Origin of the sequence: Streptomonospora alba, from assembly GCF_000826685.1 — a bacterium.
Classification (GTDB): domain Bacteria; phylum Actinomycetota; class Actinomycetes; order Streptosporangiales; family Streptosporangiaceae; genus Streptomonospora; species Streptomonospora alba.
The window spans coordinates 1-230,085 of sequence record NZ_JROO01000006.1 but is presented as its reverse complement, the minus strand read 5'-3'; the positions used below and the strand labels follow the sequence as shown (position 1 = coordinate 230,085).

The window sequence follows — 230,085 nt, the reverse complement described above, 5'->3', positions numbered from 1 at the left end:
GCCGAGGTGTTCTCCCTGCTCTACCTGGCGCGGCTGCACCTGGCGGTCGGCGATGCGCAGGCTCTGCCCACCGCCGCCGGGGCCGTCGACCTGAGCCGCCGCTACAGCATGGACCACCACCTGGCCGACGCCCTGGGGCTGCGGGGACGCGCACTGCTGGATGCGGGCCGGGCGCAGGAGGCGGTCGAGGCTCTGGAGGAGTCGGTGGAGGTCTGGCGAACCCGCGGCTGGCCGGCCTTCCTCGCCGAAGGGCTGCGCTGCCTCGCGCGGGCCCGCGAGGCGGTGGGCGACCACGCGGCGGCCGCCCGGGCGGAGCAGGAGGCCGAGGAGATCGGCGCCGCCGCGGCGGACGCCGCGCCGGCGGAGTAGCGGGCGGCGCCGCAGGGGCGGGGGAGCGGGCACCGCCGCCGCGTCCGTGTGACGCAGACAGCACGCCGCCCGAGGAGGGGCACCGGCGGCGTCGGGTAAACTGGGGACAGAAGAGGGGACGAGATCCCCCGCTGTGGCGGCCTTCGCGCCGCCGCTTTTGCGCCATTAGCTCAAGTGGCAGAGCAACTGACTCTTAATCAGTGGGTTCAAGGTTCGAGTCCTTGATGGCGCACGCGTCGGCCCGTGCCGGTCGGCGACCTCCGGGTCGCCTTCCGCGCGGGCCGTTGTGCTTTCCGGGGACCGTCCCCCGCCTCCGGTGTGTCGGCCCGTGCCGGTCGGCTGCCGGTCGGGGTCACTCCTCGGCGGTGCGCCCGCCCTTCGCGGTCGTGCCCTCGGGTTCGGCGGCCGCGGTCATGCGTCGGGTCTCCGCCTGCAGGATCGCGACGGTGTTCGTGACGTAGTCGGCGATCGCGGCGGTCTCGGTCTCGTCGTAGGTGGCCATGAGCTCGCTCATCGCCTTCGAGAGCCCCGCGAAGGCGCCGGCGAAGTCCGGACGCGCGTCGGGATCGACCGAGATCAGGACACGGCGCCGATCGGCGGGGTCGGGGGTGCGGCGCACGTAGCCGTGGCGGCGCAGGCGGTCGACCAGGCCGGTGACGGCTCCGGGGGTCAGCCCCGTGGACTCGGCGAGTGCGCCGGCGGTGAGCGGGCCCTCCCGCTCGATCAGCCCCAGGGCCCGGTGGTCGAGCGCACGCAGGCCCAGATGCCGCCCGACGGCTTCGTGGAAGAGCACGACGGCGGTGCTCAGCCGCCATCCCAGATCGGCTTCGGCTGCTGCTCGCTCGGCGTCGCTCACTCGTCGATCGTTCCTTCCCCGGTCGGAGGGCGGTAGTAGTGCTGGCGCTACTGTTTCAGTTTTCTGAATAATTTACTTTAGTGAACTAAAGCAATGTCAAGGCGGCAGGAGGCGCGATGGCACAGCCCGAATCCCACCGATGCCGGTCGGCGCGCAGCACCGTACACCTCGCTCTGGAACCCCCGCGCTGGGCGCTGGACTATTACCTCCGCCACCTCGTCCTCATAGCGGGCATCTCCCTCGTCCCGGCGGCCCAACGCTTCACCGTCTCCCTCTACGGCGAGGCGTTCGCCCTTCCGGCGCACATCGCGCTTGAGACCCTCGCCGAGGGCGCGCGCGTGGTCCTGGTCGTCCTGCTCGTCCGCATGGCCGTCCTCGCCGACGACGAGGTCCGGCGCACGCGGCACCTGGGCGCCCTCAACCGGATCCGGGCGTTCGCCGAGCGGGGGTGGCCGAGCCTGCTGCTGCAGGCCGGGTTCCTCCTCGCGCTCGCCGCCGTCTTCAACGTCGTCCCCGAGCGGATCGTCCCCCGGTGGCTGCCTCCCTCGGCCGAGGACCTCTACTGGGCGGCGCTGCTCGCGGGCAAGAACGTCACGGTCATCGCCTTCACCCTCGTCTGGATGGTCGGCGCCGCACGCCAACTGCTCATCGAGGGCGGCCGCCTGCTGGAGGAGGACGGCGCGCCCCATACCGCCCGTCCTCTGCGCGAGTGAGGCGGGGTCCGCGACTCGACTCACCCCTCCACCAGCCCCGCCTGGTAGGCCGCGATCGCCGCCTGGACGCGGTTCTCGGCACCCAGGCGGGCCAGTACCGAGCTGACGTGGGTCTTCACGGTGTCCTCGGCCAGGTGGACGCGGCGCGCGATCGCGGCGTTCGACAGCCCCTCGCCGATCAGCGCCAGCACCTCGCGTTCCCGTGGGCTGAGGCCCTCCAGGCGCCGGGCCGCCTCCGCCGCCGGGTCAGGCGCCGCCGGTTCGGTGCGGAAGCGGTCGACCAGGCGTCGCGCCAGCTTCGGCGAGAGGCAGGCACCGCCGGCCGCCACAGTGTGCACCCCGGCGATCAGCTCCCGCGGGTCGCCGGCCTTGAGCAGGAATCCGTTGGCGCCCTCACCCAGCGTGCGCACCACGTACTCGTCCTTGCCGAAGGTGGTCAGCATGGCCACGGCGGTGCCCGGCGACACCCGGCGCAGCTCGGCGATGGCGCTGATGCCGTCGCCGCCGGGCATCTGGATGTCGACGAGCGCGACGTCGGGCCGCTGCTCGGCGGCCACGGCCACGAGTTCCGCACCGGTCCCGGCCTCGCCGACCACCTGGATTCCGGCGTCGGCCGAGAGGATCGTGCGCACGCCGACCCGGATCAGTCCTTCGTCGTCGGCCAGCACCACCCGGGTCACGTCGTCTCCTCTGCGGGCCCGCCGCTGGGGCGTTGCCGCGACGCGGCGGCCCCCTCGCAGGTCAGCGCGTCATCCGTCAGCGACCGCGCCTGCTGGTAGCTGCACTTGGCAACCACCCGGCCGTCCTCGTAGCAGACGCGGTAGATGAACGCCGGCGACCACGGCGGCCCCGAGCGGGAGCGGTAGTAGGTGCAGTCCAGCGTAGGGTCGCCGCCGACCGGGTCCAGAAGCGTCTGCGGGACCAGGACGGTGCCGTGCAGCGACGCTTCGGGCAGCAGGTCCTTCGCCGCCGCGCGCGGCTGACCGACGGCGATCGCGGAGTACTCCGCCGCGCTGACGGCGGCGGCTCGGTCCAGATAGGCGGCGTAGGCGTACCAGGCGACGATCAGCGGCATCAGCAGGCCGACGCACACCAGCAGCACCGAGACGAGTTCGGGCGAACGTCGGCGCGGTCCGCGCGCCGCGGCGGGCTCGCGGCCGTCGGCGGCCGCGCGGAGTGCGGCTTCGTGCGGGAGGCGGGCGGCGACGCGGAAGCCGCCGTCGTCGCGCGCGCCCGCCTCCAGCGTGCCGCCGACGCCGCGCACCCGGTCGGCCAACCGGGCCAACCCGCGGCCGCCGCCGACTGCGGGCGTCGGGTCGGCACCGTCCGGAGGGCCGCTGACCACCGACACCTCGGTCGCGCGTGAACGCCGCGAGCCCCGACGACCGCGTCCTCGGCCTTCGGCCACGACGGAAACCGCCACGCGCGCACCGGGGGCGTGCTTGGCGGCGTTGGTCAGAGCCTCCCGCGCGACGGCTTCGGCCAGGCGCGCCACAGGCGCGGGTCCGGTCGGCTCCCTGCCGTCCCACTCGACGGCCATCCCCGCTCCGGCCGCGCGCCGCACCAGCTCGGCGACGCCGCCGTTGAGCGGGGCGGCTGGATAGGCCGGATAGGCCGGATCGGCCGGATCGGCCGCCGCAGCGGCCCGCACCCCGCCGGCCGCGGAGGCGCCGGTGCCGCGCGCGCATCGGGCACCGTGCGTGCCGCCGCCGTCTGCCTCGGTGTCCAGCACCCCGATGATCTCCTGCAGCCGGTCGATCGCCGAGGTCGCCCCTTCCCGGAGCTCGCCCGCCGCGTTGCGGAAGTCCTCCTCGCTCAGACCGGGGGCCACCTCCACAGCGCCGGCGCGCACCGCCATCAGACTCAGCTCGTGACCCAGCGAGTCGTGCATCTCCTCGGCGATCCGGGTACGCTCGCGCAGCCGCTCCTGCTCGGCGACGGCCGCGAGCTCCCGCTCCAGCGACGCCGCCCGCTGCCACCCGGTGTTGAGCAGGACGTTGCGCTGGCGCAGGTGGCGGCCGATGAGCCACGGCAGCACCCCGAACATCACCAGGATGATGGCGTCGGCCATCCCCGACCACGGCTCGGCTTCCAGCACCGCACGCGTCAGGCACCACAGCAGCGCCCCGGCCAGCCACAGCGCCGTGAAGCGGGCCTGTGCCGACGCGCGGCCGGCGACGAGGGCGGCGAGCGCGAGCAGCGGCAGAAACAGCGAAATCGGTCCGGTGGGACCCGTGGTGGCCATCGCGCCCTGGCCGCAGAGCACCAGGGCCGCCGCCAGCACGACGTCGCGGATCCGCCCCGGCCACGGGCCGTGCAGCAGGCGCCGCGCCCGGGTGCGGGCGGTGTCCAGCGGTTTCCCCTCTCCTCGCACACCCGAACCTTAACCGCGCGCGCCACCCGAAGCCCTCCCCCGAAAGTGCCGGTCGGCCCCCCGGAAGCGGCGGTGGAGCGGCCCCGACGGGCGATGCCGCGGCCCGGCCGCCGTCTCTAGCGTCAGCCGTGCCGCCGCGACGCGAGTTGGGCGGTGATGCGGACCGGCGGCCGGTCCTCCCGGCGGCCCCGGGTGCCGTTCCGGCCCACGGCACGCCCGGCACCACCGCATGGGACCAGAGCAGAGCAACCGCCAAGAGACGGTCAGGAGACCCGATCGTGCATCCCGCCACGCCGGACGCGGACACGCCCGCCGAGGGCACCGATCCCGCCGCGCCCGCCGTCGCCGCCCGCGGCCTGAGCAAGGTCTACGGAAGCGGCGACTCCGCCGTACGCGCCCTCGACGGCGTCAGCGTCGACTTCGCACACGGCGCCTTCACCGCGATCATGGGGCCCTCCGGCTCCGGCAAGTCCACTCTGATGCACTGCCTGGCCGGCCTGGACACCCCCACCTCAGGCACGGTCCGCCTGGGCCGCGCCGACATCACCGGGCTCGGCGACCGGAGGCTCACCCAGCTGCGGCGCGACCGCATCGGCTTCGTCTTCCAGGCCTTCAATCTGCTGCCGATGCTCACGGCCGAAGACAACATCCTGCTGCCCGCCCGCCTCGCCGGCCGTGCCCCCGACCGCGCGCGTTTCGACCGCGTCGTCGCCGTCACCGGTCTCGCCGACCGCCTGGACCACCTGCCCGCCGAGCTGTCGGGCGGCCAACAGCAGCGTGTCGCCGTGGCCCGCGCGCTGCTGCACGCGCCCGAGGTCGTCTACGCCGACGAGCCCACCGGCAACCTCGACTCCCGATCGGGTGCGGAGATCCTCGGCTTCCTGGCCGAATCCGCGCGCGAGCTGGGCCAGACCGTCGTCATGGTCACCCACGACCCCCGCGCCGCCTCCTACGCCGACCGTGTCGTCTTCCTGCGCGACGGCCGCCCCGCCGACGACCTGGAGGCGCCCACCGCCGAGGCCGTCTCGGCGCACCTGCTGAAGCTGGAGAGCTGAGACCGATGCTGCGCACCACCCTGGCCGGATTGCGGCTGCACAAGGGCCGCTTCGCCGCCACCGTCCTGGCCGTCGTCCTGGGCGTCGCGTTCATCACCGCCACACTCGTGTTCACCGACAGCCTCGACGCGCGTTTCGCCGCCCAGGCCGAAGGGGGAGCCGACCGCGTCGACACCGTCGTCCTGCCCGCCGAGGACGCGGGATCCGTGCCCGCCTCCGCGCTGGAGCGGGTGCGGGCGCTGCCGGAGGCGGCCGCCGCGACGGGCACCGTCCGCGGCGACGCGGTGCTGCTCGACCGCGACGGCGCCTCCCTCGGGCAGGCGCCCGCCCTCGCGCTGTCCTCCGGCGGCGCGGTGACCCGCCTGCCCGCCGCCGAGGGACGGCTGCCCGCGGCGCCCGGCGAGGCGGCGCTGGCCACCACCAGCGCCGAGGCGGCCGGCTACGGCGTCGGCGACAGCGTGTCCGTGGTCGACGACGCGGGCGCCGAGCACACCTTCACCGTCACCGGGCTGATCGACTTCGGCCTGGACACCGCGGCCGCTCAGCGCGGTGCCGTGGCGTTCACTCCCTCGACCGCCCGGCGGATCACCGGCGCCGAGGGATTCGGCGAGATCGACGTCCGCGCAGCCGAGGGAGTCGCGCCCGAGCGGCTGCGCACGGCTGTCGCGGACGCGCTGGGCGCCGGCGCCGAAGTGACGACCGGCGCGGAGTTCGGGCGGATGAAGGCCGAGGAGGCCGGTGTGCAGTCGCGGACGATCTCCGTCGGGCTGCTGCTGTTCGCCGGGGTGGCGCTCCTCGTGGCCGGAACGGTCGTCACCAACACCTTCGCGGTGCTGGTGAATCGCAGGCTGGCCGAGACGGCGCTGCTGCGCTGCCTGGGCGCGGCGCGCCGCCAGGTGTTCACCGGCGTGGTCGCCGAAGCGCTGGTGGTCGGCGCGGTGGCTTCGGCGCTGGGTGCGCTCGCCGGAGTCGGCACGGCGGTCGGGGCGGTGCACGTCGGCGCGGCCGTTCCCCACGCCGCTGCCGTGTTCGGACCGGGCGCCGAAGAACCGGCGGCCGTCGTGCGGCCCGGCGCGGTGCTGCTGGGACTGGGTGCGGGCGTGGCGATGACGGTGGCGGCGGCGCTGCGGCCGGCCTGGCTGGCCACGCGCACCGCCCCGTTGGCCGCGCTGCGCGATGCCGCGGCCGAGACCGTGCACACGGCTTCGGCACGGCGGGGAGCGTGGCTTCGACCGGCGGGAGCCGGAGCGTTCGCTGCGGCGTCGGCGGCGGTCACGGCTGCGGGGCTGGCCGCGAAACCGGGGGCCCCGGCGATGGCGGCGGTCGCGGGCGGGGGAGGGCTGGCCTTCGCCGCCCTGCTGTCGGCGGCCCCGTGGCTGGTTTCGGCGGCAGTGCGCGCAGCCGCGGTGCCGCTGCGCGCACTGGGCGTGCCGGGCCGCCTGGCCGCCGGCAACGCGCGCCGCGCACCGCGCCGCACCGCCACCGCGGTGGTCGCGCTGGCGGTGGGAGCGGGACTGATCACCGGCTACACGGTGGTCAGCGCATCGGTCGAGAACACCCTGGCCCATCTGATGGCCCGGGAGATGCCGGCGGACTACGCGCTGCTGCCTGCCGGGTCCGAGGGGGCCGGCGGGGCCGTCCAGGGCGAGCGGCGGCTGCCCGGCGGCGTGGCGTCGGAGGTGGCCCGGCGTCCGGCCGTGGAGGCGGTCGTGGGGGTGCGCCGCGGGCAGGCGCGGCTGGGCGGCGGCGAGGGCGGCGAGGGCGGCGACGCGGTGCGGCTCAACGCCTATCCGGGGGCGCGGCTGGGCGTCGACCTCGACGCGCGGACCCCGGCCGGCGACCTGCGCGACGTGGCGCCGGGACGGGCGTCGGTCTCCGAGGACGCCGCTGAGCGGCTGGGGCTGACCGTGGGCGACACGGTGTCCCTCGCCGTGCAGCAAGACGCACCCGCCGGCAGCGCGGGCGGACCCGTGCGACTCCAGGTGGCGGCGGTGACCGCGAAGCAGGACTTCCCGAACGGGCTCACCCTGGCTTCCACCGACTTCGCGGCGCTGCTGCCCGACCGGGACCGCGACGACTCACTGCTGGTCACCGGCGCCGAGAGCGCCGAGGCCCAGCAGGTGCGCACAGCGGTCGAGGAGGTCGCCGCCGCGTATCCGGGCGTGCAGGTCTCCAGCGCGGCCGCGCAGCGCGACCAGTTCGGGCGGATGTTCGACGGCATCTTCCTGGTCGTGGCTGCGCTGCTGGGTGTGGCCGTAGTCATCGCGGTGGTGGGTATCGCCAACACGCTGGCGCTGTCGGTGCTGGAGCGCAGCAGGGAGTTCGCACTGCTGCGGGCGCTGGGTCTGACACGCGGCCAGCTGCGCCTGACCCTTGCGGCGGAGGCCCTGCTGGTGGCGGTTCTGGGCACAGCGGTGGGCGCGGGCCTGGGAGCGGTCTTCGGCCTGGCGGCGGCCGACGCGGCGATGGCGGACATGGCGCCCGCCGTTCCGGCAGGGCGCGTGTCCCTGCTGCTGACCGCGACGATCCTGGCCGGCCTCCTCGCCTCGGTGGCCCCGTCCCGCACGGCGGCCCGAGTCCGGGTGTCGGCCTTGACCGCCGACGGCGGGGGAGCCGTGTAGGAAAGGGGCGGTGGCGCTCCCGGCGAGCGTGCCTGTGAGGCCGTCCTCGCTGCCGTGCGTGGCCGCACGGACACGCTCGACCATGTCGGATCGTCGTCGGGCGGCCCTGTCAGCGGTCGGTGCCGGGAAACCACCACCAGTGATGCGTGGGGGCTCCTGCAGGAACCGCGGCCAGGGGGAGGAGTTCCGGGTCGGCGGAGAGGTCCTGGAGCTCCTCGTCGATGTCGTTGATCTCTTCCATGTCGACCAGTGTGAACGCGGACGAACCGAGGAAGTGCTCGAATGCGGTCTCCAGTGCCGACCGGTAGAGGCAGGCTCCGTACCAACCGGATTCGGAGCTGAGGGAGTAGCTCTCGGCAGTGCTGACGTAGCCGTCCAGTGAGCCGCGGTTGGCGGCCAGGAGTTCGGCTATGGGCGTTGCTCTCCCGGCGTCTGCCGGGGGCGCGGCGCCACTGGCGATGGCTGCTCCGAACAGCATGAGCATGGCGCGGCCGAAGCGGTGGGGAGCTCCGTTGCGCAGATCGGCCTCAGCCTGAGTGAGATATTCGGTGGGGGTGCCGGCGAACGTGTGAACAGGGGATCGAACAGTGCCTCTGGGCCAACCGCAGGACTCAAGCCACGCGGTGCCTTCCGCGGCGCGCAGCTCGACCTCCAGGGTGACGTATGTTTTCGCCGCCTCTTCATGCATGGAATGCAGCACGATGGTGCGCACCCCGTCGGAGGCGGAAAAGTCGCTTACGAGGTCGCCTTGGGAGGTCAAACGCGCGGCAGCGGCATGGAGATCTGCGATTTCGGACTCGCCGGGCAGCATGTCGACCGGGATCTCTCCGATTCGATTTCTCGACATCGTAGCGGCCTGAATGGGCGACTCGAAGCCGATCGAGCCGGCTTGCTCCTTGAGTTGCCGGACAAGAGTTGGCGAATCGGCGGCGGTATCGACGCGTGCGCCTCTGCGGGCGAGCTGTTCGACCACTGCGATGTCCGAGTCCAGACGGCGCTGAACAGAGTCCGCCGACATGCGGGATGCGGCGAGTTCCTCAGGGGAGAAGTCGTCGGTCAACGAGCTGATTCCGTTCTTTGTCGTATTCTATCTGTCGGTCCTGTTGTGTACAGTCCACCACCAGTGGTAGGCGGGCGTCCACGCCGGTCGTTCTATGTCGGTCTTGAATTCTCTGGGTTGGTAGAGTAGTTCGTCGATTTGTTCGACGTCTCCCCTGTCAGGCTCCCGGATGAGGAGTTCTATGTCTTCGATCTCATCGCAAAATATTTGAATTACTGACCTCATTTGGCATGCAAGGATGTACTCATCGCGTTCTGTGGAGCCGGCCCGATTGAAGCAATGGGTAATGAAGTCAAATATTCCGCTTTCGTTCGGCGGCGACCCCATCTCTTTTAGGGTGTTCTGTTTGAATCTTTGGAAATCTTTGGTGTCGGGGTACGCATTTCCCATGACAAAATAAAGCCTGGCAAGCCAGGTGAGCGCCTCTTTGGTGTATTCGGGGGTTTTGGTAGCCGTTGCCTTGTGTAGGAGGTTTAGTACCCGCCCTTGTATTTCTTCCGGGTTCCATGTCAGTTGATCGGATTCGATCATCTACTACTTCCCATGTAAGTCTTCATGATCGGCAACCCGTCGGGCCGAACAACGATGCGGCCTTTCAGGGTGCCCAGCGGATTACCTAGGCCGTCGTACGTGGTTCGCTGGTACGCGAGTTCGATGCTTCCGTCTTCATTTCGCTCGTATTCGACGATATCTCCGGTCCGGATAGTCTGACTGGCGCTCTGATGGTATGAGTATATCTTGTCGTCGCTCTGCTCATCGAGTGGTAGCTCCTTGAAATGCTTATGGGCGTGGTAGGATGCGGACGTGGGGTGACCCATGCCAATTTTGTCGGCGCTGTCGCGAAGTGCCTGATCAATTTCCTGCTGAGAAGAAGAGGGATCGACCCTTGCCGGATCGCTTCCCCACACCTCGGATACGCGTGCATGGTCGTCCCGAAGTTGAGCGTGGACGTCGATGTCTCTGAATCGCTCCAAGGCGGCGATGTTCCGCGAGGCTCCCGGGTGGGTTTCGGGGCCCAGATTCTTTGCATGGTCAACCTGTTCGTCGTATATCGCTTTAAGATATTCGTATCGATAGGCAAATTCTCTCGGGTTGTCGGCGCCTTGGAACGCAAACCTCACCGCCTCGGGATGAAGCTCCGCGTTCACCTTTTTGTTGAACGATTGGTTGAGAGCGCTGTGTGCCCTTTGCCACTGGTCCCCGTGTCGGGGATGTTCGCCGAAGAGTTGGGATATCTCATCGTTCGTGAGCCCGCCGTCGCGGAGTTTCTGCTCCACGATATTCGCCTTCTGCAGGCGCTTCTCGAGCTCCGCCTCGCTAAGTTGATCCGTCTGCCGGGGTACTTGCTCGCCGTGGTCGATCCCAGAGCTTGCCTCACCGGCTCCGGACGACGATCGGTCATCCGCCGGGGTGCCACTGGGCCCTGCGTCTCCCGGAAGATCCGAGGGCGCTGGCGACACAGATGGCTTGTCAACCGGTTGGTCGTCTCCAGGCGTTCCTTCCGGACCATCCTGGGGTGGCTGTTGCTGACCGGAACGTGGGGGAGGCTCGGGCCGGTCGCTCTCCTCTGGGCCTTCTCCGCCGACGCGGCCGCCTTCCCCCTGGGACGACGGCGGCTGGCCACCGCTGCCACCGGCGTTCGGCGGTGTGCTCGATCCCGGTCCGCCGCCGTCGCCCGCAGGGACCGACGGGCCGTCGGTGGCTGCACTCGGGTTCGGGGCGGGTGTGGTCGAGGGCGGGGAGTCGGTGCCCTCCGGCCCGTCGCCGTTCACCTGGGTACCAGGAACGCCGGACACGGCGTGTTCGCGCAGGGGGATGTCGTCCACCGCATCCATGGCGCCGACGGGACTGTAATCGTCGTTGACGGCCGTCTCCAGCTCGTCGAGCCGGTTGCGGAGGTCGGCGGCGCTGGGAAGATCGGAGGTTCCGGGGCGAGACGGGTTGGCGGCATCGGGGACCCGGTCGACGAGGTCCGGCAGAGCGTTCGGGCCGGGCGCGTCACCGTGCAGCTGAGGGAGCTTGCCGAGCTTGAGAGCCGCACCGACGCCCAGTGTGCCGATGTTGACCACCGCTTGGGTGACGACATAGGCAGGCCGGTCGTGCCGCTCGCGCCAGGGGACGAATGCGTGGCCCACCTCAGTCCAGGCGGGGTAGAAGTTCTCCGCCCATTCGTAGGCCCAATCGCCAGGACGGGATCCCAGGCCCAGCTCGCCGGTCTTTGTAGTCGTAGAACCCGGTGAGGGTTCCGGCGAACGCAGCGCCGTCTTTGAGCTGGTCGCCCATGTTGGAGAACCACTGGGAGCTGAGCGGATAGACGCCGCCCTTCTCGCCTGTGACGGTGGTGCCGTAGAACCCCGTGGCCTCCAAGCCGCTCAGTCCGATGTCGCCCAGCGCATGGCCTGAGTCGATCCACCACGGATGGTCCACCTCCTGGGGAGCTCCCCAGGGCATGGCCGCGTCCTCGGGAATGTAGCGCACCCCGTAGCGCTGTTCGCCCGGCTTGCAGAGTGTCGGGCCATTCGGGTCGGCGCCGATGAATGTGGTGCCGCCGAAGGTCGCGGTGATCTGGTTGGCGCAGTTGCGCTCCCAGTTCTGATAGTTGCGGATCTCCTGGTTGATCTCGATTCGGATGGACTAGTGGAGAGCGACCTTCTCCTCGTCCTCGCGCCAGTTCTCGTCGTCCTCGATGCTCTTCAGGAAGTCCTCGGCGTCGGCCTTGGCGGCGATGAGGTGCTGGCGGCACTTCTCCGCCTCTTGGGCGAACGTCTTGAGCGCGTCGCCGACCGTGGCCAGGGCGTCCTGGATGTCGTCTCCGTTGCCGGCCACCGGATCGACCGCGCTGAACAGCGTTTCGGCCTCGGGGGCGGCATAGACCTCCTGCAGGCCCTGCCACGCGGATTTGATGTCGCTTCCCGAGGCGGCGACGGCTTCGCCGTCGCCGATGAGATCACTCGCGGTGGCTTGGAGCTCCTCGGCTTTCAGCTTGGGGATCCAGACGGCATCCGGATCGATCAGTCCGTCTTCGTCGGCCACAGGGGGAGGTCACCGTTTCCGGGATCGGCCGCAGGGGCGTGCGGCGGGTGCCCATGGGGGATCGGCCCCGTGCGCGGAGGCGGCTCGGGGCGGGGCCGTGGAACAGGAAGGGCTCAGAACTCGAGGTCGGAGATGTCTCCGGCGTTGGCCTGGGCGTCGGCCGCCATTTCGAGGTCGCCGTCGATGTAGGCGGTGGTGGCCTCGCTACCGGCAGTGACGGCGCTGGAGGTGCGGGCGACCATCGTCCACATCATCGGGCCGAAGTGGTCCACGAACTCCTGCAGCGCCTGCCCGATCGGCGCGCTCGCGGCCTGCTCGGACGCGTTCTCGACGTGTGTGCCGAAGTCGTCGATCTGTCCGGTGAGTCCCTCGGTCATGGCCTCGTCGCCTACGTGGCCGCCCACGGTGGTCAGGACGGAGTTGACTCCCTCGGGGCTGACGTCCCAGTTGCTCAACGTCGACGTGCTCCTTCACGTGTGTGGGAAAACGGGGCGGATCGCGCGCATGCATGCGCTTGGGGACATTCGCGACGCTTCAGCATTATGGAAACGATCGGCGACACTCAGTCACCAGGTGCGGCGTGAGTAGGCCCTGTTCATGCAGCCGGAACTTCCGTCGTCGCAGGTCGCAACCTGCCGGAAGCCTCGTGGCCGGACCCGGCCGTCGGCGATCGGCAAACGGCGAGGCTGACGACTGCGCCGGAGGAGGCGCGGTCTCCAGGGCGGACGGCGGGGAGGAAGTGCCTTCGCGTCCATAAGAGCAGCACGGAGCGGCTACCGCCGCCCTTCCCGGCGCCGCGAGCCGACCCGCCATCCGACTCGTGGTCGGCGGTATCCCAGGTCGCGGGGATCTGCTGGAGGCGGCTCAGAACGCCCCGGTTCTGCGGACCGCTGTGCTCCGTCGCGCAGGCCGTGGGCCCTGCGCCGCCGCCGAACGGGGCTTCACCGGCGCTGGCCGCTCAGGATCCGGTACACGAGGTCGTCGGTGAGGGCGCCGAAGCCGGTCGCCGCCCACACGCTTTCCTCCGGGGGTACCTCATAATAGGGCACCGTGCGGCCGTCGTGCTCGGCGGGGAGCACGCTCGGCCGGACCCGCTTGCTGACCGCGCGGGCGCACGCGGTGCACAGGGGGACCTCGATGGTGCGGCTGCCGCCGAACTCCCGCCACTGCACCGACCGCGTGCGGTTGCCGTGCAGCGGGTTGGCATAGCAGGGCCGGCGCGGCCTGTCGCGCCCCGCCAGCGCGTCTTCGGCCAGATCCAGCAGCACGAGTACGCCGGCCGCATCGGCCAGTGCGGGCCCCTGGGCCTTCATCCGGTCGTGGACCCGCGCGGCGGCGTCACGCGCGTCCAGCGCGCGCGACAGGTGGCTCTCGGACACGCCGGTCGCAGCGCTGAGCCGCTCGCCGAACTCGATGAGGTCGCGTTCGCCGCGCTCCACAAGGGACTGGAGTCGCGCCCGGTCGGCATTGTCGAAGGCGGCGTGCTGGGGGACCGCTGCGGAGGCGCCGCGGCGCCGCAGCACGAGGAGCCCGATCCCCGCCAGGAGGAGAACCAGGGCGGCGAGGCCGGCCCACAGCACCCATAGCGGCAGTCCCACCAGCCCGGACGAGGCCGGGGGCTCGTTGTCGGCCGCCGCCTTCTCGTAGGCGGCTGCGGGGTCCTCGGAGTAGGCCGTATCCAGGGCCGACTCGACCCGGTCGGCGATCGAGACCCCCTCGTCCTCCCGGTGGACGGTATCGGAGGTCATGGCGCCGTAGACGGCCTCGTCCGAGGCCTCCGGGCCGAAGTCCGCGCCGACCAGGCTGCCGTCGAAGGCCTGCTCGTAGGCCAGCATGTGACGCGTACCCCCGCCCATGCGATCGTTCACAGCGGTCAGCAGCGCATCGGGATCACCGTCCCAGGCGTCGCCCGAGGCCAACGGGATCACGATGACGTACAGGTCGAGCGGCCTCTCCTCGATCCGTCCGGCGATGCGCTCGCGTTCGTGCTCGGGAAACGCCGTGTCGTAGGCCGGGTCCACGTGGACCGGGGAGTCGGCCAAGGACTCGGCTATCTCCTCGGCCGGGGTGAGCGCCGAGTCGCCGGTTCCTGCGTCCGCGGAGGCCGCAGCGGTGGCCGTAGCCGGGTCGAACAGCACCGCCAGCAAGGCCAGCACGGAGACGGCTCGGGTTCTAGCTGACATGGTGCTCTACCCTTCTTCGTGGATCGGGTCCGGCCATTCGTAGGGTTGGGCCGCCCGAAAGTGCCGGGTATGGCTGCCACGGTGGGGCCCTCGACGGTTCACGGAGCTTGGCCGCCCGGCACCCCGCCACGACTCGGCCGCTGATCGGGAATCGCGACTCGATCGCTGCGCAGAGCAACGCCGGCGAGGTCGCCTGCGGGACCCGTCGACAACGAGCCGGCGGAGGTGCCCGTGCCCCACGTCTGGGCCGGAGCGGACATCGGCACGGCCCACCACCACCGCATGGTCATCGGCGACCGCGGCAAGCGGCTGCTCTCGCGCCGACGGATCGACGTGCTGCGGGCCGTGTTCCGTGAAGGTACGCCCTACCAAGGTTCAACCCCCGTCACCTTGGCGGCTTGGCATCTCCATTGGGAAACTCCTTCAGCAGTTCCCCGACCATCGCGGCGGGGTCGTCGGCGCCGAAACTGTGGCGGATCCACGGGTCGTTCGGCTTGGCGTCATAGGCGTGCGCGGTGCCGCCGGCCCTCAACCGCAGCACTCGCGCGGAACGCGCCTCTGGGCTGAGTGCCGAGCAGCGCTCGCACACCTTGGCCTTGCCGCTGCGGCCGACCGGGATTCGCGTTCGCTCGGTGGCCCACGGGTGGAGCGGGTTCACCCCGCACGGCTCAAGCGGGGCGGCGCCGGGATCCTCGGCTTCGGCCAGCGTCCGCCGAGCCAGCACCACCACCCCCAGCAGGTCCAGGGTCCGCGGTCGGGCTTCGGCGGTCAGCAGGGCGGCGTCGGCCTGAGGGAGCAGCGCCTCGGGGAGCGCATCTTCACGGCGGGCGAGAAGAGCGCGCAGCCGTGCGGTTTCGCGCCCGGCAAGGCGGCGCAGGATGCGGTCGCCGACGATGTTTCCGCCGCCGCGCCGCACCCGAAGGGCGTACAGCAGCAGAAAGACCAGGCCGATGGCGGCGGGCGCCACGCCCAGACCGAACGCCAGGAATCCGGGCGCCACACCCTCGCCCCAGTAGCGTTCCATCCGCGGAGCCGGCGTGCTCGGTTCCCGGTCGGCGAACGCCGGGGTGTACGAACCGCCCGGTGTCAGCTCGACCTCGTCGAGCGCGGCGACGGCCTGGCGCAGGGCATCGGCCGGGGTCGCGGCCTCGGCCTCCCGCATCGCGAAGTTGAGGGAGTAGTCGGCGCCCAGGCCGTAGGCGGCGGCCCTGACACGGGTGGTATCGCCGGTGACGCGCCCGGCGACGAGGTAGATGCCTTCGCGTTCTGCCACCGCGGCCAGCGCGGCCGCGAGGACCTCGTGGTCGCCACCGGACTCGTCTTCCAGGCCCAGAGGTACCACCGCCGCGTAGACCGGTACCGGCGCGTCGCCGAACTCCTCTGCGGCGCCGTCCAGGCCCTCGCGGGGCAGTCCGACCAGCGGATCGACGTACAGGGGGTCGTCGCCCAGCGCCTCGGCGACATGTGCCACGCGCCCGGTGGAGATCACGTAGGGCTCCTGCATCCGGGCCAGCTCTTGGGGGTCGGGCTTCTCGTGGTCACCGGTGGGAGCTGCCGCCACCCACATCGCGGGGGCGCCGACCGCGCCCGCGGCGACGATCACGGCACCGACCCCCACCACCGCCGCAGGACGGAGCCGGCCGCGGCGCGCCAACCGCCAGACCCAGCACGCGCCGACGGCCGCGACAGTTCCGCCGACGGCTCCGAGCAGGAACCCGAGGGATTCGGGACCGTCACGCCGACTGGGGTCCAGCCCCGCGAAGGCGTCGGCGCGGAACGGCCACGGCCGCTCGCGTTCGGCCTGCAGCTTCTCGGCGGCCGATGGATCCTCCAGCGCCGCGACGAGCACCTCGGCCACCTCGGTCGCGGGGGCGCTGTAGCTGAGATCGGGGTCGGTGAGCGCCACGTGCCGGGCGGCGCCCGTGTCGGCGTCGGTCCCGTAGGACTGGACTTCCAGCACGGTTCCCCGCGGCTCGAGTACCGCATACACCCCGTCGGCGCCCAGCCGGTCGTGCAGCGCAGGGGCGATCTCCGAGCCCGCCTCCAGGAACGGGGTCACCACGACGTAGTAGGGCAGATCCAGCTTGCCGAAGGCGGTGTGCAGCCCCTCGGTCATCTCCGCAGGCGTCAGCGGTCCGCCGACCGCTCCGTCGACCACGACCGCGGCACCCTCCGGCTCCTCCGCGAGCTGATCGGCGTAGTGCTGGGCCGGGGTGGCGGGCCGCTCGACGTCGGCCCGGGCCTCACTCGGCAGGGAAGCGAGCAGGGCGAGCACCAGCAGGGCGGTTAGGGCAATCAGCCGCCTGAGGGATGGGGTGGCGTCGATCACCGGGACATCGTAGCCGGTCGTCGCGACCCGCCCCCGCCCGGGACCGTCGCGCGCCGGGTCGGCCGCGCGGGCACGTCTCACTCCTCCACGCCGAACTCCCGGCGGCGGACGGCTCAAGGTCAACGGGTTCCGCAGCGGGCACGCGCTGTTCTGATCGGCGAACATGTCCTTCTGCCCGACCGCGTCCTCGCGCACACGGGTCGTCGCCCACGCCACCGGGACCACGTATTCGGCCCCCGCGTATCGGCCGTGTTCGGATGCCCGCGTCGAGGGTGTCGATGAAGACACTCTCGACGCCGAAAGTGTCCCCGCAGACACCTCGGCGCGCGTATTCACACCGCCATGGCCCCCACGATGAGCGCATAGGCCACCAGCGGCCAGAGCAGCAGCGCCGCCGACAAGACGGCGGCTTTGACGTCCTTCCGGAACGCGGCGACCGTGGCCATGGCGATCGGCAGTACCACGCTCGCGAGTACCCCCAGGGTCAGAAGCGCTCCGAACGACTCGGGGTCGGAATCGGCGCCGGTCGCCGCCGCGTCGAATTCCGATTCCACGGCGGCGTAGCAGCTGGTGGGTCCGCCGATCATGCACACTGCCGCCCACGCGAGCAGTCCGGATCGGAAGCCGCGGCGTCTGGCTGCGGGATCGGGCGGGGACTGGGGCGCGGGCTCCGGTGCGGGGGCGGGGGTTGACTCGGGCGGCATAACTGGCGGCTCCTTGCGGACCGGTGACGGGCCCACCCAGTGTGGCGCTCTCCGGCGCCGGACACATGGGTGCTGATACTCAGCCGCCTCGGCCCGCGTTCACCGCCGCCGGCCCGCATCGTCTGAACCGGTTCACTCGTCGTGATTGCCCGGATTGTGGGGGATTGTTAGTCTGCCGGGGCCGCAGCCGGCCGCGGTCTCCCGAACGGGATCCGGGCCGTTCCCCCTGCCCCTTGACCTGGGGTATCCGGTTTCTGGAGGTCTGGTGAACCCGTATTTCATGATGTTGGCCATGGTGATCTCCGCCGTCGGCGTTGTGGTGATGCTGAGGCCGTGGGGGCGCGAGGGCCGGGTTCTCCCCGTGCAGCGGATCCTCAGCCCGGTCCTCCTCGTCACCGCTTTCGGAGTACTCGCCTATTCGGTCATGGGATAGCCGCGAGGCACCCGCTTCTTCTCGAGGGTGTCGCCGAGGCAGCGCACGGTGCCGAGCGCTGCCTCGGCGACACCCCGCCCCCACTCCGCCCCAGTGGTGTTGATCTTGTACTTACGGTTACGGGCAATCGTTTGCTGTCACCGTATGTACAAGATCAACGGGGTTCGGGCCGGTTCTGCGCGGTCCGGCGCACGGGGGCGGTGCGCTACGGCGGCGCCGACGCTCGGCGGAACGGGACGGTGTGAGGCGGTGACTGAACAACTCGGGGCGCTGGTCGTCGCCGCGGTCGGCCTCGTCCAGGGGGCCGGAATCGTCCACTACAGCGCGTACGCGACCGCGAACGGGACCCTGGAGCGGAACTCCGCCATCGGCTTGCGGACGCGGGCCACGACATCCTCCGACGCGCCGCCTGGGAGTCCGGCCACGCAGCGGCGGCACCGTGGCTGCGGGCCTGCGCCTGCAGCGGCTACGCCGGGGCCGGGCTCACGATCGTGAGCGCGGTGGTCGCGGCCGTCGCCGGAGTGCCGGGACCGGGGGTGTCGCTGAGCGTCCCGGGAGCCGGATTCGCGGCCGTCCTCGGTCTGATCGCGACTGCGGCGGGTGTCGCCCACAGCGCCGCGCGCCGCGCCGCCCAGCGGTGATCTGCGCCGACGCGGCGGGTGGCGAGCGCTGGGAAACGTCGGTAGGACGTGGCATCCTCGAAGATGTGACCAGCCATTCCACCGAATCGCAGCGCCTGCGCGACCTCGCGCGGCTGCGCAGCGTGCGCGACCGGATCGACAGGGAGTACGCACAGCCGCTGGACGTCGAGGCCCTCGCCCGCGGCGCGCACATGTCGGCCGGGCACCTCAGCCGCGCGTTCCGTCTCGCGTTCGGCGAGTCGCCCTACTCCTATCTGATGACGCGGCGCATCGAGCGCGCGATGGCGCTGCTGCGCCGCGGCGACCTCAGCGTCACCGACGTGTGCTTCACGGTCGGCTGCTCGTCGCTGGGCACCTTCAGCACACGCTTCACCGAGCTGGTCGGCGTGCCGCCCAGCGAGTACCGGCGCCGGGCGGCGTACGCCACGGCGGGGATGCCGCCCTGTGTGGCGAAACGGGTGACACGACCGGTCAGGAATCGAGAAGCGCCGGTCACCGGGCCGCGTCTAACGTGATGGCCATGGACATCACCATTCACTCGAGCTTCCTTCCACACGACGACCCGGACGCCTCGCTGGCCTTCTACCGCGACACCCTCGGCTTCGAGGTCCGCAACGACGTGGGCTACGGCGGCATGCGCTGGATCACGGTCGGCCCGTCCGGCCAGCCCGACACTTCGATCGTCCTGCAGCCGCCGACCGTCGACGGCTGCGGCATCACCGAGGAGGAGCGCCGCACCATCACCGAGATGATGGCCAAGGGCACCTACGCCGGCGTCAACCTGGCCACCCCCGATCTCGACGCCGCCTTCGCGCGGCTGGAGGCGGCCGAGGACGCCGAAATCGTGCAGGAGCCGACCGACCAGCCCTACGGCGTGCGCGACTGCGCCGTCCGCGACCCCGCGGGCAACCTGCTCCGAATCCAGGAGCTGCGCTGAGCCGTCCAGCGACCGAAGGCATGAGCTGCGCAGACGGTAGTGTCGAAGGGTTCGCGCGCCCAGGTGCCGATCGTACGGCCGACACCGCCACCGACCACCACGGCAGCGTCTCAGAGCCGCATCACCACCGATGAGTGCCGTCCCTTCGGGCGGCCGCTGCCGCCGTCCGACCCCGACGGCGAGGCAGGCGCCGCAAAGGCGCCCCCGAGGGGCAGCCCGACCGGCACGGATGCCGACGCCCGGCCTCGGCCGGACAAGCGTCAGCGGCCTCGGCCGACATCGGCCGATCGGGGAATCGGCGGATCGTTTCCGCGACGGCACCGACGAAGGAGAATCAGCCGTGCCGCTCGACATCGGGGGATCGAGCCAGGCGACGCCGACGGAAACCGCGGAGGCCGGCCCCGCAAGAGGCGGCCTCCGCACGAGGATGGAGACACGATGACCACGGGCACGAGCACGGACGCGCAGTCGCCTGCGCTGCACGCCGCCGACAGCCACGATCTGATCCGCGTCTACGGCGCGCGCGAGAACAACCTCAAGGACATCAGCGTCGAGATCCCCAAACGCCGGCTTACGGTCTTCACCGGCGTCTCGGGTTCGGGCAAGAGCTCGCTGGTGTTCAGCACGATCGCCGCGGAGTCGCAGCGGATGATCAACGAGACCTACAGCGCATTCGTGCAGGGCTTCATGCCCAACCTGGCACGTCCCGAGGTCGACGTCCTCGACGGGTTGACGACCGCGATCATCGTCGACCAGGAGCGGATGGGCGCCAACGTCCGTTCCACGGTCGGCACCGCCACCGACGCCAACGCGCTGCTGCGCATCCTCTTCAGCAGGCTCGGCAAGCCGCACATCGGCTCTCCCAACGCGTTCTCCTTCAACGTCGCCTCGGTCCAGGCGTCGGGGATGATGAAGCAGGGCGACGGCAAGGCCGAGAAGGTGACGTACTCCCGCACCGGTGGCATGTGTCCGCACTGCGAGGGCCGGGGCGTGATCTCCGGCTTCGATCTGTCCGCGCTGTACGACGACAGCCTGTCGCTCAGCGAGGGTGCGCTCACGGTACCCGGCTTCACCATGGAGGCCTGGCAGGGGCGCCTCCTCCGCGGCGTCGGCCTCGACCTGGACAAGCCGATCCGCGAGTACACCGAGCAGGAACTGCACGAGCTCCTCTACAAGGAGCCCACGAAGATCAAGGTCGAGGGCGTCAACCTCACTTACGAGGGCCTGATCCCCAAGATCCGGAAGTCGATGCTCTCCAAGGACCGGGACGCGATGCAGCCGCACATCCGGGCGTTCGTCGACCGGGCGGTCACCTTCACCGACTGCCCCGAGTGCGGCGGCACCCGGCTCAGCGAGGCGGCCCGGTCGTCGCGGATCGAGGGCGTCAACATCGCCGACGCGTGCGCGATGCAGATCAGCGACCTGGCCGAGTGGGTCAGCGGACTCGACGAACCGTCGGTGGCGCCGCTGCTGGGCACGTTGCGGCACACCCTCGATTCGTTCGTGGAGATCGGGCTGGGCTACCTCTCGCTCGACCGGCCCTCGGGCACGCTGTCGGGCGGTGAGGCGCAGCGCACGAAGCTCATCCGCCACCTCGGCTCCTCGCTCACCGACGTGACCTATGTCTTCGACGAGCCCACCATCGGACTGCACCCCAACGACATCCAGCGGATGAACGACCTGCTGCTGCGGCTGCGGGACAAGGGCAACACGGTGCTCGTCGTCGAGCACGAGCCGCAGACCATCGCGATCGCCGACCACGTGGTCGACCTCGGCCCGCACGCGGGCACCGAGGGCGGCACGGTCTGCTTCGAGGGCAGCGTCGAGGGCCTGCGCGCCAGCGGTACGCTCACCGGCCGCCACCTCGACGACAGGGCCGCCCTCAAGGAGACCGTGCGCGCCCCCGCCGGCACGCTGGAGATCCGCGGCGCGAAGGCGCACAACCTGCGCGACGTCGACGCCGACATCCCGCTCGGTGTGCTCTGCGTCGTCACCGGCGTCGCCGGATCCGGCAAGAGCTCGCTCGTGCACGAATCGATCCCCGCCGACGCGGGTGTGGTGTCGATCGACCAGGGGGCGATCCGCGGGTCGCGGCGGAGCAACCCGGCGACCTACACCGGACTGCTCGACCCGATCCGAAAGGCGTTCGCCAAGGCCAACGGTGTGAAACCCGCACTGTTCAGCGCCAACTCCGAAGGCGCCTGCCCCACCTGCAACGGCGCCGGCGTCATCTACACCGACCTGGGGATGATGGCCGGTGTCGCCTCGCCGTGCGAGGAGTGCGGCGGCAAGCGGTTCCAAGCCGAGGTGCTGGAGTACCGCCTCGGCGGCGAGGACATCAGCGAGGTGCTCGCGATGCCGGTCGCCGAGGCGCACGCCTTCTTCGCCGGTGCGGAGGCCAAGGTCCCTGCGGCCGCCAAGATCCTGCAGCGTATGGAGGACGTGGGACTCGGCTACCTCACGCTGGGCCAGCCGCTCACCACGCTGTCCGGCGGCGAGCGCCAGCGGCTGAAGCTGGCCACACACATGGCCGAGAAGGGCGGGACCTACATCCTCGACGAGCCGACCACCGGGCTCCACCTCGCCGACGTCGAGCAGCTGCTCGGCCTGCTCGACCGGCTCGTGGACTCCGGCAAGTCGGTGATCGTGGTCGAGCACCACGAGGCGGTCATGGCCCATGCCGACTGGATCATCGACCTCGGCCCCGGCGCCGGCCACGACGGCGGCAGGATCGTCTTCGAGGGCACGCCCGCCGATCTCGTCGACGCCCGCTCCACCCTCACCGGCGAGCACCTCGCGGCCTACGTCGGCGCCTGACCGCGTCCTTCGCGGGCCGTGGAGACGGGGCCTCCTTCCTGTGCTCCGGCGGCTCCGGGGCGGCCGAGTGACACGACCGGCGCGAGGTCCGGCCGGCCTCAGTCCTGGATGACCGGATCCTCGTCGGTGCGGGCGAAGGCCTCGGGGAAGCCGTCGGACTCGTTCCAGCTGAGGACGAGGTGGTCGTCCTCGGCGTTCAGCTCGGCCGTACCCGAACGGGACTCGGCGGCGGTCTCGCAGTCCAGCTCGACGGTCGCGGTGCTGCCGGACTCCGCCGGATCGAGGGTGCCGGGACAGGCCACGTCACCCTCGGTTCGGACGTCCTCGCCGAGCACGATCAGGGTCTCGATCCCGCTCTCGTCGAGGGTGGACTCCCAGACGCCGTTCATCCCGCCCTCGGAGGCCTGCTCGGGCGAGGGCCGATCGCCGCCGCCGGGCTCCTGGGTGGTCGGGGTCGAGGTCGAAGACGGCGCTCCGCCGCCTCCTTCGTCCGAGCATCCCGCCGCCGACGCGACGACGGCCAGGACCGCCGCCGTCGCCGCAGCCGTGTGTACCGCACTCCGCATCAGGGCCCGCCTCGCTCTCCCGGCACTCCGGAGGCCGCCGACCGGCCACCGGTCCGGAAAAGCTACACGGCGTGATCGTGTGGCGAATCAGGGTTAGCACGGGCCTGTCGGCGACGGCCGGGGAGGACGAACCGCGAGCCGGCGTTGCCTCATCGAGGTACCCACACCGGATGAGGAAACCCCGGGAACAGCCGGACCGGCGATCGCAGAGTGTGGAAACGGGGCGCAGCTCGCTCATCGAGCGAGCCGGCGTGCCGCCGAGCGCACGCCGCGCCGTAAAGGGGGACCGTCGCCCGCCCTCGGCGCGGCGCACCCGCACACACCAGCGCGCCGCGCCGAGGGCCGGGGACATCACTCCTGTGTCACGTCCGGCATGGTCGAGCGGAACTGCGCCCCGGGCACGACCACGATGCGCTCATCCGGTGCGATGCCGACTCCCTCCGGCAGGCGGTCCCCGAGAACGCCGGTGGCATCGCGGCCGATGACCGCGACGTCGCCGTTGTCGAGTTCCCAGAATTCGGGGCAGTCCTTGCCGACGCGGCTGGCGCCCACTTCGGCGGCGGTTTTGCCCAGCCGCCGCTCGAACGTGGCCGAGGGGTCGACGTCCCAGGGACGATCCATGGAAATCTCCTCAGAATGGGTGATTCGGGCCAGACCCAATCTCCCCCTCCGACGAGATCCCTACACGGCGCCCTACTGAGCGCCGCCGCCCTCCATGGTCGGTGTGGGCAGGGGAGCGATCGCGCGGCGGAAGTAGTCCTGGAAGGGCTCACTGCGTTCCCACAGCTCGCCGATAGCCCTCGCCGCCTCGGCCACCAGCTCGGAGTCGTCGACACGCTTCGCACCGATCGGGGTCCAGGCTTCGTCATAGCGCACCTGGTAGAGCACGCGCTTGCCGTAGACCATCAGCTCGGGCAGCGTGGTCGGCGACTCCAGGTCCGCCACCTCCGCGGCGGCCAACGCACGGATCCGGTGCCCGCACTCCTCGAAGATCCGGTGGCTGTGCGACTCCCACTGCAGGTAGGCAGACGGCGGATCCTCCACGATCCGCAGCCGCCGGAACTCAAGCCCTCGATCTGTGTAGCGGGCGACGTCCTCACGAATCCAGTCGCGTTCACCTGCGAATGTCCTTAGCACCCGCGTCCAGTCGCCGGCCACGAACGCGTCCCACGCGGGATCGTCGAGCTCGTTGAAGTACTGCGCACGCTCCAGCTTCCAGACCGCTCCGCCGTCGAGTCTCTCCTCCTCCCGGTCGCTGTCGGCGTGGAAGGTCGGGCGGTCGAGGACGGTTCCTTCGGCCGCACGGATTCGATCGAAAATGCTGTGGCCCATAGATTGCGTCCGGAGGGTTGGGGGAGACCGGGCTACCCGGCGCGAGAAACCAGCACGAATCACCGTTCGCTTCGTGATCATCGCACAGCGTGACGTCAGGTGGTCGCGCTATCCGAAAGTTCGGGGGTTCTGTGCTGGCCGGAGACTTCTCCCGCCCACCGATGTGGCTCCTTCCGAGCTTGTGCCTGTAGTCGAGTTCGGCGCCGATGGTGACCACAAGGACAGATCGACGGGGGCGTGCAGGGATAGGCGGAGTTGCGGTCACAGCGCCGAAGGGCTGAAGCGCTTCGGGGAGTACGTGATGCGGCTCTCCCCGCCATGCGCGGCACCAGCACCCGCCTTGCAGCGTCCTACGAACCGCCGCTGCCACCCGGTGGGCAGAGTGGAGACGTTCCCTGCCTGCTGACGTGGTCCCCTCCCGGCCGATCGTGTCTTTGAAGTCACCCTCGGCGCCGAATGCGACTGCAAGGAAACGATCGACAGGGATCGCTGCGAGCCGGTGGAGGGCTGCGTACACAGCACCAGTTAGAGAGGACCAGTGTGAACGACACCGATTCCCCGCGTGTGATGCGTCTGATCGTCACCGGCGGGGGTACCGGGGGCCATACCTACCCCGCGCTGACCGCCGTGAACGCGCTGCGGGCGCGGCTGGAGGCGCAGGGCCGGAGCCTGGACGTGCTGTGGGTAGGCGCCGAGGACAGCTTGGAAGGACGGGTCGCCGCGTCCAACGACATCCCGTTCCAGGCGGTCGACACGGGCAAGGTCCGCCGGTCGAAGAACCCGCTCAAGCTCGTGTCGGCGGAGAACATCCGCGACATGGGCAAAGCATTCCGCGGTGTCTTCCAGTCCCGCCGGGTCGTCTCCGACTTCCGGCCGGACGTGGTGCTGGCGACCGGCGGCTACGTCGCCGTGCCGGTGGGCCTGGCCGCCCGCATGGCACGCCGGCCGCTGGTGGTGCACGAGCAGACCGTGCTGCTGGGACTGGCCAACAAGGTGCTCGCACGCGCGGGCGCCCGCATGGCGGTCACCTCCGAGTCCACTCTGAAGCTGCTGCCCGACTCCGCCCGCGCGGACGCGGTCGTGACCGGCAACCCCGTGCGCCCGGCCGTGCTGGAGGGGCAGGCCGACCGCGCCGCAGCGGAGTTGGGCTTCGAGGGCTACGACCCGGACCTGCCCACCGTCTACGTCACCGGCGGAGCGCAGGGATCGGTGCAGATCAACACCACGGTGCGCGACCTCCTGCCGTGGCTGCTGGAGCGCGCCAACGTGGTGCACCAGTGCGGCGAGGCCAACGTCGACGACCTGCGCGCGGCGACACGGGACCTGGACCCCGAGCCGGCGGCCCGCCACCACGTGACCGCGTTCGTCGGCTCGGAGCTGCCCGACGTGCTGGCGATGGCCGATGTGGTGATCTCGCGCAGCGGCGCCGGGACGATCGCCGAGCTGACCGCCCTGGGCAAGGCGGCCGTGTTCGTCCCGCTGGCGTCGTCGGCCGGCGACGAGCAGCGACACAACGCCCGCCACCTGCAAGAGGCGGGCGCCGCGCTCGCGCTGCTGGACGAGGTGTCGGCGGAGCGGCTCCGCGAGAAGCTGGAGCCGCTGCTCGCCGACGCCGACCGCCGCGCCGCCGTCGCCGAGAGGGCGCGGGAGCACGGACGCCCGGACGCAGCCGACCGGCTGGTCGACGTCGTGCTCAAGGCGGAGGACACGTGACCTGACGGGGGAGACGGGGAGGAGTGGCGCGCCGCTTCCGGCCGGGGTGGCGGGGACTGTCAGAGGTCCCCGCCCTTGGCGGCGGAGAGGAAGGCGCGCCACTCGGACGAGGGGAAGTCGAGGGCACCGAGATCCCGATGCTTGGTGTCTCTGATGGCGCCTGCGTCGTCTAGTTCGGCTACCTCGACACAGTGGCTTTCTGCAGCGCTGTAGGAAGACTTGCGAAAGTCCATAGCTAGACCTCTTTCAGTAGCTTCTTGAGCGCCTTGATTGTTTCAACCTGGCTCATACCTGATTTCACCAGGGGGAGCGGTTGTCGACGTGCCCGTTGTGCCGGGTTCGCCGAAAACGAGCGCGGGGTTTTCACCGTTTTCCGGCGCTGTGCCGGTGAAAACCTCGCGCTCGGCGGGAGTGGGGCAGGGCCGCGGAGGCGTTCGCCCGGCCCCCGGCACATCGGTGCGCGGAGTCAGCCGGGCATTCGAACGACGGGTTGCGCCTGCCGTCCGACAGCGCCTCTTCAGAACCGGTTCACCGACGCGATCCGCGGGGCTCGCACGGTGTTGTTAACCTGTCGGCGCCGCAGTTCGTCCGCGATTTCGACAGGGAAACCGGATCATTCCCCTGAGCTGCGGGATCCTCGGATCACGGAGACCCGGATGAGAATCCTGATTCCGCTTGCCGTGCTCGCCTTCGCCGTGTTTCTGACGGTGCGGAGGTACCGGGAAAAGCAGCAGGGCGCAGGCGTTTCCCCAGCGGAGCGGATCTTCGCCCCCTCCTCTTCGCCGCCGCTTTCGCAGCCCTCCTCTATTCGATTCTCGCTTGACCCCGAACCAGATCGGCAGGTGGCACCGCCCCGTGTGGATGGTTCTCTTCTACGTCAATCCGGTGACCGTCGCGCTGACCGTCGGCGTCCTCCTCGCCGCCGCGTGGGCGGTCGCGCGCGTGCTCCGGTCGCGGCCGCGCGCCACGGCGCTGGGGGCGCGGGTGTGCCTGGCCTGCGCCGCCGTGGTGTATCTCGCGGTGCTCGTCCAGCCGGCCAACGCCGGGTGGACCGCAGCGGGGGAGCGGGCCACCGCCGTCGAGTGGAATCCGCTCGCGGGCTACCTGCAGGAGTTCGCGACGCCGGACGACCACTTCACGGTCGAGACGGGGAAGGAGCCCGTCTACGTCAGCGGCCGTGACGACCTCACCCGGCAGGCGGCGCGGGAGATCGCCGCCGAGGAAGAGGCCGACCGGCACCACTACGCCTACCGGTTCGACATCGACGGGAGGGCCGTGTGGCTGGACGGCGACGGTGCGCCCCTGGGCGAGCAGGAGCGTGAACTCCTGCGGCGGAACGGGACCTACGGCATCGATCCCGACGAGTCCCTCGCCCGCGGGACCGACAGCGCGGCCCTCGTCGGCGAGGAGTTGGTCGTCAACCTGCTGCTGTTCGTGCCCGTCGGCATCGTCGCGGCCGCGGCGTTCACCCCGGTGGCCGTCCGGCTGGGCACCGGCGCGGTGCTTTCAGCCGGAGTCGAGACCTCCCAGCTGCTCGTCGGGGCGGGAGGCGTGGTCGGCACCGGGGATCTGATCGTCAACGGCACCGGGGGCGCGCTCGGGGCGGGTGCGGTGATGGCGTTCTCCGCGTTCACCGCGCGCAGGAGCCGTCCCGACCGTCCCTCCGCCCCCGAGTTCCGGTCCCGGTGAGTAGGGGGCCTACGGTAGAACGCGAATCGCGAGGGCGTCTGTCGACCTGCGCGGGACCGCGGCCGTCCCCGTGCCTGAGCGGCGCGGATCGACTCCGCGGGTTTCAGTCGGCAACGCAGGCTCCGTTGCGCCGCTGCAGCACTCGGCGGCGTTCGCCGCCTGCGGCGACGGCGATGATCATCGCGGCGACCAGCGCGGTCCAGGCGCCGATCCCGTCGTCCTGCACCACCGCAGTGATTCCCGCGCACACCAGAGCCACCGCCGCCGAGGCCCACATGACGGCCTCCCACACGTTCACCGGCTTGATCACATCGGCTCCTTTACCGCGCTCCGTCGTACTGACCGCAATCTTCCCACTGAGACGCGGGAACACCCCTGCGGGCCCCGATCCCGCTGACACGCCGTGGGCATCGAGCGTGCTCTCAGGGGCGTTCTCGACGGCGACTGCGATTCCGATGACACGTTCGACGCAGAAGCGGCCGGCATGCGCGAGAGCACCGGCATGCGGCGAATCTCGGTGCTACCTTGGTGTCCGAGAAGTCCGAACAATTCCTGTATGCGCCGCGGGGCCGCCAACGGCGGCCGGTGCGGTGTGGAGGTGGCCAGATGAATCTCGGAAATTGGGACCTCGATCCGAAGCGCCTGTTGTCCGAGGTGCCCAAGCGGCGCCGCCGGGTGACCCGGTCGTCCTCCTTCCGCATTCGCGTCAAGTCCCCTAAGCCGCCGCAGGCGCCCGAGGGCTGCTGGACCCCGCCGGGCGGCATCGGCGACTGGGCGGACCCGAAAAAGCGCCGCTGACCGGACGCCGGAGCGCTCCGGCGTCCAGCCGCCGCATCGGCCGTCCGCCGGGACCTCCGGCGCAGGCCCCGGCGGCAGCTCGGCCGCCTCAGCGCGCCGCGGCCGGTGCGCCCTTCGGATGGACCCAGACCTGCTGGGGGTGGTACATCATCCAGCTCTCCACCGGGGCGGCGGCCTCGGCCGCTTCGCGCCCGCTGTCCAGGGCCAGATCGGGGAACCGCTCGAACAGGCGCGGTAGAGCCACGGTGAGCTCCAGGCGCGCCAGCGGGGCGCCCAGGCACAGATGGGGGCCGTGGCCGAACGCCAGGTGTCCGCGCGCGTCCCGGCCCACGTCGAAGGTGTCGGGCTCCTGCCAGGCGCCGGGGTCGAGCGCAGCGGCGCCGTAGGCCAGCAGCAGCATCTCGCCCTCGGGCACGGCTACCCCCGCCACCTCGGTGTCGGCGGTGGAGAACACGGCCGGCAGCAGGCTCACCGACGTGTAGCGGCGCAGGATCTCCTCCACCGCCGTCGCCCACTCGACGTCGCCTTCGGTGACGCGCTCCAGCTGGTCGGGGTGGGTCAGCAGCGCCCGCACGCCGTTGGCGAGGGTGCCCATCGTGGTCTCGAACCCCGCGATCACCAGCAGGACGAGGTTGGCCGCGATCTGGGTGTCGCCGAGCCGGTCAGCCTCCTCGGAGGCGTCGTCGGCGGCCGCCAGCGCGCTGACCAGGTCCTCGCCCGGATCGGCTCGCCGCTTGGCCACCAGTTCCCTCAGGAAGCTGTTGGCCTCGGCGTAGACGCCGGGGTCGCTCAGCTCGAACACGCGCCGGGCGATGTCGCCGAGGACGGGGGCGTCCTCGTCGTCGACGCCCAGCAGGCCGACCAGTACGCCCACCGTCAGCGGCCAGGCGAACCGGTCCTTGACGTCCACGCTGCCCGCGCCGTCCATGTCGGCCAGCAGTTCGTCGGCGAGCCTCTCCACACGCGGCCGCAGCGCCTCCACCCGCCGGCGGGTGAAGTGCGTCTGCATGGGCTTGCGCAGCCGGGTGTGCTCGGCGCCGTTGGCGGTCAGCAGGCTGCCGATGGATCCCCCGACCAGGCGCACCAGCGCACTGTTGGGATCGACCTCGCCCTCGCGCACGGCTCGCCAGTTCTGCTGGGCGCCGCCTCGGACGAAGGTGCCGGTGCGGTCGGCCAGTACGGTGCGCAGCGCCTCGTGGTGGGTGACCGCCAGGGCGTTCACCCCTGCCAGATCCACCGCAGCCACTGGCCCAGCCGCGTGGAGAGCGTGCGCGGTTGCGTCTCTGTCGAGGTCTCGGGGGTCGATTGCGATGCGCTGAGTTGCCACGGGGCTCCTTCGTAGATGCGATCGGTGGGGGTGAAGGCGACGCGCAGGGATTCCACGCCGCTGAGCCGGCCTGCGGCCACCCCCTGCCACTGCTCGTCGACCAGGACCATGTCGGGCAGGCGTCGGTCGATCCGCTGCACGGCCTTCTCGGCGATGGTGAGACCGAGGTCGCGGCCGGCGCTGGGGCAGGAGTGCGGTCCCATGCCGAAGATCATGTAGGAGCGGTTGGTCTCGGTGTCCAAGCGCTCGTCGCGCCGCAGCAGCTGCTGCGCAGGCCCGAACCCCATCACCACGCAGTCGCCGGCGGCCACCCGGTAGCCGCCGACCTCCACGTCGCGGGTGGCGAATCGGCCGATGAGGGTGTGCATCGGAGGCGCATGCCACAGGCTGGTGTTGACCGCCTCGCGGACCGAGCGCCCCGAGTTCAGCTGCACCAGTTCGTTCTTGCGTCCGAGCAGCAGCCGCAGCGCGTGGGCGACGGTGTGTGCGGTGGGCTCGTGGGCCGCCGCGGTGATGAAGGTCAGGTGGTCGCGGATCTCCTCGTTGTCCAGGCCGGCCTTGATCAGCTCCGAGACCAGGTCGCTGCCGGGCGACTCGCGGCGGCGCTCGGCCAGGGCGGTCATGCGCCGCTGCAGCTGGGCATGGACGTGCAGCGCGTCGTCGGCTCCGTCCCACACCCGCCGTTGGGCCGAGCACACCGCGACGCCCTCCTGGGCGTCCATCCCGTACAGCCGGCACAGCACCAGCAGAGGCACCACGCTGGAGTAGCGCGTGACCAGGTCGGCGCGGCCCTCGGTGGAGAAGGTGTCGATAACCCGGTCGACGACCTCGTCGACGTGGGTCATGACCTGGTTCTGGGAGATGTTGGACAGCGCACGCACGACGATGTCGCGGTAGTACTTGTGGTCGGGGCCGTCGACGTTCCACACGTTGCGCCGCTTGGTGTAGATCGCCCGCAGCGGGGAGGTATCCGGGATGACGCCGTTGTGGAAGTCGCGCCAGTGGTCGACGTCGCGGGCGAAGGTGTCCGGGTCCTGCATGACCTGCTGGTGCACCTCAAGCGTGAGCATGAGCCAGGCCGGCACCCCCTCGGCCAGGAAGACGGGCGCGAGTCCTTCGGGGTAGCGCTCCAGTAGTCGGTCCCACAGCGCTTCGGGGTCGGCGAGTGCCTCGGGATCGTCGAAACGCACAGCGTCGGTCGGATGCTGGATCGGATGCGTCATCGCTTTGCGGCTCCGTGCGGAGGGGGAAGGGGAGGGAACCTGAGCTGCAGGTCAGGAAGCGCTCCCACGGAGGTCTGGCATGCGAGCACCGTCCTCAGCAGCTCATCGACAAACTCGGCCGGTGCACGGGCTTTTACGGCCACTACTCGCCCGGGCGCCGGCACCGCAGCGGAGTCTTTCGAATTCCGCGGTCACAGCGCAACCCCGGAGATCATCTATTCATCTATTGACCAGGAAGAATGCGCTGCGTGAGAGGGCGGACACGGGCGTTTTCCCGTTCTTCGGAGCGGAACGCGGGCGAGAGGCCACGGTAGCCCGCTTCGCCGCTTGCGTCCGAGCTGCGCGTCGGCTCCGGCTCCCCTGAGTCGGGGGTCGCGCTCGGGACCGGGACCGGAAACAGAATCACGTTCTGAATCGCAGATCGCGCGCGGTGAGCGCGAGCCCGACGTGGCGGCCCGGTGCATTCGAACGCGATTTCCTGCGCGGAACAAAGAAGTGCCTGCGCGATCGGTGGGCAAAGGCACGGCCGGAACGGCGGAAACACGCGTGAGAGCGGCAAGCCGCACTCTCGGTGTTTCGCGATTCCTCCGGCGAAAACGCGCGGACCCGAGCCGAACGGACACGGCGGCCGCCGGAGGCTCAGCTCCCGAGGGGTACCGAGACCGGCAGCGGGACCAACGGCGCGCGGGTGCACACCGCCCAGCGGAACAGCACCACGACCAGGGCCACGCCGACGTCCAGCGGGAAGCGGCGGGCGGTGCCCGTGCCGCGGCGGATGAGGACCGCGGTGACCGGACGCATTGACCTCAACCTTTGTTGAGGTGCCAGGATCGTCGTGAACAGGCCGGAAAGCGGGGTTCGCTCCGATGACGGGCACAGCTGTGAAAGAGACGGGGAGAGTTCCCATGGCACACGACCGTCCGATCCTGGTGACCGGAGCGACAGGCAACGTCGGCCGCCACGTGGTGCGCCGGCTGGTGGAGGAGGGGCGCGCCGTCCGCGCCCTGACCCGCGATCCGGCGAAGGCCGATCTGCCCGGCGGAGTCGAGGCGGTCCGGGGCGACCTGGCCGATCCCGCAAGCCTGGGCCCGGCGCTGGAGGGCGTCGACACCGCTTTCCTGCTGTGGCCGAGCCTGGAGGCCGACCAGGCCGCGCAGGAGACCGTCGCCGCCCTCGCCCAGGGCGTCGACCGGGCCGTCTACCTGTCGACCATGGGCGTCGATCCCGTCAGCTCGGAGCGGGAGGGCGGCATCCTCGGGTCCCACGCGATGCTGGAGCGGCGGATCCGGGAGTCGCGGATGGACTGGACCTTCGTGCGCGCCGGCGGATTCGCGGCGAACCTGGGCGAATGGATCCCCCGGATCCGCGAATCGGGCGTCGTCCGCCCGGCCCTCCCCGAACTGGCGCGCCCGCTGATCCACGAGGCGGACATCGCCGAGGTCGTCGTGCGGGCGCTGACCGAGGACGGACACATCGGCGCGATCTACGACATCACCGGGCCCGAGCTGCTCTCCCAGGCCGAGCAGGCGCGGATCATCGGCGAGGAACTGGGAACACCGGTCCGGGTGGAGGCCATGGGCCATGAGGAGGCGGTGCGCGACCTGTCGGGGAGCGGCTTGCCGCGGGAGACGGCCGAGGAGATCCTCCGGGCCCATGCCGGCATGGTGGGCGACCCCGAGCCGGTGACCGACACGGTGGAGCGGGTGACGGGCGCGCCCGCGCGTACGTTCCGCCAGTGGGCCGCCGACCGCATCGCGGCGGCACGGGCGGCATAGCACCCGGAGCCGGGCACGCGGTGCGGCGACGGCCTCGGCACCGCGTACCCGGCACCGGCGGCCGGTTCGGCGCCGGTGCCGAGGCTGAGCCGGGGCGGCGCGATCGGCGCAGTACCGGACGGTCCCGGCGAGCGGGCGTAGGGCGCATCGGATGAGCCCCGACTCGGTATGAGCGGAATCGCCGGTGGTCGTCGTCAGCTTCGCGCCATGGCGAAAACGACGTTCGTGCGCTTTCCGGTAGCCGATCTCACCACCTCCGTCGACTTCTTCACCGGGCTCGGTTTCGCGTCCGACTCCGGTTCCACCGACGAGAACGCCACCTCCATGGTCGTCGGCACCGACGAATGGTGATGCTGCTGGTCGAAGACTTCTTCCGGGGTTTCACCAAGAAAGGGATCGCCGATACCCGCTCCTCCACCGAGGTCGTCTTCTCCGTCTCGGCGGACGGCCGCGACGAGGTCGACGAGAAAGCGGAGAAAGCTCTGTCGACAGGCGGAGTCCTGCCGGCGACCCGGTCGAAGAGCCGGGAATGTACGGCTGGATTTTCCAGGACCCGGACGGGCGTTTGCGGGGGTTCCTCTACTCGAACGCCGACAGGCACGTCGAGGCGGTGCCCGTGTAAAGCGGGAGACGCCGTCGGCCCCCGCGTGCGCGACCGGGCGCCGGCGGAACCGGTCCGGTCCCCGAGCCGCCGTCGCCGGTATCCCGCCGCCCGCGCTTCCGGTCCTCGGGTGCGAAACCCCATACCCGTGTACCCGGCCCGCCGCCCCTCCCGCGGGCGGCGCGTGCCACGTGGTATGGGCGTTTTGTCGTTTTCCATTCCACCGGTTCGACCTCGATTCGTCGCGTCCGCGCTCCCTTCGGCTCTCGCGTGCCTGAATTGTCGACAGTAAATGTCGCTAAAGCGAAGATTGTCTGGTTCGAAAAGCAAGAATCGATGCCGAATGTGGGTTTGGCCATCGATTGACCCTGCGTGTCGGGTGTGGGCTACGGTAAGTTCCGGATCACCCCCACTGGCCGTCGCACAGGCTGCCCCCGGGCCTGCTCGTCCTGCCGTGCAACGGATCAGGGGTTCGATGCGGGCCGGGTCCCGCTTCCCACCGCCGACGAGGACCTGATCGATGTCAGCACGTGTATCCGAAAGAAACCAGTCGCAGCGCTCACCGAACTCACCGACCCTGCAAGCCGTACTCGCATTCGTGGCCGCGGCCGTCGTACTTGCCGTGGCCTGGTACTGGGTGATCGCCGCAGTGCCCGCCGAAGCGCAGGTGCTGCTGGCCGCGGTCGGCTCCGTGATGGGAGTCCTGCTGGCCGGAGCGGTCGCCGTAGCCACCTACCACTCCGGCGCCGCCGCCATCGTCCGCGAGCGCGCGGTACGCGCGGAGGAGCGCGTCGCCCAGGCCGAGCACCAGACCGCCGGGCTGGAGCAGGAACTGCGCCAGTTCGCCCACGACGGCATCCCCGACCTGCGCCGCCGCATTCGCCAGGGCTCCACCACCGACGCGGCCATCGCCGAAACCGCCCAGCCCTCCCAGGAGGCCCTGCGCTCCCTGCTCGTGCAGCTCGGCCAGACCCTGGGCCAGGCGGAGCGGCGCGGCGCCGCCGCCATGGCGGCCTGCGCCGGCGCGGCCGCGCGCGTCCAAGCCCAGGTGACCAACCTGCTCGCGCAGCTGCGCGAGCTCGAGGACCGCTACGGCGACCAGGACGGCGTTTTCGGCGACCTGCTCGAACTCGACCACCAGGTCTCCCAGATGGGCCGGCTCGCCGACAGCTTCGCCCTGCTCAGCGGTGGCCGCTCCGGGCGCCGCTGGACCAAGCCCATCGTCATGGAGAGCATCCTGCGCGGTGCCATGGGCCGCATCTACGCCTTCCGCCGCGTCCGGATCCACACCACCAGCACCGCCGCCGTCGTCGGCTACGCCGCCGAAGGTGTGATGCAGGCCGTGGCCGAGCTGATGGACAACGCCGCCAACTTCTCCGCGCACAACACCGAGGTGCACGTCTACGTCGAGGAGGAGGACACCGGCGTGATGGTCACTGTCGAGGACAGCGGCCTGGGCATGCGCCCCCGTGAGCGCCGGCGCGCCAACCAGTTGGTCTCCGAGCCGCACGACCTCACCAACCTGCCGGGAAGCCGCATGGGTCTGGCCGTCGTGGGCCGGGTCGCCGCCAAGTACGGGCTGAACGTCAACTTCCGGCCGTCTTCGCGCGGCGGCACCGGCGCTGTCGTGCTCATTCCCCAGCACCTGATCACCCGAACACAGCAGGACCTCTCCATGCCCCCTCCGCCGCCCCCCACGCCCGCGACCGCCCAACCCGCGGCCGTGGCCGCCGGCCCGCCCCCCGCGGCCGGCGGAGGCAACGGCAGCGGGGCCGACACCACCGGAGCCTGGAAGACCGGGGCCGGGGACCACGGTGCCGGGAACACCGGCGGCGTCGGCGCCGGCGGCTACGAGCTGCCCAAGCGGCGCCGCGGTCAGACCCTGGCCGAGGCCGAGCGCCAGCAGGACCGGCCGCGCACCGAGCGCCAGCAGGAGCGCCGTGACCCCGGCACGCGCTTCGCCGCCTTCCGCCAGTCCGGCACCCGCGGGCGCGACACCGGGCCGGGCGGCACGGCACCGTGAACCGGTCGCTCCGATCGCGGCTTTCTTCAGCGCCGCTGCGACGCCGATGGGGCGCCGCCGGCCATGGAGCGTTCCTCTCGGGCACCGCAGCGCCCGTATGACTTGAACAAGGAGTGGCACAGATCACCATGAGCACTGCAGACCGCGGCCTCGATTGGTTGCTTGAGAACCTGCTCGCGAAGACCCCGGGCGCCCGGCACGCGCTCGTGCTGTCCCGGGACGGGCTGAAGATGGTCTTCACCCCCCAGCTCGACGGCGACCGGGCCGACCAGCTCGCCGCCGTCGCCGCCGGAATCCAGAGCCTGTCGCTGAGCGCCTCCGCGGAGTTCGGCGACGGCAGCATCACCTCCGGCCAGGCCATGGTGGAGTTCGCGGGCGGCGTCCTGCTCATCGTCCCCGCAGGCGCGGGCGCCCACCTGGCCGTGGTGGCCGAGGAGGACACCGACGTCGGAATCGTCGGCCACAACATGAACGAGCTCGTCGAGCAGATCGGCTCCTACCTCACCGCCGACCCGCGAACGCCGCAGTACAGCGGTGATCCGGCGTCATGAATCCACGACCTATCGACCGCGAGGATCCCGATCGCCTCTATACCGTCACCGGCGGCCGCAGCCGCTCCGACGAGGGCATCTTCGACAGCGTCACGCTCATCGTCAGCGAGTGCGAACCCAAGGCGGGCATGCAGTCCGAGCACATGCGGATCCTGCGGATGTGCGAGCGGCCGACGGCGGTCGTGGAGATCTCGGCCACCCTCGGCATGCCGGTGAGCGTCGTCACCATCCTGCTGCGCGACCTGCTGGACATGGGCCGGATCACCGTCCGCCACCCGTCCTCCTCCGTCGCGGACGCGCAGGCGCACACCCCCGCCCCCGAGACCCTGAAGCAGGTGCTCGATGCACTCCAACGCCTCTGACATCCCCGTGCAATCCCCCGGTTCCCCCGCGCCCGCGCCGCTGTCGGCCGACGCCCAGGACGCACTCAAGATCGTCGTTGTCGGCGGATTCGGCGTGGGCAAGACGACCATGGTGGGAGCGGTCAGCGAGATCCGGCCGCTGAGCACCGAAGAGGTCATGACCGAGGCGAGCGTGGGCGTCGACGACCCCTCGCGCGTGCGCAGCAAGACCACCACAACGGCGGCCTTCGACTTCGGCCGCATCACCATCACCGAGGACAAGATCCTCTACCTGTTCGGCGCGCCCGGCCAGGAGCGGTTCTGGTTCCTGTGGGACCAGCTGTTCGCCGGCAGCCTGGGCGCCGTGGTGCTGGTCGACCCCCGGCGAGTGGAGGAGTCCTGGTATGCGATCGATCGGCTGGAGGCGCACGGCACGCCGTTCGTCGTGGCGATCAACCGGTTCGAGGCGGGGCCCGGCCTGGATGCGCTTCGCGAGGCGCTCGACCTGTCCGAGGGGGTCCCGCTCGTCGAATGCGACGCCAGGAGCAGGGATGACTGCAAGGCCGTGCTGATCTCCCTGGTCCGCCATCTCAACGACTTGTACGCACCGTCGCCCGCCAGGGAGGGCACGCCGTGACCAACGTCTCCAACTCACCTGAGTCCGATCGGCAGCCGGCGCCCGCTCCCGCCGTGACCGGCTACCCCGACCACGACCAGGCCGTGCGGTTCTACGGCCCCGACATCGCCGTGGACCCCGGCACCCTCTACCACGACATGCGGTGGCGCTACGGCCCGGTCGCCCCGATCCTGCTCGACGGCGACATCCCGGCGTGGTTCGTGATGGGCTATCGCGAGGTGCACTACGTCACCAGCAATCCGCAGTGGTTCGCGCGCGACTGCCGCCGCTGGAACATGTGGGACCACATCCCCGACGACTGGCCGCTGATGCCCTATGTCGGCTGGACCCCTTCGGTGATGTTCGCCGAGGCCACCGAGCACCAGCGCCGCGCGGGCGCGCTCGGCGATGCGCTGGACGAGGTCGACCGCACCGAGCTCGCGCTGATCTGCCAGCGGGTCGCCGACGAACTGATCAACGAGTTCAGCGGCGACGGCCAGGCCGAGCTGGTGTCGCAGTACGCCCACCAGATCCCGGCCCGTGTCGTCGCCGAGCTGTACGGGCTGCCGCTGGCCGACGTGCCCGCCATGGTGCGCGACATCCTCGACTCCCTGGACGTCAAGGGCAACGCCGCGGAGGCGCACCAGCGGGTGCAGGAGCGCATGCAGCGGCTGGTCGCCGACTCCCACGCCCACCCGGGCCAGGACGTGCCCACCCGGCTGATCGAGCACTCCGCCCGGCTCACCGACGAGGAAATCGTCATCGACCTGCTGGTGATGATGTCGGCCGCGCAGGCGCCCACCGGCAACTGGATCGCCAACACGCTGCGGCACATGTTCGTCGACGACAGGTTCTCCGTGAGCCTGCAGGGCGGGCGCAGCAGTGCGGTCCAGGCGCTCAACGAGGTGCTGTGGCGCGACACCCCGACCCAGAACTTCATCGGGCGCTGGGCGGTGCAGGCCTGCGAGCTGGGCGGACGCCGCATCAACCGCGGCGACCTGCTGGTGCTGGGCCTGGCTGCGGCCAACGCCGACCCGCGGGTGCAGCCCGAAGAGCAGCTGGACTCCGGCGCCAACCGCGCGCACATGTCCTTCGGGCACGGCGAGCACGGATGCCCGTTCCCGGCCCCCGAGCTGGCCGAGGTCATCGCGCGCAACGCGGTCGAGGTGCTGCTGGACCGGCTGCCCGACATCGAGCTGAGCGTGCCCGAGGAGAAGCTGGAGTGGCGGCCCTCGGTGTGGATGCGCGGCCTGTACTCCCTGCCGGTGCACTTCACCCCGGCGATTCCCATCGATGAGCGCGCGATGTAGTTCCATCCGCTGTGCGCGCACCGCCTACCGACCGCCCTCGGCGGAGGCGCCGCGCGACCGCGAAACGGGGGGCCGCTGCGCGCAGCGGCCCCCCCGTCGTCGTTTCGGCTCAGACGGGTCAGACCCCCGCGGAGACCGCGCTGCGCGGCGTGAACTCGACCGGCACGTCCGCCGGTCCGCGGGTGAACACGCCCTTCTCCTCTGCGGAGTAGTCGGCGGACAGGCGGGCGTCGGGCATCGCGTCCAGCAGCATGTTCGCCGCGACCTCGACCTCCGTCTCGGCCAGCAGCGCGCCCACGCAGAAGTGCCGGCCCAGGGCGAAGGCCAGGTGCCCGGCCGCCGCGGTGAAGGCGGTGGAGGCGTCGATCTCCTCGCGGAAGATGTCGAAGGAGTCGGGGTCGGCGTAGCGCTCGGGGTCGCGGTTGGCCGCACCGATCAGGCAGGTCACCGTGCTGCCCGCGGGAACCTCGCCGCCGCTGAAGACGACGTCCTCGGACGGCTGGCGCATGATCATGTGCACCGGCGGGCTGTAGCGCAGCGTCTCGGCGAAGGCCTTGGGGATGAGCGAGCGGTCCTCGCGGACCGCCTCCAGCTGGTCGGGGTGGCTCAGCAGGTTGGCGAACATCGCAGCGAGCGCCTTGTCGGTGGTCTCGCCGCCGGCGGCCAGCAGCAGGCTACAGAACGCCTTGATGTCGTCGTCGCTCATCGAGGTGCCGTCGATCTCGGCGCGGCACAGCGCCGACAGCAGGTCGTCACCGGGGTTCTCGCGGCGCTCCCGGATGATCGGGATCATGTACTCGGCGAACTCCTCGCGCGTGCGCAAGCCGTCGGCCATGACGTCGGGGTCCTGGGTGAGGTTGCCCAGGAAGGCGATGATGCTGGTGTACCACTTGTGGAACCGGTCGTGGTCGGACTTGTCCAAGCCCAGCATGTCGACGATGACGTTGATCGGGAAGTGCGTGGCGAACTGCGACACCAGGTCGACCGAGCCGTCCTCGCGGAACTCGTCGATCAGTTCGCGGGCGTTGCGCTCGATCACCGGGCGGAACTTGTCGCGCAGCTCGCCGCCGCGGAAGGCCGGCGCCACCAGGGCCCGCCGTACCGCGTGCTCGCGGCCGCTGAGCTGGAGGATCGTACGCCCGTGCACCGGCTCCAGCTGCCAGTCGTAGTTGGCGGTGGTGAACACCTCGTCCTTGAACGCCCGCTGAACGTCCTCGTAGCGCGAGACGATGTAGCTCTGCATCGGCTCGTGCCAGATGAGCGGTGCCTCGCTGCGCATGATCCGGTAGGCGGAGTAGGGGTCGGCGTTGAACTCCGCGGAGACGATGTCGGGGATGCCGGGAGTGTCCGGAACGATGGTCATGCTGCGCCTCACTAATGAGGGGGGCGAAGGTCGGCTCGTCCCAGGGTAGGGAAGTGATTCGTCATGATCCAGGCGTGTACGCGGAGAATGTGAGTTCCCAACCGACGTGCTACATCACACTGGTCGACTCGTTTATCACACACCGAATCCGGGGAATCGGTTTCGGTCTCTGCCGACTGGAGGTTCGGAACCGAATTTCGGGCGCCCATCGGTTGCGCGGCGGGCCCGATCCGGCGCCCTGCGGGCGATCCGGGCGGCCACATCCCGGGGGAGGGAATCCGCCGGGGCCCGTACTCGTGGACGAACCCTACTGGAGAGAGAATGACCAGGTCACGAGCCTCCGAAATGGCCTCCGAGGGTTTCCGGCGATTCGTTCGCGGGTGCTGCCCCGTCGATTCCGGACGCGCGTCGCAGCTCAGCGATACCGCATTTCCGGGTGCCCGTTACGCCAACCGGAAGTAGGCGTTCTACAGTCGGTTGCGAGCCGACGGCCGTTTCGGCCGCGCGCGCCGCCCGCGGCCCGTGCCCGCCGTCGGCCCCTCACCCGCCCCGCATCGTGCGAAGGAGCACGCCTTGCCCCTGCTGCCGCTCGCCCCGCCCGCGGCCCTCCGCCGCGACCGCACCCGCTGGCTGCGCCGCATCGCCGAACTCGACCCCGAGACCGACTACCACACGATCTACCGGATCTCCGTCGGCTACGAGTTCCCCTGGGACTACAACCGTGCCCTGGAGTTGGCGCTGTACCGCACCTACTGCGTGCCCTCCATCTCGGCCCTGCTGGACGCCACCGGCGAGTTCTCCCGCTGCGGCCAGAAGCGCTACGACGACACCTCGATCCTGATGAACGAGATGACCGAGCACGGTGTCGACTCCGAGCGCGGCCGCCAGAGCCTGCGCAACATCAACAGGATGCACAACCGCTACGACATCTCCAACGGCGACATGCTCTACGTGCTGTCGACCTTCGTCTTCGAGCCCATCGACTGGATCGCCCAGTACGGCTGGCGGGACCTGACCGAGGCCGAGCGCCGAGCGGGCTACCTCTACTACCGCGAGGTGGGAAAGCGGATGAACATCCGCGACATCCCCGCCGACCTCGACTCCTTCCGCGAGTTCAAAGACGCCTACGAGCGCGAGCACTTCCGCTACACCGACACCAACGCCCGCGTCGGCCAAGCCACGCTCGACGTCTTCCGCGCCTGGTTCCCCGCCCCGCTGCGCCCGGCCGCCGACGCCGGGGTGCGGGCGCTGCTGGACGAATCCATGCTGGAGGCGTTCGGCTTCGCGCGCCCGCCCCGGTGGGTGCGCCCCATGGTGCGCGCGCTGCTGCGGATGCGTGCCGGAATCCTCACGCAGATGCCGCCGCGACGCACCTCGCGGCTCTCCGACGACCGCGGCAACCGGACCTACCCGGGTTATCCCCACGGCTACGCCCTGGAGAGCATCGGTGCTGCGGAGCCCGTCGACATCGACGAGAAGTGGCTGCGCAAGCCCACCCGCGCGGACTGAGAACCCGCGGGGCGCCGGGTCCGGTCATCGCCGTCTCGCCGTCATGCGGAAGCGGGCTCGGCGCCCGGTGCGGGAGTCGCCGGCGTCGGTGCGCGCGAACCGCCGGCGCATGTCGCGCAGGTAGAAGTCGCGCGGCAGTGTCCGTACGGCGAGCGGCAGCCGTGGATAGACGGCGCGGACCACGGCGACAAGCCGGTCGAACCGCCGCTGCTGCACCGGGCCCCACTGCAGGCCGAATCCGTCGCGCACGTGTGCGGGCAGCAGTCCCGACGCCAGGAAGCGCTGCACCCGCACCAGCGCCCGCACCACGGGGTTGGCGGGGTGGAACAGGTCCGCGGTGATCGCGCGCGCGGTGTCGTCGACCTCGATGGAGGCGACCATGCCGGCCCAGTACCGCTCGAATTCGGCGCGGGTGGCCGGCCAGCGCTCGCGGGGGCAGCCCAGGGAGGTGGCGAACACCGACGCGGTCTCGTAGACCGCATCCTTGTCCTCAGGGGCCATCGGGCCGAAAACCAGTTCGTGGACGTGCATGTTGCAGGCGTAGAGCGTGGCCGCCACCCACACCTGCAGATCGGGGTCCTGCGCGCTGTAGCCGGGGCCCGCGACGTGGGTGTGGGCCTTGCGCACGACGCCCGCGACCCGCTCGGCCTCCTCACGGGTGCCGAAGACCAGCCCGTAGACGAACACCAGCGTGCCGCGCAGCCGGTCGACAGGCCGCTGCGCGAAGTCGCTGTGGTCGCGCACCCCCCGGCCCACGCGCGGGTGGGCGATCTGCAGCAGGATGGCGTAGGCGGCCGCCCCCAGCGCCGCGGCCTCGCGGTAGACCTCCGCGGCCGGATCGGACCCGCGCGTCTGCTGTCCCCCCACGTCGCCAATGCTAGACCCCCGCAGCCCCACCCCACCCGGGACCCGCCGCGCCCACCGGAGACCGGCAGCACACCGCACGCTCGGGGCAGCGGACGTTGCAACCGTCTTGTGGATGTCATCCTGGCCGGTTCCGGGTGCGGTTTCCTCTGTGCAGAGAAGCGGCCTATGTCACCGTCAGTGCTGCAGCGTGCCTACCAGCACCGTTTATGTGGCCCTGACAGGGAACGGTCCATCCTCGAGGGGGCCGCGGCCCGTTCCGCCGCGGCATCGGCAGGCCGAGGTGCTCGATCGGCCGTCCGGGGGCGGTTATTGTGGCACTGTCCGCGTCGTCGGCTTCACGGCCCGGCGGATTCCGGCCGGCGGCCACCACGACCGAGGCGGGCGCCGGCCCGCCTACCGCGGTCGTCGGTGCTCAGCCTCCACGGCTTCGCCCGTCGAGGTTTCCGGGTGTGGCTGCGTGCGGGGCCTTCGCGTGTGTGGCATGGCCGCGCGGTGGCCGCCGCTGAGCGCCATTCGTCAGGAGCGCTCCTGACCAGGGGCGAAACCCCGGTGGCCGGTCGGTCGCGGCGCCAACCAACTGAGTCCGTTCCCTTTGCTCCCAGTCGAAAAGAGCCATAAGTTCCATGAGCATGGATCTTCCACGCAAGATGAACTCGGCGCTCCGTGCGACCGTGGGCGTCGAGCTGCGCCGGGCCCCGAAGAAGAAGCAGGCGTCCGCTGCCGCCAAGGCCGAGCCGGCCCCCGCCTCGGCGAGCGCCAAGAAGCCGCCGAAGGAGAAGGTCCCCTTCCGCCCTCCGGAGAATCCGGAGCTGGACCGCCTGCTGGACCGCCCGGTCTTCGTCATCTCGCCGGTGCGCTCTGGATCGACCCTGCTCCGCCTGCTGCTCAACGCCCACTCGCAGCTGCACGCGCCGCACGAGCTGCACATCCGCCGCCTGGAAGTGCACTTCCGCACCAAGCTCTCCGAGCGCGCGATGGAGGCCTGCGGCCTGGAGCGCGGCGACATCGAGCACCTGCTCTGGGACCGCGTGCTGCACCGCGAGCTCACGCGCTCCGGCAAGGACTTCGTGGTCGAGAAGACACCGAGCAACGCCTTCGTCTGGGACCGCCTCGCCGCCTGCTGGCCCGACGCCCGCTTCATCTGCCTGCTGCGCCACCCGGTCTCCATCGCCAAGTCCTGGCACGAGGCCGACCCCGAGAAGCGCGACGCCGACGAGGCGGCAAAGGACGCGCTGCGCTACATGAACGCCACGCAGCGGGCGCGCGAGGGCCTCACCGACACCCACACCGTGTACTACGAGGAGCTGACGGCCGACCCCGCCGGCGAGCTGCAGCGCATCTGCGACTACCTGGGCCTGGAGTTCGAGCCGCGGATGCTGGAGTACGGCGACACCACCAAGGGCGACTTCACCAAGGGCCTGGGCGACTGGAAGGACAAGATCCGCTCCGGCAGCGTGCAGCCGGGCCGCGACCTTCCCACGGCCGACGAGGTCCCCGAGGCGCTGCGCAGCATCTGCCGCAAGTGGGGCTACCTCGACGACGAGGACACCGGTGCCGCCGGCTCCGGAGAGCGCGAAGGGGTGGCCGCGACGTGAACGCGCAACCCCCCGAACTCCGCGCGGAGGTCGCCGAGATCTGGCCGCGCGACGGCCGCGTCCGGATCGTGGGCGACTTCCACGGCGGCACCGACTCCGACTCCGACCCCGGCCGCTGGCACCTGGTGTCCGAGGTGCGCGGCACCGACATCCGGATGCAGCACGAACTCAAGGTCGAAGGCAGCCGTTTCGAGGTCTCGGTGCCGCTGGAGGACTTCGTCCCCCGCGGCCCCGATCCCTCGCCGGTCGGCGACGACGGACTGAAGTGGGACCTCTACGTGGTCCGCGATGACCGCCTCGACCAGGGCGCCGACGGCCGGCTGCGGTTGGGGCGCCGGCTGGACGACATCCGCAACAAGAGGAAGATCATGGTCTTCCCCGCCCAGGAAGCCGAGGACGACGGCGTGCGGATGACGGTGCGGCCCGTCTACACCGTCCACGAAGACCTTTCGATCGACTGCACGCCCGGCACGTCCGGCTCACCCGGCAAGGAATCGCCATGAGGATCCGCTACCTGCTGCTGAACGCCTACGGCACAGGCGGCACCATCCGCACCGTGTTCACCCAGGCCACCACCATGGCCGGGCTGGGGCACGACGTCGAGATCATCAGCACCGTCCAGCACAAGGACAAGCCCAACTTCGATCTCGACGAGCGGGTGCGGCTCAGCTCCATCGTCGACGTGCGCGAGCCCAAGGCGGACGCGCCCGCGCCCGGCCTTGTCGCGCGCTACCGCGCCGCCCGGCGGGAGCGGCTGCGCCAGCGCGGCGGCCGGATCGTCCCGCCCGGGGAGTTCGGCTACGAGGCGTTCAACCGCCATGTCGAGCGCGAGGTCATCCGCTATCTCAAGAGCGTCACCGACGGCATCCTCGTGACGACCCGCCCTGCGCTGAACATCCTCGCCGCGCGCTACGCCGACTCGCGGCTGATCCGCGTCGCCCAGGAGCACATGAACCTGGGTACCCACCGCAAGGACGTGCAGCGGGCGATCGCCCACTACTACCCGCGCTTCGACGCGGTCGCCGTGCTCACCAACCGCGACCGCGAGGACTACGAGAAGCTGCTGCCGGGAACCCGCCTCGTGCGAATCCCCAACGCGGTGCACTCGATGGAGCAGGAGCAGTCCGACCACACCAACAAGATCGCCCTCGCCGCGGGCCGGCTGGCCCCGCAGAAGGGCTTCGACATGCTGATCCCGGCCTTCAAGAAGGTCGTCGAGCGCCACCCCGACTGGCAGTTGCGCATCTTCGGGACCGGCAAGAAGAAGAAGGAGCTCCGGGCGCTCATCGAGAAGCACCACCTCTACAACCACGTCTTCCTGATGGGCCACACCGACGAAATGGAGGACGAGCTCACCAAGTCCTCCTTCTACATCCTCAGCTCCCGCTTCGAGGGGCTGCCGATGGTCGTCATCGAGGCGATGACCCACGCCCTGCCGGTCATCAGCTTCGACTGCCCCACCGGCCCCGCCGACGTCATCACCGACGGCAAGGACGGGATGCTGATCCCGCCCAAGAACGTCGACGCGCTGGCCGAGGCCATCTCGAAGATGATGGACGACCGGGAACTCCGCGACACCATGGGCGCCGAGGCGCTCAAGACCGCGCAGAGCTACGCCCCCGAGCACGTCCACATGATGTGGGAGGAGCTCTTCACCGACCTGGTGCGCACGTCCGGAAAGAGCGCCACGGCGGCCGCCTGACCGAAACGGGGCGCCGAGCCGCGCCGGGTCGGCGCCTGCGTACGCGCGAGGGACGCGACCGGCCCGCGCCGGCCCCGACCGGGCGGCCTACAGTGGGCGAAGGCGACGGGCGGCATCCACGCGGTGCCGCCCTCAGCCGTGTCCACCTCCCGCGGCCCCGCCCGGCGCGCCGCACGCCGACGGGCGGGCCCCTGCCGCGGGCGACCACGCCCGGAAAGGACGGCCGGTGAGCCTGGCGAGCGCGTTCGACGCGGTGACGATGGAGGACCTCCGCTCGCGCGGCGGCATCAAGTGGACGCTGCACGGCGAGGACACGATCGGTGCGTTCATCGCCGAGATGGACTTCGGCACGGCCCCGCCGATCACCGAGGCCCTGCACGCCGCTGTGGAGCGGAGGGATTTCGGCTACCTGCCGCCGCGCGCCGCCGCCGCGATGAGCGGCGCCTGCGCACAGTGGCAGCGCGACCGCTACGGCTGGGACGTCGAGCCCGCCGACGTCCACCCCATCGCCGACGTGGTCAAGGGCTTCGAAGCCGCCATCGAGCACTTCTCCCGCCCGCGCAGCCCCGTCATCCTGCCCACGCCCGCCTACATGCCGTTTCTGAAGGTGCCGCGCAGCCTGGGCCGCGACATCATCGAGGTCCCCATGGCCTTCGACGGCACCCGCCACGTCTTCGACCTCGACGCGATCGCGCGGGCGTTCCGCTCGGGCGGTCACCTGCTGACCCTGTGCAACCCCTACAACCCGTTGGGCCGGGTCTTCACCGCCGAGGAACTGGCCGGGCTGAGCGAGGTCGTCGAGCGGCACGGCGGACGCGTATTCGCCGACGAGATCCACGCGCCCCTGACCTACCCCGGGCACCGGCACGTGCCCTATGCCTCGGTCTCGCCCGAGGCCGCCGGCCACACGCTCACCGCCACCTCGGCCTCCAAGGCCTGGAACGTCCCCGGCCTCAAATGCGCGCAGCTGATCGTCAGCAACAGCGCCGACGCAGCGGTCCTGGCCGGGATCGGCCCGGTGCTCTCCCACGGCGCCGGCAACCTCGGCGTGGCCGCCGCCACCGCCGCCTATACCGCGGGCGGCGACTGGCTGGACGAGGTGCTCGCCTACCTCGACGGCAACCGGCACGAGCTCTCCGGGCTGCTGGGCGAGCACCTGCCCGAGGTGGGTTACACCCCGCCCGAGGGGACCTACCTGGCCTGGCTGGACTTCCGCGGCCTGGGACTGGGCGACAACCCCGGGCACGTGCTGCACGAGCGCTCCGGGACCGTGCTCGTCGACGGCCCCGACTGCGGCGAGCCCGGGCGCGGGTTCGCCCGGCTCAACTTCGCCACGCCGCGGCCGGTGCTGCGCGAGCTGGTGACCAGGATGGCGACGGGGGCGCGGGCGGGCGCCGAGCGCTCCGCCTGAGCCCCGGCGCCCGCCCCAAGTGAGGGCCAGGGGCCTTACATCAGAACGACCGAACGCAGCACGTCGCCGTGCTCCATCTTCGCGAACGCACCCTCGACCCCGTCCAGCGGAACGGTCTCGGAGACGAACGCGTCCAGGTCCAGCCGCCCCTGCCGGTAGAGGTCGGTGAGCATCGGGAAGTCGCGGCTGGGCAGGCAGTCGCCGTACCAGGACGACTTCAGCGCGCCGCCGCGGGCGAAGACGTCCAGGAACGGCAGTTCCAGCGTCATCTCCGGGGTGGGCACGCCCACCAGCACCACCGTGCCCGCCAGGTCGCGGGCGTAGAACGCCTGGCGGTAGGTCTCGGGTCGGCCCACGGCCTCGATGACGACGTCGGCTCCGAACCCGCCGGTCAGCTCGCGCACGGCCTCCACGGGGTCGTTCTCCCGGGCGTCGACGGTGTGGGTCGCACCCATGCCGCGCGCGGAGTCCAGCTTGCGCCGGTCGAGATCCACGGCGATGATCTTGGCGGCCCCGGCCAGGCGGGCGCCGGCGACCGCGGCCGAGCCGACCCCGCCGCACCCGATGACCGCGACACTGTCGCCGCGCCCCACCGCGCCGGTGTTGATGGCGGCGCCGATTCCGGCCATCACGCCGCAGCCCAGCAGCCCGACGGCGCTGGGCGCGGCCTGGGGGTCGACCTTGGTGCACTGGCCCGCCGCGACCAGGGTCTTGTCGCTGAATGCGCCGATGCCCAGGGCGGGGGAGAGGGGCGTGCCGTCGGTCAGCGTCATCGGCTGTTCGGCGTTGTGGGTGTCGAAGCAGTACCAGGGGCGGCCGCGCTTGCAGGCGCGGCACTGCCCGCACACGGCTCGCCAGTTGAGGACCACGAAGTCGCCGGGGGCGACGTCGGTGACTCCCGAGCCCACCGACTCCACGACGCCTGCGGCCTCGTGTCCGAGCAGGAAGGGGAAGTCGTCGCTGATACCGCCCAGCTTGTAGTGCAGGTCGGTGTGGCACACCCCGCACGCCTGCACGCGCACCACGGCCTCTCCGGGGCCGGGGTCGGGGATGAGGACGGTCTCCATCTCGACGGGTGCGTTCTTGGTCCGCGCGACGACCCCGCGCACTTCCTGGGTCATATGGCCCTCTTTTCGTTGCCGCCCTGTGGCCGGGGGAGCGGTGGCCCGCGACATGTGACGCGGACCGCTCCGTGGGGCCATGGTGGCCAGTCGCCGGGGCCGCGTCCACTACCTGTTTCGTTGAACGGGAACCGCGTCGCCCGATCGGCCCCGGAGCGCCGGTCCTGACGCGTGGCGGGCGCACCCGGCCGAGGCGGATGTGAGCCGTGACACCCGTCGGTGTCCGCGGGGCCGACGGGGTAGGACGGTGCCATGACAGATACGACGGACACCTCGCCCGGTTGGCTCTCCCGCACCGAGATCGAGGACGCGCGCGGACGCCTGCCCATCGTCTACGTCAACGCCGTCCCCGTGCGCGTGGACGGCTCCGGTGCGGTGACCAGCGTCGGGCTGCTGCTGGGTGTGGCCCCCGACCAGACCTTCAGCCGCTCGCTGGTCTCGGGCCGGGTGCTCTACCACGAGCGGATCCGCGACGCCCTGCTGCGCAACCTGGAGAAGGACCTGGGGCCGGTCGCGCTGCCGCACGTACCGGCCTCGCCGCAGCCTTTCACCGTTGCGGAGTACTTTCCCACGCCGGGCGTCACACCCTTCCACGATCCCCGGCAGCACGCGGTGTCGCTGGCCTACGTCGTGCCGGTCACGGGCGACTGCCGGCCCCGCCAGGACGCGCTGGACCTGGTGTGGTTCTCACCGGAGGAGGCGGCAGGCGAGAACGTGCAGCAGGAGATGAGCGGCGGCCAGGGCGTGCTGCTTCGCCAGGCGCTGGCCCACGTCGGCCTGATGCCCTGACCCCCGATCGGCGCCGCCCCCGCCGGAGCGGTCATCCGCTGCGTGCGGGGGCGGGCGCGGTCTCGCGCGGGCGGTCGGATACCGTGTTCCACTGTGATCCCAGGGTGACGTGTCGGATGCCGCAGTGTGGCCGCACGGGGGCGGCGCCGTGAACGCGGTGCCCCGCCCTCTCGCAGACATCCGATGATCATCCCGCATCCCGCCTCATGTCCCGCCCCGTCCGGTGCCCGCCGTATGCCGAAAGCAGGTGTCCGCGCTGTCCGCACGCCCTGAGACCGGCGACGAGTCCGCAACCGATTCCCCGGCCGATCCTCCGTCCGGCTCCGGTCCCGGAGCGGCTGCCGGCGCCGGCGGTGCCCGGCGCCCGGCCGTGGCCGTCGCACTGTGCGGGATCGTCCTCGCGCTGAGCGGGCCCGGCCAGACCGCCGGCATGTCGGTGCTGATCGACCACTTCATCCGCGACCTGGACGTCAGCCGCTCGGCCGTCTCCACCGCCTACATGATCGGCACTCTGTGCGGCGCGGTGGCGCTGCCCTGGATCGGCCGTGCCGTGGACCGGTTCGGCGTGCGGCCCGTCCTGGCGGTGGTCGCGCTGACCTTCGGCAGCTTCCTGACGCTGCTGTCGCTGGTCGAAGGGCTCGTCGGGCTGACGGTGGCCTTCGTGGGCGCCCGCGCGATGGGCCAGGGCGGGATGACCCTGGTGGCCACCACCGCCGTGGCCATCGCCGTGACCCGCAAGCGCGGCACCGCCGTCGGGATCACCACCGCGGTCGGCACGGCGGGGATCTCGCTGGTTCCCGTCGCCACCGAGCGCGTCATCACCGAGATCGGCTGGCGCGCGGCCGTCTTCGGCGAGGCGCTGGTGGTGTGGGCGGTCGTGCTGCCGATCGCGATCTGGGGCCTGCGCGGCGTGCGCGGGGGCAAGGGCGGCACCGGCACGCAGGGGGCGGACGGCGGCGGCAGCGGCGCGGCCGAAACCGCCTGGCCGCTTCGCTCGATCATACGTACCTCGATGTTCTGGCTGATCACCGGCGCCGTGGCCGCAAGCGGCCTGGTGACCACGGCGGTGTTCTTCCACCAGGTCTCCGTCCTCGGCGAGCAGGGGCTGACCCCCACCCAGGCGGCGGCCAACTTCCTGCCGCAGACCGCGGCCGGGCTGCTGGCGTCGTTCGGCTTCAGCGCCGCCACCGACCGCTTCTCCCCGAAGCTGCTGATCATGGGCTGCATGGCGATGCAGGCCGCGGCGCTGTGCATGCTGCCGATCGTGGCACCGGGAGTGACCGCAATCGTCTACGGAATGGCCCTGGGCGCCGGCGCCGCGGGGGCGCGCTCCGTGGAGGCGGCGGCGTTCCCGTACTACTACGGCACCGCGAGCCTGGGCACGCTGCGCGGGCTGACCCAGTCGGTGGCGGTCTCCTCCACCGCGGTGGCCCCGCTGCTGCTCTCGCTGGGCCACGAGCTGGCCGGCTCCTACCTGCCGCCCGTGCTCGCTCTGGCGGTGCTGCCGGGGCTGATCGCCGTAGCGGCCCCCTTCGCCCGCAGACCGCAACGCGGTCAGGCCGCGCCGACCGGGCAGGCCGACTCCCCAGCCCAAGAGTAGGAGGATTCGAGGTAGCCGCGCGTCCGCGTCCCGGCCTACCGTGCGCTCGCGGGCGGGCCGGGCCCGCGACCGTGCTCAGCCCTCCTCGGCTCCGCTGCTGCGCAACCGGGTGTTCTCCTCCTGCAGATCGAGGATGCGGGAGATGCCGGCGAGGTTGACGCCCTCCTCGGCCAGGCTGCTGATGCGGCGCAGCCGGGCGATGTCGTTGTCGCTGTACAGGCGTGTGCCGCCGCCGGTGCGCGCGGGGCTGAGCAGCCCGCGCTGCTCGTAGAGGCGCAGCGCCTGCGGCGAGATCCCGGCGAGTTCGGCTGCCACCGAGATGGTGTACAGGGCCCGGTCCGGCTCGGGGCGGCCGTCTGCGGTCATCGGCGGGGGTCCTTCCGCGGCGGGGGCAGCGCGCCGCCCAGCCGTTCCAGCGCGGCGCGCCGGGCGGGGACCGGCGGCTCGGCGGGCCCGTTCACGGTCACGCCGTGCGGCAGGGCGCCGGCGGCGGTGCGGGCGGCCACGGACCGCCCGCACGCGGAGCTTTCCGGCAGCGTACCGGGGGCGGTCGTGGCTGTGGTCTCCTCGCGGGCCGTCGAGCGGTCCGTGCCGCGAACCCCCTCGGGGCCCTCTGCGGAGGCCATGTTTCCTCCTGCCCAGGATTGAAACTTTCTCAGCGTCCGTGATGTTTATTCTCTCGGGTTCGTGGTATAAAACCTGCGTCTCCTCGCATCAGGTTATGTGAGCGACTTTGGAGGTGACCATGATGCTGATGCGTACAGACCCCTTCCGGGACTTCGACCGGATCACCCAGCGCCTGCTCGGCGACGGAGGCCAGCCCGTCGGTATGCCGATGGACGCCTACCGGGACGGCGACTCGTTCGTGGTCCACTTCGACCTGCCCGGTGTCCGGCCCGAGTCCATCGACCTGGAGGTCGAGCGCAACGTGCTGACCGTCAGGGCCGATCGGGCCGACACCGCCCGGGAAGGGCGGGAGATGGTCGTGGCCGAGCGCCCCTCGGGCACGTTCTCCCGGCAGCTGTTCCTCGGCGAGACGCTGGACGCCGACAACATCTCCGCCGAGTACACCGACGGCGTTCTTACGCTGCGCGTCCCGGTCGCCGAAAAGGCGAAGCCCCGCAAGATCAACGTCAGCGGAGGCAGCCAGGCGCGCCAGATCGACGCGTAAGACCCGCCACGCCGGGGCAGCCGCGAGGGCAGGGCCGCCGCGCACGGCCCTGCCCGACGCGTTCGTCCGCCCCGCACTCCGATTCGTGGATCCTGTCGCGGCGTCCCCGCTGCGATGGAAAGGAGGGCTGAGCCCGATGAACACCACACTTCGCAAGACCCGCGCCGCAGCCGAGCACGCCCTGCGCGGCGCCAAAACCGACGCCGCCCATCTGAGGCTGCTCGACCTGCTGCACGCGCTGAAGGCCTATGAGGAGGCCCTCGGCGGCGACTCCGCCGAGATCGGCCTCCGGCTGGAGCGCCTGCGCACCGCCACCGCCCGGGTGGCCGACGGCGTCCGCGGCTCGGGGCCGGTCCCGGTGTCCGCCGCGGCGACCGTCAGCGAACTCGACGAGGCGCTGGCCGGTGCGCTGTGGAGCGCGCACGGGCGCGAGCCCCAGCTGCTCGCGGGCTGACCCGCAACGGCGGCGGGGCTTCCGCCCCCAGGCGCGTCCTCGGGGGCGCGGCCCCCCGGCGAGAGTGTCCCGGTGCGCCGCCGCCGTGCCCCTGAGGTCTCGCTGCGGTCGGACCGAGCCCGCTCGGCCGCAGCGCAGCGCATCATGAAGCTTTCCTCATGATTCGCTCACCGCCGGTTCATGACGGCTTCGCAGAGTGGATGCCGGCGCCCCCTCCCACGGGAGCGGTCGCCCGTATCGAGCCCCACCACTTCTCGAAGCCGAGGTGCGCGTGAACACCGTCCTTTTGGCACTCGCCGTCGACGTGGTCGCCATCGTCGTCCTGGCCTGCGCGATCTACTACCGCCGGCACCGCCGCGCCGACCTGATGTTCGCCTACATCGCGCTCAACACCGGGATCTTCGCCGTCTGCACCCTGCTGATGGCCCAGCAGGCCGGCTTGGCGCTGGGCTTCGGGCTGTTCGGGGTGCTGTCGATCATCCGGCTGCGCTCCGACGAGATCAGCCAGCGCGAGGTGGGCTACTACTTCATCGCCCTGGCACTGGGACTGGTCAACGCCCTCGGCGCGGACTCGCTGCTCGTCATGGCGGGGCTGGACCTGCTGCTGCTCGGCACGATGTACGCCGCCGACCACCCGGCGCTGACCGGTCGCGCCCGGCGGCGCGTCATCGTGCTCGACGTGGTGCATGAGGACGACACGGCTCTGCGCGCCGACCTGGAGCGGAGACTGCGGGCGCCGGTGCGCCGGATGGTGGTCGAGAGGGTCGACTACGTGCGCGAGACCATGGTCGTGGACGTGCGCTACCGCGCGAGCGACCCGCAGGGGTCCGCGCGCCCGGGCACCGCCGGCCGCCCGGCGGCCCGGCCGGAGGTGCTGCGGTGAGCCCGGGTGCCGAGACCGCCGCCGTCGGGCGGCTCCCCGGGATCGGGCTGGACGAGGCCGCCGACCGCGCGGAGCTGCTGACCCGCCAGGACCGCAAGCACCTCGTCCGCCGCTCGGACCTCCTGCGCCTCGTCGACGCGCTGGCCGAGCGGCGCGACTGGGCGGTGCTGCAGATCGGCGGCGCGCGCGGCTTCCGCTACTCCTCGACCTACTTCGACACCCCCGACCTGCTCACCTTCCGCCTGCACCGGCAAGGCAGGCGCCGCCGCTTCAAGATCCGCACCCGCAGCTACCTCGACACCGGCGGCTGCTCCTTCGAGGTGAAGCTGGAGGGTGCGCGCGAGGCCACCGTCAAGCGGCGCATCGACCATCCCGCCGACCGCCGCCGCGAGCTGACCGCTCAGGCGCGGTCCTTCCTGGTACCGGTGCTGACCGAGGCCTACGGGATGCTGCCGCCCGCCGGGCTCGCGCCGCGGGTCGAGACGGCGTACTGGCGCCGCACCCTGGTGCGGCTGTCCGGAGCGGAACGGATCACCTGCGACACCGGGCTGGTGTGCAGCGCGGACGGTGCGGTGGCGAAGGCCGACGACGGGTGGGCGGTCGTGGAGTGCAAGTCCGCCGACGGCCGCGGCGAGGCCGATCGCATCCTGCGCGCCCTGAGCGCTCACCCCGTGCGCATCAGCAAGTACTGCCTGGCGGTCGGCGTGCTCTACCCGGGCATGCGCGCCAACCCGTGGAGCCGGGCGCTGCGCACCTGGTTCAGCGGTCCCGGCGGGCAGCCGGAGCCCGAACCGGTGCCGGTGCGTGCGGCCGGCGGCGAGCGCGGGCACCGGCTGCCGGACGAGGCGCCGGAGCCCGTGCTGTGCAGGTGAGCGTTCGTGCGGGCGGGATCGACCCCCGCGCGAACGGTCGCCGAATGCGGCGGCGCGCGGCCGGGCGCGGCGGCGTCCGCCCGTTCCCGTCGCCGAAAGCGGGTCCGCGGAGGGTGAGGACCGCGCGTCACCGGGAAAGCTGACAATCAAGGCGTAGTACTACGTACCGACGCGATCGGGACGGCGTCATGGTCGATTCGCACACCAGGCACCGGGGGAGCCGGCGGGCGCGGCGTGTGCTCGCCTCCGCGTTCACCGCCGTGCTCGTGGTGATCGCGGCCGCCGCCGGAACCGTGCTGTGGCGCGTCGGCGTCTACGACAGCAACGTCGACCGCATCTCCGGCGCCTTGCCCACCGATCGCGCCTCCGCCGAGGCCGACCCCGGCGAGAACTGGCTGCTGGTGGGTTCGGACCTGCGCGGCGACGCCACCACCGGCAAGTGGCGCAGCGGCAAGTCGGGCTCCGACGTGATCATCCTGGTGCACATGCCCGAGGGCGCCCAGCGCGCGTTCGCCATCTCGTTTCCGCGCGACTCCTGGGTGGAGATTCCCGGGCACGGCCGGGACAAGATCAACGAGGCCTACCGCCAGGGCGGTCCCCGGCTGCTGGTGAGCACTGTCGAGCGCCTCAGCGGCGTCGCGATCGACCACTTCGCGGCGCTGGACTTCCGCGGCTTCGAGCGGATGGTCGACGCGCTGGGCGGCGTCACGCTCGACCTGCCGCACGCGATCCACGATCCCACCAACGGCTGGCACTGGCCGCAGGGCGAAAACCACATGGACGGCGAGGAGGCGCTGCGGTTCGTCCGCGAGCGCAAGGGCCTCTCCGGAAGCGACATCGACAGGGTCGAGCGCCAGCATGTGTTCCTCAACGCGATGGCCGAGAAGGCGGCGAACTCCGGCCTGGCCTCCGATCCGCAGCGGCTCGACGCGTTCCTGCAGGCCGCCAGCGAGTCGCTGGCCGTCGACGACAGAGTCACCGCCGCCACGATGCAGGCGGCTGCGGCGCGACTGCTCGACGTCGGACCGGAGAACGCCGTCTTCGTCACCCTGGCGGTCGACAAGCCCGCATGGATCGACGGGAAGAACGTGCTGCGGCTGGACACGTCGGTCAACGACGGCCTGTTCGAGGCGCTGGAGCAGGACCGCCTCCAGGCCTACATCGACGAGCACGAACTGGCCAGCGACGCCGAGAGGCTGGGCTGAGCCCGGCGGAGCCGCGTGTCAGCCCTGTGCAGCCGCCTCGGCCAGGGCGCGCAGCACCAGTGCCGTGGAGACCGCACCCGGGTCCAGGTGGCCGATACTGCGTTCGCCGAGGTAGGACGCGCGGCCCTTGCGCGCCTGCAGCGGCTCGGTGGCACGCGCGCCCTCCTCGGCCGCGTCGGCGGCCGCGCGCGCCGCCTCGCTCAGCCCTCCTCCGGAGTCCACCGCCTTGAGGAAGGCGTCCACGGCGGGTGCCAAGGCGTCGACCATCGTCTTGTCGCCGGTCTGCGCGCCGCCCAGGCGGCGCACCTCCTCCAGCGCGGCGCTCAGTGCGGCGCCCACGTCCTCAGGCTCGACACGCTCGGCGGCCAGCCGCTTGCCCGCGGCGCGGAAGGCCGAGCCGTAGAGGGGACCGGAGGCGCCGCCGACCCGCGAGACCAGGGTGGTGCCGGTCTTGGTGAGCACCGCGCCGACCGAGTCGGGGTCCATCGCCTCCACGGCCTCCACCGCAGAGGAGAACCCGCGCCGCAGATTCTCGCCGTGGTCGCCGTCGCCGACGGCGGCGTCCAGCTCGCCCAGCCGCTCCCGTTCCCGCTCGACGGCCGCGTCGATGCCCCGCACCCAGGCGCGGGCGAGTTCGATATCCACCGGTGCCTCCCGATCCTCATGGCCTCTGCCGTGTCCCTACCCAGCACAGCATGCCCCGCTGCGGCGGCGTGGCGCCACGGACAGCCCTCTCGCCAGGCGCGCGAACGATCCGCAGGTCTCCTGCGTCCGCATGCGGTCACCAGGCAGACACCTCGCGAAACTCCCGGTCGCGTCGCTGCAGAGGAACGGATCCGGTCTGATCCGAACTTTCGGGGTTCCTCGTTCGCCGACGGCTGCGAGGGCCGGAACGGGTGCGCAGGACCCGGGCCGATACAGCCACTATGCCGCGGCCACGGAACGGGCGCGCTGGAACCGCGTCCAGTACAGCGGATATGGGGAGCACCCCCGTACCGGGGATGTCGGTTACGCGGACGCGCTCCGGGCGGCGGGGCCTCCGCCGCCCGGAGCTAGGCCTGCTTTCGAGGGCCGCTCAGACTCCCCACCGCAGTCCCGGGGTGTTGACCGGGGCGTCCCACAGGGGGAGGAAGTCCTCCTGCGCCTCGCACACCGTGATCGAGCAGCCGGCCATGTCCAGGCTGGTCACGTAGTCGCCGACAGCGCTGCGGACGATGGAGACCCCGCGCTCCTCCAGCAGCGCGGCCACCTCGCCGTAGACCAGGTACAGCTCACTGAGCGGGGTGCCGCCCATCCCGTTGACCACGACGATCGCCTCCGCGCCGCTCTCCAGCGGGCGGTCGTCGAGGATCGCGTCGACCATGTCCGAGACGATCTCGCCGGCCGAGCGCAGCTTCTCGCGGCGCCGGCCGGGCTCGCCGTGGATGCCGACGCCCACTTCGATCTCGTCCTCGGGAAGCTCGAAGCCGGGGCGCCCGGCCGAGGGCGTGGTGCAGGCCGTCAGTGCCACAGCGAACGAGCGCGATGCGGCGTTGACGCGGCGGCCCACCTCGGCGACCTCCGAAAGCGCGTCGCCGCGCGCCGCCGAGGCTCCGGCGATCTTCTCCACCAGCAGCGTGGCGCCGGTGCCGCGCCGGCCCGCCGTGAACGTGGAGTCCTCCACCGCCACGTCGTCGTTGACCAGCACCGTCTCGACCTGCAGGCCCTCCTCGCCGAGGAGCTCGGCGGCCATCTCGAAGTTCATCACGTCGCCGGTGTAGTTCTTCACCACCAGCACGGTGCCCTCGCCGCTGTCGACCGCACGCACCGCCTCGGTGGCCTGGTCGGGCACGGGCGAGGTGAAGATCTCTCCGGGGCAGGCGGCGTCGAGCATGCCTTCGCCGACGAACCCGGTGTGCAGCGGCTCGTGGCCCGAGCCGCCCCCGGAGACCAGCCCGACCTTGCCTGCCACGGGCCCGCGGGCGCGCGTGACCACCTTGGACTCCAGGTTGACGGACAGTTCGGGGTGTGCGGCCGCGAAACCGGCCAGCGCGTCGGTGAGGTAGGTGTCGGCGGTGTTGAGGAACTTCTTCATACGGCTCGCTCCCGCGGTGGCCTCGGCGGTGACGTGCGCCCTGGGGCGCTTCCCGGGAAGTAGCCTAGATCCCCATGGAAAACGATGGCGCCACTGTCGGAATCGTGCTCGTGTCGCACAGCGGGAAACTCGCCGAAGGTCTGGGCGAGCTGATCGGCCAGCTCGGATCTGCGGGCGGGTGCGTCTTCCGCGCCGGCGGTACCGACGAGGGCGGGATCGGCACCTCGTACGAGCGGATCGCCGCGGCCGTCGCCGAGGCCGACTCCGGCGCCGGCGTGGTCGTGCTGCCCGACATCGGAAGCGCGGTGCTCACGGCCCGGATGGTGCTGGAGGACGACTCGCGCCAGGACGTCGTGCTCGTGGACGCGCCGTTCGTCGAGGGCGCCGTGGCCGCGGCCGTCACCGCCTCCACCGGCGCCGACCTCGCCGCGGTCGCCGAGGCTGCCCGCGACGCGCGCGGGCAGCCCAAGTTCCAGGCCTGAGCCCGGAGCGCAGAGGACCCTCTCGGCAGCCGTCTGCACGGGGGCGCCGCGACCTCTGCGGCGGTTGTCCGCGCACGGTTCCGGGCTCCCGGCGATGGCGCGCGGCGTCTGGGACGGGGCGGGGTGGCGGCCGGGTTGTAGGCGGGTGGCGCGGAGCGCTTCGAGCTGGGGGAGGCGGGCGGAAAAAGCTTTGGCGCTTCCGCATATCCTGGACCGCGGTATGAAAACGTCGTCTGCCGCCCCCTCCGGGGCCCGTTCCGGCTCCGAACACCGCGACATCCGCGAACTCCGCGGTCGCCTGTCCCCCTTGATGCTGGCCGACCGGCACCGGCTGCGCCGCCGTATCGACGGGCTCCAGAAGGTCCGCACCGAGAGCAAGCGCGCCGGCATCGCCGCCGAGATCTCCGCGGAGATCGACTCCGCCCAGGCCCGCGTCGAGCGCCGCGCTTCGGCTGTGCCCACGATCGACTACCCCGAGCAGCTGCCGGTCAGCGCGCGCAAGGACGACATCGCCGCGGCCGTACGCGACAACCAGGTCGTCATCGTCGCCGGTGAGACGGGTTCGGGCAAGACCACCCAGCTGCCCAAGATCTGCATGGAGCTGGGGCGCGGCGTGCACGGCGCCGTGGGCCACACCCAGCCGCGGCGGCTGGCGGCGCGTACGGTCTCCGAGCGCATCGCCGAGGAGCTGGACACCCCGCTCGGCGAGGCGGTGGGCTACAAGGTCCGCTTCACCGACCGCTCCGGCGACGACACCCTCGTCAAGGTGATGACCGACGGCATCCTGCTGGCCGAGATCCAGCAGGACCGCATGCTGCGCCGCTACGACACCCTCATCATCGACGAGGCACACGAGCGCAGCCTCAACATCGACTTCCTGCTGGGCTACATCAAGCAGCTGCTGCCGCGCCGGCCCGATCTCAAGGTCATCATCACCTCGGCCACCATCGACCCCGAGCGCTTCTCCCGCCACTTCGGCGACGCTCCGATCGTGGAGGTGTCCGGGCGCACCTACCCGGTGGAGGTCCGCTACCGCCCCGCGGACGAGGACGAGGAGGGCGAGCAGGAGGACCAGACCCAGGCCGTCTGCGCGGCCGTCGACGAACTGCGGGGCGAGGGCCCCGGCGACATCCTGGTGTTCCTCAGCGGCGAGCGCGAGATCCGCGACACCGCCGACGCCTTGCAGAAGCAGAAGCTGCCCGAGACCGAGATCGTGCCGCTGTTCGCGCGATTGTCCGCCGCCGAGCAGCAGCGCGTGTTCGCGCCGCACCGCGGGCGGCGCATCGTGCTGGCGACCAACGTCGCCGAGACCTCGCTGACCGTGCCGGGCATCCGCTACGTCATCGACCCCGGTACCGCGCGCATCTCCCGCTACAGCCACCGCACCAAGGTGCAGCGGCTGCCGATCGAGCGGATCTCCCAGGCCTCGGCCAACCAGCGCAAGGGCCGCTGCGGCCGTGTGGCCGAGGGCGTCTGCATCCGGCTCTACTCCGAGGAGGACTTCCTCTCCCGGCCGGAGTTCACCGATCCCGAGATCCTGCGCACCAACCTCGCCTCGGTCATCCTGCAGATGGCCTCGCTGGGCCTGGGCGACGTCGCCGCCTTCCCGTTCGTGGAGGGGCCCGACCGCCGCCAGATCTCCGACGGCGTGCAGCTGCTGCAGGAGCTGGGCGCGCTGCACCCCGGCGAGCCCGATCCCGGCAAGAGCCTCACCTCGGTCGGCCGCCGACTCGCCCAGCTGCCCGTCGACCCGCGGCTGGGCCGCATGGTGCTGGAGGCCGAGGACAACGGCTGCCTGCGCGAGGTCATGATCATCGCGGCCGCGCTGTCGATCCAGGACCCGCGCGAGCGCCCCGCCGACAAGCAGCAGGCCGCGGACGAGCAGCATGCCCGCTTCGCCGACAAGGAGTCGGACTTCCTGGCCTTCGTGAACCTGTGGAACTACCTGCAGGAGCAGCAGAAGGTGCTGTCGGGCAACCAGTTCCGCCGCATGTGCCGCAACGAGTACCTCAACTACCTGCGGGTGCGCGAGTGGCAGGACATCTACAGCCAGCTCAAGCAGGTCGCCAAGGCCGAGGGCGCCACCCTCAACTCCAGTGAGCCCAAGCCGCGCGAGATCCACACCTCGCTGCTGTCGGGGCTGCTGTCCCACGTCGGGCTCAAGGACCCCGAGAAGAACGAGTACCTGGGCGGGCGCGGCGCCCGCTTCGGGATCTTCCCGGGCTCCTCGCTGTTCAAGAAGCAGCCCCGCTACGTCATGGCCGCCGAGCTGGTCGAGACCTCGCGGCTGTGGGGGCGCATGGTCGCGCGCATCGAGCCCGAATGGGCCGAGCGGCTCGGCACTCACCTGGTCAAGCGCTTCTACAGCGAACCCCACTGGGAGAAGAAGCAGGGCGCGGTGATGGCCTACGAGCGGGTCACCCTCTACGGGGTCCCCCTGGTCGCCCAGCGCAAGGTCGCCTACGGCTCCATCGACCCCGAGGTCTCCCGCGAGCTGTTCATCCGCCACGCGCTGGTCGAGGGCGACTGGAACACCCAGCACCGCTTCTTCCACGAGAACCGGCAGCTGCTGGAGGAGGTCGAGGACCTGGAGCACCGCGCGCGCCGGCGCGACATCCTGGTCGACGACGAAACGCTCTTCCAGTTCTACGACGAGCGCATCGGCGCCGAGGTCGTCTCCGCGGCGCACTTCGACACCTGGTGGAAGCGGGTGCGGCGCCGGCAGCCCGACCTGCTGAACTTCGAGAAGTCGATGCTCATCAACGAGGGCACGGCAGGAGTCAGCGAGCAGGACTACCCCGACCAGTGGCGCCAGGGCGAGCTCGCCTTCGCCCTGAGCTACCAGTTCGAACCCGGAACCGACGCCGACGGCGTCACCGCGATCATCCCGCTGGCCGTGCTCAACCAGGTGTCGGAGGAGGGCTTCGACTGGCAGATCCCGGGCTTGCGCGAGGAGCTGGTCACCGCGCTGATCCGGTCGCTGCCCAAGCCGCTGCGCCGCAACTTCGTTCCGGTGCCCGACACCGCCCGCACGGTGCTGGGGCGGATGACCGCCTACGCCGAGCCGCTGACCGCGGCGCTCGCCCGCGCGCTGGGCGCCATGAGCGGCGAGCGGATCGCCCCCGGCGACTTCGACTGGGCGCGGGTGCCCGACCACCTGCGGATCACCTTCCGCGCCGTCGACGACCAGCAGCACACGCTGGCCGAGGAGAAGGACCTGCCGGCCCTGCGGTCCCGGCTCAAGCCGCGGCTGCAGAAGGCCATCTCCGCCGAGGCCCGCGGCATCGAGCGCTCCGGCGTGCAGGAGTGGGACTTCGGGCCGCTCCCGCGGATCTTCGAGCGCAAGTCGGCCGGCCCCACCGTGAAGGGCTACCCGGCGCTGGTCGACGAGGGCGGCAGCGTCGCCGTGCGCCTCTTCGACACCGGCGCCGAGCAGCACCACGCCATGTGGCGCGGCGTCCGGCGGATGCTTCTGCTGCAGGTGCCCTCGCCCGCGGCGGTCATCCAGCGCGGCCTGGACAACGGCACCAAGCTGGCGCTGAGCAACAATCCGCACGGCAGTGTGTCGGCGCTCTTCGACGACTGCCTGGACTGCGCCGCCGACGCGCTGATCGCCGCCCGCGGCGGGCTGGAGGCCCTCACCTCCTCCGGCGGCGACCAGTGGGACCCCGCGGCGTTCGAGCGGCTGCGCGAGCACGTGCGCGCCGAGCTCGCCGACACCGTGGAGGAGGCGGTGACCGGCGCGGCCCGCATCCTGCAGACCGCCCACGAGCTGGGCCGCAAGCTCAAGGGCACCACCAGCCTGGCGGTACTGCCGTCGCTGAACGACGTCCAGGGCCAGATCGCCGGCCTGGTGCATCCGGGCTTCGTCACCGAGGCCGGGCTGGCGCGCCTGCCCGACCTGCACCGCTACCTCAAGGCGGCGGAGTACCGCCTGACCAAGCTGGCCGACAACCCGCGCCGCGACCAGGTCAACATGTCCAAGATCGAGCAGATGCGCCAAGCTCGCGACAAGCTCCTCGGCGAGCTTCCGCCCGGACGCGATCAGGACGCCGACGTGCGCGAGATCGGCTGGATGCTGGAGGAGTTCCGCGTCAGCCTCTTCGCGCAGGAGATCGGCGCGGCCTATCCCGTCTCGGAGAAACGGATCCTCAAGGCGATCGAGGCGGCCAAGGACTGAGACCGCGGGCCGGGCGCGCCCGGTTCGGCGGTCGGGTACCGGCGGCGACTGCGGCAGCCGGGGCCGGCCTCCGGCCCGGCCGACGACCGCCGGGCACCGCCCGGGACGCCGGCGACTCCGCCGGGCTCCTTCCGCACCGGCACCCGCAACCGACGAAAGGGCACTGATGAGCGCACCCCGCCTGCTGTGGATCGGGACCTACACCCCCGACTCCGACCCCGACGCCGCCGGAGAGGGCATCCACCGCGCGTGGCTGGACCCCGGCACCGGCGCGCTGCACGGCGGCGAGGCGGCGGCGCGCACGACAGGCCCGTCGTTCCTGGCGGCGCATCCGCAGGGCGGTGTGGTGTACGCGGTCAACGAGGTCGACCGGGGCAGGGTCGAGGCCTTCGCCGTCCGACCGGGCGGGCAGGACGGCGGCGCTCCCGCCCTGACCGCGATCGGCGGCGCGCCCACCGGCGGGTCCGCCCCCTGTCACGTGGTCGCCCACCCCGGCGGCCGCCACGTCGTCACCGCGAACTACGCCGACGGCAAGGTCAGCGTGCACCGCCTGGCGGACTCGGGCGCACCCCGGGAGGCGGAGGTGGTGCTGGAGCACACCGGCCAGGGCCCCAATCCCGCGCGCCAGGAGGGTCCGCACGCCCATTCCGCGGCGATCGCCCCCGGCGGCCGCCACATTCTGATCGCCGACCTCGGTACCGACGAGCTGCGCTGCCACGCCTTCGAACCCGCCGCCTCCCGGCCGGTCGGCCCGGTGGGGCCGCTGTCCGTCGCCGCCCACCTCACCCCGGGTGCGGGGCCGCGCCACATGGCCGTCCACCCCAACGGGCACGTCTACATCGCCGGCGAGCTGGACTCGCGCGTGCACGTGCTGTCCTGGGACGCCGAACAGGCCCGCGCGGTGCCGGTCGCCGACGCGGCCGCAAGCGGCCACGACGGCCCCAACCACCCCGGCGAGATCGCGCTGTCGCCGGACGGCGAGCGCGTCTACGTCTCCAACCGCGGCGCCGACACCATCGCCGCTTTCGAGATCACCGGCGGCGGCACCGGACTGCGCCGCATCGCCGAGATCCCCTGCGGCGGGGCGTGGCCCCGCCATTTCGCCCTGACCGACGGCCACATCGTCGTCGCCAATCAGAAGTCCGCCGAACTGTCGTCGCTGCGCCTGAACGACGAGGGCGTACCGGAGGACACCGGCCACCGCCTGTCCGTGTCCGACCCGGCCTGCGTCCTGCCGGTCTAGTTCGCCCCGCTCGCCGTTGGCGCGGACCGGATCCGCCGACTCCGTGCCCGACGAACAGGCGGGGGCGGAGGACCGCGCCGCCGGAGGGCGCTTCGGTGTCCCGCCTGAGCCGATCGCTCGGGCCGGCTCCCGACGAATCGCTTCAGGTCACACCCTTGAGGCGAGGGCAGACGTTTACCGGTGTCCGTATGTGACTAGTGGGCCCGTAGACGCTTTCCGACATCACACGGAGGCAACTCGTGGTACAGCCGGAGACCGGCGACGCCGGCGACGCATTCCTCGCCCGCGTGCAGGAGCACGCCGGGCTCGACTCCCGCGAGGAGGCGCGGCGCCTGACCGCGGCGACGTTGGCCGCGCTGCAGCGCAGCCTCAGCGGCGGGCAGTTCAACGACCTGGCAGGCAATCTGCCTCCCGCACTGCAGCCCGAGCACGAAGCGTCCGAACAGGCCGTCGCCTTCGACAAGGGGGCGTTCCTGGACAAGGTCAGCGGGGGAGTCTCGACAGTCGATCCCGCAGAGGTCGAACGGGGGGTGAGCGCGGTGCTCAACACCGTCCGCGAACGGCTTCCCCGCGAGGAGACCGAAGACACCCTCTCCCAGCTACCAAAGGAGCTGTCCGCGCTGTTCACCGGTGCCTCCGGTACGCCGCGGGGCTGACGCCGGGAAGGCGCGCCGCGATCTTCCCGCCGCCGACCGGGCGAACGGGCCCGGGAATCCCGCCAACCACCCCTGGAGCGGAGTCGACGACCATGGACCTCAGCTTTCTCGCATCTCTCAACAACACGACCGGGCCGGTGGCCTCGCTGGCCATCAACACCTCGCGCGATGCCGAGGACACCGACCACGAGGTCCACGTCCGGTGGCAGAAGGCGCGTGAGGACCTGCGGGCTCAGGGAGCCGACGAGCCCACGCTCAGCGCCATGGACGCCGTCGTGGGGCAGACGGGCAGCGTGGCCGGGCCGCACGGTCAGGTGGTCTTCGCCGCCGGCGGCGAAATCCTGCTCGACACCGTGGTATCCGAGCCGCCGCAGGACCACCTGGCCCGCGTCGGACAGCTTGCGGACCCGCTGCTGTACATCCGCAGCCAGCGCACGCAGACCCCCTACGTGCTCGCCGTAGTCGACAGCCTCGGCGGCGACGTCCGCACCGTGTACGGCGACGGGCGCACGGCGCATCATCGCGTCGAGGGCGACGACTGGCCCGTCCACAAGGTCCGCGAGGGCGGTTACCACCACAAGCAGATGCAGCGCAACGTCGACCACCAGGTCGCCGAGAACGCCGGCCGGGTGGCCGGGGCCGCGGCCGAGGAGGCCAAGCGCAGCGGCGCCGAGGTGGTGGCGATCGCCGGCGACGTCCAGGTGCGCGGCGAGCTGCGTGATCGGCTGCCCGACTGGCTGGAGCCGCGGGCCTTGGACCTGGAGTCGGGTTCGCGCGCGGCCGGGTCGGAGGCCTCACCGCTGGAGGAGGAACTGCGCGGCCACCTGGAGGAGCGCGACCGGGCGCGGGTCGTCGAGGTGCAGGAGTCCTTCGAGCAGGGCCGCGCCAACCGCGACCGGACGGTGGAGGGCTTCGCCGCAGTGGTGCGCGCACTCCAGCGCGGCCAGGTGGACACACTGCTGTGGTCGCTCGGAGCGGCCGAGTCCGACAGGCGAGTGTGGATCGGGCCCTCCGGCGAGCAGATCGCCCTCGACAAGCAGGAGCTCCGCGAGATGGGCGTGGACGAGCCGGTCGAGGAGCCGGCCGGTCCCGCTGTGCTGCGGGCGGCGGCCGCGACCTCGGCCCACCTCGTCCTTGTTCCTCAGCGTGAGATCACGGTCGAGGAAGGCATCGGCGCGACCCTGCGCTTCTCGGATCCTTCGCTGGACCACTGATCCCGACGGGCGGTCCGCTGAGTCCGCATCCGGCACGCGTCTTCGCCCGATAGGCCGCCGATCACCGGGAGGCGTTCCGGTGGGTCGGCGGCCGGTCCGCGCCGCACCGGTCGGCGTTCACCGACCCGGCGAGGACGGGGCGAGGCGCCTGGCATTGTTCGGCATAACGGACAATGGGGATGGCAGGCGCCACCACGACGTGCAGGAGAGGACGGGACCCCCATGCCCCAGGCATCCCACAGCCGGGTTCGCCGCCGCGGACTGACCGCCCGCGACATCGCCCTCATCGGGGTGTTCGCGGCACTGCTGGCCGTGCTCAGCATGTCCGCGGCCATCAACGTCGGCCCCGTGCCGATCACGCTGCAGACGCTCGGGGTGATGCTCGCCCCCAGTCTGCTCGGCGCCAAGCGCGGCACGCTGGTCGTACTGACCTTCCTGGCCCTGGTGGTGGCGGGGCTGCCGCTGCTGCCGGGCGGGCGCGGCGGGCCGACGCCCTTCGTGGGACCCACCGGGGGCTACATGCTCGGCTGGGTGCTCGGCGCGCTGGTCATCGGGCTGCTGGTGCACCTCATGCTGCCGCGCTACCGGTTCTGGCCGGGGCTGGGCGCCAACATCGTCGGCGGCATCGGCGTCGTCTACCTCATCGGAGTGCCCTGGAGCGCGGTCGCCCTCGGCGACGAACTGCTGGCCACGATCACCGCGGCGGGTGTGTTCCTGCCCGGCGACCTCGCCAAGGCCGCGCTGGCCGCGGGCATCGCCGCGGCCGTACACCGGGCCTACCCCGTGCCGCCCGCCGGCCGCCCGGTCGGGGAGGAAACCGCCGACAACGCCGCCGACACCTTCACCGACACCGCCGGCACCGACGGCGGCACCGGACCCGCCGGCTCCACGGACCGCACGGAATGACGCTGCGCCTGGAGGGCGTCTCCCACGCCTACGACGGGCGTGCGGTGCTGCGCGACGTCGACCTGGAGCTGAGCGAGCACCGCATCGGCGTCATCGGCGCCAACGGCTCCGGAAAGTCGACGCTGGCCCGCACCCTCAACGGCCTGGTACTGCCCGACTCCGGGCGCGTGCTGCTGGACGGCCTGAACACCCGCCGCCACGCCCGCGAGATCCGGCGCCGCGTGGGCTTCGTCTTCTCCGACGCCTCGGCGCAGATCGTCATGCCCACGGTGGCCGAGGACGTCGCCATCGGCCTGCGCCGCAGCGGGCTCAGCGCCGACGAGCAGCGGGCGCGCGTGGACGCCGTACTGGAGCGCCACGGCCTGGCCGGCCACCGCGACCATCCCGCGCACCTGCTCTCCGGCGGGCAGCGCCAGATGCTCGCGTTGGCGTCGGTGCTGGTCACCCGGCCCGAAGTGCTGGTGTGCGACGAACCCACCACACTGCTGGACCTGCGCAACACGGCAGTCATCGAGGAGACGCTGCGCGCGCTGCCCCAGCAGGTCGTGCTGCTCACCCACCACCTCGATGCGCTGACCGCCTTCGACCGCGTGCTGGTGATGGACGAGGGGCGCGTCGTGTTCGACGGCGCCCCGGCCGAGGCGATCGCCTACTACACCGCGCTCATGCGGCCGGATGCGGACACCGGCCACACGGCTTCGGGAGGTCCTCGCCCCGACGCGGCCGGCGCGCAGCCGGATCCGGGAGCCGAAGCCGGCCCGCGCGCTTCGGGAGGCGGACTCCGGCCATGAGCATGGTCGGCCTCTACGTCCCGCCGCGCTCGCGCCGTGCGGTGCTGCACCGGCTGTCGGCCGGCACCAAGCTCTCGGTCCTCCTGCTGGCCGTGGCCGCCGTGGTGGCCTCCGCGAACGCCTATGTCGCCGTGGCCGCGGCGGCCGTCGCCGCGCTGCTGCACCCCCTGTGCGGGCTGGGGGTGCGCCCGGCGCTGCGCACGCTGCGGGCGCTGGCGCCGTTCCTTGCCGTCATCGTGCTGTTCCAGTGGCTGGCCGGCGACTGGACGGCGGCGGTGCGGGTGTGCGGGCAGCTGATGGCGGCCGCGCTACTGGCGACCATGGTCACGGCCTCCACACGCGTCAGCGAGATGCTGGATCTGTTCGAGCGCCTGGCGCGCCCGCTCGCGCGGCTGGGCGCCGACCCGCGGCGGGTGTCCCTGGTGCTCGCCATGACGATCCGCTGCATCCCGATGGTCGCCTCCGCATGGCGGACCTCGCGCGAGGCCTACCTCGCCCGCGGCCTGCGTGGCCGCCCCGACGCGATGGTGGTGCCGGTGATCGTGGGACTGCTGCGTTCGGCCGACGCGCTGGGCGAGGCCCTTACCGCGCGCGGAATCGACTGAACCGCAACCGAATCGCTCTAGCGCAGAGACCCGGCGAATGGCATATTCGAGGCATCCCAGGCGCCCGGAGCGGTCCTCTCCGCGGTAGGCGGATCCACCGCGGTCGCTCCGAGGGCGCGCGGCGCTCAGCGACGGTGGAGGACGAGCGGTGCGACGGCGGCCCACCGGCACCCGGGCCACAGCCCTGCCCGGCGACGGCGCGGCCGGCGACGCGAAAGCCCCGCCGGAGCACGGCGGTCTCCGGCGACGGCTGAGGGCGTGGTCGCCTCTCCCGCTGAGGTTCCGGCGCCGATGGAGCGCCCGCGGCGCCCGGTTCGGCCCCCGGGCGCCGGAGGTCCCGCAGGCCCGCGCGGCCCTCCCGCACCCGCGGCACGCAGCGGAGCACGGCGCGCCCGCGGGCGACCGAACCGGTGGTGCGGCGGCCGCCGCGTCGGAGAGGTCGGAGAGGCGGCCCCGGCGCACTCGCCTGCGCCGCTGGGCGCGCTCGCTGCCGCCGATCCTGCCGCCGCGGCGCGGCGCCATCGTCCGCCTGTTCCCCGGCCCGCCCGCCGCTCGGCCGGGCCGATGGGGCGTCCTCGCCGCCGTGCTGGCCCCCGTGCTGCTGGCAACCGTGCTGGCCGCCGTCACCCCGGGCCACCCCCGCGCCGGCGGCACCGTGCCCCCGCCCGCTCCGAGCGACACCGGCGCCCCGATCGAGACGGCCGCCGCGCTGGGGCCCCAGGAGCGCGCCCGCATCACCGCCCTGCTCGACGACCGCTTCTCCGGCCGCCCCGGGCGCGTGGCTGTATCTGTGCAGGACCTGCGCACCGGGGCCACCTTCGGTTACGCCGCCGACGCCGAGTTCCGGGTCGCCAGCGTCGTCAAACTGGATCTCGTCGTGCACATGCTGATGAACGCACAGGAGAGCGGCCGCTTCCTCACCGACCGCGAGACGGACCTGGCCGAGAGGATGCTCCGCTACAGCGAGAACGACGCCGCCGACGACGCCTACCAGTACAACGGCTTCACACCCGGGTTCACCGAGGCCACCGCCCGCCTGGGCCTCCTGGACACCCGCCCGCACGAGGGCGGCGCCTGGGGCATGGGCACGAGCACCGCCGCCGACCGGCTCCGGCTGCTGCGTGCGGTGTTCACCGACGCCAGCCCGCTGAACGAGCGCAGCCGCGCATACGTGCGTTCGCTGATGGCCTCGGTGGCGCCGGAACAAGCCTGGGGCATCAGCGCGGCAGCCGACGCCGACTCCACCGGCTCCACCGAGCTGAAGAACGGCTGGGCGCCCGCCCCCGGCCGCGGCGGCCCGTGGAACGTGCACAGCACCGGCCGCATCGAGCGCGACGGCCGCGCGTACCTGGCCGCGGTCCTCACCGACGACCAGCCCGACTACGGCACGGGAGTCGCCGCCGCGGAGGAGGCCGCCACCCTGGTCGTCGAAGAACTGGCCCGGTTCCTGTCCTGAAGAGGGCGGCGAGGCCGGCGGCGGGTGGCGGCCGCGGCGGTCGGTACCGGTGGCGTCGCCGCAGCCCTCCTCGGGTAGGCGACCGTTCGCATCCGGTACCGGAGAACGCGCACCGCGGTAGCGCGGACGGCGCCTCTCATTCCCACAGCCGCCGGGGGACGTCCACGAGCATCGTGTTGATCTGCTCCTCGGACACGCCGCGCTCGCGCACGTAGGGCAGCACCTCTTCGCCGATGTGCAGGTAGTTCCACTGCGGCATCAGCGGCAGCACCTCCGGGTCGATCCAGTCGATGTAGCACGACGCGTCCTGCGACAGCACCATGCTCTCGGCGAAGCCGCGCCGGCACATCTCGACGAGCGTGTCGGCGCGGGCCTCGAACGTGGTCTCGACGTTGAGGCCGAAACGGTCCATGCCCAGCACGAACCCGGCCTCGGCCAGTTCGCTCAGGTGGTCGGTGTCGGTGGTGTCGCCGCTGTGGCCCAGGACGACGCGGCGCGGATCGACGCCCTCCTCGTCGCACAGCACGCGCTTGGCCTCCAGCCCGCTCCCCGAACCGGGGTGGGTGTGCACGGTGATGGGCACCCCCGTGCGGTGGTGGGCGGCGGCCACGGCCCGCATGATCCGCTCGACGTCGGGTGTGGGCCCCGGTTCGTCGATCGCGCACTTGAGCATGCCCGCGCGCACGCCGGTGCCGCCGATGCCGTCGGTGATGTCGGCGGTGAACATGTCGACCATGGGATCGGGCCGGCCGACCGCCGGCCCGCGGTACCGGAAGTAAGCGGGGACGCTGTCGTAGGTGTAGACGCCCGTGGCGACGACGATGTTGAGTTCGGGCACCCGTTCGGCCACGCGCTGGATGCGGGGGATGTAGCGACCCAGGCCGATGACGGTGGGGTCGACGACGGTGCGCACGCCCTGGGCGGCCAACGCGCTCAGGCGTTCGGCGGCGTCGGCGATCCGCTCCTCCTCGTCGCCCCATTCGCCGGGGTGGTTCTGCTGCACGTCGGCCGTGAGGGTGAAGATGTGCTCGTGCACGTAGGTCCGGCCCAGTTCGGTGGACTCGACGGGGCCGTGGAGAGTGGGGACCTGGGGCATTGGCTGTGCCGCTCTCTGTCGTTGAGCTTGGCGCCGTCCGCGTCGCCGGTCCGGCCGCAACCGCTCGGCCGGCGCCGATCGCGGACGGGCGCCGGGGTCGCCGGCGAATGTACCCGTCGGCGGCCTGTTATGCCGTGCCGGCGGGAACCGATTCGGCCGATTCGGCCAAGCGCGGGGCGCGCGGTTCGGCGCGAACCGGCGGCCAGCGAGGGCCTGCGGCTGGGCGGGGCTAGAGTAGGGGCCGGTCTCGGCTGCAGGCATCGGCTAGAACGGAGCGCCCCCGGATGATCGATCTTCGCTCGGACACCGTCACTCGGCCCACTGCCGCGATGCGGCGGGCCATGGCCGAAGCCGACGTGGGCGACGACGTGTTCGGCGAGGACCCCACCGTCCGGGCGCTGGAGGAGGAGACGGCCGCGCTGCTGGGCAAGGAGGCGGCGCTGTACGTGCCTTCGGGGCACATGTCCAACCAGATCGCGCTCTACGTGCAGACCCGCTCCGGCGACGAGGTCTGGACCCACCGCCGCGGCCACGTGGCCGCCAACGAGCAGGGCGCCTCCTCGGTGCTGGCGCGGGTGCTGCCCCGCGTCCACGACTCCGCGTCGGGCTACCCCGACGCCGCGCTGCTGGAGGAGTGGGCCCGCGGCGCCGACGACGTGCACCGCGCGCGGCCGCGGCTGGTCTGCGTGGAGAACACCTTCTCCGGCCTGGTCCTGCCCCCGGCCGAGCAGGAGCGGATCTCCGCCTTCGCCCACGACCGCGGCATGCTGCTGCACCTGGACGGCGCCCGGCTGTGGAACGCGGCGGTAGCGCTCGACGAGGCGCCCGCGCGCGTGGCCGAGGGCGCCGACACGGTCTCGGTGTGCTTCTCCAAGGGCCTGGGCGCGCCCGTGGGATCGGCGCTGGTCGGCGACGCGCAGACCGTCGCCGAGGCGCGGCGGGCCCGCAAGCTGCTGGGCGGCGGCATGCGCCAGGCGGGGATCGTCGCCGCAGGTGCGCTGTACGCGCTGCGCAACCACATCGACCGGCTCGCCGAGGACCACGAGCGCGCGCACCGGCTCGCCGAGCGCATCGCGCAGACCCCGCCGCTGGCCGCCGAGGCGCGCACCAACATGGTCCTGGTCACCACCCCCGCCGACCACGCGCAGGAGTTCGCCGACCTGTTCGCGGGCGAGGGCGTGGGCTGCGTGCCGATGGGCGCGGACCGGCTGCGCCTTGTCGTCCATCTGGACCTGTCCGACAAGGACGTCGACGCCGCGGCCGAACGCATCGCCAAGGCCGCGGCCGCCGCCTGAGCGGCGACCGCAGCCGTACCGGCGGCCCCGCCCTTCCAGGAACGCGGCCCGCCGCCGAGGCGGTCCCGCGCGGCCCGTCGCGTCACCTCGGGCGCCGGGCGGTGCTGCCCGCCGGCACCCGAGGTCCCGTACCCGGCGCCTCAGGCGCTCGGCGCGGGCAGATCGACCCTGCCCGACAGCGCCAGCCGGTGCCGATCGGCCGTGCCCAGCGCGAGCGCGTCGCTCTTGGCGCGCTTGAGGAACAGGTGCAGGGGATGCTCCCAGGTGAAGCCGATGCCGCCGTGCAGCTGCAGCGCCTCCTCGGCGGCCTTGACCGCCACTGAGGACACGAACGCCTGGGCGAGGGAGGCGTTGATCTCGGCCTCGGCCGCTTCGGCGCCGGCGCCCGGCTCCCGCAGGGTCGCGGCCGCACTCGCCGCGCTGCGCACCACCGCCCGCGCCTGGGACACCGAGATCCACAGGTCGGCCAGCCGGTGCTTGACCGCCTGGAACGAGCCGATCGGGCGGCCGAACTGGGTCCGGGTCTTGGCGTAGTCGACTGTGGCGTCCAGCGCCCACTGGGCCACGCCCAGCTGTTCGGCCGACAGCAGCGCCGCGCCGGTCACCAGCGCGTGCCGCAGCGCCCGTTCGGCGTCGGCGCCCGAGGCCACCCGCCGACCGGCCGCGCCCTCCAGCGAGACGTCGGCCAGCGGCCGCGTCAGGTCCAGACTGACCACCGGCGTGACCGTCGCCTCGGAAGCCGGGACCACGTACAGTCCCGGTCCCGAATCACCCACGGCCGGCACGACCAGGACGTCGGCGGTCAGCGCGTCGACCACGCCGCCCACGTTCCCTCGCAGCTTGCCGCCGTTCTCCTGCACCGCTTCCGGAAACCCCGATCCCGGCGCGCGCGCGAACCCGACCACCAGCGTGCCCGTCGACTCACCGCCGGCCAGCGCCTCCAGCTCCTGGGTCGCCGCGTCGCCGGACTCCAGCAGGGCGGTCGTGGCCAGCACCGCGCTGCCCATGAAGGGCACCGGCGCCACGCCGCGCCCCAGCTCCTCGGCGACCACCGCGCTCTCGCGCAGGCTCGCCCCGGCGCCGCCCAGCTCCTCGGACACGGGCAGGCCGGCGACCCCGATCTCGGCGAGCTCCTTCCACAGCGCCGTGTCGGTGATCCGGTCGTCCTCGACCCGCGCGAGTACCGACTCGGGCGGGCTCTTGTCCTCCAGCAGCGAGCGGACACTCGCCCGCAGCTCCTCTTCGACCTCGCTGTAGAGCAGGTCGAGCCGCTTCTCGCTCATCGCGCTCCCCGATCCGTGCGCGCCCGGCGCGCCGCCGTCCTGTGCCTGCCGTCCGTCCCGCCGCTCACTTGGGCAGGTCCTTCCATGCCACGTCCTTGTCCGTGCGGGGTTCGGACGGAAGGCCCAGGACCCGCTCGGCGATGATGTTGCGCAGGATCTCGGTGGTGCCGCCCTCGATGGAGTTGCCCTTGCTGCGCAGATAGTGGAAGCCCGGCGAGCGCTTGGTGAACTCGACGCCCTCGGGACGGCGGAACGTCCAGTCGTCGTAGGTCATGCCCTCGGCACCGAGCATCTCCAACTCCAGGCCGGAGATCTCCTGGTTGAGGCGGGAGAAGGAGTACTTCGCCGCCGACCCCTCGGGGCCGGGTTGGCCGATCGCGAGCTGCTGGCGCAGCCGCTCCTTGGTCAACCGCGCCGCCTCGGCGTCCACCCACAGCCGCAGCAGCTGGTCGTGCAGGCCGGGTGTGCGCAGGTCGGGGCGCTCGCGCCAGAGCTGCGAGACGAGGCTGATGAGCCCGCCCTCGCGCGGCTCGGGGTGGCCGCCGATGGAGACGCGCTCGTTCATCAGCGTGGTCTGGGCGACGCGCCAGCCCTCGCCCTCACCGCCGAGGCGCTGGGAGTCGGGGATGCGCACGTCGTTGAGGTAGACCTCGTTGAACTCCGCCTCGCCGGTGATCTGGCGCAGCGCGCGCACGTCCACGCCCTCGGCGGACATGTCGCAGATGAAGTAGGTGATGCCCTTGTGCTTGGGCACGTCGGGATCGGTGCGTGCGACGAGGATGGCGAACCGGGCGCGGTGGGCCAGCGAGGTCCACACCTTCTGGCCGCTGACCGTCCAGGCGTCGCCCTCGCGCACCGCGCGGGTGCCCAGGGCCGCCAGGTCGGAGCCGGCGCCGGGTTCGCTGAACAGCTGGCACCAGATCTCCTCGCCGGTGTAGAGCGGCTTGAGGTAGCGGGCACGCTGCTCGGGGGTGCCGAAGGCGAGGATGGTGGGTGCGGCCATGCCCAGGCCGATGACCAGCCCTTCGCGGCCGACGGGGGTGTAGCCCAGGCGCTCGAACTCTTCGTCGACGACGGGCTGCAGGGCGCGGGGGGCGCCCAGGCCGCCCTCGCCCTCGGGGAAGTGCACCCACGCCAGGCCGGCGTCGAAGCGCGCTGCCAGGAAATCGCGCTGGTCGGTGGTCTCGGGGTCGTACTCGGCGACGAAGTCGGCGACCCGCTGGCGCAGTGCGGACGCGTCGAGCGACGCCCCCGCCGGAGCCGTTGTCATGGAACCTCCGTGATGGAGCCGGTATCGGGTGGGGTGTCAGTCGCGCGGGCCGCCGGCGACGTAGATGACCTGGCCGGAGACGAATCCGGCGTCCTCGCCGGCGAGGAAGGAGACGGTGGAGGCGATGTCCTCGGGCCGCCCGGGGCGGCGTACCGGGATCTGCGCGGCGGCTGCGGCCTTGAACTCCTCGAAGTCCATCCCGACGCGCTCGGCGGTGGCCTTGGTCATGTCGGTCTCGATGAAGCCCGGCGCAACGGCGTTGGCGGTGACCCCGTACTTGCCCAGTTCGATGGCCAGCGTCTTGGTGAGCCCCTGCAGGCCCGCCTTGGCGGTGGAGTAGTTGGCCTGGCCGCGGTTGCCCAGGGCCGAGGTGCTCGACAGGGAGACGATGCGGCCCCACCCCTGGGAGGTCATGTGCTCCTGGGCGGCGCGCGACATCAAAAAGCTGCCGCGCAGGTGCACGTTCATGACCGTGTCCCAGTCGTCCTCGGTCATCTTGTACAGCATGTTGTCCCGGATGACGCCGGCGTTGTTCACCAGGATCTGCGGCGGCCCGAGGCGCTCGGCCACCTGGGAGACGGCGGCCGAGACCTGGTCGGCGTCGCTGACGTCGGCGCCGACCGCGACGGCTGTGCCGCCCTCGGCGGTGATCTGGTCGACGGTGGCCTGCGCGTCGCCCTCCTTGAGGTCGATGACGGCGACGGCGCGGCCGTCCGCGGCCTGCCTGCGCGCGGTCGCCGCGCCGATGCCGCGAGCGGCACCGGTGACGATCGCGACACGTTGGGTCTGAGACATGGCTACCTCCGAGTCGGTGGTCCGGGACACATCGACCAGATCCTATCCGCTTCATACCGACCGGGTGGTATGTGGGCCTGCATGCAGGTAGAACGGCGCGGCGCGGCCCAGCGCAGCCGCGGGCCGACCGCGGGCGGCGACCGAGACCCGACGGCCCTGACGCCGCCGCGCGCGGGAGGTACTAGCGTGGTCGCCGGGCCGAGCGGACCGCACAGTGTGCTCCGGCCCGACCCCCACCTGTGCGGAAGACCCTGCTCCCGGCCGAATCGAGGGCAATGGCGTTGTTCGACGCCCACCTCCACATCATCGACCCCCGCTTCGCCCATCCCGGCAACGCGGGGTACCGGCCCGATCCCTTCACCGTGGCCGACTACCGCGAGCGGGTCCGCGGCCTGGGTATCACCGGTGGTGCCGTCGTGGCCGGCTCCTACTCCGGGTCCGGTCAGGAGCACCTGGTCGCGGCGCTGCGCGAGCTGGGGCCGTCGTTCATCGGCGTGGCGCAACTGCCCCCCGACACCTCCGACTCCCACCTGCGCGACCTGCACGCGGCCGGCGTGCGCGCCCTGCGGATCAACCTCTACCGGGGCACCGTCGACGACTTCGACTCCCTGGTCCAGCTCGGACGGCGCGCGGCCGAACTGCTCAACTGGCCCACCGAGTTCTACGTCGACTCCCGCGAGCTGCGCGCATTGGCGCCGCGCATCGCTCCGCTCCCGCGGGTCAGCATCGACCACCTCGGACTCTTCCGGGAGGGACTGCCTGCACTTCTGGCGCTGGTGGGCTCGGGTGCGCGGGTCAAGGCGACAGGATTCGGCCGCGGCGATCTCGACGTCCCCGCCGCCCTGCGCGCCGTCGCCGACAAGAACCCGGCAGCGCTGATGGCAGGCACCGACCTGCCCTGCACCCGGGCCCCGCGCCCGTTCGATCCCGCCGACCTGGACCTGGTCTCCGACAGCCTGACCCCCGCGCAGGCCGAAGCCGCCTTCGCGAACAACGCGCGCGACTTCTACGGCCTGCCCGCCTCCGGTCGGCGGTGAGCCGCCGCGGCGCCGGGACCCCGCTCCGGCCCCGCGCAGCCCCGTTTCCCCGTACCGCACGGCGCGGCACACACGCCGCCGGGGATGTTTCTCCCCAGCGTTTGCGCAGGTGCGAGCCGTGCTCCGAATCCGCCTGAGAAAAGACTGTGCCGAAGTCCCCGCTTTCTCTGCTGTGGCGGCCATCGGTGTCCTAGGATGCGTGCAAGCGGAGAATGCACGTGCATATGACTCATGCGCGTGCGCACGCAAGGAGGGTCCGTACGCCGGCGCCCCGGCTCGCGGGACCCGATACACACGACTGCGAGGGGATCGCGGTGACCGGACAGCCAGCCCGCGAATCAATGGGAAGACTCGGAAACGGAGAGTGTCCGGGATCCGTCTCGGCTCCCTCACCCAGAGCGTGGTGGACCTCCGCTCTGCTGAGCGGATCGCTGGAGGCACCGGCGGACCCGTACACCGCCGGCGCCGGCGCCGACGCGCTCGCCTGGACTCTAGCGGCAGACTCGGGAGCGGCGGCCCGCGCCCGTGGACTCTGCGGCGGAGTCCTCCGCCGATGGAAGATGGCCGAGCGGGCCGCCGACGTCGAGCTGGTCGTCTCCGAGCTCGTCACCAACGCCCTGCGGCACGGTCGCCGGCTCCACCCCGTGACCGGCGCCGCCGACCGCCATGACCCGGTACAGGTCAGTATGCTCCGGCGCGGCCCCGAACTCGTCTGCGCCGTAGGCGACCGCAGTGACCGGATGCCCGAGCGGCGCGATCCCGACTTCCAGTTCGAAAGCGGGCGCGGTCTGCACCTTGTCGCCTCATTTTGCAGTGGGTGGGGGGTTCTGCCCGTTTTGCCCTCTGGAAAGCATGTCTGGGCTCGCTTCTTCTGATGTGTCCTCTTTGCGAGTCCCGTGCTCCGGGCGTGCGGTGGTCACACGGGCGAACTCGCGCGCATTCCTCGCGGATTCCCGTTGCGGCCCATCGAGTTGTCGGCGGGATCGGCGATATCGTGGGCAGAGCGCGGACGTTCCGCGTGGCGCAGCGGCCCCCGGACACCGTCTGGGCCGCGGGGAGCGACGAGTAGGGAGGCAGCGGCTGTGGACATAGCTCGTCTGAAGCGGGGGAGCGGTCCCACGGTGCGCCGTATGCTGCTCGGGTCCGAACTCCGCAAGTACCGCGAGGTCCGCGGGCTCACCCGCGGCGAGGCCGGCCACTACATCCGCGGTTCGGAGTCCAAGATCAGCCGGATGGAACTGGGGCGCGTGGGCTTCAAGGTCCGCGACGTCGAGGACCTGCTGAAGTTATACGGCGTCACGGACAAGGACCGCGTCCAGACCATGGTCAAGCTGGCGCGCGACTCCAAGAAACCGGGCTGGTGGCAGGAGTACGGCGATGCCCTGCCCAACTGGTTCCAGGTATACGTCGGCCTGGAGGAGGCCGCCACCCGGATCCGCGTCTACGAGGCGCAGTTCGTTCCCGGAATGCTGCAGACCGAGGACTACGCCCGCGCCGTCATCTCGGCAGGGCGCCCCATCTCCGAGGAGCTGCTTGAAGACCGGGTCGCGGTACGCATGCGGCGCCAGCGCCACATCGAGGACGACGCCACCGGCTGCAAACTGTGGGCCATCATCGACGAGGCCGCGGTGCGCCGTCCCGTCGGCGGCCCCGACATCATGCGCGGCCAGCTTGAGCGGCTGATCAAGTTGAGCGAGCGCCGCAACATCACCGTGCAGGTCGTGCCCTTCAGCGCCGGCGCGCACGCCGCCGAGGCCGGGTCGTTCACGATCCTGCGCTATCCCGACTTCGGGCTGTCCGACATCATCTATCTGGAGCAGCTCACCGGCTCGATGTGCCTGGACCGCCGCTCGGAGATCGACGCCTACACCATGGCCATGGAGCGGCTGAGCGTCATCGCCGAGCCGCCCAACAACACCACGGAGATCCTCAAGGACATGATCGACGACCTCAAGTAGGCGTCGTCGGAATGCGCGGAGCCCCGCAGTACGCCGACCGGAACGACCGGTGGGCCACGGGGCTCCGGAATGTCAGGGGCCGGTGCCGTCCGCCGAGTGGGTGTCGGGGGCGCCGGGCCGGACCGGCAGGAGGTCCTCAGCCGATCAGGTTGTCGAAGTCGCCGTCCTTGGCACCGTGGATGAGAGCGTCGATCTCGGCCTGCGTGTAAACGAGGGCGGGGCCGTCCGGGAAGCGCGAATTGCGCATCGCGATGGAGCCGTCGGTCAGCCGCGCCATTTCGACGCAGGCCCCCTGCGAGTTGCTGCGCCGGCTCTTCTGCCAGGTGGCGTCGTGGAGCTCGGTGGCCGCGATGCCGTTGTAGGCGCTCATGGAGACTCCTGGTTCTGTGGGGAGCGATTCGATGCACAGGCCGATGCACTGACCGATGCACGTGCATTAGCACCGTACTTTGAGCAGGATAGCGCACGTGCATCTCCCTGTCCGCCCCCTTGGCACAGGTTTCTCGTGGTCACCGGCTGTTCGGAACGGCTGAGGCCCGGATCCCCCGCCAGTGCGGGGATCCGGGCCTCAGTCCCATCGACCGCCGTCGCGGCGGAGGCGTCAGGAACAGCGCAGCGCCTCGCTGAGGGTGTCGAGGTTGGCGCGCATGAGGGAGGGGTAGTCGTCGCCCGCCGATGCGTCGGCGACGCCCTCGATGGGATCGAGCACCGCGGTCTCGGCCCCGGCCTCCTCGGCGATGGTTTCGGCGGCGCCGGAGTCGCTCAGCGGCTCGGTGAAGACCGTGGTGATGTCCTCCTCGCGTACGGTCTCGGCGATCTCGGCCAGGCGCCCGGGGGAGGGCTCGGAGTGGGAGTCCAGCCCGGCGGGGCTGATCTGGTGGAGGTCGTAGCGCGCGGCCAGGTAGCCGAACGCGCTGTGGCTGACGACGATGTCGCGGCTCTCGCACTCGGCCAGGCCCGTGGAGTACTCGGTGTCGATCTCGTCGAGCAGGCCGGTGACCGTCTCGGCGTTGTCGGCGTAGTCGGAGGCGTGTTCGGGGTCCACCTCGCCCAGCCGGTCCGCGAGGCCCTCGGCGGCTCGGGCGAAGCGCTCGGTGTCGAGCCACATGTGCGGATCCGGTTCGCCGGCGTCGTGACCGTGGTCGTGGGCGTCGCCGCTCTCGTTCGCGGCCTCGTCCCCACCGCTTCCGTGGTCGTCGTCGTGGCTGTCGCCTTCGCCGCCGTGGCCGTCCTCGTGGCCCTCGCCATCGCCGCCGTGTTCGTGACCGCCCGACTCGGCGTTCTCCTCCAGGGTGCGCAGCTCGACCAGCTCGGCGACGTCGAGGCCGTTGCCGCCCCCTTGGTCGGCGACGGCGTCGTCTACGGCCGGCTGCAGGCCGCCGATGTAGAAGGCGATGTCGGCGCTGCTCACGGTGCCGATCTGGCGCGGGCTGAGCTCCAGCTCGTGCGGGTCGGTGCCCGGATCCGCCAGGTTCTGGACCTCGACGCGGTCGCCGCCCACCTGCTCGGTCAGCCATTGCAGCGGATAGGCGCCGGTGGCCACGCTCAGCCGGTCGCCACCGCCGCCCTCGTCGTCCTGGCCGCCCCCTGCGCAGCCCGAGGCCGCCAGTACCCCGACCGCGCACAGCGCGGCCGCCTTGACACAACTCCGTCGTCCCATGGGCTCATCATGAGGAAAATGAAAATGGTTGTCAATTCAGGGGGTTATCGGGGGATACGCGTGGCATGTCCGAGTGGCGCGTGCGGCGGACGCGCCACTCGGCGGCTCGGCCGGCAGTGGTGGCGGCGCGTGCGGCGTCCTCAGGTGAACTCGGCGAACTTCTCGACGTCGTCGGTCTTGCCCGCTACCACGATGACGTCGCCCTTCTGCGGGACGGTGTCGGCGGTGGCGTAGGTGAACTGCTCGCCGTGGCGCTTGATGCACACCACGGTGATGCCGTGCTTGGTGCGCACCTTGGTCTCGCCGAGCGGGCGCCCGAGCAGCTCGCGCGGCGCGCGGGTCTTGCCCAGGGCGAAGTCCTCCTCGATCTCGACGTAGTCGAGCATCCGCCCCGAGACCAGGTGCGCCACGCGCTCGCCCATGTCGTGCTCGGGCAGCACCACGTGGTGGGCCCCGATCTGCTGGAGGATGCGCCCGTGCCGGCGGCTCGTGGCCTTGGCCCAGATGTGCGGCACACCCATGTCCACCAGGAGGGACGCCGCCAGGATGCTCTCCTCCAGGTGGGTCCCGATGCCCACCACCGCGCGGGTGAACTCGTGTGCGCCGATCTGGCGCAGCGCCTCGTCGTCGGTGGCGTCGGCGACCACGGTGTGGGTCAGCGATTCCGAGAAGGCCTGAACCAGTCGGGGGTTGGAGTCCATGCCCAGGACCTCCCAGCCGTGGGCGACCAGCTCCAGCGACAGGGAGCTGCCGAACCGCCCCAGCCCGATGACCAGGACTCGCTTGTCGTGGGGCCTGCTGCGCTGCACCATGTTCTCCGTCTCCTCGTCTGCGGCCCCCGCGGTGCGAGACCGCCTTAGCCGATGATCGGCCGCGACTCCGGGAGGTCGTAGCGCCGCGTGTGCTCGCGCAGTGCCAGCGCGGAGGCGAAGGTGATCGGACCGATGCGCCCGGCCAGCATGAGCACCACGAGCCACAACTGGGCCGCCGAGGGCAGATCGGCGGTGATCCCCGCCGACAGCCCCACAACCCCGGAAGCCGAGACTACCTCGAAGAGCACCCGATCGAGGCGGAACTCCGTGGCCACCAGGAGCGCGACGGTCGAGGCCACCACCACCGTCATCGACAGGAACAGCAGGCTCAGCGACTGGCGGATCACGCCCCTCGACAGCCGGCGGCCGAAGACGTGCACGCTGGGATGGCCGCGGATCTCCGCCCACACGACCAGGAAGATCACGGCGAGCGTCGCCACCTTGATCCCGCCGGCCGTACCCGCGCTGCCGTTGCCGACGAACATCAGCATCACGGTGACCAGCAGCGTCGACTGGTCCATCGCCCCTACGTCCAGGGTGTTGAACCCGCCGCTGCGCGGCATGATGCCGTGGAACGCGCCGTTGGCGAGCTTCTCCCAGGCGGTCATCGGGCCCAGCGTCGCGGGGTTGCCCCATTCCAGGGCCGTGACCGCCACGATGCCGGCGACGAACAGCAGCAGGGTGGTGGTCACGGTGAGCTTGGTGTGCAGCGTCCAGGCGCGCGGACGCGGCAGGTGGCGGGCCAGTTCCAGGAGCACGGGGAAGCCCAGGCCGCCCAGGATCGTGGCCAGCGCGACCGGCAGCAGGATGACGGGGTCGCCGGAGAACCGCGTCATGCTCTGGTCGTAGAGCGAGAGCCCGGCGTTGTTGAACGCCGAGACCGCGTGGAAGAGCCCGCTGTAGAGGGCCTCAAGCGGATCGATGCCGTGGCCCAGCCACATCCGCGGCACCAGGATCAGCGCGAGCACGGCCTCGCACACCAGACTGGCGCGCACGACCCTGCCGACGATGCCGCGGACGTCGCCGACCCGCAGGCTGCGGGTTTCGGCCTGCACTCCCAGCTGCATACGCAGCCCGAAGCGGTGGATCACCACCACGCCCAGTACCGAGGCCGCGGTCATGATGCCGATGCCGCCGATCTGGATGAGTACCGCCACCACGATCTCGCCGAAGACCGTCAGCTCCGAGCCGATCCCGATGACGCTCAGGCCGCACACCGCCAGCGCGGTGGTCGAGGTGAACAGCGCCTCGACGAAGGTCAGGCCGTCGCCCTCGGCGTGGGCGGCGGGCAGCAGCAGCACGGCGGCGCCCGCCAGGTCCACCACGACGAACAGCACGACGAACAACCGCGCGGGGCTGGAGGCCAAGGCCCTGCGCAGGTCGTCGGGCATCCGCGGGCGGGACAGGCGGCGCATCCGCCGAGCCAGCAGGCTGCGCACGCGCGGTCCGAGCGCGGGCGTCGAGTTCGCGTTCATCGTCGTCCTGTTGTAACGCCTCGGAGCCGCTGGGTGGTGGGGGATCCGGCCGCGGCCGGTGCGGGACGGGGGTGCGCTGTGCGGAGCTTCGTGCCGCGTCCCATGTAACCGCCTCGCCGGCGCGGCGGCCTATGCCGACCGAACGCGGCGTGTCGCACCCGCGCCGATCCTAGTGGCCGGCCGAGCCGGTCCGGCTCGGGGCGTCTGCGGCGCGTCTGCGGTAGTGCGCGCTGCGCACCCCCAGCACGCAGGCGGCCAGCACCGTCGCCAGGAACGAGGCCAGCAGCACGCCGGCCTTGGCGTCCTCCAGCACGTGCGGGTGATCGGCGAAGGACAGCTCGGTGATCAGCAGCGACACGGTGAAGCCGATGCCGGCCAGCAGCGCCATGCCGCAGATGTCGATCCAGCTGAGGGAGGGGTTCAGCTCGGCGCTGGTGATCTTGGTGGTGACCCAGGCTCCGCCGAAGATGCCCAGCAGCTTGCCGCCGACCAGGCCGGCGATGATGCCCACGGCCGCGCTGTCGGTGAAGATCGTGCCGAGTCCGGGGAAGGCCACGCCCGCCGACATCAGCGCGAAGATCGGGAGCACCAGGCTGTTGGACCAGGGCCGGACGATGTGCTCGGTGCCGTGGCTGGGGGAGTGGTGCTCGCCGGGCCCCTCCGTGGTGCGCATGAGCATGCCCATGGCGACGCCGGCGATGGTGGCGTGGATGCCGCTGGCGTGCATCAGCGCCCAGATGGCGAACGCCAGCGGGACGTAGATCACCCAGTTGGGCAGCTGTGAGCGGTTCAGCGCGGCCGCGGCGCCGCGGCCGCGCTGCAGGTAGCCGAAGACGGCCAGCAGCGCGACGGCCGCCAGCAGCGGCGGAAAGGAGAGGTGGTCGGTGTAGAAGACGGCGATGACGACGATGGCTCCCAGATCGTCGACGATCGCCAGCGTCAGCAGGAACGTACGCAGCGCGGGCGGCAGGAAGCGCCCGACCACCGCCAGGATGGCCACGGCGAAGGCGATGTCGGTGGCCATCGGGATGCCCCAGCCGCGCAGCGCGTCACCCTGGCCGAAGTTGATCGCGGCGTAGATCGCGGCGGGCACGACCATGCCGCACAGCGCGGCGACGATGGGCAGCATCGCGCGGCGCGGGTTGCGCAGCTCGCCGTGGACGAACTCCTGCTTGAGCTCGTTGCCGACGACGAAGAAGAAGATCGCCAGCAGCCCGTCGGCGGCCCACTGCTCCAGGGACAGGTGCAGGTGGAGGCTCTCGGGGCCGAAGGCGAAGACGCGGATGGCTTCGTAGGAGTGGCTCCAGGGGGAGTTCACCCAGACGAGTGCGACGACTGCGCCGGCGATGAGGAGGAACCCGCTGACGACGTCCTCGCGCAGGGAGTCGCCGATTCTCCGCAGGCGGTCGGGCATGTGTCGTGTCTCCCCCACAGGCTGGCTCGCACCTTTCGTACGCCGTCTCGTATCGCCGACCGCGGGCCCGGCGCGCTGTGCGGTGCGCGGCCGACGATGTGAAGCCCTGGGGCGCACGACCGAGATCGCCTGAGCCCGAGCGCTGACTTTGCCAGATATTCGGGCGCTTTGTCCAGGTCAGAAGCTGTTGAGTCGTTTTCGCGAAGGTCCGCGGCGGTACCTCACCAGCACTCGGCCACCCATCCGGTGATGTGCATCACGCGTGGCGTGCTCCCTCGTGGTCGACGTGTCCGGCGGGCTCCAGTTGCAGTGTGGAGTGCTCGACGTCGAAATGTCCGGACAGACACGCGTGGAGGTCGTCGAGGACGCGGCCGGCGTCGGCGAGCAGCCGCTCCTCGACCACCACGTGCGCCGACATGACCGGAATGCCCGAGGTGATCGTCCAGGCGTGCAGATCGTGGACGTCGATGACTCCGGACTGGCGCATCAGGTGGTCGCGCACCTCTTCCAGATCCACGTGCCGCGGGGTGGACTCCAGCAGCACGTGCACCGCCTCGCGCAGCAGCGCCCAGGCGCGGGGCACGATCACCGCGGCGATGCCCAGCGAGATCAGCGAGTCGACGTGCTCCCAGCCGGTAATCCAGATGACGGCGCCGCCGACGAGCACCCCGATGGAGGCGAGCGCGTCGCCCATCACCTCCAGGTAGGCGCCGCGCACGTTGAGGCTCTGACCCTGTCCGGCGCGCAGCACCAGCAGCGCGACGATGTTGGCAGCCAGGCCCAGTCCCGCCACGGCCATCACCCACGGGCCCGCCACCGGGTGCGGATCGAACAGGCGACGCACCGCCTCGTAGGCGATGAAGCCGCACAGCGCGAACAGGGCCAGGGCGTTGACGGCGGCGGCCAGGATCTCGGCCCGCTGCATCCCGAACGTGCGCTCGGCGCTGGCCGGGCGGTTGGCGATCCAGATGGCCGACAGCGCCAGCACGACTCCGAAGGAGTCGGTGACGGTATGGCCGGCGTCGGCGAGCAGCGCCAGGCTGCCCGAGAAGGCGGCACCGATCAGCTGCACCACGGCCACCGAGACCATCAGCGCCAGCGCGATCGTCAGGCGGCCGCGGTTGGCGGTGGCGGCGGTGGTGCGGCCGTGACCGTGGCCGTGGCTGTGTCCGTGGACCATGCCCCTGTCCGTCCCCCCGGTACTCGACTGCTGCGCACGGTGCTTCAGTGCCCGCCGGTGCGGCCCGGCGCGCCGACTGTTCAGCCCTCACTGTTTATACAGTCTAGGCTTTCGATACAGCAACTGCTGTAAAATGGTTTTCATGTTGACCTCCGAGCAGCGTCTCGCCGCGATCCAGCGCCTGGGCCGGGCGCTGGCCGACCCCACCCGCTGCCGCCTCCTGCTCGCTCTCCTCGACGGCCCCGACTACCCGGCCCGGCTCGCCGACCAACTCGGCCTGACCCGCCAGAACGTCTCCAACCACCTCGCCTGCCTGCGCGAGTGCGGACTGGTGACCACCTCCGCGCGCGGCCGCCAGGTCAGTTACGAACTGGTCGACGAATCGCTCGTCCACGCCCTCGACGACCTGCTGCGCGTGGTGTGGGGCGTGGCCGACGAGCACGTGCCCCCGGGCGAGAGCACTCCGGTCCCCGCCGGCTGATCACCGGGCCGCCCCCGCGGGCCGCCCAGATCCCCGGCCGCGCGTCTCCGCCGCCGTCCGCCGGCTCCGTCGCGCAGCGTGCCCCCGCCGGTTCCACCGCGGGTTGGCCGATAGCGGCCCGTGTGCTTCCGCGCCGCCCGTCGGTGCCGCCCTCCGCTGACGCCCTCCCCGCTCAGGCGGGTCGGGGAGACCCTGACAAGCCCCTGACAGATCCCTGACAGCCACCTGATGTTGACTCACTCACGGTGAATTCGGCCTAAGTCGCGACGTATCGTGGATCTCGCGTGCCCGCCAACACCCGTGCGGATCCCGTGCCGAAGACCGCACGGCACACGGCCTTTCAGGGCCAAATACTCATCGCACCGTCCGCCGCTCGTCGAAGCCGACGCGGTGCCGTTTGCAGCGCGAGAAGCCATTCCCGAGGAGTAACGACTCTCATGTCCGAATCAGCCAAGTGCGCTCTTGGCGTCCCATCCGGCCTTTCCCCACGAACGGGCGCGCAGCGGGTTAGGAGGGCGGCGTGAACCGGCTAGCACGGCTTTCCCTCGGCAACCGGGCGCTGATCCTGCTCATCACCCTGGCTGCCGTGGTTTTCGGCACGCTCGCGGCGCTCAACACCCAGCGCGCGCTGATGCCCGCCCTGGACGTCCCGATGGTGATGGTCAACGCCCAGTACCAGGGCGCCTCCCCCGAGGTCGTCGAGAGCGAGGTCGCCGAGCCGCTGGAGCAGGCGGTTCAGGGCGTCCCCGGCGTCGTCAGCTACACCTCCACCTCCCAGACCGGATCGGTGCAGGTCACCGCCGAGTTCGACTACGGCGACGAAAGCGACGCCGTCGTGCGCGACGTGCAGCAGGCCGTCGACCAGGCCGAAGCCATGCTGCCCGACGACGTCGACCCCTCCGTCATGGCCTTCGGCACCGACGACATCCCCGTCGTGATGCTGGCCGCCGGAGCCGGCGACGGCGATGCGCAGGCCCTGGCCGACCCGCTTGAGGAGCAGGTCGTTCCCGAGCTGGAGTCCATCGACGGCGTGCGTGCCGCCCAGGTCACCGGCGTACGCGAGTCCTCGGTCGTCGTCACCCCCGACGACGACGCCTTGGAGGACGAGGGGCTGAGCGTCGGCGACATCAGCGGCGCGCTGGAGGCCAGCGGCAACCTCACCCCCGGCGGCGACATCGCCCAGGACGGCGAGTCGCTGACCGTCACGACCGGCGGCAAGCTGCAGTCGGTCGAGGAAGTCGAGGACGTCTGGGTCACGCCCGGCGGAGGCGGTGCCTCCCAGGGCGGAGCCGGAGCCGGCGGGGCCGCCGCGTCCGGCGGAGCCGGTGCCGGTGCCGGAGCCGGCGCGGGCATGGCCGGCGCCCAGGCCGCCCCCGACCCGGTGCGCCTGAGCGAGGTGGCCGACGTCGAGAAGCGCATGGACGAGGCCTCCAGCATCACCCGCACCGACGGCAAGCCCAGCCTCGGCGTGATGATCACCAAGACCCCGGACGGCAACACCGTCGACATCTCCGAGTCCGTGCAGGGCTCGATCGACGAGATCGAGCCGATGCTCGGGGAGAACGCCGAGATCACCGTGGTCTTCGACCAGGCGCCCTTCATCAACGACTCCATCGTCGCGATGGCCGAGGAAGGCGGGCTGGGCCTGCTCTTCGCCGTCGCCGTGATCCTGGTGTTCCTGCTGTCGATCCGCTCGACGCTGGTCACGGCCGTGTCCATCCCGGTCTCGCTGCTTGTGGCCATGCTGGGCGTGCAGGCGTTCGGGTACTCGCTCAACCTGCTGACCCTGGGCGCGCTCACCGTCGCGGTCGGGCGCGTCGTCGACGACTCCATCGTCGTACTCGAGAACATCAAGCGGCACATGGCCTACGGCGAGGAGAAGTTCACCGCCGTCTACACCGGGGTCAAGGAGGTGGCCACGGCCATCACCTCGGCCACGCTGACCACCATGGCGGTCTTCCTGCCGATCGGCTTCGTCGGCGGCCAGGTCGGCGAGCTGTTCCGGCCCTTCGCCATGACCGTCAGCCTCGCCCTCGGCGCCTCGCTGCTGGTGTCGCTGACGATCATCCCGGTGCTGGCCTACTGGTTCCTGCGTCCGCGCCTGGTCCCGCCCGAGGAATTGGAGCGGGTCAAGGCCGAGGAGCACCAGCGCGAACTGCGCACCCCGCTGCAGCGGATGTACCTGCCCGTCATCCGCTGGTCGACCCGGCACCGCATCACCACGCTGGCGGCCTCGCTGCTCATCCTCGTCGGTACGGTTTTCGCCAGCGGCTTCCTGCAGACCAACTTCCTGGGCAATCAGGGGCAGAACACCTACGCCGTCACCCAGGAGCTGCCGCAGGGCACCTCGCTGCAGGTGGCCGACGACGAGGCGAAGAAGGTCGAGGACGCCCTCGAAGGGCTGTCGTGGGTGGAGTCCTACCAGTCCTCCATCGGCGGCGGCGCCGCCGGCGGCATGGGCGCGATGATGGGCGGCAGCGCCGACAGCATCAGCTACACCATCACCGCCGACCCCGACCAGGACCAGACGGTGCTGGAGGACCGCCTGCGCCAGGCCCTCGACGACGTCGAGACCGACACCGAGCTGCGCGTCAACGCGGCCGGTGCGGCGGGCGGAAGCGCGCTGGAGGTCCAGGTCCGTGCCGACGACCGCGAGACGCTGGAAGAAGCCGCCGACACCGTCGAAGGCGCGGTTCGCGACATCCCCGGTGCGGCCGACGTCGAGAACAGCATCACCGCCTCCAAGCCCGCGCTGGAGGTCGACGTCAACGGCGAACAGGCCGCCGAGGAAGGCCTCACCGAGGGCGCCATCGGCCAGGCCGTCTCCCAGGCGTTCCGCGGCTCCAACGTCGGATCCGCCACCATCGACGGCACCCGCCACGACATCGTGGTCCGCGACGTCTCCAAGCCGACCAGCGTCTCGGACCTGGAGAACCTGGAACTTCCGGGCGCCGACGGCACCGTCGACCTCGGTGAGGTGGCCGACGTCGAGGAGGTCATGCAGGCACCGGAGCTGACCCGCTCCGACGGTGTGCGCAGCGCGACCATCTCGGCCTCGCCCACCGCCGACGACCTGGGCGCGGTCACGACCGAACTGACCCAGAAGCTGGACGGGCTGGACCTGCCCCAGGGGGCCACCGCCGACATCGGCGGCGTCAGCTCCGACCAGTCCGAGGCGTTCACCCAGCTGGCGATCGCCATGCTGGCCGCGATCGCCATCGTGTACCTGATCATGGTGGCGACCTTCAAGAGCCTCATGCAGCCGCTGATCCTGCTGGTCTCGATCCCGTTCGCGGCCACCGGCTCCATCGGCCTGCTGCTGCTCACCGGCCAGCCCATGGGACTGGCGGCGCTGATCGGCATGCTGATGCTCATCGGCATCGTCGTCACCAACGCCATCGTGCTGATCGACCTGATCAACCAGTACCGCGACGAGGGTATGGACCTGCGCGAGGCGGTCGTCGAAGGCTCGCGGCACCGGCTGCGGCCTATCCTGATGACCGCCCTCGCCACCGTCGGCGCCCTGACACCGATGGCGCTGGGGATCACCGGCGGCGGGGCGTTCATCTCCCAGCCGCTGGCCATCGTGGTGATCGGCGGTCTGATCACCTCGACGCTGCTCACGCTGGTACTGGTGCCGGTCCTCTACACCATGTCCGAGGGCCGCAAGGAGCGCCGTGCGGCACGGCGCCAGGCCAAGCGCGAGGCGGCGCTGGAGAAGGCCCGCCAGAAGGCCGAGCAGGAGCGCACCCCGGCCGAGTCCGGCGCCGACGCGGGCGGCGGCTCCACGGCCTGAGTCCTCAGCAGGCATCCGAGTGCAGTGCGGCCGCCGCGGGAGCTTCCCGCGGCGGCCGCCGCGTTCGGGGAGAGGATGTACCGTGTGCCCGCCCCGTCGCCTGCCGGCCCCACTCGGGCGCTGCGCGCCGCCTGTCCGTCCGGCGTCGTCCGCGACCACCCTCAGCCGGCGTCCTTCCGGACGCGTATTGTCGGTGGCCGGAGTGCTGATTTGTGATCGAGCCCCCACGAAAGGCAAGCTGCAGACATGGAAAGCAAGGACAACGACCTCGACGCGCTCGTCCGCGAGGAACTCGGCGATGAGCCGTCCCAGGAAGCCAAGGACTACGCGCGCGAGCTCTACGAGAAATACCGTCTGCCCAGCACGCCTCCTGAAACCGAGGAGGACGCCTAGTTCATGGGCTTTCGCCCAGCCAGTCGCCCGACCTGCCGACCGAGCTCCAGACGACCGGGGTCTCCCCGAGCGGGAGGCCCTTCGTCATGTGCGGGCAGGCCGCAGAGAAGGCGGCGGCCGGGCGTCGCCTGAGGGCGCGTCCGACTTTCGAGCACGGTCCTCAGGCCGGGCGCCGGGCGGCGCTTACTCGGTCGGGGACGCGGGCGCGCCCCCAGGTGCGTCTTCTTCGTGCCATACCAGCTCGAACCACACCAGTCGGCCCAGTCCGTCGGGCCGGGGCTCCGAGCCCCACGTGGCGGCGAGGGCGTCGACCAGATCCAGGCCGCGCCCGTGCTCGCTGGTGTCGTAGGGATCCCGGTGCTGGGCCTGCGGATGTTCGGGGCTGCCGAGGTCGCGGACCTCCACCCGTGCCCACCCCGCCGCGAGATCCACGGTGACCTCGAACTTCCCGCCGGGCATCCCTGACGCGCTGTGCGTGACGGCGTTGGTGGCGACCTCGCTGGTGAGGAGGGTGGCGGTGGTCAGTTCGGGAGACGGGCCCAGCATCCGCTCGACGAAGCGCCGCGCATGCTGGATCTGACTGGCGAGCCCGGGAAACCGGCGCCGCGCGAGCGGGCCGCGTGCCCCGGGTGCGGATGGCGGTTGACGCTCTTCCATGGTCTGGGCCGTATCGGTGGACGGACGGTCTCTGCCCGCCTCGACGGGCGGGGTACGCGGGCCTGTTCGGCCTTGCGGTCCCGCCGTAGGGGTGTCGGGCATGCGGGTCTCACTCCCCTTGGGCGTTGGGGCGCGCCACGCCGCGAACGTGCCGCGGTGACGTTGAGCGGCGCCTGCTGCCGCGAGCGTTCGTGCCCGTCGACGGGTCACGACGCACAGGAAACGGGCGCGATGATCGCTCATCGGGTCGTTGTCGTGCGGTGTGCGGGGATCGGTGGAGCCGAACCTCACAGCCTCTGAGGTCACGTCCGTCGCCAGAATACGCGGGCCGGTCCCCGGCGGGACAGGTGGGGGTGGTATGTCCCTCGATACGCTCCGTGCGCCTCTTGTTCCGCCCTGTTCTCAGAAGGGCGCGACCGGACCGGGATTCGGGCGATGGTTCCGGGCGGAAAGCGGGTAAGAAAACCCGCGATGCGAAGCACCTCGGCCCCGGGCCCGCCGCACCTCCGCGCAGGATCGCCGCCCCGGCGCAGCCGCCCTGACGACCGTGCCCGCGACGGTCCTCGCCGCCCGCCGCAGGCCTCGATGCGACCGGGGCCCCGTGGCACGGGCAGCCGCAGCTGTGCCGAGGAGTTGGCGGGTCGTTCACGACGGATTCACACCGCTGATCGACTCATTCGCCATGGTCATCAAGGCCGGGCGCTACCCGCCCGTCCGGCCGACCCTTCGCGGTCCGGTGCGCTGCCCGCGATCACTCCGCGCGCCGAGCCGACGGTCATCCCCGCACTCCACAGGAGGACCCAGTGCCGCAATCCGCGCCCCGACGCCGTTCACTGCCGCTGATCGAACCGGTCGGCGGCGGCCGGTCGCGCCAGACCTGCCGCTTCCGCTGCGGGGACGCCTGCTTCCACCAGGCCCCCAACACCAGTGACAACACCTATTTCGGCGATGTCGCCACCGCCGCGCTCTCGCGCCGCAACGTCCTGCGTGCGGGCGCCGTGGGCGCCGGCGCGACCGCCGCGGCAGGGCTGGGCGGCATGGCGCCGGCCCTCGCCGCGCCGGGAAACGGCCGCGGCCGCGGCAACCCCCGACTGAAGTTCGAGGGCATCGAGCCCGGAACCGGCGATGCAGTGGAGGTCCCCAACGGCTATAAGCAGCGCGTCGTCGTCCGCTGGGGCGACCCGGTGCTGCCCGGTGCCCCGGAGTTCGATTTCACCGCCCAGACCGCCGAGGCCCAGGCCAAGCAGTTCGGCTACAACTGCGACTACGTCGGCTTCCAGTCCCTGGACCGCGACCGCGGGCTGCTGTGGGTCAACCACGAGTACACCAACGAGAACCTGATGTTCGCGGGCTACACCGACGGCAACGACGCCGACCCGGAGCAGATCAGCATCGCCATGGCCGCCCACGGCGGTTCGATCGTGGAGATCCGCCGCGAGGACGAGGGCCGCGGGCGCGGGCGCGGCAGGAGCACCGGCGGCTGGCGGCTCTCCCAGGGCAGGCGCCGCTTCAACCGCCGCATCACCGCCTCCACCCCCATGGAGCTGACCGGCCCCGCAGCAGGCGACGAACTGCTGCGCACCGAGGCCGACCCCGACGGCACACGCGTGCTGGGCATGCTCAACAACTGCGCCGGCGGCATGACTCCCTGGGGCACGATCCTCACCTGCGAGGAGAACTTCCACCAGTACTTCGTCGGCGGCGAGGAGGCCCCCGAGGACGCCAAGCCGGCCATGGCCCGCTACGGCATCCCCACCGAGGGCGACACCCGCTCGGGCAACCGCCGCTTCGACAGGGTCGAGGAGCGCTTCGACCTCTCCCGCCACCCCAACGAGGCCAACCGCTTCGGCTACGTCGTCGAGATCGACCCCTACGACCCCGACTCCACGCCCAAGAAGCGCACCATGCTCGGCCGCTTCAAGCACGAGGGCGCCAACCACCGCACCACCCGTGACGGCCGCATCGCGGTCTACCTGGGCGACGACGAGCGGTTCGACTACATCTACAAGTTCGTCAGCAAGGGCCGCTACCGCAAGGGCTCGCGGCGCGGAAACAGCGGGCTGCTGGACTCGGGCACGCTGTACGTCGCCAAATTCCGCGGCGACAGCCCCGAGAAGGAGATCGACGGCTCCGGCGAACTGCCCTCCGACGGCGCGTTCGACGGGTGGGGCGAGTGGATCCCGCTGTGCAGCGACTCCGAGAGCTTCGTCGAGGGCTTCTCGGTGGCCGAGGTGCTCGTGCACACCCGCCTGGCGGCCGACAAGGCCGGCGCCACGAAGATGGACCGTCCCGAGGACATCGAGGCGAGCCCGGCCACCGGCAAGATCTACTGCGCGCTGACCAACAACAGCGCCCGCGAGCCCGGCCAGGCCGACGAGCCCAACCCGCGCGGCCCCAACCGCTACGGCCACATCCTGGAGATCACCGAGCGGCACGGCGACGCGGCGGCCACCAGGTTCCGCTGGGACGTGCCGATCGTCTGCGGCAACCCCGAGGACGAGGGCACCTACTTCGCCGGCTACGACAAGTCCAAGGTCACGGCGATCTCCTCGCCGGACAACCTGACCTTCGACCGGCAGGGCAACCTGTGGATCTCCACCGACGGCATGGCGTGGGGTAACGACGGGCTGTTCGCCGTTCCCATGGAGGGCAAGCACAAGGGCCACCTGAAGATGTTCGCCCGAGTGCCCAACGGCGCCGAGTGCTGCGGCCCGCTGATCACCGAGGACCAGAAGACGGTGTTCATCGCTCCCCAGCACCCCGGTGACGGGGGCAGCTACGACGACCCGCAGAGCACCTGGCCCGACCACAACGGCTTTCCGCGCCCCTCGGTGGTGTCGATCTGGCACAGCCGCGGCAAGGACATCGGCAGCTGAGGGGTTCCCGGCCGCCGCCGGAACCGGATCGCGCCGCGGCCGGTGCCCGCCCCTGGTGCGGGCATCGGCCGCCGGACTGTGCGGGGCGCGGGGCCGGGCGGCGCCGGGCGCGCATCCGTCTGGATCGGCGCGGCGGGAGAGCGGCGGTGGGATGATGGGGCACATGGTGCGAGAGAACGACATACCCCGACTCGACGTCCCCAGCTCCGGTGTCCACAGGGCCGAAGCCGAGCGCTACGACGGGCGGATGCCCTACCGGCGCACCGGGCGCAGCGGCCTGGACCTGCCCGAGGTCTCGCTCGGCCTGTGGCAGAACTTCGGCGACGACCGCCCGCTGGAGACGCAGCGCGCCATCCTGCGGCGCGCCTTCGACCTCGGAGTGACCCACTTCGACCTGGCCAACAACTACGGGCCGCCCCCGGGTGCGGCCGAGCTGAACTTCGGCCGGATCCTGCGCGAGGACTTCCGCGCCTACCGCGACGAGTTGGTGATCTCCACCAAGGCGGGTTACGAGATGTGGCCCGGCCCCTACGGCAGCGGCGGCGGCTCCCGGAAGTACCTGCTGGCCAGCCTGGACCAGTCGCTGGCGCGCATGGGCCTGGACCACGTCGACATCTTCTACAGCCACCGGTTCGACCCCCACACCCCGCTCGAAGAGACGATGGGGGCGCTGGCCACCGCCGTGAAGTCGGGCCGGGCGCTGTATGCCGGTATCTCCTCCTACTCCGCCGAGCGCACCGCCGAGGCCGCCGCGCTGCTGCGGCAGATGGGCGTGCCGCTGCTGATCCACCAGCCCTCGTACTCGATGGTCAACCGCTGGATCGAGGACCAGGCCCTGCTGGACACCCTGGAGAGCGAGGGCGCGGGCTGCATCGTGTTCTCGCCGCTGGCCCAGGGACTGCTGACCGGCCGCTACCTGCAGGGCGTGCCCGAGGGCTCGCGCGCCAGCCGCGCCGGCTCGTTCTCGCGGGAGTGGCTGGCCGAGGGCAACCTGGAGCGCGTGCGCGCGCTCGACGACGTGGCGCGGCAGCGCGGACAGACGCTGGCTCAGCTGGCGATCAGCTGGGTGCTGCGGGATCGGCGGATGACCTCGGCGCTGATCGGCGCCAGCAGTGTCGGGCAATTGGAGGACAGCCTGGAGGCGGTGCGCGCGCCGGCGCTGACCGATGCGGAGTTGGCCGAGATCGACAGGTATGCGGTGGATCTGGGGGTCAACATCTGGAAACCCTCAAGCGAGCACTGAGCGGGTTGCGCGTTCGCGCGCCGAGACCGCACCCGGTGGCCAGGTTCGCCGTTCGCTGCGGTTGAGCGCCGGCGAAGGCGTCGGCGGTCGGACGCGGGGCCCGAGAACCGCTACCGCGGGCCGCGTCGGGCGACGGCAGCCCGTATGGGCAGGTCGCCCGGCCCGGCCCGCGGTGGCAACCGCGGCATGCGCCGGCGAGCGGCGCACGGTCGCGTCGATTGCCCGCTGTGTCATTCCCATCACCGAGCGTTTCATGGGGAGTTACTATCCTCCCGGGCAGCGCGGTGCTAGGGAGGAAAGCAACTCCCCGTTGTGCTTTCTTGATGCGTCGGTAACCCTGCAGTGTCCGAAAACAGCCCAAACTCGTGTGAATTCGGATCACTGACCGTGAATCGGATGTAAGCGGGATGCGTTCGCCGCCGAGAGCCGACCCTCCGGCACGAACCGGCACCCCTCTCTTGCGCCGACTGCATCTGTGTGACCACGTCGCATACGGGCGGGCATGCGGATACGCGACGATTCACCGCGGTTGTTCCGAGACACGTCCGTCCGGACCACAGGTAGGGGCATCAGTTGGCGAAGTTCTTGATCAGGCGGTTGTTGAGTTACCTGGTCCTGATCTTTCTGGCGTCGAGCATCGCCTACCTGATCGCAGCGAGCACGCTCGATCCGCGGGGCCACTTCGAGCAGATGCAGCCGCCCCCCAGCGACCAGGCGATCGAGAAAGAGCTGAACAAGCTCAATCTCAACGACGAGACGCCGCTGGCGGAGCGCTACGCCACCTGGGCCACCGGCGTGGCCACAGCCGACTTCGGCCGCACCATCAAGGACCAGAGCGTCAACGAGAACATCGCCCGCAAGGCCGGCGTCTCGCTGCGACTCATCGTGGCCGGGACCCTGATCGGCGCGACCCTGGGCGTGGCCATGGGCGCCTACGCCGCTGTGCGCCAGTACGGCAGGTTCGACCGCGTCACCACCGTCGCCGCGTTCTTCCTGCTGGCGGTGCCGGCCGTCGTCGTAGCCGTGATCCTGCAGGTCTCGGCGGTGTGGCTGAACGACGTCAGCGGCATGCGCTTACTGGAGTACGGCGGCGAGTACAGCCCCAATCTGCAGGCCGGGTTCTGGGGAACGCTGGCCGACCGCGTCCAGCACGCGATCCTGCCGACCCTGGCCCTGTCGCTCTCCCTGTTCGCCGCGTTCAGCCGCTACCAGCGCAACATGATGCTCGACGTGCTCGGATCGGACTTCGTGCGCACCGCCATGGCCAAGGGCCTCACACGCCGCGCCGCCATGATCAAGCACGCCCTGCGCACCGCGCTGATCCCCACCATCACCTACTTCACCTTCACGTTCGGCATCCTGATCGCCAACGCCACCTTCACCGAGAAGATCTTCGGCTGGCACGGCATGGGCGCATGGGTCGTGGACTCCATCGCCACCCAGGACGTCAACGCGGTCGCGGCCGTCACCTTCTTCATGGCGGTCTGCGTCATGGCCGCGTCCTTCCTGTCCGACGTGCTCTACGCATGGCTGGACCCCCGGGTGCGGGTGAGCTGACCGTGAGCCGCATCCGCTTCTCCGGCACTTCGCCGACCCGGTCCCGCCTGTCCCCGCTCACCGTGTTGGAGAACACCCCATGAGCTTGTCCGTCGAGCGCGAGGCGACCGCACCCGAGGCCGCCACGCCGATCTCCGGCCGGTGGTCGTCCCTGGTCAAAGAGCTGCTGGCCACCCGGCGGGTGATGATCGGGCTTGTGATCATCCTCGGGCTGATCGCCATGGCCTGGATCGGTCCGCTGCTCAGCCCGTGGGAGTTCGACGAGCGCGACTTCGGCGCCTTCCGCAGCCCGCCCAGCGCCGACCACTGGTTCGGCACCGGCAGCACCGGGCGCGACATGTTCCACCTGACGATGGTCGGCCTGCAGAAGTCCATCCTCATCGGGCTGTGCGCCGCGCTGTTCACCACGGTGATCGCCGCGCTGGTGGGTGCGTTCGCCGGCTACTTCCTCGGTCTGGCCGACCGCGGCCTGATGTGGGTGACCGACCTCTTCCTGGTCCTGCCGCAGTTTCTGATCCTGGCCATCCTCTACCCGCTGCTGCGCGACAGCGGCTGGCTGGTGTTCGTCGTCCTGCTTGCCTGCCTGATGTGGATGGTCACCGCCAAGATGGTGCGCGGCATGACCATCTCCCTCAAGGAGCGCGAGTACGTACTGGCGGCGCGCTACATGGGCGTCAGCCACGCTCGGATCATCCTGCGCCACATCCTGCCGAACATGTCCTCGCTGCTGATCGTGGACGCCACCATCAACGTCAGCTCCGCCATCATCCTGGAGACCGCGCTGTCCTACTTCGGATTCGGCATCCAGCCGCCGGACGTCACCCTCGGCTCGCTGATCGCCGAGGGGGCGCGCCAGGCCCTGGCCTTCCCGTGGACGTTCTGGTTCTGCACCGGGCTGCTCATCGTGCTCGTGCTCGCCGTCAACCTCGTCGGCGACGGGCTGCGCGACGCCCTGGACCCGCACTCCAAGAGCAGGACCTAAGAGGGGGATTCTAACCGCAATGACCGCAACCAGCGGCACCGCCGCCGAGCAGGAGCAGACCGGTGCGGGCCCCGGGCCCGACCGCGCCGAGCCGGCGGTCTTCGAAGTCAGCGACCTCGAGGTCTCCTTCCCCGGCGGGCGGGGCAATGCCGACGTCACCGCGGTCCGCGGCGTCAGCTACGAAGTCCGCCGCGGCGAGATCCTGGGCATCGTCGGCGAGTCCGGGTCGGGCAAGTCGGTCTCCTCCCTGGCCGCGATCGGGCTGCTGCCCGACTACGCGCGGGTCTCGGGCTCCATCCGCCTGCACGGCGAGGAGCTGCTCGGCCTCGACGACCGCACCATGGCCAAGAAGCGCGGCCGGGCCGTCTCCATGGTCTTCCAGGACCCGCTGTCGGGGCTGACGCCCGTCTACACCGTGGGCGACCAGGTCGCCGAGGCGGTGCAGGTGCACAACCCCCAGACCTCCCGCGAGGCGGCCCAGAAGCGCGCCGTCGAACTGCTCACCCTGGTGGGCATCCCCGACGCCGAGCGCCGCCGGCGGTCCTTCCCGCACGAGTTCTCCGGTGGCATGCGCCAGCGCGTCATGATCGCCATCGCCATCGCCAACGACCCCGACGTCATCATCTGCGACGAGCCCACCACCGCGCTCGACGTCACCATCCAGGCCCAGATCCTCGAAGTGCTCAAGACGGCCCAGCGCGAGACCGGCGCCGCCATCGTCATGATCACCCACGACCTGGGGGTGGTCGCGGGCCTTGTGGACCGTGTGCAGGTCATGTACGCGGGCCGGCTGGTGGAGACCGGCGCCGTCGACGACGTCTACTACAACACCCGCATGCCCTACACCATGGGCCTGCTCGGGTCGGTACCGCGTCTTGACCAGGACGAGAAGACGCCCCTGATCCCGATCAAGGGGAACCCGCCCAGCCTCACCGACATGCCGCCCGGCTGCCCGTTCGCGCCGCGCTGCCCCATCGCGGTCCCCGAGTGCGACGCCGCCGAGCCGCCGCTGGAGCGGGTCGGCGGCGCAGGCCACCGCGCGGCGTGCATCCGCGCCGGCGAGATCGAGGCCAACGCGTGGACCGCCCGAGACGTCTACCCGGTCAGCGAGATCGAGCGGAACCCGGTGTCGCAGGTTCCGCGCGCCGACCGCGAGACCGTCCTGCGCGTCGACGACCTGGCCAAGCACCACCCCCTGATGCGGGGCGCGCTGTTCAAGCGCCGGGTGGGCACGGTCTACGCCGTGGACGGGCTGACCTTCGACGTCCGCGAAGGCGAGACGCTGGCGCTGGTGGGGGAGTCCGGGTGCGGCAAGTCCAGCACCCTGATGGAGATCCTCAGCCTGGACCAACCGCAGCAGGGCACCGTGGAGGTGCTGGGCAAGCGCTCGGGCCGGATGTCCAACCGCGAGCGCATGCAGGTGCGGGGCGACGTCCAGGTCGTCTTCCAGGACCCCATGAGTTCGCTGGACCCGCGCATGCGGGTCTTCGAGATCATCGCCGAGCCGCTGCACACCCACGGCTACTCCAAGGAGCGGGTGCGCTCCCGCGTGCTGGAGCTGATGGAGCTGGTCGGGCTGGACCGCTCGGCGGTCACCCGTTCGCCCGCGGAGTTCTCCGGCGGCCAGCGGCAGCGCATCGGCATCGCCCGCGCGCTGGCGCTGGAGCCCAAGCTCCTCGTGCTGGACGAGCCGGTCTCCGCGCTGGACGTGTCCATCCAGGCCGGGGTGATCAACCTGCTGGAGGAGCTCAAGGCACGGCTGGGGCTCTCCTACCTGTTCGTGGCGCACGACCTGTCGGTGGTGCGCCACATCGCCGACCGCGTGGCGGTGATGTACCTCGGCAAGATCGTGGAGATCGGCGACGTGCAGTCGATCTACCGGCGGCCCACGCACCCTTACACCAAGGCGCTGCTCTCGGCCATCCCACTGCCGGACCCGGAGAAGGAGCGGCGGCGCGAGCACGTCGTGCTCCAGGGCGATCTGCCCAACCCGGCGGACCCGCCGTCCGGATGCCGCTTCCGTACCCGGTGCCAGAAGTTCGCGGTCCTCAGCGAGGAGGACCGCTCCACCTGCCGGGAGCGCGAGCCGGAGCTGCGGCACCGGGTCGAGGGGGCGGCCGACCAGGCCGCCGCCTGCCACTACGCGGACACGGAGGCGTCGTCTTGACCGTCCGTGCACCCACCCACCGGATCCCCCCGAGAACAGACCAGTGAGGAGAACCCCGTGCGAATAAAGCGCGCCGCCAAGGTCGGCGCCTCGCTTGCAGCCCTGGTCCTGGCGGCCAGCGCCTGCGGCGGTGGCGGCGAGGACGATCAGAACGAGGAAACGCTCGCCGACATCCCGGCCATCGACATCAACGAGAAGGACCGCTCGGAGCTGAAGGACGGCGGGCAGTTCGTCTGGGGGCTGAACAGCTACCCCTCCCAGTACCAGGCGAACCACACGCAGGGCAACGAGATGAACGCGACGCGCATCCTCAACGCGGTCATGCCCCGCGCCCACAACTACGACGAGAAGGGCCAGCCGCACCCGGACGAGGACTACGTCCTCTCCAGCGAGGCCAGCGACGACGGCTCCACTGTCACCCTGGAGCTGAACCCCGACGCCGTGTGGTCCAACGGCGAGCCGATCACCTGGAAGGACTACCAGGCCCAGGCCGAGACCGCCGGAGGGCACCGCGACAACGCCAACAAGTTCGACGTCGGCGACACCACCGGCTACGAGCGGATCGGCGACGTCGAGAAGGGCGAGGACAAGTTCGAGGCGATCCTCCAATTCGACACGCCCTTCTCCGAGTGGCCCCGCCTCTTCGACATCCTCTACCCCGCCGAGTACATGGAGGATCCGAAGAAGTTCAACGAGGGCTACCAGGAGCAGATCCCCGTCACGGCGGGCCCGTTCGGCGACGCGGAGTTCGACAAGACCTCCGAGAGCGTCACCTTCACGCGCAACCCGGACTGGTGGGGCGACACCGCGAAGCTGGAGACCTTCGTCTTCCGCTCCTACGGCCAGGACGCCCTCGGCAAGGTCATGGCCAACGGTGAGCTCGACGCCTACGACCTCAGCTACGACGCCGCCGCCTACGACCAGCTCAAGGACGTCGAGGGGGTCCGGCTGGCCGAGGCCGTGGAGAACTCCTACCGCCACCTGACCCTCAACGGCGGCGAGGACCGGCCGACCGCGGACGTCAAGGTGCGCAACGCCATCGTGCACGCCATCGACCGCGACAAGATGGCCGCGGCGACGCTCGACGGCATCGACTGGCCCACCGACCCCACGGCCAACCGGCTGATCATCTCCAGCCAGACCGGCTTTCAGTACAACGGCGAGGGCTACGGCGAGTTCGACCCCGAGAAGGCCGGCGAGCTGCTGGACGAGGCCGGTTGGACCCGGGACTCCGAGGACGAGGTGCGCACCAAGGACGGCGAGAAGCTGCAGCTGAAGTGGGTGCTCCCCGCCGACATCCAGAACAGCGCCGACGAGGCCGAGATCGCCAAGGCCCAGCTGGAGGAGATCGGCGTCGGTGTCCAGGTCGACACCGTCCCGACCAACGTCTACTTCACCGACTACATCGTGCCGGGCAACTACGACGCCACCACGTTCTCCTACATCGCCACCAACCCCTACGCCGGGGACTCCGCGGAGAACTTCGTCGGTCCTGTCGGTGAGGACGAAAACGGCGACCCCAAGTGGGGCAATAACAACAACAACCACAGCACCGACGAGATCAACGAGGGCTTCGACGAGCTCTCCAAGATCCAGGACGACGAGGAATACGCCGCCAAGGCCAACGAGATCGACCGGCTGCTGTGGGAGGAGGGAATGGCGGTGCCGCTGTTCCAGCGCCCCGGCCACAAGGCGGTGAACAACCAGATCGCCAACTGGGGTGCCTACGGACTGGCCAGCCCCGACTACGAGGACATCGGCTACCTGAAGTAGGCCGCGCGGCCGCGCGGCCCGATAGCGGGGCAGGCGGACACCGACCGGTCCGCAGGCCCGAGCGCCGCCCCCGCCCAGTTCGCTGGGCGGGGGCGGCGCTGTGTGCGGGGCCGGGAGGCGAAGCGTCGCGGCGGCGGGGGAGCGGGGCGGCGAGCGCGCCGTAGGGAGAGCAGGGCACTCAGGGGCCGAGGAGACTGCCGATCTCGGCGGGACGGGGTCTAGACTCGGGGCGGCCGCACCGCGCGTCCACACGACGCCGGTGGGTGATCACGGCGGTGCGCCGGCGGGACCGGCAGGTCGGCGCCGGCTGGCCGGGCCCCGCCGGTGGCGGCATCGGCGGGGGAGCGGCGGGTCGGCAGTCGGCCGCTGCGTGCGTTTCCGACTCAATCTGCGGAGAGGCGATGGTGGAGTTCATCCGGGCGTGGGTCATCGGCGCCGTCGTGTGGTTCATGCTGACCAACGTCGGAGCGCTCGCCTTCCAGCTGCTGGCTCCCGCCGAGCACGTCCGCGACTTCACCGGGGCGCTGCTGTGGCTGGGCGGCATCGGGTTCGCCGCCTACTTCCTGTCGGTCGTCGCCGCGGCCCTGGCCCACCGCTCTCCCGACCGCCACAGCCTCGGTCGCAACGCGGTCGCGGTCCTGGCGGCACCGGTGGTCGGCACTGCCGTGGACACGGGACGGCTGCTCACGGGCTCCGGCATGAACTGGGCGCTGTATGCGAGCTGGACGGCCGTGGCCCTGGCCGGCGCCGTCATCGCCTTCGGCCTGATGCGCCGCCTGCAGGCCCCGACCGTGGTGGAGTCGGCCACGGGCAAGCGCGTCCGCGTCCCCCGCACCTACTGGGACCGCACCGAGCCGAGCGAGCAGGGGAGCTGACGCGCGCTCGCAGCGGGGTCGCGGGTCCCAAGCCGCCGACGCGTCCGAGGTCACCGTGGTCGCCTGCCGGGACGATCTCCGCGGCCAATCGTGAAGGCATCGAGGACGCCGGGCTGTCGTTCATCATCGGCGAGGCGCCGCCGACGTCCGCACTCCTGCGTCCGAGTGTGTGATCGGTGCCCACCGCCGGCCCTGGCGCATCGGGGAGAGCATTCCGGCTGTCCGAGCACGACCTGCGCGCCCGGCCGATCTCCCACCACAGGCACGAGTCCATCGATGCCCATCCGACCATCGGCGTCGCCGTGCTCGCGGTCACCGGGTTCGTCGAGGACGCGACCGGCTCGTCCATCACGCGCTTCGTGCGCATCGCGATGCGTTACCGCACGGCACGGAGAAGGGCCGGCCCCACGCCCTGAGCCGAAGGCCCACTCCCGCCTGACCTGCGCGGCGCGCCGGCCCAGGTCGCCTGACGAGGTGCGCGCCGGCGAGTCGAGCCAGGTGACACGGGCCAGGACCAGCATCCGGCACGACCCGCCTGCTTCTTCCGTTGACGCATGCCGATATGAGCATATGATGACGCACATGGCACGAGCAGCGACGACGTCGGACGTCTTCAACGCGATCGCCGAGCCGCGACGCCGGGAGATCCTGGTGCTGCTGCGGGCGGGTGAGCGGCCGGTGACCGAGCTGGCGCGGGAGCTGGGGATCGACCAGCCGCGCGCGTCCAAGCACCTGCGGGTGCTCCGGGAGGTCGGGCTGGTGCGGGACCGCAAGGCGGGCAAGCGGCGCCTGTACGGTCTCGACGCCCGCGGGCTGCGGCCGGTCCACGAGTGGACCGGCGGGTTCGAGCGGTTCTGGAGCGAGAGCTTGGACCGGCTGGACGCATACGTGCAGGACCTGAAGCAGGAAAAGCCGGAGGAGTAGCTGATGAGCGCGACAGAACGAGGAGCTTCGGCGCAGTCCGCGTCGGCCGACCGCGAGGTCTTCATCTCCCGGGTCATCGACGCCCCGCGGGAGTTGGTGTTCGAGGCGTTCACCGAGGTCCGGCACCTATCGCAGTGGTGGGGACCGGAGGGGTTCACCACCACCACGCAGTCGTTCGAGTTCCGCGTCGGCGGGGAGTGGAACTTCGTCATGCACGGACCGGACGGGACGGACTACACCGAGTGGATCTCCTGGACCGAGATCGCCCCGCCGGAGCGGATCGCGCTGCTCCACGGTGAGTCCCGCGGCGACCCGAACGCCTTCGAGTCGGTCCTGACGTTCGAGCCCGACGGTGCGGCGACCCGGATCCGGATGCGCACGGTCTTCCCGACCAAGGAACTGCGCGACGAGGCGGTCGAGAAGTACCACGCGATCGAGGGCGGTCGGCAGACCCTGGGCAACCTGGCTGCCTACGTCGAGATCACTCAGCAAGGAGCGGAGGGCTGATGGCCGGCACGGTGTTCTTCAGCGTTTCGATGTCGCTGGACGGTTTCATCGCGCCCGAGTCCCTCGATGACTTGATGGGGCGGCAGTGGATGGAACTGCAGCAGTGGATCTTCCCGCAGCGGTTCTTCAGGGAGAACCTGAAGCTCGGCGAGGGCGGTGAGGAAGGGCGCGACAACGAGATCGTGCGGGAGACGTTCGAGCGCACCGGCGCGAGCGTCATGGGCAAGCGCATGTTCGACGCCGGCGAGCGAGCATGGCCCGAGGAGGCGCCGTTCCACACACCGGTCTTCGTCGTGACGCACGAGAAGCGTGCTCCCTGGGAACGGCCGGGCGGGACCACCTTCCACTTCGTCAACGACGGCATCGAGGCCGCGCTCGACCAAGCCCGCGAGGCCGCGGGCGACCGCGACGTCCGCATCGCGGGCGGCGGCGCGACGATCCTGGAATACGTGAACGCCGGCTTGATCGACGAGTTCTCGATCGCGCTATCGCCCGTGCTGTTCGGCTCCGGAATACGCCTGTTCGAGGGCGTGGACGCGGGCCGCGTGGCCTTGGAGCCGGTCCGCGCAGAGCCCTCCCCGAGGGTGACGCACCTGACCTACGCCGTCCGGGAACGGTAGTTGCACGGCGGAAGACACGCGGAAGACACACGGCGGACGGCGGACGCGAAGGAACATCCACGCGGTCGGCACGCGGACGGCTTTCCCGCCGGGATGACCAGCCCACCTGCGGGATGGCCGGGAAGGTGCCGGGAGCATCCGGTGGCACCGCAGCGCAGAGGGCCCGCGGGAGCCCTCTGCACTGCCCCGTCCCGGCGCTTCCCGCAGGTCATTCTCGTCCGCTGAGGGCGCCGCCCCGGTCAATGCCGGGGCGCCGGGCTACAGCTCCTTGGGACGGAAGGGGAGGTCGAACAGCGCCTGCGGATCGAACGCGTCCCGCCCCGCCTCGTCGGCGATCCGGCGCGCGAGCGTGCGGGCCGCCTCGGCCGCTTCGCCCGTCAGGCCGGAGTGGTCCAGGCACCACTCCACCCAGTCGGGCAGCAGCCCGAGCACGCGCTGAGCCTCGGCGGGATCGTCGGAGTCGCCGAGAACCATCGCCGCGCTGCGGATCCGGTGCGGGGAGCAGGCGTACCGCAGGGAGACCGGCCCGCCTTCCGGCCCCCAGACCTCGGCGAGCGTCGTGACGGCGCCGGCCTCGGGAGCGGTCCCGTGGCGGTCGGTGTACCACGCGCGGAAGTCCTCGGCGCCGTGGTGGGATTCGGACTCCGGTCCCGCCTGGGGCAGTGGCAGCCGGTCTTCGAAGCTGATGGACACCTCCTCGGCGCGGGCGGCCGAGCGGAACTGCTCGACGACGAGTCCGTCGTCCTCGTTGCCGATCCGCATCCCGGCGAGCAGATGGGTGTCCATCGCGATCTCCAAGAGGTCGGCCGCCTCTTGGCCGGAGCACCGCTGCGGCGCGGCGTCGGCGGGAGCGCTGTCGCCGACGGCGGTGCGCCACTGGGCCGCCGCCTCCTCCGCGGACCCGAACACCCCGGCGCTGAGCACGAGCTCACCGGCGCACCGGTCGATGTCCCAGCAGTACCAGTGCGGGTCGTGCCGTTCGTCGCCGTAGGCGAAGGGCGCCATCAGTGCGGCCCGGCTGCCGTAGGCGTCGTGCAGGACCAGCGGCCAGGCGGTGGGCTGCGGCCGGAGATCCTGGAGCGGGTCGGGCAGGCGGGGCAGCGCCCCGTCGTCGAGGAGCCGCTGGCCCGCCTCCATCAGTGCCATGGAGGCGGCTTCGAGCGGGCTGCCGCTCTCGGAGTCGGGGACGTAGGGGACCCAGGCCATCATGCCGCGGAGCAGCATCCAGGGGCTTTCCCAGCGGGGCGTCTTCGCCGCGTCCGTGATCTCGCGTGCGGCGGACTCGGCCAGCAGGTCCAGCCATCCGACGGGGTCGGAGTCGTACCCGCTGAGCTGCTCGGCCCGCTCGAACAGCTCGGACTCGTCGATTTCCTTCGCCTCTTCGGACTCGATGAGGAGGTCGAACTCGCGGTCGGCCTCCTTCAGACCCTCCACGTAGGCGCGGCCGACGAGTTCGCAGGTGAGGGTGTCGAGGGCCAGTGGGCTGCCGGGGATCTCCGCCTCGTGGGCGCGTTCGAGCACGCGGTGGTGGGACTCCGCCCACCCGGGGTGCGGGGGCTCCACGGGGGCTTGGCCGAGGGTCGGCGGGGCGTCGGCCGATCCCGACGCCCAGTCCACGCCGAGGCCCCAGTCGGGCATCGGCGGAGCCGGCTCGTCGCCCCCGTCGAACACCGGCGGGCGGGCTTCGCGTTCTGCCGCCTGCTCCGCGCGCTTCTGCGGGTTCCCGCTCACCTGGGCACCGCCGCGCTTTCCCTTGTTGCTGCGCTTCTTGGGGGACATAGGGCCAGAGTAGGAGACCGGAGAGGGGAGTGGTCACCGGAACAGCAGCGTTGATCTTGTACCTACGGACACGGAATGCGCTTACCCGCTGCGGTAGGTACAAGATCAACGGGTGGGGGAGGGTGCTGGGGGGAGTGCCGGGGGCGGTCCGGCTTCGAAGCCCGGCGTGCGCTCGGTGGATCAGCCGTGGTCCGTGACGTAGGCGCCCTTGCCGTTCACGATGCGCAGGTAGCCCAGCTCCGCGAGTAGCGTCAGAGACTTGCGGGCGGTGCCGCGAGCGACTCCGAACTCCTGTACCAAGCGCTCGATGCCTGGCACTACCCGCTGGGGCGGATACCGACCGATTTCGATCCTGGCCACCAGGATCGCGCACAGTTGGAGATACACGGGATCCGGTGCTTCATGGTCGATTTCGCTGTCAGGACCGTAGCCCTGGGGAAGCCGTGACATGGAATCACTTTAGATGGCTAGGGTTTGCCTAAGAGCACCGGGACAACGCATAGCTTGCTGTGTCAAGGTTGATGTAGCGTCAGACAGAAGTAGGCCCTCGCGACCGCGGCAACGGCCCGAGGGCATGGCCACCAGCTACACAGGAGCTGATGACATGACCGACCTTATCGAGCGTGTGCTGCGGCGCGTCGGCGCTGCGCGCATGTGCGTGCTCGTTCCTCCATCCACCTCGGCGGTGCGGCGGGTGACCGCGCGGGTGCGGGCATATGTGCCGCCGCCCGCGCTGTCCGCCGTCGCTGGTGGCACCCCGGCCGCGCGGTCTTGGGCCGCCTCCCGGGTGCGGCCTTACGCCGCGTCCGCGCTGGCACACATCCGCATCGGCGTCCCCGACTGGCACGAAGAGTTCGACTTCGTCACCGCAAGTGTGTTCGCGGGGGTGGGCCGATGAGCGCGAACGATGCGGAGTCCGTGATCCCCCGGCAGCGGGACGGGTTCGAACTGACCCGGGCCGAGCGCGCCGAGCTGCAGGAGCTGGTGGAGGAACTCGTAGCGGCCACCGAAGACCGCGTGTTCTGGCTGGGGCGCGTCCGCGAGACCGCGCTGGAGATCCAGCGGCGACTCGGCGCCATGCTGGACCGCGCGGACTGAGGTCTCGGACCGCGCCGGGGCCCTCCGATGTCCGAGCGTGTCCCTGCGGACACTTTCGACACCGAGTGTGCCTGCAGAACGATCTCGCCGCCGAGGACTTAGCAGGCGCCGATCCGGGCCGCCCTGTCATCGGAGTCAGGGTCGGAGTCGGAGTGAGTGCCGGAGTCGGCGGAGCTGAAGACCTCGTCGAGCATCGGCTTTGCGTGCGCCGGCGCCCGGACCTCCAGGCTGATCGACGCGTGGGCGAAGTGCAGCGCGAACGAGAAGAACGGGCAGCAGCTCTGTTCGGCGGCGGCCAGCTCGGCGACCTCGGCGGCGCGGTCCGCCGGGACCACCGCGCGCAGGCCGTCCGCGATCTCTTCGCGGTGGGCACCGGCCAATACGGCGCGCCACCGGTCGATGCGGTCGCCGGCGTCCTCGGGCTGCAATGAGCACGCGACGGCCGGTGCGCTCGCGTCCCTGGCGGACTCCGGTGGCGCGGCCCGGGCGAGGACGTCCGTCAGGTCGAGCAGCTCGCACTCGGGACCGCAGGGCTCGGGATCATCCGGTAGCGCGTCGAGGTGCGTGAGCGCCCCGCGCAGCGTGTCGACGAAGGCGGCCAGCTCGGCGGCGCGGCCCTGCGCGGCGGCGAGCCGCGCCGCGAGACGCGGGCGCAGGGACTGTTTGACCTGCGTGCAGGCGCCCCTCGACCAGACGTCGAGGAGTTCGCCGATCTCCTCCAGCGGCAGCCCGAGCCGCTTGGCGGTGCGGATCAGCTGAAGGCGGTCGAGGTCGGCGGTGTCGTACAAGCGGTACCCCGCGCGGGTGCGCCGGGCGGGCAGCAGCCCCTGGTCGTCGTAGTAGCGCAGCGTCGAGGCCGCGACGCCGGTGCGCTCGGCCAGTTGCGAAATCCGCATGGTGTCCACGCTTGTGACGGTAGACCTTCGAGTCGGCTTCAAGGTCAAGTGCGGCGGTGGGTTTCGGTGCGGGGGCGTAGGGGCGTAGGCGTAAGGGCGCACGGAGTAGGCGGAGCTGGGAGCGGGACCCGCGGCGATCACGAGGATGGCGGTGAGGAGGGGCGGTGTCCTTTGCCCGGGCTCTGGAAGCCCCGCCGAGTCTGTGGGACGGCGCCGACCTGTGGTCGTCGAGTACGAGGACGGACGGCTACTGCGGTCGGCGGTGCCCCCGCAGACAAGTGAAGCGGATGAGCCCACGGCGTTCCTGCCCCGGGAGTCACGGCCGGTCGGTGCCCGGAGGTGGGGGCACCGGGAGCGGGGGCATCGGGCGCCGGAATGGTTTCCAATTGCCCGCGCGTGTCAGTCGGTGGCCTGCGAACGTGCCCGAGCCGAGGGCGGCCAGGACGGTCAGCAGCGCCGGGACGTCGAGGCCGTTGCGGGCGAGGGTGGTCGTCTCCACTGCCGCGCCGAGGATCGGCAGCGCCAGTACGGCGGCGAGGCGGCGGCCACGGCCGGTGCGCGGGTGGACCAGACCGGCGGCGAGCGTCGCCAGGGTGTAGCCGATCAGCGTGGTGAGGGCGAGCCACGGCAGCCGCAGGTGCCAGGTTTCGAGAGCGCCGAGCGGCAGCAGCCACAGGTGCAGCAGGGCGCTGGCAACCGCCCAGGCCAGCCAAGCGCCGGCCCCGGCCGCCCAAGCGCGGAGGAGGATCATGATCGCGGGTCCGTTCTTTTACGTCGGGATGCGGGATCTGCGCGACGGGAGGCGGTCGGTGCCGGGTGTCATCCGGTGCACTCCTCGAAGGCGATGAGTTCGCGGCGTCCGGCCGGTCCGGGACCGCCCAGGTAGCGCGCGCCTATTGCCGTGCGCGTGGCCGACTCCCATCCCGTGGCGCCGCCGAACGACAGGCCGCTCAGCGTGGCGTCGGCGCTGAACTCCCGGCCGCGGGAATCGGTGGCATAGCGGACGGAGCTGTAGGTGCCTTCGCTGTACAGCAGCCGGTCGAACTCGTCGACGCTGTCGCTGCTCTCGGCCTTCGCCGAGGTCACGTCCTTGGGGCGGGCGGTGGTGGACAGGAACGTCAGCGCCAGCAGCGGTTCTCTGCCGTCGAGTCGGCGGCGGACCGCCGCCCGGTTCGCGTCGGTCACCTCCAGGCGGGCCGTGCCGACGACGTGCCCGCTGTCGCCGTCGGCGTTCACCGTCTCGATCGCGACCTCAACGAGTTCCCCGGTGTCGCTGTCGCGAGTGGTCGTCAGGGAGGCGCCGGTGAGGCGGTCGCGCGCGTCCTCGGGGCTCAGTACCGAGTCGGGCACCAGCGGGCCGACCTCCCCAGCTTCGGCGAACTCGTAGCCCACGGTCCGTGACACGGTGCCGCTCCGCCCGTCGCGTGACTCGGTGAGCACGGCGTCGCCCTCGGCGCCGGCCGAGACCAGGTGCAGCAGGTCGAGACCGCTCCTCACTGCTTCGTCGGTACCCGGCGCCTGGGAGCCGGAGTCGGAGCCTGGAGACAAACCGGTGCCGGGCCGGCGCGGACCGCCGGGACGAGCGGGCGATTCCCCCGCAGGTGTGCGTGGCGTGCCGTCGGCGGAACGGTTCCGGCTGCGCACACCGAGCGACGCGCCCGCATCGCCGGCCAGGTGCAGGCCTGCTTTCACCGACACTTCGCGTCGATCGGGCGGAGGCAGGGTGACGGCGTCGGAGCCGAGACGGTCGGCGGCGAAGCCGACGATCCGGGATCCGATGGCGTCGAACGCCCCGCTGTCGGAGCCGATGCTCTCCAGGTGCTCGGCGCGGGCCACGCGCTCGCGGAAGCGGGCGGCCTCGCGTTCGGTGGAGAACTCCCAGACATGCGTGGTAGACGCGCCGCCGTGCACGCCCGCGGCCAGCCCGGCGTCGGCCTCGGCGAGCGGGCCCAGATCGGCGCCCCAGCGCAGCGGACTGGGCGCATCGGCGGTGCCGTGCAGTCGGTGGGTCAGCGCGACCTCGGCCGTGCCGTCGGAGTCGACACGTTCGGCGATGCGCACCTGCCCGTTCTGGCGTGCCGCGACCGAGACGCCGACCGATGAGCTGATCTGCTGGGCGTCGGTCGTGCAGGGCTCCGGCAGGAAGCGGTCGGCGTCGCCGGGACGGTCCGCGCAGTCGCCGAGGTCGAGGGCGGCGCATACGGCGCGCCGGATCTCAGCGAGGATCCGCTGGCCGTAGTCGGAGGTGCCGAAGAGGGCTGTGCCCAGTGCGCAGGCAAGGAGGACGACTGCCGCGTAGTCGAGGGCGGCCGCGCCGTGATCGTCGGCGGCAGCGTTCAGTGGGCGGAGAAGTCGGCGGGGGAGTGGGTGCCGAGAGGGCGGGCGCAGGGGGATGGAGAAGGCACGGGCAGCCATGGTCGGCCTCGCAACAAGGGGCGCGGAACGCGGAGAAGAAGCGAGAGCCGGGGCGGGGCGGCGTCATCCATGCGACGGGAATGTGCACGGCGGCACGGAGTCGGCGGGGCGGCACCCGGATGCGTGCGGATGGGGGCAAGGAAAGACAGGGTGGGATAGGACGAGATACGGAAGTGTGGCCGTGGGGTCAGTGCCAGCCGTGTGGGTGGGCGGCCGGGATCAGCCGGGAAGCAGGCCGGGATCAGCCCTGCGGGACGCGCCCCTGGCCGACCCAGATGGACTCCCAGCGGGGGTTGCCGAGGACCTGGGTGACGTTCACGGGATCTCCGGCATGCACCATCTGACCATTGCCGATGTACATGCCGACGTGGCTCGGCGGGGGATAGTTCGCCATGGTGTGGAAGAAGATGAGGTCCCCGGGCTTTAGATCGCTCTTGGGAACCTGCTGCAGGGCGTCGATCTGGTCCCACGTCGTCCGCGGGATCGACACGCCGGCCTCACGCCAGGCTTCCTGCATCAGCGACGAGCAGTCGTAGGCCCGCCGCCCGGATGCGCCCCAATCGTAGGGTTTTCCGCGCTGGGCGAGAGCGAACTCGACCGCGACCTTCGCGCTGCCCTCACCGCGGATCTCACCGTCCCAGGCGCTGGCCAGGGTCCAGGTGTACTCTTCGGGCTTCTCCGGGCGTTCCTTTTCGACCCAGGTCTCGTCCCCGCAATCGGGGCCTTCGACGCGGCAGACGTATTTGCGGGTGGCGTCGTGGAGGATGTCGCCGATCGAGGTCGTCGAAAGGCCGATCACGATGACGGCGGCGATCGACACCAACGCCGCACTCTCCAGGATCGAGGCCCCGCGCTCACTCCCATGCCCGTGCAGTCGGGGCAGCACCTTCTTCACTACCGACACCGGGACGACCCTCCTCACGTCAGAAGACATTCACTCGACAGGAACGTCCTCAATAGGATCGAACCCGGGGATTTCTACATCGACGTTTTTCACGTCTTCAGGGATGCTGTACATAGCCCAGTAGTCGACAGATTCTTCCGGTTTCACATATGGCGTGTACGGAAGTCGCGGGACGTATCCAGAGCAAAGGCAAAAGTTCTCCTTGTCCATCAGTGGGTGAAACCTGGTCTGGATGTTGTGGTCTGCAAGTGTTATGCCACTGAAAATTGGTTCACGGTAGTCGTATATAGGGTTTGAGAATCGGTTGTCGTGTAGATTGCGATCGCTGTTGTTGTTGACTTCGACTGTTATCTTTGTGAGTCCAGAATCGGATCTAGTGAGCTCTAGAACGTTCGCGGTGACTGACTGGATATGTTCGTTTTCGCCATTACTTTCGGAGCTTGCGAGGGGGGATTCGATAGAATGACCGTTCTCCTGGGATAGTGGTGCTTCGTTGTCGGTCTGCGCCGAGGCGGGTGTCACAAGTGTTCCAGGCAGGAAGAGCGCTAGTGCGGTGAACATAGCAAACAGGAAAGGCGATTTCGTGCGCATGTGCACCCCCTATTTTTCGAACGTTATGGTTACGCGTCGGTTCTTCGTCCTTCCCTCTTCGGTGTCGTTCGTTGCGATTGGTTCACTAGATCCGTGTCCTGCTGTGGTGAACTTGACGTCGGAGGTTTCCATAGCCTCCTTCAATGCAGTTTTAACTGCGGCCGCCCGATCTTCGGATAGAGGGTCGTTGATAGCTTCGCTGCCGGTATTGTCGGTGTGTCCATCGATGTCGATCGTTGAGTCCGATGAGTCTTCGATTTCCTGGGCAACCTGCGCAACTGATTCGTTTGCTGTCTCGTCGAGCTCGGATTTTCCTGTATCGAAGAGAACATCGGTGGAGAGCGAGATCGATACGCTCTCGTCCGTCTCCTCGCGGCTCGAATCGCCCTCTAGGTCATCCGTGAAGGAGCGGATTTCCCAAATAGCTGGGTCTTTCAGATCCCCCGACGGGATCTGTTCAGAGGATCTGTCGTCCTTTGTTATAGGAAGATCAAGCAGCGGCGGAGTGATAGCCGAGATCAATGTCATGGATTGGACGTCCTGTGGTGGAGCCGGAAACGCGATCCACGCGCTCACGTCCTCCCCTGAGGAAGCATGCGTCTGCGTCCAAGAGCTGCAGTAGCAGGTTCCATCCTGGTGGATCAGTGGGAAATGCTTGCTAGAGTTAGTGCCGTCGAGTAAAGCGAACGTCTGCAGGTCCGGAGCCGAACCTTCCTTGGGGGGTGGGGGTATGGGGATGTCTTCGTTGGCGCCCATGTTCCGCATCGAGAAGTTCAGCAGGACGGTTCGTTCATCTTTCCGAACCAGGGAATGTACGTCGATCTGCAAGTGCTCTCCGTACTGTGTGGAAGACGTAGAACTGCTTGCGGTCGCTCCTTCTTCGTCGGAGGGGGAGTTGCTCGACTGGCCGGGCTCAGACTCAGATGGCTGCTCGTCCCCACCGTCTTGGTCAGGCGAAGACACACAGGAAGAAGACAGGAGAGCTACAGCGACAATCGGTGCTGTCCAAACCAGGCGGTTGAGGAATCTAAAGCGCAATCCGTGCCGATTAGCTTCCACGTCTCTTCCTTCGTGTTCGTGTCGATACGGTTCAAGCTGTAGGATCAATGGGCTTATATATGTACTGCCCTTCTTCAGCCGCGATTTGTACGACGACCAGGGTTTGCGCATGGCGAAAACTTTGGACCGTCTCACCAGCACAGCGGACGCCGACGAGTTCGGAGCTGTCTAGGGAGAAGGCATAGTCGCAGTCTGGGACCACCGCCTTCGCAATTGCAGCGGCATTCCCGACATGGGCCGAATCTGGGTTTTCATCAGTACAGTTGACATCCGACCAGTGGCGTTCGCGGTCCTCGCTCAGCTTTTTTTGGCATTTTGTGCTCTGGACTTCGACGCGGACGATGTTTCCTAGATTTCCATAGGAGTCGTCACTTACGCGAATCGATTCGAGTGTTGCGCCGTTCTCTTGGGCATATTTTTCAGCGGCCCTGCGTCCTGCGTCGTTTTCGTAGACCCTGCTATACGGGAGTTCGCCGTTAGATAGGAGTTCTGCGATGTTGTCTCGCGCAATCCCAGCGGCTGCTAGGGCGGCGGCATCCGCTGCGGTCTGCGCGTCGGTTCTGAGGCTGTTCGCATTTCCTATCCGGACGAACAGGAGCATGATTGCGATGAGCGATAGAGTCAACCCCACGAGTAAGAAAAGGTTGGCCTGGCCGCTATCGCTTTCCTTGCCGCCGAACTTTGCGAGCATACTGATTCCGTGTTATGCGTTTTCGTTTAGAATCTCCTGGATGGCCATTTCGACCTGATTCGGTATCTCTTCGAAAACCGAGAGCTGCATCAACGCGATCGCGACACCAGCCACCAAGATGATCAACGCCGCGTACTCTAGGATGCTGGCTCCTTGATCACCCTTGCTCTGGGTGAGCCTTCTCAAGATCAAATCTCGCAGACGGACCTGCAGGTACAGCATCAGCCTTTGCATTCAGCCCTCCCGGAAGCTGTGGGGGTGTGCGCCCCGGCGGTTGTTGTCAATTTACGGGGGGCGAGCCCTCTTGTGTAGAGGCAGGGTGCCGGTTGTGGATAAGTCATCCCGTGAAGACACCTCCGAAGTCGACTCCCGATCCCAAGATCATTGCGCCCCCCACCAGCAGAAGGAGCCCCGGAAGCATCGTGGCCGCGGTGATCCCTGTGACTCGGGGGTTGATCCGCTGTGCCTTGCGTCGCATATATTGCGCGTCCTGCCTGCGCATGTCCTGGCCGATGGTCAGCAGGGTGTGCGACAGCGGCGCACCGAGTTCCTCCGATTGCTGGATGGCCGTGACGAATTTGCCGAGCGCCTCGTTCGAGTTGCGCCGGCGCAGCGCCTGGAAGGCGTCCTTGCGGCTGGTTCCCAGGTCCATCTGGCGCAGGACCAGCCGGAACTCGTCGGACAGGGTTCCCGGCATCGAGTCGCACACCCGCGCGATCGCCTGGCGGAACGCGAGGCCCGCCCCCACGCTCACCGCCAGCACGTCCAGGAAGTCGGGCAGCTGCCGCTGGATGTCGTCCTGGCGTTTCTGGCGCTTCAGCAGCAGCTCGGCATCGCTGAGGAACACGAACGCCAGGGCCAGCAGCGCCAGCATGGTCTGGCCGCGCGCCAGCAGTAGCAGGGAGATGCTGCTGTAGAGGAGCACCTCGCCGGTCTTGCGCTGCAGGTACCGCTCGACGGTGAGCCCCTCGGGTCGGCCCGCGGCCTCGATGCGCAGCTGGATGGCCTCCTGGCGCTCCTCGCCGATCAGCTCGCGCACGGCTCCGCGGAACGGGCGCCCGATCAGTTCGGTGACGCGGTTGAGGATGAACGCGGTTTCCCGCGGCCGCCGGGGCGGTGCCGGGGTGATGTCGCCGGCGACCTCGCTCTTGCGGGTGAGCAGGTACAGACCCCAGCAGAAGACCGCGACGGCCGCGGCGCCGCCGAGGCCGAGCGCCAGGATGAGCGCGAAGGTCATGAGGGCTCCCAGGCTCGGGGGGAACGGGGGGAACGGGGGCGGTTCGACGGCTGGGGACAGGGCCTCGGGGTCGGGGTCACAAGTCGATGCGGGTGGTGATGCGGCGGACGAGCGCGAACCCGGTCAAGAACAGCCCGCACGACAGCGCCAGCACGAGCGTTCCCGCGGCGCTCTGGGTCATCGTGCGGATCGCGTCGGGCTGCAGCATGTTGACGAGGAAGAGCGCGCCCACCCCCATCGCCAGCAGCGCCCACGCCGTCGACGTGGTCTCGGTGAGGATGGTCTGGACCTCGCGGCGGGACTCCTTGCGCTCCTCAAGCGTCTCCGAGATCGACCGCAGCGCCGACACCAGCGCACCGCCCGACCGCGACGACACCAGCAGAGTCGATATCAGCACCCCGATCTCGCGGGAGGGCATGCGTTCGCGCAGCTCGTTGACCGCGTCCTCGAACGGCAGGCCCAGCTTCATCGACTCCGCTACGCGCCGCAGCTCCGAGCCCGCTGGGTCGTCGAGCTCCTCGGCGGCCATGTCGACCGCCGTGGGCAGCGCCAGCCCGGCCTGCGTGGCGTTGGACAGCACCCGCGCCAGCTCGGGAAGCTGCGCGGTGAACACCTCCTTGCGCCGTTCCTCCTGGCGCTTGAGATAGGAGAAGAACGCGAAGCCCACGCCGACCGCGGCCGCCAGCCCGAACACCGGCGCCAGCGCCTGCCACACGAAGACGACGGCCAGCACCGCTGCCGCCGCCATCAGCATGACGAACGTCGACACCTGCACCTTCACCCCGGCGCGCGCCAACCGGTACTCGATGCGCCGGCCCGCCTCGGTACGCCGCAGCAGCACGTCCAGCCGCGCCAGCGGCGTGTTGGCGCGCCGCTCGGCCTCGTGCAGCGCGCTGCGCGAAGCCAGTCGGCGGCGCTGTACCGCGCCGTCGATGAAGAGCACCAGACCGGCGACGAACAGCAGGATCACAACCGCAGCCGAAGTCAGAATGACCGCCGTGTAGATCACAGGGACGCCTCCCCCGAAGTCGGCGGCGTGGGATCGGGATACGAAGGACGGTGGCCGTTCTCCGACTGCACGCCGAACGCCGCGGGGACCGACTCGCCCGCCGCCTGGATGCGCGCGGCGACGCGGTGCGGCACCGGGTAGCGGCGGAACTCGCCCTTGGCCACGCCGCTGCCGTCGTCGGGGCTGGGCGCGAAACGCAGCAGCGGCTCCAGGCGGAACTCCTCGTCGCGCCGGGAAGCCACCACACCGACCTGGGAAACCCGGCGCGAGCCGTCCGGGTAGCGGCTCAGGTGCACGATCACGTCCACCGCCGCGTTGATCTGGTCGCGCAGCGCCTCGAAGGGGATCTTCACCTCCGACATCGACGCCAGCGTCAGCAGCCGGTAGACCGCGTCCTCGGCGGAGTTGGCGTGCACCGTGGCCAGCGACCCGTCGTGGCCGGTGTTCATCGCCTGCATCATGTCCAGCGTCTCCTGGCCGCGGACCTCGCCGACGATGATCCGATCCGGGCGCATGCGCAGCGAGTTGCGCACCAGGTCGCGGATGGTGACCTGGCCGGTGCCCTCGACGTTGGGCGGGCGCGACTCCAGCCGGATGACGTGCTCCTGCTGCAGTTGCAGCTCGGCGGAGTCCTCGATGGTGACCACGCGCTCGTCGGCCGGCACGAAGCTGGACAGCGCGTTGAGGAACGTGGTCTTACCGGTGCCGGTCCCGCCCGAGATGATCACGTTGAACCGCGCCCGCACGAGCGAGGCCAGCAGCACCGCCGTGGTGCCGTCCACGCTGCCGCGGGCCACCAGCTCCTCGACGGTGAACGGCTTGGGGAAGCGCCGGATGGTGATGATCGGTCCGCTCAGGGACAGCGGCGGGATGATCACGTTGACGCGCTCGCCGGTGGGCAGCCGCGCGTCGACCATCGGGCTCGACTCGTCGATGCGCCGGTTCACCTGCGAGACGATCCTGTCGATCGTCTGCATTAGCTGGTCTTCGCTGGTGAAGGCGGTGTCGATGCGGTGCACGCGCCCGCGCTGCTCCACGTAGACGTTGTCGGGGCCGTTCACCATGATCTCGGTGATGCTCTCGTCGGCCAGCAAGGGCTCCAGCACCCCCAGGCCCAGCGCCTCGTCGACGACGCGGCGCACGAGCCCGCTGCGTTCGCGGTCGCTGAGCACCGGCCCCTCGCGGGAGATGATGTGCCCGACGACCTTCTCCAGCCGGGTACGGCGCTGGTCCAGGCTGAGCATGGCCATGTCGTCGAGGTTGACCTCGCGCAGCAGCCGCTGGCGCCAGTGCGCGATCTGGTCGGTCTGGTGCTCGTGGGCGTGGTCGTCGGTCAGGCGGTCTTTGAGTCCCATGGCACTACCTGCGGTCGGATGGCGGTGAAGGGCACGTGCGCGGGGTCGGGGCGGTCACAGCGGCATCTCCACCCGCCGTGAGAGGTCGAGGTCGAAACCGGGGGTGGGGAACATCAGGGGGAAGTCGACGGTGATCTCGGTGTAATACCCGCCCTGGCCGTTGCCGCCCACCGCCACGTCGGCCCCCGACAGCCACGAGGGCAGCGCGGCGCGCGCGGTGGACTCGGCGCCCGCCACGCCCTCGGTCCCGGCGGCGCGGGCGGCGGCGCGCGCGGCGTGCTCCATGCGCTCGGCGGCGATGAACGCGAAGAAGGTCTCCAGCGCCAGCGTGGCGACCAGGATGAACAGCGGGAAATAGGCGGCGAACTCCAGGATCTGGGAGCCCTGGTCGCCGCGGGGGCGCCGGCGCGCACCGCGTCGGCCGGCGGGGGCCGCGCTCGCGCAGGCATCCGCGGGCTCCCGGCTCCGCACCGGCTCAGGCATCGTCGTCCTCCCCTGCGGGCGGCGCGGTCTCCTCGCCGGGCTCGGCGGAGTCCTCGGGGATGATCAGCGACCGGCTGCTGATGTCCCAGGGGCCGTCGACGCCGGGCAGGAACACCGGCGTGGCGATGGAGACCTGTACGGCCTGTCCCGCGCCGGTTCCGACGACCTCCACGTCGAGCGTGCCCTCGTCGTTCCACGGAGGACTGACGCGCTTGGCCGCCTCCTCGGTGATGGCCTCGTGGTCGGAGGAGTCGATCGCGGCCTGGCGGGCGCCCTCGTTGGCGGCGTGCGAGGCGAACATGCCTGTCAGCCCCACCAGCAGAACCTGCCAGGTCACCAGCAGCGCGAGGCCGACGAAGGGCAGGGTGGCGGCGAACTCCACGAACAGCGCGCCGGAGTCGCCGCGTCGCCGCCGCGTCCGGCCCCGCCGCTCGCGCGCCGCAGCCGGTTCGGCGTGCGGATCGGGCGCGCCGGGCGCAGCGGGTGCGGCCTGGTAGGCGGACTCGCCGGAGCCGTCGTGATCGTAGGGCGACTCGGGCCGCTGAAGCAGTCCCAATTCGGAGGCGACCTGGGCGAAGGAGCGCAGCAGGCCCTCGTCGGTCACGCGCGCGGGATCGCCGGTGTTGGAGGCCTCCTCCACCGCCCGGTAGGCGGCAGGAACCGCGGTGCGCAGGATCGGTGTGGCCAGCAGCTTGCGGGCGAAGTCCGGCTGGATCTCGTTCTTGCGGCTGTGGCGCATCAGCAGCGCGGTGGCCTCGTGGGAGTCGCGGATCTGCAGCCGGCCCCACATCGCCACCACCCGCTGGGCCGCCCGCAGCGCGGGGAGGTCGGGGGTCACCAGCAGCACTGCGGTGTCGGCGAGTTCGACCGCCATCGCGCTGGCTTCGGTGGTCGCGGTGCCGCAGTCGACGAGCACGAGGTCGTAGCGCGACCGCAGGGCCCCCAGGATCTGGCGGGCGGCGCGGCCGGTGACGTCCTCGCCGCGCTCGCCGTCGTGCGGGGCGAGCAGGATGTGCAGGCCCTCGGGATGTACGTACAGGGTGTCGGCGAGCATGGAGGCGCTGATGTCGTCGGCGGCCTCGACCAGGTCGGCGATGCTGCGCCGGTGCTTGAGGTCGAAGTAGCCGGGGATGTCGCCCGACTGCAGGTCGAGGTCGACCAGGCACACCACCCGCCCCGACCGGGCGGCCGCCCGTGCCAGGTGGATGGCGCTGGTGGTGGTGCCCACGCCGCCCTTGGCGCCGCTGAAGGTGACGATGGAGCCCTTGCGGCCGTCCATCGGGACGTCCAGCGACGCCGCCTCCAGGTGGCGGCGCAGCGTCCGCGACCAGTCGGCGGCGGCGGTCACCCGCTGGGCGACCTGGTCGACGCCGGCCTTGGCCGACAGCACGCTGCGGGCGCCGGCCTCCATGGCGTGGGCGAAGGTGTCGGAGTCGACCTCCTCGACCACGAGGATGACCGCAAGCTGCGGACGGCTGCGCGACAGCTCGCGGATCAGGTCGAACACCGGCTGCGGCCCGATCCGCTCGTGGACCAGCACCACGTCGAGGGTGGGCACCTGCCCTGCGCTGTCGGCGATCTCCTCGGACGTGCGGTGCACGCCGACGACCTCGGTGTCGAGCAGCTCGTCCAAGCGCGAACGCAGCGCGTCCTCCACCTCGCCCGTGGGGACGCCGAGCATCACCTGGTAGCCGCTCATCACGCGCCCTCGGACTGGTCGGGCCGCTGGGTCCGGGGAGCCTTCTGCGAGTCGCCGGAGTCGCCGGAGTCGCCCGAGTCGCTTGAGCCGTCGGACGGCACATCGAGCCCGTCGAGTTGGTCCTCGGAGCAGAACTCCTGGTTGCCCGGGTCGCCGGAGCCTTGGGGGCTGACCGCGGCCAGGCGCAGACTGCTGGAGAACGCCTCGGCGTAGGTGAGGTTCAGCGCCTGGTCGGGGCTGAGGCGGAAGGTCACCGGCACCACGTTGTTGGTGCCGCCGGTGTTCTCGTCGATGGTCGAGCCGACGTCGCCGATGTCGAGGATCTCGATGTCGGTCAGCACCCGGTAGGCGCACGCCTGCGGCTGGCCTTCGCCGGGATTGAAGGTGGCGTAGACGTCCACCCGCGACTGGCGGCCCACCTTGCCGGCCACGCCGGTCTCGGCGTCGACCATGATGGCGATCTCGCGTTCGCCCTCCTGCAGGTCGGGCGCCGCGATGACCATGCTGCGCTGCAACAGCTCTCCCTCGCGCAGGGCGCTGGAGGCCACCGGCAGCCGGTCGGCCTCCTGAGTGAGTTCGGCGAAGTCGTCGATGAACGTCTCGGCGTCGAAGTACCGCGCGGGGACCTCGTACTCCTCGACCATCTCCTGGGTGAGCTCCTCGTAGGGCTGGACGTCCTGGGTCAGGCGCAGTGTCGTCCGGGAGGTGCCCAGTTCGCTGTTGAGCGCGCTCATGTACGACACCACCGTGAGGAACACGGCGACACCGCCGATGGCGGCGACGATCATGAGCAGGATGCCGCGCCGTTGACGAGGGTTCATGGCGCTCCGTTTCTAAGCGGACGGGCCTCAAGGCCGCTGCGGATTTCGGCGCCGGGGCGGGGCAGCCCTGGGGCGCTCATTCGGGGGCACGGGGGACGGAGGGCACACCCTGTTCCCACCGGGGACCGTCGTCGGGCGCGGAGGGCGCGGGGCGCCGCGGTCCGGTGCCGGTCGGCGGATCGGGGGCGCGGTCGCCGGCGGAAGGCGACGGCGGACCGGTATCGGCGCCGCCGTCGGCGGGCGGGAGGGCCGATGCCGGGCGGGCGCCGGCCTCGGGCGCCGATTGCAGGAGGTACCCGGGCGGTGCCGATCCGGGAGGTGCGGCGGCCGGGCCCATGGACGCCGACGGCGTCTCCGGCCCGGACCGGGAGTGGCCGGGGTCCGGGGGAAGCGGCGGCAGCGCCTGGGGAACCGGAGGGTCCTCGTCACGTGCGGGAGGAGGCTGCGGAGGTCGGGGCCGCTGAGGGGCGGAGTCGGCGCCGTCCGGCCGGCGCGTCTCGCGGCCGACGGCGGGAGCGGGGGCGGGCGGCGGTGCCTGAGGCTGGGCCGGGGGAGGGCGGTGAGCGGGGGGCGGCGCGGGAGCGGGCGGAGCAGCGGACCCGGAGGGGCGCGGAGGCTGGTCGGGCACGGCGGTCGCTGCGCCGCAGAACCGGCACACCGGAACGATCGTGGGTTCGCCGCACCAGCTGCAGGCGGCGGGCCGCACCCTGCGGGCGGGATCGGTCAGCGCGCGCGGGTGGGCGCTGAAGGCAACGAACTCGGCGTACTTGGCCGAGCCCCAGTAGTGGGGACCGAGGGGCTGGGCGGGCAGCCGCCGGACGGCCACCGCCTGCAGCGCGGGCAGGAGCTGGCCCTCGAACGCCGTCGTGTCGAAGCCCCCGCCGCTGGAGTGCAGCACCTGCACGGGTTCTTGCGGGCGGAACGGCAGCCCGGGCCCGGCCTCGCCCTTGGGCGCCCGCGTCACCTGCGGCACCGGCGAGCACAGCGCGAGGTAGGTGACGCCGGGAGCGAAGGAGCCCAGGTGCTGGTTCACCGAGATGGGGATGGCGGCGAGATTGGCGACGTTGCGCAGCCACCCGCCGGCCAGGGTGTACCGGGGGAGCTCGTCGGCCAGGCCGGCGATTATGCCCGGCGGCAGGTAGGGGCACAGATAGGCCAGCTGGTCGGCGATCAGCGACAGTGCCAACGGCGAGAGATCCACCCCCACCGCGGCGACGGCGTCCTCGCGCAGCGCACCTCGGGCGAAGGCGACCGCGCGGCGCGCGTGCTCGCCGCGCCAGTGCGGATAGAGCGCAACGACCTTGGTGCCCTGGGCGGCGTGGTGGCGGGCGAAGTCGACGAAGGCGCCCGACCGCTCAGCCAGGTCATGACCGTCCAAGGTGAAGCGCTGCGCCTGTGCCGCGCCGAGATGTCCCGTGGTCGGGATATCGGCGAGGAGGGCGACGACGCTTGCGGACCTGGTCTGGTCATGGATCACGTGACAGGCTCCGGGAGGACGGGGGGACAGGGGACCGGGAGGAGAGGGACGCGGACGTCACTATCGGTTTTCCGCATGGGGACGGTGAAGGGCATGTTGGCACTGTCCCGGCATATGGTAACGGTGTACCTCTGATCAACGGGGTAAGAGTCCACTCTCTTGTGGATTGGCGACTGCGCCGGTGCTGCAGGGGATCCCGCGGATCACCGGCCCGCCGGGAGGCCCAGAGTGAAGGCCGCAAGGAAATGATCAACCGGTGATCGCGTTCGATTCCATTCGACCGGCATAAATCGTGAAGTCAGCGGTGCGGTGCACACTATTCGTCTTTTCCGTCCGCGGATTCGTGCCGTCGTCCCCGAGATGAACGGCGAGTTCACGCGGGTCGAGGGCGGATCGGACTCCGGGCGCGACGGGGGCGCGTCCGACCGGGGCGGAGCGGCGTTTCAGCTCGGAACGGGACTGCTGCGGAACTCGGCCATCGAGTCTCCCTTCGGCCGAAGTGACGTACGGAAGCGGTCCATACCCGGGCAGGGGCGGCCCGAGCGGAGTGGACCCGACCGAATCCGTATCGTAACGGCGCAGCCCCACCCGAGGGCAGGGCGGATCGGGAGTTGGGGACAACGGCGGCGGGCGGGGGCGGGCGTAGACCGGTGCTGTCAGCGGGTGGCCGGGGCCCGACGGTCGGCAGCGAGGACATCTCCCAGGGGCGCACTCGCTGATCCACCGCTTTGACGGGCCGCCCCTTCCCCCCGCCTCCTTCCCTAGGCGCAGCGGAAGCGATGAGTCTGCGGTTCGGCAGCGGTCCACCCCACGTCCGCGACCGGAAGGAGAGGGACGACATGAGCACGGTCTTCGCCAGCGTGAGTGTTTCCCTGGACGGGTTCGTCGCCGGGCCCGATGCAGGGCCCCGCAACCCGCTGGGGGACGGGGGTTCCAAGATGCACCGGTGGGTGTTCGACCTGGAGGCCTGGCGTGAGCGCCAAGGTGTGGAGTCGGGCGAGCGCATTCGCGACAACGAGATCGTCAAGGAGGAGTTCGACCGCGCCGGCGCCTACGTCATGGGCCGCCGCATGTTCGACGAGGGCGAGGTCGCCTGGGCGGATCCGCCGCCGTTTCGCGCGCCCGTTTTCGTGCTTACGCACAACTCGCGTGAGCCCTGGGGCCGGAAAGGGGGTACGACCTTCGAGTTCGTCACCGACGGCCCCGTCAGCGCCGTCGAGCAGGCGCGCGAAGCCGCAGACGGCAAGGACGTGCGGGTCTCCGGCGGCGCCGCCGCCGTCCGGCAGCGCCTGGAGGCCGGGCTGCTCGACGAGCTGGAAGTGCACATCGCGCCCGTGGTGCTCGGCGCCGGGACGCGGCTGTTCGACGGCCCTCTGGCGGGCGGGTCGCGGCTGGAGCCGGACCGGGTGGTGGATTCGCCTGCGGTCACGCACGTGCGCTATCGGGTCCTGCGCTGACTCGGCCCCGGCGGGCGTCGCGCGTGAGGCTCCGGCGGTCCGCGGACGGACCTCGTGCGGGACGCCCACCCTCGCGCGGGCCCACGGAACACGAAAAGCCCCGCGCCGCGGGCGGACCGTGACGCGGGGCTTTCCATCCGGGGTGAGTGAGGGGACTTGAACCCCCGACTTCTTGGACCACAACCAAGTGCTCTGCCGACTGAGCTACACCCACCATGAGCGCGGGCCGGGATCACCGTGCCTGCGTTCAGAATTGATTCTAGCCCACGTGTGTGGGTGCTCCGGTCAGTTTTCCGCTCCGGAGGCGCCCGCGGCGGACGTGCCGGACCCGTTCTCGCTCGACCGCTCCTGCTCCCGGCGACCCGTCCCGCCTGCGGCGACGTCGGCGGCGACGGCGCGCGCGGTGGCGCTGTCGGGGCCGGGCGGGGCGACGAAAGCGGCCGCGCGGTAGTAACGCAGCTCACGGATGCTCTCGGTGATGTCGGCCAGTGCCCGGTGGCCGCCGTGCTTCTCCGGGCTCGCGTAGTAGATCCGCGGGTACCAGCGGCGGAGCAGCTCCTTGATGCTGGAGACGTCGATCATCCGGTAGTGGAGGAACTCGTCGATCCGCGGCATGTCGCGGGCGAGGAAGAGGCGGTCGGTGGCGATGGAGTTGCCGCACAGCGGCACCTTCTTGGGCTCGGACACGTGGCGCTGGATGTGCTCCAGCACGCGGTCCTCGGCCTCCTGAACGGTGACTCCGCTGTCGAGCGCCTCAAGCAGACCTGACGTGGTGTGCATCTGAGTGACGAAGTCGCCCATCTGGTCGAGGGCCGCCTGGGGCGGCTTGATGACGATGTCGACCCCTTCGTCGAGCTGGTTCAGCTCGCCGTCGGTGATCAGGCAGGCCACCTCGATCAGCGCGTCGTTCTCGAGGTCGAGCCCCGTCATCTCACAGTCGATCCACACCAAGCAGTCGTTCATACGGGCCAGCTTAGGACGTTTCACAGCGCGTCCGACCGCGCAGGCGCGTTCGCAGGGAACCGGAGGGTGCTGCGGGGGTGCGGCGCGCCTGAAGGCACCTCAGCGGAGGCTGGGCAGGGGCCGGCCGACGACACGGGTGCGGGACCGGCCGCGGACGCGTCGGAACGGATCCACCGGACCGATCCGCCCGGACGTGCTCACCGGCTCGGCTTCTTCCGGGCCGCCACCGTCCGGGGGCGGCGCCGAGCCCGGACGCGCAGGACACCCGGTCCCCGCGTACGATCCGGGCCCACCGGTGCCGCATGCGTCACAGGTAGACGCCGAAGACCTCGCCGAGGATGTCGTAGGAGCCGGTGTACTGCAGATAGCCGGCTACACCCGCGGCCACGATCAACAGCAGCACCACGAACAGGCAGCCGCCCAGGCAACCGCCGCAGCCGCTCTTCTTCCGCTGCGGGGGCTGCTGCGGGCGGCGCGGCTGCGGCGGAGGCGGCTGCCCCCACGGCTGCTGTCCGCCGGAAGGGCCGCCCCACTGCTGTGGACCGCCCGGGCCGCCCGCCGGGTAGCCGCCCGGGCCACCGGGCGGATGCTGGGCATACGGCGGATACCCGCCGGGCTGCGGGCCGCCCGAATAGCCCTGCGGCATCGGGTACTGGTCGGGCTGTCGGTCGCGTCGCCCTGACGGAGGCGGCCCGGCGGGCGGCTGCGCGGAGGGCGGCGGGTAACCGGGGGGAGGTCCCTGCGGCGGCCCCTGGTTCGGATGCCCTCCCGGTCCCGGCTGGGGGCCGTAGCCCGGCTGGGGTCCGGAGGGGCCGGGGTAGGCGGGCGGCGGAGCGTTGTAGCCCTGCTGCGGCCCCGAGGGCGGCGAAGGCGGCGGGTAGGAGGGAGCCGAGGATTCGCCGGGTGCGCCGGACCGGCCGCCGCCGGCGGCCCAGGACTGCTGAGAGCCGGACGGCGGCTGCTGCGGTTCCGACTGGGGCGCGGCGGGCGCCTGCTGGGGATCCGCCTGGGGGGCGCCGGGAGCCGACTGCTCCGGCGCCGCACCCGCACCGGAGCCGGAGGCGCCGGACGCGGCTCCGCTCTGGCTGGGGCTCTGAGGAGTCTGCTGCGCCTGTGCCCGGGCCTCGGCGGCGCGGCGCGCCTCCTCCTGGGCCCGCTTGGCCTGCTCCTCGGCGCGCTTGCGCTCCTCTTCCTCCTTGCGCTGGCGGCGCTCCTCGGAGATCTCCGACCAGCCCTCTTTGAGGTCCCCCAGGAGCCTTCCCAGACGGAAGCGCTTCTCTTCTCCGTCGTCGGCACCCTCCGCGCCGGCGCCGCCGGCCGCATGGCCGCCGGAACCGGCTGCTCCGGAGCCCGCCACGGTGAAACCGGGATCGTTCGGGTCGAAGACGGCGGTGCTTGGGGCCGAACCGCCGCCCTGGGCCTCGCCCGGCCGGTTGTCCGCCAGGTCGTCGGTCGGCTCGTCGTTGTCCTTGAACGGGTCGATGCTCAAGGTCGAACCCGCGCCCGGCGCGCCCGGCGCCCCGTCGGCGGGATCGCCCTGCGGGGCGTGGTTCCCCGCCCCTGCCACCGCGGTCTCCTCGGGGGCCAGGCGCGCCGTGCCTTCGGGGGATCGGCCGCTCAGATCGTCGGTGGGGTCGTCGAAGTCGGAGGCGGCCCCGCCTGGATGGCCGGATGCGGCCGCGGGGTCGATGCGCATGGTGGAGCCGTCGCCGGCGAGGTCGTCGGTGGGTTCGTCGTCGGCCTGGGCGGGTGCGGCTTCGGGGCGTTGTCCGGGGTCGATGCGCACGGTGCTGGGCTCGTCCGCTATCGCAGAAGGCGCGGAGGAGCCCAGGTCGGGCGCTGTCGCCTCGTCGTCCGCTCCGCTGTTCACGCCGCTCAGATCGGCTGTCGCCTCGTCGTCGGCGCCGGCGGCCGCGCCGGTTCCTCTGAGCTCGGAGAGGGAGCGAACGTGCAGGGTCCACTCGTCGCCGTTCCACCAGCGCAGAAGGTCCTGCCCGCCCTGCGGATCCGCGTACCAGCCTGGCTCGATCTGTCCACCCATGGCGGACAGACTAACGGGGGTGCGGACCAGCGCCGACCGCCGTCCCCAGGGCGTCCCGCGCCGTGACCTCAGCCGCTCGCCGCCCCGGCGAAGCGGCGCTCCCCGTTGGCGCTGTGCCCGACGACGGGCAGGGCCGGCGGCGCGGGGGAGCGCAGCGGCCGCTCCCGCTCCGGGGGTGCCTCGGCACGGCCCAGGAGTACATCGGGGCAGACGGCGCCGGGCCCCGCCGACTGCGACCCGGGCACCTGGGAGTGGCCGAAGTGCCCGCCCCGCGCCCACAGTCGCTCACCGGACGCGCGCGCCCGCGGTCCGGGCAGCCCCGCCGACGGCGCGCCCGCCGGCCAGCGTCTGGGTACCTCCCACGAGTCCAACCAGTTCAGTATCGGCGCCAGCGCGTACAGCGGGGAATCCGTGAAGGGAACATCCGACCATCCGATCACCGTGATGACAATGCACACCCGCCCTTCGCAGGCCCGGTCGGGGTGGCCCGGATTCAGCTCGCCGCCGGCCGGGGCGGTGGCGGGCAGGAGCTGCACGGTCTCGCCGGTGCGGGGATTCCACACGAGGTGGCCGGTGCGGCCTTCGCCGACGAGGCGTTGGGACACGGCCCTGGCCGTCAGAGCCGCCGGGTCCGACTCGGTCGTCAGCCACACGGCCCGGGGCGCGCCGCCCTGCAGATGCGCCCCCGTCCGGCTGGTGCAGGGGACTCGTTTGGCTCCCGGCATCCATGCATCGACCACAACAGCCGCCTCTCACCGCTCCATCGCGTACCGACCCCCTTTGAGTACGCGAAGCGGAGAGCGAAGTCCATAGGGTCTGCGCGGTGGGCAAGGATGGTCTATCCGTCACGCTTGCCCTCAACGGCGCGCGCCCGCCCCGCAGTGCGGGACGGGCGCGCGTGCGCTGCGGCGGTGCGGTCAGCCTTGCTCGCCGCCGGCGGGCTGGAGCCGGTTGGAGAACGCCTTCAGGAAGATGTCGCCGATCTCCGCGGGATTCTCGGTGGTGTAGGAGGCGCCGCCCGAGATCTCGGCGATCCGGTCCAGCGGCTCCGGGTCGATGTCGGGACCGAACGCGATCGTGAAGATCGGGATCGGCTTGACGGGGGAGGACTCCTCCTCCAGCTTCGTCTCCAGCTCCTCCAGGCTGATGCTGTCCTCGTCGTCGTTGTTGCCGTCGGTCAGCATCAGGATGGCGTTGACCCTGTCGGCCTTGTAGGTGCGCGACATCTCCCGGTAGGCCGCGAGGTAGGTGTCGTAGAGCCCGGTGTCGCCGTCGGGGACGGGGTCGACCGAGCTCCACTGCTGCTTCAAGGCCTCCATATGGGTTCCGCCCCCGTCGGTCTCGGCGGTCAGCTCCCGGATGGGCAGCAGTTCCTCGTAGTCGAGGTTGTCGTTGATGCCCACGGAGAAGCGCCACATGCCGAGTTCGGAGCCCTCGGGGAACAGTTCGAGGCCTTGGATGGCCGCTTGGGCGGTGATGTCCATCCGGTTCATCCCCGTACCGGGCACCGACTCCAGCATCGAGCCCGAGACGTCGACGATGGTCAGCAGCCGCGAGTCGAGCTTGAGGCGGTTCCAGGCCTGGGTGATGCGCTGGACGTCGCTGGTCGAGGGCGTGGGGAGTTGTTCGGGCAGCGACGGTTGGAAGCCCGCGTCCTCGGTGAGCACCTTGGCGTCCGCTTCGCCGTCGGCGGTGCGGAAGCCGTTCTTGAGCATCACCTGCTGAGCGGCGTTGCGGGTCAGCTTCTCGCGGAACAGCTCGGCCGCCTGCGAGACCTGCGGGTCGCTGCTTCGGTCGATGTAGGGGTAGTCCAGCGCGTACGTGCCGCCCTCGGGGTAGCTGATCTGGGCCGGTGCGTCGCTGTGGTCGCGGTTGTAGCGCCAGGTCGCCTGCTCGGAGAGGACGAGGAGGCGAGCGGCCTCGGGCTCCTCGGCCAGGGTCTCGAAAGCCGCCGCCTGGTCCGGGGAGGTGTTGGCCTGCAGGGTCTGCAGCGCCGCGACGAGCTGGGGCCGGCCGTCCTCCTCCTCTTCGCCGATCGCGCCCGCGACCAGGGAGAGGGTGGCCATGCCCGCGGAGCTGCGGACGGGGTCGACCAAGTGGACCTCATCGCCTTCGGCGCCCAGTTCGGAGGCCGAGGTGGGCACCAGCGCCTCCCACGAAGGCCCTTCGTCGGGCATGTCGGCCTCGGCGGGGCGCGCGAGCACCAGCGGCGAGGAGGCCACCGAGGTGCCGGTGTCGGTGAAGGCGACGTCCTGGGAGTCGTTCTTGACCAGGTTGGCCCACATGGAGGAGTCGGGGATCCACACGTCGGACTCGGTGTCGCCGGAGGCGGGGCCCGCGCCGGTGATGCCGTACGTGATGTTGGCCGACTCGGCCTCACGCACCTCGGCCTGGACACAACGCCCCTCGACGCCCTCGTTCTCGGCGTTGAACTCGGCCGCGACCTCCTGGAGGGCGGGCGCGATCTCAGGACTCGCGGCGACGTCGAGTGCGACGTCCTGCCCACCGCAGCCGCCGCTGGTGTCGAGCACGTACCAGCCGGTGACGCCCAGCCCGATGATGATCGCGAAGGCGGAGGCGAGCAGGATGAAGGCGCGTCCGCGCCGGCGCCGACGACGGCTGCGGCCGGGGGGCCGACGTTCCTGACGGTCCCAGCCGTCGCCGTTGTTTCCGCTGTGGCGTCCCAAAGTGTTCCTCACGGGGTCTGCTACCGGGTGGGGCGTGTGGACCGAACGGTACTGAACTCCAGATCACGGATTAAAGGGCACCTAAAGGGTGGGGAGTCCGGTTTCGGATGCCCGCAGATCGTACTCGCGGCCGTGAACATCCCCGTGGAAGCGGGAATGGCGGCGGCGGAGCCGCGCACCGTAGCGCGGCGCGAATGGGGGATACCGCGCGTAACACCGTTATCCGATCGTAAACGGATAACAGGTTACTCGCCAGCCCTCAGCTGTTCACCAGCGCCTCAACTGCCGCAGTCCGGTACGCACAGCCGGCGGGAGATCAAGCTGAGGAAGATGTCGCCGATCTCGTCGGGGTCGTCGGCGACGGACAGGGTTCCGCTGGTGGCATCGGCGATGTCGGACAGCGCTTCGCGGTCGGGCTGGTCGCCGAAGGCGATGACGAACAGGGTCACGGGGCGCTCGGGATCGAAGCTGTCCTGCAGCTCCGCGACGAGCTCCTCCCGGGAGATCTCGCTGGAGCCGCCGTCGCGCCCGGCGGTGAGCACGATGACGCTGTTGATGCGGTCCTCGCGGTAGGAGGAGGAGACGGTTTCGTAGGCGGAGAGGATGTTGTCGTACAGCTGCGGTCCGCCGCCCCGCGCCTCGATGCCCTCGGCGATGTCCTTCAGCTCTTGGCGGCGGGTGGTCCCCTCGCCGCGGTCGGCGGCGCCGAGTCGGGCCAGCCCTTCGACCTCCTCGCGCCCGGAGTCGCCGTAGGTGCTGGACAGCAGCCACAGCCCCAGCTCGGTTTCGTCGGGGAACAGCGACAGACCCAGTTGCGCGGCCTCCCGGGTGACCTCCAGCCGCGTCGTGTCGCCGCCGTCGAGGTCGGCGCGCATGAACCGCGAGACGTCGGCCAAAACCAGCGAGCGCGTGGGCATCGACAGCCGGTTCCAGTCCTCGACCGACGACAGCAGGGCGTCGCCGGTCAGCTCGCCGTGCGTCTCGGGCCGCTGGGTGCGGATGCCCGGGTGGTCCTGCAGCGCAGCCGAGGCCGTGCCGTCGGGCTCGCGGAACCCCATCTCCCGCAGCCGCTCGCGGTAGGGGTCGGTGCGCAGGATCTTCCAGACGTCCTCGGCCGCGTCGCGCATGGCCGGTTCGTCGCTGGTGGCCACGAAGGGGTAATCCAGGTTCACCGTTCCCTCTTCGGGATACAGCGCTTGCAGCGGTGTCGCGGGATCGGAGGAGTTGTACTCCACGACGGCCTGCTCAGGCAGCACCGACAGCGGGGACGGTCCTGCGGGGACCGGGTATATCGCGGCCGGGTCGATCTCGCCGAACGCGGTGTCGGGCTGGGCGTCGCGCACGAAGTCGGTCATGGCGGTGTCGGCGTCGTCGCCGCCGCCCAGGTGCCGGCGCACGGCGTGCATCGCGGTCATTCCGGGCGCACCGCGGTTGGGATCGGTCATCACCAGCGGGCGCTCGCCGCCGGGGCGCTCACCGGGAAGCAGCGACTCCCAGGAGGCGGAGTCCGGCTCGGGCAGTTCCTCGGTGTCCTCGGGCGCGGCGATGACGACAGGGGTGGCGGCCAGCGAACGCGGATCGGTGTCGATGGTGCGTGCTCCCGCCTCCGAGATCCGGGCGAGCTCGATCCAGGCCGAGGATTCGGGCACCCACACGTCCGGCGCGATGGTGGAACCGCCCACGCGCCCGCCGGAGAGTTCGGTCATCACCCGGTGCGGCGGGGCCTCGGCCGCTTGGGCGAACACGCACACACCGCCGTACTCGCCGCCGGAGGCGTTGAACTCGTCGGCGGCCTCCTGCAGCAGCGGTGCGATCCTCAGCGCGGCGGCGATGCGCAGGTAGCGGGTCTCCCCGCAGCCGGCGTAGCGCAGAGCGGCGGGGACCGCGACACTGAGCACGGCGATGAGCACCAGCACCGCGGCGGCGATCCCCAAAGGGGAACCCAGCGCGATGCGGGTGCGCGAGGGCATGCGGTGTCGGCCGTTGGGCACGTGGTCTCCGGGGGGCAGGGGGTGCTTGGCCGTGACCTTACTGGTTGGTAACGCGGGAGAGAAGTGCCATAGTCCTACCGCGGGATCGAACCGAAAGCCCAGTCTGGCCCCTCTTACCCGGCATGGTGGATATGCGCGGCCGGATGAGAGGCCTGTATCGTGCTATGCGCGTCCGTGCGGTGGGGAACCCGCGCGGCGACACCACCGGGAGGCCGGATCCCCCGGTGCAAACGGCGCTTTCGGGGGTATCGCGAAAGACAGGGGACCTCGTGGGATCTATCCCCGTGGTCGCTCTGTGCAGTGAGTCGATTTCCTAGAGTGGCGACTATGGTGAAGCTGAACCCCCGCCGCGGGGTGCTCGGTTCGGTCGGGACCACGATCCTGGGGTCCCTGTGCCTGGGCGGGGCTCTGGCCTACGGCGTCGCCGTGGGCGGCTCCCTCATGGCGCCCGAACCCGAGGCGGCCACCGAGTCGGCGGTCAACAACACGGTCAGCGACGTCGGCTCCGCCCCGCCCGAGCCGCCGGTGGGCGAGCTGCGCATCAAGGTCGTCGACGAGGGCCGCGCCTACGTGCAGAACCTCACCTGCGAGGGAGATCCCGCCACCGACCCCGACGCCTGCGCCGAAATGGCGCGCGTGGCGGCGGAATGGGCCGAGGGCGCCAGCCAGGGCAGCGCCGACAACCCCTTCGTCGAGGTCGCCGAGGACGCCGTGTGCACCGACCGCTCCTACGGCCCTCAGGAGGCGGCCATCACCGGCACGTGGCAGGGCCGGGAGATCGAGACCGAGGTCGACCGCTCCGACTCCTGCCAGGAGGCCCGCTGGCAGCGCCTGCGCCCCGTGACCGCGCCCCTCGACTGATCTCCGACCGCCATCCGGGACCGCCCCCGGTTCCGGCCCCCGTCGGAACCGTTCGCCACGACGGCCGATAATCGGTGTCCATGGACGTCATCGAGGTGCCCGATCCCGGCGACCCGCGCCTGGCCGACTATTTCCGGCTGCGCGACGTCAACCTGCGCAAGAGCATCGAGGCCGAGCACGGGCTGTTCATGGCCGAGGGCGAGAAGGTGATCAGGCGGGCGCTGACGGCCGGCTACACGCCCCGCTCGCTGCTGCTGACCCGCCGCCGCCTGCAGGCCCTGTCCGAGCTGGCCGGTGCGGTGGACGCTCCCGTCTACGTCGTCGACGACGCCACCGCCGAGCGGCTTACCGGCTTCGACGTGCACCGGGGTGCCCTCGCGTCCTTCCACCGCCGCCCGCTGCCCCAACCCGGCGAGGTTCTGCACGGCGCGCGCCGCGTCGTCGTGCTGGAGGACGTCCTCGACCACACCAACGTCGGCGCGATCTTCCGCAGCGCCGCAGGCCTGGGCGTGGACGCGGTGCTGCTCGCCCCCCGCTGCGCCGACCCCCTCTACCGCCGCTCCATCAAGGTCTCCATGGGCGCCGTGTTCAGCCAGCCCTTCAGCCGTCTCGGCGACTGGTACGGCGGCCTGGAGGAACTGCGCGGACGCGGTTTCCGCCTGCTCGCTCTCACCCCCGCGCCCGACGCCCGACCCCTGCCGGAGGCCTTGGCGCAGGCGGGCGAGGCGCCCGTGGCACTCATGCTCGGCAGCGAGGGCGACGGGCTGTCCTCGCGCTGGCTCGACCAGGCCGACACCGGCGTGGGCATCCCCATGGCCGGGCGCGAGGTGGACTCGCTCAACGTCACCGCCGCCGCGGCCATCGCCTGCTACGAGCTGATGCGCCCCGCAGGGCGGAGCGGTTGAGCACGGCGTGCTACACGTAGGCGTGCGGGCGCCGTCCGCATCCGGCAGGGCTGAGGCGAGCAATGGGGGAGACATGGCCGATCGCGTGCTGGTGCCGTGGGACCAGAACCTGGAGAACGCGCCGGCTGGGGTGAGCGGGGACGTCTACGACGGCGAGGGCGAGCCCGCCGCCGATTTGTCGCAGGTCGCCTTCTACGTCGTGCCCTACGGCCGCACCCAGCGCCTGGACCTGATGGAGCGCATGCCCGGCCTGCGCGTCGTCCAGCTGCTCACCGCCGGCTACGAGCGTGCGCTGGATCCCCTGCCCGAGGGCGTCGAGCTGTGCAACGGGCGCGGTCTGCACGACGCCAGCACCGCCGAGCACGCCCTGGCGCTGATGCTCGCCGCGCAGCGCGACCTGCCGCGCTGGGCCGGCGACCAGGCGGCCCACCGCTGGGCCCCGCACTTCACCCGCTCACTGGCCGGTACGCGGGTGCTCATCCTGGGCTACGGCAGCATCGGTGCGGCGCTGGCGGCGCGGCTGGAGCCCAACGAGTGCGAGGTCGTGCCCGTGGCCCGCAGCGGCCGTCCCGACCAGGGCGTCCACGGCATCGACGCGCTGCACCGGCTGCTGCCCCAGGCCTCCGTCGTGGTGCTGACCGCCCCCCACACCCCTGAGACCCAGGGCCTGATCGGCGCCGACGAGCTGGCGCTGATGCCCGACGACTCCCTCGTGGTCAACGTCGGACGCGGCCCGCTGCTGGACACCTCCGCACTGCTGGCCGAGAAGGGGCGCGTCCGCGCCGCGCTGGACGTCACCGACCCCGAGCCGCTGCCCGCCGACCATCCGCTGTGGGAGGCGCCGGGCACGTACATCACCCCGCACGTCGCCGGCGGATCCGACACCTTCTACCCCCGCGCCCGCCGCTTCGTCGACGAGCAGCTGCGCCGCTGGGCGGCCGGAGAGCCGCTGGCCAACGTGGTCCGGTCCGGCGCCTGAACCGCCGCGCCGGCTCGGAAACGTCACCGCCCCGGCGCACACTTGCCGTATGCGCATCGCGGCGGTGGCCGAGGCCGAAGGCGGCGGGCGCCTGCGCGGCCCCGACGCGCAGGCGCCCGGTCCTGACGGTGCCGTCCGGCGGGCCGACGACCTCGCCGCGGCCGTCGCCGAGCACGAGCGCGGCGCCGCGGATCGCGGCACACCGGTGCGCTGGATCGTCGCCGACACCGCGCACTTCTACCCGCCCCTGCTGGAGCGGGGCGTGCGCATCGCCCGCTGCCACGACATCGCCCTGGTCGAGGCGCTGCTGCAAGGCCACGCCGGCCGCTTCGGCGAGGCGCACGCGCTCGGGGCCGCCTGGGCCCGCCTGCACGGCCGCGAGGTTCCGCCCGACCCCGCTCGCTCCGGCGCCGAGGGCGCCGGGCCCCAGACCGCACTGTTCGAACCCGACCGCTCCACTCTGCCGCCCGGCGTCGATCCCCTCGACGCGCTGGTCCAGGTACACGACGACCAGCGGCGCCGCATCGCCGAGCTGCCGCGTCCCGGGCGCTTCGCCCTGCTCGCCGCGGTCGAGTCCGCCGGGGCGCTGGCCGCGGCGGAGATGGCCCACGACGGCGTCCCCTGGCGCGCCGACGTCCACGACGCGGTGCTCACCGAGCAGCTGGGCCCGCGTCCGCCCGCAGGCCGGCGTCCGCCGGTGCTGGCCGACCTCGCCGCCCGCATCGGCGAGGCGCTGGGCCGAAGCCTCAACCCCGACTCCCCGGCGCAGCTGATGCGCGCATTCGAGGCCGCCGGCCACCCGGTCGCCTCGACCCGGTCCTGGGTCCTGCGGCGCGTCGAGCACCCCGCGGTACCGCTGCTGCTGCGCTATAAGGAACTGGCGCGCCTGCACTCCGCGCACGGCTGGTCCTGGCTGGACACCTGGGTCTCGGGCGGGCGCTTCCGCGCCGACTACATCGTCGGCGGAGTCGTCTCGGGCCGCTGGGCCACCCGCGGCGGCGGCGCCCTGCAGATCCCCAAGGTCCTGCGCCGCGCCGTTGTGGCCGACCCGGGCTGGCGGCTCGTCTGCGCCGACGCGGGCCAGCTGGAACCGCGCATCCTCGCCGCCGTCTCCGGCGACTCCGCGCTCGCGGCGGCCGCCGGCAGCGACGATCTCTACGCCCGGCTGGCCGGCTCCTTCGGCGGCGACCGCCAGCGCGCCAAGATCGCGCTGCTGGCCGCGATGTACGGGCAGACCGGCGGTGACGCCGCTGCCCTGCTACCACGGATGCGCCAGGCCTATCCGCGCGCCGTCGACCACGTCGACGCCGCCGCGCGCGAAGGCGAACACGGGCACCTGGTGCGTTCGTGGCTGGGCCGCACCTGCCCGCCGCCGATGTGGGGCGGCGCCGACGATCCGGAAGCCGGACCCGGCGAGCGCGCGGCGCGCGAGCGGGGCCGCTTCACGCGCAACTTCGTCATCCAGGCCACAGCGTCCGAATGGGCGCTGGTGCTGATGGCGGCCGTGCGCCGCGGCCTGGCCGGGCTCGACGCCTCCCGCGGGCGGCCGCAGATGGTGTTCTTCCAGCACGACGAACTGGTGCTGCACGTGCCCGCCGAGCTGGCCGAGGCCGCAGCGGCGACCCTGCGCGCCGCGGCCGACGAGGCCGCGGCGCAGATGTTCGGCGACACGCCGGTGCGGTTCCCGCTCGACGTCGCCGTCGTCGAGCGCTATTCGCAGGCGTGAATCCGGTCCGCCCGTATCGTGAAACGCCGCGGAAATCCGCGTGTGCGGTCGATCCGTGCGCTGACCTCGGGGGGAGGCGCCCGGGTATGCGCCGTTCACCTCGCGGACGCTTGAAATCGGTCGGTGGGGAACATCATGCTTGTACCCGGCCGCGGAAGTCAGGGTCCGAACGGTCGGTAGGCGACAGCAGGAGAGCGGGGTAGGCGTGCGTCAACGGTGGAGATCGTGCGCGGGGACGACTGCGGCCTTCGCCGTGGCGTTCACCGCCTTCGGTGCCGCTCCGGCCTGGGGTGCCCCCGCCCCCGACGTGCAGGAGCGTCCGGCCATCGACGAGCAGATGGCGGGCGCCGCCGCGCCGCGGCACGCACCCGGGCCGCGCCCCTCCGGCGGCGACGCCACCCCTTCCGGCGGCGCCTCGTCGCCTCCCGTGGCCGACGCCGCCGACCTGCGCGCCGACGTCGACGTCGCCGACTTCAAGAAGGCCCGTTCCCGCGAGTACTTCGCGGTCCTGCCTGACTCGATCCCCCAGCGGCGCGTCGAGAAGGTCGCCGAACTCGACGGCGTCGCATCGGTCGAGTCCGTCGACGCCGCCCGGATGAAGGTCGACGGCGAAGGCACCGCCGTGCTCGGCGTCGACCCATCGAGCTTCCGCAACTACGCCCCCAAGCCCTCCGCCGAGTCCGACGACATCTGGCAGGGCGTCGCCGAGGGCCGCGTCGCCCTCTCCGACGACGCGGGCAAGCAACGCGGCTTGGACGTGGGCAGCGAGGTCGAGCTGGCCGGCGCCCGCGGAGAGGTCACCCGCGAAGTGTGGACCCACGCGACCTCCGGCGTCGCCGGGATCGACGCGCTGATCTCCCGGGACCTGGCCGAGCGGCTGGGCTTTCCCCGCGGCAACGCGCTGGTCGTCTCCGCGCCCGACGCCGACCTGTGGGAACTGGAGGACAAGCTGAAGAAGGTCCTCGGCGACGAGGCATCGCTGCAGCTGCTCGCCGAGGACCCCGAGCCCCGCCCCTCCGGCGGGCCCGGCGAGGCACTGGGCGACGACGTCCGCGAGGCCGCCATCGAGGCCGCGAAGACCCGCATCGGCGTCCCCTACGTGTGGGGCGGAGAGTCGATGTCCGAGGGCGGCTACGACTGCTCGGGACTCGTGCAGTGGGCGTTCGATCAGGCGGGTGTGTCGGTCCCACGCGTCACCCACGACCAGTGGTTCGCCGGCGAGCAGCTCGACTACGGCGACGCCCGCCGCGGCGATCTGATCTTCTGGCGCAACGACCCGACGGCGCCCGACTACATCTCCCACGTCGCCATCTACCTGGGCGAGGGCCGCATGCTGGAGTCGCCTCGGACCGGGCTGAGCGTGCGCGTCACCGACGTCCGCACCCAGAACATGGCCGGCGTCGTGCGCGTCCACGGCTGACGCGCGGACCCGCCCCCGCCCCGCCTGCCGCACCGGTGCGGCAGGCGGGGCGTCGTGTGCGCTCGCGGCCGCAGGGCCGCGCCCGCTCAGCGAGGGTCGAACGGACAAAGGGGCGGCGCCGCGCCGGCACCGCCCCTTGCCTCCTGCTCGATGAAGACCAGCCGGGAGGGGGTGGCTGGACTCCGCAGGAGAGGAAGCAGGGCAAGTCACTGAGGGAGGGGGAGCCAGCGAAACCAGCCCTGCATGTGGTCGATATGCGCGGGCGCCCGGTCGAGGCGGCGCCCGTCGACTTCTGGATCAAGGTAAGCAGTGCCTGGCCGTTTTGGCAAGGGCGGGGTTCCAGGCCGCCTGAGCCCGTAAACAGGGCAGAAGATCTATTTTCCGGGTATTTCGCCCTTAGTGCGCGCTGTGGGAACTCAGGTGCCAAAGCTGGGTAGAAGTAACTGTGCGGGCGCGACCGAAGCCCATAGTCGGCAGTCGGTGCGGGCAGCGGGGGAGTGGGGCCCTGCGGCCCGCAGCACGGGAGGAGGGGCCATGAAGCGACGCAGGGGAGGGCCCGAGGACACGGCGGTGCGGCGGACGCGCACCGGCGCACACACCAAACCGCCGGGCCGCCGGCCCGGTCCCCGGCTCCGCCCTCAGGAGAGCCCGCCCGGCGAGGCCGATCCGCAGGCGGGCTACCGCGCCTACGACGCGACCGACAGGGGATACGGAGCATTGGGGCTGGCCGAGGAGGAGACGGCGGCGCAGATCCTGCTGCGCGGTCTCATCGACGACGCCGGCCTCTGCCCGCCGGGCCCGTCGGCCGCCGACCCCCACCCCCGCCCGCAGGGGGCCGGACCAGCGTCGGAGTATGCGCCTTTGCGGGTCGTGCAGGCCGTCGAGCGGCACCGCTCGGACAGCATCGTCGGCCATCCCATGCTCTCCCACCGCATGCTGTGCCCGGCCAGCCGGTGGGACGACCTGCTGCGCCGACTCGACGGCAGCGGGCCGGTCGAGGTGGGCCTCGTCCTCGACACCGACGAAGGCGTAGCCGGCGTCGTGCCCCCGCGCGACCCCCGCGTGCGTGTCAGCCACTACGAGACCCGTGCCCGCCCCGACGACCTGCGCCTGGTCGCCGCACTGTTCCGCAGCGGCGACATCGGCGCGGCGGGACGCGTCGTCTACTTCGAGCCGGTCCGCGAACCCGGCTGGCTCGACGCCGTCGACGTCCTCAGCGGAGCGCGGCCGCTGGGCGCCAAGATCCGCTGCGGCGGCCCCCGGCCCGAGCTCGTGCCCGGCCTGCGCGAGATCGGCGCGTTCATCACCGCCTGCGTCGAGCGCGACGTGCCCTTCGCCGCGACCGCCGGACCGCCCCAGGCGGCAGGACGGATCGACCCCGGAACCGGCGCCGCGCAGTACGGCTACCTGAATCTGCTGCTGGCCACCGCCGCCGTCGTGGAGGGCGATTACGACAGCGTGTCCGACCTGCTGGCCGGCACCGACGCCCGGTGGCTCGCCCGCCTGGCGCGCGCCCTGGACCCGGCAACCGCGCTGCGCACCCGCGATCTGCTGACGGGATACGCCGCGCGCAGCACCGGCGATCCCGTGCGCGAGGCCGCCGCTCTGGGCCTCCTGGGCGCCTGGGACGTCTGAGCGCGCTTCGCGCCCCGCCCCGCCGAGCGGCGAGGGTGTGACACCGGCGGCGAGCGACGAGGAGGAGCGTGCGGACGACGTGGGTTCCGGGGGCCGACGAGGCGGGGTACGGGGCGGACAACCTGCCCTACGGAGTGTTCGTGCACGACGGCGCCGCGCCGCGGGTGGGCGTGCGAGTAGGGGAGTGGGTGCTCGACCTGGCCGGCGCACTGGGCGACCCGGAGTTCGAGGAGCCCTCTCTCAACCGCTTCATGGCGCGCGGCTCCACGGCGTGGCGGGCGACCCGCGCCAAGGTGACGGGGATGCTCGCCGCCGAGAAGGGGCGCGCGGCCGCCGAGCCCCACCTGGTCCCGCTGTCGCAGGTGGAGCTGCTGCGGCCGTTCTCCGTGGGAGACCGTGCCGTCTTCCACGGCTCCGCGGAGCACGCCGCCTGCATGCAGCGCCTGCTGCGTCCCGGGACCGGCGGCCTGCCCGAGCGGTGGTATACCCAGCCCGTCGGCAGGCACGGGCGTGCGGGCGCTGTGGCGGCCTCGGGCCGCGGAATCCGCCGCCCGGCGGGCCAGTACGCCGACCGCGACGGCACCGGTCCCCGCATGGGGCCGAGCACGCGGGTGGACGCCGAGGCGCACCTGGGCTTCGTCGTGGGCATGCCGACTCCGCCGGGACGCAGCGTGCCCGTCAGCGGCTTCGTCGAGCACGTCTTCGGCGCCGTGCTGATGGCCGACTTCAGCGCACGCGACGTCGAGGCGTGGGAAGCGGTGCCGCTGGGGCCGCTGACAGGGGCGTCGTTCGCGGCGCCGGTCTCGCCGTGGGTGCTGCCCACCGACGCGCTGGGTGCGGCGCGGTTCCGCGGCCGCCGGCAGTCCCCGGCGCCCCTGCCGCACCTGGCCCGGATCGCCGACTGGGGGCTGCGCATCAGGTTCGAGATCGCGCTCAACGGAGAGGTCGTCTCCCGCCCGCCGTACGGGGCGATGTACTGGACACCCGACCAGCTGCTGGCCCATCTGACCGGCAACGGGGCGGCACTGCGCACCGGCGACCTGTACACCTCGGGCGCCGTCTCCGGCGGAGAGCCGGGGCAGCGGGGGAGCCTGCTGGAGCTGGAGGGGGCGGGCGAGGCGCCGCTGAGGCTGTCCGGCGGCTCTGCGCGGTCCTACCTGCAGGACGGCGACACGGTCGAAGTCGGCGCGTGGGCGCAGGGGATGGGCGGGGGCGTGATCCGGCTCGGCGAGGTCAGTGCGTCCCTGCTGCCGGCCGGCGACTGACGTCCGGCGGCAGCGCCGCCCCTGCCGCGGACCTGGAGTACAAACGCGAGCGGCGAGGACTCCGTGAAGTCCCCGCCGCTCCTACGGCGTCCGGCGGGCCGGGTCTCGGCCGATCGCCGGCCGCGCCGCCGTAGTCCGCCGCCACCGACCGACTACAGTCGCACCGATATTCCGGGCAGCAGCCGCGGGATCGCGCCCCACAGGCCCGACGGATCGTCCTCGGAGGCCGAGGACTCCGGCGCGTCCTCGACGGTTTCTTCCGACTCGGACTGCTTGGCGTCGCTCTGCGCTGCGGACGCGTCCGCGCCTTCGGTCCCCTCGGCCCCCTCGGTTCCTTCGGCTTCCTCGGCCTCCGCGGCGAGATCGGCCATCACCTGGTCGACGAGGTCCGGATCCGCATCGAAGTGCTCGGCGCAGGCCTGCGCGGCCTCGTCTCGGGCTTCGGTGTCGACCGAGCGCCACAGTTCGAGCAGTGCGGCGGCGTCCCCGGCGACCTCGGCCGGCTGGGCCTGGGCGTCCTCGGGCAGCAGTTCCTCGGCCAGGCAGGTGCGCGCGTCCATCAGCGAGACCCCGGGGACGAAGCTGCCGTCAGCGCTCTCGGCGCCCTCCTGCTCCTGCGCGTCCGGGGACTCGGCCTCGGGCGTGTCGGCCTCGGGAGTCTCGCCCGCTTCCGTGCCGGAGTCCGCCTCCTCGGCGGGCTCCTCCCCGGCCTGGGTGCCCTCGGCGGCCTCCTCGCCGGCGCCCGGAGAGGGCTCCGCGCCCTCCGGGTCGCCGGGTTGCTGCGGGGAACCGGATTCCTCCTGGGGCGCGTCCTCCTCCGGGGCCTCGGACTCCTGTCGGCCCTCGGGCGACTCACCCTCCGAGCCCGCCGGGTGGGTCTGGGGCTCGGACGAACCGGCGGCCTCGGCGGCCTCCTCCCCGGCGTTCCCGGTCTCCCCGCTCGCCTCGTCGGCGCCGTCCGCCGATCCGGCCGGCCCTTCCTCGGCGGGCCCTTGCTCGGCGGGGCCCTCATCCTCAGCGCCCTCGCCGGATCCGGGAGCCTCCTCCTCGGCGGCCTCCTCGGCGCCCTCCTGGGTGCCCCCGGCTTCCTCAGCGGCGCCCTCGGCGCCCTCCCCGGTTTCCTCGTCCTCGGACTCCGGACCCGGGGACTCCTCGGCTTCGGTCTCCTGGGCGCCGCCCTCCTCGGCCGCGCTCTCCTGCTCGCCCTGCTCGCCCGGCTCGGCCTGGTCGCCCTGGTTGCCCTGGTTGCCCTGGTTGCCCTGGTCGGCCTGGTCGGCCTCGCCGGCCTCGCCGGCCTCCGGATCCTGGTCGGACTCCGCGCCCTTCTGCGACTCGCGAACGCCCTCGGCGAGGGAGACCAGTTCGTCGGACTCCCAGCGGTCGGGCTGCAGGTAGGCCTCGACACCCACGCCGCCTTCGGGGACCCAGAACAGCTCTCCCGACTTCTTCGACAGGTAGGCCGGGACACCGTGGTGCTCGGTCTTCTCCAGCGCATCGTCGTCGAGGCGGCTGTAGCGGGCCTTGCGCATGTCCTCCAGATCGGTGATGTCCTCCGACCGGATCACGCCGACCTTGCCGTAGACCGAGTCGAAACCCTGTACCCACGAGATCGCCGAGACGCGCTCGCCGCTGCGACCGGTCGTGGAGTTGGCGTGGATGCCGTACCTGTCGAGCCCCGGCGGCAGGTAGGCGATCTCGAACCCGTCGAGCGTGTACGTCGACGCGCTCTGCTGAACGACCGGCCAGGCGATCGGGCCGTCGCCGGGGCCGTACTCCGCCGTCGCCGGACCGCTGCCCGCCACCAGGCCCGCCACGGACAAGGTGGTGGCACCGGCCAGCGCGATCCATCGCTTCTGATGCTTGCGCATGCTCGGACCTCTCCATCGATTCGCCAAGCGCGTATCAGGTGGCCGTGCGTGAACCCTGCATGCCACCACTCCATAAAATCGCACATTGCGTAACCATCCGCTCACAATGTGTCGATGGGCGTGTCGGGTGCCGGATTCGACACACACGACCCCCGCAGCGGAGGTTCCGGACACGGTCCGGCCGTGGGCGCGCGCGGCGAACACGCGACAATCGGCCCGGACGGATGGTTATTGCCGGTTCGTGACGTTCTTTTGGCTGGTGGATGGCCTTATGGCACTATGGCCGAGGACATCTGCGGCCCGCCCGCCGGCGCCTGGCCCGTTCCCTCACCGACCACTGCGAGCGGCCCTTCCATGCGCCGCCGGCGCGGCGGGCACCCCTCGAATCCCGCTGACCGAAGGAGAACGCATGGCAGGAGACCACACAGCGCACGCGGGGGCGACGCTCCCGGTGGACGGGCCTCCTGTCCTCATGGCGCAGGCGCTGGACCAGAGCGGACCCATGGTGGAGTGGTTCGCGGAGCGCTCCGGAGCCTTCATCTCCGGTGCGATCCAGATCGTGCTGGTCCTGATCATCGCCCTGATCGTCAGGGCCGTGGCAGGGCGCCTCATCGACCGGGCGATCAAGCGGATGGCGGCCTCCCATCAGCGCCTCGGCAACGGCAAGCTGGCCAACGGGGTCCTGGCCAAGGCCACCGGGAACAAGAACGCGAGGCAGGAGCAGCGGGCCGAGACGATCAGCTCGGTGCTGCGCAGTGTGGCCTCCGTGGTGATCCTCGGCAGCGCGATCGTCATGATCCTGGGCGAGCTGGGCATCAACCTCGGCCCCATCCTGTTGAGCGCGGGCGTGCTCGGCCTCGCCATCGGCTTCGGCGCGCAGAGCCTCGTGCAGGACTTTCTCTCCGGCGTGTTCATGCTGATCGAGGACCAGTACGGCGTCGGCGACGTCGTGGACGTGGGCGACGCCGTGGGCACCGTAGAGGAGGTCAGCCTGCGGGTGACCAAGATCCGCGACCTCAGCGGCGGTCTGTGGTACGTGCGCAACGGCGAGATCGTGCGCGTGTGCAATATGAACCAGGGCTGGGCGCGCGCCGTCGTCGAGATCCCCTTGGACGCCCGTGTGGACGTCGCGCACGCCACCGAGGTCATCGAGCGCAGCCTGGACGCCTTCGCCGAGCTGCCCGGCCCGGCCGACCAGCTCCTGGAGCGCCCCACCGCCGAGGGCGTGGTCGGCATCGCCAACGGCGCCGTGGTCTTCCGCGTCATGGCCAAGACCAAGCCCGGCGAGCAGTGGGCCCTGGACCGCGAACTGCGCGGCCACCTCAAGCGCGATTTCGACCAGGCCGGCATCCGGATGGCCCACCCCATGCAGATGAACACGACAGGAAACGCCTAGAGCGGCCCGCAATCACCCGATCGAGGCGGACGGACCCGCGCTGCGGTCCGTCCGCCTCGGTATGTCCTCCCCCTGTGTGCACGAAGTGTGCGCGACCATGTGCGCACGGCCGTCGACGGCCTCCGTTGCGGGCCCGGCCGTCCGCAGAAGGGTTCGCGGGCGCGGCACGGCGGGATCGCTTCGCCGCAACCCGGCCGACACCCTCCGAGTCCAGGCTTGGACGGTCAGTGATGCACCTCTGACCGAGGGAGTGACATGTTCCGACGGTTCGGGCTCGCGGCGGCGGCCCTGGCGCTGGCCTTGGCGGGCAGTGGCGGCACCGCCGCGGCCGTGACCGCGTCCCCCGCGTCCCCCGCGTCCCCCGCGTCCCCCGCGTCCCCCACCCCCGAATCGGCCTCCGGCCGCCCCTCCGCCGACCCCGCCCAGGGCGGCGGCCCCGACAAGCGCCGCGTGCCGGCCGTGCTCGACGTCGCCCACCGCGGCGCCTCGGCCTACGCGCCGGAGAACACGCTGGCGGCTGTCGAGGCCGCGCAGCGCCTCGACGCCACCACCGTGGAGCTGGATGTGCAGCGCAGCGCCGACGGTGAACTCGTGATCATCCACGACACGAGTCTGGAGCGCACGACCGACGCCGAAGAGGTCTTCCCCGACCGCGAGTCCTACGCCGTCGCCGACTTCACCCTCGCCGAGCTGCGGCGGCTCGACGCCGGGGCGTGGTTCGGCGCCGAATTCGCCGGCGAGCCGGTGCCGACGCTGGACGAGGCACTTGCGCGCCTGCACCGCCATCGGCTGAACCTGCTGCTGGAGATCAAGTCGCCCGAGCTGTACCCGGGCATCGAGGCCGACGTCGCCTCCGCCCTGCGCGACCGCCCGGCCTGGTTCGCCCCTCGGCCGTCGTGGCGGTGGCCCCGGCTGGTGATTCAGAGCTTCGACCGGGAGTCCATGCGCCGCTCCCACGACCTGCTGCCGCGTGTGCCCCACGGACTGCTGGGCACGGTCCCCGAGGAGGAGATCGGCGACTACGCACGCTGGGCCGACCAGATCAACCCCGACCACGAAGCGATCAGCGCCGACTACGTGGACGCCGTGCACGACGCCGGCATGCAGGTGCACACCTACACGGTCAACGACCCCGGCGACATGCGCACCGCCATCGCCCACGGCGTCGACGGAATCATCACCGACCGCCCCGACGTCGCCCGCCAGGTGATCGCCGAGGAGGCGGCGGGCGCGGCCCCGGCCGCCTGATCCCGCGCGTCGGGACCGCCGCCGTGGGCCGTTCGGTCGGGGAGCGGGCGCACGGCGGCGGTCCGGTCCGAACGAGTGCGCCGGGCGCAAGGGGCGGCGGGCCGGCGCCCGGTCGCCGGCGCGCCGCCGAACGCTCCCTACCGGGGCCGGCCGGTCACTCCCGGGCGGCGCTGCCAGGGGTGCGGTCCCGAAAGCGGGCGGTACTCCACGCCGCACGCGTCCAGGCGCAGCAGGTGTCGCTCCAGGCGGGGCTGGAACTCCGCGTAGTCCCGCGCTCCCTCAGACCACGCCGCCTCGGCGAAGGCCGACAGGCGGGGGAAGGCCATGTAGTCGACGGAACGCGGGCTGTCGAGGTGCTCGCTCCAGATGTTGACCTGGGCGCCCAGTACCCGCTCGGCCCCGGCCTCCGCCAACTCGGCCGGCACCGGCTCGGCCGTGTAAACGTCGGCCGCAGTCAGCACGGTGCCTACGGGGATGGGCTCGTCGTCGCCCTCGGACTGGCGGTAGTCCAGGTAAGAGGTGTCGGTCGGGCACATCACCACGTCGTGGCCCGCCTTCGCGGCGGCGATGCCGCCCTCGGTGCCGCGCCAGGACATCACCGTGGCGCCCGGCGCCAGGCCCCCCTCCAGGATCTCGTCCCAGCCCAGCAGGCGCCGGCCGCGCTCGGCGAGGTAGGTGTCGAACCGGCGGATGAACCAGCTCTGCAGCTCCCCCTCGTCGGCGAGCCCTTCCTCGCGGATGCGCCACTGCGCGGTCTCGCTGCGGCGCCACTGCTCCTTGGGGCACTCGTCGCCGCCCACGCAGACGTAGGTGCTCGGGAACAGCTCCAGGACCTCGTCGAAGACGTTGCGGTAGAACTCCAGCGTGGCGTCGGTGACGTTGAGGACGTTGTCGATGATGCCCCAGTGCCGCGCCACGCCGACCGGCTCGCCCTCGCCCAGCTCGGGATAGGCGGCGATCGCGGCCTGGGAGTGGCCGGGGACGTCGATCTCCGGCACCACGGTGATGTGCCGCGCGGCGGCGTAGGCCACGATCTCGCGGATGTCGTCCTGGGTGTAGAAGCCGCCGTGGGGGCGGCCGTCGAAGACCGGCGGGCTGCCGGCGCCGACCTGGCTCTCCGTGCGCCAGGAGGCGACCTCGGTCAGGCGGGGATAGCGCTTGATCTCCAGGCGCCAGCCCTGGTCCTCGGTCAGGTGCAGGTGCAGCACGTTGAGCTTGTGCATCGCCAGCAGGTCGATGAACCGGAGCACGTCGTGCTTGGGCATGAAGTGCCGCGCCACGTCGAGCATGCATCCGCGCCAGCCGAACCGCGGCCGGTCGGTGATGCGCACACTGGGCAGCGTCCACCGCGCCGCGGAGTCCACCGGCGCGCGGCGGTAGGCGGCCGCGGGCAGCAGCTGACGCAGGGTCTGGGCGCCGTAGAAGGCGCCCGCGGGGTCGTGGCCGACCACCAGCGCGCCCTCGCCGTCGACGATGAGCCGGTACCCCTCGCTGCCCAGACCCGCCGCCGGGTCCACGCTCAGCCGGATCTGCGCGTTCTGGCCGTCCCCGCGCTGCAGCGGCAGGCCGGTGGCGGCCCCCAGTTCGGTCCGCAGCCAGGCCTCGGTGCCGCGGGCCGCATGATCGGCGTCGATCCTCGTCGAAGGGGTCAGCACGAGGCCGTCGTAGTCGCCGGTCGACAGTTCGGCCGGTCGCGGCACCAGCGAGTCAGCGGGCACGGAAGGCGCTCCCATCCGGTCTAGACCAATAGTCGCACCATGGTGCCATGGCCCTATGGCTCCAAGCACCGGCGGGGCCCGGCCGCGGAGGACATAGCCGCGGCCGGTTCCGGCCGTACGCGCCGCCGCCCGCAGGACCGCGCCTACCGGATGGGGACGCGGATGCGCTCGCGGTGCTCGCCAGGGGGCGGGGTGGGCGCCAGCCACTCGTCGGACAGCAGCACAGCCATCGAGTAGAGGTGCCAGACCTGCTGCGGCCGCGAGACGGGGTCCTGGTTCAGGAGCGCCTCGATGCGGTCCTTGTCCACCAGGTCGAACAGTTCGGGAGTGTCCAGGATCCGCTCGCGCATCGGCGCGACGTAGTCGGGGCCGAGCTTGCGCCGCCAGTCGAACCCGCCCGCGGCCGTGCGGGCCTTGAGCGCGTGGCGCCGGCCCCGGGCCCGGCGCTCCAGCGGGTTGAGGATGCGCCGCTGGTCGAAGCGCCAGGCGCGGTCGGCCACGGGCAGCCGCGCGAGCTTCGGGGCCAGGTGCTTCAGCAGCTGGAAGACCACGTCCTCCGACCAGCGCCAGCGGGGCGACAGGCTCATCGCCTCCCAGCGCACCCGGTGGTCCAGGAACGGGTGGTACATGCAGTAGCCGATGAGCGTGGCGGTGCGTGATCCGGGCAGCCAGCGCCCGCTTCGGAAACGCAGGAACATCCGGTCCAGGCCCACGGCCGGGTCGGAGAACTCCTCGGTGTAGGCGGCGTAGAGCCGGTCTCCCTCGGCCTTGGCCTGTGGGGTCATCAGCGGGGTCTGTGCGCGGGTGATGGTGTCGAACTTCTTCAGCAGCGAATCGCGGTCCAGACTCTGCTGATCGTTGAGCCAGCCGCCGCGCAGCGCCTCGCCGCCCGAACCCGAAAGCCGGGCCTCGAAAAGAAACCCGGTGGGGGAGATGACGTTCTCGAACGCCGAGTTCATCCCCTCGGTCATGCGCAGCAGGCGCGTCGTGCGCGGGAGCGGGTGCTCGACGAGCACGGCTTCGTCGCCGTCGCGCTCGGGTGCACTCACCCGGTGGTCGCTCACGCCCAGCTGTTCACAGATCCGCCGGGCCAGGATGACGTCGGGATGGTCCTCGAAGCCGCGGGTGGTCGCACGGAACGGGATCCCGGCCGCGTGCAGCATCGCCGCCACCAGCCGGCTGTCGCGGCCGCCGGTAAGCGACAGCGAGACGGCCTCGCCGTGTTGGCGCACGGGTTCGACCGACTCCATCAGGGCCTCGGCCAACGCCTTCACCCGCTTGCGCCGCGCCTCCGAGCCGTTGGGCGCGGGCTGGGGCTCGGGCAGTGCGCGGTTGAGTGTGCGCGCGACGCCGTCGCGGATGCGCAGCGTGCTGCACTCGGTCAGCGTGGTGGTTCCGCGGAAGGGCGTGTGGTCGGTCAGGTAGAAGCCGTGGCGCACCAGCGCCTGCATCGGCGGGATGTCGTACTCCGGGGCGGGCGGCATCGGCGCGTCGGGGCCCTCCTCGGCCGCGCGGGCGACCAAGTGGACCAGCGCGGCGCGATTGCCCACGACGTGCAGCCGCGCCCGCTCGGTGAAGTAGACGGGGTCGTTGCGGGTGATGGTGGTGACGGCGTCGACGCCCGCGGGCGTGGCGCGGAAGACGCCGAAGGCCCCGCCCGTCCGGTCGACCAGCGGTCCGGGGTCGGCGCCGCCGAGTTCGAGGATCGGTTTCACGTCGGCGGGGTCGACCAGGTAGCCGCTGTATCCGAGGACGCCTTCGCCGCCGTCGCCGTGGGCGGGCACCAGCGGGTCCGGCAGCCGATCGAGCTCGGGTTCGTTGGTCCAGGCCAGCAGGGCGACGTTGCGGCGGGGAGCGATCCACGATTCGTGGCGCAGGGTGTCGGCCGGCACGGGGAGCACCCGGTGCGCCAGAGTGCGCGCGGCCGCCACGACATGCTCGGGGACGGGCGCGGCCTCATCGGGTGCGGCAGAGCTGAGCGCCAGGTAGAAACGCATGCTGATCTCCTTCGAGACCGTGGTCGTCGGCGGGCCTGGGGCGGCCGAACCCGCGGCCGCGTGCTGAGCGGGTTTCGTCGCACGGTCCGGGTGTTCCGCCGCTCTCTAAGTGGACGCGATTCCCGCCTCCCGCGTGGACGTAAGCGAGGCCTTTCATGGAATTTTCTGCGAGTGTTCACCGGCCGTGGGGCGGCATACCGCGAGAGGGGAGGGCGGAATCCGGGTGATCATTCCGCTGAGGTGGAGCGACGCCGCTGCGCGGGAGTGCGGGGCGGGGGAAAAGGCGAGGAGGGGGACAGGGGGTGGTCCGCGGGGATAGGTGCGGTGCGGAAATCGTGATCGGTTCACGAGGAGCGGCCGAATCGGAGGATCGCGGCGGAATTCGATCATGATGGCACTTCCCGGCGGCGGGGAGTTGGGCACGCCGTCCTTCGGCGCCGCGGGCGCCGGGTTGCGATACCACCTCGGCGAGGGGGGTGGCCGGGGAGGGCGTCGGTCGGCGCCGGGGTGTGCGTTCGGCGGGTCAGCGCAGGCAGCGGACGGCCGGGGTCGGCGTGGATCGGTTGTGGAAGGCGGAGGATCGGACACCCGACGATGCGGCGGGGGCGCCGGATGGCGGAGGTCTGCAGAAGCCGGTCCCGCCTGCGCCGGCTTATCGGCCGCCGAGACGGCGCCCCGGTGGGGCGTTCCGGGCATATCGGCGCCGTCGGCGGCTCCGTTGCCGACGTTGTACGCCGAATGCCGCATCGGTAAGTCCTGGACCGCGACTTCCGTGCTCGCGTTTCGCGACACGGAATTGCGGTACGGTGGTTCGTCCGAATTGTCCGACCTGTGCGGCGCCGCGTATACCCGGTTCGCGGCGACATTCGCACAATGCCGTGTTCGGGCTTTTCGGGTGTGACGTGGCGCGGTCTCGTAGGTGCCGGGGGACTCCAGGGAGTCTCTGAATCCCGGACACAGTTGGCGAAACACGCGGTCGGACGGGTGTCGGTGCCGCTCGAAGCGGCATTCCGCATGAACGGCGCGCCGGCGGTGCTCCTACGGGCGCCAGGGATCGCTTTGTCCGATTCGTTTCCGTGCCATCTGCCGCATCCGCATCGAAAGTGCCCCCACGAGCCCCCTCGGCGCGGGAAACGCGCCCGGCGACCGATGAGACCGCCCTCGCCGACCCGGCGGAGTGGGGGCCACCCGCGGCCGCCACGCAGAGGCTGCACCCCATCCCACGCGGCCGGCCAGGGTTTCGAAGGGCATCCTGCCGCCGGCGCGCAGTTCGCGCACGATCGCGGCATCGACGGAGTCGAGTCGGGGCGCGCTCTCACCGTTCACGGGCCGACCTCCTCGGCGACTCCCGATCGTGCCGTCCGGTTCCCGGGGCGTGGCGCCCAGACCCCCGTCACGCCGCGTCGCATGTTTCGGACGTGACGGCCCTCCATTGCGGGTAGCGGCCGGGTATGGGGAGCGCGTCCACCGACTCTTGACCGGATGTTTCCTCCGGTTCCCTGGCTTGCCGGGGCCAGGACAGATCGAGTGGATATCCAGGTCGCAGGCAGGCTGCGGCCGCGCACCGGCGGGCGCGGGAGTGCGCACCCCGGTGATGTGGTAAGGGAGGCACTACCCCGATTCGGGTGGTGACAGCATCGATCGACCGCGGCGTATGTACTTGGCTTGTCGCTAGGAGCCCAGAGGTATCCGAACGGCGCCGCAGTTGCCGTCGACGACGAGGGGAGGCCGAGCGAACGTGATCATATCGTCCGTGCTCATCGCCCTCGCGGGCGCATTCTGCATGGCTCTCGGCTCGGCGCTGCAGGAGCGCGACGCCGTGCGGGCGCCCGGCCGCAGCGTGGCGCCGGCGGGCTTTCTGGTGCATCTGGCGCGGCGCCCCCGATGGCTGATGGGTACCGCCGGCGCCGGCGCGGGCGTCGTCCTGCACCTGATCGCGCTCAGCGGTGCGCCGCTGACGATCATCCAGCCCATCGGTGTCAGCGGGCTGGTGTTCGCCATCGTGCTGTCCGCGCTGTTCAACCGCCGCCGGGTGCGGCCCAACGAGATCGTCGCGGGCGCGGCCGTGATGGCGGGACTGACCGGACTGCTGCTGCTGTTCCCGCACGCCGCTCAGACGCCGCAGATGTCCTCGGGCACCGGGCTGGCCCTGACCGGCGCTATCGCGGTGCTCGGCGGAGCGGCCTACGCGGCGGCCCACTGGATGCCGCCCGGCCCGCGGGTACTGCTGCTGGCCACCGTGGGCGGCGCGGCCCTGGGTACCACCTCGGCGCTGGCCCGCGTGGTGGGCGCCAACGCGGCCGCCGACTGGACCGCGGTGCTCACGTGGCTGACGCCGCTGTGCGTGGCGATCGCCCTCCTGGGCGGGCTGTTCCAGCAGAACGCCTACCGCACCGGCCATTTCGCCGCCGCCTACGCGACGCTGCTGGTGGTCGATCCCGTCGTCGGGGCGGGCATCGGCGCGCTGATGCTGGGCGAGGGCCTGCCCGCCACACCGCTGGACCAGGCGCTGGCCGCGGGCGCGGCGCTGCTGGCGATCGGCGGCACCGTCGTGCTGGCCCTGGCACGCAACCGCAATCCCGAGGCGGGCGGCTCCGGCGGGGCCGCAGCCGCTCCGCACGCGACCGAGCCCGATCCCGCTTCCTCGGGCACCCGACAGACGACAACCTCAGGAGAGTCCCGATGACCACCGTGACCCAACGCCCCCGCGTGCGCACCGGCGCCCGGGAGGACGACGGCGGGCACGACCGGCTGCGCGTCCTCATCGCGGGCGACACGTACCCGCCCGACGTCAACGGCGCCGCCTACTTCACCCACCGCCTGGCCACCGGCCTGGCCGCGCGCGGGCACGACGTGCACGTCGTCTGCGCCTCTCCCACCGGCGAGCCGGGCATCGAGGTCCGCTCCGGCGTGACCATGCACAAGCTGCGTTCGGTGCCGGTGCTGGTGCACGAGACGATGCGCACCACGCTGCCGGCGGGCATCGGCGGTCACCTGGACCGGCTGATCGAGCGGCTCGACCCCCACGTCGTGCACGCCCAGAGCCACTTCACCACCAGCCGGACGGCGATCCGCCGGGCCCGGTCGGCCGGGATCCCGGTGGTGCTGACCAACCACTTCATGCCGGACAACCTGTTCGGCCACGCCCACGTCCCCGAGCGCCTGCACGGCATGGCGGGGGCGCTGGCCTGGCGCGACATGGTGCGGGTGGCCTATCAGGCCGACTTCGTCACCACGCCCACCGAGCGCGCGGCCGCGCTGCTCGCCGAAAAGGGGTTCAGCCGGGCGGTCGAGGCGGTTTCCTGCGGCATCGACCTGGAGCGCTTCCACCCGCGTCCGGCCGAGCGCGCCGCCGCGCGCGAGCGATTCGGCCTGCCCGACCGGGACACGATCGCCTTCGTCGGCCGGCTCGACGAGGAGAAGCGCATCGACGAGCTGATCCGGGCGCTGCCGCGGGTGCTGGAGCGGCGCGACGCGCAGCTGGCCCTGGTCGGCGTCGGCCAGCGCGAGCAGGAGCTGCGGCAGCTTGCCGCCGAGCTCGGCGTGGCCGATCGGGTGCACTTCCTCGGTTTCGTGCCCGACGCCGACCTGCCGCAGGTCTACGTCGCCGCCGACATGTTCGCCATCGGCAGCGTCGCCGAGCTGCAGAGCATCGCGACGCTGGAAGCCATGTCGACCGGGCTGCCGGTGGTGGCGGCCGACGCGCTGGCGCTGCCGCACCTGGTCGCGCACGGCCGCAACGGCTACCTGTACACGTCCGGCGACGTCGAGGAACTGGCCGGGCATCTGCTTGCGGTCCTGGAGCCCGAGCGGGCGCGCGCCGAGATGGGGGCGGCCAGCCGCGAGGTCGCCTGCCGCCACGACCACCGGCGCTCGCTGGACCGGTTCGTCGAGGTCTACGGCGAGGTGCGGCCGCGCCACTTCGCGGGGCTGCGCCGCTCCCGCACGCCGCTGCAGGGCCCGCGGTCCCGGCTGCGCCGCCCGGTGATCGCCGCCTGAGCGCGGCGGCCCGATGGCCGCGGACGGAGCCGGCGCCGCGAAACCCGGCAAAGCGCCGCACTTTTGAAAATGCGTGCAAAACGTGCCATCGGGGCGAATATGGGCAACCCCGCGGTTTGGCGGCGTCGGTGACTTTCCGTATTCTTTGCACCACATATCGGTGATACCGGCGCCGTCGGCGGATAGTTCTCCGGGTGTGTGGTTCGTTGGGACGAGTCGGCCGAACGGGGCAGCGCACATCCACGGTGTGCTCTGCCGGCTTCGGCGGGTTCAGCGCGAAGCCGACGAGTGCGAGTCCGCGCTCGTCGAGTTGGAGCGTGCCCACGGTGACCTCCAGCGCCAGGTCGAGGAGGCCGAGGAGCAGCTTGAGGAGCTCCGCCGGAAGCGCATCGAGGCCTTCGAGCGCTTCTGGCTCGCCCGTGAGCGGCGCGACCGCGCCCGCCACGTCTCGCGGCGGCTCCAGCGGCGCCTGCAGCGCTTGCAGCGCCGGATCCGCCCCTTCGAGAGCTGGGCCGGAGAGTAAGGCCCGTTCGGCGGGCCCTCTCCGCCCGGAGGCGGACTCCGCGGCGTCCCGAGCGGGAGCGGGCGAAGCGGCGCCTCCGGCGCGCGGTGCCCGACGCGCCCCGGGCGCTTCATTGGGTCCCGACCGTGTGCCTGCGCCCCTCACCCCTCGCTCGCGCCGCGCAGCTCCTCGTCGAGCATCGCCTGGACCTCGGCGGCGGACCGGCGCAGCGCCTGCAGCGTCAGTTCGATGGCCGGACGGCGCATCCGTGTGGCCCGCACCACCGCGTAGGCGTCGCGTGCCGGAGCCTGCGGCAGCAGTCGGAAGGCCAGGCCCGAGGTGCCCGCCGCCAGCGCGAGCGCAGGCACCGCCGCGATCCCGATCCCGCGCGCCACCAGGTTCAGGATGGTGCCCTGGCCCTGGAACTCCCAGGCGGTGGAGGGCGCACCGCCCACACTCGCGAAGAGCCGGTCGGTGCCCTCCCGCGAGGGCTCGCCCCGCGGCGCGTGGATCCAGGCCTCCTTGAGCAGCCGGTGCAGCTCGACCGGGCGGTCCCTGTCCGCCAGCGGGTGGTCGGCCGGCAGCGCCAGCACCAGCGGGTCGTGCAGCAGGTGCACGTGGCGCAGCTTTCCGGTTCCGTTGTCGGGCGGGCGTCCCGACCAGTCGTCGATCACCGCGATGTCCACCTCGGCCGAGGAAACCTGGCGCACACCGGCTGCGCCCACGCTCTGGCGCAGCACCAGCTGCAGTCCCTCCTGCTGGCGCAGGCGCTGAGCCAGCAGCGGTGCCAGAGCCACCGCCGCGGTGGGGAAGGCGGTGACGGTGACCGGCCCCACCACGGCGCCGGCCCGCTGGGCCAGCACCGACTCGGCGGCCTCGACCATGGCCAGGATCTGCTCGGCGTGCTCGACCAGCAGACGGCCGCCGTCGGTCAGCTCGGCGCTGCGCGCGGTGCGGTCCAGCAGATGTGTGCCCGCCTCGCGCTCCAACGCCGACAGCTGCTGCGAGACCGCCGAGGCGGTGTACCCCAGAGCCTCGGCCGTGCCCGCGATGGTCCCCCGATCAGCGAATTCCTTCAGGATCTGCAGCCGCCGAACATCAAGCATAAGTACATCTTACTCTTACCATCGAAAAGACTCGCTTGTCCTGATGGGGTGGAGTGGGCAGTCTTAACGGCGAGGAAGGTGCGACCACACGCACCCCCGGATGCACGTTCGTCGACCTGCGGAGCTGATCTCTCCATGGCTGTCACCCTGTCCGCGACCCTCGCCGTGAACGAGGCACTGGCCGAAAGGCGGCGCCGCGGGCTTCCCGTCCTCCCCTTGGGCTTCGGTGAAGCGGGATTACCCGTGCACCCCGCTATGCGCGAGGCCCTCGTCGCGGGGGGTGGCAACAACGCCTACGGGCCGGTCGCCGGCGTCGCCGAGCTGCGCGACGCCGCCGCGGGATACTGGCAGCGCCGCGGTCTGCCCACCGACCCCGACCTCGTCGTCGCCGGTCCCGGCAGCAAGCCGCTGCTGTACAGCCTGCTGCTGGCCATCGGCGGCGACACCGCCACCGCGGCTCCCAGCTGGGTCAGCTACGCCGCCCAGGTCCAGCTCGCCGGGTTCGAGTGCCTCCAGATCCCCACCGCCCCGACCCAAGGCGGCGTGCCCCAGCCCGACCTGCTGGCCGCGGAGGTGCGTCGGGCCCGCGCCCGCGGCCGCGACGTCCGCTCGGTCATCATCACCGCCCCCGACAACCCCACCGGCACGCTCGCCTCCGACGCCACCGTGCGCCGCCTCGCCGAGACCGCCCGCGAGCTCGACCTCGTCGTCATCTCCGACGAGATCTACCGCGACCTGGTGCACGACGACGCCGCGCAGGCACGCAGCGCCGCCGAGTACGCGCCCGAGCGCACCGTGGTCTCCACCGGACTCAGCAAGAACCTCGCGCTGGGCGGCTGGCGCCTGGGTGTCGTCCGGCTGCCCGACAGCGGCCGCGGCCGCTCCCTGCGCGCCGGCCTGCTCGGAGTCGCCAGCGAGATCTGGTCCAGCCCGGCCGCGCCCATTCAGCAGGCCGGCGCCTACGCCTTCACCGAGCCCCCCGAACTCACCGCGCACATCCGCCGCAGCGCGCACCTGCACGGCGTCGTCGCCCGCGCCGCCGCCGACCGGTTCGCCAAGGCCGGGGCCATGGCGGCCGCGCCGCAGGCGGCCTTCTACTCCTACCCCGACCTGGAGGCCTGGCGCGGCCACCTCGCCCGCGAGCACGGTGTGACGACCGGAGCGGAGCTGACCGCGCTGCTGCTGGAGGACTACGGGTTGGGCGTCCTGCCGGGTTCGGAGTTCGGCGACAGCCCGGACGCGCTGCGCATGCGCGTGGCCACGAGCCAGCTCTACGGAGAGACCGACGATCAGCGCGCCACCGCGCTGGAGTCCGACGACCCGCTCGACCTGCCCTGGATCGCCGATCACCTCGACCGGCTCAGCGAGGTCCTGGAGCAGGTGGGGCCCGGCGACGCCGCCGACGGCGCGCCCGACGCGGTCGCCGTGCGCACGAGCGCCGACTGACACCGGCCGCGCGGCGACCCCGGACGCGCGGATGGTCCGGGGCCGCGGCGGCAGGGTGGTCGGCGGGGAGCGGAGCACCGGTCGTTGCGGAAGGGCCGAGTCCGCACCCCGCCGCGGGCCAGCGTAACCCCGATTCAGCCGCGCAGCGCAACACGGGGCGCTGATGCGGCCTGGGGACCGATCACCGAGCGGTAGTGCCCGAGCAGCTGATCGCCGACGGAATCCCAGGTCCGCGCCTCGACGGACGGGCGTGCGGCCGCGCTCAAGCGGTCCCGCAGCGCCGGATTGCGGATCAGCCGCCCCAGCGCCACCCGCAGCTCGCGCACCGACTCCGGGCCGTAGAGCACCCCGTTGACCTCCGGCTCGACCAGGTCCAGCGGACCGCCCGCGGCAGGAGCCGCCACCGGCACCCCCGAGGCCAGCGCCTCCTGCACCGCCTGGCAGAACGTTTCGTCGGCCCCGGTGTGCACGAACACGTCCAGCGACGCGTACAGGCGCGACAGCTCCTCGCCCGTGCGCTGGCCGGTGAACACCGCGGAGGGAAGCCTGCGGCGCAGCCGTGCCCGCTCGGGGCCGTCGCCGACCACCACCAGCCGGGCGCCGCGCAGCCGCGCCGTATGGGTGAGCAGGTCCACGCGCTTGTCCTTGGACAGCCGGCCGACGTAGCCGACGAGGACCTCTCCGCCGGGCGCCAGGCGGCGGCGCAGCCCGGCGTCGCGGTGGCGCGGGTGGAACCGTTCGGCGTCCACGCCGCGCCGCCACAGGCTCAGCCGGGGGAACCCGCGCTCGGCCAGGGCGGCCCGCGTGGCCGAGGAGGGCACCAGAGTCCGGTCCACGGCCGCGTGCACCTGGCGCAGCAGCGGCCACAGCGCCTCCGCCCCCGGCACTCCGTAGCGCCCGGCGAAGCCGGGCAGGTCGGTCTGGTAGACGGCCACCGTGGGCAGCGCCAGCGGGCGGGCGGCGTCCACGGCCGCGCCGCCCAGCAGCGCCGGTGAGGCCAGATGCACCACATCGGGCGCGAACGCCCGCAGGACCGCCGACAGCATCCGGCGCGACGGCAGCCCCAGCGAGAACGAGCGGTAGATCGGCAGCGGCACGCTCGGCAGCCGTACCACCGGGAAGCCGGCGTAGGAGTCCGGCCCGGCCCCGGGCGCCACGATGAGCGCCTCGTGGCCGCGGGCGCGCAGGTGCTCGGCCACCCGGCACACGGAGTTGGTGACACCGTTCACCTGCGGCAGGAACGACTCGGTCACGATCGCCACGCGCAGCGGGCGGTCGCCTTCCGGCTCGGAAAGGCCGGCCGAAGCGGGGGCGACGGCCGGACCGGGGGACGGGGATCGGGGGGATGAAGGCAGCGGGCGCATGCGGCTCTCCCGTTCGTCGCGACTGCTCCTGTGCGACACGCTAGGCACGCCGTGTGAACCCGCGCGGACCGCAGGCGGACGCCCCGTCGACGCCGCGCCGCCCAGTACGCGACACCCTCGCGGCGGGCGGCCCCTGCGCTCCTGCGCCGCACCCGCCCGCGCCCGTATGATCGGCCCCTGTCGCTTCCCATCCCGTCGGCGAAGGAGCCGCGATGACACTGGTCGAATGGGCGCAGGAAGTCTGCGCCGAGCTGGAGCTCTCCGACGAGATAGGCAAGGCCGACGTCGACCGCATCCTCGACCTCGCCAAGGACGCGGCGCACTCGGTGGCGCGCCCCGCCGCGCCGGTGACCACCTACCTTCTCGGCATCGCGGTGGGCCGGGGCGCCGATCCCGCCGCGGCGGCCGCAGCGGTGTCGGCGCTGGCTCTCGAACAGGCCACCGACGACGCGGGCGACGCCTGAAACACGCAGGTCACAAAAGTCAGAACGGGCGCAGGCGCAACCTGTGTGTGGATGAACCGTGATTCAGGCGTGACGAGACGGTGTGACCCTATCCTTGCGCCGGCTCACGTCTGCACCCACGCGCCGCGCCTCGCTGCCGACCGGCCGCGCCGCACACGACGCAGGCAGGCACCGGTAGGCAGGAATCCCGGATCCGAACGACAGGGAGTCGTCCATGACCGCACTCGAGGACATCCTCGGTGAGATATCCAGCGTGGTGTGGGGACCGTTCGTCCTCATCCCCCTCTTGCTCTTCACCGGCATCTTCCTGACGGTACGGCTGCGGCTGCTGCAGTTCCGGGTGCTGTTCCACGCCCTGTGGCTGGCGCTGATCCGCCGCAAGGAGCACCACTCGGTCGAGGGCGACATCTCCCACTACCAGGCGCTGAGCACGGCTCTGGCGGCCACGGTGGGCGTGGGCAACATCGCCGGTGCCGCGCTGGCGATCGGTGTCGGCGGCCCCGGCGCGCTGTTCTGGATGTGGGTGGTCGGCCTCGTCGGCATGGCCACCAAGTACAGCGAGGCCGTGCTGGGTGTGAAGTACCGCCGCAAGGACGCTCACGGCGAGCAGAGCGGCGGGCCCATGTTCTACCTGCGCCGCGGCCTTCCCGGCGGGCTGGGCCTGATGCTGGGCGGGGCGTTCGCGATCTTCGGCGCCATCGCCTCCTTCGGCATCGGCAACGGCACCCAGGCCAACACCGTCTCCCAGCAGCTGGGCGACGTGTGGAACGTGCCCACGCCGGTCACGGGCATCGTCCTGGTCATCCTCGCCGGCGCCGTCATCATCGGCGGCATCAAGAGCATCGGCCGGTTCGCCGCCGCGGTGGTGCCCCTCATGGTCGTGCTCTACATCGCCCTGACCCTGCTGGTGCTGGTCATCCACATCGGCGACCTGCCCGGCGCCCTCGCGCTGGTCTTCACCGAGGCCTTCACCGGCGCCTCGGCCTCCGGCGGCCTGCTCGGCTCGGCGCTGCTGTTCGCCATCCAGCAGGGCGTGGCACGCGGCATCTTCTCCAACGAGTCCGGGCTGGGCACCGGCGGCATCGCCGCCGCCGCGGCCAAGACCGACCAGCCGGTGCGCCAGGGCATGGTGTCGATGACCCAGACCTTCATCGACACCATCATCGTCGTCACGATGACCTGCATGGTCATCATCGTCACCGGCGCCTGGAGGGCCGAGGACGCCGCGGACGGCTCGCTGCTGACCTCCCAGGCGCTCTCCGAGGGGCTGTCGACGCTGTCGCCCGCCCTGGCGCCGGTGGGCACCTACGGCGTCGCCCTGGCCGTGGCGGTCTTCGCCTTCACCACCATCGTGGGCTGGTCCTACTACGGTGAGCGCTGCATCGACTTCCTCGTCGGGCGCAAGGGCGTGCTGCCCTTCCGCATCGTCTTCGTTGCGGTCGTGTACGTGGGCGCGACGGTGCCGCTGGACCTCATCTGGACCTTCAGCGACGTCGCCAACGGCCTGATGGCCCTGCCCAACCTCGTCGGACTGCTGCTGCTGTCCGGTGTGGTCGCCGCAGAGACCCGGCGGTACTTCGACAACCCGAACTGGAAGGACCCCGAGGCGCCGATGCCCAAGGTCTACGACGCCTGACAGCGCGCGGCGGGGCGCGGTGAACGCCGCCGGCCCCGCCGCCGCACGCGAAAAGAGGGGGTGCTCCGCCGCAGCGGCGAAGCACCCCCTCTTCGCGGCCGGAGCCCGCCCGGCTAGCCGCCCAACATCCGGTTCGGCAGCCAGGTCACGAGCTCGGGGAACAGGCACAGGATGACGATGGCCAGTGCGAGAACACCGACATAGGGCAGCGCCCCCGTGAGGATGTTCTGCAGCGGGATCCGCGGCGCGATCCCCTGGACCACGTACAGGTTCAGCCCTACGGGGGGCGTGATCAGGCCCATCTCCATGTTGAGGGTCATCACCACGCCGAACCAGACCGGGTCGAAACCGAGCTCGGTCACGATGGGGAACAGCACCGGCATGGTGATCAGGATGATCGCGACCGGAGGGATGAAGAATCCCAGGACCAGGAAGATCGCGTTCATCGCCAGGAAGATCACCCAGCGGTTGACGTCGAGCCCGGCGACGACCTCGGCGAGGTCCTGCGGCACCCCCAGGAAGCTGAGCACCTGGCCCAGTACCGCGGAGAACGCCACGATCATCAGGATCATGGTGCCGGTACGCGTCGCCTCCAACCCGACGTCGCGGATGCTCCGCCAGCCCAGCGACCGGTAGAAGACGGCGACGAGGACGAACGCCGCCAGGGCTCCGACCGCGGCCGCCTCGCTCGGGGTGGCGATGCCCAGGTACATCGCGGCGAGCACGCACACGATGAGCGCCAGGAACGGCAGCACCTTGGCGAGCTTGCGCAGCCGGTCCCCCCACGAGTACCGCTCGGCGTCGGCGATCGGCCGAGGGGCCTTCTCGGTACCGGCGGGCACGTCTCCGTCGCCGTCCCCGCCGCCGCTGCCGGCGCGGACGGCGGCCGGAACCACCGGGACGCCGGTGCGGGCGCGTCTGAGGGTGAGCGCGACGAAGATCCACACGCAGAACAGCAGGGTGATCAGAATGCCGGGGACGACACCGCCGAGGAACAGCTGACCGATGGACTGCTCAGTGGAGATCCCGTACAGGATCAGGGTGACGCTGGGCGGGATGAGGATCCCGAGGGTGCCCCCCGCCACGATCGCGCCCGTGGCGACGTCGTTGGGGTAACCGCGCCGCACCATCTCCGGGATCGCGATCTTGCCGATCGCGGCGGAGGTGGCGGGGCTCGACCCGGTCAGCGCGGCGAACATGGCGCACGCCACCACGGCGCTCATCGCCAACCCGCCGCGGATCCGGCCGAACCACATATGCGCGGCCTCCAGCAGGTCCTCACTGGCCTTGGACCGCCCGAAGACCGCTCCCATCAGGATGAACAGCGGGATGGCCAGTAGCGCGAAGCTGTTGAGCGAGTCGAAGACGAAGTTGCCGAAGAAGCCGAACTGCGCCGGAGTGAGGAACAGCACGACCGACAGCAGCGCGGTGAGCCCGAGCGCGAAGGCCACGGGAACGCCCAGGGCCAGCAGCACCAGCAGGATGGCGCCGACGATGGCTCCGATGAGCAGGCCGCTCAATGCCCCGGCCCTCCTTCCACGGACTCGGCGGGCTGATCCGGCGGGGAGTCGCCGAGCTCGCCCCTGCGCAGCGCCTGGAACAGTCCGGACACGACGGCGAGGTACTGCAGTCCGATCAGCGCCATGCCCGCCGGGAGGATCGCGTAGGGGTAGGCCAGCGGCGGGTTCCACGCCGTACCCGAACGCGCGCCGCTCTGCACGGCCTCCCACCACATGAAGCCGCTCACCACGGCGACGGTGAGGGCCAGGAGCAGGCCCAGGACGGCGGCGAGCAGGCGCACGCCGATCTGCACCCGGCCCGGGAGGAGCTTCACCACAAGGTCGATGCGGACGTGGTCGCCGTGGCGGAGCCCGTAGGCCCCGCCGACGAAGGCGGCGAACATCAGCAGGTAGATGGACAGCTCGGTCTGCCAGATCGTCGACATGCCGAACAGGTAGCGCAGGGCGACGCCGTAGCAGATCACCAGCATCGCCACGAGGATCAGAGCGCCGCTGACGTAGCCGGCGGCCCCGGACAGCCGGTCGGCGCCGCGGAGAAAGCGGGATCTAGGCACGAATCTCCTTCTGACACGCCGGGGCCCGCCGGCCTCCGGCGCAACGGTTCCGTGGGTAAGGGGTCCTACTCCGCGGGGACGCTCTCAGCGAGGTCGAGCAGCTCCTGGCCGCCGTCGACCTCTTCGGCGAAGCTGTCCCAGGCCGGCTGGGAGGCCTTGCGCCACTGCTCGAAGTCGGAGTCCGACATCTCGACGACCTCGACGCCGTTCTCCGCGAACTCGTCGTGCACCCGCTGGTCGTCCTCCTGGGAGGCGGTGTAGGCGAACTCCTGGAGATCGGCCCCGACCTGGTCGACGATCTGCTGCTGCTCGTCGGTGAGCTTGTTGTAGGCGTCGGTGCCGATGATGAGCGGCTCGAACATGAACCAGAAGGTGTTGCCGCCGGTCGGCGAGGTGAAGGTCTCGACCTGCTCGTAGAGCCGGTAGGAGCTGAACGACGACGTGGAGGTGATCGCGCTGTCGAGCGTCCCGGTCTGCAGGGCGTTGTAGATGTCGGAGGAAGGCATGCTGGACAGGCCGAAGCCCACCCCTTCCAGCATCTCCTCGACCCGGGGACCGGCGGCGCGGGTGACGCTGCCGGAAGGCACGTCCTCGGGGGCGAGGATGGGCTCGGAGCCGGCGGTCCCGATGGCCCCGGCGTTCCACACCCAGGTCAGGATGCGGACGCCGTTCTCCTCGGTGATCTTCGAGATGCGGTCGCCGATCTCGCTCTCGGCCCACTTCTGCGCCTGGGCGTGGCTGCGCACCATCGCCGGCATCAGCGTGACGCTGAGCTGGGGGACGTCGCCGGCGGCGTAGTCCAGGGGATACACCGACATGTCCAGCGTCTGGTCGCGGATGGCGCTGTACTGCTCGGTGGGGTCCTCGATCAGCGAGTTGTTCGGGTGGAGCTTGACCGTGACGTCGCCGTCGGTGCGGCTCTCCACCTCGTCGGCGAAGCGCTGTGCGAGCACGGCGCGGAAGTCGCCCTCGCCGTCCTCCGCAGCGGGCCACTGGTGGGAGAGCCGCAGCGTCACCTCACCCTCGTCCGTGGGGCCGGACGCGAGCCCGCATCCGCTGAGCAGCACGCCGCTCGCCAGTAGTGCGCCCGTGCCCGTCAGGTACTTCCGCACGCCTTGCCGCCGCGCCATACCGCGACTCCTCTCCCTGGGGGGACCCCGGCCCGTCGGGGGCGGCCGGGGATACCAGCCTTCCTGTGATCCTGATCACCGCACCATGAGTGCTGATACAAGTACGCCGCGCATGCACAGGTCAAGGGGAAAATAGGGACAGAACGGGACGTCGGACAATAGGGCACCGAAAAACCACGTTTCGTGATCGAACAGGCACGGAGTGATGGTTTTCCCGGTCGTGGGGTGCGAATCCGGCCGCGCCCATTCGCGTTCGACAGGTTCGGGCGCGGACCACGGGCGAGGGGCATCGGCCGGGACCTTCCGGGAGACCCGCTGCGCGGCCCGGGACACGGGGAACCGCCGGAACGCATGGTGCCGGTCACCGTCGCGGTCGGGCCTGTCCGGGTGGCGGGGGCCGGCGGGCGGTTCCCCCGCAGGGGCCTGCCCCGAAGCGCGCGTGGCGGATGTATGCGGCCGACCGGCTCAGGCGCGCTCGCCTGCGGCCCACAAGCGGTGGAAATGGTGCACCGGACCCTTGCCGCGGCCCGCGTCCAGCTCGTCGGCGTGGCGCAGCGCCTCGGTGAGGTAGTCCTTCGCCTCGCGCACCGCCTCGGAGAAGTTGCGCCGCTGGGGGCGCAGCGTCGCGATCGCCGAGGACAGCGTGCAGCCCGTGCCGTGGGTGTTGCGGGTGGCGATGCGCTCGGCCGAGAACGTCTCGGTCAGGCCGTCGGGGGTCACCAGCAGGTCGGTGCTGCTCTGCCCGCTGAGATGGCCTCCCTTGAGCAGCACGCGCGTAGCACCCAGCTCCACCAGTCGCTCGGCCTGCTCCCGCATGGAGGAGAGGTCGTGGCGCTCGTTCTCTCCCAGCAGCTCGGCGGCCTCGGGCAGGTTGGGGGTGATGAGGTCGGCGCGCGGCACCAGCTCGGTGCGCACGGCGTCGATCGCGTCGGGCGACAGCAGCCGGTCGCCGCTCTTGGCCACCATCACCGGATCCAGCACCACGCAAGGCAGCTCGTAGGCGTCCAGCGCCTTGACCACCGCACGGATCACGCCGGTGTTGGCGAGCATGCCGATCTTCACCGCGTCCACCCGGGCGTCGTTCAGCAGCGTTTCGAGCTGGCTGCCGACGAACTCCGCCGGGACCTCCTGCACGCCCGCCACACCCGCGGTCGATTGGGCCGTCAGCGCGGTGACGACGGCCATGCCGTAGCCGCCGAGAGCAGAGAACGTCTTCAGATCCGCCTGGATGCCGGCACCGCCGCTGGGGTCGCTGCCGGCGATGGACAGGATGTTGCAGGTCCTCACGTGCGTTCCTTCGCTGCCGCGGGCCGGTCGGGTGCGCGGGCCGCCCCAGGGCGCCGGGTGGTGCCGCGTAGTGCGGACCGGCGTAGGGCGGTCGAGGGCACGGCCGACCGACCGCGCCCTCACTGATCCTCGTACCCGCCGGGGCGCTCCTCCATATTCCGCGTCCATGGCGAAACGGCCCCGAACGGGTCACGACGTACCGGAGACTGTGCGGTGAGCGCACTCACCCCTGCCGGGTCGGGCCGCCCGCCGGAACCGAGTCGCCTCCGCCGGCCTGCTCGGCCGGGTCCTGGCGGCCGCGCAGGAGCCGTTCCACCAGCATCACCCCGGCGACCAGGGCGAAGCCCGCCACCGCGAGCGCCACGGTCACCGGGACGTCCCCTTCGGGGGCCAGCATGGTGCGGTCCTCCTGCTGCCAGGGCCACAGCGCCCGCAACGAGCCCGCCAGCAGTCCGGTGAGCACCACCAGCGTGATCTGGTGGTGGCGCTCCAGCAGCGTCTGCAGCAGCTTCACGAAGAACGACAGCCCGATGACCGCGCCGATGAGGAAGATGCCGAGGTAGCCGAAGTCGCGGTCGTGGACGGCCCCCATCGTCGAGGTGTAGAGGCCCAGGGTCAGCAGGATGAACGACCCCGAGACGCCGGGGAGCACCAGGGCGCAGATGGCCACGGCGGCCGAGGCCATGACGATCAGCGGGTGCGGGTCGATGTGGGCGGGCGGCATCCCGGTCAGCACGAACGCGACAGCGGCGGCGGCCAGCGCCACCAGGTAGTGCCGGGCCCGCCACGGGCGGCCGGAGGCCGTGTAGGGCACGATCAGCGAGGCCAGCACCAGCCCGAAGAAGAACCCGAACGCGCGCTGCTCCTCCCGCTCGACCAACGGAGCCAGGAACGACGCCGCCAGCACGACGGCGCAGACCATGCCGATCAGGACGGCGATCACAGCTGCCCAGTCGGCCTTGGCGGCCTCGGTGCCGGCGCGCCGCAGCCCCCGCCCCTTGACCACGTCCACGGCCCCCATGCGCACTGCGCTGACGACGTGGCCCGCCGAGGTGATGAGCGTTTCGTAGATGCCCACGATCAGCGCGATGGTGCCGCCGCTGACTCCGGGCACCGCTTCGGCCGTGCCGATCAGGGCGCCGCGGACACCGTTGACTATGTGCGTAGCGACTGTCTTGGCCATGGCTCCGGTTTCGTCTGGTCGGGAAGTGGTCGGTTCAGAGGCCGGCCGCACCCGGAGGGCCCGGGGGCCGGTGCGAGGAGTGCCTTGAGTCTAGGGTTTCCCGGCCCCGTAAGCGGCCCGGGTGCGGCGGCGCCGCGCGGTAGGACCGGGACCCCTGGAACGCGCCCTAACCCTCGATGAGCACGCTGGCCAGGTACTCCACCAGCAGGGGCGCCAGGATCAGGCTGGTCAGGCCGATCGCCACCGACACCAGCAGCCGGATCCAGCTGCGCCGGCTGAGGGCGGGCAGGCCCGCCTGGGGCATTCCCGCGACGGGGGCCGCCGCCGCTCGAACCGGTCCGGCGGCCGCGGAGCGGCGCCCGGCAAAGGAGCCGCCCCCGGCCGGCAGGCCGCCCGAGACGTCGAGCTGGGTCGGGGTGGGGTCGTCGGTGCCCGAGCTGTCGACCACCCGCGCCAGCGCCGCGTCCAGTGCGGAACCGCCCAGGCGGTGCTCGGGATCGGGTTGCAGCATCCCGTTGAGGACCGGCCGCAGCGCGCCGGCGCGCTGCGGAGGGTCGGGGGGACCCTCCAGCGGCGCGGTCAGCCGGGCGGCGCTGGTCGTGCGCTCGAAGGCCGTGCGGCCCTCGACCGCGAAGTACAGTGTCGCCCCCAGCGACCACACGTCGGCCGCAGGGGACATGGTGTTGGTGCGCAGGCGCTCGGGCGAGACGTAGCCGGGGGAGCCGGGCAGCCGGCCCGTCAGCGTCAGCTTGTCCTCGGAGTCGGAGGCCGCGATGCCGAAGTCGGAGAGCATCGCACGCCCGTCGGGCAGCAGCATTACGTTGGCGGGCTTGACGTCGCGGTGCACCACGCCGCCCTGGTGGGCCGCGTCGAGCGCGGCGAAGAGCTGGCGGCCGATCTCGGCGGTGCGCCGCGGCGAGAGGGGCCCCTCCTCGGCCACGACCCGGTCGAGGCCGCGCCCGGAGACCAGTTCCAGGACGATCCAGGGGCGCTCGCCCTCCTGGATGACATCGTGGATGGTGACGATGCCCGGATGCGTGCTCAGCCCGGCGCAGATGCGGGCCTCGCGCATGGTCCGGGCGAGCAGCTCATCGCGCGTATCGGCCTCCAGATCAGGCGCGACGCGCACTTCCTTGATCGCGACGGGGCGGTGCAGCAGTCCGTCCTCCGCGCGCCACACGGTGCCCATGCCGCCGTGGCCGATCGGCTCGAGCAGCCGATAGCGGTCAGCGAGTGTCCGAGGGGCCATGCCCACTGACCCTAGCGTCAGCCGGCAGCGCTTTGGGTGCCGCGCCGGTCACCGGTTGGACACGGACGACCGCCCCTGCGGGGAAGCCTCGCCCCCACCCGCGGGCGGTCCGTCCGGGGAGCGGGCGCTGACCAGGTCGGCCGCCCAGCGGTAGTCCTGCTTGCCCACCGCCGTGCGCCGCACATGGTCGACGAAGTGGACGGTCCGGGGCACCTTGAAGCCCGCCAGGTGCCGGCGGCAGTGCGTCTGCAACTCCTCGGCGTCGGGGGCGCCCTCGGCGGCCGCAGACACGATGGCGGTCACACGCCGGCCCAGGACCTCGTCGGGGGCGCCCACCACGATGGCGTCGGCGACGCCCGGGTGGGACTTGACCACCGACTCCACCTCCTCGGCGAACACCTTCTCGCCGCCGGTGTTCACCACCGCCGAGCCGCGGCCCAGCAGGGTGACGGCGCCGTCCTCGGCCACGGTGCCGTAGTCGCCCGAAAGCACCCAGCGCCGCCCGTCCGGGCCCACGGGAAACGTGCGGGCCGTCGCCTCGGGGTCGTTGTAGTAGCCCAGCGGAATCCGGCCGGTGCGCGCGATGCGGCCGACGCGCTCGGATCCGGGCGGCAGCGGCCGCAGGTTCTCGTCGAGCACCGCTACGCTCGCGCCCATCGCGAAGCCGGCGGCGCCCGCACCGCCGGTGGCGCCGCACACACCGGTCTCCGAGCCGCCGTAGCTGTCCTTGATGGCGACCTCGGGCCGCCACTCGCGCCACATCCGCCGCACGGCAGGCGTCAGCGGGGTGCCGCCGGAAGTCAGGGCGGCCAGGTCGGGGCAGCGGCCGGGCTGCTGTGCCAGTCGGTCGGCCAGGGGCCGCGCCATCGTGTCGCCGACGACCTGGACGGCGTGTACCCGCTCCGCCTCGGCCAGGTCCACGACCCGCTGGGCGTCGAAGGCGGGGTCGGTGCAGAGCACCACGGTGCCGCCCGCGAAGAGCACGGACAGCGCGTTCCACTGCCCGGCTGCGTGCATCAGCGGGCCCAGCACCAGCAGCCGCCGCGGAGCGCGGTCCCGCGCCCGCTGAGCGACCTCTTCAGGGCTCGAAGCGCGCGGGTGGCCGCGGCCGCGCCACTCCAGGGCGGCGCGGAACAGGTCGGCCTGGCGCCACAGCACGCCCTTGGGCTGCCCGGTCGTGCCGCCGGTGTAGAGCAGGTACAGCGCGTCGTCGGCGGAGTCGGGTTCGGCCGCGCGATCGGGCGCGGGTCCGGTCGCGGCCAGCGCCCGGGTGTAGTCGGTCACGCCGGGTCCGGCCCCGGCGCGGCTCTCCCACGCGGCGGGCGGGGTGCCGTCGTCGAGGAGGACCGTGTGCCGCAGCTGCGGCGGCCGCGGGCCCGGCTCCAGCAGCCGGGCGGCGTGCGAGCGCTCGGCGATCAGCGCGGTGCTGCCGGAGTCGTCCAGCACCTGCTCCAGCTCGGCCCGGATGTAGCGCTGGTTGAGGTTGACCGGCACCGCCCCGGCGCGCAGGACGCCGAAGAACGCCTCCAGCCACTCCACCCGGTTGCGGCTGAGGATCGCCGTGCGGGCGCCAGGTGCGGCACCCGACGCGGCCAGGTGCGCGGCCAGGCGGTCGGCCCGGGCGTCGAGGTCGGCGTAGGTCGTGCGCACGCCACCGCCGATCAAAGCCGTGCGTTCGGGCACGGCCGCGGCGACCGCGCGCAGCAGTCCCGCGAGCGTGAGGCGCCGGTCGCCGTCGCGGCGGGCGTCGGCCCGCACGCGTCCACTCGGGCCGGCCGCGGTGCGGCGGACCCGTGCTGTGCGCTTGGCTGTCTCCATCGTGGGTCTCCCAGCGGCGGTCTACCCGAGAAATGCCATGGCGATCGATGATGCCTCTATGGGGCGCATCACAGCAGGCCGGGGGTGGGATAGCGCCGACCGCGCGGGGGCCGCCGACCTACCGAGAGGGTCACAGCCGCCCCCGGCGGCGCATGCGCACCGGATCGGGCGCTTCGTGCTCTAGGCGAACGGGTATCCCCGAAGCGGCAATCGATCAAAGGTGATCGGAGGAACCTGGATGAGCGAGACCCGCGCTCTGGGACCACAGGCCGGCGGCGACCCCGTCGGCCCCGTCGACTCGACCGCCGAACACATCCGGCTGGCCGAGGCCCACTCCGCCCGCAACTACAACCCCCTGCCCGTCGTCGTGGCCGAAGGCGAGGGCGCATGGGTGACCGACGTCGAGGGGCGGCGCTACCTCGACTGCCTCGCCGGCTACTCCGCGGTGAACTTCGGTCACCGCAACCCCGAACTCGTGGCGGCCGCGCAGCAGCAGCTGGATCGCGTCACCCTGACCAGCCGCGCCTTCTACCACGACCGCTTCGCCCCCTTCGTCACGGACCTGGCAGGCCTCGCAGGCAAGAGCCGGGTGCTGCCCATGAACTCCGGCGCCGAAGCGGTCGAGACCGGTATCAAGGTCGCCCGCCGCTGGGCCTACGACGTCAAGGGCGTCCCCGCCAACCAGGCCACCATCGTCGTGGCCGGCGGCAACTTCCACGGCCGCACCACCACGATCGTCTCCTTCTCCGACGACCCCGACGCCTACGGCGGTTACGGGCCCTACACCCCCGGGTTCCGCACGGTCCCCTACGGCGACGCCGACGCGGTGGCGGCGGCCGTCGACTCCACCACCGCTGCCGTGCTGGTCGAGCCCGTGCAGGGCGAGGCCGGCGTGATCGTCCCGCCACCGGACTACCTGCCGCGCCTGCGCGAGCTGTGCGACCGCAACCGGGTGCTGCTGATCGCCGACGAGGTCCAGTCGGGCCTGGGCCGTACCGGAACCGTGCGGGCCTGCGAGCACACCGGCGTGGTGCCCGACGCCTACCTGTTCGGCAAGGCGCTGGGCGGCGGCATCATGCCCGTCTCGGCGATGGTCGCCGACGACGACGTGCTGGGCGTGGTCCACCCCGGCCAACACGGAAGCACCTTCGGCGGCAACCCCATGGCCTGCGCGATCGGCGGCACCGTGGTGCGCATGCTGCGCGACGGCCCCTACCTGGACAACGCGCGGCGGCTCGGCGAGCTGCTGCGTACCCGGCTCAAGGAGCTGGAGGGACAGGGCGCCGTCGCCACGCGCTCCATCGGCCTGTGGGCGGGCATCGACGTGGCGCCGGAGCTGGCCAGCGGTCGGCGGCTGTGCGAGCTGCTCGCCCAGCGCGGGGTCCTGGTCAAGGACACCCACGGTTCCACGATCCGGCTGTCACCTCCGCTGGTGATCTCCGAGGACGACCTCGAATGGGCCTTGGACCAGGTCGCGGCGGTGCTGTCCGAGCTGGGCGCCGCTCGGGCCTGACCTTCGTCGCCTCGGCTCCAGCCGGTCCCGCTCCCCTGCGCCGGGAGCGGGACCGGTCCCATACCGGGCGCGGATCAGTCCAGCTCGCTCGCCAGCACCTCGGGGTCGGCGTTGTCCAGCGTCTGCTCGGCCACGTAGAGCTTGCGGTCGGGGCCCTGGTTCAGCTGGCGCAGGACGCGCTGGGCGAAGGCCTTGTGCCCGCGTGCGTTGGGGTGGAAGGTGCCGTGGTCGACCTCCACGCCCTCGGCGAAGCCGCCCAGCAGCACGCCGTTGAGCCAGGGTTCGTCGGTGCCCACCTCGTGGCCCTCGATCGCCGTGGACATCCGGACGTACTCGACGCTGCCGGTCTGGCTCTCCGCGACGATCTCGGCGTCCAGTTCGGCGACGTTCGTGCGCACGCGGGTGTTGAAGTCCCGGAGCGTCTCGTTGAGCCACTCCTGATCGCCCGGCGCCAGGGTGTAGTACATGCCCGACGGGTCCGCGGGGAAGATCCGCGGGTAGCCCACGACCAGGATGCGCGCGTCCGGCGCGCGGTCGCGGACCTCGCGGACGATGTCCTCCAGGGTCGCGTCGAACTCCTCCATCCGCGAGAGGATCTCCTCCTCCTGGTCGCGGCAGGCCGTCGCCTCCATCAGCGGCACCCGCACCATGCAGGCCCGCAGCACGTTGGTGAACCCGAGGTCGTTGCCGCCGATGCCGAGCGTGACCAGCGAGGTGTGCGGTCCCGCCTGGGAGATCTGGGAGTCGGCTTTCTCCAGCGACTCCAGCATCGACGCGCCGCGCTGGCGGCTGCAGGCGTAGAAGCCGAGCTGCCCCGCGAAGTCGAAGGAGTCGGCCACACGGGTCGGGTAGGCGTGGGACGAGCGCCGGCAGTCGCCCTCGCCGGCCGTGCCCTCGATGTAGTCGCCGGCGCCCTCGCCCGAAGAGTAGGAGTCGCCCAGGGCGACGTAGTTGCCCCAGGCCGCCGCCTCGTCGGGGGCCAGACGCTGGCGCCAGCCCGAGCCGTCGGCGTAGTCGCGGCGGTCGGGATCCTCCAGCCGCGAGCAGCCCTGGCCGGTGAGCGCGCACCAGGTGTCCTGCAGGCCTTCGCGGGTGACCGGCACCAGCAGGACGGCGACGCACACCAGCACCACGGCCGCCGCCGTTGCGCTGATGATCCGTGTCCGCCGACTGATTTCGGGGATGCGCACCGCTTGCTCTGCCTTCCCTTCTCAGCGCGTTCGCGGCCGTGCGGCCTCTCCGGCGCACGGCGCGGCGGACCGGCGTCCACTGCACGAAGGCTACCCGGGCGGCTGCGACCGTCGGCCGGGGGCCGCACGGGACGGGGCCGCGTGCGGGCCGAGGAACGCCGGCGGGCGGACCGGACGCGCCGGCTCAGCCCGACCCGCGGGGCCGGGTGCCGACCACGGTCTCCAACGCGCGGTCCACCTGCGCGTCGGTGAGGTCGGCGCGCACCGTCAGCCGCAGTCGTGATCGGCCGTCGGGCACCGACGGCGGCCGGAAGCAGCCCACGTCCACTCCCGCCGCGCGGCAGGCCCCGGCCCAGGCCACCGCTTCCTCGCGCGAGTCCGCAAGGACCGACACCACCGCCGCGTCCGGCGCGGTCGCCGCCAACCCGGCGCTCGTCAGCTCCGCCGAGATCCGCCGCGCGAGGGAGCGCAGTCGGCGGGGCCGCTCGGGTTCGGCCCGCAGCAACCGCAGCGCCGCAAGCGCGGCGCCGGCGGCGGGCGGGGCCAGCCCGGTGTCGAAGATGAACGTGCGCGCCGTCTCGACGAGGTGGCGGATCAGCGGGCGCGGGCCCAGCACCGCGCCGCCCTGGGCGCCCAGCGCCTTCGACAGCGTCACCGCCGCGGCCGTCCCCGGCGCACCGCGCAACCCGGCGGCGCTCAACGCCCCCGCGCCGCCCTCACCCACCACCCCGAGGCCGTGGGCGTCGTCGACCACCAGCGCGGCGCCGTCCTCGGCGCAGGCTCGGGCCAAGGCCGCGATGTCGGTCAGGTCGCCGTCCACGGAGAACACGGTGTCGCTGAGCAGAATCCGGTGCTCGCGCGCGCTGCCGGCCAGTGCCGCTTCGGCCGTGGCGGAGTCGGCGTGGTCGAACAGCAGCACCTGCGCGCCCCGCGCCTTGGCCAGGCGCGCGGCGTCGATGAGGGAGGCGTGGTTGTGGCGGTCGCACACCAGCGCCGTCGAGCCGTCGGCCAGGGCCGTGACCACGCCCAGGTTGGCGGTGTAGCCCGAGGAGAAGACCAGAGCGGCCTCGGCGCCGGAGAAGTCGGCCAGTTCCTCCTCCAGTTCGCGGTGCAGCAGCGTGTCCCCGGTGACAAGGCGCGACCCGGTCGCGCCCGCACCCCAGCGCCGCGCGGCCGCGGCCGCCGCCTCAGCCACCTCGGGGTGGCGTGAGAAGCCGAGGTAGTCGTTTCCGGCCAGGTCGACCGCATCCGGCGCCTCCTGCGGCGGGCGCGGACGCAGCCGCCGTGTCAGGCCCGCGGCGGCGCGCTCGGCCGCCGCGGCGCCGAGCCGCTCGAAGGGGTCGCTGTCGCCCATGCCGTCCTCGTCGTGGATGCACGCGTGCGGGCGCCGGCCCGTCGCACGCGGTGTCCGGGTCGCGCAGCGCCCGGCCCCGCCGGCGCCGACGGCCCGTTGCGCATGCCCGGCCGTCGCGACGCCGTCGGCGCGGCGGCCGGGCCGCGCTGATCCGGCCCTGTGCGGGCAGCGCGCCTCCTGTCCGCACCGGCCCGGCCGGCTGCCGGGCCGCCCGAGGGCCGAAAGCCACTGTCACACGCCTGAAGCACCGCGGTCACCTGCGGAAAGCGACAAAGAACCGGCGCCGAAATCTGGGGTGAACCGTCTTCCGCCGCGCCGCGCGCCCTCGGCACCATCGCCGACCATGAGCGACAGCCTCCCGCCCGCAGGAGCCGCGGCCCCGACCCCGCCGGAGGCGGCGCCCGGGCCCGGCCTCGGAGCCGACTGGATCGGGCGCATCGACCGCGCGCACCTGTGGCACCCCTACTCCCGTATCGACACCGCCGATCGGCCCCGCGTCGTCCTGGGCGCCTCGGGCGCCCGGCTGCGGCTGGCCGAACCCGAAACCGGCGCCGAATACGACGTCGTCGACGCCATGTCGTCGTGGTGGTCGGCGATCCACGGCTACGCCCACCCCGTCCTGGACGAGGCGGTGCGCGCCCAGACCGCCGCATTCAGCCACGTCATGTTCGGCGGGCTCACCCACGAGCCCGCCGCCCGGCTCGCCGCGGCCCTGGTCGGATGCACCCCCGACCCGCTCCGGCACGTCTTCCTCGCCGACTCCGGATCGGTGTCGGTGGAGGTGGCGCTGAAGATGTGCCTGCAGTACCAGCGCTCAGCCGGCCGCCCCGCCAAGCGGCGCGTGCTCACCTGGCGCGGCGGCTACCACGGCGACACCTTCCATGCCATGTCGGTCTGCGACCCCGACGGCGGCATGCACACGCTGTGGGGCGACGTGCTGCCCCGCCAGGTCTTCGCCGAGCGGCCGCCCGCCGGCTTCGGCGCCGCACCCGACCCCGCCTACACCGCCCGGCTGGAAGAACTGGTCGCCGAGCACGCCGACGAGCTGGCCGCGGTCATCGTCGAACCCGTCGTGCAGGGCGCCGGCGGCATGCGCTTCCACCATCCCGCCTACCTAGCCGAACTGCGCCGCATCACCCGGAGGTACGGCGTGCTGCTGGTCTTCGACGAGATCGCCACCGGATTCGGCCGCACCGGTGAGCTGTTCGCCGCCGACCACGCCGGCGTCGTGCCCGACGTGCTGTGCCTGGGCAAAGCCCTGACCGGGGGATACATGACACTGGCGGCCACCCTGTGCACCGCCGAGGTCGCCCAGGGCATCGCGCGAGGCGAGGTTCCCGTCCTCGCCCACGGCCCCACGTTCATGGCCAACCCCTTGGCCTGCGCGGTGGCGGCCGCCTCCATCGGACTGCTCGCCGACGGCGACTGGCGCGGCCGTGTCGCCCGTATCGCCCGCGAACTCGAGGACGGCCTGGCCCCCGCGCGCGAGCTGCCCGGAGTCGCCGACGTGCGGGTGCTGGGCGCGATCGGCGTCATCCAGCTCGACGGCCCTGTCGACGCGGCGGCCGCGACCGCCGCCGCGCTCGACGCAGGAGTCTGGCTGCGGCCCTTCGGCGACATGATCTACACCATGCCGCCCTACGTCTGCGGCAGCGACGACACCGCCCGCATCACCGCGGGCATGCTCGCCGCCGCCCGCGCGAGCCTGGCCCGGCGGCAGCGGTGATCCTCATCGTCGCCGGCACCGGGACCGGGGTGGGCAAGACCGCGGTCACCGCCGCACTCGCCGCCCTGCACCCCGGTCGCGCAGCCGCCCTCAAACCCGCCCAGACCGGGGTCGTACCCGGCGAGGCGGGCGACGCCGACGAGGTGGCGCGCCTGGCCCCCGGAACCGCCGTGTGCGAACTGGAGCGCTATCCCGACCCCCTTGCACCGGCGACGGCCGCGACGCGGGCGGGCCGGCCGGGCGTGCGCGCCGCCGACGCCGCCCGCGCCGCCCGTGCCCTGGCCCGCGACCACGACCTCGTGCTCGTCGAGGGGGCCGGAGGCCTGCTGGTGCGCTTGCACGCCGCCGGCGACACGCTCGCCGACGTCGCCGCCGAGCTGGGTGCCCCGCTGCTGCTGGTCGTCCGCGCCGGGCTGGGCACCCTCAACGACACCGCCATGGCCGTGGAGGCGATCGCCGCCCGCGGTCTGAGCTGTGCGGGCACGGTCGTCGGCAGTTGGCCCGCCCGCCCCGACCTGGCCGCCCGCTGCAACATCGCCGACCTTGAGGAGGTCTCGGGCCTGCCGCTGCTGGGGGCGCTGCCCGAAGGCGCGGCCGCACTCCGCCCGCGCGACTTCGCCGCCGCGGCGGAATCGGCACTCACACCACCGGGGTGCACGGAATGTGGCGGGCCCCCACCACCCCGCCCGCGTGTCACCTGCGGCGTCTGTTGTTAGATGATGGGCGTCACACCCGCTGGGCCGGACCCCGCGCTCCGGCGCGCACCACGAAGGAGGAAGCCGGATATGCCGACAGCGCCCCCGATGCTGTGGAAGCCGGACGAGAAGCGGCGCGAGCGCGCCAACATCACCCCCTTCACCCGGTGGGTGCGCGAGCACCGCGGCGTCGAGGTCGAGGACTACGACGCGCTGTGGCGGTGGTCGGTCACCGACCTCGACGGTTTCTGGTCGGCGATCTGGCAGTACTACGGCGTCAGCGCCGAGACCCCCTACGAGCGGGTGCTCGCCGACGCCGCCATGCCCGGAGACTCCTGGTTCCCCGGCGCGCGGCTCAACTACGCCCGCCACATCTTCGCCGGGCGCGACGACGACGCCGTGGCCGTCCGGCACGCCTCGGAGCTGCGCATGATGGGGGAGTGGACCTGGGGGGAGCTGCGCGAGCGCACCGCGGCCATCGCCCAGGGCCTGCGCCACCTCGGCGTCCGGCCCGGGGACCGCGTCGTGGCCTACCTGCCCAACGTCGCCGAGACCGTGGCCGCGTTCTACGCCTGCGCCTCCATCGGCGCCGTGTGGTCGTCCTGCTCCCCCGACTTCGGCGTGCGAAGCGTCGTCGACCGGTTCGCCCAGATCGAACCGAAGGTGCTGCTGGCCGTCGACGGCTACCGCTACGGCGGCAAGGACTTCGACCGCGCCGACGTCATCGCCGAACTGCGCGAGCAGCTGCCCACCGTCGAGCACACCGTCGTGCTGAACTACCTGCGCGACACGCCCGTCGACGGCACCCTGTCCTGGGAGGAGCTGGAGTCGGCGGGGGTCGGCGCCGAACTCGCCTTCGCCGAGGTGCCCTTCGACCACCCGCTGTGGGTGCTGTACTCCTCGGGCACCACCGGCCTGCCCAAGGCCATCGTCCACGGGCACGGCGGCATCCTGCTGGAGCAGCTGAAGAACCTGAACCTGCACCTGGACGCCCAGGCCGGCGACCGCGTGTTCTGGTACACCACCACCGGCTGGATGATGTGGAACTTCCTGGTCAGCGTGCTGCTGACCGACGCCTCGATCGTCCTCTACGACGGCAGCCCCGGACACCCGGATCTGGGGGCGCTGTGGGACCTGGCCGAACGCGCCCAGATCACGGTCTTCGGCACCAGCGCCGGCTTCCTGTCCTCCTGCATGAAGGAGGGCGTCCACCCCGCCCAGGGGCGCGACCTGTCCCGCCTGCACGCGGTGGGTTCCACCGGCTCGCCGCTCAGCCCCGAGGGCTTCGAGTGGTGCTACAGCGAACTCGGACGCGACCTGTGGCTGTTCTCCACCAGCGGCGGCACCGACATCTGCAGCTGCCTGGTCGGCGGGGTGCCCACCCTGCCCGTCTACGAGGGCGAGATCCAGGCCCGCTGCCTGGGCATGGCCGTGGCCGCATGGGACCCCGACGGAAACGAGCTGATCGAGGAGGTCGGCGAGCTGGTGGTGACCCGGCCGGCCCCGTCAATGCCGATCTACTTCTGGAACGACCCCGACGGCGAGCGGCTGCGCGACAGCTACTTCTCCATGTACCCCGGCGTCTGGCGCCACGGCGACTGGATCAGGATCACCGACCGCGGCACCGCCGTCATCTACGGGCGCTCCGACTCCACCATCAACCGCGGCGGCATCCGCATGGGCACCAGCGAGATATACCGCGCGGTGCTGGCGCTGGAGGAGATCACCGACGCGCTCGTGGTCGACGTGCCCCATGCCGACGGCGGCTCGCGCATCGAGCTGTTCGTGGTCCTGCGCGAGGGCGCCGACCTCGACGACGACCTGACCCGGCGCCTGGCCCGCGGCATCCGCGAGGACTGCTCGCCCCGCCACGTCCCCGACGCCGTGCGCGCTGTGGGGCAGGTGCCGCGCACCCTCTCCGGTAAGATCCTGGAGGTCCCGGTCAAGCGCATCCTGACGGGCGAGCCCCCCGAGCGGGTCGCCAGCCGCGACTCCCTGGCCAATCCCGAGGCGCTGGACTACTTCACCCGGCTGGCCGCCGAGCGCTCCTCCGACGCCTGACCGCGGCGGGGCGAGGCCCCGGCGCAGCGGCTGTCGCCGGGGGTGCCGGGGCCGGGTGCCGAGGACACGAGGGGACAAACACGCGCCAACCCGCCTAGTCTGGGCCGCGTGGCGCAGCAGATTCCCCAGCGCGGAGCCCATAGCTCCCCCGACGCCCGGGGCGGGCGGATCGTCGGCATCGACGTCGCCCGCGCGCTCGCGGTGTTCGGCATGTTCACCGTCCACCTCGGCGTCGGATCCATCGGCGTCTTCGGCGGCGACGCCTTCGGCGAGTCCGCCGCCGAGACCTTCCACCAGCTCACCCGCGGGCGCTCGTCTGCGCTGTTCGCCTTCCTGGCCGGCGTCTCGCTTGCACTGATGACCGGCCGCACCCGGCCGGTCGAGGGCACCGAGCTGCAGCGGGCGCGCGCCCGCATCCTCGTGCGCGCGCTGGTGCTGGCACTGCTCGGCGTGATGCTCGACCTCACCGGCGCGCCGATCGCCGTCATCCTCACCTACTACGGCGGCTTCTTCCTGCTCGCACTGCCCCTGCTGCGGTTGCGCGCCGCCGCCCTGGGCGCCGTCGCCGCCGCGGTGGCCGTGCTGGGTCCGGTGCTGTCGTTCGCGATCCGCGACCGGATGGGCGAGCCGGGCCCCCGTGTGGGCTCCATCGGCGGCATCACCGACTTCCTGCTGACCGGCTACTACCCCGCCGCGACATTCATGGCCTTCGTCGTCGCCGGCATGGCGGCGGGCCGCCTCGACCTCGCGGCGCCGCGCGTCCGCGCAGCCCTGGCAGCGGGCGGCGCCGGGCTCGCGCTGCTGGGCTACGGAGGCTCCTGGCTGCTGCTGTACCCGCTGGGCGGCATCGACCGGCTGATCCAGGTCCGGCTGGGCGGAGCGATCGACCTCTCGGATACCGACCCCGCGCTGCGCGGTCCGCTGCGCAGCGACATCGCCACCGAGCTGAACGACCTGCACGGCCAGGTGCCCACCGATTCCCCGTGGTACCTGGTGGTGGCCACACCGCACAGCGGCACCGGCCTGGAGATCGCCGGCGCCCTGGGCACCGCGCTGCTGGTGCTGGTGGCGTGCATGGCCGCCGCCGACATCGCGGCCGCGCCGCTGTACCCGCTGGCCGCCGCCGGGTCCATGGCGCTGACCATCTACACCGGCCACATCCTGGTCATCGCCGCGCTGGGGTTCTCCTTCACCGACGTGGCGCCCTTCCGGCTGGAGATCTTCGTCATCGGGGCGCTGCTGCTGGCCACCCTGTGGCGCATGCTGCTGGGGCGCGGCCCCCTGGAGCGCGCACTGGGATCGGCCGGCGACGCGGTCGCCGAACTGGTCGCCGCCGCCCGACCGCCCGTCGAGGGCGGCTCGGGGCGGCCGCCCGGCGGCTGAGGCGGCAGGCGCCCGCCGCCCGGCAGCGCGCCTGAGTGCATTCGCCTCACGCCTCACGCCAGTTCGGCGTGCGCTTCTCCAGGAACGCGGCGATGCCTTCGCGCGCCTCGGGAGTCTGGCTGCTGGCCGCCATCACCTCCAATGCGTGGCTGTAGGCGTCGCGCTCGGGGCGGTCGAACTGGGCGTAGAGGGTCTGCTTGCCCAGCGCGGTGCTGCGCGGCGCGCCGCGGGTGGCGCGCTCCAGCAGATCCAGCGACGCCGACTCCAGCTCGGCGTCGGGCACCGCCCGGTTGACCAGACCCCACTCGGCAGCGCTGTCGGCGTCGAAGGTGTCGCCGGTCAGCGCCATCTCCATCGCCCGCTTGCGGCCGATGCAGCGCGAGACCGCCACCATCGGGGTGTGGCAGAACCAGCCGCCCTTGCCGCCGGGCGCGGCGAAGCCGGCGCTGTGCCCGGCCACCGCCAGGTCGCAGTCGGCGACCAGTTGGCATCCGGCGGCGGTCGCCAGCCCGTGCACCCGCGCCAGTACCACCTGCGGCACCGATTGGATCGTCTCCATCAGGCGCACGCAGGTGCGCAGCAGTTCCCGGGCGCCGTCGAGGTCGGCCTCGGCCACGTCGGCGAAGTCGTGGCCGGCACTGAAGACCGGACCGCTGCCGGCCAGGACCACCCCCGTGGCGTCGGAGGCGGCTACCTGTTCGAAGGCCTCGATCAGCCGGCGCATCTGCTCCAGTGACAGCGCGTTGCGACGCCGGGGCCGGTTCATGGTGATCGTCACTACGGCGCCGTCGCGTTCGACGAGGACGGGTTCATCGCTCATAACCCGACGCTACGCCGCCGCGGCCGCGCGGCGTAGGGGAGCGCGCCGAGAGATCGTCCCGCTCCGCCGGGGGCGGGGGAGCGGTCCGCGGCCGGCGTCCGGAACCGGACGCCGGTGTATCAGAGCGGTAAACGCACCTTGACACGCGACATGTTAGCGCTAACAGTGTGTGGCACGCGTCACTCGAAGGTGGCGCCGGGCCATACCGCCGTAGTCGTCCCCCGTTCACATCCACCTCCGGAATCCGGCCCCTACCGGGTCGATCGGCAAATGTTAGCGCTAACAATCGGCCGTGGGCCGACGCCCGCGCAAAGGAGTCCCCCATGAACAAGACACTCTCGACGGCCGCGGCCGCCATCGCGCTCGTCACAGCGGCGACCGCGTGCGGAGGAGGCGGCGGCGAGGGCCAAGGCGGCGGCGACGACGCCATCGTCCTCGGCTTTTCGCAGGTGGGAGCCGAAAGCGGCTGGCGCACCGCCAACACCGAATCCATCAAGAACGCAGCGAAGGACGCGGGCATCGAGCTGAAGTTCTCCGACGCCCAGCAGCAGCAGGAGAACCAGATCCAGGCCATCCGCAGCTTCATCCAGCAGGGCGTCGATGTGATCGCCTTCTCGCCCGTCGTGGAGTCCGGCTGGGACACCGTCCTCGCCGAAGCCAAGTCCGCCGGCATCCCCGTCGTACTGACCGACCGGGCGGTCGAGACCGACCAGAAGGACGTCTACGAGACCTTCCTCGGCTCCGACTTCGTCGAAGAGGGCCGCAAGGCCGGCCAGTGGCTGGTCGAGGAGTACGCGGACTCCGAGGAGGACGTCAACATCGTCGAGCTGCAGGGCACCACCGGGTCCGCTCCGGCCATCGACCGAAAGGAGGGCTTCACCGAGATCATCTCGGAGCACGACAACTTCGAGATCACCGCCTCCCAGGACGGCGATTTCACCCGCTCGGGCGGCCAGGAGGTCATGCAGGCCTTCCTCAGCTCCGACGACGACATCGACGTCCTCTACGCCCACAACGACGACATGGCGCTGGGCGCCATCGAGTCCATCGAATCGGCGGGGCTCGAACCGGGCGAGGACATCACGATCATCTCGATCGACGGGATCAAGGACGCGTTCCAGGCCATGGCCGACGGCAAGATCAACCTCGTCGTGGAGTGCAACCCGCTGATCGGCCCCCAGCTGATGGACCTCGTCGGCAAGGTGCACGCCGGTGAGGAGGTCGAGGAGCGCATCACGGTGGAGGAGGGCGTCTACACCCAGGACGAGGCCGAGGAAGAGCTGCCCGACCGCAAGTACTGATCCGTCCGCCACCGACACGAAGGAGGGGCCGTGGAGACCACGGCCGAGCCCGCCGTGCACATGAGCGGGATCGTGAAGGACTTCCCCGGCGTCCGGGCCCTGGACGGCGCCGGCCTGCGGCTCGACCCCGGCGAGGTCCACGCGCTGCTGGGTGAGAACGGGGCCGGCAAGTCCACCCTGATCAAGGTCCTGACCGGGGTGCACCCCCCGGACGGCGGTCGCATCAGTATCGGGGGCCGGCCGGCCGACATCGCCGGCCCGCTGGATGCCGAACGCAACGGAATCGCCACCGTCTACCAGGAGGTGAATCTGTGCCCGAATCTGTCGGTGGCGGAGAACATCCTGCTGGGCCGCGAGCCGCGCGGACGGTTCGGGATCTCGCCGCGGCGCATGAACCGCCGGGCGGCCGAACTGGCCACCGGGCTGGAGCTGGACCTGGACGTCACGCGGGCGCTGGGCGACTACCCCATCGCCGTCCAGCAACTCGTCTCCATCCTGCGGGCGATCGACCTCGACGCCCGGGTGCTCGTGCTGGACGAACCCACCTCCAGCCTGGACCGCGACGAGGTCCGCATCCTGTTCGACCTGGTCGAGCGGTTGCGCTCGCGCGGCGTGGCGATCCTGTTCGTCACCCACTTCCTCGACCAGGTCTACGAGCTGTGCCAGCGCATGACCGTGCTGCGCAACGGGAGGCTGGTCGGGGAGTTCGCCACAGCCGAGCTGGACCAGCGTGCGCTTATCGGGCACATGCTCGGCGAACAGGCGGGTGAGCTGGACCGGGTGGAGGAGCGCGCCCACCGCGAGGCTCCGCCGCCGGGTACGGAGCCGCTGCTGCGGGCGCGCGGGCTGGGCCGATCGGGCGGTATCGCCCCCTACGACCTGGACATCGCCCCGGGCCGGATCGTCGGCCTGGCCGGGCTGCTGGGCTCAGGGCGGACCGAAGCCGCGCGGCTGCTGTTCGGTGCGGACCGCCCCGACACCGGCGGCGTGCACGTGGACGGGCGGCCGGTACCGCTGCGCACGCCGCGTGCGGCGATCGCCGCGGGACTGGCCTACTGCTCGGAGGACCGCAAGGCAGAAGGGCTGGTGGCCGACCTGTCGATCGCCGACAACCTGCTGCTGGCCATGCAGGCCGCCCGCGGCTGGATGCGGCCGCTTCCCGCCAAGACCCGCTCCGAGCTGGTCGAACGCTACATCCGGGCCCTGCGCATCCGCCCTGCCGCGCCCGACACTCCGGCGGGCTCGCTCAGCGGCGGCAACCAGCAGAAGGTGCTGCTGGGGCGGTGGCTGATCATGCAGCCCCGGCTGCTCATCCTCGACGAACCCACCCGCGGGATCGACGTCGGGGCGAAGGCCGAGGTGCAGCGCCTGGTGGCCGCCCAAGCGCAGGAGGGCACGGCGGTGCTGTTCATCTCCTCCGAGCTCGAGGAGGTGCTGCGGCTGAGCCACCGGGTGGTGGTGCTGCGCGACCGGCGGGTGGTCAACGCGCTGGACAACGAAGGCGATCTGGACATGGACCGGGTGCTCGCCGAGATCGCGGAAGGAGGCGCGCAGTGATGTCAGCGCAGATGCGGCGGCTGATGTGGCCGCTGCTGGTGCTCGCGGGGCTGCTGGCCGCCAACCTGGCCGTCACCCCGGGGTTCTTCGAGATCAGCGTCAAGGACGGCCGGCTCTACGGAAGCCTCGTCGACATCCTGCACTTCGGTACGCCCCTGCTGCTCATCTCGCTTGGCATGACCCTGGTGATCGCGCTGCGCGGCATCGACCTGTCGGTGGGTGCCGTGGTGGCCGTGTCCGCGGCCCTCGCCTGCGAGATGATCGCCGCCGCCGACCACCCGGGATCACCGGCGACGGTGGCCGCGGCGGTCGCCACCGCCCTGGGGGCCTCGGCCCTGCTGGGCCTGTGGAACGGGTTCCTGGTCGCGGTGCTGCGCATCCAGCCGATCGTGGCGACGCTGATCCTCATGATCGCCGGCCGCGGCGTCGCCCAGCTGATCACCGGCGGCCAGATCACCACGGTCCGCAGCGAACCCTACCGGCGGATCGCGGCCGGCGATGTCGCCGCCGTCCCGGTCACCCTCGTCGTGGCGGCGGCCACCGTGCTGCTGATGTGGCTGCTGGTGCGCCGTACCGCGCTGGGCCTGCTCATCGAGGCGATCGGCGGCAACGCCGAGGCCGGCCGCCTGGCGGGAATCCGCGCGACCGGCATGACCGTGGCGGCCTACACCTTCTGCGGGGTGTGCGCCGGGCTCGCCGGGGTCGTCATCAGCGCCAACACCGGCAGCGCCGACGGCAACAACGCCGGACTGTGGATCGAGCTGGACGCCATCCTCGCCGTCGTCATCGGCGGAACACTGCTCAGCGGCGGGCGGTTCTCGATCGCCGGGACCGTGCTGGGCGCGGTCATCGTGCAGAGCCTGTCCACGACGGTCTACACCATGGGGGTCCCGCCGGAGAGCGCCCTGGTGTTCAAGGCGGTCGTGGTGTTCCTGGTGTGCCTGCTGCAGTCGCCGCGGTTCCGCGCACAGGTCGCGGCACCGTTCGGGCGCGGCCGGCCACCACGGCCGGCGCCGACCGGCCCCGGCCTCGCCCCGTCCGAGGAGGACGCTGTGAGACCCACCGCGACCGGTGCCGACGAACCGGGCCGGCAGGAGGTGCCGCGATGACCCCGCCGTCCACCCTGCCCGGCCTGTCGGTCGCCCTGTCCCGCACCCGTGAACTGGCGGAGCGCCGGCGCCGATTCATCCCCGTGTCCATGGCCGGGCTCGTACTCGTGCTGCTCTTCGCGGCCGGCTCCGCGCGCTACACCGGGTTCCTGGAACCGCAGGTCGCGCTGAACCTGCTGGTGAACAACGCCTTCCTCATCGTGCTGGCGGTGGGGGTGACGTTCGTGATCCTGGCCGGCGGCATCGACCTGTCCACCGGATCGGTGCTGGCACTGTCGGCGATGATCTGCGCCTGGCTGCTGCGCGAAGGCTGGCCTCCGGTGCTGGTGATCCCCGCAGCACTGCTGTCGGGTGTCGTCCTGGGGGCGGCCCAAGGCTGCATCATCCACTTCTACGGAGTGCAGCCCTTCATCGCCACGCTCGGGGGCATGTTCTTCGCCCGCGGACTGTGCTATCTCATCAGCACCGAGTCGATCCCGATCACCGACCCGCTGTTCGGCGCCCTGGCGCAGACGCGCATCCCGCTGCCGGGCGGCACCTCGCTCAGCGTCGGCGCGGTGGTCGCACTGGCGGTCGCGGGCGCGGCGGCCTACGTGCTGCACCGCACCAGATTCGGCCGCAGCGTGTACGCGGTCGGCGGAAGCGAGTCCTCGGCGATGCTCATGGGCCTTGCCGTGGGCCGCGTGAAAGTGGGCGTCTACACGGTCAGCGGCTTCTGCGCGGCGCTGGGCGGCGTGCTGTACACGTTCTACATCGCCTCCGGAAACAGCCTGCACGGCCTGGGTATGGAGCTCGACGCGATCGCCGCGGTGGTGATCGGGGGGACGCTGCTCACGGGCGGGTTCGGTTACGTCCTGGGCAGCGTCGTGGGTGTACTGACCCTGGGAACCATCCAGACGATCCTGGTCTTCGAGGGCACCCTCAGCTCCTGGTGGACCAAGATCGTCGCCGGAGCCCTCCTCCTGGTCTTCATCCTGCTTCAACGTGCCTTGGCTCCGCGCTCTGCACGATGACCCCGATTTGAGGGTTCGATCCCCAGCCGGTGCCTCAAACAGCGGATCACCGCGAAAAAGTCACTTAAAGCACTTCAATGAAACGATTGAAGGTGATGGAGGCGGTCCCGCTGCGGCCGCCGCAGACCGGCACGGTGCCGAGGAGGCGCACGATGAAATTCGTTCTGGAAGTCGAGATGGGCGAGGACGCGTTCGGCGGAGACGCCGCCCGGGAACTGGGCCGCATCCTGCGGTACTGGGGCGGCAACCTGCACCACTACGACCTCAAGCCCGGCGACGGCGCGGACTGCTACGACTCGGGTTTCACCGAGGTGGGCGGCTGGCGCATCGTCGAGTCCGCCGGCACCTGACCGAGCGCCGGAAGCACGCCGCGCGCCCGTCCGCCGACACGGCGGGCGGGCGCGCCGACTCGTCCGCCGTGTCGGCGCCGTGCGGCGGTCCGACCGAGGGGGCGGCGTACCGGGGCCGCGCCGCAGGCGCCGCTGCGGGCCGCCCCCTCTACTCTCGGGGCGGTTGGGAGCCCTCGCCGCCGTTGTCCGGGGAGGGCCCCGCCTCTCGGGCCTTCTGCGCCTCCTGCTCGGCACGGGTCCGCTCGGCGCGCTCGGCAAGGGCCTTCTCGTGGCGGGCGCCGGGGTCCCAGCCGCCCTTGACGGCGCGCTTCTGGACCGCCATCGCACCGGCCAGCAGCACCGCCGCCAGCAGCAGCGCGATCACCACACCGCCGGTGTCGCCGGCGCGGAACGCGTAGCCGATCGCCATGCCGAACCAGCCGAAGTCGGCGTCGCCGAAGGTCGTGTTGGCGGTGCCGAAGTCGCCCAGCACGCCCAGCAGGAACGCGGGCAGCAGCGTGATCAGCACGCCGTTGACGAACGCGCCCGCCACAGCGCCGCGCCGGCCGCCGGTGGCGTTGCCGTAGACGCCCGCCGCGCCGCCGGTGAAGAAGTGCGGCACCAGCCCCGGCAGGATCAGCGCCAGCCCGAACACCGGGTTGACGACCGACGCCATCACCGCCAGCGTGGCCAGACCTCCGACGAAGCTGGAGAGGAAGCCCACCAGCACCGCGTTCTGCGCGTAGGGGAAGACGATCGGCGCGTCCAGCGCCGGGACCGCACCCGGCACCACGCGGTCGGCGATGCCCTGGAAGGCGGGCACCAGCTCGCCCAGGATGGTGCGCACGCCGTAGAGGATCACCGCGACGCCGATGCCGAACTGCAGGCCTTGCATCAGCGACTGCATGAGGAAGTGCCCGATGGTGGGGTCCAGCCCTTCGGCGGGCGGGAACATGTCCAACGCGGCGGCGGTGCCCTGGCGCGCCCAGAACACCAGAGCCACCACGACGTAGATGAGCACCATCGACAGTGCCGTGGCCACCATCGAGTCGCGCAGGAACCGCAGCCCCTCGGGCAGCTTCAGGTCCTCGGTGCTGCGGCTGGTGCGCCCCACGAGCTGGCCCGTGGCGCCCGAGGCGACATAGCCGAGCGTGCCGAAGTGCCCGATGGCGATCTTGCCGTCGCCGCCGACCCGGCGCGTCCAGGGCTGGGCCAGAGCCGGCAGCGACACCATCACCACCGCCAGCAGCAACGCGCCCAGCGCCACCGCCAGCCACGTGGGCAGGGCGGTGGTGGCCAGGACCATGGTCAGCAGCGTGGCCATGAACAGGATGTGGTGGCCGGTCAGAAAGACGTAGTGCAGGGTCGTGACGCGCGCCAGCACCAGGCTCAGCGCGAAGCCGGCGATCATGATCCAGGCGACCTGCGCGCCGAAGCGCTCCTGGGCGATGGCCACGATCGCCTCGTTGGTGGGCACGACGCCCTGGGCGCCGGCGGCCCCCTGGATCATCTGCCCCAGCGGGTCCAGAGCCGCGACGACGATGTCGGCGCCGGCGCCGATCAGCAGGAAGCCCAGCACCGCTTTGAGGCCGCCGCCGATGATCTGGCCCGTCGACCGGCGCAGGGCGATCAGGCCCACCGCGGTGATCAGGCCGACCATGTAGGCCGGGACGCTCAGGATTTCGTTGACGATGAACTGCGCGACGGCCACGAGCCAGTCCATAGAGCCGCTCCTGGGATCGGGGAGTCGTTCGGCCACTGGCGGCCGGAGCCCGGGAGCGTCCGGCCGCGGTGCCGCGCGCGAGCGCGGCCTCGTGTCGGGGCGGGGCGGTGCGGGAGTCGGCCGGGGTCGCGGGCCGGGCCCGCCGCTAGCGGCCGATCGCGGTGCTCAGCTTCCGGCGGACCTCGTCGCCGTCCACGAAGTTGTCCACGACGACCACCGGGATGCCGACGTCGCCGATCTCGGCGGCGAGTTCGCCGGAGGTCAGCACGACGTCCGCGGTGGTTGCGGCGCCGCGGGCCGTGCCGATGTCGGCGACCTCCACGTCGGCGTCCAGCCCCAGGTCGCGTGCGGCCTTTTCGGCGTTCCCCTTGAGCATGATGCTCGTGCCGATGCCCATTCCGCATACCGCGAGGATTCTCATGTGTCTTCGCTCGTTTCGTACTCGCTGATGGTGTGGTGGATCTCCGCGGCCCCGGTGGCTCCGGTCAGGCGCTCGCGCCGGCCGGGATCGGACAGCAGCCGCGCCAGCCGCGACAGCGCGGAGGAGTGGCCGTCGTGGTCGACGGCGGCGAGCCCGATCACCAGCCGGACCGGGTCGTTCGTGCTGTGGCCGAAGGAGACGGGGCTCTTCAACCCCGCCCACGACAGCCCCGTGCGCAGCACGGCAGGGGAGGGGCGGGAATGGGCCAGCGCGAGCCCGGGTGCGATCACGATGTAGGGGCCGTACTCCTCCACCGCCGCGTGCATCTCGCCGATGTAGTCGTCGGTGGTGGCGCCCGTGGCGGCGAGGAGTTCGCCGGCCGCCCGGATCGCCGCGCGCCAGTCGGCGGCCTCGACACCGGTGGCGATCGCGTCCTCGGGCAGCAGTTGCGAAAGCGGCGGTTCCGCCATGGATTCCTCCCGGTGGTGGGCGCGGCTCGCCGTGTGCGCTGTCGGGATATGCCCGTGGACAGGCGCGCGCATTCACGGTCGGCGATCTCGCTAGGGCTGTGATGCAGGACACTACCGACCTCCGGCGCCGCACGCGCCCCGGTACGCTCGCGTGGCGTAACGGGCGCCGTAGAGGGGAGGGTTCGCATGCCGCGTCGGATGAACCTGATCTTCGACGCCGACGACACGCTCTGGGAGTGCAACATCCTCTTCGAGCAGGCGATCGAGGAGTTCGTGGACTATGTGGCCCATCCCGAGCTCTCGCGCGGCCAGGTCCGCGCGGCGCTGACCGAGATCGAACGCGAGAACAGCGCGGCCTACGGGTACGGCGCCCGCGTCTTCGAGCGCAGCCTCGGCGACTGCCTGGTGCGGCTGCGGCCCGGCACGCCACTGAGCGACGCCGACCGCGCCTACCTGCACCGGCTGTGCCAGCGCATCGTGGAGGGCGAGACCATCCTGCTGGAGGGGGTGCTGGAGACCCTGCACACCCTGCGGGAACGGCACCCGCTGTACCTGCTGACCAAGGGGCACCGCCAGGACCAGCAGGACAAGATCGACCGTTCGGGGCTGGCTTCGCTGTTCTCGGGCACCGGGATCGTCCCCGAGAAGGACCCCGGCGCCTACCGCGACTTCGGGCGCACCCACGGGCTCGATCCCGAGCACACCTGGATGATCGGAAACTCGGTGCGCTCAGACGTGCTGCCCGCGCTGGAAGCGGGTCTGGGCGCGGTGCTGGTGCCGCACCCGGCAACGTGGGTCCTGGAACACGCCGAACCGCCCACCGACCACGAGCGCTACCGCGAGGTCACCCCCATCCGGCGGCTCGTCGAGATCTTCTGACACGGCCCCGGCGACGGCGGGCACCGCGGCGGGCGGGTGCTGCGCGCCCGCCGCGGCGCGCCGTGCCGAGCGGCTAGAACACGCGGTCGGCTCGGGGCAGCGAGCGCAGCGCATAGGCCGCGCCCCAGCACAGCGGCAGCGCGAGCGCGCCCACAGCAGCGAACTTGGCGATCGCCGGGGCCTCCCACCAGGAGAAGGCGTGACCCAGGCCGACCACCACCAGGATGTGCAGGAAGTAGACCGCGTAGGCGTGCTCGGAGAGGAACGTCCACGCGCGTGAGCGCCGGTTGAACCGCCGCTGGAACACGGCCAGCAGCGTAAGCACGGCGCCGACGGCGAAGGCGCACTCCGCGGCCGCCAGCAGCAGCGACTGCCACGTCCCCGGCTGGAGGGCCGCCTCACGCGGCGCGCTGATCGCGAGCATGATGACCGGCGCCATGAGCAGGGCGGTGCCCGCGCCGCCCCAGCCCGCCCAGCGCGGGACGGCGTCGAGCCAGCCCCTGCGGAAAGCCAGCGCGCCCGCGGCGAACAGCAGCACGTACTGCGGCATGTAAGCAGGGGTGGGCAGCCCGACGATCGGCCAGGTTGCGCCGATGGGCACCGCGATGCGCCACAGGTAGGTGAGCGCCGCGAGGACGGCGACGAAACCGGCGACGGCCAACGGTCCGGGCACGCGAGCCGGCCTGTCCGGGCGGACGGCCGCCGCAGGCGCGCCCTCCCTCGGCGGCCGGAACCGCCTGATCAGCGCGTATACCAGGGCGAACACCAGGAGCGTCTCGACGAACCACATGGGGCCCGGCTCCCACGTCTGCACGTAGTGGAGCCAGTAGGGCGGCGCGTCGGGATCGGCCAGGTAGATCCCCAGATAGACCACGGGCCGCAGAAGCACGAGGAAGAGCAGCAGCGGCACTCCCAGCCGCATCAGCCTGCCGCGGAGGAAGCCGCGGGCGCCCCTGCGGTCGAGGGAGCCGGGTGTGAAGAACCCGGAGATCAAGAAGAAGAAGCCCATGAAGAACGCCTGGTTGAGGACGAGGAAGACGTCCAGGAGGGCGCCGCTGGGGTCGTCGGCGGGTTCGGTGTAGTAGAAGAGCGGGATGTTGCCGTAGATGATCGCCGAGTGGTGCAGCACCACCAGCGCCGTAAGCACGACGCGCAGGTGGTCCAGGTAGTACAGCCGCGGCCGGGTGGTCGGCGCCGCGGTCTCGGTGGGCGGGCCTGTGTCGGTCCTGGGCGAGGAGTCGGCGAGCCGGTCCGGTGCCATGGTTCTCCGATCGGGGTGGTCGGGATGCGTCCTGTGGTGCAGCGGAGCGGCCGGGGAGGCGGCAGCGCACCTGTCCGCGCGGACTCTTTTTTGGCCACCCGGTCAGTTTTCTATACACACGGACTGTTCGGCAATGGGCGATGTCCACCGGAGGGAGTCGACGCGTTCCCGGACCGGTCGGGCCACGGGTACGGGGGCGGCCCTCGGGCAGGGTGCCGCAGTGCGGCGGCGGCGGGCGGCCGCGGCCGGGGCGGCGGGCCGCTGAGGCCGCTCAGCCTGGGGAGTCGGGCGGATCGGTGCGCACGGAGCGGTCGATGAACTCGGCCAGCTCTGCGGCGTGCGCCTCCAGATCGTGGTCGGGGTAGGTCGCCCAGTAACCGAACATGCCGTCGATGGCGGCCTGCAGAGTGACCGCTATCACACGCACGTCGAAGGCGCGGAAGAGGCCCCGCTCCTGCCCGGCGCGCAGCATCTCCTCCGTGCTCAGATAGATCGGCTCGTTGGCCGCGAAGCCGTAGCGCCGGTTGCCCTCAGGGGTCTGCATGCCGTTGAAGATGCCGCCGAGGGCCACAAGCCGCTCGCGGTGCCCGCGCATGTAATCGGCCACGGCCAGGATGAGGGACCGCAGCGCGGCGCGCTCGTCGGGCGCCTCAGCCACACGCGGCAGTACGAACTCCGCGATCTCCGTGTAGACCCGATCGACGACCTGCTCCATCAGCTCGTCCTTGCCGGCGAAGTGGTAGGAGATGACCCCCTTGCTGATGCCGGCGCGCTGCGCGATGCGCGAGAGCGAGGCGCCGGGGTAGCCCGTCTCAGCGATCGTGGCTATCGCCGCGGAGACGATCTGCGCGCGCCGCGCCTCCTCGATGAAGGAGCGCTTCTTCTGGCCGTCCGGGCTGGAATCCGACCCCATGGACAGAGAACGTACCAGTCGGTCGGAACACCGCCCCCAACGCCGGGCCGCGAGGACGTGTCCGCCGTCCGCCGCCGACTCAGTGCCGCCGGCGGGTGATGTTGGAGGCCGTGCGCTCCCGGTGCTCCAGCGCGTCGCTGGTGATGCGCGACTGGGCGCGCATCAGACGGCGCGCGTCGTCGGCGGAGGCGCGCGCCGTCTCGGGCGAGGCCGCCCCCTGCGACGACGCGCCCGATCCCGCGCCGGCCGGTGCGCCCACGTCGTCGGGCAGCCCGATCCGGCCGACGATGCGCATCTGAGCGCCTTCCTGCGACACCGACGGACGGATGTCTCCCGACTCCGACTTCCAATTGCGCAGCCGGTGCTGCAGCCACTCGACGCCCTCGTAGCCCTCGCCCTGGGGCCAGGGCGTGCCGTCGTGGCGGTGGCCCAACGCGTGCAGCAGGTCGCCCAGCGTCCAGCCCGCGGAGAAGAAGCGCGCCGCCTCGTCGCGCAGCTCGGCGAAGTCCACGCCGCGCAGCGACGGGTCGCTGCGGCGCAGCGTCTCGCAGGCCCGGTGGACGTCGCTGCGGGTGTGCACCGAGGCCGCCAGCGGATCCGGCGCGCGCCGCTCCAGCAGCGCCTGGTCCACCGTCACCACCACGTCGCCGCCGCCCCGGTTCTGCCAGATGCTCACCTGGTCGCGCGGCCAGCCCTGGGACTCCACGAGATCGGCCGCGAGCCGCCGCAGATCCAGATCGCCGCTGTCGTCTGAGCTGATGCGAAACTCGGCCACACTCGCCGCCTTTCCCCACGGGCGCCGCGCCGGCCGCGCGGTCCCTCGCGTCGCGGTACTCCCGCACACCCATCATGCCCGACCGGCTCCGGGGACGCTTCGCACCACCGCTCCACAGCCCGCTTGCCCGCCACCGCCGCGCGGTCGTGGCGTGGCACCATGGGGGCGATACCCGCCGGTGCCACAAGCGTCCGGCGGGGCGCCCGTGACCCGCGAAACGCGTGAGGTGGCCGTGCCCGAGACCGTCCTTCCCCCCGATCCGGCGGCGTCGAACACGTCGCTGCGGGCGCTGCTGCACGGGCTGCCCGGTGTCGACGAAGTAGGAGCCAAGGAGCGCGCCGCGGACCTGGCCACGCGCTCCATCAAAACCGGCGCCAAGGCTCGGGCCATCGACCTGGCCATCAGGATGATCGACCTCACCACGCTGGAGGGCGCCGACACCCCCGGCAAAGTGCGCGCGCTCTCCGCCAAGGCCGTGCGCCCCGACCCCGACGACCCCACCGTCCCCTCGGTCGCCGCCGTGTGCGTCTACTCCGACCGCGTCGCCGCGGCCGCCGAGGCGCTGGCCGGCTCAGGCGTCAAGGTGGCCTCGGTGGCCACCTCCTTCCCGTCGGGTCGGGCGCCGCTGGAGGCCAAGCTCGCCGACACCCGGCTCGCGGTCGCCGACGGCGCCGCCGAGATCGACATGGTCATCGACCGCGGCGCGTTCCTCGCCGGCGACTACCGCGCGGTCTACGACGAGATCACAGCGATCAAGGAAGCCTGCGGCGACGCCCACCTCAAGGTCATCCTCGAAACCGGCGAGCTCGCCACCTACGACAACGTCCGCCGCGCCTCGTGGCTGGCCATCCTCGCCGGCGCCGACTTCGTCAAGACCTCCACCGGCAAGGTCGCGCCGTCGGCGACGCTGCCCGTCACCCTGATCATGCTCGAAGCGGTGCGCGACCACTACGCCGCCACCGGCCGCCGCGTGGGCGTCAAACCCGCCGGCGGCATCCGCACCGCCAAGGACGCGCTGAAGAACCTGGTCCTGGTCAACGAGGTCGCCGGCGACGGCTGGCTGGACCCCGACCACTTCCGCCTCGGCGCCTCCAGCCTGCTCAACGACCTGCTGATGCAGCGCACCCGGCTGTCCACGGGCACCTACCCCGGCCCCGACTACTACACCCTGGACTGAGAGGCCGAGCAGTGGAAGAACAGGCCGACCCGATCTTCGAGTACGCGCCGGCGCCCGAGTCCCGCGCCGTCGTGCGGCTGCGCTCCAGCTACGAGCTGTTCATCGACGGCGAGTTCACACCTGCCGAGTCCGGCGAGCGCATGGCCACCCTCAACCCCGCCGACGAGGAGCACCTCGCCCAGGTCTCCGTAGCCGGCGAGCCCGACGTGGACCGCGCCGTGGCCGCGGCCCGGCGCGCGTTCGAGGGGGCGTGGGGAGCGATGCCCGGCGCGGAACGCGGCAAGTACCTCTTCCGCATCGCCCGCATCCTGCAGGAGCGCGCCCGCGAACTCGCCGTGTTGGAGACCCTGGACAACGGCAAACCCATCAAGGAGACCCGCGACGTCGACATCCCGATGGTCGCCGCGTACTTCTTCTACCACGCCGGATGGGCCGACAAGCTCGACTACGCCGGCATGGGGCCCGCGCCGCGGCCCGTCGGCGTGGCCGCCCAGGTCATCCCGTGGAACTTCCCGCTGCTGATGCTGGCGTGGAAGATCGCACCGGCCCTGGCGGCCGGCAACACCGTCGTGCTCAAGCCCGCCGAGACCACCCCGCTGTCGGCCCTGGTCTTCGCCGAGATCTGCCAGGAGACCGGCCTCCCGCCCGGGGTCGTCAACATCCTCACCGGCGCCGGTGCGACGGGCCGGAGCCTGGTCGGCCACCCCGGCGCCGACAAGGTCGCCTTCACCGGATCCACCGCGGTCGGCCGCGAGATCGCGCGCTCGGTCGCCGGCACCGACAAGCGCCTCACCCTGGAACTGGGCGGCAAGGGCGCCAACATCGTCTACGACGACGCCGCACTCGACCAGGCCGTCGAGGGCGTCGTCTCCGGCATCTTCTTCAACCAGGGCCACGTGTGCTGCGCCGGATCGCGCCTGTTGGTGCAGGAGTCGGTCGCCGACGAGCTGCTTGAGCGGCTGCGCGCCCGCATCGAGCGGCTGCGCCTGGGCGACCCGCTGGACAAGAACACCGACATCGGCGCCATCAACTCCGCCGAGCAGCTCGAACGCATCCGCGAGCTGGTCCGGGCCGGGGACGAGGAGGGCGCCGAAAGCTGGTCGCCGCAGTGCCCGCTGCCCGAGAAGGGCTACTGGTTCGCGCCCACCGTGTTCACCGGCGTCACCCAGGCCCACCGCGTCGCCCGCGAGGAGATCTTCGGGCCCGTGCTGTCGGTGCTGACCTTCCGCACCCCCGACGAGGCCGTGGCCAAGGCCAACAACACCCCCTACGGGCTCTCGGCGGGCGTGTGGACCGAGAAGGGCTCGCGCATGCTCTGGACCGCCGAACGGCTGCGCGCGGGCGTCATCTGGTCCAACACGTTCAACAAGTTCGATCCGGCCAGCCCTTTCGGCGGATACAAGGAATCCGGCTACGGCCGGGAGGGCGGCCGCCACGGACTGGAGGCATACCTTGTCCACGCCGCCTGACAACCCCGGACCCTCCTCCGCCGCATCCGGCGAGGAGGAGCGCGAGCGCGCCGCGGCCTCCGACGCGGCCGCGGGCTCCGGCCCCCGGGTGCCCTCCGGCCGGCCCGAGGTGCACGCCGAAGCCGCCGAGCTCGCCGAACCGCTCGACGGCGCCGAAGCCGCCCGGCCCGGCGAACCGGCCGGCCCCGCCCGCTCCGGTGCCGGCGTGCCCGCCGAGGCGCCGGCCGCGGGGCGCATCCCGGTGCGCAAGACCTACAAGCTCTACATGGGCGGTGCCTTCCCCCGCTCCGAGTCAGGCAGGTGCTACCCCGTGACCGGATCCGGCGGCGCCCACCTCGCCAACGCCGCACTCGCCTCCCGCAAGGACGCCCGCGACGCCGTCGTGGCCGCACGCTCGGCTTTCTCCGGCTGGTCTGGCCGCACCGCCTACAACCGCGGCCAGATCCTCTACCGCGTAGCGGAGATGATGGAGGGCCGCAGCGCCCAGTTCGCCGCCGAGATCGCCGAGACCGACGGCATCGGCGCCGAGCGCGCCGACGAACTCGTCGCCGCGGCCGTGGACCGGTGGGTGTACTACGCGGGCTGGCCCGACAAGATCGGCCAGGTCCTCGGTGCCGCCAACGCGGTCTCGGGCCCCTACTTCAACCTGTCCCAGCCCGAGCCCTCCGGGGTCGTGGCGATCCTCGCGCCGCCCGCGGCGCCGCTGCTGGGCCTGGTGTCGGTCGTGGCGCCCGTGATCGCCACCGGCAACACCGCCGTGGTCGTGGCCGGCGAGCGGGCGCCCCTGCCCGCCCTGACCCTGGCCGAAGCGCTGGCGACCTCCGACCTGCCCGGCGGCGTGGTCAACATCCTCACCGGTACGACCGGCGAGATCGCGCCCCACCTGGCCTCCCACGCCGACGTCAACGGCCTGGACCTCACCGGAGCCGATCCCGAGACCGCCGCCGAGCTCGAACGCAGCGCCGCCCAGACACTCAAGCGCGTTCTGCGCCCCGGCGGCCGCGAGGACTGGCTCGCCGACCCCGGGATCTCGCGGATGACACCGTTCCTCGAGACCAAGACCGTCTGGCACCCCATCGGCGTCTGATCCGGGCCGGCGGGTCCGCGGCCGTGTAGCAGGAGGTGATCGCGGTGGCCGAGGCGACCGAGGACACGGGCGCCGCGCGTACCGACGCGGCGGTCGACCTGGTGCGCCTGGACGGGTCCGGGCCCGAGGTCGAGCGGCTGCGCGCGGCCGTGCTGCGCATCCGGGTGGCACCCGGCCAGCGCAGCCTGGTGACCGAAGCCGTCGAGACGCTGCCGCGCGCCGACGCCGACCCCGGCCGGACCCCGTTCGCGGTGCTGGTCGGCGGCGAGCCCGCGGGCTTCGGCATCATCGACCGGGGCGGCGCCCTGGCCGACCTCGCCGGCATCGCCGCCGACACGGCGCGCGCCGTCCTGCTGCGCGCCTTCTACCTCGCTCCCCAATGGCAGGGCCGCGGCATCGGGCGGCGTGCCTGCGCCGGAATCGACCCCCTGGTGCTCGACGTCCACCCCGGCGCCGCCGAGGTGTTCGTTCTGGTCAACGAGGGCAACCGCGCCGCAGAGCGCGCCTATGCCGCCGCGGGGTTCGCCGCCCTCGGGACGCGCCTGGCCGACCCCGTCGCCGGACCGCGGACCGTACTGCGCAAACCGGTGGCCTGAGCCGCGCCGCCGCCCCCGACGCCCGGTTCCCCGCCTTATGGCGGTTCGACGTTGCCAGGCGGGGGCGCGGCGCGCCAAGATCGCTGAGCGGGCCGACCGCGACAGCCATGACCCTGGAGGTAAGCTCCCGTGACGACCGATCAGCACACCGCAGCCGCGAAGGCAGCCGAGGAGCTGCGCTCCCGCACGGGAGTCGACTCCTACGACGTCGCCCTCGTCATGGGATCGGGGTGGGGGCCCGCCGCCGACGCCCTCGGCGCCGGCGGTACCGAGGTGCCTACCAGCGAACTGACAGGCTTCCTGCCCCCGGCGGTGGAAGGCCACAGCGGCACCGCGCGCAGCGTACGCAGCGGCGAGAGCGACCTGCTGGTGTTCCTGGGCCGCACCCACCTCTACGAGGGGCACGGCCCCCAGGCCGTCGCCCACGGTGTGCGCACGGCCGCCGCCGCGGGCGCCTCGACGATCGTCCTCACCAACGCCGCGGGGTCGCTCAACCCCGCCCTGACCGTGGGCTCGCCGGTGCTCGTGGCCGACCACATCAACCTCACCGGGCAGTCGCCGCTGCGCGGCGCGACCTTCGTCGACCTCACCGAGACCTACTCGGCCCGACTGCGCGCGATCGCCAAGGAGGCCGACCCGTCCCTGGCCGAAGGCGTCTACGCCGCCATGCGCGGGCCGCACTTCGAGACGCCCGCCGAGATCCGGATGCTGCGGGCGATGGGCGCCGACCTGGTGGGCATGTCCACCGTCCTGGAGGCGATCGCCGCCCGCGAGGCCGGTGCATCCGTGATGGCCCTCTCCCTGGTGACCAACGTGGCGGCCGGGCTGTCCGGCCGGCCGCTGGACCACGAGGAGGTGCTGGCCACCGGCCGCGACTCCGCGGCCGACGTGGGGCCCCTGCTGGCCTCGGTCGTGGAGCGCCTGGCCCCCCGGCGCGGATAGCCGGGAGCCGGGCCGGTAGCAGGCACGATACGAAAGGGGCGCGCCGACGATGGGCGAGGTCGACGACTCCCACCGCGCGGCGGCGCGGGCCTGGCTGGCCCAGGACCCCGATCCGGTGACCCGCGAGGAGCTGGCCGCGCTGCTGGAGGCCGGTGACGAGGACGGGCTGGCCGAGCGGTTCGGCGCCCGGCTGGAGTTCGGCACCGCCGGGCTGCGCGGCAGGCTCGGCGCCGGTCCCAACCGGATGAACCGGGTGACGGTCATGCGCGCCGCAGCGGGCGTCGCGCAGTGGGCCGGGCCCGGCGCCACCGTGGTGATCGGCTACGACGCACGCCACCGCTCCGCCGACTTCGCCCACGACTCCGCCGCCGTGCTGGCCGGCGCGGGCTGCACCGTGCTGCTGCTGCCGCGCCCGCTGCCCACGCCGGTGCTGGCATTCACCGTCCGCGACCTCGGCGCCGACGCCGGGATCATGGTCACCGCCAGCCACAACCCGCCCGAGGACAACGGCTACAAGGTCTACGTCGGCGGTACCGGCGAGCACGCCGGCAGCCAGATCATCCCGCCGGCCGACACCGAGATCTCCGCGGCCATCGAGGCGGCGGGCCCTGTCGACACGCTTCGCCTGTCGCGGGATCGGCGCTTGCTGGGGGAAGAGGCCGTGGAACGCTACCTCTCCGCGGTGTGCGCCCTTCCGCTCGGCCGCGACAGGGACGTCACCACCACCTACACCCCGCTGCACGGCGTCGGCGCGCAGACCCTGCTGACCGCCTTCGACTGGGAGGGCTTCCCGCCGCCGCGCGTGGTGGGTGAGCAGCGGAGGCCCGATCCCGACTTCCCCACGGTGCGGTTCCCCAACCCCGAGGAACCCGGCGCCATGGACCTGGCCCTGGCCGCCGCGCGCGACGAGGGCACCGACGTCGTCCTGGCCAACGATCCCGACGCCGACCGGTTGGCGGTGGCCGTGCCGGGGTACGGGCTGCTGACCGGCGACCAGGTGGGCGGGCTGCTGGCCGAGTACGTGCTGGGCCGCACCTCGGGCGACGACAGGACGGTGGCGACCACCATCGTCTCCGCCGGGCTGCTGCCCAAGATCGCCGCAGCGCACGGGGTGCGCTGCACCGAGACCCTGACCGGTTTCAAGTGGCTGGCGCGCGCCGCCGGTCCCGGCGAGCGGTGCGTCTTCGCCTACGAGGAGGCCCTGGGCTACTGCCTGGCCGGCGACGGCGGCCGCCCGGTGGCCGACAAGGACGGCATCGGCGCGGCGCTGGCCGTGGCGGCGCTGGCAGCAGAGGCCAAACGCGGCGGACGCACCCTGCTCGACCTGCTCGACGACCAGGCGCGCCGCTACGGGCTGCACGCCACCCGCCAGGTGTCGGTCCGGGTCGGCGAGGTGGCCCTGCTCACCGACACCATGCACCGCCTGCGTGTGCGGGCCCCGGACGCGTTGGGGGCGCTGGCGGTCGAAGCGGTGGAGGACTTCTCCACCGGCCTCGGCGGCCTGCCCGCCACCGATGCGCTGCGCTACCGCCTGGGAGGCCCGGTGCAGGGCCGCCTCACCCTGCGTCCGTCGGGCACCGAACCCAAGCTGAAGGCCTACCTGGAGGTCGTCCTGCCGGTGGACCCCGACGCCGCGGACGTCGCCGACGTCCGCGCCGACGCCGAGGCCCGCCTCGACGCCCTGGACCGTGCCGTGCGGGCCCTGTTCCCGGAGGAGCCGGAGCGCACCGAGGCGGGATAAGGCCCGCAGAGGCCTCCGGACGGACCCGTCGGACACACCCGGGAGGGAACCGCGGCTCCCCGGAGGCGGCGGCGTCACCCGATCCGGTCGATCACCAGGGGCAGCCGGTCCTCGGGGCCGTCGATCGCGAAGGCGTGGGCGAGGACCTCGGCTGCGTGTTCGAGGCGGGCGGGGTCGTCGGTGTGCAGGGTGAACAGCGGGCGGCCGGCGCGGATCTCCTCGCCCGGCGCGGCGTGCAGTTCGATCCCGGCGCCCGCAGAGACCGGGTCCTCCTTGCGTGCCCGGCCCGCGCCCAGTCGCCACGCGGCCACGCCCACCGCGTAGGCGTCCAGACGTGTCAGCGTCCCGGTCGCCGGGGCGAGGATGTCGCGCTGTTCGGCGGCGACAGGCGGAGGGGCGTCGGGATCGCCGCCCTGGGCGGCGATCATCCGCCGCCACGAGTCCATGGCCGAGCCGTCGCGCAGCGCCTCGGCGGGGTCGCGCGCGTCCTGCAGGCCGGCGGCCCGCAGCATCTCCCGCCCCAACTCCACGGTCAGTTCCACGACGTCGGAGGGCCCGCCCCCGGAGAGCACCTCCACGGCCTCGGCGACCTCCAGGGCGTTGCCCACGCGGCGGCCCAGGGGGGTGTCCATCGCGGTGAGCAGCGCGCGGGTGCGCACGCCGTGGTCGGTGCCGATGGCCACCATCGTCTCGGCGAGCTCCCGCGCCGAGGCGATGTCCTTCATGAACGCGCCCGAACCGACCTTGACGTCCAGCACCAGCGACGCTGTGCCCTCGGCGAGCTTCTTGGACATGATCGACGCGGCGATCAGCGGGATCGACTCCACGGTTCCGGTCACGTCGCGCAGCGCGTAGAGCTTGCGGTCGGCGGGCGCCAGGCCCGACCCCGCCGCGCAGACGACTCCCCCCACGTCGCCGAGTTGGCGGCGCATCCCCTCCGGCGTGAGGTCGGCGCGCCAGCCCGGGATCGACTCCAGCTTGTCCAGGGTGCCGCCGGTGTGGCCGAGCCCGCGCCCCGACAGCTGCGGCACCGCCGCGCCGCAGGCGGCGACCGCCGGCGTCAGCGGCAGGGTGATCTTGTCGCCGACACCGCCGGTGGAGTGCTTGTCGGTGGTGGGCCGGTCGAGCCCGGTGAAGTCGAGCCGCTCGCCGGAATCCAGCATCGCCCGGGTCCACGCGCTGGTCTCGGCGCGCGTCATGCCCCGCCACACGATGGCCATGCTCAGCGCCGCCATCTGCTCCTCGGCCACCGCGCCGCGGGTGTAGGCGTCGACCACCCATCCGATCTGCTCGTCGGTGAGCTCGCCGCCGTCACGCTTGGCGATGATGACGTCGATGGCCTCCATGGGTCCTCCCGTGGGCAGTGGTCGTGGTCTGCGTGCGCCGCCGGTCCGCGGCCCCGCGGCGCCGAAAGCTCCCCCGGGCCCGCCGCGGCGATGACGGAAACCGGAGCCCCGCAGCAGTGGGGCCATCATCGCCCTGCGCGGGTACGGCGGTCCAGGCTCTCGGTCAAGAGGCGTGGGCCGGGTGCCCGCCGGGCGTCCGCGGCCGGGGGTGCGCCGCCCCAGCCGCGTGGTCAGAGCCGCGCCGGCTCACCGCCCCAGGTCGTCGGGTCCGAACGCCTGCGGAAGCAGTTCGCCCAGCGGCAGCACACCGCGCGGGGTGTCCACCAGCAGGTCGCCCCCGCCGTGCTCGTAGAGGAGTTGGCGGCACCGCCCGCAGGGCATCAGGGGCGCTTGGGTGCGGCCCACGCAGGCGAAGGCGCGCAGCCGCCCGCCTCCGGTGGCGTGCAGGGCCGAGACCAGACCGCACTCGGCGCACAATCCCAGCCCGTAGGAGGCGTTCTCGACGTTGCAGCCGGAGACCGTCCGGCCGTCGTCCACCAGCGCGGCCGCCCCTACCGGGAAACCCGAATAGGGCGCGTAAGCGCGCTCCCGCGCCTGCGCCGCCGCCTCGCGCAACCCGGACCAGTCGATCGGGGCGGGCTCGTACCCGCCGCCGGGCGCGGACACCGCCATCGTGCCACCTCTGCTCTCGCTGTGCCGTGCGAACGGACCGCCGTCGGCGCCGCCCGTCCGATCGCGGCCGCCGCCGGGGGCGGCCGCTGCCTGGCCCTCGTGCTACCGCCGTCCGTGGCAGCGTCGCGCGGAGCGGCGGTCGGCGAAGATCCGGGCGCAGTCCGACCGGCGGGGCCGCCGGGGCAGGCGCCGGGCCCGCGTATCGCAGGCCACGAGGCGCGTGCCGCCGATCCACCCGCGCGCGGCCGGGCACTCGCCGCTCACGCGCGCCCCTTGCGCCACTGGCGGCCCACGTTCGCCGGCGGGCGCAGGCGCTGGGAGGCCAGCGCCAGCACCAGCAGGGTCGCGATATGCGGGCTGTAGGTGACCAGCTGCCCCGGAAGAGAGTCGGTGGCGAAGTACCACACCAGCACGACGACGCCCGCGGCCGCCGCGGCGAGCGCCGGCACCGGCAGGCTCCCGGCCGCCGCGGGCCGTGCGCGCACCGCCCGCACCGCCGCGACCGCGCCGACGGCCACACCCAGCGCCGCGACGGCCCACCACCACACGGCGCCGCCCGTGACGGCCACCGCGCCGCCGACGGCCGCGATCGCGGTGCCCGCGGCGAACACGCCGCCCACGGTCGCCACGCTGGCGAAGTCGGCGGTGCCGCGCAAGCGCCGCGCCGCCATCGCCAGCCTGGCCACAGCACCCACCAGCAGCGCCAGCGCGATCAGCAGCAGCAGCGCGTGGACCGCGCCACCGCCGCCGCGCACCTGCAGCGCGTCGGTGAACCCGAACAGTCCGGCACCCATCGCCAGCCCGCCCGGCCGCCAGTTGCCGAAGATCATCGCGGCCAGGCCGATGTAGCCGCGTCCGCCGGTCTGCCCCTCCTGGTACACCGACGAGGCCACCATCGCGAGGAACACCCCGCCCATCCCGGCGAACCCGCCGGAGAACACCACCGCGGTGAACTTGTAGGCGTAAACCGGCACGCCCAGCGACTCGGCGGCGTCGGGGTTCTCCCCGCACGAGCGCAGCCGGAGCCCGAACGGGGTGTGCCACAGCACCGCGAACGTCAGCGGCGCAAGCAGGATCGCCAGCAGCGTCATCACCGACATGCCCGTGGTCAGCCCGGTGATCAGGGAGGCGGTGTCGGCGAGCAGGAACACGCCCGAATCGCGCACCGGCGCCAGCATCTGGGCCACGAACGGCAGCCCGACCTGCGGGAACTCCGGCAGCTGCGGCGACTGGGCGGCGCCGCCGCCGGGAGTGTCGACGAAGAACAGCAGCGACAGGTAGCGCATCGCGCCTACCGCAAGGATGTTGATCGCCACGCCCGAGACGATGTGGTCCACGCCGAAGGTGACCGTGGCCACCGCGTGGATGAGCCCGCCGGCCATGCCGCCCAGGACCCCGGCGACCAGCCCCGCCCACGGGTTGTCGAAGGTGAAGGCGAAGTAGGCGCCGAACCAGGTGCCCAGCACCATCATGCCTTCGAGGCCGATGTTGATGATCCCGGCGCGTTCGGCCCACACACCGCCCAGGCCCGCCAGCCCGATCGGCACGGCGAACGCGAGCGTCGCCTGGATGGTGCCGGGGCTGGTCAGCATCGGCTGGCCGGTGATGGCCCGCACCCCCGCCAGCGCCACGAACGCCGCGAGGGCGATGCTGACGAAGCGCCACCGCGACCGGGTGCCGCGCCGGGCCCCGGTCGGGGGCGGGGGCGCGTCGGTGACCGTCAGATCCTGGCTCATGACGCCGCCGCCTCCTCACGCTCGCCGCGGGCCAGCTCCCGGCCGACCTGCTGCTGCTGGTAGCGCAGACCCCAGCGGTGCACGACCTCGTACACCACGACCACGGTCAGCACGATGGTGGCCTGGGTGACCACGGCGATCTCCTTGGGGATGCCCTCGAAGTCCAGGATCTGGCTGGACTGGTCCAAAAACGCCCAGAACAGCGCGGCGAACGCGATCCCTACCGGGTGGTTGCGCCCCAGCAGCGCGATCGCGATGCCGGTGAATCCGAGGCCGGTGGGGAAGTCCAGCGCGTAGTAATGCGACTGGCCGAGCAGCTGGGGCATTCCCACCAGGCCGGCGACCATCCCGGAGATGACCATCGAAAGCAGCACCATGCGCTTGATGTCGATGCCGCTGGCCCGTGCCGCCGTGGGCGACTGGCCGGTGGCGCGCAGGTCGAAGCCGAACCGGGTGCGGTTGAGCATGAGCCAGTAGCCCACACCCACCGCGGCCGCCAGGAAGACCAGCCCGAAGATGTCGCGGTCGGCGCCCATGAACCCGGCGGGGATGCCCGGCACCTGCCCCGACGCCGGGATCTCGGGGGTACCGATGTTGTTGGTGCTGATCTGCACCGCCAGCCGGTCGGTGTTGAGCAGGTAGGCGGTGATCCCCGTGGCCACCGAGTTCAGCATGATCGTGGAGATCACTTCGGAGACGCCGCGGGCCACCTTCAGATAGCCCGCGATGCCCGCCCAGAAGCCGCCGACGGCCACCGCCACCATGACGATGACGATCTGGTGGACGACCGGCGGCATCACCCAGGCGCCGCCCACGGCTGCGGCCAGCAGCGCCGCCAGCCGGTACTGGCCGTCCACGCCGATGTTGAACAGCTTCATCTTGAAGCCGATCGCCACCGCCACCGCGGACAGGTAGAAGGTGGTGCCGGAGTTGACCATGATGACCAGGCTGTCGGGCTGCAGCCCGAACTCCAGCATCCTGCTGAACGCGTGGAAGGGCGCCACGCCGCTGATCTGCAGCACCAGCGCCGTGACCGCCAGCGCCAGCACGCCGGCCGCGACCACGGCGCCGAAGGACAGCGCCAGCGTGGTCGACAGCCGCCGGTACAGCCAGAAAGCCGCCACCGAGCCGATGAGCGCGCCCAGCGGGTAGGCCACCGGCTCGATCAGCCACCAGTCGAGGATCCCGCCTGCCAGCAGGCCCGCGACCACCGACAGCACCAGCGCGATCGGCGCCACCAGCAGCCGGTGCATCCGCGTCTCGGCGTCGTCGGTCGTGGGCCGGGTCGTCGGCACCACCAGGGCGAAGGCCGCCGCCACACCCAGAGCCGCCGCCGCGGGCGCGAGCAGGCCCAAATCAGCGGCGGCGGTGACACCCGCGCCGAGCACGGCGGCCGCACCGGCCGCCGCCGGCGGGGGAAGGGGGATTCTCATTCGCCGTCCTCGCCTTCACTGCCGCCGCTGCCGGCTCCCTCGTCCAGGCCGGCGCCGGTCATCGCGGCGCCCAGTTCCTCGGGGGTCACCGTCATCGGGTCGGCCCGCGCCACCAGCCGACCGCGCAGGATGACGTGCAGCGTGTCGGACATGCCGATCAGCTCGTCCAGGTCCGCCGAGACCAGCAGCACCGCGAGCCCGTCGCTTCGCGCCCGCCGCAGATGGTCCCAGATGGCCGCCTGGGCGCCCACGTCCACACCTCGGGTGGGGTGGGCCGCCACCAGTACCTTGGGCCGCCCGCTCATTTCGCGCCCCACGATCAGCTTCTGCTGGTTGCCGCCGCTGAGCGCCTCGGCGATGACTTCGATGCCGGGGGTGCGCACGTCGTAGTCGGCCACGATCCGCTCGGTGTCGGCGCGCGCGCCGGCGCAGTCGATCCAGATGCCGCGGGAGTTGGGCCGCTCGCCCTGGTGGCCGAGGATGCGGTTCTCCCACAGCGGGGATTCCAGCAGCATGCCGTGGCGGGTCCGGTCCTCGGGGATGTAGCCGACCCCCGCCTCGCGGATCGCCAGCGTGCCCCAGCCGGTGATGTCGCCGCCGTTCAGCCGCACGCTTCCGGCCTCGACCGACCGCATGCCCATGACGGCCTCGATCAGCTCCGACTGGCCGTTGCCCTCGACGCCCGCGATGCCCACGATCTCGCCCTCGCGGATATCCAGGGACACGTCGTCGACGACCCGCCGGCCGCCGGGATCGCTCACCCGCAGTCCGCCGATCTCCAGCATCGGGCGATCGGTGACCGTGGACTCGCGCAGCTCGGGCACGGGCAGCTCGCCGCCGACCATGAGGGTGGCCAGTTCGCGGGCGCTGGTGCGGCTCGGGTCGACGGTGGCCACCGTGGTGCCGCGACGGATGACGGTGATGGTGTCGGCGACCGAGAGCACCTCGTCGAGCTTGTGGGAGATGAAGATGACGGTCAGGCCCTCGCGCTTGAGCTCGCGCAGGTTGTCGAACAGCTCGTCGACCTCCTGGGGCACCAGGACCGCGGTGGGCTCGTCCAGGATGACGATGTCGGCGCCGCGGTAGAGCACCTTGAGGATCTCCACGCGCTGGCGCTGGCCCACGCCCAGCTCCTCCATCAGCCGGTCGGGCTCCACGCCCAGCCCGTACTGGTCGGACAGGGCCGCGATGCGCGCACGCGCGGCGTGGCCGATGCCCCCGCGGCGCTCGGCCCCCAGCACCACGTTCTCCAGCACGGTCAGGTTGTCGGCGAGCATGAAGTGCTGGTGCACCATGCCGATGCCGTGCTTGATGGCGTCGGAGGGCGAACCGAGCCGTACGACTCCGCCTTTGACGGCGATCGTGCCCTCGTCCGGCCGGTGCATGCCGTAGAGGGTCTTCATCAGAGTGGACTTGCCGGCGCCGTTCTCACCCACGATGGCGTGGACCGTCCCGGCGTCCACGGAGATGTCGATGTCGTGGTTGGCCACGACCCCCGGGAACCTCTTGGTTATCCCGCGCAGCTCGACGGCGGGAGGTGCCTCCCCGCCGCCGGACGGTGCGCTGCTCATCCGACTCCTAGTTGGCGTAAATCAGGCCGCCGACGGCCGTTGCGCGCGAAGGCGCGGCCGCCGGCGGCGGAGCTGGGGGAGGGCGGACCGCGTCACCGGGGCCCGGGCGCTCTCCCGGGCCCCGGTGACGGACGCTCTGCGGTCGGGCGGACCCGACAACGCGGGGACCACCTTAGGGCCTATGAGCCTCAGGGCTCGCTCGGGACCTCGATCTCGCCGTCGATGATCTGCTGCTTGAGCTCGTCGAGGCGGTCCTCGATGTCGGAGATCGCCTCCTCGTTGGACTTGGCGTAGCCGACGCCGCCGCTTTCGAGGTCGAAGCGCTGAATGCCCGACTGCGCCTCGCCGTCCTGCACCGACTTCACGTACTCGAACACCGCGGTGTCCACACGCTTGACCGCCGAGGTGACGACGTACTGCTTCTGGTCCTCCGGCGCGGTCTTGTACTGGTCGCTGTCGACGCCGATGAACATCTTCTCGGCGCCGGCCACGGCCTCCAGCACGCCGTTGCCCGAGGCGCCCGCCGCGTGGTAAATGACGTCGGCGCCCTTGTCCAGCTGGCCCTGGGCGGTGCTGCGGCCCGTCGCAGGGTCGGAGAAGCCGCTCATGTCCGGCGGCTGGGTGAGGTAGGCGGTCTCGATCTCGACGTCGGGGTTGATCTTCTCCGCCCCGGCCACGTACCCGGCCTCGAACTTGTGGATCAGCGGGGTCTCGACACCGCCGACGAAGCCGATGTGGTCCTCCTCGGTCTTCAGCGCGGCCGCCGCGCCGACCAGGTAGGAGGCCTCCTCCTCGGTGAAGACCAGGCTGGTGACGTTCTCCAGATCGGTGATCTCGGAGTCGACGATGGCGAAGTCGACGTCGGAGTAGGCCTCCTCGCCGGCCACGTTGATCATCGGCTGGGTGTAGGCGAAGCCCACCCCGATGACCACGTCGAAGCCCTGGTCGGCCATGTTCTTGAGACGTTCTTCCTTGTCGACGTCCGACTCGCCCTCGCTGGGCTCGAAGTCCTGGACGTTCTCGGAGCTGATACCCAGCTCCTCCTGGACCTGCTGAAGGCCCCGATAGGCCGAGTCGTTGAACGACTTGTCGCCCCGTCCGCCGACGTCGTAGGCGAGGCCGACGCGGATCTCGTCGTCGCCTCCGCCTCCGCCGTCGCCCTCGGCGCCACCGCCTTCGGGATTGTCACAGGCCGTCAAGGCCAGGGCCAGCACGCCTGCCGCTGTGGCGGCGGCGAGCTTGGCGGCTCGCTTGTTCACTCTTCACTCCCCTTCAGCCCTGAAGCGGCCCACGCTTGTGGGGGACCGCCGGGTTCTGCTGCCGGACGATATACGTTCCGTGAAATGTCACCAATCACCGGGGAACGGTTGTTATGAAGGCGAGAGCCAAGCGAAACGGACGTTACCGGTTCGCTTGTCCGCTGTGGCTCCCGCCACTGTCTCAGCAGGTCGGCAGCTGGTGCGCAAGGGCAATTCTCGCCCAACTCGCGCGTCCCCGCCCGGTGGCGGAGGGTGACGGGCGCGTCGTTGCGGTGCCCGCCTTTTACAACCGGGAAGGCGCACCCGCTTCGGCGGCGAGGAAATCCGCGGCGGCATTCTTGAGGCGCCGCGCCGCGACGGCCGTAGCGTGGTCGCGCCCCGGCGCCCGCAGCGCCGTCGCGCCCACGGCTTGGGCGAGGTCCTCCATGCCCTCGGCGAGCTCGTCGCGCTCGCCGGCCAGCAGCAGCGTCGGGATCCCCGCGGGCGCCGGCTCGACCGAGAACGGATGGGCGGCCTGCCCGCGCGCGCACGCCGCCAGCGCCTCGGGATCGCCCCCGGGCAGCGCGGCGGCGGTCCGATAGACCTGCCCGAACGGAGAGCCGTCGGCCTCCAGGTCGTCCAGGTCGGTGCCGGCGAACGCGTCGCGGGGCCCGAACCCGGCCAGCACCGCGCGGCGCACCCGCTGCGGCCGCTGCACGGCCAGCTCCCAGGCCAGCCGCGCGCCCAGCGAGTACCCCACGACGTCGGCGCACTCGATGTCCAGCGCGTCGAGCAGCGCCACCAGGTCGCCGACGAAGGCGCCGGGGGTGTAGGCCGCCGGATCGTGCGGCTTGCCGCTGCCTCCGTGCCCGCGCAGGTCGCAGCCGAAGACCGGCAGGTCGGCGAGCGCCCGCGTCCAGCCGGTGCGCTCCCAGTTCAGCTCGTAATCCGAACCGAACCCGTGCACCAGCAGCACCGGCACGCCCGCGGCGTCCGGTGCGGGAGGGGCGTAGCGCAGCGGCACCTCGGCCTGCAGCGTGTGTCGGGTCATGGGCGCTCCCATCGGGGTCGGACCGGGCGGCCGGCGCCGCGTGCGCCCGGCGCCCGGCGCACTCGGCTCGGTCGTGACGGCAACGGGATCACTCGTCTTCGGGCGGGGTCAGCCGCACGCGGCGGCGCTTCGGGGCCTCTTCCGCGGGGACCGTGCCCACGATCCCCGCGGCTTCCTCCTCGACCTCGAAGGTGACCAGCGGCGCCCCGACGGCCACCGCCTCTCCCTCCTCGGCGTGCAGTCGCGCGACCACGCCGGCATGCGGCGAGGGGATCTCCGCCGCCGATTTGGTCGTCTCGACCTCGACCAGCGGACCGTTGCGCTCGACGCGTTCGCCCGGGCGCACGAGCCACTCCAGCACGGTCGCCTCGACCAGGCCCTCGCCCAGGTCGGGAAGGTGGAACGTCGTCTCGTTCGTCGCCATCGCCGTGATTCCCCCTATTCGAAGGTCCGCTGCACCGCGAACAGGATGCGGTCGACCGTGGGCAGGTACTGCGGCTCCAGCGGACCCGCCGGGTAGACCACGTCGAAGCCGGCGACCCGCTGCACCGGCGCGGCCAGCCGCGAGAACGCCCCTTCGGTGATCAGCGCGCTCACCTCGCCGCCCAGCCCCGCTGTCAGCGGTGCCTCGTGCACCACCACCGCGCGCCGGGTGCGGCCCACCGATTCCGCCAGCCCCGCGGCGTCGATCGGTTTGAGCCAGCGCAGGTCCACCACCTCCAGCTCCACACCGTCCTCGGCGGCGGCCTCGGCCGCCTGCAGGCAGCGGTGAACCATCGCGCCCCAGGCCACCAGTGTGGCGTGGCGGCCGGGGCGTACCACGCGGCTGGTGCCCACCGCGGCGTCCTCGACCGGGCCCGCGCCGGCGGGGGAGGGGCTGCGGTCCCAGTAGCGCGCCTTGGGCTCCAGGAACACCACTGGGTCGTCACAGCGCACCGACTGCAGCAGCAGGCGGTAGGCGTCGGGGGCGTCGGAGGGCGCGGCGACCTTCAGGCCGGGCACGTGGGCGAAGACCGCCTCCAGGCTCTCGCCGTGGTGTTCGGGCGCCTGGATGCCCCCGAAGCTGGGGATCCGCACGGTGACCGGCATGGGGGCGGCGCCGCGCGAGCGGTAGTTCATCCGCGCGATCTGGTTGACGATCTGGTCCATGGCGGGATAGGCGAAGCCGTCGAACTGCAGCTCGGGCACGGGGCGCCAGCCGTTCATCGCCAGTCCCACGGACATCCCCGCGATCGCGGCCTCGGCCAGCGGGGTGTCGAAGACGCGGTGCTCGCCGTGGCGCCGCTGCAGGCCCTCGGTCACGCGGAAGACGCCGCCGAGCCGGCCGACGTCCTCGCCGAAGACCAGGGTCGCCGGGTCCTCGGCCAGCGCTTCGTCCAGCGCCCGGTTCAGCGCCTCGCGCATCGTGGCCGGAACAGCGGGCGCCGAGGCGGCACCGGGCGTGTCCGTCGCGGTCGGGCTCATGCGACCTCCTCCTGCCAGACGCGGCGCTGGCGGGCCAGCTCCTCGGTGGGTTCGCGGTAGACGTGGGCGAACAGGTCCGAACCCGGCGGCTCGGGGGCGGCGCTGACCGTGTCGCGGATGCGCTCGGCCTCGGCGCGGCACTCGGCCTCGGCCTGCTCGAAGAACGCGGCGTCGGCGTGCCCGGCCGCCTCCAGCGCGGCGCGCGCACGGGGCAGGGGATCGCGTTCGGCCCAGGCGCGCTCCTCGTCCGGGTCGCGGTAGCGGGAGGTGTCGTCGGAAGTGGAGTGCGGTGCTGCCCGGTAGGTCAGCGCTTCGACCAGGCTGGGACCGTCGCCGGAGCGGGCGCGCTCCAGCGCTTCGCGCACGGCGGTGTAGACGGCGGCGACGTCGTCTCCGTCGACGGCGACGCCGGGCATGCCGTACCCGGCTGCGCGCGCGGCGACCGATCCGCCCGCGATCTGGCGCTCGTTGGGCACCGACAAGGCCCATTGATTGTTCTGGCACACGAACACCACCGGTGCGCCCATGACGCCGGCGAGGTTCATCGCCTCGTGCACGTCGCCCTCGGAACTGGCGCCGTCGCCGAAGTAGGACACCGCGCAGCCGCTGCGCCCGGCCAGCTTCTCGCCCAGCGCCCATCCCACGGCGTGCGGTACGGGGCCGCCGACCACGGCGTTGACGGGAGCGAAGCGTGCAGCCATGGGGTCGTAGAGGCCGCCGTGCCACAGTGCGCGGTGGCTGGCCATGTAGCCCGCCATGTCCACGCCCAGGGCCAGCGCGACGGCCATCTCGCGGTAGGTGGGGAAGGCGAAGTCGCGGCGGGCGTCCATGGCGGCCGCGCTGCCCACCTGGGCGGCCTCCTGGCCGCGCAGCGAGACGTAGGCGGGAAAGACGCCCTGGCGCTGCAGGGCCACGGCCTCGGTGTCCAGCAGCCGCGCGGTGAGCATCGTCCGGTACAGACGGCGCGCCGACTCGGCCGGCAGCGCGGGGTCGCCGTCCAACCGGGGGGCCTCCTCACGGGTGAGCATGTGCGGCGCCTTCCTGGTGCGGTGGCGGGGCGGGTGCCCCGGTGATGATCTTGACACCCCTGATTGTGCGCCGAACATCGACACTTGCGCTAGATTGTCGCGGAAAATGCATACAGAAGCGGACGAATATGGTCATTTGGTCCGCGTTTGTCTAACTGTGCATGGCGCACGCCGGTGCCACCGAGACATGCTGCGAAGGCGGGTCCCGCCGCCGGTCAGGGGCGGCCGGTGCGTGCTACAGGTCGGGCAGCGGGTCGGGCGGGAGCGAAGCCGCGCCCTCCAGTTCGGCGTCGCAGGCGTTGATCACCGAGACGTACTCCTCGTCGACCTCGAAAGTGCTGCCGCCCAGGTGGAAGGTGGGGATGAGGTGGGTGTCGACGGGGCCGATCCGCACGTTGCGGGGGAAGACGCGCCAGATGCGCTTGGGCCGCGTACGGCTCCAGAGCCGGTTGACCAGTACGGTGACCGTCGCGTCGGTCACCGCGACCACGAAGAAGCTCGATTCGTTCCACGACGCGGGGAAGATGTAGCGGATGCGGGCTCCGGCCGGCAGGAAGCCCCGAGCTCGCTCGCGGACCTCGGGCGAGATGGGCATGGCGCCTCCTAGCGGTCAGAGCACGCGTACACCGCGCGTCCTGCCACCATGGTAAGCGCGCCGCCTTCGGCGGCCGAGTACCGAATCCGCGGCCCGGGTGGCCAAACCGCACCCGCGGTCTCGATAATTGCCCGGAAACGACCGCATGCCGATGGTCGCCCGCCCGGCCGTCGCTCGAGGCGAGACCCCAGGAGTTGGGAATGGCCGACGGCCAGCAGTGGCAGGAGAGCGGGCGTGCCCACAACGCCGCGGAATCCGAACGCACGGGGCCCCTGCGGCCCTCCTCGGCGGGCTCGGACGGCGAGCGCTCCCGACGGCGCGGAGGGCGGCTGCCCGACGCCACCGACGAGATCATCATCGGTGCCCTCGCCGACGACGCCCGCACCGGCATCACCGAGATCGCGAGCATGGCCAACGTGTCGCGCGCGACCGCCTACAACCGCATCAAGCGGCTCACCGACGACGGCGTCATCCGCGGCTATTCGGTGGTGGCCGACCACGCCAAGATGGGCCTGGGCGTCACGGCGCTGGTGCTGATCTCGGGAAGCCAGCCCGACTGGCGGGCCAACCGCGAGGTGCTCTCCTCCTACCCCGAGGTCGAATACTGCTGGTACGTGGTGGGCTCGGCCGACATCGTGCTCCTGGTGCGCGTGGCCGACACCGATCAGCTGCGCGATCTGATCCTCACCCGGCTGCAGGCGCTGCCGGGCGTCACCTCGACCCAGACGCTCACCGTCATCGACGAGGTGGTCCACCGCCCGGTGGTGCGGCCCGCGGAGTGAGCGGGCCTGCACCCCGCCGACCGCACGCGACCGCGCCCGCCGGAGGCTCCGGCGGGCGCGGCGCTGCGCACCTTCGGTAAGCGCTTACCCCGAGAGTGCCGTGGGGGAGCACTCTCCAGCGGGCGAGGTGCTACAGGTTTCCGGGTCCGGCGCCGTCGGTGACGATGGCGGGGATGTCCTGGGCCGGATCGGGATTGTAGGAGTAGGGCACGTCGGCGACGCTGCCGGCGGTCTCGGGCTGGCCGGAGTTGTCGTAGACGTTGCCGGAGGCCTCCAGGCGGCCGTCGTCGGAGGAGCCGTAGCCCACCTCGGTGGGGGTCTGGACGTTTTCGAAGTAGTTGTCCTCGACCAGGACTCCGGCGTCCATGGTGGAGGCCACGCCGTACTCCTCGTTGTCGCGGTAGTAGTTGTTGTAGACGTGGACGGTCTCGCCGAAGCGCACGCGGGGGTGGCGGGTGTCGGAGCCGTCGAAGAAGTTGTGGTGGTAGCTCACCCGCAGGTGGCCCTCGTCGGCGGTGTGGCCGTCGGAGTGGCCCAGCAGCATGGACTTGTCGTGGTCGAAGACGTGGTTCCAGGAGACGGTGACGTAGTCGGATTCGCGTTTGATGTCCACGGCGCCGTCGTAGCCGCCGGTGAAGCTGTTGTGGTCGATCCACACGTTGGTGGAGCCGTCTTGGACGTTGATCGCGTCGTCGCCCCAGTCGGCGAAGGCGATGTTCTGCACGATGACGTTGTGGGCCTCGTCGATGTCGAGGCCGCCGCCGGTGATTTCGGCGCCGGGGGCGCCGATGACGGTCTTGTTGGAGGCGACGTCGTTCATGCCGTCCAGGTCGATGCTGCCCTGGATCTCGACCACGGCGGGGCCGTCGGCGGAGATGGCCTCGACCAGGGCTTGGGCGCTGGAGACGGTGACGGTGTCGCCGCCGGCGCCGCCGGTGGTGCCGCCGTTCTCCGACGCCCATCCCTCCGGCGAGCCCGCGGCCTGCGCGGTCTCGGCGACGGTGGCGGCCTCGGTGCCGGTCTCGCCGGCCGTCGCCAGGGTGCCGGCGATCAGCGCGGCCCCGGCGCACAGCGCGACGAAGCCGCCGGTGTAGGCGAGGAACCGCGTGCGGGTGGAACGACGGTTCTTCCTGGTGCTGTTCATGCTTCGGGTCTCCTAGCGGGGAGAGGTAAACGCCCGATGGTTCGGGCCGGACACGGCGGTTCCGCGGTCGGAACCGCCCTCAGGTGACCCCGGGCACGGTGTCCCCAGGGGGCCGCCGGGCGCCGCGAACGGCCGACGGGCCGGAACTCCGTCGTCACGGAGATCTGGGAAGCGCTTTCCAGTGCTCGGTAAAGTACGGGACGGTAACGGCGGTGTCAACGGCGTGTCATCGGCCGGCAACGCAATGATCACGTCCTCGGTGCGTACGGGCACCGCAGGAGCCGGATCCGCCTTCTGCGGCGGCCGTTCCGGGCCGGGGCCGAACCGCCGCGCCCGAGCCGCGCCACCCGACGGGCGGTGCGGGCGCACGATGGCACCGGCCCCTCATGAGCGGACTGCCGCATAGGCGGATGGAGGGCGGCGCGGTCGCGGGCGGAGGCCGGGCACGACCACGATTCCTGGGGCGGGGCGCCCACCGGTGGAACGACAACCGGCGGACGCCGCGAGGCGCGCGCCGGTAGCCGCGCGGCTGTGGGAAGACCCGGCCCCCGGGGCGGACGCCGAAAAGAGGAGGACGCCCCCACGCCCTACCGGCTCCCGCTCCGGGTCGGGGAACTCAGCCCTGCGCGGCGGCGGTGCGCTCGCGCTGCTCGCGCTGGCGGCGCTCCTCCTCGCCCAGCGCGATGGGCGCCGCCAGCCACTCGTCGGGGAACCCGAACGCGTCGACCAGCGCCCCGGCGTGCGGACGCAGCCGCGCGCACAGCCGGTCGACCTGCTGGGTGACCGTCTTGGCGCGGGTGGCGGTCAGCCGCTCGTGCTCCAGGAACCAGGCGCGGTCCTCCTCGACGGCCGAGAGCACGAACAGGTCGCACACCGTGTCCAGCAGCTCTCGGGTGCGCTCGTCGGAGCAGCGGTCGATCGCGGCGACGAAGGCCTCCAGCACCACGCGCTCCATGTGCGCCCGCGCGGCCGACAGCACATGGTCCTGGGCCTCGTTGAAGACGTCCCAGGCCTGCGGGTCCGACGAGGACCCGGCCCGGCGCAGCCGCCGCGCGAGACCGTCGAGGACGTGCTTCTCGCGGTCCTCCAGCAGGCGCAGCTGCCACCCTCGGTTGTACAGGTCGGACTCGTCGTCGCGACCGGGCGCGGCGTTGACCAGCCGCTCGATCAGCGAGCGGGCGGCGGTGCGCTCGATGACCGCACCCAGGAACTGTCCGGCGGCGAAACGCGCCACGCCCAGCGGATCCAGCTCGCCGAACTCCTGGCGGTAGTCGGTCAGCAGCCCCTTGGCCACCAGCTGCAGCAGCACCGTGTTGTCGCCCTCGAAGGTGGTGAAGACGTCGGTGTCGGCCTTGAGCTGGGGAAGCCGGTTCTCCTCCAGATAGCCCGCGCCGCCGCAGGCCTCCCTGCAGGTCTGGATGGTGCGGGTGGCGTGCCAGGTCGACAGCGCCTTGATCCCGGCGGCGCGCGCCTCCAGTTCGCGCTGGCCGCGCTCGTCGCGGGCGGCGTCGCCGCTGTGGCGCTCGTGCAGGGTGGAGACCAGTTCCTCTTGGGCGAAGTGCAGAGCGTAGGTGCGCGCCAGCGCCGGCAGCAGCCGCCGCTGATGGGCCCGGTAGTCCAGCAGCACGACCTCCTCGCCGGTGTCGGGCCTGTCGAACTGGCGGCGGACGTCGCCGTACTTGACCGCGATCGCCAGCGCCGCCTTGGTCGCGCTGCCGGCGCCGCCCGCGACGCTGATGCGGCCGCGCACCAGGGTGCCGAGCATGGTGAAGAAGCGGCGGTTGTCGCTGTCGATGGGGCTGGAGTAGGTGCCGTCGGGGGCGACGTCGCCGTAGCGGTTCAGCAGGGCCTCGCGGGGCACCCGCACCGAGTCGAACCACAGCCGGCCGTTGTCCACTCCGTTGAGCCCGGCCTTGGGACCGCAGTCGGCGATGCGCACGCCGGGCATCGGCGCGCCGTCCTCGTCGCGGATGGGCACCAGCAGCGCGTGCACTCCGTGGCTCACACCCTCGGTGATCAGCTGGGCGAAGACGACGGCCATGCGCCCGTCGCGGGCGGCGTTGCCGATGTAGTCCTTGCGGGCGGCGTCGTCGGGCGTGGTGACGACGAACTCCTCGGTGGCCGGATCGTACTCGGCCGTGGTGCGCAGGCCCTGCACGTCGGAACCGTGGCCGGTCTCGGTCATGGCGAAGCAGCCCGGCAGCTCCATCGACATCACCCGCGGCAGGTATGCGGCGTGGTGGCGGTCGGTGCCCAGCGCCTGGATCGCCCCGCCGAACAGCCCCCACTGCACGCCGACCTTGACCATCAGGGACAGGTCGCACACCAGCATCTCGAAGGCGACCACCGAGCCGCCGACGTCGTCCTTGCCGCCGTAGTCGGCGGAGAACCCGTAGCTGGACATCTCGCTGCCGGCGATCGCGGTGATCTGGTCCAGCACGCGCTCGCGGTGCTCCTGCACGCCCAGCCCCGCCACGGGGCGGAACCGCTCGCCGCGCAAGTGCTCGCGCGCGAGCTCGCGGATGCGGTGCCAGCGCCCGTCCAGCAGTGAGCGCAGCTCCGCGGGGTAACCGGTGCTGTCGTCGGCGTGGGTCATCGTTCCCCCTTCTGCGGCCGGGCCGGGGCCTGGCGCGTCCCTCGGGCCTCGCACCGTCGTACCACGTAGGGCCGCCGCCCGCGCGGGTGGACGCACCGCCGCACGGCGACCGATTGCAGCGAAGATACGGCGAGATGTCGTAGAACCCGCTTCCCGCGGGAAAGGTACGAACCACGCGGAATTCATCCGTTTTCGTCTGAGGAGGCGGGAGACCCTCCCTCCCGAGCCGGGCGGGAGCGGATGACCGGTGAAAACACGATGCGCCGGCGCCCTTCGCCCGGTGCGGTGGGCAGAGGGGTTGTGCGATGGAGACCCAGCAGCGTCCGGACGTGGCACAGGCCGACGCCTCCCACATCGAGGCGATCGTCGAACTCGTCGACCAGCGGCGCCGCGACTACCGGCGCCACGCCCCCGGCTTCTGGGATCCCGCCCCCGACGCCCGCGAACGCCACCGCGCCCGCGTCAGCGGGATCGTCGCCGACCGCAGGAGCGGACTGGTCCTGGTGGCATCACGCGGGCCGGAGCTGGCCGGATGCCTGCTGTCGGTGCTGGGCCCGGCCGCCGACATCTACGCACCCGGCGGCAAGCTCGCCTACATCGACGACTTCTGGGTCGCCGACCCCGCCGACTGGTGGGACACAGGCGCCGCGCTGCTGGAGGAGGCCCGCCCCCGGCTCAGCGCGCTGGGCGCCGCGCGCATCGTCGTCGAGGCGGGCGGCCACGACTCGCCCAAGCAGGCCTTCCTGTGGCGCTCGGGCCTGGCGCTGGCCTCCGAGTGCTACCAGGCGCCGCTGGGCTGACCCCCCGGACCACCCGCCGTCCGCTCCGGCGCCGCGCACCCTTCACCCGGGCTTCGCGCCGTCTCCTCCCGGAGATGTCGCCAGCCCGGCAATGTTGTAAAGCGGCGTGCCGGGGGCAGGGATAGTGCTGCGTCTCAGAGACGGAGGATGCGCCTTGGACTACATCACCGCGAACGACGTGCAGAACTACATCCACGGCATCTGCTTCAAAACAGGCCCGCCCGGACGCGTCGGAGCCGAGACCGAATGGCTCGTCCGCGACCCGCTGCGTCCTCGCGAACCCGTCCCACTGGCCCGGCTGTCGTCACTGGTCGACGAGATCGGACCGCTTCCCGGAAACAGCGCAGTCACCTTCGAACCCGGAGGGCAGCTGGAGCTCAGCTCGCCGCCCCTCCGCGGCCCCGGGGCCGCTCACACCGCCCTGGCGCGCGACCTCACTCTGATCCGCACCCGGCTGCACGCCGCCGGCCTCGTCCTCGACGGAAACGGCCTGGACCCGCGGCGGCCGCCCATCCGCCAGCTCACCCTCCCGCGCTACGCCGCGATGGAGGACTACTTCCACTCCGCCGGATGCGCCACCGGCCCGCTGATGATGTGCAGCACCGCATCACTGCAGGTGTGCCTGGACATCGGCGCCGACGCCCACGACGCCGCGCACCGCTGGCGACTGGCCAACCGGCTGGGACCGCTGTTCGTCGCCGCCTTCGCCAACTCGCCCATCCACCGCGGCCGCAGTACCGGGTGGCGCTCCACCCGCTGGGCCATCTGGGACGCCATCGATCCCACCCGTACCAGCCCCGTCGCCTCCGGCGACCCCGTGGCCGCCTGGACCGGCTACGCCATGCGCGCACGGATCATGTCCATCCGCGACGACGCCGGGCCCTGGGTGGTCGACCCCGGCATCGCCTTCGGCGAGTGGCTGGCCCAGCGCCGGCCCCGCCCGCCCACACGCGACGACCTCGTCTACCACCTGAGCACGCTGTTCCCGCCGGTGCGGCCGCGGGGATGGCTGGAACTGCGGATGATCGACGCGCTGCCCGCGCGCTGGTGGCCGGTGCCCATCGCCGTGGCCGCAGCGCTGCTGGACGACCCGGCGGCCGCCCGGACCGCGGCTGAAGCCGTCGACCGGCTCGGCCGCGGCGCCGACCCCGACCACGGGCTGTGGCGGCGGGCCGCCCGCGCCGCGCTGACCGATCCCGCGCTGGCCGAATGCGCCCGCACCTGCTTCACCGCCGCTGCCGAGGCGCTGCGGCGCATGGACGCCCCAGACCTGGTCGGCGTCGTCGACGAGTACCGCGAGCAGTTCGTCGAGCGCGGGCGCTGCCCCGCCGACCTGCAGCGCCTGGACATGGCCGCCTGAACCGCCCTTCGAACACCGCCGCGGGCCCGCCCGCGCCGCGCGTCCTGTTCCGACGCGCCGGGCGCCCGCGGCAGGGAGGAGACCACCATGACCGCCAACACCGGAGACCGCGCCGCAGCCGAGGAGCTGCGCACCCGCATCGCCGCCGAACTCGACTCCGGACGTGCCCGCAGCGTCGGCCTGACCCTGGAAGCCCTCGACGAGGCCGAGCTCGTCACCCAGCACTCGCCCCTGATGTCCCCGCTGGTGTGGGACCTCGCCCACGTCGGCAACTACGAGGAGCAGTGGCTGCTGCGCACCGCCGCGGGCGGCGCTGCGCTGCGCCCCGACATCGACGTCCTCTACGACGCGTTCGAGAACCCGCGCGCCGAGCGCGTCAGCCTTCCGCTGCTGTCCCCGCGCGAGGCCGAGGACTACAACGCCCGCGTCCGCGACCGCGTGCTGGACTCGCTGGACCGCGCCGCTCTGGACTCCGACGATCCGCTGCTGGGCAGCGGATTCGTCTACCACATGGTCATCCAGCACGAGCACCAGCACGACGAGACCATGCTCGCCACCCACCAGCTGCGCCGCGGCGACCCGGCGCTGCAGGACCCGCCCGCACCGCCCGCGCCACCCGCATTCACCGGCCCCGGCGAGGTACTCGTCGAAGCGGGTCCCTTCACCATGGGCACCACCGCCGACCCGTGGGCCTACGACAACGAGCGCCCCGCCCACACCGTCGACCTGCCGCCGTTCTGGATCGACACGCGCGCCGTCACCAACGGCCGGTACCTGGAGTTCGTCGCCGACGGCGGCTACGACGACCCCCGCTGGTGGAGCGAGCGCGGCTGGGACTGGCGCACCCGCTCGGGCAAGCGCACGCCCGCCTTCTGGGACCGCGACGGCGCCGGCACCTGGCTGCGGCACCGCCTGGGCCGCGTGGAGCCGCTGCCCATGGACGAGCCGGTGCAGCACGTGAGCTTCCACGAGGCCGAGGCCTACGCCCGCTGGGCCGGCAAGCGCCTGCCCACCGAGGCCGAATGGGAGAAGGCCGCCCGCTTCGACGCGGCCACCGGCGAAAGCCGCCGCTTCCCCTGGGGCGCCGAGGAGCCCGGCGCCGGTCACGCCAACCTCGGTCAGCGCCTGCTGCGTCCGACGCCGGCCGGAACCTACCCGGCAGGCGCCGCGCCCTGCGGCGCGCTGCAGATGCTCGGCGACGTGTGGGAGTGGACCTCCTCGGACTTCACCGGCTACCCGGGCTTCACGGCCTTCCCCTACCGCGAGTACTCCGAGGTGTTCTTCGACGGCGACTACAAGGTGCTGCGCGGCGGGTCCTGGGCCACCCACCCCACCGCCGTGCGCGCCACCTTCCGCAACTGGGACCACCCCGTCCGGCGGCAGATCTTCAGCGGGTTCCGCTGCGCCCGCGACGCCGGGGGCGACGGCGGGGGAGGGCGGCGGTGAACCCGGTCGAAACATCGGGCGCGGCGACCGAAGCGGCGGTGGTCTGATGTGCCGCCACCTCGCCTACCTCGGCACGCCCCGCACCCTGCACACGCTGCTCTACGCCGGCCCCCACTCGCTGCACACCCAGTCCTACGCGCCGCGCGAGCAGCGCCACGGCACCGTCAACGCCGACGGGTTCGGCGCCGGCTGGTACAGCCCGGACCGCGCCGAGCCGCTGCGCTACCGCCGCGCCATGCCGATCTGGGCCGACGGGTCCTTCGCCGACGCCGCCCGGGCCGTCACCGCGTCCTGCGCGGTGGCGGCGGTGCGCGACGCCACCCCGGGATTCGGCACCGACGAGTCCTGCGCGCAGCCCTTCCGCGGCGACACCTGGCTGTTCTCGCACAACGGCGCCGCCAAGGACGACGAAGCACTCGCCGCCCGCCTGGGCGCCCCCGCGCCGCCGGGGGCGCTCGACGCCCGCACGCCCGTGGACTCCGCACCGCTGTTCGCCGCGGCGCTGCGGCTGTGGCGCGCGGGCGCCGGACTGGGCGAAGCCCTGGCGCGGGTGGTCGTCGACGCCCGCGCCTGCTCGCCCGGCCGCTACAACCTGCTCGCCTCCGACGGCCACCGCCTGGCGGCCACGGCCGACGGCGACAGCCTCTACGCCCGCCACGGCGCCGACGGCGTATGGCTGGCCTCCGAACCCCTCGACGACGACCCCGCCTGGCAGGAGGTACCCGACGGCTGCCTGGTCACAGCCGACCGGGACGGCCTGCGCACCCGCCCGATCACCGCGGCCACCTGAGGACGGATCCATGCTGCGCACCGACCACCACCTGACACCCGACGACCTCGCCAAGGCGCTGCGGAGCGACGCCGCGGAGGGGCTGACGTCACGTCCCAAGTCGCTGCCGCCCAAATGGTTCTACGACGAACGCGGCAGCGAGCTGTTCGAGGAGATCACACGGCTGGCTGAGTACTACCCCACCCGGGCCGAGCGCCGGATCCTGCGCGAGCGCGCCGGCGAGATCGCCGCCGAATCCGGAGCCGACACGCTCGTGGAGCTGGGGGCCGGATCGGGGGAGAAGACCCGGCTGCTGCTGGACGCGCTCAGCGGCGCAGGCACCCTGAACCGGTTCGTGCCCGTCGACGTCAGCGGCGACTTCCTGGGCGAGGCCGCCGCCGCGATCGGCGGCGCCTACCCCGGTCTGGAGGTGCACGCCGTCGTCGCCGACTTCGAACGCCACCTGCACCTGCTGCCCTCCGGCGGACGGCGGCTGGTGGCCGTCCTAGGCTCCACACTGGGCAATCAGCCGCCCGCCGAGCGTGTGTCCTTCCTCGGCGACCTGCACAGCGGATGCACCGAAGGCGACACCCTGCTGCTGGGCGTGGACCTGGTCAAGGACCCCGCGCGCCTGGTCGCCGCCTACGACGACCCCCGCGGCGTGACCGCCGAGTTCAACCGCAACGTCCTGCGCGTGCTCAACCGCGAACTCGGCGCCGAGTTCGAGCCCGAGGGCTTCGACCACGTCGCGGCGTGGGATCCCGACGCCGAGTGGGTCGAGATGCGGCTGCGCTCCCGCACCCGCCGGCGCGTACGCGTCGCCGCACTGGAGTCGACCGTCGAATTCGCCGCGGGCGAGGAGATGCGCACCGAGATATCCGCGAAGTTCCGCCGCGAGCGGATCGAGGCCGAACTCGGCGCCGCCGGGTTCAGCCTGCAGGAGTGGTGGACCGACAGCGCCGGCGACTTCGCGGTGCTGCTGGCCCGGCCGTAGGCCAGAGCCTGAGCACCGCCGCCCGCCGCCCGCCGCCCGCCGCCCGCCGCCCCCTTCACCGCGGGCGGCGGGCGGCGGAGGCGGGGCGCGCCGGGCGGACGCGCGGTGCGCGCGCTCCGGTACGGTATCCCCGTGATCAAGGTAGGAGTGTTCGGCGCCCGCGGGCGCATGGGGTCCGAAGTCGTCACGGCGGTCCAAGCGGCCGCCGACACCGAACTGGTCGCGGCGATCGACGACGCGGCCGAACGCGACAAAGTGCGCGGCGCCGACGTCGTCGTCGACTTCACCCACCCCGGCGAGGTCATGGGCAACCTCCGCTGGCTCGCCGAGAACGGCATCCACGCCGTCGTGGGCACCAGCGGCTTCGACGACGCCCGCATCGCCGAGCTGCGCGAGGTCCTGGCCGCCAATCCCGGCCCCAACGTGCTGATCGCGCCCAACTTCGGCATCGCCGCCGTGCTGATGATGAACTTCGCCGCCAAGGCGGCGCCCTACTTCGAGTCCACCGAGATCGTCGAGCTGCACCACCCCAACAAGGCCGACGCACCCAGCGGTACCGCCTACCGCACCGCCGAGCTGGTCGCCGACGCCCGGCAGCAGGCCGGCGCCGAGCCGATGCCCGACGCCACGACCTCCGAGATCCCCGGCGCCCGCGGCGCCGAGGTCGAGGGGGTGCGGGTGCACGCGCTGCGCATGACCGGCATGATCGCGCACCAGGAGGTGGTCTTCGGCACCCACGGCGAGACGCTGCGCATCCGGCACGACTCCATGAACCGCGAGTCGTTCATGCCGGGCGTGCTGCTGGGCGTGCGCCGGGTCGCCGAGCTGCCCGAGCGGGTGACGGTGGGCCTGGAACCCCTGCTCGGCCTGGATTGAACGCCCGAAGCCGCCGCCATCGGCCGGGCCGCTACACCGTGAAGCCCAGCAGCACGAAGGTCTGGGCGGCCAGCACCCCGCCGAGGAGCGGCGCCACGACGGGCACCCAGGAGTAGGACCAGTCCGAACCGCCTTTGCCGGGGATGGGCAGGAGCGCGTGCGCGATGCGCGGCCCGAGGTCGCGGGCGGGGTTGATGGCATACCCGGTCGGTCCGCCCAGCGACAGCCCGATGGCCAGCACCAGGAAGCCGACCAGCAGGGGCGCGAATCCGGTGCCGAACAGGTCGGCGAGGGTGCCGTTGCCGGCTTCGCCCAGCGGGTTCATGTTGGCGTTGATGCCCAGGATCCCGAAGATCAGCATGAACGTGCCGACGACCTCGGTGATGAAGTTGGCCGCGATGTTGCGCACCGCGGGAATGGTGCTGAAGACCCCGAGCTTGGTCTCGGCCTCGGGGGTCTCGCGCCAGTGCGGAAGGTAGACGAGGTAGACCACCACGGAGCCGAAGCAGCCGCCGGCGATCTGTGCTGCGAAGTAGCCGGGCACCTGGCTCCAGGGCATCTGGCCGATGGAGGCCATGCCCAGGGTGACGGCGGGGTTGATGTGGGCGCCGCTGTACTGCCCGACGGTGTAGACGGCCATGGCCACGGCGAGGCCCCAGCCGAACGTGATGACGATCCAGCCGCCGCCGGCGGCCTTGGAGTGCGCGAGTGTGACGCCGGCGACGACGCCGCACCCCAGCAGCGTCAGGATCGCCGTTCCGACGAACTCGGCCAGATAAATCATGAGGACCTCCGCCGTGACGCCGCCGCGGCCGGGTGGGACGCGGAAACCGGCTGCGAGGGGCGTGGTGGCCTCCCGCGGCCGCAGCGGACCCGCACTCTGGGGGCAGTGCGGAACGCTGAAAAGAGTGTGATCCAGGTCACACTCATTGTCAATGATTGTTCCGGTGTTTGTCACACGTCCCGCGAAAGCCGAGGCGTTCTAGACGTTTCCGGCCGAACTGCCCGGCAAACAACGCCGCCCGCATCCGGCCACCGCCACCACGCCGGACCCACGGCACGCAAAGCCCCCGCGACGAACGCCCGGGGAAGGCGCATCGGCGCCCGACCGAGCTGTGCGGGGGAGGGGCCCGGGGCGCCCGGTCGCCGGTGCCCTCGGCGGTCAACAGGCGCGGCCGTGCCGCGGGGCCGCTGCCACCGTGATCGCTCGTCCGCGCGGGGGATCCGCACCGCGGCGAGCTGCTCCGCAGGCGTGTCGGGCGCCGAATCGGGAACCACGGCCCCGCCGCACGAGTCCCGGGGCCTCGCCGCAGCGGGTCGCCTCAGCCCAGGGCGCCCAAAGCCAGACCCGCCGTGAACAGGGCGCCGAACACCAGCTGCAGCCGACCGGTCTCACCCAGGCCCGCCACCAGGTCGCGGCCCTGCTGACCGGTCAGCACCCGCCGCACCGGCGGCACCGCCGCCGGCAGGGCCAGCAGCACCAGCGCCGCCCACCAGCTCGCCGCGGCGGTCACGAGCCCGCCCGCGAAGGCTCCCGCCACGCACCCCGCGTACAACCGGCGGGCGCCGGTGTCGCCCAGGCGCACCGCAAGGGTGTGCTTGCCCGTCTGCGCGTCGGTGTCGAGGTCGCGCACGTTGTTGATCACCAGCACCGAGCACGACAGCAGCCCCACCGGGACCGCCGCCACCCACCCCTGCCACGGGACCGCCTCCAGCTGCACGAACACCGTGCCCACCACGGCCACCAGGCCGAAGAAGACGAACACCGAAAGCTCGCCCAGCGCGCGGTACCCGTAGGGCCGCCGACCGCCGGTGTAGAACCACGCCGCCACGATCGCGACGGCGCCCACCAGAACCAGCCACCACGCGGTGGTCACCGCCAGCACCAGCCCCAGCACGGCCGCCACCGCGAAGCACACCCAGGCCGCCGCGAGCACCCGCTGCGGCGCCGCCAGCCGGGCGGCCGTCAGCCGGACGGGGCCCACGCGCTCCTCGGTGTCGGTGCCGCGGATTCCGTCGCTGTAGTCGTTGGCGTAGTTCACGCCCACTTGCAGCGCCAGCGCCACGCCCGCCGCCAGCAGCGCCTTCCACCACACGGCACCGCCGGCGCCCACCGCCACGCCGGCGCCCACCGCCACCGGGACGATCGAATTCGGCAACGTCCGGGGACGCGCCCCCGCCACCCACTCGCTGACCGTGGCCACCGTCGCCCTTCCTCCTTGTTCCGGCCGCCCCGAGCGGTGCGCCCGAGGCCGGAAATCCACGTTAGCGCCGCCGGAGACAGCGCAAGCGCGGGGCGCGGCCGCTGCCGCCGCGCGGTCAGGCGCTGATGGAGGCGTGCAGCCGCACCATGGGCAGCGGCGCGCCCAGATTCAGCTCCCGCGTCGTGCCGTCGGCGCGCCACCCCGCGGCTTCGGCGAAGGTCCGCAGCGGGTTTTCCTGCTCCAGCACCCACAGCAGCGCGGCGTGGAACCCGTCGTCCACCAGGTGGTCCACCGCCGCGTTCAGCAGCCGGCTGCCGTGCCCCCGGCGAGTGTGGTCGGGGTGCACATGCAGCGCGTAGACCTCCGCGTCGGTGCCGGGCCAGCAGTCCTCGTCGGCGGCCGGTCCCAACGCGGCGAAGCCCACCACGGCGCGCTGGTCGGTGGCCACCACCAGCCTGTGCCGGGAAGTCGGCGGGTTGCCCAGCGACGCCTGCCACTGCTCGCGGAACCGGGCGAAGGCCTCCTCGCTGCCGATCTCCTCGCGCACCGGATCGGGCAGCAGCGGACCGTACATCGCCTGCCACGCGGCGACCTGCACTTCGACCACGGTGTCGATGTCCGCCTCCCGGGCGGACCTGACAAAGCGCTCCTGCGACACCGCTACGCCCCTCGATTCGTCTCATTCCGCCGGCCGGCGCGCACCCGTCCAGGCAGGCGGCGCGCCACGCATGCTTTCAGTCCGCCTCGGCCCCCGGCAAAACCGGGACCCCCGCCCCGGGCCCTAAGGGAAATCCCCGGATCTGCCCGCAATACCCCGCGGCTGCGTTCACCCTGCGCCGTGAGCATGGCAGCATCGTGCGAGTGAGCATCATCATCCGAATCCTCGTCAACGCCGTCGCCCTCGCCGCGGCGGTCTTCCTGATCGACGGACTCGACGTCGACACCACGTCCACCGGCGAGCTGATCGTCGTCTACCTCGCCCTCGGCGTCATCTTCGGCGTGGTCAACGCGGTGATCAAGCCGATCGTCAAAACGGTCGGGTGCGCCTTCTACGTGCTGACCCTCGGCCTGATCTCCCTGGTCGTCAACGCCCTGCTGCTCCTGCTGACCGCATGGATCGCGGGCGTGGTCGGCCTTCCGTTCACCATCGCCGGGTTCTGGCCGGCCCTGCTCGGCGCCATCGTCGTCGCCGTCGTCAGCTGGGTGCTCAGCCTCGTGCTGCCCGGCGACGACGACTGACCGACCACAGCAGTCCGCCTTGCCACACAGCGGCGGCCCGGGACCGGTCCCGGGCCGCCGCTTCGCACGGCCGGTGGATGCTCACCGCAGGAACGTGATGCACAGCGACGCCACGACGAGCCCGAAGAGCATCACCACCGCGGTGTAACCCAGCACCTGGCCGGCGCGCAGGCGGGTCAGCGCCAGCAGCGGCAGCGCCCAGAACGGCTGGATTCCGTTGGTGAGCTGGTCGCCCATGGCCACGGCCATCACGGCCACGCCCGGAGCAAGCCCCAGCGACGCTGCGGCGTCGGTGACGATCGGCCCCTGCACCGCCCACTGGCCGCCGCCGGAGGGCACCGCCAGGTTGACCAGGCCGGCGCTCAGCATCGCCCAGAAGGGGTAGGTCAGCGGCGTCGAAAAGGACACGAACCACTCGGCGATGAGCTGCAGCAGCCCCGAGTGCTCCATGATGCCCATGATCCCTGCGTAGAAGGGGAACTGGACGATCACCGAGGACGCGTTGCGGGCGCCCTCGGCCGCCGACGCGGCGTAGCCCGCCAGGGTGCCGTGCAGCGCCAGGCCCAGCATCAAGAACGTGAAATTGAGCAGGTTGAGGTCCATGCCCACGATGCCGCCGCGCACCAGTTCGGGCACCAGGTAGACGGCGCCCGCGGCCACGACCACCAGAACCGGGATGCGGCTGTGCATCAGGCGTTCGGCCGGTGCCCTGGACCCGCCGGCGCCGCGGTCGCCCGAGGAGCCGCCGTTCTTGCGGCCCAGCTGCTTCTTGCGCTCCCGGCGCCGCTGGGCGCCGGTGAGCCCTCGGCCGCCTTCGCCGTTGTCGGCCTCGGCCTGGTTCCGGGCGGGCGCGCCGGCGGTCTCGCGCTCCTCGACGAGTTCCTCGGCCTGCTCGGCGCGCGGGTGCATGCTCAGGATCAGCAGCGGCGCGCCGATGAGCATCGCCGCCAGGAAGACGAGGTTGAACGGCTGGAGCAGCGTCTCGCTCAGCGGCAGCACGCCGATGGAGTCCTCGAGGAAGTGCCCCTCGGTGTTGACCAGCAGGGGAGCCGATCCCGAGAGTCCGCTGTGCCAGACGAGGAGGCCCGCGTAGCCGCCCGCCGCCAGCAGCGGGAAGTGCACCTTGATGCCGCGCGCCTTGCAGGAGCGGGCCACCTCCAGTGCCAGCAGCGCACCGGCGATCAGTCCCAGGCCCCAGTGGACCATCCCCAGCAGGGTGGCTCCGGCCGCGGTGAGCACATAGGCCGAGCGGGGCCCGCGCGGCAGTCGGGCCAGCGCCGCGATACCGCGCTTGGCGGGCGGCGACGACGCCAGCGCGTAGCCGGTCACCAGCACCAGGGACATCTGCATGGCGAACTCCAGCAGTCCCCAGAAGCCGGAGTACCAGTCGTCGACGAGGGTTATCGGCCCGTGGTCGGTCAATCCGAGGGCGAGCAGGTAGACGAGTACCGTCAGCGCGATCGCGAAGACGAACGCATCAGGGATCCACCGCGTACTGAACGCGGCGAGGGCATTGCCGATCCGGCGCAAGACGAGTCTCCATCGGGAAGGGTGGCGGGCAGGGGCGCATGGGGGTCGGTGGGATGGGGCGCGGGTGGTGGCAAGCGGCCCGCGCGATCGTGGCTGGAACTGCGCGGGCCGCGGGCGGGGGGCCGGGCCGGCGCCGCAGGAACCACGGCCGCCCCGATGTGCGCTGGAAGTGTGTAACGCAGCTCACTGCCGAGTCAAGATCGTGTTGACCCGCTCAGGTGCCCTTGGACCCGTGGGGCGCGCACATCCGCCCGTGCGCCCGGTCCGCGGGAGCGCGGGCGGGGACCGGCTCCAGCGGGCGCCGCGGCACCCGAGGCTGCTCCGCCCCGTACCGACCCCCCGCACCGACACGTCGGATGATGGGAGAAAGGAGGGAAAATCCACTTCGGTGAAGGTCGCATGGGCGCAGGTGGGGTCGAGGCGCGATACGTTTTCCCTATGTCAGGCAGCACTTCGCCGAGCGCGCCTTTCGGCCAGATGTTGACCGCAATGGTCACACCCATGCAGGAGGACGGTGACGTCGACTACGACGGCGCCGCCCGCCTCGCTACCTACCTGGTCGATGAGCAGCGCAATGACGGCCTCATCATCAGCGGTACCACTGGAGAGTCGCCGACCACCAGTGACGAGGAGAAGGACCGGTTGCTGCGCGCCGTGCTGGATGCCGTCGGCGACCGGGCCGTGGTCGTGGCGGGGGTCGGTACCAACGACACCCGGCACAGCATCAGGCTGGCCCAAAGCGCCGAACGGGCCGGCGCGCACGGCCTGCTCCTGGTCACCCCGTACTACAACAAGCCCCCGCAGGAAGGCCTGCTCCGGCACTTCACCGCGATCGCCGACGCCGCCGACCTGCCCGTGATGCTGTACGACATCCCGCAGCGCACCGGTACGCCGATCGCTTCGGAGACGCTCGTGCGGCTGGCCGAGCATCCCCGCATCGTGGCCAACAAGGACGCCAAGGACGACCTCGGCGCCAGCTCCTGGGTGATGGAGCGCACCGACATGGCCTTCTACTGCGGCTCCGACATCCTCAACCTGCCGCTGCTGTCGGTGGGCGCGTCCGGGTTCGTCAGCGTCGTGGGCCACATCGTCGGCTCCGACCTGCACGACATGCTCGACGCCTACCAGGACGGCGACGTCGCCCGCGCCCTGGCCATCCACCGCCGGCTCACGCCCGTCTACACCGGGATCTTCCGCACCCAGGGCGTGATCACCACCAAGGCGGTGCTGAACATGTTCGGACTGCCCGGCGGCCCGGTGCGCACTCCGCTGGCCGACGCCTCGCCCGAACTGCAGGCGCTGCTGCGCGAGGACCTCGCTGCGGCCGGCGTCAAGGGCCCGATCGGACTGGCGCCCCACCAAGAGGTGCCGGGCAGCGTGGTGGGCGTCGAACGGCTGACGGAAGGATCCGCATGAGTCATCCCCACCCCGAACTCGGTCCTCCGCCCCCGCTGAGCCAGGACACGCTGCGCGTGGTTCCGCTGGGCGGGCTGGGCGAGATCGGCCGCAACATGACGGTGTTCGAGTACCGCGGCAAGCTGCTGATCGTCGACTGCGGCGTGCTCTTCCCCGAGGAGGAGCAGCCGGGAGTCGACCTGATCCTGCCCGACTTCGACTACATCCGGGACCGGCTCGACGACGTTGAGGCCCTCGTGCTCACCCACGGCCACGAGGACCACATCGGGGCTGTGCCGTTCCTGCTGCGCGAGCGCCCCGACATCCCGCTGGTGGGCTCCCGGCTGACGCTGGCGCTGCTGACGGCCAAGCTCGGCGAGCACCGCATCAAGCCCGAGACGGTGCAGGTGGGCGAGGACGACCGCCGCTCCTTCGGTCCCTTCGACCTCGAGTTCCTGGCGGTCAACCACTCCATCCCCGATGCGCTGGCCGTGGCCGTCCGCACCGACGCCGGCACCCTGCTGCACACCGGCGACTTCAAGATGGACCAGCTGCCGCTGGACGGGCGGCTGACCGACCTGGCCGGTTTCGCCCGTGTCGGCAGCGAGGGCGTCGACCTGCTGCTGGCCGACTCCACCAACGCCGAGGTCCCCGGGTTCGTCACCAGCGAGCGCGACATCTCGCCGGTCATCGACAAGGTCTTCGACGATGCCGACCAGCGCATCATCGTTGCCTGCTTCGCCTCACACGTGCACCGCGTCCAGCAGGTGCTCGACTCGGCCAAGGCACACGGCCGCAAGGTCGCCTTCGTCGGCCGCTCGATGGTGCGCAACATGAACATCGCGCGCGACCTGGGCTATCTGACCGTGCCCGAGGACCTGCTGGTCGACGTCAAACAGCTCGACGACATGCGCCCCAGCGATGCCGTACTGGTCTCCACCGGGTCCCAGGGCGAGCCGATGTCGGCGCTGAGCCGCATGGCCAACCGCGACCACCAGATCCGCATCGAGGAGGGCGACACCGTCCTGCTGGCCTCCTCGCTGATCCCGGGCAACGAGAACTCGGTCAACCGCGTAATCAACGGCCTGACCCGCTGGGGCGCGCAGGTGGTGCACAAGGGCAACGCGCTGGTGCACGTCTCCGGCCACGCCCCCGCGGGCGAGCTGCTGTACGTGCACAACATGGTGCGGCCGCGCAACTTCATGCCGGTGCACGGGGAATGGCGGCACATGCGCGCCCACGCCCGCATCGCGGAGTCGGTCGGGCTCGAGCGGGACCGCATCTGCCTGGCCGAGGACGGCGTGGTCGTCGACCTGCACAAGGGCCGGGCACGCATCACCGGCAAGGTGCAGGCGGGCTACGTCTACGTCGACGGCACCTCGGTGGGCGACGTCACCGAGTCCGCGCTCAAGGACCGCCGCATCCTCGGCGAGGAGGGGTTCATCTCGGTCATCGTGGCCGTCGACTCCACCTCCGGCAAGATCGTCGGCGAGCCCGAGATCCACACCCGGGGAGCCGGTATCGACGTCGAGGCCTACGACGAGATCATCCCCAAGATCCAGGACTCGCTGGAGAACGCGGCCTCCGACGGCATCACCGACCCCCACCAGCTGCGCCAGCTCGTGCGGCGCGGGGTGGGCCGCTGGGTGAACGAGTCGTACCGCCGCCGGCCGATGATCGTTCCGGTGATCGTGGAGGTCTGACCCGGTCCGGCCGCCGACCGGACCCGTCGCCTGTCGTCCACCCGCCCGCCGACCGTCCGCCATCAGAGCGGCCACCGCGTGCCGCCTCTTGTCGACGGCGACACGCCGGGCCGGCGGGTGGCGACCGGCGGGCGGGACCGCTGTAAGCTGCCGCCCATGGCCACCCGTGCGCCCAAGACCCCCCAAGGATCCGGCGGCGGAGCGTCCCGGGGCGGCGGCGGCACGAAGAAGGCGCCGGCGCGCAAGACCTCGGGGGCCTCCGCCCAGCGCTCCCGCTCATCCGCGGCCAAGCGCAAGCCGGCCGGTGCCGACGGACCCGTCTCCCTGCTGTTCGTATGGGCCGGGCGCGGTCTGCTGCTGAGCTGGCGGCTGATGGCCCACACCGTCGGCGGGCTCGCCCGCGCCATCGGGCGCAGCGCCCGCGATCTCCACCCCGACCTGCGCCGCGACGGGCTGGGCCTGGTGCTGCTGGCGCTGGGCGTGCTCATCGCCGCAGCGGTCTGGTGGGACACCGAGGGTCTGCTGCCCGAGGCCACCCGCACCGTCGTGGTGGGCGCCTTCGGCACGTTCTCCCCGGTACTGCCGCTGCTGTTCCTGCCCTTCGCCTGGCGGCTGATGCGCACGCCCGGCAGCGGCGAGACCGACGCGGGCCGGCTGTTCATCGGCTCCACAGCGCTGCTGGTGGGCCTGCTCGGGCTCATCCACATCGGCCACGGCATCCCCTGGCCCTCCGACGGCGCCGAGGCGGTGCGCCGCGCCGGCGGCATCATCGGCTTCGCCGCCTCCGGCCCGCTCAGCCTGCTGATCACCCCCTGGATCACCGGGCTCCTGCTGGGCCTGGTGCTGCTGTTCGGGCTGCTGGTGGTCACCGCCACCCCCGTCTACCGGATTCCCGAGCGCCTGCGCGCCCTCTTCGGCGGGCTGATGGAGCGCGAAGGCGGGCCCGACGCCGGCATGGGCATCCTCGACGAGCCCGAGGAGAAGCAGACCAAGGCCGAGAAGCCCAAGCGCAAGCGCAAGCCGCGCGAGGAGTCCGGCGCCAAGGCGTCGGAGGACAGCGCGGGCGTGGCCGGCGCCAACGAGCGCCCTTACGACACCCCGGTCGTGGCGGCCAAGGACGCGCAAGCGGCGGTGCCCGACCACACCCCGGCCCCCGAGGCCGCCGAGCAGCTGTCCCTCCCGCCGCGCGTGGTCGACGGCGACTACGAGCTGCCTCCCCCGCCCATGCTCAAGCCCGGCACCCCGCCCAAGCCGCGCACCAAGGCCAACGACACCGTGGTCGAGGCGCTCAACGGCGTGATGGAGCAGTTCAACATCGACGCCGAGATCACCGGGTTCGCCCGCGGACCCACGGTCACCCGCTATGAGATCGAGCTGGGCCCCGCCGTGAAGGTCGAGAAGGTCACCGCGCTGACCAAGAACATCTCCCTGGCCGTCAAGAGCGCCGACGTGCGCATCCAGTCGCCCATCCCGGGCAAGTCGGCCATCGGCGTGGAGATCCCCAACTCCGACAAGGACATCGTCAGCCTCGGCGACATCCTGCGCTCCTCGCCGGCCACCTCCGACGAGCACCCGCTGGTGGTGGGCCTGGGCAAGGACATCGAGGGCTCCACCGTGGTGGCCAACCTCGCCAAGATGCCCCACGTGCTGGTGGCCGGCGCCACCGGAGCGGGCAAGTCGACCTGCATCAACGGGCTGATCACCTCGGTCATGATGCGGGCCACCCCCGACGAGGTCCGGCTGATCCTGGTCGACCCCAAGCGGGTCGAGCTGACCATGTACGAGGGCATCCCGCACCTGATCACCCCGATCATCACCAGCCCCAAGAAGGCGGCCGACGCGCTGCAGTGGGTGGTGGGCGAGATGGACCGCCGCTACGACGACCTGGCCGCGTCGGGCTACCGCCACATCGACGACTTCAACGCCGCGGTGCGCGCCGGCGAGCTGACGGCCCCGCCCGGCAGCGAGCGCGTCTACGAGCCCTACCCCTACATGGTGGTCATCGTCGACGAGCTGGCCGATTTGATGATGGTCGCCCCGCGCGACGTCGAGGACGCCATCGTGCGCATCACCCAGCTCGCCCGCGCCGCCGGCATCCACCTGGTGCTGGCCACCCAGCGCCCCAGCGTCGACGTGGTCACCGGGCTGATCAAGGCCAACGTTCCCTCGCGGCTGGCCTTCGCCACCTCCAGCCTCTCCGACAGCCGCGTCATCCTCGACCAACCCGGTGCCGAGAAGCTCGTGGGCAAGGGCGACGCGCTGTTTCTGCCGATGGGCGCCGGCAAGCCCATCCGGCTGCAGAACGCGTGGGTCACCGAGAAGGAGATCCGCGGGATCGTCGACCACTGCAAGAAGCAGGCCGAGCCCAGCTACCGCGAGGACGTGGGCGCCGCCGAGGCCAAGAAGAAGGAGATCGACGAGGAGGTCGGCGACGACCTCGATCTGCTGTTGCAGGCCATCGAGCTCGTGGTGACCACCCAGTTCGGCTCGACGTCGATGCTTCAGCGCAAGCTGCGGGTGGGCTTCGCCAAGGCGGGGCGGCTGATGGACCTGATGGAGAGCCGCGACGTGGTCGGTCCCAGCGAGGGCTCCAAGGCGCGCGACGTGCTGGTGCAGCCCGACGGCCTGGCCGGGGTGCTGGCCCAGGTCCGCGGGGACGACCCCGAGGGCTGACCCGCCGGTCGCCCACACGCACGCCCGCTGCCCGCCGCCCCCGAACCGGGCCGCTGCGTGCCGCGTGTCCCGTCGGTCGCCCGTCACCGCCCCGGGCCCCCGGCCGGGACGCCGCGCGCCCCGGTGCCCGGTGCGCCGTGTCCCGTACCCCGGCGGGCCGCGTGGCGGGTGCGGTGCCGACTTCCGGCGGGAGGGCCCGCTGTGCGGCGGTCTCTGACCTGTTGACGTAGTTTTAACCGCTTCATGGGGTGTGTCAGAGTGCCAATCCGTCAGCAGGCACGCAGAGTGGTGGAAGACCTACTCTGCGGTGTGGCGCAGTCGGGCGCGACCGCGCACCGGAGCGGGGCCGAGGGTCGCGTCGCCCGGCGCGCGAGGCACCGCGACCGTACCCCCACCCTGGGAAGGGGCGGATATGAGCACGATCGGCCGGACCATCGCCGCCGCTCGCGAGAACGCCGGCTACACCCTCGCCGACCTGAGCTCCCGTACATGTATCCGCCGAACGGTACTCGGCGGCATCGAGAACGACGACTTCCGCCCCTGCGGCGGCGACTTCTACGCCCGCGGACACATCCGGGCCGTCTGCCGGGAACTCGGCCTCGACCCGGCCGAGTTGGTCGAGCGCTACGACCGTGAGCACGCCCGGGAGCGGACGGTTCCCGCCTTCACCGACAAGCCGGTCACCGGGCGCGGGGACGAGGCCGCCCGCGGCGACGAGAGCGCCGCCTCCGGCACCCGGGGGCGCTCGGAGGCCGCAGGCGGCGCTCAGGAGGTCCCCCGCGCCCGCACGGAGGACTCCGAACCCCGGCCCCCGGCCCGGCGCTCAGCGGACGCACACGCCGCAGCAGGAGCCGCCCAGCAGCCCACCGGCGGGCAGCCGTCGGGAGCGGGGGAGTCCCAGCACGTCGGCGAGCGGCAGGGCAAACGCCGGAGCGCTCAGCAGTCCGGCCCGGGGGCGGCCGGTGCGCAGCCTGCCCGCCACGCCAGACACAGCAGGTCCGAGGACCGCAGCGCGGACGAGGGCGCCGTAGCGGCCGCCGGCGCCTCCGGCGAGGGCGACGTGCCCCAACCGCGGCGCGAGCGCAAGCCCTCGCTGCTGGCGGCCACGATCGCCGCGGCACGCCGCTCCTGGCCGCTGCTGGTGTTCGTCGCCATCGCCGGCGCGGCGGTGGTCACGGCGCTGGTCGCCTGGCCCGAGGGCCCCGCCGGCCAGAGCGCGGGCGCGGGCCGCGTCGTGGAGCGCGCGGGGGAGGGGGCCGGCGACGCCGCCCCGGCCCCCACCCATCGGCAGGAACAGGCCGGGCCCGCTCCGGCCGATCCGACCCGCCCGGCAGACCCGGCAGACCCGGCAGACACCGCCGACCCGGCAGGCCCGGCCGACACCGCCGACCCGGCCGAGACGGACCTGGGCACCGGCCTGAGCGGGATGACGAGCAGTGAGCGCAAGGCCGAGGAGGTCCACCTCACCGTCAGCGCGACCGAGCGGGTGTGGGTGAGCGTCACCGACGCCGAGGGCGACAACCGCTTCTCCGGCGTCCTGGACAAGGGCGACGTGCGCGCCTGGACCCACTCCGACGAACTGCGGCTGCACGTGGGCAAGGCCTCCGCTGTACGCCTGACCGTCAACGACGAGCACATCGGCAGGCCCGACACCGCCGCCCGCGTGGACCGCTTCACCTTCTCGGCCACCGACCTGGCTTGAGCTCCCGCGCCGCACAGGCTTCGCCCGCCGCCCGGCGAT

204 protein-coding genes and 2 tRNA genes (1 of these 206 only partly in view) are annotated in these 230,085 nt (G+C 71.9%); 106 read left to right on the top strand and 100 right to left on the bottom strand.

Annotation, left to right across the window (positions count from 1 at the left end):
* Positions 1 to 369, top strand: the 3' portion of a protein-coding gene (locus LP52_RS28665) for an AfsR/SARP family transcriptional regulator (RefSeq protein ID WP_040270771.1). The gene continues 2,787 nt to the left of window position 1, outside the view; the window shows 369 of its 3,156 coding nt (coding positions 2,788–3,156); its start codon lies beyond the left edge, outside the window; it ends in the stop codon at positions 367 to 369.
* 159 nt (positions 370 to 528) lie between these two features.
* Positions 529 to 601, top strand: a tRNA-Lys gene (locus tag LP52_RS03855).
* Positions 602 to 721: 120 nt separating this feature from the next.
* Here the strand turns inward: LP52_RS03855 and LP52_RS03850 are convergent.
* The gene (locus LP52_RS03850; protein WP_040270770.1) at positions 722 to 1,225 is read right to left on the bottom strand and encodes a MarR family winged helix-turn-helix transcriptional regulator; all 504 of its coding nucleotides are present in this window, start codon (positions 1,223 to 1,225) and stop codon (positions 722 to 724) included.
* 116 nt (positions 1,226 to 1,341) lie between these two features.
* Here LP52_RS03850 and LP52_RS03845 point away from each other — a divergent pair, with 116 nt between their 5' ends.
* Positions 1,342 to 1,938: a hypothetical protein gene (locus tag LP52_RS03845; RefSeq protein WP_040270768.1), complete on the top strand. Its 597-nt coding sequence runs from the start codon at positions 1,342 to 1,344 to the stop codon at positions 1,936 to 1,938.
* 20 nt (positions 1,939 to 1,958) lie between these two features.
* Here the strand turns inward: LP52_RS03845 and LP52_RS03840 are convergent, their stop codons facing one another.
* Entirely contained in the window at positions 1,959 to 2,618 is a 660-nt protein-coding gene (locus LP52_RS03840) for a response regulator (RefSeq protein ID WP_040270764.1), read from the bottom strand.
* Positions 2,615 to 4,312 carry a sensor histidine kinase gene (locus LP52_RS03835; RefSeq protein WP_052809396.1) on the bottom strand — a complete coding sequence of 566 codons (1,698 nt, stop codon included), beginning with the start codon at positions 4,310 to 4,312 and terminating at the stop codon, positions 2,615 to 2,617. The genes LP52_RS03840 and LP52_RS03835 overlap by 4 nt, the downstream gene beginning before the upstream one ends.
* Before the next feature lie 278 nt (positions 4,313 to 4,590).
* On the opposite strand from LP52_RS03835, the gene LP52_RS03830 reads away from it, so the two are divergent.
* Positions 4,591 to 5,367, top strand: coding sequence for an ABC transporter ATP-binding protein (locus LP52_RS03830; protein ID WP_040270763.1), 777 nt, complete (start codon positions 4,591 to 4,593; stop codon positions 5,365 to 5,367).
* Between the two features lie 5 nt (positions 5,368 to 5,372).
* Positions 5,373 to 7,988: an ABC transporter permease gene (locus tag LP52_RS03825; RefSeq protein WP_040270759.1), complete on the top strand. Its 2,616-nt coding sequence runs from the start codon at positions 5,373 to 5,375 to the stop codon at positions 7,986 to 7,988.
* A gap of 109 nt (positions 7,989 to 8,097) precedes the next feature.
* Here LP52_RS03825 and LP52_RS03820 read toward each other — a convergent pair whose 3' ends face one another.
* The 9 genes from LP52_RS03820 to LP52_RS03790 form a co-directional block, all read right to left on the bottom strand.
* On the bottom strand, positions 8,098 to 9,048 hold the full coding sequence (locus LP52_RS03820; protein WP_157036190.1) for a hypothetical protein: 951 nt from the start codon (positions 9,046 to 9,048) through the stop codon (positions 8,098 to 8,100).
* Between the two features lie 27 nt (positions 9,049 to 9,075).
* On the bottom strand, positions 9,076 to 9,579 hold the full coding sequence (locus tag LP52_RS27025; RefSeq protein WP_157036189.1) for a hypothetical protein: 504 nt from the start codon (positions 9,577 to 9,579) through the stop codon (positions 9,076 to 9,078).
* Positions 9,576 to 11,183: a hypothetical protein gene (locus LP52_RS27020; protein WP_157036188.1), complete on the bottom strand. Its 1,608-nt coding sequence runs from the start codon at positions 11,181 to 11,183 to the stop codon at positions 9,576 to 9,578. Before LP52_RS27020 ends, LP52_RS27025 begins: the two co-directional genes overlap by 4 nt.
* Position 11,184: 1 nt before the next feature.
* On the bottom strand, positions 11,185 to 11,499 hold the full coding sequence (locus tag LP52_RS03815) for a hypothetical protein (RefSeq protein ID WP_169775337.1): 315 nt from the start codon (positions 11,497 to 11,499) through the stop codon (positions 11,185 to 11,187).
* 183 nt (positions 11,500 to 11,682) lie between these two features.
* A complete protein-coding gene (locus tag LP52_RS03810) occupies positions 11,683 to 12,081 on the bottom strand; it encodes a hypothetical protein (protein ID WP_040270754.1) in 399 nt (132 codons plus the stop codon).
* 113 nt (positions 12,082 to 12,194) lie between these two features.
* On the bottom strand, positions 12,195 to 12,536 hold the full coding sequence (locus LP52_RS28660) for a DUF6507 family protein (RefSeq protein WP_040270753.1): 342 nt from the start codon (positions 12,534 to 12,536) through the stop codon (positions 12,195 to 12,197).
* Positions 12,537 to 13,022: 486 nt separating this feature from the next.
* A complete protein-coding gene (locus LP52_RS03800; RefSeq protein ID WP_040270752.1) occupies positions 13,023 to 14,264 on the bottom strand; it encodes a hypothetical protein in 1,242 nt (413 codons plus the stop codon).
* 385 nt (positions 14,265 to 14,649) lie between these two features.
* Complete coding sequence (locus tag LP52_RS03795; protein WP_157036187.1) at positions 14,650 to 16,593, bottom strand: hypothetical protein; 1,944 nt, start codon at positions 16,591 to 16,593, stop codon at positions 14,650 to 14,652.
* 332 nt (positions 16,594 to 16,925) lie between these two features.
* Positions 16,926 to 17,297 (bottom strand): hypothetical protein, encoded by a 372-nt coding sequence (locus tag LP52_RS03790; protein WP_040270750.1) that lies wholly within the window; start codon positions 17,295 to 17,297, stop codon positions 16,926 to 16,928.
* Between the two features lie 292 nt (positions 17,298 to 17,589).
* Here LP52_RS03790 and LP52_RS27015 point away from each other — a divergent pair, with 292 nt between their 5' ends.
* From LP52_RS27015 to LP52_RS03775, 5 genes are all read left to right on the top strand, one after another.
* A complete protein-coding gene (locus tag LP52_RS27015; RefSeq protein ID WP_157036186.1) occupies positions 17,590 to 17,730 on the top strand; it encodes a hypothetical protein in 141 nt (46 codons plus the stop codon).
* 491 nt (positions 17,731 to 18,221) lie between these two features.
* Positions 18,222 to 18,371, top strand: coding sequence for a hypothetical protein (locus LP52_RS27010; RefSeq protein WP_157036185.1), 150 nt, complete (start codon positions 18,222 to 18,224; stop codon positions 18,369 to 18,371).
* 65 nt (positions 18,372 to 18,436) lie between these two features.
* A complete protein-coding gene (locus LP52_RS03785; RefSeq protein WP_040270748.1) occupies positions 18,437 to 18,886 on the top strand; it encodes a helix-turn-helix transcriptional regulator in 450 nt (149 codons plus the stop codon).
* A gap of 5 nt (positions 18,887 to 18,891) precedes the next feature.
* On the top strand, positions 18,892 to 19,308 hold the full coding sequence (locus LP52_RS03780) for a VOC family protein (protein WP_040270955.1): 417 nt from the start codon (positions 18,892 to 18,894) through the stop codon (positions 19,306 to 19,308).
* Between the two features lie 438 nt (positions 19,309 to 19,746).
* On the top strand, positions 19,747 to 22,125 hold the full coding sequence (locus LP52_RS03775; RefSeq protein ID WP_040270746.1) for an ATP-binding cassette domain-containing protein: 2,379 nt from the start codon (positions 19,747 to 19,749) through the stop codon (positions 22,123 to 22,125).
* Between the two features lie 98 nt (positions 22,126 to 22,223).
* On the opposite strand, the gene LP52_RS03770 is transcribed toward LP52_RS03775, so the two are convergent.
* From LP52_RS03770 to LP52_RS03760, 3 genes are all read right to left on the bottom strand, one after another.
* A complete protein-coding gene (locus LP52_RS03770; RefSeq protein WP_040270745.1) occupies positions 22,224 to 22,691 on the bottom strand; it encodes a hypothetical protein in 468 nt (155 codons plus the stop codon).
* A gap of 351 nt (positions 22,692 to 23,042) precedes the next feature.
* Positions 23,043 to 23,312: a hypothetical protein gene (locus LP52_RS03765; protein ID WP_040270743.1), complete on the bottom strand. Its 270-nt coding sequence runs from the start codon at positions 23,310 to 23,312 to the stop codon at positions 23,043 to 23,045.
* Positions 23,313 to 23,384: 72 nt separating this feature from the next.
* A complete protein-coding gene (locus LP52_RS03760; protein WP_052809393.1) occupies positions 23,385 to 24,023 on the bottom strand; it encodes a DUF6879 family protein in 639 nt (212 codons plus the stop codon).
* A gap of 567 nt (positions 24,024 to 24,590) precedes the next feature.
* Between LP52_RS03760 and LP52_RS03755 the strand changes: the two genes are divergently transcribed.
* Positions 24,591 to 25,736, top strand: a complete 1,146-nt coding sequence (locus tag LP52_RS03755; RefSeq protein WP_052809411.1) for a UDP-N-acetylglucosamine--N-acetylmuramyl-(pentapeptide) pyrophosphoryl-undecaprenol N-acetylglucosamine transferase — start codon at positions 24,591 to 24,593, stop codon at positions 25,734 to 25,736.
* A gap of 59 nt (positions 25,737 to 25,795) precedes the next feature.
* On the opposite strand, the gene LP52_RS26115 is transcribed toward LP52_RS03755, so the two are convergent.
* Positions 25,796 to 25,969 carry a DUF397 domain-containing protein gene (locus LP52_RS26115; protein WP_084722846.1) on the bottom strand — a complete coding sequence of 58 codons (174 nt, stop codon included), beginning with the start codon at positions 25,967 to 25,969 and terminating at the stop codon, positions 25,796 to 25,798.
* Positions 25,970 to 26,555: 586 nt separating this feature from the next.
* Here LP52_RS26115 and LP52_RS25575 point away from each other — a divergent pair.
* Positions 26,556 to 27,425, top strand: a complete 870-nt coding sequence (locus tag LP52_RS25575; RefSeq protein WP_052809392.1) for a VanZ family protein — start codon at positions 26,556 to 26,558, stop codon at positions 27,423 to 27,425.
* Positions 27,426 to 27,528: 103 nt separating this feature from the next.
* On the opposite strand, the gene LP52_RS03745 is transcribed toward LP52_RS25575, so the two are convergent.
* Positions 27,529 to 27,735 carry a hypothetical protein gene (locus tag LP52_RS03745; protein ID WP_040270739.1) on the bottom strand — a complete coding sequence of 69 codons (207 nt, stop codon included), beginning with the start codon at positions 27,733 to 27,735 and terminating at the stop codon, positions 27,529 to 27,531.
* A gap of 296 nt (positions 27,736 to 28,031) precedes the next feature.
* On the opposite strand from LP52_RS03745, the gene LP52_RS27005 reads away from it, so the two are divergent.
* Positions 28,032 to 28,223 (top strand): hypothetical protein, encoded by a 192-nt coding sequence (locus tag LP52_RS27005; protein WP_157036184.1) that lies wholly within the window; start codon positions 28,032 to 28,034, stop codon positions 28,221 to 28,223.
* An 88-nt stretch (positions 28,224 to 28,311) separates the two neighbouring features.
* On the opposite strand, the gene LP52_RS03740 is transcribed toward LP52_RS27005, so the two are convergent.
* The 3 genes from LP52_RS03740 to LP52_RS27000 all read right to left on the bottom strand — a co-directional run bounded on the left by LP52_RS03740 (position 28,312) and on the right by LP52_RS27000 (position 31,574).
* Positions 28,312 to 29,469, bottom strand: coding sequence for a cytochrome P450 (locus LP52_RS03740; protein ID WP_157036183.1), 1,158 nt, complete (start codon positions 29,467 to 29,469; stop codon positions 28,312 to 28,314).
* On the bottom strand, positions 29,442 to 30,773 hold the full coding sequence (locus LP52_RS03735) for a cytochrome P450 family protein (RefSeq protein WP_052809390.1): 1,332 nt from the start codon (positions 30,771 to 30,773) through the stop codon (positions 29,442 to 29,444). The genes LP52_RS03740 and LP52_RS03735 overlap by 28 nt, the downstream gene beginning before the upstream one ends.
* Before the next feature lie 639 nt (positions 30,774 to 31,412).
* Positions 31,413 to 31,574 (bottom strand): hypothetical protein, encoded by a 162-nt coding sequence (locus LP52_RS27000; protein ID WP_157036182.1) that lies wholly within the window; start codon positions 31,572 to 31,574, stop codon positions 31,413 to 31,415.
* A gap of 104 nt (positions 31,575 to 31,678) precedes the next feature.
* On the opposite strand from LP52_RS27000, the gene LP52_RS03730 reads away from it, so the two are divergent.
* The 7 genes from LP52_RS03730 (at position 31,679) to LP52_RS03700 (ending at position 37,990) form a co-directional block, all read left to right on the top strand.
* A complete protein-coding gene (locus tag LP52_RS03730; protein ID WP_040270737.1) occupies positions 31,679 to 32,548 on the top strand; it encodes an NmrA family NAD(P)-binding protein in 870 nt (289 codons plus the stop codon).
* A 207-nt stretch (positions 32,549 to 32,755) separates the two neighbouring features.
* On the top strand, positions 32,756 to 32,899 hold the full coding sequence (locus tag LP52_RS28185) for a hypothetical protein (protein WP_238580717.1): 144 nt from the start codon (positions 32,756 to 32,758) through the stop codon (positions 32,897 to 32,899).
* A gap of 770 nt (positions 32,900 to 33,669) precedes the next feature.
* The gene (locus LP52_RS27610) at positions 33,670 to 35,172 is read left to right on the top strand and encodes a sensor histidine kinase (RefSeq protein ID WP_084722845.1); all 1,503 of its coding nucleotides are present in this window, start codon (positions 33,670 to 33,672) and stop codon (positions 35,170 to 35,172) included.
* Positions 35,173 to 35,300: 128 nt separating this feature from the next.
* Positions 35,301 to 35,723, top strand: a complete 423-nt coding sequence (locus LP52_RS03715) for a roadblock/LC7 domain-containing protein (protein WP_040270735.1) — start codon at positions 35,301 to 35,303, stop codon at positions 35,721 to 35,723.
* On the top strand, positions 35,720 to 36,085 hold the full coding sequence (locus LP52_RS03710) for a DUF742 domain-containing protein (protein WP_040270734.1): 366 nt from the start codon (positions 35,720 to 35,722) through the stop codon (positions 36,083 to 36,085). Before LP52_RS03715 ends, LP52_RS03710 begins: the two co-directional genes overlap by 4 nt.
* The gene (locus tag LP52_RS03705) at positions 36,066 to 36,701 is read left to right on the top strand and encodes a GTP-binding protein (protein WP_040270733.1); all 636 of its coding nucleotides are present in this window, start codon (positions 36,066 to 36,068) and stop codon (positions 36,699 to 36,701) included. Before LP52_RS03710 ends, LP52_RS03705 begins: the two co-directional genes overlap by 20 nt.
* Positions 36,698 to 37,990 carry a cytochrome P450 gene (locus LP52_RS03700; RefSeq protein WP_040270732.1) on the top strand — a complete coding sequence of 431 codons (1,293 nt, stop codon included), beginning with the start codon at positions 36,698 to 36,700 and terminating at the stop codon, positions 37,988 to 37,990. The genes LP52_RS03705 and LP52_RS03700 overlap by 4 nt, the downstream gene beginning before the upstream one ends.
* 118 nt (positions 37,991 to 38,108) lie before the next feature.
* Here LP52_RS03700 and LP52_RS03695 read toward each other — a convergent pair whose 3' ends face one another.
* Positions 38,109 to 39,353, bottom strand: coding sequence for a cytochrome P450 (locus LP52_RS03695; protein ID WP_040270730.1), 1,245 nt, complete (start codon positions 39,351 to 39,353; stop codon positions 38,109 to 38,111).
* 573 nt (positions 39,354 to 39,926) lie between these two features.
* On the opposite strand from LP52_RS03695, the gene LP52_RS03690 reads away from it, so the two are divergent.
* Positions 39,927 to 40,862: an oxygenase MpaB family protein gene (locus tag LP52_RS03690; protein ID WP_052809388.1), complete on the top strand. Its 936-nt coding sequence runs from the start codon at positions 39,927 to 39,929 to the stop codon at positions 40,860 to 40,862.
* 24 nt (positions 40,863 to 40,886) lie between these two features.
* On the opposite strand, the gene LP52_RS03685 is transcribed toward LP52_RS03690, so the two are convergent.
* The gene (locus tag LP52_RS03685) at positions 40,887 to 41,729 is read right to left on the bottom strand and encodes an oxygenase MpaB family protein (protein ID WP_052809387.1); all 843 of its coding nucleotides are present in this window, start codon (positions 41,727 to 41,729) and stop codon (positions 40,887 to 40,889) included.
* A 623-nt stretch (positions 41,730 to 42,352) separates the two neighbouring features.
* Here LP52_RS03685 and LP52_RS03680 point away from each other — a divergent pair.
* From LP52_RS03680 to LP52_RS03665, 4 genes are all read left to right on the top strand, one after another.
* Positions 42,353 to 43,324 carry a sulfotransferase family protein gene (locus LP52_RS03680; RefSeq protein WP_238580716.1) on the top strand — a complete coding sequence of 324 codons (972 nt, stop codon included), beginning with the start codon at positions 42,353 to 42,355 and terminating at the stop codon, positions 43,322 to 43,324.
* Positions 43,321 to 43,827 carry a hypothetical protein gene (locus LP52_RS27605; RefSeq protein ID WP_040270729.1) on the top strand — a complete coding sequence of 169 codons (507 nt, stop codon included), beginning with the start codon at positions 43,321 to 43,323 and terminating at the stop codon, positions 43,825 to 43,827. Before LP52_RS03680 ends, LP52_RS27605 begins: the two co-directional genes overlap by 4 nt.
* Positions 43,824 to 45,026 (top strand): glycosyltransferase family 4 protein, encoded by a 1,203-nt coding sequence (locus LP52_RS03670; protein WP_040270728.1) that lies wholly within the window; start codon positions 43,824 to 43,826, stop codon positions 45,024 to 45,026. The genes LP52_RS27605 and LP52_RS03670 overlap by 4 nt, the downstream gene beginning before the upstream one ends.
* A gap of 226 nt (positions 45,027 to 45,252) precedes the next feature.
* On the top strand, positions 45,253 to 46,437 hold the full coding sequence (locus tag LP52_RS03665) for a MalY/PatB family protein (protein WP_040270726.1): 1,185 nt from the start codon (positions 45,253 to 45,255) through the stop codon (positions 46,435 to 46,437).
* Positions 46,438 to 46,472: 35 nt separating this feature from the next.
* Here the strand turns inward: LP52_RS03665 and LP52_RS03660 are convergent, their stop codons facing one another.
* Positions 46,473 to 47,558 (bottom strand): S-(hydroxymethyl)mycothiol dehydrogenase, encoded by a 1,086-nt coding sequence (locus LP52_RS03660; protein ID WP_040270725.1) that lies wholly within the window; start codon positions 47,556 to 47,558, stop codon positions 46,473 to 46,475.
* Between the two features lie 252 nt (positions 47,559 to 47,810).
* Here LP52_RS03660 and LP52_RS03655 point away from each other — a divergent pair, with 252 nt between their 5' ends.
* Entirely contained in the window at positions 47,811 to 48,347 is a 537-nt protein-coding gene (locus LP52_RS03655) for an NUDIX hydrolase family protein (RefSeq protein WP_040270723.1), read from the top strand.
* Between the two features lie 370 nt (positions 48,348 to 48,717).
* Positions 48,718 to 49,947, top strand: a complete 1,230-nt coding sequence (locus LP52_RS03650) for an MFS transporter (protein WP_238580715.1) — start codon at positions 48,718 to 48,720, stop codon at positions 49,945 to 49,947.
* A 75-nt stretch (positions 49,948 to 50,022) separates the two neighbouring features.
* On the opposite strand, the gene LP52_RS03645 is transcribed toward LP52_RS03650, so the two are convergent.
* Positions 50,023 to 50,313, bottom strand: coding sequence for a MerR family transcriptional regulator (locus LP52_RS03645; protein ID WP_040270721.1), 291 nt, complete (start codon positions 50,311 to 50,313; stop codon positions 50,023 to 50,025).
* Positions 50,310 to 50,573 (bottom strand): hypothetical protein, encoded by a 264-nt coding sequence (locus LP52_RS03640; protein WP_040270719.1) that lies wholly within the window; start codon positions 50,571 to 50,573, stop codon positions 50,310 to 50,312. The genes LP52_RS03645 and LP52_RS03640 overlap by 4 nt, the downstream gene beginning before the upstream one ends.
* Before the next feature lie 119 nt (positions 50,574 to 50,692).
* Between LP52_RS03640 and LP52_RS03635 the strand changes: the two genes are divergently transcribed.
* The 5 genes from LP52_RS03635 to LP52_RS03615 all read left to right on the top strand — a co-directional run bounded on the left by LP52_RS03635 (position 50,693) and on the right by LP52_RS03615 (position 54,532).
* Positions 50,693 to 51,118, top strand: coding sequence for an Hsp20/alpha crystallin family protein (locus LP52_RS03635; RefSeq protein ID WP_040270718.1), 426 nt, complete (start codon positions 50,693 to 50,695; stop codon positions 51,116 to 51,118).
* A gap of 136 nt (positions 51,119 to 51,254) precedes the next feature.
* On the top strand, positions 51,255 to 51,572 hold the full coding sequence (locus tag LP52_RS25570) for a hypothetical protein (protein ID WP_052809385.1): 318 nt from the start codon (positions 51,255 to 51,257) through the stop codon (positions 51,570 to 51,572).
* 271 nt (positions 51,573 to 51,843) lie between these two features.
* Positions 51,844 to 52,455, top strand: a complete 612-nt coding sequence (locus tag LP52_RS03625; protein WP_040270943.1) for a DUF4956 domain-containing protein — start codon at positions 51,844 to 51,846, stop codon at positions 52,453 to 52,455.
* The gene (locus LP52_RS03620) at positions 52,452 to 53,327 is read left to right on the top strand and encodes a polyphosphate polymerase domain-containing protein (RefSeq protein ID WP_052809384.1); all 876 of its coding nucleotides are present in this window, start codon (positions 52,452 to 52,454) and stop codon (positions 53,325 to 53,327) included. Before LP52_RS03625 ends, LP52_RS03620 begins: the two co-directional genes overlap by 4 nt.
* A gap of 188 nt (positions 53,328 to 53,515) precedes the next feature.
* Positions 53,516 to 54,532: an LCP family protein gene (locus LP52_RS03615; RefSeq protein WP_052809383.1), complete on the top strand. Its 1,017-nt coding sequence runs from the start codon at positions 53,516 to 53,518 to the stop codon at positions 54,530 to 54,532.
* A gap of 18 nt (positions 54,533 to 54,550) precedes the next feature.
* Here LP52_RS03615 and dhaL read toward each other — a convergent pair whose 3' ends face one another.
* Both dhaL and dhaK read right to left on the bottom strand, forming a co-directional pair.
* On the bottom strand, positions 54,551 to 55,177 hold the full coding sequence (dhaL, locus tag LP52_RS03610; protein WP_040270717.1) for a dihydroxyacetone kinase subunit DhaL: 627 nt from the start codon (positions 55,175 to 55,177) through the stop codon (positions 54,551 to 54,553).
* A 430-nt stretch (positions 55,178 to 55,607) separates the two neighbouring features.
* The gene (gene dhaK, locus LP52_RS03605) at positions 55,608 to 56,606 is read right to left on the bottom strand and encodes a dihydroxyacetone kinase subunit DhaK (protein ID WP_040270715.1); all 999 of its coding nucleotides are present in this window, start codon (positions 56,604 to 56,606) and stop codon (positions 55,608 to 55,610) included.
* 74 nt (positions 56,607 to 56,680) lie between these two features.
* On the opposite strand from dhaK, the gene dhaM reads away from it, so the two are divergent.
* From dhaM to LP52_RS03555, 9 genes are all read left to right on the top strand, one after another.
* Positions 56,681 to 57,088, top strand: a complete 408-nt coding sequence (gene dhaM, locus LP52_RS03600) for a dihydroxyacetone kinase phosphoryl donor subunit DhaM (RefSeq protein WP_040270713.1) — start codon at positions 56,681 to 56,683, stop codon at positions 57,086 to 57,088.
* Positions 57,089 to 57,398: 310 nt separating this feature from the next.
* Entirely contained in the window at positions 57,399 to 61,268 is a 3,870-nt protein-coding gene (hrpA, locus tag LP52_RS03595; RefSeq protein WP_238580724.1) for an ATP-dependent RNA helicase HrpA, read from the top strand.
* A gap of 166 nt (positions 61,269 to 61,434) precedes the next feature.
* Entirely contained in the window at positions 61,435 to 62,511 is a 1,077-nt protein-coding gene (locus LP52_RS03590; RefSeq protein ID WP_040270709.1) for a lactonase family protein, read from the top strand.
* A gap of 239 nt (positions 62,512 to 62,750) precedes the next feature.
* A complete protein-coding gene (locus tag LP52_RS03585; RefSeq protein WP_040270707.1) occupies positions 62,751 to 63,167 on the top strand; it encodes a DUF2267 domain-containing protein in 417 nt (138 codons plus the stop codon).
* A gap of 92 nt (positions 63,168 to 63,259) precedes the next feature.
* Positions 63,260 to 64,381, top strand: a complete 1,122-nt coding sequence (locus tag LP52_RS03580) for a baeRF2 domain-containing protein (protein ID WP_040270705.1) — start codon at positions 63,260 to 63,262, stop codon at positions 64,379 to 64,381.
* Between the two features lie 222 nt (positions 64,382 to 64,603).
* A complete protein-coding gene (locus LP52_RS03575) occupies positions 64,604 to 65,287 on the top strand; it encodes a biotin transporter BioY (RefSeq protein ID WP_052809382.1) in 684 nt (227 codons plus the stop codon).
* On the top strand, positions 65,284 to 66,078 hold the full coding sequence (locus LP52_RS03570; protein ID WP_084722844.1) for an energy-coupling factor ABC transporter ATP-binding protein: 795 nt from the start codon (positions 65,284 to 65,286) through the stop codon (positions 66,076 to 66,078). Before LP52_RS03575 ends, LP52_RS03570 begins: the two co-directional genes overlap by 4 nt.
* Positions 66,075 to 66,683, top strand: a complete 609-nt coding sequence (locus LP52_RS03565) for an energy-coupling factor transporter transmembrane component T family protein (protein ID WP_040270704.1) — start codon at positions 66,075 to 66,077, stop codon at positions 66,681 to 66,683. Before LP52_RS03570 ends, LP52_RS03565 begins: the two co-directional genes overlap by 4 nt.
* 583 nt (positions 66,684 to 67,266) lie before the next feature.
* Complete coding sequence (locus LP52_RS03555; RefSeq protein ID WP_169775336.1) at positions 67,267 to 68,139, top strand: hypothetical protein; 873 nt, start codon at positions 67,267 to 67,269, stop codon at positions 68,137 to 68,139.
* A gap of 136 nt (positions 68,140 to 68,275) precedes the next feature.
* Here the strand turns inward: LP52_RS03555 and LP52_RS03550 are convergent, their stop codons facing one another.
* Positions 68,276 to 69,235 carry a phosphotriesterase family protein gene (locus tag LP52_RS03550; protein WP_040270700.1) on the bottom strand — a complete coding sequence of 320 codons (960 nt, stop codon included), beginning with the start codon at positions 69,233 to 69,235 and terminating at the stop codon, positions 68,276 to 68,278.
* A gap of 284 nt (positions 69,236 to 69,519) precedes the next feature.
* Here LP52_RS03550 and LP52_RS03545 point away from each other — a divergent pair, with 284 nt between their 5' ends.
* Positions 69,520 to 70,530, top strand: coding sequence for a threonine aldolase family protein (locus LP52_RS03545; protein ID WP_040270699.1), 1,011 nt, complete (start codon positions 69,520 to 69,522; stop codon positions 70,528 to 70,530).
* A 140-nt stretch (positions 70,531 to 70,670) separates the two neighbouring features.
* Here LP52_RS03545 and LP52_RS03540 read toward each other — a convergent pair whose 3' ends face one another.
* The 3 genes from LP52_RS03540 to fabG all read right to left on the bottom strand — a co-directional run bounded on the left by LP52_RS03540 (position 70,671) and on the right by fabG (position 73,878).
* Positions 70,671 to 71,813, bottom strand: coding sequence for an acyl-CoA dehydrogenase family protein (locus tag LP52_RS03540; protein WP_040270698.1), 1,143 nt, complete (start codon positions 71,811 to 71,813; stop codon positions 70,671 to 70,673).
* Positions 71,814 to 71,877: 64 nt separating this feature from the next.
* Positions 71,878 to 73,083, bottom strand: coding sequence for an acyl-CoA dehydrogenase family protein (locus tag LP52_RS03535; protein WP_040270697.1), 1,206 nt, complete (start codon positions 73,081 to 73,083; stop codon positions 71,878 to 71,880).
* Between the two features lie 36 nt (positions 73,084 to 73,119).
* Entirely contained in the window at positions 73,120 to 73,878 is a 759-nt protein-coding gene (gene fabG, locus LP52_RS03530) for a 3-oxoacyl-ACP reductase FabG (protein WP_040270933.1), read from the bottom strand.
* Between the two features lie 275 nt (positions 73,879 to 74,153).
* On the opposite strand from fabG, the gene LP52_RS03525 reads away from it, so the two are divergent.
* The 3 genes from LP52_RS03525 (at position 74,154) to LP52_RS03515 (ending at position 76,873) form a co-directional block, all read left to right on the top strand.
* Positions 74,154 to 74,915 (top strand): amidohydrolase family protein, encoded by a 762-nt coding sequence (locus LP52_RS03525; protein WP_040270696.1) that lies wholly within the window; start codon positions 74,154 to 74,156, stop codon positions 74,913 to 74,915.
* A gap of 212 nt (positions 74,916 to 75,127) precedes the next feature.
* Positions 75,128 to 75,790, top strand: a complete 663-nt coding sequence (locus LP52_RS28880; RefSeq protein ID WP_157036179.1) for an ATP-binding protein — start codon at positions 75,128 to 75,130, stop codon at positions 75,788 to 75,790.
* Between the two features lie 255 nt (positions 75,791 to 76,045).
* The gene (locus tag LP52_RS03515) at positions 76,046 to 76,873 is read left to right on the top strand and encodes a helix-turn-helix domain-containing protein (protein ID WP_052809381.1); all 828 of its coding nucleotides are present in this window, start codon (positions 76,046 to 76,048) and stop codon (positions 76,871 to 76,873) included.
* A gap of 136 nt (positions 76,874 to 77,009) precedes the next feature.
* Here LP52_RS03515 and LP52_RS03510 read toward each other — a convergent pair whose 3' ends face one another.
* The 6 genes from LP52_RS03510 to LP52_RS03485 all read right to left on the bottom strand — a co-directional run bounded on the left by LP52_RS03510 (position 77,010) and on the right by LP52_RS03485 (position 83,414).
* Positions 77,010 to 77,243 carry a DUF397 domain-containing protein gene (locus tag LP52_RS03510; RefSeq protein ID WP_040270691.1) on the bottom strand — a complete coding sequence of 78 codons (234 nt, stop codon included), beginning with the start codon at positions 77,241 to 77,243 and terminating at the stop codon, positions 77,010 to 77,012.
* Between the two features lie 231 nt (positions 77,244 to 77,474).
* Entirely contained in the window at positions 77,475 to 78,533 is a 1,059-nt protein-coding gene (locus tag LP52_RS03505; protein ID WP_040270689.1) for a metal ABC transporter substrate-binding protein, read from the bottom strand.
* 140 nt (positions 78,534 to 78,673) lie between these two features.
* Entirely contained in the window at positions 78,674 to 79,345 is a 672-nt protein-coding gene (locus tag LP52_RS03500) for a potassium channel family protein (RefSeq protein ID WP_040270687.1), read from the bottom strand.
* Positions 79,346 to 79,389: 44 nt separating this feature from the next.
* On the bottom strand, positions 79,390 to 80,736 hold the full coding sequence (locus tag LP52_RS03495) for a TrkH family potassium uptake protein (protein WP_394298178.1): 1,347 nt from the start codon (positions 80,734 to 80,736) through the stop codon (positions 79,390 to 79,392).
* 253 nt (positions 80,737 to 80,989) lie between these two features.
* Complete coding sequence (nhaA, locus tag LP52_RS03490) at positions 80,990 to 82,234, bottom strand: Na+/H+ antiporter NhaA (protein ID WP_040270686.1); 1,245 nt, start codon at positions 82,232 to 82,234, stop codon at positions 80,990 to 80,992.
* Positions 82,235 to 82,490: 256 nt separating this feature from the next.
* Positions 82,491 to 83,414, bottom strand: coding sequence for a cation diffusion facilitator family transporter (locus LP52_RS03485; protein WP_040270684.1), 924 nt, complete (start codon positions 83,412 to 83,414; stop codon positions 82,491 to 82,493).
* Between the two features lie 133 nt (positions 83,415 to 83,547).
* On the opposite strand from LP52_RS03485, the gene cmtR reads away from it, so the two are divergent.
* From cmtR to LP52_RS27600, 3 genes are all read left to right on the top strand, one after another.
* Positions 83,548 to 83,895, top strand: coding sequence for a Cd(II)/Pb(II)-sensing metalloregulatory transcriptional regulator CmtR (gene cmtR, locus LP52_RS03480; RefSeq protein ID WP_040270683.1), 348 nt, complete (start codon positions 83,548 to 83,550; stop codon positions 83,893 to 83,895).
* Between the two features lie 520 nt (positions 83,896 to 84,415).
* Entirely contained in the window at positions 84,416 to 87,691 is a 3,276-nt protein-coding gene (locus LP52_RS03475; protein ID WP_040270682.1) for an efflux RND transporter permease subunit, read from the top strand.
* A gap of 246 nt (positions 87,692 to 87,937) precedes the next feature.
* The gene (locus LP52_RS27600) at positions 87,938 to 88,084 is read left to right on the top strand and encodes a hypothetical protein (protein WP_169775335.1); all 147 of its coding nucleotides are present in this window, start codon (positions 87,938 to 87,940) and stop codon (positions 88,082 to 88,084) included.
* A gap of 183 nt (positions 88,085 to 88,267) precedes the next feature.
* Here the strand turns inward: LP52_RS27600 and LP52_RS03470 are convergent, their stop codons facing one another.
* The gene (locus LP52_RS03470; RefSeq protein ID WP_052809380.1) at positions 88,268 to 88,741 is read right to left on the bottom strand and encodes an ATP-binding protein; all 474 of its coding nucleotides are present in this window, start codon (positions 88,739 to 88,741) and stop codon (positions 88,268 to 88,270) included.
* Between the two features lie 803 nt (positions 88,742 to 89,544).
* On the opposite strand from LP52_RS03470, the gene LP52_RS03465 reads away from it, so the two are divergent.
* From LP52_RS03465 to LP52_RS03415, 11 genes are all read left to right on the top strand, one after another.
* Complete coding sequence (locus LP52_RS03465) at positions 89,545 to 91,617, top strand: PhoX family protein (protein ID WP_040270681.1); 2,073 nt, start codon at positions 89,545 to 89,547, stop codon at positions 91,615 to 91,617.
* A 163-nt stretch (positions 91,618 to 91,780) separates the two neighbouring features.
* Positions 91,781 to 92,860: an L-glyceraldehyde 3-phosphate reductase gene (gene mgrA / locus LP52_RS03460; RefSeq protein WP_040270928.1), complete on the top strand. Its 1,080-nt coding sequence runs from the start codon at positions 91,781 to 91,783 to the stop codon at positions 92,858 to 92,860.
* A gap of 573 nt (positions 92,861 to 93,433) precedes the next feature.
* Positions 93,434 to 94,417: an ABC transporter permease gene (locus tag LP52_RS03455; RefSeq protein WP_040270679.1), complete on the top strand. Its 984-nt coding sequence runs from the start codon at positions 93,434 to 93,436 to the stop codon at positions 94,415 to 94,417.
* 79 nt (positions 94,418 to 94,496) lie between these two features.
* On the top strand, positions 94,497 to 95,399 hold the full coding sequence (locus LP52_RS03450) for an ABC transporter permease (protein WP_040270677.1): 903 nt from the start codon (positions 94,497 to 94,499) through the stop codon (positions 95,397 to 95,399).
* Between the two features lie 19 nt (positions 95,400 to 95,418).
* Complete coding sequence (locus LP52_RS03445; protein WP_040270676.1) at positions 95,419 to 97,566, top strand: dipeptide ABC transporter ATP-binding protein; 2,148 nt, start codon at positions 95,419 to 95,421, stop codon at positions 97,564 to 97,566.
* Between the two features lie 57 nt (positions 97,567 to 97,623).
* On the top strand, positions 97,624 to 99,339 hold the full coding sequence (locus tag LP52_RS03440) for an ABC transporter family substrate-binding protein (RefSeq protein WP_052809379.1): 1,716 nt from the start codon (positions 97,624 to 97,626) through the stop codon (positions 99,337 to 99,339).
* Positions 99,340 to 99,740: 401 nt separating this feature from the next.
* On the top strand, positions 99,741 to 100,214 hold the full coding sequence (locus LP52_RS03435) for a hypothetical protein (RefSeq protein WP_040270675.1): 474 nt from the start codon (positions 99,741 to 99,743) through the stop codon (positions 100,212 to 100,214).
* Positions 100,215 to 100,390: 176 nt separating this feature from the next.
* Positions 100,391 to 100,630 (top strand): hypothetical protein, encoded by a 240-nt coding sequence (locus LP52_RS03430; protein ID WP_040270674.1) that lies wholly within the window; start codon positions 100,391 to 100,393, stop codon positions 100,628 to 100,630.
* Positions 100,631 to 100,796: 166 nt separating this feature from the next.
* A complete protein-coding gene (locus tag LP52_RS03425) occupies positions 100,797 to 101,138 on the top strand; it encodes an ArsR/SmtB family transcription factor (RefSeq protein WP_040270925.1) in 342 nt (113 codons plus the stop codon).
* 3 nt (positions 101,139 to 101,141) lie between these two features.
* A complete protein-coding gene (locus LP52_RS03420; protein ID WP_040270673.1) occupies positions 101,142 to 101,645 on the top strand; it encodes an SRPBCC family protein in 504 nt (167 codons plus the stop codon).
* Positions 101,645 to 102,265: a dihydrofolate reductase family protein gene (locus LP52_RS03415; RefSeq protein WP_040270671.1), complete on the top strand. Its 621-nt coding sequence runs from the start codon at positions 101,645 to 101,647 to the stop codon at positions 102,263 to 102,265. Before LP52_RS03420 ends, LP52_RS03415 begins: the two co-directional genes overlap by 1 nt.
* Before the next feature lie 258 nt (positions 102,266 to 102,523).
* Here the strand turns inward: LP52_RS03415 and LP52_RS03410 are convergent, their stop codons facing one another.
* Entirely contained in the window at positions 102,524 to 104,044 is a 1,521-nt protein-coding gene (locus LP52_RS03410; protein ID WP_040270670.1) for a hypothetical protein, read from the bottom strand.
* 180 nt (positions 104,045 to 104,224) lie between these two features.
* Positions 104,225 to 104,494: a GntR family transcriptional regulator gene (locus tag LP52_RS03405; RefSeq protein WP_040270669.1), complete on the bottom strand. Its 270-nt coding sequence runs from the start codon at positions 104,492 to 104,494 to the stop codon at positions 104,225 to 104,227.
* Positions 104,495 to 104,648: 154 nt separating this feature from the next.
* Here LP52_RS03405 and LP52_RS26990 point away from each other — a divergent pair, with 154 nt between their 5' ends.
* Both LP52_RS26990 and LP52_RS03395 read left to right on the top strand, forming a co-directional pair.
* Positions 104,649 to 104,942 (top strand): hypothetical protein, encoded by a 294-nt coding sequence (locus LP52_RS26990; RefSeq protein ID WP_040270667.1) that lies wholly within the window; start codon positions 104,649 to 104,651, stop codon positions 104,940 to 104,942.
* On the top strand, positions 104,939 to 105,142 hold the full coding sequence (locus LP52_RS03395; protein ID WP_040270665.1) for a hypothetical protein: 204 nt from the start codon (positions 104,939 to 104,941) through the stop codon (positions 105,140 to 105,142). The genes LP52_RS26990 and LP52_RS03395 overlap by 4 nt, the downstream gene beginning before the upstream one ends.
* Before the next feature lie 98 nt (positions 105,143 to 105,240).
* Here LP52_RS03395 and LP52_RS03390 read toward each other — a convergent pair whose 3' ends face one another.
* The 15 genes from LP52_RS03390 to LP52_RS03335 all read right to left on the bottom strand — a co-directional run bounded on the left by LP52_RS03390 (position 105,241) and on the right by LP52_RS03335 (position 119,779).
* Entirely contained in the window at positions 105,241 to 106,038 is a 798-nt protein-coding gene (locus LP52_RS03390; RefSeq protein WP_084722869.1) for a MerR family transcriptional regulator, read from the bottom strand.
* Positions 106,039 to 106,354: 316 nt separating this feature from the next.
* On the bottom strand, positions 106,355 to 106,789 hold the full coding sequence (locus tag LP52_RS03385; RefSeq protein ID WP_040270663.1) for a hypothetical protein: 435 nt from the start codon (positions 106,787 to 106,789) through the stop codon (positions 106,355 to 106,357).
* 68 nt (positions 106,790 to 106,857) lie between these two features.
* The gene (locus LP52_RS03380; protein WP_040270662.1) at positions 106,858 to 108,453 is read right to left on the bottom strand and encodes a hypothetical protein; all 1,596 of its coding nucleotides are present in this window, start codon (positions 108,451 to 108,453) and stop codon (positions 106,858 to 106,860) included.
* A 241-nt stretch (positions 108,454 to 108,694) separates the two neighbouring features.
* Positions 108,695 to 109,357 carry a C40 family peptidase gene (locus LP52_RS03375; RefSeq protein ID WP_238580714.1) on the bottom strand — a complete coding sequence of 221 codons (663 nt, stop codon included), beginning with the start codon at positions 109,355 to 109,357 and terminating at the stop codon, positions 108,695 to 108,697.
* Between the two features lie 30 nt (positions 109,358 to 109,387).
* Complete coding sequence (locus tag LP52_RS28175; protein ID WP_238580713.1) at positions 109,388 to 109,918, bottom strand: hypothetical protein; 531 nt, start codon at positions 109,916 to 109,918, stop codon at positions 109,388 to 109,390.
* A gap of 39 nt (positions 109,919 to 109,957) precedes the next feature.
* On the bottom strand, positions 109,958 to 110,776 hold the full coding sequence (locus LP52_RS28170) for an OmpA family protein (RefSeq protein WP_238580712.1): 819 nt from the start codon (positions 110,774 to 110,776) through the stop codon (positions 109,958 to 109,960).
* A gap of 262 nt (positions 110,777 to 111,038) precedes the next feature.
* Positions 111,039 to 111,698, bottom strand: a complete 660-nt coding sequence (locus tag LP52_RS26090) for a pilus assembly protein TadG-related protein (protein ID WP_084722840.1) — start codon at positions 111,696 to 111,698, stop codon at positions 111,039 to 111,041.
* 12 nt (positions 111,699 to 111,710) lie between these two features.
* Positions 111,711 to 111,920 (bottom strand): hypothetical protein, encoded by a 210-nt coding sequence (locus LP52_RS03370; protein ID WP_157036176.1) that lies wholly within the window; start codon positions 111,918 to 111,920, stop codon positions 111,711 to 111,713.
* 115 nt (positions 111,921 to 112,035) lie between these two features.
* Positions 112,036 to 112,935: a type II secretion system F family protein gene (locus LP52_RS03365; protein WP_040270658.1), complete on the bottom strand. Its 900-nt coding sequence runs from the start codon at positions 112,933 to 112,935 to the stop codon at positions 112,036 to 112,038.
* Between the two features lie 76 nt (positions 112,936 to 113,011).
* Positions 113,012 to 113,944, bottom strand: coding sequence for a type II secretion system F family protein (locus tag LP52_RS03360; protein ID WP_040270656.1), 933 nt, complete (start codon positions 113,942 to 113,944; stop codon positions 113,012 to 113,014).
* Positions 113,941 to 115,299 carry a CpaF family protein gene (locus tag LP52_RS03355; RefSeq protein WP_040270655.1) on the bottom strand — a complete coding sequence of 453 codons (1,359 nt, stop codon included), beginning with the start codon at positions 115,297 to 115,299 and terminating at the stop codon, positions 113,941 to 113,943. The genes LP52_RS03360 and LP52_RS03355 overlap by 4 nt, the downstream gene beginning before the upstream one ends.
* A 54-nt stretch (positions 115,300 to 115,353) precedes the next feature.
* Positions 115,354 to 115,782, bottom strand: coding sequence for a TadE/TadG family type IV pilus assembly protein (locus LP52_RS03350; RefSeq protein WP_084722839.1), 429 nt, complete (start codon positions 115,780 to 115,782; stop codon positions 115,354 to 115,356).
* On the bottom strand, positions 115,775 to 117,481 hold the full coding sequence (locus LP52_RS03345; protein ID WP_052809378.1) for an AAA family ATPase: 1,707 nt from the start codon (positions 117,479 to 117,481) through the stop codon (positions 115,775 to 115,777). The genes LP52_RS03350 and LP52_RS03345 overlap by 8 nt, the downstream gene beginning before the upstream one ends.
* The gene (cpaB, locus tag LP52_RS03340) at positions 117,481 to 118,302 is read right to left on the bottom strand and encodes a Flp pilus assembly protein CpaB (protein WP_052809377.1); all 822 of its coding nucleotides are present in this window, start codon (positions 118,300 to 118,302) and stop codon (positions 117,481 to 117,483) included. The genes LP52_RS03345 and cpaB overlap by 1 nt, the downstream gene beginning before the upstream one ends.
* A gap of 76 nt (positions 118,303 to 118,378) precedes the next feature.
* Positions 118,379 to 119,779: a hypothetical protein gene (locus tag LP52_RS03335; RefSeq protein ID WP_193789935.1), complete on the bottom strand. Its 1,401-nt coding sequence runs from the start codon at positions 119,777 to 119,779 to the stop codon at positions 118,379 to 118,381.
* An 839-nt stretch (positions 119,780 to 120,618) separates the two neighbouring features.
* Here LP52_RS03335 and LP52_RS03330 point away from each other — a divergent pair.
* The gene (locus LP52_RS03330; protein ID WP_040270653.1) at positions 120,619 to 121,236 is read left to right on the top strand and encodes a dihydrofolate reductase family protein; all 618 of its coding nucleotides are present in this window, start codon (positions 120,619 to 120,621) and stop codon (positions 121,234 to 121,236) included.
* Between the two features lie 141 nt (positions 121,237 to 121,377).
* On the opposite strand, the gene LP52_RS03325 is transcribed toward LP52_RS03330, so the two are convergent.
* From LP52_RS03325 to LP52_RS03300, 6 genes are all read right to left on the bottom strand, one after another.
* A tRNA-His gene (locus LP52_RS03325) sits at positions 121,378 to 121,450 on the bottom strand.
* Positions 121,451 to 121,521: 71 nt separating this feature from the next.
* Positions 121,522 to 122,199 (bottom strand): oligoribonuclease, encoded by a 678-nt coding sequence (gene orn, locus LP52_RS03320; RefSeq protein ID WP_052809376.1) that lies wholly within the window; start codon positions 122,197 to 122,199, stop codon positions 121,522 to 121,524.
* A 307-nt stretch (positions 122,200 to 122,506) separates the two neighbouring features.
* A complete protein-coding gene (locus LP52_RS03315; protein ID WP_040270651.1) occupies positions 122,507 to 124,240 on the bottom strand; it encodes a DUF2510 domain-containing protein in 1,734 nt (577 codons plus the stop codon).
* Positions 124,241 to 124,308: 68 nt separating this feature from the next.
* Positions 124,309 to 124,845, bottom strand: a complete 537-nt coding sequence (locus LP52_RS03310) for a hypothetical protein (RefSeq protein ID WP_193789934.1) — start codon at positions 124,843 to 124,845, stop codon at positions 124,309 to 124,311.
* Positions 124,846 to 125,157: 312 nt separating this feature from the next.
* Positions 125,158 to 126,939, bottom strand: coding sequence for a substrate-binding and VWA domain-containing protein (locus LP52_RS03305; protein ID WP_238580711.1), 1,782 nt, complete (start codon positions 126,937 to 126,939; stop codon positions 125,158 to 125,160).
* Between the two features lie 266 nt (positions 126,940 to 127,205).
* Positions 127,206 to 128,918, bottom strand: coding sequence for a substrate-binding domain-containing protein (locus tag LP52_RS03300; protein WP_040270647.1), 1,713 nt, complete (start codon positions 128,916 to 128,918; stop codon positions 127,206 to 127,208).
* Positions 128,919 to 129,245: 327 nt separating this feature from the next.
* Here LP52_RS03300 and LP52_RS03295 point away from each other — a divergent pair, with 327 nt between their 5' ends.
* The 7 genes from LP52_RS03295 (at position 129,246) to LP52_RS03265 (ending at position 137,709) form a co-directional block, all read left to right on the top strand.
* Entirely contained in the window at positions 129,246 to 129,779 is a 534-nt protein-coding gene (locus LP52_RS03295) for a subtilase-type protease inhibitor (protein ID WP_040270645.1), read from the top strand.
* Positions 129,780 to 129,859: 80 nt separating this feature from the next.
* Complete coding sequence (locus LP52_RS03290; protein ID WP_040270644.1) at positions 129,860 to 130,684, top strand: TrmH family RNA methyltransferase; 825 nt, start codon at positions 129,860 to 129,862, stop codon at positions 130,682 to 130,684.
* Between the two features lie 73 nt (positions 130,685 to 130,757).
* The gene (locus tag LP52_RS03285) at positions 130,758 to 131,663 is read left to right on the top strand and encodes a 2-hydroxyacid dehydrogenase (RefSeq protein ID WP_040270642.1); all 906 of its coding nucleotides are present in this window, start codon (positions 130,758 to 130,760) and stop codon (positions 131,661 to 131,663) included.
* A 49-nt stretch (positions 131,664 to 131,712) separates the two neighbouring features.
* On the top strand, positions 131,713 to 133,389 hold the full coding sequence (locus tag LP52_RS03280; RefSeq protein ID WP_040270641.1) for a bifunctional 3'-5' exonuclease/DNA polymerase: 1,677 nt from the start codon (positions 131,713 to 131,715) through the stop codon (positions 133,387 to 133,389).
* A 205-nt stretch (positions 133,390 to 133,594) separates the two neighbouring features.
* Positions 133,595 to 134,809: a C40 family peptidase gene (locus tag LP52_RS03275; RefSeq protein WP_040270640.1), complete on the top strand. Its 1,215-nt coding sequence runs from the start codon at positions 133,595 to 133,597 to the stop codon at positions 134,807 to 134,809.
* A 534-nt stretch (positions 134,810 to 135,343) separates the two neighbouring features.
* Positions 135,344 to 136,444, top strand: coding sequence for a hypothetical protein (locus LP52_RS03270; RefSeq protein WP_052809375.1), 1,101 nt, complete (start codon positions 135,344 to 135,346; stop codon positions 136,442 to 136,444).
* 68 nt (positions 136,445 to 136,512) lie between these two features.
* Positions 136,513 to 137,709: a fumarylacetoacetate hydrolase family protein gene (locus LP52_RS03265; protein ID WP_040270639.1), complete on the top strand. Its 1,197-nt coding sequence runs from the start codon at positions 136,513 to 136,515 to the stop codon at positions 137,707 to 137,709.
* A gap of 152 nt (positions 137,710 to 137,861) precedes the next feature.
* On the opposite strand, the gene LP52_RS25565 is transcribed toward LP52_RS03265, so the two are convergent.
* Entirely contained in the window at positions 137,862 to 139,577 is a 1,716-nt protein-coding gene (locus LP52_RS25565; RefSeq protein ID WP_052809374.1) for a hypothetical protein, read from the bottom strand.
* Positions 139,578 to 139,986: 409 nt separating this feature from the next.
* On the opposite strand from LP52_RS25565, the gene LP52_RS03255 reads away from it, so the two are divergent.
* Positions 139,987 to 140,973 (top strand): mechanosensitive ion channel family protein, encoded by a 987-nt coding sequence (locus tag LP52_RS03255; RefSeq protein WP_238580710.1) that lies wholly within the window; start codon positions 139,987 to 139,989, stop codon positions 140,971 to 140,973.
* A 255-nt stretch (positions 140,974 to 141,228) separates the two neighbouring features.
* Positions 141,229 to 142,221, top strand: coding sequence for a glycerophosphodiester phosphodiesterase (locus LP52_RS03250; RefSeq protein ID WP_040270638.1), 993 nt, complete (start codon positions 141,229 to 141,231; stop codon positions 142,219 to 142,221).
* A 137-nt stretch (positions 142,222 to 142,358) separates the two neighbouring features.
* On the opposite strand, the gene LP52_RS03245 is transcribed toward LP52_RS03250, so the two are convergent.
* The 3 genes from LP52_RS03245 to LP52_RS26080 form a co-directional block, all read right to left on the bottom strand.
* A complete protein-coding gene (locus LP52_RS03245; protein WP_157036175.1) occupies positions 142,359 to 143,954 on the bottom strand; it encodes a beta-N-acetylhexosaminidase in 1,596 nt (531 codons plus the stop codon).
* Positions 143,955 to 144,082: 128 nt separating this feature from the next.
* Positions 144,083 to 145,936, bottom strand: coding sequence for an asparagine synthase-related protein (locus tag LP52_RS03240; protein WP_040270634.1), 1,854 nt, complete (start codon positions 145,934 to 145,936; stop codon positions 144,083 to 144,085).
* Positions 145,937 to 146,974: 1,038 nt separating this feature from the next.
* Positions 146,975 to 147,262 carry an AsnC family protein gene (locus LP52_RS26080; RefSeq protein ID WP_084722837.1) on the bottom strand — a complete coding sequence of 96 codons (288 nt, stop codon included), beginning with the start codon at positions 147,260 to 147,262 and terminating at the stop codon, positions 146,975 to 146,977.
* 415 nt (positions 147,263 to 147,677) lie between these two features.
* On the opposite strand from LP52_RS26080, the gene LP52_RS03235 reads away from it, so the two are divergent.
* The 3 genes from LP52_RS03235 to LP52_RS03225 all read left to right on the top strand — a co-directional run bounded on the left by LP52_RS03235 (position 147,678) and on the right by LP52_RS03225 (position 150,458).
* Entirely contained in the window at positions 147,678 to 148,622 is a 945-nt protein-coding gene (locus LP52_RS03235) for a DMT family transporter (RefSeq protein ID WP_394298177.1), read from the top strand.
* Positions 148,619 to 149,935 carry a glycosyltransferase gene (locus tag LP52_RS03230; protein WP_084722836.1) on the top strand — a complete coding sequence of 439 codons (1,317 nt, stop codon included), beginning with the start codon at positions 148,619 to 148,621 and terminating at the stop codon, positions 149,933 to 149,935. The genes LP52_RS03235 and LP52_RS03230 overlap by 4 nt, the downstream gene beginning before the upstream one ends.
* Positions 149,936 to 150,182: 247 nt before the next feature.
* Positions 150,183 to 150,458, top strand: coding sequence for a hypothetical protein (locus LP52_RS03225; RefSeq protein ID WP_238580709.1), 276 nt, complete (start codon positions 150,183 to 150,185; stop codon positions 150,456 to 150,458).
* Positions 150,459 to 150,598: 140 nt separating this feature from the next.
* On the opposite strand, the gene LP52_RS03220 is transcribed toward LP52_RS03225, so the two are convergent.
* Positions 150,599 to 151,543, bottom strand: a complete 945-nt coding sequence (locus LP52_RS03220) for a LysR family transcriptional regulator (protein ID WP_040270629.1) — start codon at positions 151,541 to 151,543, stop codon at positions 150,599 to 150,601.
* 135 nt (positions 151,544 to 151,678) lie between these two features.
* Between LP52_RS03220 and LP52_RS03215 the strand changes: the two genes are divergently transcribed.
* Complete coding sequence (locus tag LP52_RS03215) at positions 151,679 to 152,989, top strand: pyridoxal phosphate-dependent aminotransferase (RefSeq protein WP_040270627.1); 1,311 nt, start codon at positions 151,679 to 151,681, stop codon at positions 152,987 to 152,989.
* A gap of 134 nt (positions 152,990 to 153,123) precedes the next feature.
* On the opposite strand, the gene LP52_RS03210 is transcribed toward LP52_RS03215, so the two are convergent.
* A complete protein-coding gene (locus LP52_RS03210) occupies positions 153,124 to 154,251 on the bottom strand; it encodes a glycosyltransferase family 4 protein (protein ID WP_238580708.1) in 1,128 nt (375 codons plus the stop codon).
* Between the two features lie 314 nt (positions 154,252 to 154,565).
* Here LP52_RS03210 and LP52_RS03205 point away from each other — a divergent pair, with 314 nt between their 5' ends.
* Both LP52_RS03205 and LP52_RS03200 read left to right on the top strand, forming a co-directional pair.
* Positions 154,566 to 154,817: a DUF6457 domain-containing protein gene (locus tag LP52_RS03205; protein WP_040270626.1), complete on the top strand. Its 252-nt coding sequence runs from the start codon at positions 154,566 to 154,568 to the stop codon at positions 154,815 to 154,817.
* Positions 154,818 to 155,031: 214 nt separating this feature from the next.
* The gene (locus LP52_RS03200) at positions 155,032 to 156,453 is read left to right on the top strand and encodes an alanine/glycine:cation symporter family protein (RefSeq protein WP_040270624.1); all 1,422 of its coding nucleotides are present in this window, start codon (positions 155,032 to 155,034) and stop codon (positions 156,451 to 156,453) included.
* Between the two features lie 113 nt (positions 156,454 to 156,566).
* Here LP52_RS03200 and LP52_RS03195 read toward each other — a convergent pair whose 3' ends face one another.
* The 7 genes from LP52_RS03195 to LP52_RS03165 form a co-directional block, all read right to left on the bottom strand.
* Complete coding sequence (locus LP52_RS03195; RefSeq protein WP_040270622.1) at positions 156,567 to 157,973, bottom strand: TRAP transporter large permease; 1,407 nt, start codon at positions 157,971 to 157,973, stop codon at positions 156,567 to 156,569.
* Positions 157,970 to 158,527, bottom strand: coding sequence for a TRAP transporter small permease subunit (locus LP52_RS03190; RefSeq protein WP_052809373.1), 558 nt, complete (start codon positions 158,525 to 158,527; stop codon positions 157,970 to 157,972). The genes LP52_RS03195 and LP52_RS03190 overlap by 4 nt, the downstream gene beginning before the upstream one ends.
* A 65-nt stretch (positions 158,528 to 158,592) precedes the next feature.
* Complete coding sequence (gene dctP / locus LP52_RS03185; protein ID WP_157036174.1) at positions 158,593 to 159,657, bottom strand: TRAP transporter substrate-binding protein DctP; 1,065 nt, start codon at positions 159,655 to 159,657, stop codon at positions 158,593 to 158,595.
* Positions 159,658 to 160,122: 465 nt separating this feature from the next.
* Positions 160,123 to 160,944, bottom strand: a complete 822-nt coding sequence (thiD, locus tag LP52_RS03180) for a bifunctional hydroxymethylpyrimidine kinase/phosphomethylpyrimidine kinase (RefSeq protein WP_040270621.1) — start codon at positions 160,942 to 160,944, stop codon at positions 160,123 to 160,125.
* A gap of 223 nt (positions 160,945 to 161,167) precedes the next feature.
* Positions 161,168 to 162,127: a DUF368 domain-containing protein gene (locus LP52_RS03175; RefSeq protein ID WP_052809372.1), complete on the bottom strand. Its 960-nt coding sequence runs from the start codon at positions 162,125 to 162,127 to the stop codon at positions 161,168 to 161,170.
* A gap of 166 nt (positions 162,128 to 162,293) precedes the next feature.
* Positions 162,294 to 163,376 (bottom strand): serine/threonine-protein kinase, encoded by a 1,083-nt coding sequence (locus LP52_RS03170; protein WP_052809371.1) that lies wholly within the window; start codon positions 163,374 to 163,376, stop codon positions 162,294 to 162,296.
* Between the two features lie 48 nt (positions 163,377 to 163,424).
* The gene (locus LP52_RS03165; protein WP_084722833.1) at positions 163,425 to 165,194 is read right to left on the bottom strand and encodes an AMP-binding protein; all 1,770 of its coding nucleotides are present in this window, start codon (positions 165,192 to 165,194) and stop codon (positions 163,425 to 163,427) included.
* Between the two features lie 238 nt (positions 165,195 to 165,432).
* Between LP52_RS03165 and rocD the strand changes: the two genes are divergently transcribed.
* Positions 165,433 to 166,707, top strand: a complete 1,275-nt coding sequence (gene rocD / locus LP52_RS03160; RefSeq protein WP_040270620.1) for an ornithine--oxo-acid transaminase — start codon at positions 165,433 to 165,435, stop codon at positions 166,705 to 166,707.
* Positions 166,708 to 166,781: 74 nt separating this feature from the next.
* Here rocD and LP52_RS03155 read toward each other — a convergent pair whose 3' ends face one another.
* Both LP52_RS03155 and LP52_RS03150 read right to left on the bottom strand, forming a co-directional pair.
* Positions 166,782 to 167,897: an SGNH/GDSL hydrolase family protein gene (locus LP52_RS03155; protein WP_040270618.1), complete on the bottom strand. Its 1,116-nt coding sequence runs from the start codon at positions 167,895 to 167,897 to the stop codon at positions 166,782 to 166,784.
* 184 nt (positions 167,898 to 168,081) lie between these two features.
* Positions 168,082 to 169,251: an aminotransferase class I/II-fold pyridoxal phosphate-dependent enzyme gene (locus LP52_RS03150; RefSeq protein WP_052809369.1), complete on the bottom strand. Its 1,170-nt coding sequence runs from the start codon at positions 169,249 to 169,251 to the stop codon at positions 168,082 to 168,084.
* A 343-nt stretch (positions 169,252 to 169,594) separates the two neighbouring features.
* On the opposite strand from LP52_RS03150, the gene LP52_RS03145 reads away from it, so the two are divergent.
* The 4 genes from LP52_RS03145 (at position 169,595) to LP52_RS03130 (ending at position 175,116) form a co-directional block, all read left to right on the top strand.
* A complete protein-coding gene (locus LP52_RS03145) occupies positions 169,595 to 170,977 on the top strand; it encodes an adenosylmethionine--8-amino-7-oxononanoate transaminase (protein WP_052809368.1) in 1,383 nt (460 codons plus the stop codon).
* Positions 170,974 to 171,693 (top strand): dethiobiotin synthase, encoded by a 720-nt coding sequence (bioD, locus tag LP52_RS03140; RefSeq protein ID WP_084722832.1) that lies wholly within the window; start codon positions 170,974 to 170,976, stop codon positions 171,691 to 171,693. Before LP52_RS03145 ends, bioD begins: the two co-directional genes overlap by 4 nt.
* 87 nt (positions 171,694 to 171,780) lie before the next feature.
* Positions 171,781 to 173,733, top strand: a complete 1,953-nt coding sequence (locus tag LP52_RS03135; RefSeq protein WP_040270614.1) for an acetoacetate--CoA ligase — start codon at positions 171,781 to 171,783, stop codon at positions 173,731 to 173,733.
* Between the two features lie 108 nt (positions 173,734 to 173,841).
* Positions 173,842 to 175,116, top strand: a complete 1,275-nt coding sequence (locus LP52_RS03130) for a heparan-alpha-glucosaminide N-acetyltransferase domain-containing protein (RefSeq protein WP_052809367.1) — start codon at positions 173,842 to 173,844, stop codon at positions 175,114 to 175,116.
* A gap of 46 nt (positions 175,117 to 175,162) precedes the next feature.
* On the opposite strand, the gene LP52_RS03125 is transcribed toward LP52_RS03130, so the two are convergent.
* Positions 175,163 to 175,936 (bottom strand): enoyl-CoA hydratase-related protein, encoded by a 774-nt coding sequence (locus LP52_RS03125; RefSeq protein WP_040270613.1) that lies wholly within the window; start codon positions 175,934 to 175,936, stop codon positions 175,163 to 175,165.
* A 323-nt stretch (positions 175,937 to 176,259) separates the two neighbouring features.
* On the opposite strand from LP52_RS03125, the gene LP52_RS03120 reads away from it, so the two are divergent.
* The 5 genes from LP52_RS03120 (at position 176,260) to LP52_RS03100 (ending at position 181,266) form a co-directional block, all read left to right on the top strand.
* On the top strand, positions 176,260 to 177,237 hold the full coding sequence (locus LP52_RS03120; protein WP_040270611.1) for an ABC transporter substrate-binding protein: 978 nt from the start codon (positions 176,260 to 176,262) through the stop codon (positions 177,235 to 177,237).
* A gap of 30 nt (positions 177,238 to 177,267) precedes the next feature.
* A complete protein-coding gene (locus LP52_RS03115) occupies positions 177,268 to 178,794 on the top strand; it encodes an ATP-binding cassette domain-containing protein (RefSeq protein ID WP_084722831.1) in 1,527 nt (508 codons plus the stop codon).
* A complete protein-coding gene (locus tag LP52_RS03110) occupies positions 178,794 to 179,903 on the top strand; it encodes an ABC transporter permease (RefSeq protein ID WP_040270610.1) in 1,110 nt (369 codons plus the stop codon). Before LP52_RS03115 ends, LP52_RS03110 begins: the two co-directional genes overlap by 1 nt.
* Positions 179,900 to 180,916, top strand: a complete 1,017-nt coding sequence (gene yjfF, locus LP52_RS03105) for a galactofuranose ABC transporter, permease protein YjfF (protein ID WP_084722830.1) — start codon at positions 179,900 to 179,902, stop codon at positions 180,914 to 180,916. Before LP52_RS03110 ends, yjfF begins: the two co-directional genes overlap by 4 nt.
* A 152-nt stretch (positions 180,917 to 181,068) precedes the next feature.
* Entirely contained in the window at positions 181,069 to 181,266 is a 198-nt protein-coding gene (locus LP52_RS03100) for a hypothetical protein (RefSeq protein ID WP_040270609.1), read from the top strand.
* Between the two features lie 148 nt (positions 181,267 to 181,414).
* Here the strand turns inward: LP52_RS03100 and LP52_RS03095 are convergent, their stop codons facing one another.
* The 3 genes from LP52_RS03095 to LP52_RS03085 all read right to left on the bottom strand — a co-directional run bounded on the left by LP52_RS03095 (position 181,415) and on the right by LP52_RS03085 (position 183,859).
* Entirely contained in the window at positions 181,415 to 182,968 is a 1,554-nt protein-coding gene (locus LP52_RS03095) for a PTS ascorbate transporter subunit IIC (RefSeq protein WP_052809366.1), read from the bottom strand.
* A 145-nt stretch (positions 182,969 to 183,113) separates the two neighbouring features.
* On the bottom strand, positions 183,114 to 183,389 hold the full coding sequence (locus LP52_RS03090; RefSeq protein ID WP_040270608.1) for a PTS sugar transporter subunit IIB: 276 nt from the start codon (positions 183,387 to 183,389) through the stop codon (positions 183,114 to 183,116).
* Positions 183,386 to 183,859 carry a PTS sugar transporter subunit IIA gene (locus LP52_RS03085; protein ID WP_040270604.1) on the bottom strand — a complete coding sequence of 158 codons (474 nt, stop codon included), beginning with the start codon at positions 183,857 to 183,859 and terminating at the stop codon, positions 183,386 to 183,388. Before LP52_RS03085 ends, LP52_RS03090 begins: the two co-directional genes overlap by 4 nt.
* A 186-nt stretch (positions 183,860 to 184,045) precedes the next feature.
* Here LP52_RS03085 and LP52_RS03080 point away from each other — a divergent pair, with 186 nt between their 5' ends.
* Positions 184,046 to 184,738 (top strand): HAD family hydrolase, encoded by a 693-nt coding sequence (locus LP52_RS03080; protein WP_040270603.1) that lies wholly within the window; start codon positions 184,046 to 184,048, stop codon positions 184,736 to 184,738.
* 73 nt (positions 184,739 to 184,811) lie between these two features.
* On the opposite strand, the gene LP52_RS03075 is transcribed toward LP52_RS03080, so the two are convergent.
* The 3 genes from LP52_RS03075 to LP52_RS03065 all read right to left on the bottom strand — a co-directional run bounded on the left by LP52_RS03075 (position 184,812) and on the right by LP52_RS03065 (position 187,687).
* A complete protein-coding gene (locus tag LP52_RS03075; protein WP_052809365.1) occupies positions 184,812 to 185,999 on the bottom strand; it encodes an acyltransferase family protein in 1,188 nt (395 codons plus the stop codon).
* Positions 186,000 to 186,270: 271 nt separating this feature from the next.
* Positions 186,271 to 186,912, bottom strand: a complete 642-nt coding sequence (locus tag LP52_RS03070; RefSeq protein ID WP_040270601.1) for a TetR/AcrR family transcriptional regulator — start codon at positions 186,910 to 186,912, stop codon at positions 186,271 to 186,273.
* A 79-nt stretch (positions 186,913 to 186,991) separates the two neighbouring features.
* Complete coding sequence (locus LP52_RS03065; protein WP_040270599.1) at positions 186,992 to 187,687, bottom strand: hypothetical protein; 696 nt, start codon at positions 187,685 to 187,687, stop codon at positions 186,992 to 186,994.
* A 226-nt stretch (positions 187,688 to 187,913) separates the two neighbouring features.
* Between LP52_RS03065 and deoC the strand changes: the two genes are divergently transcribed.
* The 6 genes from deoC (at position 187,914) to LP52_RS03035 (ending at position 194,699) form a co-directional block, all read left to right on the top strand.
* The gene (gene deoC / locus LP52_RS03060; protein WP_040270598.1) at positions 187,914 to 188,864 is read left to right on the top strand and encodes a deoxyribose-phosphate aldolase; all 951 of its coding nucleotides are present in this window, start codon (positions 187,914 to 187,916) and stop codon (positions 188,862 to 188,864) included.
* A gap of 11 nt (positions 188,865 to 188,875) precedes the next feature.
* Entirely contained in the window at positions 188,876 to 190,333 is a 1,458-nt protein-coding gene (locus tag LP52_RS03055; protein WP_238580707.1) for an aldehyde dehydrogenase family protein, read from the top strand.
* Between the two features lie 205 nt (positions 190,334 to 190,538).
* Positions 190,539 to 191,420, top strand: a complete 882-nt coding sequence (locus LP52_RS03050; RefSeq protein ID WP_040270881.1) for an aldehyde dehydrogenase family protein — start codon at positions 190,539 to 190,541, stop codon at positions 191,418 to 191,420.
* A gap of 44 nt (positions 191,421 to 191,464) precedes the next feature.
* Positions 191,465 to 192,016, top strand: a complete 552-nt coding sequence (locus tag LP52_RS03045; RefSeq protein WP_040270880.1) for a GNAT family N-acetyltransferase — start codon at positions 191,465 to 191,467, stop codon at positions 192,014 to 192,016.
* A 129-nt stretch (positions 192,017 to 192,145) separates the two neighbouring features.
* A complete protein-coding gene (locus LP52_RS03040; RefSeq protein WP_040270596.1) occupies positions 192,146 to 192,958 on the top strand; it encodes a purine-nucleoside phosphorylase in 813 nt (270 codons plus the stop codon).
* Positions 192,959 to 193,007: 49 nt separating this feature from the next.
* The gene (locus LP52_RS03035) at positions 193,008 to 194,699 is read left to right on the top strand and encodes a phospho-sugar mutase (protein ID WP_040270594.1); all 1,692 of its coding nucleotides are present in this window, start codon (positions 193,008 to 193,010) and stop codon (positions 194,697 to 194,699) included.
* Between the two features lie 74 nt (positions 194,700 to 194,773).
* On the opposite strand, the gene LP52_RS03030 is transcribed toward LP52_RS03035, so the two are convergent.
* From LP52_RS03030 to LP52_RS02980, 11 genes are all read right to left on the bottom strand, one after another.
* Positions 194,774 to 196,045: a thymidine phosphorylase gene (locus LP52_RS03030; protein WP_040270593.1), complete on the bottom strand. Its 1,272-nt coding sequence runs from the start codon at positions 196,043 to 196,045 to the stop codon at positions 194,774 to 194,776.
* 246 nt (positions 196,046 to 196,291) lie between these two features.
* Complete coding sequence (locus LP52_RS03025; protein WP_040270591.1) at positions 196,292 to 196,717, bottom strand: cytidine deaminase; 426 nt, start codon at positions 196,715 to 196,717, stop codon at positions 196,292 to 196,294.
* A 260-nt stretch (positions 196,718 to 196,977) separates the two neighbouring features.
* Positions 196,978 to 198,453 (bottom strand): ABC transporter permease, encoded by a 1,476-nt coding sequence (locus tag LP52_RS03020; protein WP_040270588.1) that lies wholly within the window; start codon positions 198,451 to 198,453, stop codon positions 196,978 to 196,980.
* A complete protein-coding gene (locus LP52_RS03015) occupies positions 198,450 to 199,886 on the bottom strand; it encodes an ABC transporter permease (protein ID WP_040270586.1) in 1,437 nt (478 codons plus the stop codon). Before LP52_RS03015 ends, LP52_RS03020 begins: the two co-directional genes overlap by 4 nt.
* Positions 199,883 to 201,457: an ABC transporter ATP-binding protein gene (locus LP52_RS03010; RefSeq protein ID WP_040270585.1), complete on the bottom strand. Its 1,575-nt coding sequence runs from the start codon at positions 201,455 to 201,457 to the stop codon at positions 199,883 to 199,885. Before LP52_RS03010 ends, LP52_RS03015 begins: the two co-directional genes overlap by 4 nt.
* Positions 201,458 to 201,645: 188 nt before the next feature.
* Entirely contained in the window at positions 201,646 to 202,716 is a 1,071-nt protein-coding gene (locus LP52_RS03005; RefSeq protein WP_052809364.1) for a BMP family lipoprotein, read from the bottom strand.
* Positions 202,717 to 202,999: 283 nt separating this feature from the next.
* Entirely contained in the window at positions 203,000 to 203,746 is a 747-nt protein-coding gene (locus LP52_RS03000) for an alpha/beta fold hydrolase (RefSeq protein ID WP_040270584.1), read from the bottom strand.
* Positions 203,747 to 203,834: 88 nt separating this feature from the next.
* Entirely contained in the window at positions 203,835 to 204,170 is a 336-nt protein-coding gene (locus tag LP52_RS02995; RefSeq protein WP_040270583.1) for a biotin/lipoyl-containing protein, read from the bottom strand.
* A 14-nt stretch (positions 204,171 to 204,184) separates the two neighbouring features.
* Positions 204,185 to 205,150: an alpha-ketoacid dehydrogenase subunit beta gene (locus LP52_RS02990; RefSeq protein WP_394298176.1), complete on the bottom strand. Its 966-nt coding sequence runs from the start codon at positions 205,148 to 205,150 to the stop codon at positions 204,185 to 204,187.
* A 56-nt stretch (positions 205,151 to 205,206) separates the two neighbouring features.
* On the bottom strand, positions 205,207 to 206,238 hold the full coding sequence (locus LP52_RS02985; protein WP_052809363.1) for a thiamine pyrophosphate-dependent dehydrogenase E1 component subunit alpha: 1,032 nt from the start codon (positions 206,236 to 206,238) through the stop codon (positions 205,207 to 205,209).
* A 235-nt stretch (positions 206,239 to 206,473) separates the two neighbouring features.
* Positions 206,474 to 206,833 (bottom strand): hypothetical protein, encoded by a 360-nt coding sequence (locus LP52_RS02980; protein ID WP_040270578.1) that lies wholly within the window; start codon positions 206,831 to 206,833, stop codon positions 206,474 to 206,476.
* Positions 206,834 to 207,033: 200 nt separating this feature from the next.
* On the opposite strand from LP52_RS02980, the gene LP52_RS02975 reads away from it, so the two are divergent.
* Complete coding sequence (locus LP52_RS02975) at positions 207,034 to 207,615, top strand: Lrp/AsnC family transcriptional regulator (RefSeq protein WP_238580706.1); 582 nt, start codon at positions 207,034 to 207,036, stop codon at positions 207,613 to 207,615.
* Between the two features lie 130 nt (positions 207,616 to 207,745).
* Here the strand turns inward: LP52_RS02975 and LP52_RS28655 are convergent, their stop codons facing one another.
* Together LP52_RS28655 and LP52_RS02965 are read right to left on the bottom strand one after the other, a co-directional pair.
* Positions 207,746 to 208,759: a pectate lyase family protein gene (locus tag LP52_RS28655; protein ID WP_040270577.1), complete on the bottom strand. Its 1,014-nt coding sequence runs from the start codon at positions 208,757 to 208,759 to the stop codon at positions 207,746 to 207,748.
* 616 nt (positions 208,760 to 209,375) lie between these two features.
* Positions 209,376 to 211,355 (bottom strand): acyl-CoA dehydrogenase family protein, encoded by a 1,980-nt coding sequence (locus LP52_RS02965; protein ID WP_040270575.1) that lies wholly within the window; start codon positions 211,353 to 211,355, stop codon positions 209,376 to 209,378.
* Positions 211,356 to 211,660: 305 nt separating this feature from the next.
* Here LP52_RS02965 and LP52_RS02960 point away from each other — a divergent pair, with 305 nt between their 5' ends.
* From LP52_RS02960 to dapB, 6 genes are all read left to right on the top strand, one after another.
* Positions 211,661 to 212,155: a hypothetical protein gene (locus LP52_RS02960; protein ID WP_052809362.1), complete on the top strand. Its 495-nt coding sequence runs from the start codon at positions 211,661 to 211,663 to the stop codon at positions 212,153 to 212,155.
* A gap of 154 nt (positions 212,156 to 212,309) precedes the next feature.
* Positions 212,310 to 213,515, top strand: a complete 1,206-nt coding sequence (gene egtA, locus LP52_RS02955; protein WP_040270573.1) for an ergothioneine biosynthesis glutamate--cysteine ligase EgtA — start codon at positions 212,310 to 212,312, stop codon at positions 213,513 to 213,515.
* An 87-nt stretch (positions 213,516 to 213,602) separates the two neighbouring features.
* Positions 213,603 to 214,961: an ergothioneine biosynthesis protein EgtB gene (gene egtB, locus LP52_RS02950; RefSeq protein WP_040270572.1), complete on the top strand. Its 1,359-nt coding sequence runs from the start codon at positions 213,603 to 213,605 to the stop codon at positions 214,959 to 214,961.
* Positions 214,962 to 215,007: 46 nt separating this feature from the next.
* Positions 215,008 to 215,751 (top strand): ergothioneine biosynthesis protein EgtC, encoded by a 744-nt coding sequence (egtC, locus tag LP52_RS02945; protein WP_040270571.1) that lies wholly within the window; start codon positions 215,008 to 215,010, stop codon positions 215,749 to 215,751.
* Between the two features lie 10 nt (positions 215,752 to 215,761).
* Complete coding sequence (gene egtD / locus LP52_RS02940; RefSeq protein WP_040270570.1) at positions 215,762 to 216,724, top strand: L-histidine N(alpha)-methyltransferase; 963 nt, start codon at positions 215,762 to 215,764, stop codon at positions 216,722 to 216,724.
* A gap of 132 nt (positions 216,725 to 216,856) precedes the next feature.
* Positions 216,857 to 217,600, top strand: a complete 744-nt coding sequence (gene dapB / locus LP52_RS02935) for a 4-hydroxy-tetrahydrodipicolinate reductase (protein ID WP_084722863.1) — start codon at positions 216,857 to 216,859, stop codon at positions 217,598 to 217,600.
* Positions 217,601 to 217,631: 31 nt separating this feature from the next.
* Here the strand turns inward: dapB and LP52_RS02930 are convergent, their stop codons facing one another.
* The 3 genes from LP52_RS02930 to LP52_RS02920 all read right to left on the bottom strand — a co-directional run bounded on the left by LP52_RS02930 (position 217,632) and on the right by LP52_RS02920 (position 220,462).
* Positions 217,632 to 218,384: an MIP/aquaporin family protein gene (locus LP52_RS02930; protein WP_040270569.1), complete on the bottom strand. Its 753-nt coding sequence runs from the start codon at positions 218,382 to 218,384 to the stop codon at positions 217,632 to 217,634.
* A gap of 538 nt (positions 218,385 to 218,922) precedes the next feature.
* The gene (locus LP52_RS02925; RefSeq protein WP_040270568.1) at positions 218,923 to 219,804 is read right to left on the bottom strand and encodes a 1,4-dihydroxy-2-naphthoate polyprenyltransferase; all 882 of its coding nucleotides are present in this window, start codon (positions 219,802 to 219,804) and stop codon (positions 218,923 to 218,925) included.
* Positions 219,805 to 219,919: 115 nt separating this feature from the next.
* Complete coding sequence (locus LP52_RS02920; protein ID WP_040270566.1) at positions 219,920 to 220,462, bottom strand: GNAT family N-acetyltransferase; 543 nt, start codon at positions 220,460 to 220,462, stop codon at positions 219,920 to 219,922.
* Between the two features lie 203 nt (positions 220,463 to 220,665).
* On the opposite strand from LP52_RS02920, the gene LP52_RS02915 reads away from it, so the two are divergent.
* Complete coding sequence (locus LP52_RS02915) at positions 220,666 to 221,043, top strand: phage holin family protein (protein WP_040270565.1); 378 nt, start codon at positions 220,666 to 220,668, stop codon at positions 221,041 to 221,043.
* Positions 221,044 to 221,124: 81 nt separating this feature from the next.
* Here the strand turns inward: LP52_RS02915 and LP52_RS02910 are convergent, their stop codons facing one another.
* Positions 221,125 to 222,573 (bottom strand): short-chain fatty acid transporter, encoded by a 1,449-nt coding sequence (locus tag LP52_RS02910; RefSeq protein WP_040270564.1) that lies wholly within the window; start codon positions 222,571 to 222,573, stop codon positions 221,125 to 221,127.
* A 438-nt stretch (positions 222,574 to 223,011) separates the two neighbouring features.
* Between LP52_RS02910 and dapA the strand changes: the two genes are divergently transcribed.
* The 4 genes from dapA to LP52_RS02890 all read left to right on the top strand — a co-directional run bounded on the left by dapA (position 223,012) and on the right by LP52_RS02890 (position 230,046).
* Entirely contained in the window at positions 223,012 to 223,989 is a 978-nt protein-coding gene (gene dapA / locus LP52_RS02905; RefSeq protein WP_084722829.1) for a 4-hydroxy-tetrahydrodipicolinate synthase, read from the top strand.
* A complete protein-coding gene (locus LP52_RS02900; RefSeq protein WP_040270562.1) occupies positions 223,986 to 225,671 on the top strand; it encodes a ribonuclease J in 1,686 nt (561 codons plus the stop codon). Before dapA ends, LP52_RS02900 begins: the two co-directional genes overlap by 4 nt.
* Positions 225,672 to 225,827: 156 nt before the next feature.
* Entirely contained in the window at positions 225,828 to 228,344 is a 2,517-nt protein-coding gene (locus LP52_RS02895) for a DNA translocase FtsK (protein WP_040270561.1), read from the top strand.
* Positions 228,345 to 228,756: 412 nt separating this feature from the next.
* Positions 228,757 to 230,046, top strand: a complete 1,290-nt coding sequence (locus tag LP52_RS02890) for a helix-turn-helix domain-containing protein (RefSeq protein ID WP_040270560.1) — start codon at positions 228,757 to 228,759, stop codon at positions 230,044 to 230,046.
* Positions 230,047 to 230,085 lie beyond the last annotated feature (39 nt).

Coding starts and splice junctions, on each gene's coding strand:
- LP52_RS03845 (WP_040270768.1), top strand. CDS start 1,342: ATGGCACAGCCCGAATCCCACCGATGCCGGTCGGCGCGCAGCACCGTA.
- LP52_RS03825 (WP_040270759.1), top strand. CDS start 5,373: ATGCTGCGCACCACCCTGGCCGGATTGCGGCTGCACAAGGGCCGCTTC.
- LP52_RS27025 (WP_157036189.1), bottom strand. CDS start 9,579: ATGATCGAATCCGATCAACTGACATGGAACCCGGAAGAAATACAAGGG.
- LP52_RS03815 (WP_169775337.1), bottom strand. CDS start 11,499: ATGCCCTGGGGAGCTCCCCAGGAGGTGGACCATCCGTGGTGGATCGAC.
- LP52_RS03800 (WP_040270752.1), bottom strand. CDS start 14,264: ATGTCAGCTAGAACCCGAGCCGTCTCCGTGCTGGCCTTGCTGGCGGTG.
- LP52_RS03790 (WP_040270750.1), bottom strand. CDS start 17,297: ATGCCGCCCGAGTCAACCCCCGCCCCCGCACCGGAGCCCGCGCCCCAG.
- LP52_RS27015 (WP_157036186.1), top strand. CDS start 17,590: ATGGTGATCTCCGCCGTCGGCGTTGTGGTGATGCTGAGGCCGTGGGGG.
- LP52_RS03780 (WP_040270955.1), top strand. CDS start 18,892: ATGGACATCACCATTCACTCGAGCTTCCTTCCACACGACGACCCGGAC.
- LP52_RS03775 (WP_040270746.1), top strand. CDS start 19,747: ATGACCACGGGCACGAGCACGGACGCGCAGTCGCCTGCGCTGCACGCC.
- LP52_RS03770 (WP_040270745.1), bottom strand. CDS start 22,691: ATGCGGAGTGCGGTACACACGGCTGCGGCGACGGCGGCGGTCCTGGCC.
- LP52_RS03765 (WP_040270743.1), bottom strand. CDS start 23,312: ATGGATCGTCCCTGGGACGTCGACCCCTCGGCCACGTTCGAGCGGCGG.
- LP52_RS03760 (WP_052809393.1), bottom strand. CDS start 24,023: ATGGGCCACAGCATTTTCGATCGAATCCGTGCGGCCGAAGGAACCGTC.
- LP52_RS03755 (WP_052809411.1), top strand. CDS start 24,591: ATGCGTCTGATCGTCACCGGCGGGGGTACCGGGGGCCATACCTACCCC.
- LP52_RS26115 (WP_084722846.1), bottom strand. CDS start 25,969: ATGGACTTTCGCAAGTCTTCCTACAGCGCTGCAGAAAGCCACTGTGTC.
- LP52_RS27005 (WP_157036184.1), top strand. CDS start 28,032: ATGAATCTCGGAAATTGGGACCTCGATCCGAAGCGCCTGTTGTCCGAG.
- LP52_RS03735 (WP_052809390.1), bottom strand. CDS start 30,773: ATGACGCATCCGATCCAGCATCCGACCGACGCTGTGCGTTTCGACGAT.
- LP52_RS27000 (WP_157036182.1), bottom strand. CDS start 31,574: ATGCGTCCGGTCACCGCGGTCCTCATCCGCCGCGGCACGGGCACCGCC.
- LP52_RS03730 (WP_040270737.1), top strand. CDS start 31,679: ATGGCACACGACCGTCCGATCCTGGTGACCGGAGCGACAGGCAACGTC.
- LP52_RS28185 (WP_238580717.1), top strand. CDS start 32,756: ATGGCGAAAACGACGTTCGTGCGCTTTCCGGTAGCCGATCTCACCACC.
- LP52_RS27610 (WP_084722845.1), top strand. CDS start 33,670: ATGTCAGCACGTGTATCCGAAAGAAACCAGTCGCAGCGCTCACCGAAC.
- LP52_RS03715 (WP_040270735.1), top strand. CDS start 35,301: ATGAGCACTGCAGACCGCGGCCTCGATTGGTTGCTTGAGAACCTGCTC.
- LP52_RS03710 (WP_040270734.1), top strand. CDS start 35,720: ATGAATCCACGACCTATCGACCGCGAGGATCCCGATCGCCTCTATACC.
- LP52_RS03705 (WP_040270733.1), top strand. CDS start 36,066: ATGCACTCCAACGCCTCTGACATCCCCGTGCAATCCCCCGGTTCCCCC.
- LP52_RS03695 (WP_040270730.1), bottom strand. CDS start 39,353: ATGACCATCGTTCCGGACACTCCCGGCATCCCCGACATCGTCTCCGCG.
- LP52_RS03680 (WP_238580716.1), top strand. CDS start 42,353: ATGAGCATGGATCTTCCACGCAAGATGAACTCGGCGCTCCGTGCGACC.
- LP52_RS03670 (WP_040270728.1), top strand. CDS start 43,824: ATGAGGATCCGCTACCTGCTGCTGAACGCCTACGGCACAGGCGGCACC.
- LP52_RS03660 (WP_040270725.1), bottom strand. CDS start 47,558: ATGACCCAGGAAGTGCGCGGGGTCGTCGCGCGGACCAAGAACGCACCC.
- LP52_RS03655 (WP_040270723.1), top strand. CDS start 47,811: ATGACAGATACGACGGACACCTCGCCCGGTTGGCTCTCCCGCACCGAG.
- LP52_RS03645 (WP_040270721.1), bottom strand. CDS start 50,313: ATGACCGCAGACGGCCGCCCCGAGCCGGACCGGGCCCTGTACACCATC.
- LP52_RS03640 (WP_040270719.1), bottom strand. CDS start 50,573: ATGGCCTCCGCAGAGGGCCCCGAGGGGGTTCGCGGCACGGACCGCTCG.
- LP52_RS03635 (WP_040270718.1), top strand. CDS start 50,693: ATGATGCTGATGCGTACAGACCCCTTCCGGGACTTCGACCGGATCACC.
- LP52_RS25570 (WP_052809385.1), top strand. CDS start 51,255: ATGAACACCACACTTCGCAAGACCCGCGCCGCAGCCGAGCACGCCCTG.
- LP52_RS03615 (WP_052809383.1), top strand. CDS start 53,516: ATGGTCGATTCGCACACCAGGCACCGGGGGAGCCGGCGGGCGCGGCGT.
- dhaK (WP_040270715.1), bottom strand. CDS start 56,606: ATGAAGAAGTTCCTCAACACCGCCGACACCTACCTCACCGACGCGCTG.
- dhaM (WP_040270713.1), top strand. CDS start 56,681: ATGGAAAACGATGGCGCCACTGTCGGAATCGTGCTCGTGTCGCACAGC.
- hrpA (WP_238580724.1), top strand. CDS start 57,399: ATGCTGGCCGACCGGCACCGGCTGCGCCGCCGTATCGACGGGCTCCAG.
- LP52_RS03590 (WP_040270709.1), top strand. CDS start 61,435: ATGAGCGCACCCCGCCTGCTGTGGATCGGGACCTACACCCCCGACTCC.
- LP52_RS03580 (WP_040270705.1), top strand. CDS start 63,260: ATGGACCTCAGCTTTCTCGCATCTCTCAACAACACGACCGGGCCGGTG.
- LP52_RS03575 (WP_052809382.1), top strand. CDS start 64,604: ATGCCCCAGGCATCCCACAGCCGGGTTCGCCGCCGCGGACTGACCGCC.
- LP52_RS03570 (WP_084722844.1), top strand. CDS start 65,284: ATGACGCTGCGCCTGGAGGGCGTCTCCCACGCCTACGACGGGCGTGCG.
- LP52_RS03565 (WP_040270704.1), top strand. CDS start 66,075: ATGAGCATGGTCGGCCTCTACGTCCCGCCGCGCTCGCGCCGTGCGGTG.
- LP52_RS03550 (WP_040270700.1), bottom strand. CDS start 69,235: ATGCCCCAGGTCCCCACTCTCCACGGCCCCGTCGAGTCCACCGAACTG.
- LP52_RS03545 (WP_040270699.1), top strand. CDS start 69,520: ATGATCGATCTTCGCTCGGACACCGTCACTCGGCCCACTGCCGCGATG.
- LP52_RS03540 (WP_040270698.1), bottom strand. CDS start 71,813: ATGAGCGAGAAGCGGCTCGACCTGCTCTACAGCGAGGTCGAAGAGGAG.
- LP52_RS03535 (WP_040270697.1), bottom strand. CDS start 73,083: ATGACAACGGCTCCGGCGGGGGCGTCGCTCGACGCGTCCGCACTGCGC.
- fabG (WP_040270933.1), bottom strand. CDS start 73,878: ATGTCTCAGACCCAACGTGTCGCGATCGTCACCGGTGCCGCTCGCGGC.
- LP52_RS03525 (WP_040270696.1), top strand. CDS start 74,154: ATGGCGTTGTTCGACGCCCACCTCCACATCATCGACCCCCGCTTCGCC.
- LP52_RS28880 (WP_157036179.1), top strand. CDS start 75,128: ATGCACGTGCATATGACTCATGCGCGTGCGCACGCAAGGAGGGTCCGT.
- LP52_RS03515 (WP_052809381.1), top strand. CDS start 76,046: ATGCTGCTCGGGTCCGAACTCCGCAAGTACCGCGAGGTCCGCGGGCTC.
- LP52_RS03510 (WP_040270691.1), bottom strand. CDS start 77,243: ATGAGCGCCTACAACGGCATCGCGGCCACCGAGCTCCACGACGCCACC.
- LP52_RS03505 (WP_040270689.1), bottom strand. CDS start 78,533: ATGGGACGACGGAGTTGTGTCAAGGCGGCCGCGCTGTGCGCGGTCGGG.
- LP52_RS03500 (WP_040270687.1), bottom strand. CDS start 79,345: ATGGTGCAGCGCAGCAGGCCCCACGACAAGCGAGTCCTGGTCATCGGG.
- LP52_RS03495 (WP_394298178.1), bottom strand. CDS start 80,736: ATGCCCGACGACCTGCGCAGGGCCTTGGCCTCCAGCCCCGCGCGGTTG.
- nhaA (WP_040270686.1), bottom strand. CDS start 82,234: ATGCCCGACCGCCTGCGGAGAATCGGCGACTCCCTGCGCGAGGACGTC.
- LP52_RS03485 (WP_040270684.1), bottom strand. CDS start 83,414: ATGGTCCACGGACACAGCCACGGCCACGGTCACGGCCGCACCACCGCC.
- cmtR (WP_040270683.1), top strand. CDS start 83,548: ATGGTTTTCATGTTGACCTCCGAGCAGCGTCTCGCCGCGATCCAGCGC.
- LP52_RS27600 (WP_169775335.1), top strand. CDS start 87,938: ATGGAAAGCAAGGACAACGACCTCGACGCGCTCGTCCGCGAGGAACTC.
- LP52_RS03470 (WP_052809380.1), bottom strand. CDS start 88,741: ATGGAAGAGCGTCAACCGCCATCCGCACCCGGGGCACGCGGCCCGCTC.
- mgrA (WP_040270928.1), top strand. CDS start 91,781: ATGGTGCGAGAGAACGACATACCCCGACTCGACGTCCCCAGCTCCGGT.
- LP52_RS03450 (WP_040270677.1), top strand. CDS start 94,497: ATGAGCTTGTCCGTCGAGCGCGAGGCGACCGCACCCGAGGCCGCCACG.
- LP52_RS03445 (WP_040270676.1), top strand. CDS start 95,419: ATGACCGCAACCAGCGGCACCGCCGCCGAGCAGGAGCAGACCGGTGCG.
- LP52_RS03435 (WP_040270675.1), top strand. CDS start 99,741: ATGGTGGAGTTCATCCGGGCGTGGGTCATCGGCGCCGTCGTGTGGTTC.
- LP52_RS03425 (WP_040270925.1), top strand. CDS start 100,797: ATGGCACGAGCAGCGACGACGTCGGACGTCTTCAACGCGATCGCCGAG.
- LP52_RS03420 (WP_040270673.1), top strand. CDS start 101,142: ATGAGCGCGACAGAACGAGGAGCTTCGGCGCAGTCCGCGTCGGCCGAC.
- LP52_RS03415 (WP_040270671.1), top strand. CDS start 101,645: ATGGCCGGCACGGTGTTCTTCAGCGTTTCGATGTCGCTGGACGGTTTC.
- LP52_RS03410 (WP_040270670.1), bottom strand. CDS start 104,044: ATGTCCCCCAAGAAGCGCAGCAACAAGGGAAAGCGCGGCGGTGCCCAG.
- LP52_RS03405 (WP_040270669.1), bottom strand. CDS start 104,494: ATGTCACGGCTTCCCCAGGGCTACGGTCCTGACAGCGAAATCGACCAT.
- LP52_RS26990 (WP_040270667.1), top strand. CDS start 104,649: ATGACCGACCTTATCGAGCGTGTGCTGCGGCGCGTCGGCGCTGCGCGC.
- LP52_RS03395 (WP_040270665.1), top strand. CDS start 104,939: ATGAGCGCGAACGATGCGGAGTCCGTGATCCCCCGGCAGCGGGACGGG.
- LP52_RS03390 (WP_084722869.1), bottom strand. CDS start 106,038: ATGCGGATTTCGCAACTGGCCGAGCGCACCGGCGTCGCGGCCTCGACG.
- LP52_RS03385 (WP_040270663.1), bottom strand. CDS start 106,789: ATGATCCTCCTCCGCGCTTGGGCGGCCGGGGCCGGCGCTTGGCTGGCC.
- LP52_RS03380 (WP_040270662.1), bottom strand. CDS start 108,453: ATGGCTGCCCGTGCCTTCTCCATCCCCCTGCGCCCGCCCTCTCGGCAC.
- LP52_RS28175 (WP_238580713.1), bottom strand. CDS start 109,918: ATGTTCACCGCACTAGCGCTCTTCCTGCCTGGAACACTTGTGACACCC.
- LP52_RS26090 (WP_084722840.1), bottom strand. CDS start 111,698: ATGCTCGCAAAGTTCGGCGGCAAGGAAAGCGATAGCGGCCAGGCCAAC.
- LP52_RS03370 (WP_157036176.1), bottom strand. CDS start 111,920: ATGCTGTACCTGCAGGTCCGTCTGCGAGATTTGATCTTGAGAAGGCTC.
- LP52_RS03365 (WP_040270658.1), bottom strand. CDS start 112,935: ATGACCTTCGCGCTCATCCTGGCGCTCGGCCTCGGCGGCGCCGCGGCC.
- LP52_RS03355 (WP_040270655.1), bottom strand. CDS start 115,299: ATGGGACTCAAAGACCGCCTGACCGACGACCACGCCCACGAGCACCAG.
- LP52_RS03350 (WP_084722839.1), bottom strand. CDS start 115,782: ATGCCTGAGCCGGTGCGGAGCCGGGAGCCCGCGGATGCCTGCGCGAGC.
- LP52_RS03345 (WP_052809378.1), bottom strand. CDS start 117,481: ATGAGCGGCTACCAGGTGATGCTCGGCGTCCCCACGGGCGAGGTGGAG.
- cpaB (WP_052809377.1), bottom strand. CDS start 118,302: ATGAACCCTCGTCAACGGCGCGGCATCCTGCTCATGATCGTCGCCGCC.
- LP52_RS03330 (WP_040270653.1), top strand. CDS start 120,619: ATGAGCACGGTCTTCGCCAGCGTGAGTGTTTCCCTGGACGGGTTCGTC.
- orn (WP_052809376.1), bottom strand. CDS start 122,199: ATGAACGACTGCTTGGTGTGGATCGACTGTGAGATGACGGGGCTCGAC.
- LP52_RS03315 (WP_040270651.1), bottom strand. CDS start 124,240: ATGGGTGGACAGATCGAGCCAGGCTGGTACGCGGATCCGCAGGGCGGG.
- LP52_RS03295 (WP_040270645.1), top strand. CDS start 129,246: ATGGTGAAGCTGAACCCCCGCCGCGGGGTGCTCGGTTCGGTCGGGACC.
- LP52_RS03290 (WP_040270644.1), top strand. CDS start 129,860: ATGGACGTCATCGAGGTGCCCGATCCCGGCGACCCGCGCCTGGCCGAC.
- LP52_RS03285 (WP_040270642.1), top strand. CDS start 130,758: ATGGCCGATCGCGTGCTGGTGCCGTGGGACCAGAACCTGGAGAACGCG.
- LP52_RS03280 (WP_040270641.1), top strand. CDS start 131,713: ATGCGCATCGCGGCGGTGGCCGAGGCCGAAGGCGGCGGGCGCCTGCGC.
- LP52_RS03270 (WP_052809375.1), top strand. CDS start 135,344: ATGAAGCGACGCAGGGGAGGGCCCGAGGACACGGCGGTGCGGCGGACG.
- LP52_RS25565 (WP_052809374.1), bottom strand. CDS start 139,577: ATGCGCAAGCATCAGAAGCGATGGATCGCGCTGGCCGGTGCCACCACC.
- LP52_RS03255 (WP_238580710.1), top strand. CDS start 139,987: ATGGCAGGAGACCACACAGCGCACGCGGGGGCGACGCTCCCGGTGGAC.
- LP52_RS03250 (WP_040270638.1), top strand. CDS start 141,229: ATGTTCCGACGGTTCGGGCTCGCGGCGGCGGCCCTGGCGCTGGCCTTG.
- LP52_RS03245 (WP_157036175.1), bottom strand. CDS start 143,954: ATGGGAGCGCCTTCCGTGCCCGCTGACTCGCTGGTGCCGCGACCGGCC.
- LP52_RS03240 (WP_040270634.1), bottom strand. CDS start 145,936: ATGCGTTTCTACCTGGCGCTCAGCTCTGCCGCACCCGATGAGGCCGCG.
- LP52_RS03230 (WP_084722836.1), top strand. CDS start 148,619: ATGACCACCGTGACCCAACGCCCCCGCGTGCGCACCGGCGCCCGGGAG.
- LP52_RS03220 (WP_040270629.1), bottom strand. CDS start 151,543: ATGCTTGATGTTCGGCGGCTGCAGATCCTGAAGGAATTCGCTGATCGG.
- LP52_RS03215 (WP_040270627.1), top strand. CDS start 151,679: ATGGCTGTCACCCTGTCCGCGACCCTCGCCGTGAACGAGGCACTGGCC.
- LP52_RS03205 (WP_040270626.1), top strand. CDS start 154,566: ATGACACTGGTCGAATGGGCGCAGGAAGTCTGCGCCGAGCTGGAGCTC.
- LP52_RS03200 (WP_040270624.1), top strand. CDS start 155,032: ATGACCGCACTCGAGGACATCCTCGGTGAGATATCCAGCGTGGTGTGG.
- dctP (WP_157036174.1), bottom strand. CDS start 159,657: ATGGCGCGGCGGCAAGGCGTGCGGAAGTACCTGACGGGCACGGGCGCA.
- LP52_RS03175 (WP_052809372.1), bottom strand. CDS start 162,127: ATGGCCAAGACAGTCGCTACGCACATAGTCAACGGTGTCCGCGGCGCC.
- LP52_RS03170 (WP_052809371.1), bottom strand. CDS start 163,376: ATGGCCCCTCGGACACTCGCTGACCGCTATCGGCTGCTCGAGCCGATC.
- LP52_RS03165 (WP_084722833.1), bottom strand. CDS start 165,194: ATGGAGACAGCCAAGCGCACAGCACGGGTCCGCCGCACCGCGGCCGGC.
- rocD (WP_040270620.1), top strand. CDS start 165,433: ATGAGCGAGACCCGCGCTCTGGGACCACAGGCCGGCGGCGACCCCGTC.
- LP52_RS03150 (WP_052809369.1), bottom strand. CDS start 169,251: ATGGGCGACAGCGACCCCTTCGAGCGGCTCGGCGCCGCGGCGGCCGAG.
- LP52_RS03145 (WP_052809368.1), top strand. CDS start 169,595: ATGAGCGACAGCCTCCCGCCCGCAGGAGCCGCGGCCCCGACCCCGCCG.
- LP52_RS03135 (WP_040270614.1), top strand. CDS start 171,781: ATGCTGTGGAAGCCGGACGAGAAGCGGCGCGAGCGCGCCAACATCACC.
- LP52_RS03125 (WP_040270613.1), bottom strand. CDS start 175,936: ATGAGCGATGAACCCGTCCTCGTCGAACGCGACGGCGCCGTAGTGACG.
- LP52_RS03120 (WP_040270611.1), top strand. CDS start 176,260: ATGAACAAGACACTCTCGACGGCCGCGGCCGCCATCGCGCTCGTCACA.
- LP52_RS03110 (WP_040270610.1), top strand. CDS start 178,794: ATGTCAGCGCAGATGCGGCGGCTGATGTGGCCGCTGCTGGTGCTCGCG.
- yjfF (WP_084722830.1), top strand. CDS start 179,900: ATGACCCCGCCGTCCACCCTGCCCGGCCTGTCGGTCGCCCTGTCCCGC.
- LP52_RS03100 (WP_040270609.1), top strand. CDS start 181,069: ATGAAATTCGTTCTGGAAGTCGAGATGGGCGAGGACGCGTTCGGCGGA.
- LP52_RS03095 (WP_052809366.1), bottom strand. CDS start 182,968: ATGGACTGGCTCGTGGCCGTCGCGCAGTTCATCGTCAACGAAATCCTG.
- LP52_RS03090 (WP_040270608.1), bottom strand. CDS start 183,389: ATGAGAATCCTCGCGGTATGCGGAATGGGCATCGGCACGAGCATCATG.
- LP52_RS03085 (WP_040270604.1), bottom strand. CDS start 183,859: ATGGCGGAACCGCCGCTTTCGCAACTGCTGCCCGAGGACGCGATCGCC.
- LP52_RS03080 (WP_040270603.1), top strand. CDS start 184,046: ATGCCGCGTCGGATGAACCTGATCTTCGACGCCGACGACACGCTCTGG.
- LP52_RS03075 (WP_052809365.1), bottom strand. CDS start 185,999: ATGGCACCGGACCGGCTCGCCGACTCCTCGCCCAGGACCGACACAGGC.
- LP52_RS03070 (WP_040270601.1), bottom strand. CDS start 186,912: ATGGGGTCGGATTCCAGCCCGGACGGCCAGAAGAAGCGCTCCTTCATC.
- LP52_RS03035 (WP_040270594.1), top strand. CDS start 193,008: ATGGGCGAGGTCGACGACTCCCACCGCGCGGCGGCGCGGGCCTGGCTG.
- LP52_RS03030 (WP_040270593.1), bottom strand. CDS start 196,045: ATGGAGGCCATCGACGTCATCATCGCCAAGCGTGACGGCGGCGAGCTC.
- LP52_RS03025 (WP_040270591.1), bottom strand. CDS start 196,717: ATGGCGGTGTCCGCGCCCGGCGGCGGGTACGAGCCCGCCCCGATCGAC.
- LP52_RS03020 (WP_040270588.1), bottom strand. CDS start 198,453: ATGAGCCAGGATCTGACGGTCACCGACGCGCCCCCGCCCCCGACCGGG.
- LP52_RS03015 (WP_040270586.1), bottom strand. CDS start 199,886: ATGAGAATCCCCCTTCCCCCGCCGGCGGCGGCCGGTGCGGCCGCCGTG.
- LP52_RS03010 (WP_040270585.1), bottom strand. CDS start 201,457: ATGAGCAGCGCACCGTCCGGCGGCGGGGAGGCACCTCCCGCCGTCGAG.
- LP52_RS03000 (WP_040270584.1), bottom strand. CDS start 203,746: ATGACCCGACACACGCTGCAGGCCGAGGTGCCGCTGCGCTACGCCCCT.
- LP52_RS02995 (WP_040270583.1), bottom strand. CDS start 204,170: ATGGCGACGAACGAGACGACGTTCCACCTTCCCGACCTGGGCGAGGGC.
- LP52_RS02990 (WP_394298176.1), bottom strand. CDS start 205,150: ATGCGCGAGGCGCTGAACCGGGCGCTGGACGAAGCGCTGGCCGAGGAC.
- LP52_RS02985 (WP_052809363.1), bottom strand. CDS start 206,238: ATGCTCACCCGTGAGGAGGCCCCCCGGTTGGACGGCGACCCCGCGCTG.
- LP52_RS02980 (WP_040270578.1), bottom strand. CDS start 206,833: ATGCCCATCTCGCCCGAGGTCCGCGAGCGAGCTCGGGGCTTCCTGCCG.
- LP52_RS02975 (WP_238580706.1), top strand. CDS start 207,034: ATGGCCGACGGCCAGCAGTGGCAGGAGAGCGGGCGTGCCCACAACGCC.
- LP52_RS28655 (WP_040270577.1), bottom strand. CDS start 208,759: ATGAACAGCACCAGGAAGAACCGTCGTTCCACCCGCACGCGGTTCCTC.
- LP52_RS02965 (WP_040270575.1), bottom strand. CDS start 211,355: ATGACCCACGCCGACGACAGCACCGGTTACCCCGCGGAGCTGCGCTCA.
- LP52_RS02960 (WP_052809362.1), top strand. CDS start 211,661: ATGGAGACCCAGCAGCGTCCGGACGTGGCACAGGCCGACGCCTCCCAC.
- egtB (WP_040270572.1), top strand. CDS start 213,603: ATGACCGCCAACACCGGAGACCGCGCCGCAGCCGAGGAGCTGCGCACC.
- egtC (WP_040270571.1), top strand. CDS start 215,008: ATGTGCCGCCACCTCGCCTACCTCGGCACGCCCCGCACCCTGCACACG.
- egtD (WP_040270570.1), top strand. CDS start 215,762: ATGCTGCGCACCGACCACCACCTGACACCCGACGACCTCGCCAAGGCG.
- LP52_RS02930 (WP_040270569.1), bottom strand. CDS start 218,384: ATGATTTATCTGGCCGAGTTCGTCGGAACGGCGATCCTGACGCTGCTG.
- dapA (WP_084722829.1), top strand. CDS start 223,012: ATGTCAGGCAGCACTTCGCCGAGCGCGCCTTTCGGCCAGATGTTGACC.
- LP52_RS02900 (WP_040270562.1), top strand. CDS start 223,986: ATGAGTCATCCCCACCCCGAACTCGGTCCTCCGCCCCCGCTGAGCCAG.
- LP52_RS02895 (WP_040270561.1), top strand. CDS start 225,828: ATGGCCACCCGTGCGCCCAAGACCCCCCAAGGATCCGGCGGCGGAGCG.
- LP52_RS02890 (WP_040270560.1), top strand. CDS start 228,757: ATGAGCACGATCGGCCGGACCATCGCCGCCGCTCGCGAGAACGCCGGC.